Origin of the sequence: Rhodococcus sp. ACPA4, assembly GCF_002300185.1 — a bacterium.
GTDB classification, from domain to species: Bacteria; Actinomycetota; Actinomycetes; order Mycobacteriales; family Mycobacteriaceae; genus Rhodococcus_F; species Rhodococcus_F globerula.
This window is the reverse complement of sequence record NZ_NSDY01000001.1, coordinates 3,917,796-4,142,485: the sequence shown is the minus strand read 5'-3', so window position 1 is coordinate 4,142,485 and position 224,690 is coordinate 3,917,796. Positions and strand designations below refer to the sequence as shown.

General features: G+C 61.1%; 229 protein-coding genes and 1 tRNA gene (2 of these 230 cut by a window edge). 112 read left to right on the top strand and 118 right to left on the bottom strand.

Annotated features, from left to right (window positions below; all coding sequences use genetic code 11):
* Both CJ178_RS18925 and CJ178_RS18920 read left to right on the top strand, forming a co-directional pair.
* Positions 1–169, top strand: the 3' end of a protein-coding gene (locus tag CJ178_RS18925; protein WP_095887376.1) for an acetyl-CoA hydrolase/transferase family protein. The gene continues 1,385 nt to the left of window position 1, outside the view; 169 of the gene's 1,554 nt are visible here — the last part of the coding sequence; its start codon lies off the left edge, out of view; it ends in the stop codon at positions 167–169.
* Between the two features lie 26 nt (positions 170–195).
* Positions 196–1,407, top strand: coding sequence for a PucR family transcriptional regulator (locus tag CJ178_RS18920; protein ID WP_033233688.1), 1,212 nt, complete (start codon positions 196–198; stop codon positions 1,405–1,407).
* A gap of 6 nt (positions 1,408–1,413) precedes the next feature.
* Here CJ178_RS18920 and CJ178_RS18915 read toward each other — a convergent pair whose 3' ends face one another.
* Positions 1,414–1,761: a hypothetical protein gene (locus tag CJ178_RS18915; protein WP_095887375.1), complete on the bottom strand. Its 348-nt coding sequence runs from the start codon at positions 1,759–1,761 to the stop codon at positions 1,414–1,416.
* Between the two features lie 237 nt (positions 1,762–1,998).
* On the opposite strand from CJ178_RS18915, the gene CJ178_RS18910 reads away from it, so the two are divergent.
* Together CJ178_RS18910 and CJ178_RS18905 are read left to right on the top strand one after the other, a co-directional pair.
* Positions 1,999–3,084: a TerC family protein gene (locus CJ178_RS18910; protein ID WP_033233687.1), complete on the top strand. Its 1,086-nt coding sequence runs from the start codon at positions 1,999–2,001 to the stop codon at positions 3,082–3,084.
* Between the two features lie 293 nt (positions 3,085–3,377).
* Positions 3,378–3,959 (top strand): PadR family transcriptional regulator, encoded by a 582-nt coding sequence (locus CJ178_RS18905; RefSeq protein ID WP_080711699.1) that lies wholly within the window; start codon positions 3,378–3,380, stop codon positions 3,957–3,959.
* A 69-nt stretch (positions 3,960–4,028) separates the two neighbouring features.
* Here the strand turns inward: CJ178_RS18905 and CJ178_RS18900 are convergent, their stop codons facing one another.
* The 5 genes from CJ178_RS18900 to CJ178_RS18880 all read right to left on the bottom strand — a co-directional run bounded on the left by CJ178_RS18900 (position 4,029) and on the right by CJ178_RS18880 (position 9,634).
* On the bottom strand, positions 4,029–4,376 hold the full coding sequence (locus CJ178_RS18900; RefSeq protein ID WP_095887374.1) for a hypothetical protein: 348 nt from the start codon (positions 4,374–4,376) through the stop codon (positions 4,029–4,031).
* A gap of 45 nt (positions 4,377–4,421) precedes the next feature.
* Positions 4,422–5,933 (bottom strand): MFS transporter, encoded by a 1,512-nt coding sequence (locus tag CJ178_RS18895; protein WP_257013256.1) that lies wholly within the window; start codon positions 5,931–5,933, stop codon positions 4,422–4,424.
* A gap of 120 nt (positions 5,934–6,053) precedes the next feature.
* On the bottom strand, positions 6,054–7,163 hold the full coding sequence (locus CJ178_RS18890; protein ID WP_095887372.1) for an NAD(P)-dependent alcohol dehydrogenase: 1,110 nt from the start codon (positions 7,161–7,163) through the stop codon (positions 6,054–6,056).
* Positions 7,164–7,186: 23 nt separating this feature from the next.
* Positions 7,187–8,650: an aldehyde dehydrogenase family protein gene (locus CJ178_RS18885; RefSeq protein WP_095887371.1), complete on the bottom strand. Its 1,464-nt coding sequence runs from the start codon at positions 8,648–8,650 to the stop codon at positions 7,187–7,189.
* A 93-nt stretch (positions 8,651–8,743) separates the two neighbouring features.
* Positions 8,744–9,634 carry a LysR family transcriptional regulator gene (locus CJ178_RS18880; RefSeq protein WP_045065541.1) on the bottom strand — a complete coding sequence of 297 codons (891 nt, stop codon included), beginning with the start codon at positions 9,632–9,634 and terminating at the stop codon, positions 8,744–8,746.
* A gap of 123 nt (positions 9,635–9,757) precedes the next feature.
* Here CJ178_RS18880 and CJ178_RS18875 point away from each other — a divergent pair, with 123 nt between their 5' ends.
* Positions 9,758–11,128 (top strand): NAD(P)/FAD-dependent oxidoreductase, encoded by a 1,371-nt coding sequence (locus CJ178_RS18875; protein WP_045065538.1) that lies wholly within the window; start codon positions 9,758–9,760, stop codon positions 11,126–11,128.
* 46 nt (positions 11,129–11,174) lie between these two features.
* Here the strand turns inward: CJ178_RS18875 and CJ178_RS18870 are convergent, their stop codons facing one another.
* The 3 genes from CJ178_RS18870 to CJ178_RS18860 form a co-directional block, all read right to left on the bottom strand.
* Positions 11,175–12,497: a ClC family H(+)/Cl(-) exchange transporter gene (locus CJ178_RS18870; protein WP_095887370.1), complete on the bottom strand. Its 1,323-nt coding sequence runs from the start codon at positions 12,495–12,497 to the stop codon at positions 11,175–11,177.
* 99 nt (positions 12,498–12,596) lie between these two features.
* Positions 12,597–14,144, bottom strand: a complete 1,548-nt coding sequence (locus CJ178_RS18865; RefSeq protein WP_095888043.1) for an FAD-binding protein — start codon at positions 14,142–14,144, stop codon at positions 12,597–12,599.
* Positions 14,145–14,347: 203 nt separating this feature from the next.
* Positions 14,348–14,968, bottom strand: coding sequence for a LysE/ArgO family amino acid transporter (locus tag CJ178_RS18860; protein ID WP_095887369.1), 621 nt, complete (start codon positions 14,966–14,968; stop codon positions 14,348–14,350).
* A gap of 74 nt (positions 14,969–15,042) precedes the next feature.
* Between CJ178_RS18860 and CJ178_RS18855 the strand changes: the two genes are divergently transcribed.
* From CJ178_RS18855 to CJ178_RS18835, 5 genes are all read left to right on the top strand, one after another.
* Positions 15,043–15,930 (top strand): LysR family transcriptional regulator ArgP, encoded by an 888-nt coding sequence (locus tag CJ178_RS18855; RefSeq protein ID WP_095887368.1) that lies wholly within the window; start codon positions 15,043–15,045, stop codon positions 15,928–15,930.
* Between the two features lie 115 nt (positions 15,931–16,045).
* On the top strand, positions 16,046–17,518 hold the full coding sequence (locus tag CJ178_RS18850) for a class I adenylate-forming enzyme family protein (RefSeq protein WP_095888042.1): 1,473 nt from the start codon (positions 16,046–16,048) through the stop codon (positions 17,516–17,518).
* 85 nt (positions 17,519–17,603) lie between these two features.
* Positions 17,604–19,451, top strand: a complete 1,848-nt coding sequence (locus CJ178_RS18845) for a DUF3556 domain-containing protein (protein WP_033233678.1) — start codon at positions 17,604–17,606, stop codon at positions 19,449–19,451.
* Positions 19,448–20,881, top strand: a complete 1,434-nt coding sequence (locus tag CJ178_RS18840; RefSeq protein WP_095887367.1) for a phytoene desaturase family protein — start codon at positions 19,448–19,450, stop codon at positions 20,879–20,881. The genes CJ178_RS18845 and CJ178_RS18840 overlap by 4 nt, the downstream gene beginning before the upstream one ends.
* On the top strand, positions 20,878–22,200 hold the full coding sequence (locus CJ178_RS18835) for a PucR family transcriptional regulator (RefSeq protein ID WP_095887366.1): 1,323 nt from the start codon (positions 20,878–20,880) through the stop codon (positions 22,198–22,200). Before CJ178_RS18840 ends, CJ178_RS18835 begins: the two co-directional genes overlap by 4 nt.
* Positions 22,201–22,209: 9 nt before the next feature.
* Here the strand turns inward: CJ178_RS18835 and CJ178_RS18830 are convergent, their stop codons facing one another.
* Together CJ178_RS18830 and CJ178_RS18825 are read right to left on the bottom strand one after the other, a co-directional pair.
* Positions 22,210–23,358, bottom strand: coding sequence for an RNA polymerase sigma factor (locus CJ178_RS18830; protein WP_095887365.1), 1,149 nt, complete (start codon positions 23,356–23,358; stop codon positions 22,210–22,212).
* Positions 23,359–23,367: 9 nt separating this feature from the next.
* Positions 23,368–23,775, bottom strand: a complete 408-nt coding sequence (locus CJ178_RS18825; RefSeq protein ID WP_095887364.1) for a YciI family protein — start codon at positions 23,773–23,775, stop codon at positions 23,368–23,370.
* Between the two features lie 168 nt (positions 23,776–23,943).
* Between CJ178_RS18825 and CJ178_RS18820 the strand changes: the two genes are divergently transcribed.
* From CJ178_RS18820 to CJ178_RS18790, 7 genes are all read left to right on the top strand, one after another.
* Complete coding sequence (locus tag CJ178_RS18820) at positions 23,944–25,233, top strand: SWIM zinc finger family protein (protein ID WP_095888041.1); 1,290 nt, start codon at positions 23,944–23,946, stop codon at positions 25,231–25,233.
* A complete protein-coding gene (locus CJ178_RS18815; protein ID WP_095887363.1) occupies positions 25,230–26,714 on the top strand; it encodes a DUF5691 domain-containing protein in 1,485 nt (494 codons plus the stop codon). The genes CJ178_RS18820 and CJ178_RS18815 overlap by 4 nt, the downstream gene beginning before the upstream one ends.
* Entirely contained in the window at positions 26,711–27,811 is a 1,101-nt protein-coding gene (locus CJ178_RS18810) for an ATP-binding protein (protein WP_095887362.1), read from the top strand. The genes CJ178_RS18815 and CJ178_RS18810 overlap by 4 nt, the downstream gene beginning before the upstream one ends.
* Positions 27,812–27,819: 8 nt before the next feature.
* Complete coding sequence (locus CJ178_RS18805; protein ID WP_179300828.1) at positions 27,820–30,003, top strand: DUF5682 family protein; 2,184 nt, start codon at positions 27,820–27,822, stop codon at positions 30,001–30,003.
* Positions 30,000–31,157, top strand: coding sequence for a VWA domain-containing protein (locus CJ178_RS18800; RefSeq protein WP_095887360.1), 1,158 nt, complete (start codon positions 30,000–30,002; stop codon positions 31,155–31,157). Before CJ178_RS18805 ends, CJ178_RS18800 begins: the two co-directional genes overlap by 4 nt.
* A gap of 29 nt (positions 31,158–31,186) precedes the next feature.
* Positions 31,187–32,821 (top strand): MFS transporter, encoded by a 1,635-nt coding sequence (locus tag CJ178_RS18795; protein ID WP_033233869.1) that lies wholly within the window; start codon positions 31,187–31,189, stop codon positions 32,819–32,821.
* A 204-nt stretch (positions 32,822–33,025) separates the two neighbouring features.
* Positions 33,026–35,353: a putative bifunctional diguanylate cyclase/phosphodiesterase gene (locus CJ178_RS18790; RefSeq protein ID WP_033233669.1), complete on the top strand. Its 2,328-nt coding sequence runs from the start codon at positions 33,026–33,028 to the stop codon at positions 35,351–35,353.
* Here the strand turns inward: CJ178_RS18790 and CJ178_RS18785 are convergent.
* From CJ178_RS18785 to CJ178_RS18775, 3 genes are all read right to left on the bottom strand, one after another.
* The gene (locus CJ178_RS18785; protein ID WP_072782667.1) at positions 35,340–36,464 is read right to left on the bottom strand and encodes a GGDEF domain-containing protein; all 1,125 of its coding nucleotides are present in this window, start codon (positions 36,462–36,464) and stop codon (positions 35,340–35,342) included. The two genes, CJ178_RS18790 and CJ178_RS18785, sit on opposite strands and share 14 nt — an antisense overlap.
* A 64-nt stretch (positions 36,465–36,528) precedes the next feature.
* Positions 36,529–37,653 (bottom strand): GGDEF domain-containing protein, encoded by a 1,125-nt coding sequence (locus CJ178_RS18780; protein ID WP_051730449.1) that lies wholly within the window; start codon positions 37,651–37,653, stop codon positions 36,529–36,531.
* A gap of 158 nt (positions 37,654–37,811) precedes the next feature.
* Positions 37,812–38,957, bottom strand: coding sequence for a cation:proton antiporter (locus CJ178_RS18775; protein WP_095887359.1), 1,146 nt, complete (start codon positions 38,955–38,957; stop codon positions 37,812–37,814).
* A gap of 89 nt (positions 38,958–39,046) precedes the next feature.
* Between CJ178_RS18775 and CJ178_RS18770 the strand changes: the two genes are divergently transcribed.
* Both CJ178_RS18770 and CJ178_RS18765 read left to right on the top strand, forming a co-directional pair.
* A complete protein-coding gene (locus CJ178_RS18770; RefSeq protein WP_033233666.1) occupies positions 39,047–39,427 on the top strand; it encodes a cupredoxin domain-containing protein in 381 nt (126 codons plus the stop codon).
* 126 nt (positions 39,428–39,553) lie between these two features.
* Positions 39,554–41,335, top strand: coding sequence for a CocE/NonD family hydrolase (locus CJ178_RS18765; protein ID WP_095887358.1), 1,782 nt, complete (start codon positions 39,554–39,556; stop codon positions 41,333–41,335).
* 12 nt (positions 41,336–41,347) lie between these two features.
* On the opposite strand, the gene CJ178_RS18760 is transcribed toward CJ178_RS18765, so the two are convergent.
* From CJ178_RS18760 to CJ178_RS18725, 8 genes are read right to left on the bottom strand one after another with little or no spacing between them, the layout of a single operon-like run.
* Positions 41,348–42,541: a globin domain-containing protein gene (locus tag CJ178_RS18760; protein ID WP_095888040.1), complete on the bottom strand. Its 1,194-nt coding sequence runs from the start codon at positions 42,539–42,541 to the stop codon at positions 41,348–41,350.
* A 31-nt stretch (positions 42,542–42,572) separates the two neighbouring features.
* Entirely contained in the window at positions 42,573–43,022 is a 450-nt protein-coding gene (locus tag CJ178_RS18755) for an RrF2 family transcriptional regulator (protein WP_033233664.1), read from the bottom strand.
* 59 nt (positions 43,023–43,081) lie between these two features.
* The gene (galK, locus tag CJ178_RS18750; RefSeq protein WP_095887357.1) at positions 43,082–44,212 is read right to left on the bottom strand and encodes a galactokinase; all 1,131 of its coding nucleotides are present in this window, start codon (positions 44,210–44,212) and stop codon (positions 43,082–43,084) included.
* Entirely contained in the window at positions 44,212–45,312 is a 1,101-nt protein-coding gene (galT, locus tag CJ178_RS18745; protein WP_095887356.1) for a galactose-1-phosphate uridylyltransferase, read from the bottom strand. Before galT ends, galK begins: the two co-directional genes overlap by 1 nt.
* Positions 45,309–45,935 carry an SMI1/KNR4 family protein gene (locus tag CJ178_RS18740; RefSeq protein WP_033233661.1) on the bottom strand — a complete coding sequence of 209 codons (627 nt, stop codon included), beginning with the start codon at positions 45,933–45,935 and terminating at the stop codon, positions 45,309–45,311. Before CJ178_RS18740 ends, galT begins: the two co-directional genes overlap by 4 nt.
* Before the next feature lie 21 nt (positions 45,936–45,956).
* Positions 45,957–46,541, bottom strand: a complete 585-nt coding sequence (locus CJ178_RS18735; RefSeq protein ID WP_033233660.1) for a TetR/AcrR family transcriptional regulator — start codon at positions 46,539–46,541, stop codon at positions 45,957–45,959.
* Positions 46,538–47,587, bottom strand: a complete 1,050-nt coding sequence (locus tag CJ178_RS18730; protein WP_033233659.1) for a saccharopine dehydrogenase family protein — start codon at positions 47,585–47,587, stop codon at positions 46,538–46,540. Before CJ178_RS18730 ends, CJ178_RS18735 begins: the two co-directional genes overlap by 4 nt.
* A gap of 48 nt (positions 47,588–47,635) precedes the next feature.
* The gene (locus CJ178_RS18725) at positions 47,636–47,989 is read right to left on the bottom strand and encodes a VOC family protein (protein WP_033233658.1); all 354 of its coding nucleotides are present in this window, start codon (positions 47,987–47,989) and stop codon (positions 47,636–47,638) included.
* Positions 47,990–48,133: 144 nt separating this feature from the next.
* Between CJ178_RS18725 and CJ178_RS18720 the strand changes: the two genes are divergently transcribed.
* On the top strand, positions 48,134–49,594 hold the full coding sequence (locus CJ178_RS18720) for an anion permease (RefSeq protein ID WP_033233866.1): 1,461 nt from the start codon (positions 48,134–48,136) through the stop codon (positions 49,592–49,594).
* Here CJ178_RS18720 and CJ178_RS18715 read toward each other — a convergent pair whose 3' ends face one another.
* The 3 genes from CJ178_RS18715 to CJ178_RS18705 are packed head-to-tail and all read right to left on the bottom strand — an operon-like array spanning position 49,595 to position 53,044.
* On the bottom strand, positions 49,595–50,344 hold the full coding sequence (locus CJ178_RS18715) for a succinate dehydrogenase/fumarate reductase iron-sulfur subunit (RefSeq protein WP_033233657.1): 750 nt from the start codon (positions 50,342–50,344) through the stop codon (positions 49,595–49,597).
* On the bottom strand, positions 50,341–52,293 hold the full coding sequence (locus tag CJ178_RS18710) for a fumarate reductase/succinate dehydrogenase flavoprotein subunit (RefSeq protein WP_095887355.1): 1,953 nt from the start codon (positions 52,291–52,293) through the stop codon (positions 50,341–50,343). Before CJ178_RS18710 ends, CJ178_RS18715 begins: the two co-directional genes overlap by 4 nt.
* A 4-nt stretch (positions 52,294–52,297) precedes the next feature.
* Positions 52,298–53,044, bottom strand: coding sequence for a succinate dehydrogenase cytochrome b subunit (locus CJ178_RS18705; RefSeq protein WP_095887354.1), 747 nt, complete (start codon positions 53,042–53,044; stop codon positions 52,298–52,300).
* Between the two features lie 155 nt (positions 53,045–53,199).
* Here CJ178_RS18705 and CJ178_RS18700 point away from each other — a divergent pair, with 155 nt between their 5' ends.
* The 3 genes from CJ178_RS18700 (at position 53,200) to CJ178_RS18690 (ending at position 56,523) form a co-directional block, all read left to right on the top strand.
* A complete protein-coding gene (locus tag CJ178_RS18700) occupies positions 53,200–54,528 on the top strand; it encodes a lipase family protein (RefSeq protein ID WP_033233654.1) in 1,329 nt (442 codons plus the stop codon).
* Positions 54,529–55,776 carry a hypothetical protein gene (locus tag CJ178_RS18695; RefSeq protein ID WP_051730420.1) on the top strand — a complete coding sequence of 416 codons (1,248 nt, stop codon included), beginning with the start codon at positions 54,529–54,531 and terminating at the stop codon, positions 55,774–55,776.
* 108 nt (positions 55,777–55,884) lie between these two features.
* The gene (locus CJ178_RS18690) at positions 55,885–56,523 is read left to right on the top strand and encodes a YdcF family protein (RefSeq protein WP_033233652.1); all 639 of its coding nucleotides are present in this window, start codon (positions 55,885–55,887) and stop codon (positions 56,521–56,523) included.
* Here CJ178_RS18690 and CJ178_RS18685 read toward each other — a convergent pair.
* Positions 56,507–58,036, bottom strand: a complete 1,530-nt coding sequence (locus tag CJ178_RS18685; protein ID WP_051730448.1) for an MFS transporter — start codon at positions 58,034–58,036, stop codon at positions 56,507–56,509. The two genes, CJ178_RS18690 and CJ178_RS18685, sit on opposite strands and share 17 nt — an antisense overlap.
* Before the next feature lie 129 nt (positions 58,037–58,165).
* Positions 58,166–58,597: a MarR family winged helix-turn-helix transcriptional regulator gene (locus tag CJ178_RS18680; RefSeq protein WP_033233651.1), complete on the bottom strand. Its 432-nt coding sequence runs from the start codon at positions 58,595–58,597 to the stop codon at positions 58,166–58,168.
* A 335-nt stretch (positions 58,598–58,932) separates the two neighbouring features.
* Between CJ178_RS18680 and CJ178_RS18675 the strand changes: the two genes are divergently transcribed.
* Positions 58,933–60,027, top strand: coding sequence for a GGDEF domain-containing protein (locus CJ178_RS18675; protein WP_033233650.1), 1,095 nt, complete (start codon positions 58,933–58,935; stop codon positions 60,025–60,027).
* A gap of 8 nt (positions 60,028–60,035) precedes the next feature.
* Here the strand turns inward: CJ178_RS18675 and CJ178_RS18670 are convergent, their stop codons facing one another.
* Both CJ178_RS18670 and CJ178_RS18665 read right to left on the bottom strand, forming a co-directional pair.
* On the bottom strand, positions 60,036–60,248 hold the full coding sequence (locus tag CJ178_RS18670) for a DNA-binding protein (protein WP_033233649.1): 213 nt from the start codon (positions 60,246–60,248) through the stop codon (positions 60,036–60,038).
* A complete protein-coding gene (locus tag CJ178_RS18665) occupies positions 60,245–61,648 on the bottom strand; it encodes an MFS transporter (protein WP_095887353.1) in 1,404 nt (467 codons plus the stop codon). The genes CJ178_RS18670 and CJ178_RS18665 overlap by 4 nt, the downstream gene beginning before the upstream one ends.
* A 64-nt stretch (positions 61,649–61,712) precedes the next feature.
* On the opposite strand from CJ178_RS18665, the gene soxR reads away from it, so the two are divergent.
* A complete protein-coding gene (gene soxR / locus CJ178_RS18660) occupies positions 61,713–62,153 on the top strand; it encodes a redox-sensitive transcriptional activator SoxR (protein ID WP_033233647.1) in 441 nt (146 codons plus the stop codon).
* 7 nt (positions 62,154–62,160) lie between these two features.
* Here soxR and CJ178_RS18655 read toward each other — a convergent pair whose 3' ends face one another.
* The 3 genes from CJ178_RS18655 to CJ178_RS18645 form a co-directional block, all read right to left on the bottom strand.
* The gene (locus tag CJ178_RS18655) at positions 62,161–62,985 is read right to left on the bottom strand and encodes an ABC transporter ATP-binding protein (RefSeq protein WP_095887352.1); all 825 of its coding nucleotides are present in this window, start codon (positions 62,983–62,985) and stop codon (positions 62,161–62,163) included.
* Between the two features lie 13 nt (positions 62,986–62,998).
* The gene (locus CJ178_RS18650) at positions 62,999–63,703 is read right to left on the bottom strand and encodes a FadR/GntR family transcriptional regulator (protein ID WP_045065478.1); all 705 of its coding nucleotides are present in this window, start codon (positions 63,701–63,703) and stop codon (positions 62,999–63,001) included.
* 86 nt (positions 63,704–63,789) lie between these two features.
* A complete protein-coding gene (locus CJ178_RS18645) occupies positions 63,790–64,350 on the bottom strand; it encodes a QsdR family transcriptional regulator (protein WP_045065476.1) in 561 nt (186 codons plus the stop codon).
* 144 nt (positions 64,351–64,494) lie between these two features.
* Here CJ178_RS18645 and CJ178_RS18640 point away from each other — a divergent pair, with 144 nt between their 5' ends.
* From CJ178_RS18640 to CJ178_RS18630, 3 genes are all read left to right on the top strand, one after another.
* Entirely contained in the window at positions 64,495–65,466 is a 972-nt protein-coding gene (locus tag CJ178_RS18640) for a phosphotriesterase family protein (RefSeq protein ID WP_095887351.1), read from the top strand.
* Between the two features lie 2 nt (positions 65,467–65,468).
* Positions 65,469–67,139, top strand: coding sequence for an AMP-binding protein (locus CJ178_RS18635; RefSeq protein ID WP_095887350.1), 1,671 nt, complete (start codon positions 65,469–65,471; stop codon positions 67,137–67,139).
* Between the two features lie 230 nt (positions 67,140–67,369).
* Complete coding sequence (locus CJ178_RS18630; protein ID WP_045065472.1) at positions 67,370–68,761, top strand: MFS transporter; 1,392 nt, start codon at positions 67,370–67,372, stop codon at positions 68,759–68,761.
* Positions 68,762–68,811: 50 nt separating this feature from the next.
* Here CJ178_RS18630 and CJ178_RS18625 read toward each other — a convergent pair whose 3' ends face one another.
* Positions 68,812–70,314, bottom strand: a complete 1,503-nt coding sequence (locus CJ178_RS18625; RefSeq protein ID WP_095887349.1) for an AMP-binding protein — start codon at positions 70,312–70,314, stop codon at positions 68,812–68,814.
* Positions 70,315–70,448: 134 nt separating this feature from the next.
* Here CJ178_RS18625 and CJ178_RS18620 point away from each other — a divergent pair, with 134 nt between their 5' ends.
* Positions 70,449–71,129, top strand: coding sequence for a TetR/AcrR family transcriptional regulator (locus CJ178_RS18620; RefSeq protein ID WP_092805152.1), 681 nt, complete (start codon positions 70,449–70,451; stop codon positions 71,127–71,129).
* Between the two features lie 49 nt (positions 71,130–71,178).
* On the opposite strand, the gene CJ178_RS18615 is transcribed toward CJ178_RS18620, so the two are convergent.
* The gene (locus CJ178_RS18615) at positions 71,179–71,655 is read right to left on the bottom strand and encodes a MaoC family dehydratase (RefSeq protein WP_045065467.1); all 477 of its coding nucleotides are present in this window, start codon (positions 71,653–71,655) and stop codon (positions 71,179–71,181) included.
* Positions 71,656–71,799: 144 nt separating this feature from the next.
* Between CJ178_RS18615 and CJ178_RS18610 the strand changes: the two genes are divergently transcribed.
* The 11 genes from CJ178_RS18610 to CJ178_RS18560 are packed head-to-tail and all read left to right on the top strand — an operon-like array spanning position 71,800 to position 82,586.
* Positions 71,800–72,621, top strand: a complete 822-nt coding sequence (locus CJ178_RS18610) for an SDR family oxidoreductase (RefSeq protein ID WP_033233628.1) — start codon at positions 71,800–71,802, stop codon at positions 72,619–72,621.
* The gene (locus tag CJ178_RS18605) at positions 72,618–73,418 is read left to right on the top strand and encodes an enoyl-CoA hydratase-related protein (protein WP_095887348.1); all 801 of its coding nucleotides are present in this window, start codon (positions 72,618–72,620) and stop codon (positions 73,416–73,418) included. The genes CJ178_RS18610 and CJ178_RS18605 overlap by 4 nt, the downstream gene beginning before the upstream one ends.
* Positions 73,405–74,625 (top strand): acyl-CoA dehydrogenase family protein, encoded by a 1,221-nt coding sequence (locus CJ178_RS18600; RefSeq protein ID WP_095887347.1) that lies wholly within the window; start codon positions 73,405–73,407, stop codon positions 74,623–74,625. Before CJ178_RS18605 ends, CJ178_RS18600 begins: the two co-directional genes overlap by 14 nt.
* Position 74,626: 1 nt before the next feature.
* Positions 74,627–75,409 carry an SDR family oxidoreductase gene (locus CJ178_RS18595; protein WP_095887346.1) on the top strand — a complete coding sequence of 261 codons (783 nt, stop codon included), beginning with the start codon at positions 74,627–74,629 and terminating at the stop codon, positions 75,407–75,409.
* Entirely contained in the window at positions 75,402–76,436 is a 1,035-nt protein-coding gene (locus CJ178_RS18590; protein WP_179300775.1) for a phosphotransferase family protein, read from the top strand. The genes CJ178_RS18595 and CJ178_RS18590 overlap by 8 nt, the downstream gene beginning before the upstream one ends.
* Before the next feature lie 45 nt (positions 76,437–76,481).
* The gene (fabG, locus tag CJ178_RS18585; protein ID WP_095887345.1) at positions 76,482–77,240 is read left to right on the top strand and encodes a 3-oxoacyl-ACP reductase FabG; all 759 of its coding nucleotides are present in this window, start codon (positions 76,482–76,484) and stop codon (positions 77,238–77,240) included.
* Positions 77,241–77,274: 34 nt separating this feature from the next.
* A complete protein-coding gene (locus CJ178_RS18580; RefSeq protein WP_095887344.1) occupies positions 77,275–78,468 on the top strand; it encodes an acyl-CoA dehydrogenase family protein in 1,194 nt (397 codons plus the stop codon).
* Positions 78,465–79,562: an acyl-CoA dehydrogenase family protein gene (locus tag CJ178_RS18575; RefSeq protein ID WP_095887343.1), complete on the top strand. Its 1,098-nt coding sequence runs from the start codon at positions 78,465–78,467 to the stop codon at positions 79,560–79,562. The genes CJ178_RS18580 and CJ178_RS18575 overlap by 4 nt, the downstream gene beginning before the upstream one ends.
* Positions 79,563–79,595: 33 nt before the next feature.
* Complete coding sequence (locus CJ178_RS18570; RefSeq protein WP_045065454.1) at positions 79,596–80,579, top strand: NADPH:quinone oxidoreductase family protein; 984 nt, start codon at positions 79,596–79,598, stop codon at positions 80,577–80,579.
* A gap of 25 nt (positions 80,580–80,604) precedes the next feature.
* Complete coding sequence (locus CJ178_RS18565; protein WP_095887342.1) at positions 80,605–81,804, top strand: acetyl-CoA C-acyltransferase; 1,200 nt, start codon at positions 80,605–80,607, stop codon at positions 81,802–81,804.
* Positions 81,801–82,586 carry a RhlG family 3-oxoacyl-ACP reductase gene (locus tag CJ178_RS18560; RefSeq protein ID WP_045065448.1) on the top strand — a complete coding sequence of 262 codons (786 nt, stop codon included), beginning with the start codon at positions 81,801–81,803 and terminating at the stop codon, positions 82,584–82,586. The genes CJ178_RS18565 and CJ178_RS18560 overlap by 4 nt, the downstream gene beginning before the upstream one ends.
* Before the next feature lie 14 nt (positions 82,587–82,600).
* On the opposite strand, the gene CJ178_RS18555 is transcribed toward CJ178_RS18560, so the two are convergent.
* Positions 82,601–84,625, bottom strand: coding sequence for a YhgE/Pip domain-containing protein (locus tag CJ178_RS18555; RefSeq protein WP_095888038.1), 2,025 nt, complete (start codon positions 84,623–84,625; stop codon positions 82,601–82,603).
* 245 nt (positions 84,626–84,870) lie between these two features.
* Here CJ178_RS18555 and CJ178_RS18550 point away from each other — a divergent pair, with 245 nt between their 5' ends.
* The 6 genes from CJ178_RS18550 to CJ178_RS18525 all read left to right on the top strand — a co-directional run bounded on the left by CJ178_RS18550 (position 84,871) and on the right by CJ178_RS18525 (position 90,901).
* Positions 84,871–85,515 carry a type 1 glutamine amidotransferase gene (locus CJ178_RS18550; RefSeq protein ID WP_257013255.1) on the top strand — a complete coding sequence of 215 codons (645 nt, stop codon included), beginning with the start codon at positions 84,871–84,873 and terminating at the stop codon, positions 85,513–85,515.
* Between the two features lie 67 nt (positions 85,516–85,582).
* Entirely contained in the window at positions 85,583–86,557 is a 975-nt protein-coding gene (locus CJ178_RS18545) for a DUF389 domain-containing protein (protein ID WP_095887341.1), read from the top strand.
* Positions 86,558–86,611: 54 nt separating this feature from the next.
* Positions 86,612–87,772 (top strand): DUF4185 domain-containing protein, encoded by a 1,161-nt coding sequence (locus tag CJ178_RS18540; RefSeq protein WP_033233615.1) that lies wholly within the window; start codon positions 86,612–86,614, stop codon positions 87,770–87,772.
* Between the two features lie 23 nt (positions 87,773–87,795).
* Positions 87,796–89,061: a helix-turn-helix transcriptional regulator gene (locus CJ178_RS18535; protein WP_092804493.1), complete on the top strand. Its 1,266-nt coding sequence runs from the start codon at positions 87,796–87,798 to the stop codon at positions 89,059–89,061.
* A gap of 128 nt (positions 89,062–89,189) precedes the next feature.
* The gene (locus CJ178_RS18530) at positions 89,190–90,278 is read left to right on the top strand and encodes an S-(hydroxymethyl)mycothiol dehydrogenase (RefSeq protein WP_033233613.1); all 1,089 of its coding nucleotides are present in this window, start codon (positions 89,190–89,192) and stop codon (positions 90,276–90,278) included.
* On the top strand, positions 90,275–90,901 hold the full coding sequence (locus CJ178_RS18525) for an MBL fold metallo-hydrolase (protein ID WP_095887340.1): 627 nt from the start codon (positions 90,275–90,277) through the stop codon (positions 90,899–90,901). Before CJ178_RS18530 ends, CJ178_RS18525 begins: the two co-directional genes overlap by 4 nt.
* 97 nt (positions 90,902–90,998) lie before the next feature.
* Here the strand turns inward: CJ178_RS18525 and CJ178_RS18520 are convergent, their stop codons facing one another.
* Genes CJ178_RS18520 through CJ178_RS18510 form a run of 3 tightly spaced genes read right to left on the bottom strand, consistent with a single transcriptional unit; the run spans position 90,999 to position 95,443 of the window.
* Complete coding sequence (locus tag CJ178_RS18520) at positions 90,999–93,386, bottom strand: bifunctional salicylyl-CoA 5-hydroxylase/oxidoreductase (RefSeq protein WP_095887339.1); 2,388 nt, start codon at positions 93,384–93,386, stop codon at positions 90,999–91,001.
* 9 nt (positions 93,387–93,395) lie between these two features.
* Positions 93,396–93,824, bottom strand: a complete 429-nt coding sequence (locus CJ178_RS18515; RefSeq protein WP_095887338.1) for an acyl-CoA thioesterase — start codon at positions 93,822–93,824, stop codon at positions 93,396–93,398.
* Positions 93,821–95,443: an AMP-binding protein gene (locus tag CJ178_RS18510; RefSeq protein WP_095887337.1), complete on the bottom strand. Its 1,623-nt coding sequence runs from the start codon at positions 95,441–95,443 to the stop codon at positions 93,821–93,823. Before CJ178_RS18510 ends, CJ178_RS18515 begins: the two co-directional genes overlap by 4 nt.
* A 285-nt stretch (positions 95,444–95,728) precedes the next feature.
* On the opposite strand from CJ178_RS18510, the gene CJ178_RS18505 reads away from it, so the two are divergent.
* Positions 95,729–97,090: an MFS transporter gene (locus CJ178_RS18505; RefSeq protein WP_218833734.1), complete on the top strand. Its 1,362-nt coding sequence runs from the start codon at positions 95,729–95,731 to the stop codon at positions 97,088–97,090.
* 57 nt (positions 97,091–97,147) lie between these two features.
* Positions 97,148–98,002, top strand: a complete 855-nt coding sequence (locus CJ178_RS18500) for a PaaX family transcriptional regulator (RefSeq protein ID WP_042953136.1) — start codon at positions 97,148–97,150, stop codon at positions 98,000–98,002.
* An 89-nt stretch (positions 98,003–98,091) separates the two neighbouring features.
* Here CJ178_RS18500 and CJ178_RS18495 read toward each other — a convergent pair whose 3' ends face one another.
* Positions 98,092–98,487 carry a RidA family protein gene (locus CJ178_RS18495; RefSeq protein ID WP_095887336.1) on the bottom strand — a complete coding sequence of 132 codons (396 nt, stop codon included), beginning with the start codon at positions 98,485–98,487 and terminating at the stop codon, positions 98,092–98,094.
* Positions 98,488–98,641: 154 nt separating this feature from the next.
* Here CJ178_RS18495 and CJ178_RS18490 point away from each other — a divergent pair, with 154 nt between their 5' ends.
* The 3 genes from CJ178_RS18490 (at position 98,642) to CJ178_RS18480 (ending at position 100,825) form a co-directional block, all read left to right on the top strand.
* A complete protein-coding gene (locus CJ178_RS18490; protein ID WP_095887335.1) occupies positions 98,642–99,475 on the top strand; it encodes a fumarylacetoacetate hydrolase family protein in 834 nt (277 codons plus the stop codon).
* A gap of 61 nt (positions 99,476–99,536) precedes the next feature.
* Positions 99,537–99,974, top strand: coding sequence for a cupin domain-containing protein (locus CJ178_RS18485; protein WP_042953132.1), 438 nt, complete (start codon positions 99,537–99,539; stop codon positions 99,972–99,974).
* On the top strand, positions 99,971–100,825 hold the full coding sequence (locus CJ178_RS18480) for an acyl-CoA thioesterase (protein ID WP_095887334.1): 855 nt from the start codon (positions 99,971–99,973) through the stop codon (positions 100,823–100,825). Before CJ178_RS18485 ends, CJ178_RS18480 begins: the two co-directional genes overlap by 4 nt.
* A gap of 94 nt (positions 100,826–100,919) precedes the next feature.
* Here the strand turns inward: CJ178_RS18480 and CJ178_RS18475 are convergent, their stop codons facing one another.
* Positions 100,920–101,411 carry an Lrp/AsnC family transcriptional regulator gene (locus tag CJ178_RS18475; RefSeq protein WP_095888035.1) on the bottom strand — a complete coding sequence of 164 codons (492 nt, stop codon included), beginning with the start codon at positions 101,409–101,411 and terminating at the stop codon, positions 100,920–100,922.
* Positions 101,412–101,548: 137 nt separating this feature from the next.
* Between CJ178_RS18475 and CJ178_RS18470 the strand changes: the two genes are divergently transcribed.
* Genes CJ178_RS18470 through CJ178_RS18460 form a run of 3 tightly spaced genes read left to right on the top strand, consistent with a single transcriptional unit; the run spans position 101,549 to position 105,010 of the window.
* On the top strand, positions 101,549–102,223 hold the full coding sequence (locus tag CJ178_RS18470; RefSeq protein ID WP_095887333.1) for a cyclase family protein: 675 nt from the start codon (positions 101,549–101,551) through the stop codon (positions 102,221–102,223).
* 31 nt (positions 102,224–102,254) lie between these two features.
* The gene (gene kynU / locus CJ178_RS18465) at positions 102,255–103,526 is read left to right on the top strand and encodes a kynureninase (RefSeq protein ID WP_095887332.1); all 1,272 of its coding nucleotides are present in this window, start codon (positions 102,255–102,257) and stop codon (positions 103,524–103,526) included.
* A 50-nt stretch (positions 103,527–103,576) separates the two neighbouring features.
* Positions 103,577–105,010: an amino acid permease gene (locus tag CJ178_RS18460; RefSeq protein WP_095887331.1), complete on the top strand. Its 1,434-nt coding sequence runs from the start codon at positions 103,577–103,579 to the stop codon at positions 105,008–105,010.
* A 13-nt stretch (positions 105,011–105,023) separates the two neighbouring features.
* On the opposite strand, the gene CJ178_RS18455 is transcribed toward CJ178_RS18460, so the two are convergent.
* The 7 genes from CJ178_RS18455 to CJ178_RS18425 are packed head-to-tail and all read right to left on the bottom strand — an operon-like array spanning position 105,024 to position 110,117.
* On the bottom strand, positions 105,024–105,710 hold the full coding sequence (locus tag CJ178_RS18455; protein WP_095887330.1) for a dienelactone hydrolase family protein: 687 nt from the start codon (positions 105,708–105,710) through the stop codon (positions 105,024–105,026).
* Between the two features lie 21 nt (positions 105,711–105,731).
* On the bottom strand, positions 105,732–106,721 hold the full coding sequence (locus CJ178_RS18450) for a heme-dependent oxidative N-demethylase family protein (protein WP_257013254.1): 990 nt from the start codon (positions 106,719–106,721) through the stop codon (positions 105,732–105,734).
* A 29-nt stretch (positions 106,722–106,750) separates the two neighbouring features.
* Positions 106,751–107,215 (bottom strand): dimethylamine monooxygenase subunit DmmA family protein, encoded by a 465-nt coding sequence (locus tag CJ178_RS32495; RefSeq protein ID WP_143547526.1) that lies wholly within the window; start codon positions 107,213–107,215, stop codon positions 106,751–106,753.
* The gene (locus CJ178_RS18440; protein WP_095887327.1) at positions 107,212–108,219 is read right to left on the bottom strand and encodes a heme-dependent oxidative N-demethylase family protein; all 1,008 of its coding nucleotides are present in this window, start codon (positions 108,217–108,219) and stop codon (positions 107,212–107,214) included. The genes CJ178_RS32495 and CJ178_RS18440 overlap by 4 nt, the downstream gene beginning before the upstream one ends.
* Entirely contained in the window at positions 108,216–109,205 is a 990-nt protein-coding gene (locus CJ178_RS18435; RefSeq protein WP_095887326.1) for a PDR/VanB family oxidoreductase, read from the bottom strand. Before CJ178_RS18435 ends, CJ178_RS18440 begins: the two co-directional genes overlap by 4 nt.
* Positions 109,205–109,720 (bottom strand): dimethylamine monooxygenase subunit DmmA family protein, encoded by a 516-nt coding sequence (locus tag CJ178_RS18430; RefSeq protein WP_095887325.1) that lies wholly within the window; start codon positions 109,718–109,720, stop codon positions 109,205–109,207. Before CJ178_RS18430 ends, CJ178_RS18435 begins: the two co-directional genes overlap by 1 nt.
* Positions 109,721–109,730: 10 nt before the next feature.
* Positions 109,731–110,117 (bottom strand): cupin domain-containing protein, encoded by a 387-nt coding sequence (locus CJ178_RS18425; protein WP_045065424.1) that lies wholly within the window; start codon positions 110,115–110,117, stop codon positions 109,731–109,733.
* Positions 110,118–110,435: 318 nt separating this feature from the next.
* Between CJ178_RS18425 and glnT the strand changes: the two genes are divergently transcribed.
* From glnT to CJ178_RS18400, 5 genes are all read left to right on the top strand, one after another.
* A complete protein-coding gene (glnT, locus tag CJ178_RS18420; protein ID WP_033233605.1) occupies positions 110,436–111,830 on the top strand; it encodes a type III glutamate--ammonia ligase in 1,395 nt (464 codons plus the stop codon).
* Between the two features lie 37 nt (positions 111,831–111,867).
* Positions 111,868–112,764 (top strand): class II glutamine amidotransferase, encoded by an 897-nt coding sequence (locus CJ178_RS18415; RefSeq protein WP_045065419.1) that lies wholly within the window; start codon positions 111,868–111,870, stop codon positions 112,762–112,764.
* Complete coding sequence (locus CJ178_RS18410) at positions 112,752–113,477, top strand: protein glxC (RefSeq protein ID WP_033233603.1); 726 nt, start codon at positions 112,752–112,754, stop codon at positions 113,475–113,477. The genes CJ178_RS18415 and CJ178_RS18410 overlap by 13 nt, the downstream gene beginning before the upstream one ends.
* Before the next feature lie 25 nt (positions 113,478–113,502).
* A complete protein-coding gene (locus tag CJ178_RS18405; RefSeq protein ID WP_033233602.1) occupies positions 113,503–114,843 on the top strand; it encodes an FMN-binding glutamate synthase family protein in 1,341 nt (446 codons plus the stop codon).
* Between the two features lie 70 nt (positions 114,844–114,913).
* On the top strand, positions 114,914–115,576 hold the full coding sequence (locus CJ178_RS18400; protein ID WP_095887324.1) for a helix-turn-helix domain-containing protein: 663 nt from the start codon (positions 114,914–114,916) through the stop codon (positions 115,574–115,576).
* Between the two features lie 62 nt (positions 115,577–115,638).
* Here CJ178_RS18400 and CJ178_RS18395 read toward each other — a convergent pair whose 3' ends face one another.
* Positions 115,639–117,000 carry an ammonium transporter gene (locus CJ178_RS18395; RefSeq protein WP_033233600.1) on the bottom strand — a complete coding sequence of 454 codons (1,362 nt, stop codon included), beginning with the start codon at positions 116,998–117,000 and terminating at the stop codon, positions 115,639–115,641.
* Positions 117,001–117,281: 281 nt separating this feature from the next.
* Positions 117,282–117,743: an Hsp20/alpha crystallin family protein gene (locus tag CJ178_RS18390; protein ID WP_033233599.1), complete on the bottom strand. Its 462-nt coding sequence runs from the start codon at positions 117,741–117,743 to the stop codon at positions 117,282–117,284.
* Positions 117,744–117,940: 197 nt separating this feature from the next.
* Between CJ178_RS18390 and CJ178_RS18385 the strand changes: the two genes are divergently transcribed.
* The 3 genes from CJ178_RS18385 to CJ178_RS18375 all read left to right on the top strand — a co-directional run bounded on the left by CJ178_RS18385 (position 117,941) and on the right by CJ178_RS18375 (position 120,611).
* On the top strand, positions 117,941–118,918 hold the full coding sequence (locus CJ178_RS18385; RefSeq protein ID WP_095887323.1) for a serine/threonine dehydratase: 978 nt from the start codon (positions 117,941–117,943) through the stop codon (positions 118,916–118,918).
* Positions 118,919–118,947: 29 nt separating this feature from the next.
* Entirely contained in the window at positions 118,948–119,331 is a 384-nt protein-coding gene (locus tag CJ178_RS18380) for a hypothetical protein (RefSeq protein ID WP_257013253.1), read from the top strand.
* A gap of 89 nt (positions 119,332–119,420) precedes the next feature.
* Positions 119,421–120,611: an NAD(P)/FAD-dependent oxidoreductase gene (locus tag CJ178_RS18375; protein WP_095887322.1), complete on the top strand. Its 1,191-nt coding sequence runs from the start codon at positions 119,421–119,423 to the stop codon at positions 120,609–120,611.
* Here the strand turns inward: CJ178_RS18375 and CJ178_RS18370 are convergent.
* On the bottom strand, positions 120,608–121,345 hold the full coding sequence (locus CJ178_RS18370; protein ID WP_033233596.1) for an SDR family oxidoreductase: 738 nt from the start codon (positions 121,343–121,345) through the stop codon (positions 120,608–120,610). The two genes, CJ178_RS18375 and CJ178_RS18370, sit on opposite strands and share 4 nt — an antisense overlap.
* The gene (locus CJ178_RS18365) at positions 121,342–122,046 is read right to left on the bottom strand and encodes a TetR/AcrR family transcriptional regulator (RefSeq protein WP_095887321.1); all 705 of its coding nucleotides are present in this window, start codon (positions 122,044–122,046) and stop codon (positions 121,342–121,344) included. The genes CJ178_RS18370 and CJ178_RS18365 overlap by 4 nt, the downstream gene beginning before the upstream one ends.
* A 257-nt stretch (positions 122,047–122,303) precedes the next feature.
* Here CJ178_RS18365 and CJ178_RS18360 point away from each other — a divergent pair, with 257 nt between their 5' ends.
* On the top strand, positions 122,304–123,149 hold the full coding sequence (locus CJ178_RS18360) for a pentapeptide repeat-containing protein (protein ID WP_095887320.1): 846 nt from the start codon (positions 122,304–122,306) through the stop codon (positions 123,147–123,149).
* Between the two features lie 25 nt (positions 123,150–123,174).
* Here the strand turns inward: CJ178_RS18360 and CJ178_RS18355 are convergent, their stop codons facing one another.
* A complete protein-coding gene (locus CJ178_RS18355; protein ID WP_095887319.1) occupies positions 123,175–124,167 on the bottom strand; it encodes a helix-turn-helix transcriptional regulator in 993 nt (330 codons plus the stop codon).
* 103 nt (positions 124,168–124,270) lie between these two features.
* On the opposite strand from CJ178_RS18355, the gene CJ178_RS18350 reads away from it, so the two are divergent.
* Positions 124,271–124,738, top strand: a complete 468-nt coding sequence (locus tag CJ178_RS18350) for a VOC family protein (RefSeq protein WP_095887318.1) — start codon at positions 124,271–124,273, stop codon at positions 124,736–124,738.
* A 14-nt stretch (positions 124,739–124,752) separates the two neighbouring features.
* Here CJ178_RS18350 and CJ178_RS18345 read toward each other — a convergent pair whose 3' ends face one another.
* From CJ178_RS18345 to CJ178_RS18295, 11 genes are all read right to left on the bottom strand, one after another.
* On the bottom strand, positions 124,753–125,292 hold the full coding sequence (locus CJ178_RS18345) for a hypothetical protein (RefSeq protein WP_033233855.1): 540 nt from the start codon (positions 125,290–125,292) through the stop codon (positions 124,753–124,755).
* Positions 125,293–125,553: 261 nt separating this feature from the next.
* On the bottom strand, positions 125,554–126,798 hold the full coding sequence (aztD, locus tag CJ178_RS18340) for a zinc metallochaperone AztD (protein ID WP_095887317.1): 1,245 nt from the start codon (positions 126,796–126,798) through the stop codon (positions 125,554–125,556).
* A 74-nt stretch (positions 126,799–126,872) separates the two neighbouring features.
* Positions 126,873–128,117 (bottom strand): benzoate/H(+) symporter BenE family transporter, encoded by a 1,245-nt coding sequence (locus tag CJ178_RS18335; protein WP_095887316.1) that lies wholly within the window; start codon positions 128,115–128,117, stop codon positions 126,873–126,875.
* A 3-nt stretch (positions 128,118–128,120) separates the two neighbouring features.
* Positions 128,121–130,823: a LuxR C-terminal-related transcriptional regulator gene (locus CJ178_RS18330; protein WP_095887315.1), complete on the bottom strand. Its 2,703-nt coding sequence runs from the start codon at positions 130,821–130,823 to the stop codon at positions 128,121–128,123.
* Positions 130,820–132,205, bottom strand: coding sequence for an MFS transporter (locus CJ178_RS18325; protein WP_033233588.1), 1,386 nt, complete (start codon positions 132,203–132,205; stop codon positions 130,820–130,822). Before CJ178_RS18325 ends, CJ178_RS18330 begins: the two co-directional genes overlap by 4 nt.
* Positions 132,206–132,247: 42 nt before the next feature.
* The gene (locus tag CJ178_RS18320) at positions 132,248–133,030 is read right to left on the bottom strand and encodes a 1,6-dihydroxycyclohexa-2,4-diene-1-carboxylate dehydrogenase (RefSeq protein WP_095887314.1); all 783 of its coding nucleotides are present in this window, start codon (positions 133,028–133,030) and stop codon (positions 132,248–132,250) included.
* Positions 133,027–134,562, bottom strand: coding sequence for a benzoate 1,2-dioxygenase electron transfer component BenC (benC, locus tag CJ178_RS18315; protein WP_095887313.1), 1,536 nt, complete (start codon positions 134,560–134,562; stop codon positions 133,027–133,029). Before benC ends, CJ178_RS18320 begins: the two co-directional genes overlap by 4 nt.
* A gap of 28 nt (positions 134,563–134,590) precedes the next feature.
* A complete protein-coding gene (gene benB, locus CJ178_RS18310; RefSeq protein ID WP_092804430.1) occupies positions 134,591–135,100 on the bottom strand; it encodes a benzoate 1,2-dioxygenase small subunit in 510 nt (169 codons plus the stop codon).
* A gap of 14 nt (positions 135,101–135,114) precedes the next feature.
* Complete coding sequence (gene benA / locus CJ178_RS18305) at positions 135,115–136,512, bottom strand: benzoate 1,2-dioxygenase large subunit (RefSeq protein ID WP_095887312.1); 1,398 nt, start codon at positions 136,510–136,512, stop codon at positions 135,115–135,117.
* A gap of 234 nt (positions 136,513–136,746) precedes the next feature.
* Positions 136,747–138,375 carry a 4-hydroxyphenylacetate 3-hydroxylase family protein gene (locus CJ178_RS18300; protein ID WP_033233584.1) on the bottom strand — a complete coding sequence of 543 codons (1,629 nt, stop codon included), beginning with the start codon at positions 138,373–138,375 and terminating at the stop codon, positions 136,747–136,749.
* 11 nt (positions 138,376–138,386) lie between these two features.
* Positions 138,387–138,956, bottom strand: a complete 570-nt coding sequence (locus tag CJ178_RS18295; protein WP_095887311.1) for a flavin reductase family protein — start codon at positions 138,954–138,956, stop codon at positions 138,387–138,389.
* A gap of 272 nt (positions 138,957–139,228) precedes the next feature.
* On the opposite strand from CJ178_RS18295, the gene CJ178_RS18290 reads away from it, so the two are divergent.
* Positions 139,229–140,167 carry an AraC family transcriptional regulator gene (locus tag CJ178_RS18290; RefSeq protein ID WP_033233582.1) on the top strand — a complete coding sequence of 313 codons (939 nt, stop codon included), beginning with the start codon at positions 139,229–139,231 and terminating at the stop codon, positions 140,165–140,167.
* Here the strand turns inward: CJ178_RS18290 and CJ178_RS18285 are convergent.
* Entirely contained in the window at positions 140,164–140,934 is a 771-nt protein-coding gene (locus CJ178_RS18285; RefSeq protein ID WP_095887310.1) for an IclR family transcriptional regulator, read from the bottom strand. The genes CJ178_RS18290 and CJ178_RS18285 overlap by 4 nt on opposite strands.
* A 199-nt stretch (positions 140,935–141,133) precedes the next feature.
* Between CJ178_RS18285 and catA the strand changes: the two genes are divergently transcribed.
* Genes catA through catC form a run of 3 tightly spaced genes read left to right on the top strand, consistent with a single transcriptional unit; the run spans position 141,134 to position 143,420 of the window.
* Positions 141,134–141,973, top strand: a complete 840-nt coding sequence (gene catA, locus CJ178_RS18280; protein ID WP_033233580.1) for a catechol 1,2-dioxygenase — start codon at positions 141,134–141,136, stop codon at positions 141,971–141,973.
* Positions 141,974–142,002: 29 nt separating this feature from the next.
* On the top strand, positions 142,003–143,124 hold the full coding sequence (locus CJ178_RS18275) for a muconate/chloromuconate family cycloisomerase (RefSeq protein ID WP_045065377.1): 1,122 nt from the start codon (positions 142,003–142,005) through the stop codon (positions 143,122–143,124).
* A 14-nt stretch (positions 143,125–143,138) separates the two neighbouring features.
* On the top strand, positions 143,139–143,420 hold the full coding sequence (gene catC, locus CJ178_RS18270) for a muconolactone Delta-isomerase (protein ID WP_045065374.1): 282 nt from the start codon (positions 143,139–143,141) through the stop codon (positions 143,418–143,420).
* A gap of 59 nt (positions 143,421–143,479) precedes the next feature.
* On the opposite strand, the gene CJ178_RS18265 is transcribed toward catC, so the two are convergent.
* The 3 genes from CJ178_RS18265 to CJ178_RS18255 form a co-directional block, all read right to left on the bottom strand.
* On the bottom strand, positions 143,480–144,595 hold the full coding sequence (locus CJ178_RS18265) for an NDMA-dependent alcohol dehydrogenase (protein ID WP_033233577.1): 1,116 nt from the start codon (positions 144,593–144,595) through the stop codon (positions 143,480–143,482).
* A 126-nt stretch (positions 144,596–144,721) separates the two neighbouring features.
* Positions 144,722–146,437, bottom strand: a complete 1,716-nt coding sequence (locus CJ178_RS18260) for a PucR family transcriptional regulator (RefSeq protein WP_257013252.1) — start codon at positions 146,435–146,437, stop codon at positions 144,722–144,724.
* Between the two features lie 77 nt (positions 146,438–146,514).
* Complete coding sequence (locus CJ178_RS18255) at positions 146,515–147,852, bottom strand: ABC1 kinase family protein (protein ID WP_373557482.1); 1,338 nt, start codon at positions 147,850–147,852, stop codon at positions 146,515–146,517.
* Positions 147,853–148,058: 206 nt separating this feature from the next.
* On the opposite strand from CJ178_RS18255, the gene CJ178_RS18250 reads away from it, so the two are divergent.
* On the top strand, positions 148,059–148,778 hold the full coding sequence (locus CJ178_RS18250; RefSeq protein ID WP_095887308.1) for a 2OG-Fe(II) oxygenase: 720 nt from the start codon (positions 148,059–148,061) through the stop codon (positions 148,776–148,778).
* Positions 148,768–149,061 carry an Ada metal-binding domain-containing protein gene (locus CJ178_RS18245; protein ID WP_095887307.1) on the top strand — a complete coding sequence of 98 codons (294 nt, stop codon included), beginning with the start codon at positions 148,768–148,770 and terminating at the stop codon, positions 149,059–149,061. The genes CJ178_RS18250 and CJ178_RS18245 overlap by 11 nt, the downstream gene beginning before the upstream one ends.
* Here the strand turns inward: CJ178_RS18245 and CJ178_RS18240 are convergent.
* Genes CJ178_RS18240 through CJ178_RS18230 form a run of 3 tightly spaced genes read right to left on the bottom strand, consistent with a single transcriptional unit; the run spans position 149,024 to position 150,322 of the window.
* The gene (locus CJ178_RS18240; RefSeq protein ID WP_095887306.1) at positions 149,024–149,452 is read right to left on the bottom strand and encodes a VOC family protein; all 429 of its coding nucleotides are present in this window, start codon (positions 149,450–149,452) and stop codon (positions 149,024–149,026) included. The genes CJ178_RS18245 and CJ178_RS18240 overlap by 38 nt on opposite strands.
* A 40-nt stretch (positions 149,453–149,492) precedes the next feature.
* Entirely contained in the window at positions 149,493–149,975 is a 483-nt protein-coding gene (locus CJ178_RS18235; RefSeq protein ID WP_033233574.1) for an SRPBCC family protein, read from the bottom strand.
* Positions 149,972–150,322: an ArsR/SmtB family transcription factor gene (locus CJ178_RS18230; protein ID WP_033233572.1), complete on the bottom strand. Its 351-nt coding sequence runs from the start codon at positions 150,320–150,322 to the stop codon at positions 149,972–149,974. The genes CJ178_RS18235 and CJ178_RS18230 overlap by 4 nt, the downstream gene beginning before the upstream one ends.
* A gap of 94 nt (positions 150,323–150,416) precedes the next feature.
* Between CJ178_RS18230 and CJ178_RS18225 the strand changes: the two genes are divergently transcribed.
* The gene (locus CJ178_RS18225; protein ID WP_179300774.1) at positions 150,417–151,067 is read left to right on the top strand and encodes an alpha-ketoglutarate-dependent dioxygenase AlkB family protein; all 651 of its coding nucleotides are present in this window, start codon (positions 150,417–150,419) and stop codon (positions 151,065–151,067) included.
* A gap of 5 nt (positions 151,068–151,072) precedes the next feature.
* Here the strand turns inward: CJ178_RS18225 and CJ178_RS18220 are convergent, their stop codons facing one another.
* The 5 genes from CJ178_RS18220 to CJ178_RS18200 all read right to left on the bottom strand — a co-directional run bounded on the left by CJ178_RS18220 (position 151,073) and on the right by CJ178_RS18200 (position 155,543).
* Positions 151,073–151,531, bottom strand: coding sequence for a hypothetical protein (locus CJ178_RS18220; protein WP_045065361.1), 459 nt, complete (start codon positions 151,529–151,531; stop codon positions 151,073–151,075).
* A gap of 70 nt (positions 151,532–151,601) precedes the next feature.
* Positions 151,602–152,582 carry a quinone oxidoreductase family protein gene (locus CJ178_RS18215; protein ID WP_095887305.1) on the bottom strand — a complete coding sequence of 327 codons (981 nt, stop codon included), beginning with the start codon at positions 152,580–152,582 and terminating at the stop codon, positions 151,602–151,604.
* A gap of 27 nt (positions 152,583–152,609) precedes the next feature.
* Positions 152,610–153,023, bottom strand: coding sequence for a (R)-mandelonitrile lyase (locus tag CJ178_RS18210; RefSeq protein ID WP_045065359.1), 414 nt, complete (start codon positions 153,021–153,023; stop codon positions 152,610–152,612).
* 9 nt (positions 153,024–153,032) lie between these two features.
* Entirely contained in the window at positions 153,033–154,502 is a 1,470-nt protein-coding gene (locus tag CJ178_RS18205) for an MFS transporter (RefSeq protein ID WP_095887304.1), read from the bottom strand.
* 3 nt (positions 154,503–154,505) lie between these two features.
* Positions 154,506–155,543 carry a zinc-dependent alcohol dehydrogenase family protein gene (locus CJ178_RS18200; RefSeq protein ID WP_095887303.1) on the bottom strand — a complete coding sequence of 346 codons (1,038 nt, stop codon included), beginning with the start codon at positions 155,541–155,543 and terminating at the stop codon, positions 154,506–154,508.
* Positions 155,544–155,679: 136 nt separating this feature from the next.
* On the opposite strand from CJ178_RS18200, the gene CJ178_RS18195 reads away from it, so the two are divergent.
* Positions 155,680–156,564: a helix-turn-helix transcriptional regulator gene (locus CJ178_RS18195; RefSeq protein ID WP_033233564.1), complete on the top strand. Its 885-nt coding sequence runs from the start codon at positions 155,680–155,682 to the stop codon at positions 156,562–156,564.
* Positions 156,565–156,570: 6 nt separating this feature from the next.
* On the opposite strand, the gene CJ178_RS18190 is transcribed toward CJ178_RS18195, so the two are convergent.
* From CJ178_RS18190 to CJ178_RS18175, 4 genes are all read right to left on the bottom strand, one after another.
* Positions 156,571–157,032, bottom strand: a complete 462-nt coding sequence (locus CJ178_RS18190) for an RrF2 family transcriptional regulator (RefSeq protein ID WP_045065355.1) — start codon at positions 157,030–157,032, stop codon at positions 156,571–156,573.
* Positions 157,033–157,095: 63 nt separating this feature from the next.
* Complete coding sequence (locus tag CJ178_RS18185) at positions 157,096–157,845, bottom strand: SDR family oxidoreductase (RefSeq protein WP_095887302.1); 750 nt, start codon at positions 157,843–157,845, stop codon at positions 157,096–157,098.
* A 69-nt stretch (positions 157,846–157,914) separates the two neighbouring features.
* On the bottom strand, positions 157,915–158,763 hold the full coding sequence (locus CJ178_RS18180; RefSeq protein WP_095887301.1) for an LLM class F420-dependent oxidoreductase: 849 nt from the start codon (positions 158,761–158,763) through the stop codon (positions 157,915–157,917).
* A gap of 29 nt (positions 158,764–158,792) precedes the next feature.
* Positions 158,793–159,116 carry a GYD domain-containing protein gene (locus tag CJ178_RS18175; RefSeq protein ID WP_033233560.1) on the bottom strand — a complete coding sequence of 108 codons (324 nt, stop codon included), beginning with the start codon at positions 159,114–159,116 and terminating at the stop codon, positions 158,793–158,795.
* A gap of 73 nt (positions 159,117–159,189) precedes the next feature.
* On the opposite strand from CJ178_RS18175, the gene CJ178_RS18170 reads away from it, so the two are divergent.
* The 4 genes from CJ178_RS18170 (at position 159,190) to CJ178_RS18155 (ending at position 161,245) form a co-directional block, all read left to right on the top strand.
* Positions 159,190–159,381 carry a hypothetical protein gene (locus tag CJ178_RS18170; protein ID WP_033233559.1) on the top strand — a complete coding sequence of 64 codons (192 nt, stop codon included), beginning with the start codon at positions 159,190–159,192 and terminating at the stop codon, positions 159,379–159,381.
* Positions 159,382–159,390: 9 nt separating this feature from the next.
* Entirely contained in the window at positions 159,391–160,206 is an 816-nt protein-coding gene (locus CJ178_RS18165; RefSeq protein WP_095887300.1) for a DUF72 domain-containing protein, read from the top strand.
* Between the two features lie 61 nt (positions 160,207–160,267).
* Positions 160,268–160,762: a hypothetical protein gene (locus CJ178_RS18160; RefSeq protein WP_095888031.1), complete on the top strand. Its 495-nt coding sequence runs from the start codon at positions 160,268–160,270 to the stop codon at positions 160,760–160,762.
* Positions 160,763–160,789: 27 nt separating this feature from the next.
* Positions 160,790–161,245: a PPOX class F420-dependent oxidoreductase gene (locus CJ178_RS18155; RefSeq protein ID WP_095887299.1), complete on the top strand. Its 456-nt coding sequence runs from the start codon at positions 160,790–160,792 to the stop codon at positions 161,243–161,245.
* Here CJ178_RS18155 and CJ178_RS18150 read toward each other — a convergent pair.
* The gene (locus CJ178_RS18150) at positions 161,242–161,682 is read right to left on the bottom strand and encodes a winged helix-turn-helix transcriptional regulator (RefSeq protein ID WP_033233556.1); all 441 of its coding nucleotides are present in this window, start codon (positions 161,680–161,682) and stop codon (positions 161,242–161,244) included. The genes CJ178_RS18155 and CJ178_RS18150 overlap by 4 nt on opposite strands.
* A gap of 110 nt (positions 161,683–161,792) precedes the next feature.
* On the opposite strand from CJ178_RS18150, the gene CJ178_RS18145 reads away from it, so the two are divergent.
* Entirely contained in the window at positions 161,793–162,197 is a 405-nt protein-coding gene (locus CJ178_RS18145) for a PaaI family thioesterase (RefSeq protein WP_033233555.1), read from the top strand.
* A 1-nt stretch (position 162,198) separates the two neighbouring features.
* Here CJ178_RS18145 and CJ178_RS18140 read toward each other — a convergent pair whose 3' ends face one another.
* Complete coding sequence (locus CJ178_RS18140; RefSeq protein WP_095887298.1) at positions 162,199–162,714, bottom strand: MarR family winged helix-turn-helix transcriptional regulator; 516 nt, start codon at positions 162,712–162,714, stop codon at positions 162,199–162,201.
* A gap of 74 nt (positions 162,715–162,788) precedes the next feature.
* Between CJ178_RS18140 and CJ178_RS18135 the strand changes: the two genes are divergently transcribed.
* Genes CJ178_RS18135 through CJ178_RS18125 form a run of 3 tightly spaced genes read left to right on the top strand, consistent with a single transcriptional unit; the run spans position 162,789 to position 166,027 of the window.
* Positions 162,789–164,201 carry an FUSC family protein gene (locus CJ178_RS18135; protein ID WP_373557457.1) on the top strand — a complete coding sequence of 471 codons (1,413 nt, stop codon included), beginning with the start codon at positions 162,789–162,791 and terminating at the stop codon, positions 164,199–164,201.
* A 33-nt stretch (positions 164,202–164,234) separates the two neighbouring features.
* Positions 164,235–165,386, top strand: coding sequence for an alpha/beta hydrolase family protein (locus CJ178_RS18130; RefSeq protein WP_033233552.1), 1,152 nt, complete (start codon positions 164,235–164,237; stop codon positions 165,384–165,386).
* Complete coding sequence (locus tag CJ178_RS18125; protein ID WP_045065340.1) at positions 165,386–166,027, top strand: SanA/YdcF family protein; 642 nt, start codon at positions 165,386–165,388, stop codon at positions 166,025–166,027. The genes CJ178_RS18130 and CJ178_RS18125 overlap by 1 nt, the downstream gene beginning before the upstream one ends.
* 35 nt (positions 166,028–166,062) lie before the next feature.
* On the opposite strand, the gene CJ178_RS18120 is transcribed toward CJ178_RS18125, so the two are convergent.
* Positions 166,063–166,458 carry a VOC family protein gene (locus CJ178_RS18120; RefSeq protein WP_033233551.1) on the bottom strand — a complete coding sequence of 132 codons (396 nt, stop codon included), beginning with the start codon at positions 166,456–166,458 and terminating at the stop codon, positions 166,063–166,065.
* The gene (locus tag CJ178_RS32820; protein WP_033233848.1) at positions 166,443–166,727 is read right to left on the bottom strand and encodes an ArsR/SmtB family transcription factor; all 285 of its coding nucleotides are present in this window, start codon (positions 166,725–166,727) and stop codon (positions 166,443–166,445) included. The genes CJ178_RS18120 and CJ178_RS32820 overlap by 16 nt, the downstream gene beginning before the upstream one ends.
* Positions 166,728–166,975: 248 nt before the next feature.
* Here CJ178_RS32820 and CJ178_RS18110 point away from each other — a divergent pair, with 248 nt between their 5' ends.
* Together CJ178_RS18110 and CJ178_RS18105 are read left to right on the top strand one after the other, a co-directional pair.
* Entirely contained in the window at positions 166,976–167,347 is a 372-nt protein-coding gene (locus CJ178_RS18110) for a DUF2255 family protein (protein WP_095887296.1), read from the top strand.
* A gap of 28 nt (positions 167,348–167,375) precedes the next feature.
* Positions 167,376–168,392 carry a zinc-dependent alcohol dehydrogenase family protein gene (locus CJ178_RS18105; protein WP_095887295.1) on the top strand — a complete coding sequence of 339 codons (1,017 nt, stop codon included), beginning with the start codon at positions 167,376–167,378 and terminating at the stop codon, positions 168,390–168,392.
* Between the two features lie 29 nt (positions 168,393–168,421).
* Here the strand turns inward: CJ178_RS18105 and CJ178_RS18100 are convergent, their stop codons facing one another.
* Positions 168,422–169,621: an AI-2E family transporter gene (locus CJ178_RS18100; RefSeq protein WP_095887294.1), complete on the bottom strand. Its 1,200-nt coding sequence runs from the start codon at positions 169,619–169,621 to the stop codon at positions 168,422–168,424.
* 129 nt (positions 169,622–169,750) lie between these two features.
* Complete coding sequence (locus CJ178_RS18095; RefSeq protein WP_257013251.1) at positions 169,751–170,344, bottom strand: acyl-CoA-like ligand-binding transcription factor; 594 nt, start codon at positions 170,342–170,344, stop codon at positions 169,751–169,753.
* 186 nt (positions 170,345–170,530) lie between these two features.
* Here CJ178_RS18095 and CJ178_RS18090 point away from each other — a divergent pair, with 186 nt between their 5' ends.
* The 3 genes from CJ178_RS18090 to CJ178_RS18080 all read left to right on the top strand — a co-directional run bounded on the left by CJ178_RS18090 (position 170,531) and on the right by CJ178_RS18080 (position 172,418).
* The gene (locus CJ178_RS18090) at positions 170,531–171,358 is read left to right on the top strand and encodes a mycofactocin-coupled SDR family oxidoreductase (protein WP_095888029.1); all 828 of its coding nucleotides are present in this window, start codon (positions 170,531–170,533) and stop codon (positions 171,356–171,358) included.
* Positions 171,359–171,629: 271 nt separating this feature from the next.
* Positions 171,630–171,959 (top strand): orotate phosphoribosyltransferase, encoded by a 330-nt coding sequence (locus tag CJ178_RS18085; RefSeq protein WP_257013250.1) that lies wholly within the window; start codon positions 171,630–171,632, stop codon positions 171,957–171,959.
* A gap of 93 nt (positions 171,960–172,052) precedes the next feature.
* Entirely contained in the window at positions 172,053–172,418 is a 366-nt protein-coding gene (locus CJ178_RS18080) for a VOC family protein (RefSeq protein ID WP_033233540.1), read from the top strand.
* 207 nt (positions 172,419–172,625) lie between these two features.
* Here the strand turns inward: CJ178_RS18080 and CJ178_RS32815 are convergent, their stop codons facing one another.
* The 9 genes from CJ178_RS32815 to CJ178_RS18035 form a co-directional block, all read right to left on the bottom strand.
* Positions 172,626–172,850: a hypothetical protein gene (locus tag CJ178_RS32815; RefSeq protein WP_095887292.1), complete on the bottom strand. Its 225-nt coding sequence runs from the start codon at positions 172,848–172,850 to the stop codon at positions 172,626–172,628.
* A gap of 214 nt (positions 172,851–173,064) precedes the next feature.
* Entirely contained in the window at positions 173,065–173,901 is an 837-nt protein-coding gene (locus CJ178_RS18070) for a methylamine utilization protein (RefSeq protein WP_095887291.1), read from the bottom strand.
* Between the two features lie 48 nt (positions 173,902–173,949).
* Positions 173,950–174,273, bottom strand: a complete 324-nt coding sequence (locus CJ178_RS18065) for a cupredoxin domain-containing protein (protein ID WP_095887290.1) — start codon at positions 174,271–174,273, stop codon at positions 173,950–173,952.
* Complete coding sequence (locus CJ178_RS18060; RefSeq protein ID WP_045065322.1) at positions 174,273–174,617, bottom strand: cupredoxin domain-containing protein; 345 nt, start codon at positions 174,615–174,617, stop codon at positions 174,273–174,275. The genes CJ178_RS18065 and CJ178_RS18060 overlap by 1 nt, the downstream gene beginning before the upstream one ends.
* 28 nt (positions 174,618–174,645) lie before the next feature.
* Positions 174,646–176,235, bottom strand: coding sequence for a multicopper oxidase family protein (locus tag CJ178_RS18055; RefSeq protein ID WP_095887289.1), 1,590 nt, complete (start codon positions 176,233–176,235; stop codon positions 174,646–174,648).
* Complete coding sequence (locus CJ178_RS18050; protein WP_095887288.1) at positions 176,232–177,551, bottom strand: hypothetical protein; 1,320 nt, start codon at positions 177,549–177,551, stop codon at positions 176,232–176,234. Before CJ178_RS18050 ends, CJ178_RS18055 begins: the two co-directional genes overlap by 4 nt.
* Positions 177,548–178,219 carry a methylamine dehydrogenase light chain gene (locus tag CJ178_RS18045; RefSeq protein WP_033233846.1) on the bottom strand — a complete coding sequence of 224 codons (672 nt, stop codon included), beginning with the start codon at positions 178,217–178,219 and terminating at the stop codon, positions 177,548–177,550. The genes CJ178_RS18050 and CJ178_RS18045 overlap by 4 nt, the downstream gene beginning before the upstream one ends.
* 77 nt (positions 178,220–178,296) lie before the next feature.
* A complete protein-coding gene (locus CJ178_RS18040; RefSeq protein WP_045065315.1) occupies positions 178,297–178,905 on the bottom strand; it encodes a redoxin domain-containing protein in 609 nt (202 codons plus the stop codon).
* 43 nt (positions 178,906–178,948) lie between these two features.
* Complete coding sequence (locus tag CJ178_RS18035) at positions 178,949–179,539, bottom strand: MauE/DoxX family redox-associated membrane protein (protein WP_045065313.1); 591 nt, start codon at positions 179,537–179,539, stop codon at positions 178,949–178,951.
* Positions 179,540–179,869: 330 nt separating this feature from the next.
* On the opposite strand from CJ178_RS18035, the gene CJ178_RS18030 reads away from it, so the two are divergent.
* Both CJ178_RS18030 and CJ178_RS18025 read left to right on the top strand, forming a co-directional pair.
* Positions 179,870–181,408 carry an APC family permease gene (locus CJ178_RS18030; protein WP_095887287.1) on the top strand — a complete coding sequence of 513 codons (1,539 nt, stop codon included), beginning with the start codon at positions 179,870–179,872 and terminating at the stop codon, positions 181,406–181,408.
* On the top strand, positions 181,405–182,190 hold the full coding sequence (locus CJ178_RS18025) for an IclR family transcriptional regulator (RefSeq protein WP_095887286.1): 786 nt from the start codon (positions 181,405–181,407) through the stop codon (positions 182,188–182,190). Before CJ178_RS18030 ends, CJ178_RS18025 begins: the two co-directional genes overlap by 4 nt.
* A gap of 4 nt (positions 182,191–182,194) precedes the next feature.
* On the opposite strand, the gene cobU is transcribed toward CJ178_RS18025, so the two are convergent.
* Genes cobU through CJ178_RS18005 form a run of 4 tightly spaced genes read right to left on the bottom strand, consistent with a single transcriptional unit; the run spans position 182,195 to position 186,304 of the window.
* Entirely contained in the window at positions 182,195–183,514 is a 1,320-nt protein-coding gene (gene cobU, locus CJ178_RS18020; protein ID WP_095887285.1) for a bifunctional adenosylcobinamide kinase/adenosylcobinamide-phosphate guanylyltransferase, read from the bottom strand.
* Positions 183,514–184,302 (bottom strand): ABC transporter ATP-binding protein, encoded by a 789-nt coding sequence (locus tag CJ178_RS18015; protein WP_045065303.1) that lies wholly within the window; start codon positions 184,300–184,302, stop codon positions 183,514–183,516. Before CJ178_RS18015 ends, cobU begins: the two co-directional genes overlap by 1 nt.
* Positions 184,299–185,333: a FecCD family ABC transporter permease gene (locus tag CJ178_RS18010; RefSeq protein ID WP_045065301.1), complete on the bottom strand. Its 1,035-nt coding sequence runs from the start codon at positions 185,331–185,333 to the stop codon at positions 184,299–184,301. Before CJ178_RS18010 ends, CJ178_RS18015 begins: the two co-directional genes overlap by 4 nt.
* Positions 185,334–185,341: 8 nt before the next feature.
* A complete protein-coding gene (locus CJ178_RS18005) occupies positions 185,342–186,304 on the bottom strand; it encodes an ABC transporter substrate-binding protein (RefSeq protein WP_092804331.1) in 963 nt (320 codons plus the stop codon).
* 307 nt (positions 186,305–186,611) lie between these two features.
* On the opposite strand from CJ178_RS18005, the gene CJ178_RS18000 reads away from it, so the two are divergent.
* Genes CJ178_RS18000 through CJ178_RS17990 form a run of 3 tightly spaced genes read left to right on the top strand, consistent with a single transcriptional unit; the run spans position 186,612 to position 188,967 of the window.
* Positions 186,612–187,028, top strand: coding sequence for a GntR family transcriptional regulator (locus CJ178_RS18000; RefSeq protein WP_033233505.1), 417 nt, complete (start codon positions 186,612–186,614; stop codon positions 187,026–187,028).
* Positions 187,025–187,894, top strand: a complete 870-nt coding sequence (locus tag CJ178_RS17995; protein ID WP_095887284.1) for an ABC transporter ATP-binding protein — start codon at positions 187,025–187,027, stop codon at positions 187,892–187,894. The genes CJ178_RS18000 and CJ178_RS17995 overlap by 4 nt, the downstream gene beginning before the upstream one ends.
* Positions 187,891–188,967 (top strand): ABC transporter permease, encoded by a 1,077-nt coding sequence (locus tag CJ178_RS17990; protein WP_045065296.1) that lies wholly within the window; start codon positions 187,891–187,893, stop codon positions 188,965–188,967. The genes CJ178_RS17995 and CJ178_RS17990 overlap by 4 nt, the downstream gene beginning before the upstream one ends.
* Positions 188,968–188,970: 3 nt before the next feature.
* Here CJ178_RS17990 and CJ178_RS17985 read toward each other — a convergent pair whose 3' ends face one another.
* The gene (locus CJ178_RS17985; RefSeq protein ID WP_045065294.1) at positions 188,971–189,606 is read right to left on the bottom strand and encodes a DUF4232 domain-containing protein; all 636 of its coding nucleotides are present in this window, start codon (positions 189,604–189,606) and stop codon (positions 188,971–188,973) included.
* Positions 189,607–189,722: 116 nt separating this feature from the next.
* Here CJ178_RS17985 and CJ178_RS17980 point away from each other — a divergent pair, with 116 nt between their 5' ends.
* Positions 189,723–190,796: a VIT1/CCC1 transporter family protein gene (locus tag CJ178_RS17980; RefSeq protein ID WP_095887283.1), complete on the top strand. Its 1,074-nt coding sequence runs from the start codon at positions 189,723–189,725 to the stop codon at positions 190,794–190,796.
* 49 nt (positions 190,797–190,845) lie between these two features.
* On the opposite strand, the gene CJ178_RS17975 is transcribed toward CJ178_RS17980, so the two are convergent.
* A complete protein-coding gene (locus CJ178_RS17975) occupies positions 190,846–192,501 on the bottom strand; it encodes an FAD-binding dehydrogenase (RefSeq protein WP_033233497.1) in 1,656 nt (551 codons plus the stop codon).
* On the bottom strand, positions 192,498–193,157 hold the full coding sequence (locus CJ178_RS17970) for a TetR/AcrR family transcriptional regulator (protein ID WP_033233495.1): 660 nt from the start codon (positions 193,155–193,157) through the stop codon (positions 192,498–192,500). Before CJ178_RS17970 ends, CJ178_RS17975 begins: the two co-directional genes overlap by 4 nt.
* 248 nt (positions 193,158–193,405) lie before the next feature.
* Here CJ178_RS17970 and CJ178_RS17965 point away from each other — a divergent pair, with 248 nt between their 5' ends.
* The 3 genes from CJ178_RS17965 to CJ178_RS17955 all read left to right on the top strand — a co-directional run bounded on the left by CJ178_RS17965 (position 193,406) and on the right by CJ178_RS17955 (position 195,896).
* The gene (locus CJ178_RS17965; RefSeq protein ID WP_095887282.1) at positions 193,406–194,536 is read left to right on the top strand and encodes an LLM class flavin-dependent oxidoreductase; all 1,131 of its coding nucleotides are present in this window, start codon (positions 193,406–193,408) and stop codon (positions 194,534–194,536) included.
* A gap of 127 nt (positions 194,537–194,663) precedes the next feature.
* Complete coding sequence (locus CJ178_RS17960; RefSeq protein ID WP_095887281.1) at positions 194,664–195,176, top strand: hypothetical protein; 513 nt, start codon at positions 194,664–194,666, stop codon at positions 195,174–195,176.
* A gap of 12 nt (positions 195,177–195,188) precedes the next feature.
* Positions 195,189–195,896, top strand: a complete 708-nt coding sequence (locus CJ178_RS17955; protein ID WP_095887280.1) for a hypothetical protein — start codon at positions 195,189–195,191, stop codon at positions 195,894–195,896.
* Between the two features lie 5 nt (positions 195,897–195,901).
* Here the strand turns inward: CJ178_RS17955 and CJ178_RS17950 are convergent, their stop codons facing one another.
* On the bottom strand, positions 195,902–196,417 hold the full coding sequence (locus CJ178_RS17950; protein ID WP_033233491.1) for a CGNR zinc finger domain-containing protein: 516 nt from the start codon (positions 196,415–196,417) through the stop codon (positions 195,902–195,904).
* 264 nt (positions 196,418–196,681) lie between these two features.
* On the opposite strand from CJ178_RS17950, the gene CJ178_RS17945 reads away from it, so the two are divergent.
* The 3 genes from CJ178_RS17945 to CJ178_RS17935 all read left to right on the top strand — a co-directional run bounded on the left by CJ178_RS17945 (position 196,682) and on the right by CJ178_RS17935 (position 199,211).
* Entirely contained in the window at positions 196,682–197,170 is a 489-nt protein-coding gene (locus tag CJ178_RS17945; RefSeq protein WP_095887279.1) for a hypothetical protein, read from the top strand.
* A 137-nt stretch (positions 197,171–197,307) separates the two neighbouring features.
* Complete coding sequence (locus tag CJ178_RS17940) at positions 197,308–198,495, top strand: ATP-binding protein (RefSeq protein WP_033233842.1); 1,188 nt, start codon at positions 197,308–197,310, stop codon at positions 198,493–198,495.
* Entirely contained in the window at positions 198,492–199,211 is a 720-nt protein-coding gene (locus CJ178_RS17935) for a M50 family metallopeptidase (RefSeq protein ID WP_033233485.1), read from the top strand. The genes CJ178_RS17940 and CJ178_RS17935 overlap by 4 nt, the downstream gene beginning before the upstream one ends.
* A 59-nt stretch (positions 199,212–199,270) precedes the next feature.
* On the opposite strand, the gene CJ178_RS17930 is transcribed toward CJ178_RS17935, so the two are convergent.
* Together CJ178_RS17930 and CJ178_RS17925 are read right to left on the bottom strand one after the other, a co-directional pair.
* Positions 199,271–200,278 carry an NAD(P)H-dependent glycerol-3-phosphate dehydrogenase gene (locus CJ178_RS17930; RefSeq protein ID WP_092804301.1) on the bottom strand — a complete coding sequence of 336 codons (1,008 nt, stop codon included), beginning with the start codon at positions 200,276–200,278 and terminating at the stop codon, positions 199,271–199,273.
* Positions 200,279–200,379: 101 nt separating this feature from the next.
* A complete protein-coding gene (locus CJ178_RS17925) occupies positions 200,380–201,105 on the bottom strand; it encodes a FadR/GntR family transcriptional regulator (protein WP_095887278.1) in 726 nt (241 codons plus the stop codon).
* Between the two features lie 132 nt (positions 201,106–201,237).
* Here CJ178_RS17925 and CJ178_RS17920 point away from each other — a divergent pair, with 132 nt between their 5' ends.
* The 4 genes from CJ178_RS17920 (at position 201,238) to CJ178_RS17905 (ending at position 205,592) form a co-directional block, all read left to right on the top strand.
* Positions 201,238–202,626: a GntP family permease gene (locus CJ178_RS17920; protein ID WP_033233479.1), complete on the top strand. Its 1,389-nt coding sequence runs from the start codon at positions 201,238–201,240 to the stop codon at positions 202,624–202,626.
* A gap of 9 nt (positions 202,627–202,635) precedes the next feature.
* Positions 202,636–203,160, top strand: a complete 525-nt coding sequence (locus CJ178_RS17915; protein WP_033233474.1) for a gluconokinase — start codon at positions 202,636–202,638, stop codon at positions 203,158–203,160.
* Between the two features lie 100 nt (positions 203,161–203,260).
* Positions 203,261–204,232, top strand: a complete 972-nt coding sequence (locus tag CJ178_RS17910) for an alpha/beta hydrolase (protein WP_095887277.1) — start codon at positions 203,261–203,263, stop codon at positions 204,230–204,232.
* 433 nt (positions 204,233–204,665) lie between these two features.
* Positions 204,666–205,592 carry an alpha/beta hydrolase gene (locus CJ178_RS17905; RefSeq protein WP_095887276.1) on the top strand — a complete coding sequence of 309 codons (927 nt, stop codon included), beginning with the start codon at positions 204,666–204,668 and terminating at the stop codon, positions 205,590–205,592.
* Between the two features lie 50 nt (positions 205,593–205,642).
* Here the strand turns inward: CJ178_RS17905 and CJ178_RS17900 are convergent, their stop codons facing one another.
* On the bottom strand, positions 205,643–206,293 hold the full coding sequence (locus CJ178_RS17900) for a Dabb family protein (protein WP_095887275.1): 651 nt from the start codon (positions 206,291–206,293) through the stop codon (positions 205,643–205,645).
* On the bottom strand, positions 206,286–206,519 hold the full coding sequence (locus tag CJ178_RS17895) for a hypothetical protein (protein WP_230590087.1): 234 nt from the start codon (positions 206,517–206,519) through the stop codon (positions 206,286–206,288). Before CJ178_RS17895 ends, CJ178_RS17900 begins: the two co-directional genes overlap by 8 nt.
* Positions 206,520–206,954: 435 nt before the next feature.
* Between CJ178_RS17895 and CJ178_RS17890 the strand changes: the two genes are divergently transcribed.
* Complete coding sequence (locus CJ178_RS17890; protein ID WP_095887273.1) at positions 206,955–207,842, top strand: SDR family NAD(P)-dependent oxidoreductase; 888 nt, start codon at positions 206,955–206,957, stop codon at positions 207,840–207,842.
* A gap of 108 nt (positions 207,843–207,950) precedes the next feature.
* On the opposite strand, the gene CJ178_RS17885 is transcribed toward CJ178_RS17890, so the two are convergent.
* The 4 genes from CJ178_RS17885 to CJ178_RS17870 all read right to left on the bottom strand — a co-directional run bounded on the left by CJ178_RS17885 (position 207,951) and on the right by CJ178_RS17870 (position 210,945).
* Positions 207,951–208,517, bottom strand: coding sequence for a nucleotidyltransferase family protein (locus CJ178_RS17885; RefSeq protein ID WP_095887272.1), 567 nt, complete (start codon positions 208,515–208,517; stop codon positions 207,951–207,953).
* Between the two features lie 5 nt (positions 208,518–208,522).
* Entirely contained in the window at positions 208,523–209,365 is an 843-nt protein-coding gene (locus tag CJ178_RS17880) for an alpha/beta hydrolase (RefSeq protein ID WP_092804281.1), read from the bottom strand.
* Positions 209,366–209,414: 49 nt separating this feature from the next.
* Complete coding sequence (locus CJ178_RS17875) at positions 209,415–210,026, bottom strand: formylglycine-generating enzyme family protein (RefSeq protein ID WP_218833754.1); 612 nt, start codon at positions 210,024–210,026, stop codon at positions 209,415–209,417.
* An 82-nt stretch (positions 210,027–210,108) separates the two neighbouring features.
* Entirely contained in the window at positions 210,109–210,945 is an 837-nt protein-coding gene (locus tag CJ178_RS17870; protein WP_095887271.1) for a mechanosensitive ion channel family protein, read from the bottom strand.
* 103 nt (positions 210,946–211,048) lie between these two features.
* On the opposite strand from CJ178_RS17870, the gene CJ178_RS17865 reads away from it, so the two are divergent.
* The 4 genes from CJ178_RS17865 to CJ178_RS17850 all read left to right on the top strand — a co-directional run bounded on the left by CJ178_RS17865 (position 211,049) and on the right by CJ178_RS17850 (position 214,456).
* Positions 211,049–211,687 carry a DUF2461 domain-containing protein gene (locus tag CJ178_RS17865; protein ID WP_045065163.1) on the top strand — a complete coding sequence of 213 codons (639 nt, stop codon included), beginning with the start codon at positions 211,049–211,051 and terminating at the stop codon, positions 211,685–211,687.
* A gap of 124 nt (positions 211,688–211,811) precedes the next feature.
* Positions 211,812–212,804: an ABC transporter substrate-binding protein gene (locus tag CJ178_RS17860; RefSeq protein ID WP_033233456.1), complete on the top strand. Its 993-nt coding sequence runs from the start codon at positions 211,812–211,814 to the stop codon at positions 212,802–212,804.
* Positions 212,805–212,880: 76 nt separating this feature from the next.
* On the top strand, positions 212,881–213,645 hold the full coding sequence (locus tag CJ178_RS17855; protein ID WP_245005850.1) for an alpha/beta fold hydrolase: 765 nt from the start codon (positions 212,881–212,883) through the stop codon (positions 213,643–213,645).
* A 58-nt stretch (positions 213,646–213,703) separates the two neighbouring features.
* Complete coding sequence (locus CJ178_RS17850; protein WP_095887269.1) at positions 213,704–214,456, top strand: Clp protease N-terminal domain-containing protein; 753 nt, start codon at positions 213,704–213,706, stop codon at positions 214,454–214,456.
* 56 nt (positions 214,457–214,512) lie between these two features.
* On the opposite strand, the gene CJ178_RS17845 is transcribed toward CJ178_RS17850, so the two are convergent.
* Positions 214,513–214,716, bottom strand: a complete 204-nt coding sequence (locus CJ178_RS17845; protein WP_003939930.1) for a cold-shock protein — start codon at positions 214,714–214,716, stop codon at positions 214,513–214,515.
* 163 nt (positions 214,717–214,879) lie between these two features.
* On the opposite strand from CJ178_RS17845, the gene CJ178_RS17840 reads away from it, so the two are divergent.
* Positions 214,880–215,599 (top strand): dienelactone hydrolase family protein, encoded by a 720-nt coding sequence (locus tag CJ178_RS17840; RefSeq protein WP_095887268.1) that lies wholly within the window; start codon positions 214,880–214,882, stop codon positions 215,597–215,599.
* A gap of 16 nt (positions 215,600–215,615) precedes the next feature.
* On the opposite strand, the gene CJ178_RS17835 is transcribed toward CJ178_RS17840, so the two are convergent.
* A complete protein-coding gene (locus CJ178_RS17835) occupies positions 215,616–216,341 on the bottom strand; it encodes an SDR family NAD(P)-dependent oxidoreductase (protein ID WP_095887267.1) in 726 nt (241 codons plus the stop codon).
* Between the two features lie 69 nt (positions 216,342–216,410).
* On the opposite strand from CJ178_RS17835, the gene CJ178_RS17830 reads away from it, so the two are divergent.
* Together CJ178_RS17830 and CJ178_RS17825 are read left to right on the top strand one after the other, a co-directional pair.
* Positions 216,411–216,965, top strand: a complete 555-nt coding sequence (locus tag CJ178_RS17830) for a MarR family winged helix-turn-helix transcriptional regulator (RefSeq protein WP_257013249.1) — start codon at positions 216,411–216,413, stop codon at positions 216,963–216,965.
* A gap of 47 nt (positions 216,966–217,012) precedes the next feature.
* Complete coding sequence (locus tag CJ178_RS17825) at positions 217,013–217,585, top strand: peroxidase-related enzyme (RefSeq protein WP_095887265.1); 573 nt, start codon at positions 217,013–217,015, stop codon at positions 217,583–217,585.
* A 60-nt stretch (positions 217,586–217,645) separates the two neighbouring features.
* Here CJ178_RS17825 and CJ178_RS17820 read toward each other — a convergent pair.
* From CJ178_RS17820 to CJ178_RS17810, 3 genes are all read right to left on the bottom strand, one after another.
* Positions 217,646–217,719: transfer RNA gene (locus tag CJ178_RS17820), tRNA-Met, on the bottom strand.
* A 54-nt stretch (positions 217,720–217,773) separates the two neighbouring features.
* On the bottom strand, positions 217,774–218,484 hold the full coding sequence (locus tag CJ178_RS17815; protein WP_095887264.1) for a FadR/GntR family transcriptional regulator: 711 nt from the start codon (positions 218,482–218,484) through the stop codon (positions 217,774–217,776).
* Positions 218,485–218,506: 22 nt separating this feature from the next.
* Entirely contained in the window at positions 218,507–220,174 is a 1,668-nt protein-coding gene (locus tag CJ178_RS17810; RefSeq protein ID WP_033233442.1) for an L-lactate permease, read from the bottom strand.
* Positions 220,175–220,358: 184 nt separating this feature from the next.
* Between CJ178_RS17810 and CJ178_RS17805 the strand changes: the two genes are divergently transcribed.
* From CJ178_RS17805 to CJ178_RS17795, 3 genes are read left to right on the top strand one after another with little or no spacing between them, the layout of a single operon-like run.
* The gene (locus CJ178_RS17805) at positions 220,359–221,108 is read left to right on the top strand and encodes a (Fe-S)-binding protein (RefSeq protein ID WP_095887263.1); all 750 of its coding nucleotides are present in this window, start codon (positions 220,359–220,361) and stop codon (positions 221,106–221,108) included.
* Positions 221,105–222,625 (top strand): LutB/LldF family L-lactate oxidation iron-sulfur protein, encoded by a 1,521-nt coding sequence (locus CJ178_RS17800; RefSeq protein WP_095887262.1) that lies wholly within the window; start codon positions 221,105–221,107, stop codon positions 222,623–222,625. Before CJ178_RS17805 ends, CJ178_RS17800 begins: the two co-directional genes overlap by 4 nt.
* Entirely contained in the window at positions 222,622–223,245 is a 624-nt protein-coding gene (locus CJ178_RS17795) for a LutC/YkgG family protein (protein ID WP_092804248.1), read from the top strand. Before CJ178_RS17800 ends, CJ178_RS17795 begins: the two co-directional genes overlap by 4 nt.
* A 5-nt stretch (positions 223,246–223,250) precedes the next feature.
* On the opposite strand, the gene CJ178_RS17790 is transcribed toward CJ178_RS17795, so the two are convergent.
* The 3 genes in view from CJ178_RS17790 to CJ178_RS17780 are tightly spaced (at most 43 nt apart) and all read right to left on the bottom strand, a layout consistent with a single transcriptional unit that may run on beyond the window.
* Entirely contained in the window at positions 223,251–223,484 is a 234-nt protein-coding gene (locus CJ178_RS17790; RefSeq protein ID WP_095887261.1) for a hypothetical protein, read from the bottom strand.
* The gene (locus tag CJ178_RS17785; RefSeq protein ID WP_033233432.1) at positions 223,481–224,623 is read right to left on the bottom strand and encodes a Rieske 2Fe-2S domain-containing protein; all 1,143 of its coding nucleotides are present in this window, start codon (positions 224,621–224,623) and stop codon (positions 223,481–223,483) included. The genes CJ178_RS17790 and CJ178_RS17785 overlap by 4 nt, the downstream gene beginning before the upstream one ends.
* Before the next feature lie 43 nt (positions 224,624–224,666).
* Positions 224,667–224,690: the 3' end of a mycofactocin-coupled SDR family oxidoreductase gene (locus CJ178_RS17780; protein WP_095887260.1), read on the bottom strand. 813 nt of this gene lie beyond the right edge of the window; 24 of the gene's 837 nt are visible here — the last part of the coding sequence; its start codon lies off the right edge, out of view — the gene reads right to left on this strand; it ends in the stop codon at positions 224,667–224,669.

The following is a 224,690-nucleotide window of genomic DNA, read 5'->3' as shown; positions in this document are numbered from 1 at the left end:
CCGCCTGGTCATCGACAAGTGTGCGCACCCCGAATTCCGTCCGCTGCTGCATGACTACGTCGCCCGCGCCGACGCGCAGCCGGGCGCGGGTCAGACTCCGCACATACTGGGTGAGGCTTTCTCGTTCCATCAGCGCTACATCGATACGGGCTCGATGCATCTGTCCTGACGCCCGCGCAGTGAGAGAATGCGGGAGTGAACGGAACCGGTGTACCCGCAGATGTGCTTCGACGGGTTGCAGTAGCGGGAGCAGACGACGCCGGTGGATTGCCGATCGAACTTCTCGGCGATTTCCTCGATGTGATCAGTTCAGCCGTCTGTGACGGTAAACCGCTGCAGCGGAGGCAACTTCACCGATTCCGGAGCCGTGGCGAGGACGCGGCCGAGCAAGGTGTTGCGTTACGTGCGTTGCTTGATCTGTACCTCTCGTCTGCCTGGCGCCTGTGGCGTGAGCTTCCCGCTGTCATTGCAGCGCAATCGGATCCGAACGCGGTAGTGGCAGCCGGCGAGGTGATGCTCCGGGCTGTCGACGACGCCGTCGCGGAACTGACGGAGGGGTTTCAGCTGGCGCAGCGCTCGCTCGTGCGTTCGCAAGTATCCGCGCGCCGCGAATTTGTGGACGATTTGTTGACCGGTGGCGCCGATGTTGTCGGATTGCTCGCTCGCGCTTCGAGTTTCGGGTTGCATTTGTCCGGACCGCATTCGGTGGCAGTCGTGACCGCTGCGCGTGAATTCACCGACGACAATCCTCTGGTCGGCGCTGTCGAGCGTGCAGTGCTCGGCAGTAAAGGTGATGCCGACGCGCTGGTCGCCAGCAAGAGCGGCAAACTCGTCATCGTGTTTGCGGCGCCGGATCGAGATGCAATCGACCATGTGCTTCGCGGAATTCGGTTGGCTCTCGAATCCGGGGCCGACGGCGCCGGACGCGTTCAGTTGCAACGACGCGCCATGGACGTGGCCTGGCAGATTGCGGTCGGACGACCGCGTACAACGGCCGCCGGTGTGGTGGCGTCGTACCGCGAAGCGCTCGACGCACTCGATCTCGCACAGCGGTTGTCGCTCGAGTCGCCGGTAATCGACGCGCGGGATCTGCTGGTCTATCGCGTGCTGGTCAACGACAGGCCGGCGGTCACCGACCTGATTCAGACTCTCCTCACGCCGCTGCTCGAAGCACGTGGGGGAGCAGAGCCGATGGTGGAGACGCTGCTCGCCTACTTCGCGGCGGGAGGGAACACGGCAAAGACGGCCCGGGATCTGCACCTGTCGGTACGGGCGGTGACCTACCGGTTGGATCGCATTCGCGAACTCACCGGCCAGAACGTGAATGATCCCGGCGACGCTTTTGCTCTGCACGCGGCGGTGCTCGGGGCCAAGCTTCTCGATTGGCCCCGAACTCCGCTCACCTGATTGCTCTCAGCTGATGTCGGGCAACCCGGGTAGCGAATAGCCTGATTCGTCGTCCCAGTCGACGGGCGTGTCGTCGAGCGAGACATCCCACTGCGCGTTCGGCAAGGCACGCCTGAGTTCAGTCAGTGCGTTGAACCAGTACACGAGGGACGGGATGATTTCCGTTTCGTCGTTCGAGATCTTGGTGGACCCGTTCAGGACCGTGTTCGGGATGTCCGAGTCGTACAAGTCGAGGACTTCGGCGTCGAAGGGGAACTCGTCGTTGTGCACGGCGATCAGACGCTCGATTTCCGTCCTCTCGTCGGCCGACAACGGTTCAGGGCGAACGGCGGAGTAGTACAACGAGGTGCTCATGCTTGCCAGGCTAGAACACTCGGACAGATTGCCGACATGCATAATCGCGCCAAGATTGCCGTAACTCGGCAATCTCAGCTGCAAAAGTCGTCGACAAATAGACCGTGATGGTTTGAAGTCGGCAAGGAAAACTGGTGAAGACGGTGAAACGGCCGTCGTGATCGAAGTAATCGTCTTCCAGGCAAAGGAGAATCCCGTGACTGAAGTTAACCGTGGCAGTCGGGTAGGTGATCGGCGATGACGGTTCCCGTGTGGGCATGGGCCGCGTTTGCCGCCGTTATCGTCATCATGCTGCTGATCGACCTGCTTGCCCACCGCGGCGCGCACGTCATCGGATTCAAGGAAGCCGCCAGGTGGAGTGCACTCTGGGTCGGTTTGTCGCTGGTGTTCGCGGTGGTTGTCACCCTGACCTTGGGGGTGGACTCAGGTGTCGAATTCACCACGGCCTGGCTGCTGGAGAAGAGCCTCTCCGTTGACAACCTGTTTGTTTTCGCCCTGATCTTCGGTTACTTCAAGGTGCCGCGTGAGTACCAGCACCGCGTGCTGTTCTTCGGTGTCATCGGCGCCCTGATCTTCCGCGGTATCTTCCTCGCCGCTGGTGTCGCGATCGTCAGCAAGTTCACGGCAGTCCTGTTCGTGTTCGCCGCGATCCTGCTCTACAGCGCCTACAAGCTCCTCAAGGACGAGGACGAAAGCTTCGACCCCGGCACGTCGTTCGCGGTTCGCATGTTGCGCAAGATCATGCCGGTTCAGGACGAGTACGTCGGCACCAAGTTCTTCGTGAAGGAAGCCGGAAAGCGCATCGCAACACCGCTGTTCGCGGTTGTCGTAGCCATCGAAGCGGCCGACCTCGTGTTTGCCGTCGACAGTGTCCCGGCAGTTCTGGCAGTGAGCGACGACCCGTTCATCGTGTACTCCAGCAACGCGTTTGCGATCCTGGGTCTTCGTGCTCTGTACTTCCTGCTCTCGGGACTACTCGAGAAGTTCCACTACCTGTCCAAGGGACTGTCGATCATCCTCGCCTTCATCGGCGTGAAGCTGATCATGCAGGCCGGTCACAAGGTGATCAGTACATCCATCCCCGAGATTCCGTCACTGGTCAGCCTCGCCGTGATCATCGTGGTGCTGGCAGGCTCGATCATCTTGAGCCTCAAGAAGCCGTTGCCGGAAAAGCCTGATGCAGAAGAGGTCGTGTCGGGTGACACACCGGTCGAGCTCGAGAAGGCGAGCGGTGACGCCGGCGCCCGGGATTCCGACATCGAGCTCGCAGCCGGCGAGCGCGACGACGATGACGACAAGGTGGATGCCCGTAGTAGGAGCTGATACCGACTGACCGAGAATGAAAGGGAGACCGCACTGTTTGCGGTCTCCCTTTCTCTGCCCGACCTCAGAGTCCAGGGAATTTGTTTGTGGAGTGACCTGAGGCGAAACAGCATTTATCCGTGGTGTATCCGAACTGCGATTGCGGCTTTAGCTGTTAGCACAATATAGAAATCAGTCCACTCGGTGAGGAAGTCGGCGTCAGGTGATTGGCATCTTGTTAGTCTGGCCCGGTGCCTGATCCCGCGACCACGTGTTATCCAGCATTGCCCGCGACAAGTTGGGCAGTGCTGGGAATGCTCACATTCGGTGAAGAACTCAGTGGTAGCGACCTGAAGAAGTGGGCTGATTGGAGCATTGGATTCTATTACTGGAGTCCTTCGGTAAGCCAAATTTACGCCGAGTTGAAGAAGCTGGAAGCACTGGGATTTGTTCGTTCGCGGGAGATTTCCGAATCGGGGCAGCGGAACCGACGAGTCTTCGAGATAACCGAATCCGGTATCGAGGTCGTCAGATTATGGTCACGCGAATCGCCGATCGAAACACCTGTCCTCAAACATGGCGTGATGTTGAGACTGTGGGTGGGTCACCTGAATGACCCCGATCAACTCAAAGCGATAGTGCTGGATCACATTTGTAATCTTCAGGCGAAGAAGCTCGAGGCAATAGAACATGCCGATCATTCCGAGAACGAACCAGGCTGGGCGTTTACCCAGATGAGTTTGCGATGGGTAGGCCGCCATTTTCAGGCGGAGATCGACCTCGCCTCCCAATTGCTCGATGATATCGATGAGGCCGCAGCTCGAATTGCGCAAGGAGACATCGATGCTTTCGGCTTGCCCCGCCCCGTACGCGGCGGCAGGTGGAAGGAGATCTGAGCGCGACGCGTTCCGGCTGACTGCTATTCCGACTGGTCATCGAATTGAAGATGCACGACTCTCGTGACGTTATACATCGGCCAGTGCCTCGACGTCGTCGGCTGCAGCGGCCATGGTGCGACTACGCTCGGAGATGAGTGGATCCATTGCATCCCACCATTGCTTCAGGCTGGTGTCACCGCGGCTCAGGCGAGTCATTGCCCACCAACCGGTGGTTCCGTCGACGGTCCAGGTGATCGTCACGACGTTGGGTTCGCTGTCGGACCACAACGGCGGACTGACAAGTATGTTGTGGAGCGTCAGGCCGCGGCGACTGGCACCAGGCAGGTAGCCGGCACGGAATTCGTCGACAAACTTCTTCCCGCATCCGCGATTCGTGACGATCCGGTCGACCACGTAGAGCGTCTCGCCTGCCATGCCCGCAGGCTACGGTGTACCTAATCCTCTGCGGTACTTTCGATCTCACCTAGCGGGAGGTTGCTCTGGGGTGGCACGTTGCTCCGAAGCTGCAAGGGAACGCGGCGGGCGCAGACCCAGCCACCCCACCAGGCCCACCAGAACGAAGGCGACGGCGGCGGTCGAAAACGTGACAGTGAAGGCGGATTCACTGGGCATCGCAGGCACCCCTTCGGGGAGATTCGCAATTGTCATCGACGCCAGAATCGTTGTCACCACTGCGCTGCCGATGGCACTGCCGGTGGAACGTGAGATCGAGTTGATGCCGTTGGCGATGCCGCTCTGATGATGTGGCACGTTGGACATGATGATGGCGGGCATGGCTGCATAACCGAGGCTGAGGGCGGCGCCGATCACCATGCCTGCACCGATTACCGATGCGGTGTGCGTGTGGTCGAACGCCAGCCATGCGAACGGCAACGCCCCGAGGACCGCGGTGAGCCCCAGGACGAAGCGTGGCCCACGCAGCCTGATGAGTCGACCGCCGATCGGGGCGGCGATCAAGGAAACCAACGCGCCTGGCAGCAAGAATTCGACCGACGCACGCAGAATGCTCGCGTCGAACCCGTAGCCGGTGAGATCGCGGGGAAGTTGGGCGAGATACGAGATCCCGAGGAAGTTTGCGAACATGCCGAAGCCCACCACGACGCCGGCAAGATTTGCCATCAGCACCGGGCGGTGAACGAACATCCGCATGTCGACCAGCGGTTCGTCGACGATCTTCTCGATCCACACCCAGACTGCGAACATCACGATCGAGGCCAGAAAGACGATGATCGTCAAGGGCGAGCGCCAACCCCATTGGTGGCCTTGAGAAATCGACAGCAGAAGCAGAAGTAGTGCTGCTCCCAGACTCAGCGCACCGATGAGGTCCACGCGCCCACCGCTTTTGTGTGTGGTGGGCGGGACCAGGGTGATGACGGCAATCAAGGCCAGCACCGCGAATCCTGTGGCCATCCAGAAGGCGTTGCGGTAGTCGGCGTCGGGGCCGGACGTGAGAAGTCCGGTGGCAACAAGGGCCAGCCCACTGCCGAACGCGAGAGTTCCACTGACCAAGGCCATTGCGCCGGGAAGCCTGTGCGGCCGTAGTTCTTCGCGCAAGACCGAGAGCGCCAGCGGGAAGATCGCGGTTGCAGTTCCCTGGAGAACCCGACCGAGAATGAGCAGTGGCAGATTGTGTGCCAGCGCGGCGACGATCGAACCGATCACCATGACGACAAGAACGCCGACCAGGGTGCGTTTTTTGCCATGCTGATCCCCGTAGCGGCCTAGCAGCGGGGTGAAAACCGCCGCAGACAGCAGCGTGGCCGTTGTCACCCAACTGACGCCGGCGGTCGAGACTCCCAGGTCGGATTGGATCCGCCCGAGAATCGGAACCGGCAACGTCTGCATCATCGAGACGATCATCGCGGCCAAGCTCAGGGCCGCGATGATCACCGCTTCTCGGCGCGGAGAGGGTGCGATGGATTCGACTGCGAAGTTCGCGGCAGCAGTGTTCGTCGTAGCGGTATTCGTCAATGGGTCCTTCTCGGGAACTACAAGAGAAATGTATTTAATGTGGCGAAGTAAATTTCTCTGGATGGTAGGTCCGGGGAATTGATCCCGTCAACGGTTGTGTTCACCGAAGCTCGCTGGGAATCAGTCGAACAGCAAAACCGGCTTGAGCACACTGCCGTTTTTGATGCCCTCAGCGGCTTCGTTGATCTGATCGAACCGGTAGTACTTCACCAGCTTTTCCAAGGGGAAACGCCCCTGCTCGATCAGCGACACCAGCGACGGCAGAAATACCTGCGGCACTGCGTCGCCCTCCGTGACACCGATAAACTTGCGCCCGTTGAGCAGGTAATTTACGTCCACCGCCACAGTGGTTCCGGCTGCGGGAGCGCCGATGGCAGCGACGGTACCCAGCGGAGCGAGGCATTCGATCGCAGCCGCAAGCACCGCGACGTTGCCGGTGGCGTCGATGGCGTAGTCGATGCCTAGACCGCCGCTGATCCGGTCCAGTTCCGCTGCGGCGTCGACGTCCTTCGAATTGATCACATCGGTGGCGCCGAGTTCGCGTGCCAGGTCGAGGCGAGACGGCACGATGTCGATCGCGAAGATGCGCTCCGCACCCGTCAGCTTCGCAGCCATGACTGCCGCCATGCCCACTGCTCCGACACCGAAGATTGCGATGGTCGAGCCGGATTCCGGCTTCAGGATGTTGAGTACCGCTCCTGCACCGGTCTGGATGCCGCATCCGAGCGGAGCGAGTAGACCGAGATCAGCGGTGTCGGAGACCTTCGTGACGCCGCGCTCGTCGGCAAGGGCATATGTGGAGAACGAGGATTGAGCAAAGAAGTGGCCGCTCACGTCTTCGCCGCCTCGCGAGATCGTCGCGGTGCCGTCGGCTCGACTACCGCCGATAAGGTTGCGCGGCAAGAACTCCTGGCAATACGCGGGGTGTGCTGTGCGGCAGTTTCGGCACGTTCCACAACTGGTGAAGGACAGCAGGACCTTGTCACCGGGCTTGACCGAGGTGACGGCGTTGCCCACTTCTTCGACGATGCCCGCTCCCTCGTGGCCCAGAACGCCGGGTAACGGGAAGGGAATGTGGCCGGCTTGAACGCCGAGGTCGGTGCCGCACACACCCGCGGCCACGATGCGGACCAGAACCTCGTCCGCCCGTGGCGTGTCCAGTGTGACGTCGCCGAGGGTGAACGGGTCGCCGATCTTGTCGACGACCGCGGCGCGCGCTGTTTGGGACATGTTGTGCTCCTGAGAAATTCGGATCAGAAGGGGTAGACGGGCAATGTGCTCTGCGCCGTTACCCACTGTGTTTCGGTGAAGGCATCGAGGTTGGCGCCTATGCCGCCGACGCGACCCCCGTTGCCGGAGGACGCCATGCCGCCGAAGGGAATGACAGCCTCGTCGCCGACAGTCTGATCGTTGATGTGCACGAGACCGGTCGGGATCTGCTGGGCGATTTCGAGCCCACGCATGGCGTCGGCGGTCAGAATGCCCAGGGACAGGCCGTATTCGGAGTTGTTGGCGATGGCGATCGCCTGGTCGACGCTCGCGAAGGACGTCACCGGGGCGACGGGACCGAACACCTCGTCGGCAAAGGCGGGGGCTGTGAGTGGCGTATCGGCCAGGACTGTCGGCCGGTAGAAGAGGTCTTCGTAGGTTCCGCCTGCGGCCAGTTTTGCTCCGGCCGCAATGCTTTCGGTGACGAGCGAGTGGATGTGGTCGCGCTGTTTGGCGTCGATGATGGGGCCGAGCGCTACCTGGCCGGTGAAGGGGTCGCCGACCGGAAGTTTCTCGGCGTGCTCGGCGAGGAGTGCAGTGTAATCGGCGACGATGCTCTCGTGTACCAATTGGCGGCCGGTCGTCATGCAGATCTGTCCCTGGTGCATGAATGAGCCGAAAGCGCCTACTGACACTGCTTTTTCGAGGTCGACATCGTCCATCACGATCAGGGCGTTGTTGCCACCTAGTTCGAGATGGGCGCGCTTGAGATGACGTCCGGCCAGTTCGCCGACTGCCCGGCCGGCGCGAGTCGATCCGGTGAAGGCGATGACGCGGATGCTCGGATGAACCACGATGGCCTCACCCGCGTCGGCGCCACCAGGCAGCATGCTGAACACGCCGGCGGGCAAGCCGGCTTCTTCGAAGATGCGGGCGAGGACCACGCCGCCACAGATTGCGGTGCGCGGATCTGGCTTGAGGATCACCGCATTGCCCAGTGCGAGGGCGGGTGCAACCGCGCGGATGGCCAGGATGATCGGAAAGTTGAAAGGCGCGATGACGCCGACAGTTCCGACGGGGACGCGCCGCGAGAAGCTGAGGCGAGGCTGTTCCGAACGCAGAACCTCCCCGACCGGGTGGGCGGCCAGGGCAGCTGCGTTGTAGCACTCCTCAGCGGCGGTGTGGGTTTCCAGCCCGGCCTTGGCCGGAATGCTGCCGGCCTCACGGATTACCCACTCACCGATTTCGTCGGCGTATTGCTCGAACAGGTGACCCGCGCGGCGCAAAACGGCTGCTCGCTCGGTGTACGGCCGTGCTGCCCAGTCTTTCTGGGCCGCGGCGGCCTTCGCGGCTGCGGCAGCGACGTCGTCAGGCGTGGCCATGCCGACGGTGCTGAGCTGATTACCTGTTGCGGGTTCGACAACTATGCGATCTGCGGCCCCGCCGGCGATCCATTCTCCGGCAAAGATCTTCGATTCCCAGACCGGTTCGGTCATCAAACTCGTCATGGTCGCTCCTTGAAAAAGGGGATGCGCCGCTCGGCCGCATCACATGGTTACTCACCACGCTGCTCTGCCAAGGAACTGATGACCACCCAACTTTCACTCAGTGAAAGACGGGTTCATGGAATCTTTGAGTGCCTGAATCAGATCGTTGAATTCCGGCACATGTGTGGCGCCGCTGCGGGTCACGCCGGAAACAGGGATTCGCAAGCGCCCGTGAGCTTCTCGCATGAAGCTGATTCCGGCGCGTGGGGATTCGCCGGCGGTGATCGAGTACAGGAGGGTCCAGGCCTTTGGGTTCGTGATGACGTCCAGCGTGGCGGTGTGATCGCTTGGAATTGCCGGACCCAACTGCACTCGACGCCCGATTTCCCGGAACGCGTCTTCCACGACCTGGTGAATCAAAACCTGGCTTTGGCGAGGTGGCAGCAGCAGCGGATAGGCGGCAAGATCATTCAGATCGACGCTCTGCTGGCCGGCCAATGGGTGGCGACTCGACATGACGATCAGCAGATCTTCGACGCCGAGGTCGATAGGCTCGAGCCCGGGGCGATCGACGCTGCCGCGAATAAGCGCAATGTCTGCATCGCCCGACGCCACGGCGTCCATTCGGTGCGCAAAACTCTTGATCACGAACTCCACGTCGAGGTCCGGATGTCGTTCGCGCACATGGGCAATCGCATCCAGTGTCTGACCGGCAAAACTCATGTTTCCCGTGATGCGGATGCGTGCGCTGGGATCGCGTGCCACCGAGTACGCCATGGTTTCGAGACTGAGAACCTGCTGGGCGATCGGCACCAACCGGGAGCCTGCCGGTGACAGGTGCACCGCCCGGGTGGACCGCTCGAAGAGCGTCGCGCCGAGTTCCTTCTCCAACCGCGCCACCTGATGGCTGATGGCGGATTGGGAGATGAAGCACCGTTCGGCAGCACGGCTGAAGCTCAGTTCCTCGCTGACGACGAGAAAATACTTGAGTTGGCGAAAGTCCATACCGACATCCTACTTATGAGCAAAACAGATAACAGTCTTGCGAATGCTGCAGCTAGCTGGACTGAGCCTATGACCGTTCCATACGGTAATAGTCATACTTTCAATTTGGTTTAGGAGTTTGTGGTGGACAGAACTGCTGCGGGTCGCGCAGATGTGGATGCAACGGGACACGAGAAGACTCAGGTCGTCATCGTCGGATCCGGGTTCGGGGCACTTGCTGCCGCGAAGACGCTCACTAAGTCCAAGACGCCGTTTGTCCTCATCTCCGAGACCACTGAGCACCTCTTTCAACCGCTGCTCTACCAGGTTGCGACCGGCGTGCTCTCGGCCGGCGAAATCGCTCCGCCGATCCGCAACATCCTGCAGAAGTTCCCCGACGCGGATGTTCGTCTCGGACGCGTCGTCGAGGTCAATGCCGAAGACAACACAATCGTGTACGAGGCGTCGGGCCAACGGCACACGCTCGGATATCGCTCATTGATCGCAGCAACAGGAGCAACGCAGGCGTACTTCGGCCGCGACGAGTTTGCCGAGGTCACGTACAAGCTCAAGACCGTCGAAGACGCGGAATTGCTTCGTAAGCAAATCCTGCGCTGCTTCGAAGAGGCTCACACCACCACCGACGCACTCACTCGCAAGAACCTGCTGAGCTTTGTTGTTGTCGGTGCCGGTGCAACGGGTGTCGAGTTGGCCGGTCAGATCAAGGAATTGGCGCGACGCTATTTCGCGATGGCTATCAACAACATCAGTGCAGAAGAAGTCACTGTCACCATGGTCGAAGGCGCCGGCGTTGCACTGCCCGCCTTCGGTGGCAAGCTCAGTGAATACACGCAGAAATCGCTCGAGAAGTCCGGTGTCGAGGTAGTTCTCAACACCATGGTCACCGCCATCGACGAGCATGGCGTCACGGTGTCGTCGATCCCGACCAAGGAAGAGAAGCGTATCGACGCCGAGACCGTCATTTGGTCGGCAGGCGTGCGCGCCAACGACTTTGCCGCAGTTCTCGGAGCCGCAACCGGTTGTGAGAGTGACCGTGCCGGCCGACTCCTCATCAATCCCGACCTCACGGTGGGCGGCTTCGCCAACGTGTATGCCGTCGGCGACATGACCTCGCTCAACGGGTTGCCGGGTCAGTCGCCCGTCGCGATGCAGGGTGGCCGTCACGCTGCCAAGATTGTCAATGGAAAGCGCAAGGCCGGAACGCCTTTCAAGTACATGGACAAGGGCAGCATGTCGATCATCAGCCGATTCAGCGCTGTGGTCCGGGTGGGCAAGAAGATCGAATTCAAGGGCACCATCGCGTGGTTCATGTGGTTGGCCGTGCACGTCATGTACATGGTGGGCTTCCGAAACCGTTATGTCGCAGTGATGTCCTGGTTCGGGTCCTTCATCGGCCACCGTCGCCCGCACTTCCACTACACGCAGGAACCGGTGAAAATCGAGGCTGCTCCACCGGTGCTCGAAAAGGAACCCGAGTTGGCGCACTCCGCCTGATTCTCGCGGCTGCCCGGTAATGCAGGTTCTTCCAACGCCCACTTCGCTACGCGCGAGGTGGGCGTTGGCCTTGCAGCATCCGTTCGCGCAAACTGTCGTAAATAGGTGCTGACCCGGCCAATGTCGCGACGACGACTGCGGCAGCGGTGGCGGCGAGCATCGGAACCAGCACCGAAGTGACGGCTGTCATTTCCACGACGATCACAATGCCGGTGAACGGCGCCCGCACCACAGCGCCGAAGAACGCGGCCATACCGACCATCGCCATCGCGACGGTAACTCCGGCGTCGACGCCGGGGATGAAGCTTGCCAGCCCGGCAAACAACGAACCCCAGAGCGCGCCGAGGGCGAGTAGCGGAGCAAAAAGGCCTCCGGGAGTTCCTGCGGCGTAGGACAGCGGGCCGGTGAAGAATCGAACAACCAAGTACAGCAGCAGAATCGGCATGACGAAGGTGCGCCCACCGACAAGTATCTGCGAGACTGTATCGCCGCCGCCGGCAACCAGCGGGTTGAGAAACAGAACGACGCCGATGACGGCACCGATCATCGCTCCGATGACGGTCGGCGGAATACGACGATGGCGCGCAACAAGATCGAGCATGCCCAGAATCAGGCGGTTGTAGACAATCCCCAGTATCCCGGTGAGCAGTCCGAAGACGACAAACAGCGGTAGGAGTGCAATCTGTGGGCTTGGGACGGTGCCGGCCGCGAAGTCAGGCCGATCACCTATCACCAGCCGTGAGCATGCCACTGCCACCGCTACGCCGAACAAGGTGGGAAGGACTGTGCGGAGCCGGAACGATTTGGTGACTTCCTCGCAGACGAACAAAGCGCCACCGATGGGCGCGTTGAATGCCACGGCAAGTCCGGCTCCGGCAGTGGATGTTTGAAGCAGTCGCACATCCGGTACCGAAAGCCGGGCTCGCCGACCTGCTTCTGCTCCGATCGCCGCACCCATATGCACGGTGGGCCCTTCGCGACCGAGCACGAGTCCCGAACCGATCGCCAGTAGGCCGCCCACAAATCTTGCGGGCACGAGGACAAGACGTGGAGGTTGTGCCTCGCCGCGGAAGACGGCTTCCACATGCTGGATACCGCTTCCCGCTGCCAGCGGCACGCGTTGCACGATCATGACGGCAAGCGCTGTGCACAACGCCACCAGTGCAACAGGGACAAGCCAGCCGACATAGGGAATCCCATGTGACCATTCCAGAATCGCCTCGCGCAGACTGTCCGCCCTGTGCAGGCACCACCGGAACGCTCCACCGACGAAGCCGACACAAGCTCCGGCGACGATCGCGAGCAGGCATAGCAGCACCAACCCGCGGCTGGCTTCACGCGGTTCGTCGCCGATATCGTCCGCGGTCATCGTGGTCAGTCCTACCTGACGGTCACAACTCTCGAAACGTGAATTGCGTGGAACATGCGTCGTGTGAACGGTAACGCATGTGCGCTGGCAGCCTGTGCGTTACTCGCGCTCGGAGAGAATTTTCTGCACGGCGAGGTGGCTGAAGAGCATGCTGGTGCCGATGGGATTTCCGCCGCCGGGATAGACCGTTCCACTTGGCGCAGCCATGGTGTTACCCGCCGCGTAGAGGCCGGGAATCGGGTTGTGCGACGTATCGAGAACTCGAGCTGCCGTGTCGGTGCGCAGCCCGCCCTTGGTGCCGAGGTCGGAGATTCCGAACGCCGCCGCGTGGAACGGGCCCTGCTCGATCGTCACCAGTGGTGGTTCGCCGCCCGAGAACGCACGATCATAGGCTTCGTCACCACGGCCGAAGTCCTCGTCGACGCCGTTTTCGACCATCTTGTTGAATCGAGCGACTGTCTCCACCAGTATTTCGGACGGTACTCGGATCTTTTCGGCGAGGGCTTCAAGGGTGTCGGCGGTGTGCCACAGGCCTGCGTCGACGTACTTTTCAGTCGCTGTCATCGACACGTTCGGTGCCTGCACCGGCGGGCGCTCGCCCTCCTTGTCGTCGTAGATCATCCAGTACGGCAGGGTGAGGGTGCCCTGTTCCATCTGAGCGATCACATCGCGCCCGAGTCGGTCGTACGGAGCCGACTCGTTGACGAAGCGTGCACCGTCCTGGTTGACGAAGATGCCGCCGGTGAACCACAGTGCGAACGCAGAACGCCCGTCGGGATGGGTCAGTCCGGGTGACCACCATGCCTGATCCATGAGGTCGGTGTCAGCGCCGACTGCGATGGCAGCCTGATGCGCTTTGCCGAGGTTCGCTCCGGGCCCCATGGTGTCGCGGGCGTGGCCGGGAACCCCGAACTTCTGTCGCAGTTCGTCATTCGCCTCGAAACCTCCGGCTGCCAGGATCACGCCGCTGCGGGCACGGATGGCTACGCGCTGTCCATCGCGTTCGACGATGGCGCCGACGACGGCTCCTTCTTCGACCACAAGCTCGACAAGCGGGCTGTTCAAGGTCAACTTCGCATTCGGATACTTTTCGATGGCTTTGAGGAAGCGGGCTATCAGTGCTCGTCCGCCGATGAAAAAGTCGTCGGGTTGCGGGATCCCGAGACGGTCGAAGTCGAGGGGGCCTCGCACAACCTCCCGCAGTTCCGGCGCCTGCGAGACAGGGAGCGGGGTGGGCATGGTGTGCCGTTGTCCATCAAGGCGGGCTTTGGGCGCCTTGCCGAAATAGTCGGGCCAGGGGAGCATTTCGAACTTCAAGTTTTCGTCCTGTTCGAGGTACTCGATCAGGGGTCCGCCGCCGCGGACGTACGTGTCCTGCAACTCGCGCGGAGTACGGTCGCCGACTACGGCGTGGTAGTACTCGAGCGCGTCCTCGATGGTGTCGTCGGTACCCGCGCGTTGCAGCGCCGGGTTGCACGGAAACCAGACGCCGCCGCCGCCGGAATATGCGGTGGTGCCGCCGAACTTGTCGGTTGCCTCGATGAGATTGACGGTCAGTCCCTCGCGAGCCGCCGTGTAGGCGCCGGTGACGCCGCCGCCGCCGGAACCGACCACCAGCACGTCATATTCTTCGTTCCAGTTCATCATCATTCAGCCTTTCCCGGCTACGCCGGTTTTCCAGGTGGGTTCTTCCGCGCACGGAAAGCTACTGGTTGTGCAGATGCGAAGCGGGAAACCATGTCGTCAGTGATGTCCTCGACGTCGACGTAAGGTGATTTTAAACACGGCCTCACCCGCGTGCGGTTGTCGATGTTCCAGTGAACGGGATACAAAATTCAGCCCGCCCGTGTTCAGAGTTCCAGGAGCAAGCTGACCCCGAGGGGCGTCATCATCACGGCGATAATGGCGTCGAGAACTCGCCAGGCATTGGGTTTGGCAAAAAGTGGCGTCAGCAGACGTGCGCCGTAACCGAGAGCGGCAAACCAGAGTGCGCTGGCGGTGATGGCGCCGGCAGCAAACCACCACCGTCCGATCTCGCCGCGGCCGTTGGCAATCGAACCCATCAGTACCACGGTGTCGAGGTAGACATGTGGGTTCAGCCAGGTGAGAGCCAATGCCATAGTGATGGCGGCAAGCCTTGATCCGTTGCCGTGTTGATCGGGCGCCAACGTCTGCGGCCGGACGGCACGTTTGGCTGCGAACACTGCATAGCTGAGTAGGAAAATCGCACCGGCAACGCGAACGAAAGTGATCAGTGACGGTGCGTGTTCGAGAATGGCTCCAATTCCACTGATGCCGGCGAGAATCAGAATTGCGTCCGAAACGGCGCAGACTGTCACGATCGGGAGTACGTGCGAGCGCGTCAGGCCTTGGCGAAGTACAAACGCATTCTGGGCACCGATCGCAACGATCAAAGAGAGTCCGACACCAAAACCGACGACGGCGGACGTCGGGTCACTATTGCTGAGCATGTCACCAGCCTGGCCGTCGAATAATCAGCAGTCCAGCTAATGATTCTTAAGCCACATAAGAGTAGCTTCAGATCATGCTGGACATTGAGCAGTTGAAAGCGCTCCACGCCGCGGTAGACGAGGGGACATTCGACGCGGCTGCTCGGAAACTGCACATCACGCCATCTGCAGTCAGTCAGCGGATCAAAGCACTCGAACATGCGGTGGGCCGGATTCTGCTGCAACGCACCAAGCCGGTTCAGGTCACCGACTCGGGGCGCGAGGTACTGCGATTGGCCCGTCAGATAGATGCTCTCTCGCGGGATACCATGCGCGAGTTGGGTCTTGACAACGAACAGGGCTCACTGGCTCGTATCTCGGTTGCGGTCAACGCAGACTCGTTGTCCACGTGGGTACTTCAGGTGCTTGCAGATTTCACGGCCGAAGCGAGTTTCGACTTTCATCTCGACGATCAGGACCATACAACCGATCTCCTCCGTGACGGGTCGGTGATGGCGGCAGTAACCTCGGCGGCGACGCCAATTCAAGGGTGCACGTCGAGCCGGCTCGGCATCATGCGCTACCGGCCGATGGCAAGCGTCGAATTCTGTGACAGATGGTTTTCGGACGGTGTTACGGCAGAAGCACTTTCAGCCGCACCGGTGGTGGTGTTCAACCGCAAGGATTTGCTGCAGGACAGGTACTTGCGCAGGAAGGTCGGCTACCCCGTTGACCCTCCTCGTCACCAGGTGCCCTCGTCTGCGGGTTTTTCGGATGCGGTGCGACTGGGCTACGGCTGGGGTCTGTTGCCTGATCTGCAAAGTCGCGAATCGGCGTATGCGCTGATCGGGATCGATCCGGATTTTGTCTACGACGTGCCGCTGTTCTGGCAGCAGTGGAAGTTGTCGCCGCCCATCTTGGTACGAATCGCCGACGCCGTTGCTGCTCGTGCCCAGGAAATCTTGCCTCAATCGAGTGCCTGACCGATTGTGCTCCGGAGACAAAGAAATTGGGCAAGTTGAGCCTCCGCGACCGTTTCTTCGGCCCCAGATCGCCGATAGTGTTCTGAGTCACATGCAATGAAAGGTGCTGACTCACGTGGTGGACATCGGATATCTGGCCCCCGATCTGGCAAAGAAGTACGGATCCGCTCCGTGCCTTCGTGACGATAGAGGCGAACTGACCTATGCGGAGTTCGCCGATCGCGTAGAAGCTGTTGCGGCGCAACTCGCAAGCCGGGGTATCGGGCGTGGTGACGTCATTGCGATCATGCTTCCCAACCGAGTCGAGTTGGTGACGGCGATCATGGCGGCCTGGCGACTCGGCGCCGCTGCGACACCGATCAATCCGATGTTCACGGCCAATGAGGCCGACTATCAGATCATGGATTCCGGTGCGCAACTGGTTGTTACGTCTGGACTGGGTGCACCGAACGGTGGACGCGCAGTGCTGTGCGTCGATGATCTGGCTGTTGCGCCACCATCCGTACCATTGCCGGACGTCGCCGTCGCGGAGGAAGACCTTGCGCTCTTGATCTACACCAGCGGATCTACGGGTACCCCCAAGGGCGTCATTCTGACCCATGCCAACCTGCAGTTCATGGCGTCGTCGATGGGGCGCAGCATCGGCATCACGGGAGCCGACCATTGTCTTCTGGTACTGCCCTTGTTTCACGTCAATGCTATTTGCGTGAGCGTTCTCGCCCCGCTGATCGTCGGCGGTCAGGTCAGTATCACCGGAAAGTTCTCGGTATCAAGGTTCTTCGACGACGTGGCACGCCTGCGGCCCACATACTTTTCCGCCGTTCCCGCCATCTACGCGATGCTGACCTCGCAGTCCGAAGGTGCAACGCTCGACACGGCGTCGTTGCGACTAGGTGTCTGCGGCGCCGCACCGATCAGTAAGGAACTCCTCGAACGCGCCGAGGAACGGTTCGGTTTTGTCATCGTGGAAGGCTACGGACTGACCGAGGGAACATGTGCGTCTGCGTGTAATCCCTATGGCGGCATTCGCAAACTCGGCACAGTCGGCCCTGCGTTGCCCGGGCAAGAGATTGCGATCCTCGCCGACGACGGGACTCTTGCTCGGCGTGGTGTCGCGGGCGAGGTAATCATCAAGGGTGCCAACGTGATGCGTGGCTACCTGAACAGACCGGAAGAGACAGCCACAACTGTTGTGGACGGTTGGTTGCACACCGGCGACGTCGGGTTTCTGGACGAGGATGGCTACCTGACTCTGGTCGACCGCATCAAAGACATGATCATCCGGGGAGGAGAAAACATCTACCCCAAGGAAATCGAAAACTCGCTTGCCACGCACCCTTCCGTGTTGGAGGCCGCTGTGATCGGGGCTCCGCACCAGGTCTACGGAGAGGTACCTGTTGCCTATGTTGTTGCGTATCCGGATTCGCCTGTCACGGAAAACGAACTGCTCGAACATGTCACGGCGCTCCTCACTCGCGTGAAGCTGCCAGTGGCGATCTACGTCGTCGACGCGCTACCCCGAAACCCGGTGGGCAAGATCGACAAACCTGGAATGCGGCGAGCATTGAGCGTCGAACCCGCTCGCTAGCCACATACCCGTAATACCCGAATAACTCGATGACGTGCGTCGAGTTGATCCGTCATGCCCACATATTGCACATCAGGAGCACACCATGGGATTCAAAGAAGGAAACTTCCCTCCCGTCGACCCGGCCACGTTCATGGACAAGCCCTTCCTCGAGCGCCTTCGCGACATGTCCACGCACTGGGTGGATTACGGCTTCGGGACACCGAAGATGGTCCACACCGTCTACATCATGAAGTTGCTGTTCCTCTACCTATTGGCCGGAACGGCAGTTGCGACATTGACTTCCGGTCTTTCCTGGGTTGATCCAGGATCTTGGTGGAATCAGCCCATCGTCTACCAAAAGCTGATCCTGTGGACGATGATGCTCGAGATGCTGGGCCTGGCAGGTTCGTGGGGCCCGCTGGCCGGTCACTTCAAGCCGATGACCGGTGGCGTCCTCTACTGGATTCGGCCGGGAACGATTCGCCTGCCACCGTGGCCGGGCAAGGTTCCACTCACTTCCGGCGACACCCGGACGGTGTTCGACGTGCTCATCTACGTCGCCGCTGTTGCCAATCTTCTTGTTGCCACAGTGCTTCCAGGAGTGCACACCACGGGAATCGACGCGGCGATCGCCGACAACGCCGGACTGGTACGCCCGACCGCCCTGTACTCGTTCCTGGTCCTCATGGCGATTCTTGGTCTGCGCGACAAGGTCCCGTTCATCGCCGCGCGCAGCGAGCAGTACCTGCCGGCTATTTTCTTCTTCACGTTCCTGCCGTTCGTCGACATGATCCTGGCGCTCAAGTTGCTGATCGTCATGGTGTGGATCGGAGCCGGTATCTCGAAGTTCGGTCGCCACTTCTCACTGGTGGTTCCGCCGATGTTGAGTAATACACCGTGGATTCCCTCGAAGAAGATCAAGCGCGCGCACTACCGTAATTTCCCCGAAGACCTGCGGCCCTCACACCTCGGTGGCGGCGTTGCACACGTGGCGGGAACGATGGTCGAGATCGTCACACCGTTGATCCTGCTGTTCTCCACCAACAAGACCCTGACCATTCTTGCCGTAATTCTCATGGTCGGATTCCACCTGTTCATCGCGTCGACCTTCCCGTTGGCTGTTCCACTGGAATGGAACCTGCTGTTTGCCTACGCGGCGGCGTTCCTGTTCCTCGGCTTCCCGGCGTGGGACGGCTACGGCCTCGGTGCCATGTCCTCGCCGTGGATTACCGTGGGAATTGTTGCAGCACTTGCTTTCTTCCCGATTCTCGGCAATCTTCGACCCGATCTCGTGTCCTTCCTGCCCTCCATGCGTCAGTACGCCGGAAACTGGGCGTCTGCGACGTGGGCATTCGCGCCGGGTGCCGAAGCCAAGATCGATCAGTGCATCAAGCGTCCGTCGCCCGATACCCGTAATCAGTTGATGACGATGTACCCCGAAGACGTGTCCGACGTCGTTCTGCATCAGCTGTTGGGGTGGCGTTCGATGCACAGCCAGGGGCGCGCGCTGTTCTCGCTGATGCTCCGGCACCTCGGTGAGGACATCAACACGTACTCCTTGCGGGAGGCCGAATTCATGTGCAACTCCATCGTCGCCTTCAACTTCGGCGACGGCCATCTGCACGACGAGAAGATGATCGCGGCGATTCAGCGTCGTTGCAACTTCGCACCGGGCGAGTTCCTGGTGACGTGGATCGAATCCCAGCCCATCCACAAGGGCACACAGGAGTACAAGGTGATCGACGCGGCGTTGGGCGTCATCGAACGGGGCACCTTCAAGGTGGCCGACGCGGTAGCCGAACAACCGTGGTTGCCGAATGGCCCCATTCCGTTCGATGTTCAGTGGACACTGGACGTACGAGCTGACCGCGCGGCGACAGACCCGCAGGTCGTCTCCGAGCCGAGGATGCGAACGAAGACCAGCAGTATCGAGCAAGAGGTGGGTAAGTGACAAAGGCCGTAGTTGTCGGCAGCGGGCCGAACGGGCTCGCTGCCGCGGTACACCTTGCCAGGAGCGGTGTGGACGTGCAGGTACTCGAGGCCGCCGACCAGATCGGCGGAGGAACACGCTCCGGTCCGATCGACGTGCCCGGGTTGATCCACGATCACTGCTCGGCGTTTCACCCGATGGGTATCGGTTCGCCGTACCTGTCCAAGCTCGACCTCGAGCGGTACGGGTTGATTTGGCGGTGGGCCGAGGCGGACTGTGCGCACCCCCTCGACAACGGTGATGCCGGTGTTCTGTATCGCTCGCTGGAGCAGACCGCAGCGGGGCTCGGCGCGGACGGGCAGCGATGGCAACGCATGTTCAGCGACCTGTCGACGGGTTTCGACGCTCTCGCGTCCGACCTGATGCGCCCCATCGTGAACGTTCCGCGTCATCCGCTCAGGCTTGCGGCTTTCGGTCCGCGAGCACTGCTTCCGGCAACCGTGACCGCAAAATTGTGGAAGACGGACAAGGGCAAGGCTTTGTTCGGTGGGGTCGCCGCCCACGCCTTCTATCCACTTCACCGTCCGGCCACATCGGCCGTGGGGTTGATGATCACCGCGGCTGGTCACCGCTACGGATGGCCAGTTGCCGAGGGCGGTTCACGCTCCATCACCGATGCGTTAGCGGCGATGCTCCTCGATCATGGTGGCAAGATCGACACCGGTATCCGGGTGCGCACAGCTGTCGAGATTCCGGACGCCGATGTTGTTCTGATGGATGTCAATCCAGTTGGTGCTCTCGAAATCCTGGGGGATCGTCTCCCCGCCCGAGTGGCAAAGGCCTACCGGAAGTTCAAGTTGGCACCCGGCGCTTTCAAGGTTGATTTTGCGATCGAAGGTCATGTGCCGTGGACTAACCCGGATTGTGCGCGGGCCGGAACAGTCCATCTGGCAGGTGGTTTCGACGAAATTGTGGCAAATGAGCGTGAGACGAATGCGGGGCGCATGCCGCAGCGACCGTTTGTGCTCTTAGGGCAGCAATACCTCGCTGATCCCACCCGCTCTGCCGGGAACATCCATCCGCTGTACGCCTATGCCCATGTGCCACAAGGATATACCGGCGACGCTACGGAGGCGATCATCCGCCAGATCGAAAGGTTTGCACCGGGGTTCCGGGATCAGATCGTGGCCACATCGAGTCGCAGTACCGCTGATCTGGCACAGGACAATCCGAATCAGGTGGGCGGCGACATCATCGGAGGAGCAAACTCCGAACTGCAAGTGGTGTTGCGTCCGCGCATCGCTGTAGATCCGTACAGTACCGGGATCGAGGGCACCTACCTTTGCTCGGCGTCGACGCCGCCAGGGGCCGGGGCGCACGGAATGTGCGGATACAACGCGGCCGAATCTGCACTGAAGTATCTCAGGCGGAAGGGTGCGGAGGGTTTGTGACGGGTCCCTCGCACAAGGATCGAGACGCCGTCGCGAGGCGGCGCCTCGCCCGGGTGCCGGCTGCCGCCGAACCGGAAGTTCTTGCCGTGGTTGCAGAATTGGCGCGACGCCTCGATGCGCGTAGCACTGAAATAGCGCGCGAAATGAGCGTCATGATGGCTCACGAGATCGACCAGTTGGACAACGATGCCAATTTGATCGAGATGCTCGAAGCCAGCGTGCAGGGAAATGTCACGACGATCATCCACGTACTGGCAAACGACATACCCATCGATCATCTCCAGCCCACAACCGCTGCAGTGGAATACGCGCTCAGGCTCGCGCAACGAGACGTCCCGTCCAACTCGTTGGTACGGGCATATCACATGGGCCAGGGCGATCTGATGAGGATTTGTCATGACGAGGTCAGCGCCCTCGACATTCCGGCCCGACTGACTTTGGCTGTCCTGAAACATACTTCGGATGTGGTGTACAGCTACATCGACTGGATTACGTTGTACGTCTTCGATGCGTACGAACAGGAGCGAAGTCGGTGGATCAACGCACAGGGCAACTTGCATTCAGCTGCGATCCACGCACTGTTGTCCGGAACTGGGTCAGACACAGGAAGTTTCGAGTCTGAAACCGGATATCGGCTGGACCAGAACCACATTGCCGTGGTTGCCTGGTCGACGTGGGATGCCGATGCGTTGGGCTTCAATGCCCTGGATCGGCTGGTGCGTGATCTCGGCGCGGCGGCCGGCGCTGACAAATCAGTGATCGTTACCGCGATCGACCGTCGAACAGTGTGGGCGTGGTTGCCCTTCGGGCGCCGCGTTCCGGCACCGGATCTGCAGGTGCTGTCGGCATCCGTGCCACTCGACGGTGGCACCCGCGTCGCCATCGGTCTTCCCGGGAATGGGATGTCCGGGTTCAAGCGTTCGCATGAGCAAGCGCGCGCCGCCTATTCTGTTGCAACCGTGCCGGATACGCCGGGACGGCCTCTCGTGAGTTTTGGTGACCGAGGCATCGCGGTGGTGTCTCTCCTGTCGGACAATCTGGATGCGACCAAGTCCTGGGTGTGGGAAGTGTTGGGGCCGCTGGCTGCCGACACCCCGGGTGCGGCGTCCCTGCGCACAACATTGAGCGTGTACTTTGCGAACGGCGAAAGTCACCTCCATACCGCCAATCAGATGAATCTGCACCGCAATACCGTGAAATACCGCATCAACAAAGCGCTCGGCGATCCAGTCGTCGTCGGGCGTGACAAGCTGGATCTGGCTCTGGCGTTGCAGGTGTGCGAATTGCTCGGTAGATCGGTGTTGCGCCCTCTCGGTTGAGACAGGAATTCAGTCTGAACTCCGGCGGGAGTTGAGCCGGGAAGCCTGGCGTGTGAGGTGGTCGCGTTCGGCGAGGTTGGTTGCCTTGTGCGCCGCCTCGCCGTACAGGTGTGCGGCCGTCGTGAGGTCTCCGTCGCGCTCGTGAAGATACGCCGCCACCGCCGTGTAGCGGGGCAGTGAGTTGTCCAGCCTTGCCAGTGCCGCCAGACCGGCGCGTGCTCCGTCAGCCTCTCCCACGGCGACCGCTCGGTTGAGGCGGACGACCGGGCTGTCGGTGAGCTGCTCGAGTTCGTCGTACCACTCGACGATCTGAACCCAGTCGGTTTCCTCGGCGGTGAGCGCGTCAGCGTGGAGTGCCGCTATAGCGGCCTGGGCCTGGTACTCACCGAGCCGGTCGCGGGCGAGCGCGGCGTACAAGGTTGTGATGCCCTCGCTGATCGCCTCGATGTCCCACCGGCTGCGATCTTGCTCCGCGAGGGGCACAAGATTGCCGTCGGGCGAGATCCGGGCAGCCCGCCGAGCGTGGTGGAGCAACATGAGGGCGAGTAAGCCCGCCACTTCGGGGTGGTCGATTGCGGCCGCGAGCTGCCGGGTGAGCCGGATGGCCTCGGCAGCGAGGTCGACATCGCCGGAGTACCCCTCGTTGAAGACCAGGTAGAGGACTCGCAGGACCGTGGCGACATCGCCCGGCTGATCGAACCGCACGCCGGATACGGTGCGCTTGGCCCGGCTGATGCGCTGCGCCATCGTCGATTCGGGCACCAGGTAAGCCTGCGCGATCTGGCGGGTGGTCAGCCCGCCGACAGCCCGCAGCGTGAGTGCGACTGCGGATGACGACGTCAGCGACGGGTGCGCACACAGAAAGTAGAGCTGGAGTGTGTCGTCCACTGCGGGTGCGGACTCACGCACCGGTTCTTCCTCGAGTAGCTGCTCACGCCTGGTGCGAGCTGCCTCCGCTCGGGTCGCGTCGAGGAACCTCCGCCAGGCGACGGTGACCAACCAGCCCTTCGGATCTCGCGGCGGGTTGTCGGGCCAGACCCGAACTGCCTCGAGCAGCGCATCCTGCACGGCGTCCTCGGCCGCCGCGAAATCTGCTCCGCGGCGGACGAGGATTCCGAGCACGCTCGGAGTGAGGCTCCGAAGCAAGACGTCGTTCATCTGTCGAAGTCAGTCGGTAATCGTGGGTGGCGCGGTCAAGAAGGGGCGCAATTCGAGCCACTCGTGGATCGGCTTTCCGCCGGCTCCGGGTGCTGCCGACAACTCACCCGCCAGTTCGACGGCACGGTCGTAGCTGTCGACGTCGATCACCATCCAGCCGGCGATGAGGTCCTTGGTCTCCGCGAACGGGCCGTCGGTGACGGGCGGTCGACCCTCGCCGTCGTACCGGACAAATGTTCCTGAAGGGGCAAGAGCCTGACCGTCGACGAACTCTCCCGTCCCCTCGAGCCGATCCGCGAAGTCCTGCATGTACTGCATGTGGGCCGTGATCTCTTCCGGTGTCCACTGATCCATGGGAACGTCGTTGACCGACGCCGGAGCGCCGCGGTAATGCTTGAGAAGCAGGTACTTGGCCATCGTGTTTCTCCTCGGGGTTGGTGCCACCATTCTGGTCGCACTTCACTACAGGGACGTAGCAAGCCACGGATTCTCGACATCATGCCGACAAGTTTTTTCGAGCTTTGTGTATGTGCTGGTGAAGCGTCTGAAAGCGGTGGTGTCGGCAGCGTGACCTACGGTGTTCGAGTGACTTCGCCGTGGACTGCCGGGCAGGTGGCATCGGTAGCTCCCGACGCCTCCTCGTTGGCAGCTGCGCAGAAACTGGCCGGTTCGTGGTCGCAGACCGGGCAGGTCGAGAACGGCCTCTGGGGACTGTGCCAGGGCAGCGGATCGAAGCCTTACCAGGCGATAGTCGACCTGAGCGGTCCCGCCTACAAGTGTTCGTGCCCCAGCCGCAAGTTCCCGTGCAAGCACGCGCTCGGCCTTCTCCTCGAATGGTCGACCGGACGCGTCCCGGTGGCATCGGAACCGCTCGACTTCGCTGCGGAGTGGTTGGCACAACGGGAGGGGAAGGCCGCACAGCAACCGGTACCTGCCGCCAAGGCAGTTGCCGATCCGGCCACAGCCCAGAAACGCGCCGAACGAGTGGCAAGCGGATTGGTCGAATTGGACCTGTGGATCACCGACCAGATACGTGGTGGCCTGGCATCGATGGATATCTCCTGGGAAGCGCTCGACGGAGTGGCCGCACGCATGGTCGACGCGCAGGCGCCGGGGGTTGCCGGAGCGCTCCGGTCGCTGGCCGGGGCGGTGGCCGGGGCGGAGAACTGGCCCGAACTGGTGTTGGGTGAACTCGTACGCCTGCATCTCCTTGTTGTTGCGCATCAGAGAATGGACCAACTTCCCGGTCCACTTCGGGATTCGGTGCGAGCGCACGTCGGATACCCGGTGTCCACCGAGAGTGTGATGGAACTGCCTGCTGTTCGCGAACTCTGGATGGTGATGGGTTCACGCATCACGGAGGAGAAGCGGCTCTTCACCCGCACCACGTGGCTCCGGGGGCGAGCTACGGGACGCTGGGCGATTTTGCTCGACTTCTCCCACGGTTCCCCCAACTTCTCGGGTGTCGTGCCGCCCGTCGGACATGTTGTCGACGCAGACCTGCACTTCTATCCCGGTGCGGCGGCGCTGCGGGCACGACTCGGAGCAACACATGGTGACGCGGAGCCGTTCACGACTCTGCCGCCGGGGAATATTGCGGCGGCGCTGGAGCACTACACCGACGCAGTCAGCGCTGATCCGTGGTTGCGGTCGTGGCCGGTTGTGGTCACCGATGTGACGCCGTCATATGTCGACGGATCATGGTTTCTGGTGGACAAGTCCGGTTCAGCGCTGCCGGCAGAAGGTGATTCACGCATGATGTGGACACTCCTCGGAATCTCCGGCGGGTATCCGGTGAGTGTCTGCGGAACGTGGAATGCACGATACATCGAGGCATTCTCGGTATTCGTGAGTGGTCAGGTGACGGCACTGTGAGCACTCTCATGTCGGCGGCTCTGCTCGGAACATCGCGTACAGCACCGAGTTTCGATGATCTCCCGGTCGATGTCCGTTCGGCTGCCACGCGACTTGGCGGCGATCCGGCAGTCGTGCTGCTGGAGGCGACGGCACTGGCCAGGGCCTACCGCGCCGGGGGAGCAGGTTCCGTCACTGCCGACCTGCCTGCGCCCGCGGAGGACGACCCGCGGCTGGTTCTCCCCGAATCGTCTTCTGTGCATCTGCTTTCCATGCTGGCCGCCAAGGCGACGCTACTCGACGAGTGGTTTGCGCTGGCGCTCGAGCGAAACTTCCGGGCACCGGATCATCTGGTCGCGGAATTACTGGCCTATGCACGAGCCAGTGAGGTCTACCGTGAGAGAATCCTGCGAATCGTCGGCGAGCGCGGACAGTGGCTAGCTGCCCGAAATCCCGAGTGGTCCATGCTGATTCGTAACCGCAGCGGCGGCGTCGACGGGTGGCGGCACGGAACGCCGGCAGAACGCCTCCGGTGGTTGGCCGATACCCGCCGGAGCGAGCCGGCGCAGGCGTCGGAAGAGCTGACACAATCCTGGGAAACGGAACGGGGAGAACACAAAGCAGCGTTTGTCGCAGCTCTCGTCACCGGATTGAGTGCCGATGACGTGCCCTTGCTCGAACGCGCCCTCGACGACAGGCGCAAGGATGTCCGGCGTGAAGCAGCGACGGTTCTCGCCCGACTGCCGCAGTCGCCTTTCGGTGAACGTATGGCTCGGCGCGTCCAGGAATGGGTGCGGATCGAACGAACACAGTCCGGTGTGCGACTTGTGGTCGAGGCCCCCGAAGAAATCGATGCGGCTGCGAAGCGCGACGGGATCGAGGATCGGCCCAACCCACACACCGATTACCGCGCCGAGTACGTACGGCAGGCGATCAGTGCAGCTCCACTGTCTTTGTGGAACAACATGATCGGTCAACCGTCGGCAGTTCTGAACCTGAGTCTCGACCGAACCTGGGAACCGATCCTTCACGACGCCTGGTCCACGGCCACTGTACTCCAACATAACTCGGAATGGGCTCAGGCGATTTTCCGCACGCGTGGTCTGTCCACCGACAGGCGCCTGCTCCCGATGATTCCGCCGCGCGATCTGGCCGATCTCCTCTTGTCGGGAACTGGTGACGCGAACATCCTGCATCCGGACCGGGCGGCGATCTTCCAGACGCTGCCTCGCCCGTGGCCGGACGACATCACAGCCTCCGTGGTGGCGCAGTGGGAACGCGCCGCGGCCAGGCGTGCAGATGGCGGGGCCAGATCTGCCGAGTTCTCGCGCTACAAGTACTCCGAGTCGCTGCGTCTTGCGCAGGCCAGTTTCCCGTACAGCGCAGTAACCGTGCTCGGCCGAGCTGCGGAACGTGCCCGTGATCTCGACTGGCAGCAAGCTTTTGTCAAGACCGCCAACGCCATTGTCCACCGCAAGACACTGCTCGAGGAGCTCACATGAGTGCCACTGTTGATCCGACCTCACTGATGCGTCCGCACGCCGAGCAGGAATACGCACATGAGTTAGCCGCACTGGCGGCGGCCGACACGCGTCCGCGGCCACCGTCGTGGAACCTCTCACCCTGGGCGGTCGTCACCTACCTACTGGGCGGCACTCTCGAGGACGGTACCGTCATTTCTCCCAAGTACGTGGGCCCGCGTCGGCTGATGGAAGTCGCCGTCGCGACGCTCGCGACCGATCGCGCACTGCTCTTGCTCGGAGTGCCGGGAACCGCTAAAACCTGGGTGTCCGAGCACCTTTCGGCTGCGATATCGGGGGCGTCGACGCTCTTGGTTCAGGGCACGTCCGGCACACCCGAAGAAGCCATCCGGTACGGCTGGAACTACGCGCGTCTGCTCGCCGAAGGCCCTACCGCTGGCGCGTTGGTGCCCTCGCCGGTGATGAACGCGATGGAAACCGGGAAGATCGCTCGAGTCGAGGAGTTGACGCGCATCCCGGCCGACGTGCAGGACGCTCTCATCACGATTCTGTCCGAGAAGACGCTTCCCGTGCCCGAATTGGGTATGGAAGTGCAGGCGGCCAAGGGCTTCAACCTCATCGCCACTGCCAACGACCGCGACCGTGGTGTCAACGATCTGTCCTCCGCATTGCGTCGACGATTCAATACCGTCGTTCTGCCTCTGCCTGCCAGCGAGGAAGACGAGGTGGCCATTGTGGCGCGGCGGGTCGAACAATTGGGTGTGGCGCTGGAGTTGCCACTCGTTCCGGCAGCGGCTGAGGAAATTCGTCGAGTCGTCACGGTATTTCGCGAATTGCGTTCCGGCACCACGGCAGATGGTCGGACAAAGCTGAAGTCCCCATCCGGGACGCTGTCAACAGCAGAGGCGATTTCGGTGGTCACCAACGGCTTGGCGTTGTCCGCGCACTTCGGTGACGGTGTCCTGCGCGCATCAGACGTAGCGGCCGGGATTCTCGGCACGGTGATCAAGGACCCGGTAGCGGACAGCGTGGTGTGGAACGAATACCTAGAGGCCGTGGTGCGTGAACGAGGCGACTGGTCCGACTTCTACCGGGCCTGCCGCGAGGTCACCGGGTGACATTTGCCATGCAGGACAGCAGGGTCCGAGTTTTCGGGATCCGTCATCACGGGCCGGGTTCGGCGCGTGCCGTTCGGCGCGGGTTGGAGGAGTTTGCTCCGGAAGTTGTCCTGATCGAAGGTCCATCGGATGCAGATCCACTGGTAATGCTGGCTGCATCGGAAACCATGTCGCCACCGGTTGCCCTGTTGGCGTATGCGACGGGCGAACCGTCGAAGGCCGCATTTTGGCCGTTTGCGGTGTTCTCACCAGAGTGGCAGGCACTTGACTGGGCCGCGAAAAACGGTGTGCAGGCCCGTTTCTGCGACCTACCGGCGCACAATATGTTGGCGGATCAGCGTGAACTGAGCACGCGTGAAGGAGACCCGCTGGCCGAGTTGGCCGCGGCTGCAGGTTACGACGATACCGAGCGTTGGTGGGATTCCGTCATCGAATCCAACTCGGGTACAGGTAGCTCGGATGTCTTCGATGCGATCACCGATGCGATGGCGGCACTTCGGGAGACCGTTCCGATTGACGAGGAGACGGCGCACCGTGAGGCGTACATGCGTCAGGTGCTGCGAAAAACACTCAAGGACGGCGCGCAGCGAGTGGCCGTCGTGTGCGGTGCGTGGCATGCGCCCGCGTTGGTGGGCCCGCTCGGTCCCGCTTCGGTGGATGCTCGAATCCTCAAGGGAATGACCAAGATCAAGACGTCGTTGACGTGGGTTCCCTGGACGCATTCGCGACTGGCATCCGTATCGGGGTACGGCGCGGGGATCACCTCGCCGGGTTGGTATCACCACCTGTTCACAGCGCAGGACAAGACTGTTGCCCGCTGGCTGACCAAGGTTGCCCGGGTGCTTCGCGCCGAAGATCTGCCGATCTCGAGTGCACACGTCATCGAAGCGGTGAGACTGGCAGAAGCATTGGCAGTCATACGCTCTCGGCCTCTGGCCGGCTTGTCGGAAGTGACAGAGGCGACAAGGTCGGTGATGTGCGACGGTAACGACGTGTTGCTCGATCTGATCACCCGAAAACTGGTGGTCGGTGAGTCTTTGGGTGAAGTGCCTGAAGAAACTCCGACGGTTCCGCTGGAAGCAGACTTGCGGGCCAGGGCAAAAACGCTGCGTCTCAAGCAACAGGCGGGCGCGAAGAACCTTGATCTGGACTTGCGCCGCGACATCGACGTCGAGCGTTCACGATTCCTGCACAGGTTGGCTCTCCTCGATATCGACTGGGGTGTGCCGGCGGAGGACGAAGTGCGTTCTACGGGTACCTTCCGGGAAACGTGGGCATTGCAATGGAAGCCGGAATTTGCGGTGTCGGTGATCGAGGCATCGCTGTGGGGAACAACGGTATCGGTCGGAGCTGCGGCCAAAATCGAGGCACGAGTTCAGGCACCCGATATTGCGCTCGCTGCGCTGATCGAACTCTTGGAACAGTGCCTCCTCGCTGATCTTCCGGACGCGCTGACCCGGGTGCTGACGAGTGTCAAAACTGTTGCAGCTCTTGATCATGACGTAACACATCTGATGGCAGCGCTGCCGATACTCACACGCACCCTGCGCTACGGTGACGTGCGCGGTACCGACGTATCTGCTCTGACGGAAGTTGCCGACGGACTGTTGGTTCGAATCTGCACCGGCCTGCCGGTGGCGGTTACCGGACTTGACGACGCGAGCGCCGAAGAGTTCCGTGATCATCTCGACAAGGTGCACGCGGCCGTGTTGATGCGCGACCATCCGGAGTCCATCGTGCGATGGCTGAAGGTGGTCTCAGGTCTCATCGACCGTGACGACGTCAACGGGATTCTGACGGGTCGGATGGTCCGATTGCTCCGTGATGTCGGATCGATTTCGGAATTCGATGCGGCGCAGCGGTTGTCACGGGCGCTGTCCATCGGTAGCGCGCCAGTGGACAAGGCAGGGTGGGTCGACGGTTTCCTCGGCGGCGGTGGGCTGGTCCTGGTGCACGATCGAGCGCTACTGGACTTGATCGACAGTTGGGTTGGGCAGCTGCGTGAGCAGGATTTCATCGACACCCTCCCGTTGCTGCGCCGGACGTTCGGTGCATTCGAGGCGGGGGAGCGGCGCGCGATCGGACAGGCCGTGCGCGGTGGCCGTGTCACCGAGACCTCAGTCGAGACCGATGCACGACGTGGCCGGGCAGCGATGGCTGTCGTTTCGGATATCTTGGGGGTCAACGCATGAGCGAAGACGAGCAGCGGCTGCGGCGATGGCGCTTGATGCTGGGTGAATCCGCAGAGGAGTCGACGGGCGGACTCGGCTTGCCGGGAGACTCGCAGATGGATGCCGCTCTGGCCGCTCTCTACGACAGTTCGAAGCCAACGAAGGGAACTCGGCGCTCAGCGGGGTTGGGTGCGTCGGCGCCAAAAGTTGCACGGTGGCTCGGCGATATCCGTACCTACTTTCCCAGCACCGTGGTTCAGGTGATGCAGAAGGACGCGATAGAACGACTCGGACTGACGCACCTGCTGCTGGAACCGGAACTGCTCGATGCCGTCGAACCTGATGTGCACTTGGTGGGCACCCTGCTCAGCCTCAACCAGGTGATGCCGGAAGCCAGCAAGGCCACCGCCCGGATGGTGGTGGGCAAGGTGGTGCGCGAAGTGGAGGAGCGCATTGCTCAGAAGACCAGAGCAGCGGTGACCGGGGCGCTCAATCGTGCTGCCCGGACGTCCAATCCGAAGCTGCGAGACATCGATTGGAACCGCACCATCGCGGCGAACTTGAAGAATTACCTGCCCGAGTATCGCACTGTGGTGCCGGAACGACTGATCGGCTACGGACGGAAATCCACGGCCGTACAACGTGACGTGGTACTGGCCATCGATCAATCGGGTTCGATGGCGTCCAGTGTTGTCTATGCCTCGGTATTCGGCGCAGTCCTGGCGTCGATGCGCGCGCTGAAGACGTCGCTGGTGGTCTTCGACACCGCGGTGGTTGATCTGACGGAGAAATTAGCGGATCCGGTGGACGTGCTGTTCGGAACTCAGTTGGGTGGCGGCACCGACATCAACCGAGCGATCGCCTATAGCCAGTCGTTGATCTCACGGCCGTCCGAGTCGATGTTCGTGCTCATCTCCGATCTGTACGAGGGCGGAATTCGCAACGAGATGCTTCGGCGCATGGCCGCGATGAAAGCGGCCGGCGTTCAGGTGGTGGTCTTGCTGGCGCTCTCCGACGACGGTGCACCCTCGTTCGATCACGACAACGCCGCAGCTTTGGGCGGGCTGGGCATTCCTGCTTTTGCGTGTACGCCGGACAAGTTCCCGGAGTTACTCGCGGTGGCGTTGGAGCGCGGCGACGTCGGTGCGTGGGCAGACAAAAATCGCCCTGCTTGAAAGAACACATGTTCGGGTATTCCCTCGCGATGACCCGTGCGCAGACATCGGCAACACAAGCAGGTTCTGGTTTGGTCCTCGCAGTGTTGGCATGTGGCCAATTCTTGATGACTCTCGACAGTTCGGTCATGAACGTCTCGATGGCGACCGTGGCCGCGGATGTCGGGACCACAATTACCGGTATCCAAACCGCTATCACGCTGTACACCCTGGTGATGGCGACCCTGATGATCACGGGCAGCAAAGTCGGTTCGATGATCGGCCGGCGGCGGGCCTTCGGGTTGGGGCTGGTCATCTACGGGGTCGGGTCGTTCACGACGGCGATCGCGCCCAATCTTGCCGTGTTGCTGATCGGATGGTCGCTCCTCGAGGGGATCGGTGCGGCATTGATCATGCCGGCGATCGTGGCGCTGGTGGCATCAAACTTTTCGGCGGAAAAGCGACCGGCCGCATACGGATTGGTAGCGGCCGCCGGAGCGATGGCAGTTGCCGTCGGACCACTGATCGGTGGCGCTGTCACGACTTTCGCGTCGTGGCGGTATGTCTTCCTCGGCGAGGTCGTCCTTGTAGTTGCGATCTTGTTGGTGTTGCGAAAGGTTGCCGATGTTGCCCCCACCAAGGGTCATCTCGACGGTGTGGGTTCCCTATTGTCAGTGGCAGGCCTCGGCATGATCGTTTTCGGTGTTCTGCGTTCGAGTGAATGGGGTTGGTTGCAGGCCAAACCCCAAGGGCCGGAGATGCTGGGGATGTCGCCGGTCGTGTGGCTGTTGCTCGGTGGGATGTTGGTTGTCTACGGCTTCCTCCGCTGGGAAGCGTGGTTGGTCAGTGTAGGCAAGGAACCACTTGTCGATCCGGACATGCTGAGGAATCGGCAACTGACAGGTGGGCTTTCGATGTTCTTTGCCCAATTCCTCGTTCAAGCGGGCGTGTTTTTTGCGGTGCCGCTTTTCCTGTCCGTGGTTCTCGAACTGAGCGCACTCGAGACCGGGGTGCGAATCCTGCCGTTGTCGGCAGCCCTGGTACTGGCCGCGATCGGAATTCCGAAGCTCCGGCCGACGGCGAATCCCCGTCGCGTCGTCCGCATCGGGTTGTTGTCGATGATTGTCGGCATCCTGTTGTTGGTTGCCGGGATGGATCCGGGCGCAAATGCCGCGATCGTGATGGTTCCGATGTTGTTCCTGGGGTTCGGTTTGGGGGCGCTGTCGTCACAACTCGGAGCCGTCACGGTGTCGGCGCTGCCGGACGACAAGAGCGCAGAAGTAGGCGGATTACAGAACACTGCAACCAACCTCGGTGCGTCACTGGGAACGGCGTTGATCGGTTCGGTGCTGATCGCAACATTGACAACGTCGGCAATTGCCGGGATCGAGGACAATCCGGCTGTTCCAGCAGCGGTACAGCAACAAGCCACGACGAATATGGTGTCCGGTGTTCCATTCCTCTCGACCACCCAACTTCAAGACTCCTTGGCGCAGGCCGGCGTGAACGAGCAGACTTCTGCGGCGATCGTCGACGTCAATTCCGAGGCCAGACTCGAAGCTCTGCGTGTTGCTTTTGCCGTCGCAGCGTTCCTTGCCGTCGCGGCGCTGTTCGCGACCGGCCGGATTCCGCGGATACCGGTCGGGTCCGACGATCGAACGAACGGAATTCCTGCCTCCGACTGACAACTGCTTTGCGTCGTTCACGTCGAGAAATGGCGATCTTCGGGAACTGGAAACTCGCAGTCGGCTAACGTCGAGCGAAGAAACAGCCAAAAAGTCTGGAAAGCTCCATTCAACCGGCAATCCGATCGGTATGGCGACAAAGGAGGAACCGATGCCCGGACACCAGCGTCCGGCTGCGATCCGCCACGGTCTCAGGCCACCTGAATGTTGAGTTCTGTCCGACAAACAAGTCGCCGGGCCGCATTGCCGGAATCCGAGCGCAGCGACTTCTTCCGCCGCCAGGTAGACGAGGCCGTCACCGTCGCACCGTTGGCGAACTTTGCCATCATGGCCGGCATCAGTTCGGTGCTCGTGTTTGTCATTCCTCCGGAGCAGCACCTGATTCGCTGGGTCGGCGCGGTGGCGATTCTTCTTGTCTTCCTGAACTCGACTTACACGTGGGTCTCGTTGCGCCAGAAACGAGCGCAACGATCTGTTCGCCGGGACTACATCGGTCTGATGTTCGAGGTTGTAGTTCTCGGAGTCCTCGACGTCGTTCTGTTCGCGCTGCTGTTTTCCGAGACGGCAACCGATGACGTGATCCTGATCGCGACAATGGCCGGTCTCATGGGCGCCGGAACCATCAATTTCTATACGCTTCGTTCAGCCAGTCTGACCTGGATATATATCCACGGTGTTGGGTTGTTCATCATCTTCCTGTCCCACACGAAGCCGTATCTCTCGGTCTTGATGCTTCAACTGGTGATCTACACGTTTGCACTCACAATCGGTGCGCTGTATCTGTCCGCGTCGTTCAAGCGGAGGTGGCTCGCCGAGATGCAAGCCGAATCGGAACGTCAGACAGTGGCCTTGTTGCTCGACGGATTCGAAGGTGGATCACGCGACTGGCTGTGGGAAGTCGACGCTGCGGGACGCTTCACCCACACGTCGCCCCGGTTCGCCGAGGTAACGGGGTTAGCGGTTGGCGAGCTACAGGACAGGACTTTCGATCAGATGCTCGACCAACTTGCCATCACCTCCAGCGCGGAGGGCCGGAAGGCAGTTGATCTGTTGGTCGACAAGTTCGAACGCCAGGTGCCCTTCGGCGATCTGGTGGTGTCAGTCCGCGTCGACGGCGTTTGCCGTTGGTGGTCGCTCTCCGCAAAGCCACGAATCCGCGAGGACGGTGAAATGCTCGGATGGCGCGGCGTCGGTTCCGACATCACCGAGTGGTACGTCCGCGAGCAGGATATTTTGCGGCAGGCGGAGACCGACGCCCTGACGGGACTGCCCAACCGGCGAGCATTCGGACAAGCGCTGGAGCAGGCAATCGCGGACCGTGACGAAGGCCAGGTGCACGTCGCGATCCTCGACCTCGACAACTTCAAATCCGTCAACGACACGCTGGGACATCCGGTGGGAGACGGGTTGCTGCTCGCGGTCACCGAGCGACTGTGCGCCGTAGCGGATTCGGATGTGTGCGCGCGCATGGGTGGTGACGAGTTCGGATTCATCGCCCGGATGCCCGCAGGCCAGAGCGAGCGAGGCGCATTCGAACGATACCTCGACGTCCTGCACGATCCGTTCTTCGTCGACGGCAACCGGATCGAGGTACGCGCGACCATCGGCTTCGCGACCAACCCGAATGACTCCGCCGACGTCGACGAATTGGTCATGCTCGCTGATCTTGCCTTGTACGAGGCCAAGTCGACAGGACGTAACCGGGTGGGCCGATTCTCCCCGGCGCTGCGGGCGCGGGCATCGGAGCGCGCCACCGCTCAACAGGAGCTCGCCCGTGGAATCGCGGCCGACCAATTCGAACTTCACTATCAGCCCCAGGTAGACGCGGTGACCGGTCAGGTGGTGGCGTTCGAGGCATTGATTCGGTGGAACCATCCTGTGCGAGGTCAGCTCGGACCACGCCAGTTCATCGGAGTGGCTGAAGAAACCGGGATGATCATTCCCCTCGGGGCGCGGGCCTTGGAGCTTGCCTGTACGGCTGCCGCGAATTGGCCAGACGGCATCGCGGTCACCGTCAACGTCTCATCCGTTCAGCTGGTGTCCACGGGCTTTCTTGCCACCGTTGTCGATGTATTGAGAACCACCGGACTCGAACCGCATTTGTTGCAGGTCGAAATTACCGAAACCGGGGTCGTCGACGATCGGGCTGTCGCAGATCTGCACCGATTGCGCGAGCTGGGGGTCACCGTAGCTCTGGATGATTTCGGTACCGGATACTCGTCTTTCGCGACTTTGCAGAGGCTGCCCATCGACGTCCTCAAGATCGACCGCGTGTTTATCGTCGACTGTGCCGACCAGCCGATGGCGGTGGTGCAATCGGTGGTCGAACTTGCCGGAACACTAGGGATGAAGTCGTTGGCTGAAGGCGTCGAAACGGCAGTGCAATTGCGACGTGTTCAAGCCGCGCGGTGCCAACTTGTTCAGGGCTTTTACATCAGCAAGCCCCTGGATGCGGCGAATTTGGAAGAATATTTTGCCGCAACGAAGACTGAATCAGGCAGCCATATTCATCCATTCTTCAGATTTCCGTAGCCCTCAAACTGTTTCCTCCGGCGGCTTTCGCTTGATACATCATCGAGTCCGCGACATTCGATGCCACAGATATTGCGGACGATCCACCGGTCCAGGCCTTCGACCCCGCCGGCATTATCACTGCCCCGACGCTCACGGTGGTCGGGACGAGATCGGAATGATCCGAAATTGCAGAAGTGATGCCGTCGATCAACGTGCCAATTTCTTCGTGACATCCTGAAATGACAGCCAGGTACTCTTCGCCGCCCACCCGCCCTACGACGCCCTGATCTCCTATATGCGTCTTCAAGCGGTTGGCAGTGCGAATAATTACTTGGTCGCCCTCGGAATGCCCGTGAAGATCGTTGACCATTTTGAATTTGTCGATGTCGACGACTATGAATGCCAGGCATTTTTCCTGTACCCGGGCCGAATCGAACAAATCGATGACCGCAGCGTCGAGGCCGCGGCGGTTGAACAGTCCGGTCAAAGGATCACGATCGGAATCGCGGGCATCGCGGTAGAGGGTTCGCCACGTCAAATGCGAGAAAATCGGCACGATGGTCACGGCTCCAAGTAGAACGGTGGCTCGGGCCGCGATGGTCGTGGGGTCGACGGTTCCTTGTTGATAGGCGAGCACGAGGATGAGGGTGGTGATCGACGTTGCAAAGATTACGTGCGTCATAAGCCATCTCGCACTGACGAACAGCGTTGCGAAGGTACCGCTTATCGCAAAGATGATGCACCCGAACAATGCCGAGTCGCGGTCGGGGACAAGAAGAATTGCCGACGCGATTCCGAGGTCGGCGAATATGCCGAATGCGAGCAGTCCGCGTCTACCGGGAAATGGCAGCGTGAACCAACAGGTCATGACGATAAGCGATCCGATGACCATGCAGACCGACAGGAATTTGCCGGCACTGGCTGTCGGTGCATCGGGTCCGATCAATTTGAAGAATGCGCCCGATCCGAGGATGGCAGTCATTACGCCAAGCAGGCCACGGAAGATCGGCGCGATAGCGCGACTTGATCGTTGGTTACTTATCCACTCGTAATCGTGTGGTTCGTCGAACCATTCCTTGAGCGTGCGCCACGAGGTGTTCCTCGAACGCACGCTTTCCGAACTGGACATGTGGTTCATTCTCGCATTCAAGTTCGGGAAGGCATGGCAATCAGTCCCTCAGTGCAGTTTCAGCTCAGATACTGGTGGTTCGGACGCCGTTTCCTCCGGCAGCCTTCGCCTGGTACATCATCGAATCGGCGACGTTCGACGCAACCGAGATTGCTGACGATCCACCCGTCCATGCTTTTGACTCGGTTGGCATGATCGCCACTCCGACGCTCACCGTTGTGTGTATCGGGTCCGGGTAATCGGAGAGTGCCGGAACAATGCCTTCGGTCAACGTAATGATCATCTCGGGTGGCCCCGCTATGACTGCGAGGTACTCTTCACCGCCGACTCGACCGACTACGGCCCGTTGACCGAGGTGAGCGCTGAGTCGGTTGGCTGTTCTCTGGATTACCCGATCGCCTGCGGGGTGCCCGTGTACATCGTTGACCAACTTGAACTTGTCGATGTCGACCACGATGAATGCAAGACACCACGCATCATCGCGGGCCTGATCGAACAGAACCGTAACCGCAGCGTCGAGTCCACGACGGTTGAATAGACCGGTCAGGGGGTCGTGGTCCGATTCGCGGGCATCTCGATACATCATGCGCCACGTCAGATGCGAGAAGATCGGGAGAAGGGTTACTGCGGCAAATAGGACCAATGCGCGGGCAAGGAGTGTGCCGTGGTCGACTGTTCCCGCACCGAAAGCAAGAACAAAAACGATGATGCTGACGCCGGTAGCCCAGGCTACGTGTCCCAGAAGCCATTTAGCGCTGACGAACAATGTCGCGTAAGTACCGCTCACGGCAAAGGCGATACACCCGAAAGTCGCTGAATCGCGATCAGTCACCATGAGAACCGCCCCAGCCAGACCGATGTCGGCAAAAATTGCAAAGGCGATAAGTCCACGCCGTCCGGGGAAGGGGCGAGTGAACCAAAGTCCCGCGATGACAAAACAACTGACGACCACGATCGCCCCCAGGTATTTCCCGAGTGTTGTCGGCGGCGCGTCGGGCCCGACGAGTTTAACGAGCGCGGTAAGACCGAAGATCATCGACATGATGCCGAGCAAGGCGCGACAGAGAGGCTGAATCGCGCGGCTGGAGCGCTGGCGTTTCATCCATTCGTAGTCGTGCTCCTCGTGGTACCACTCATTGAGCAAATTCCATGAGTTACCCCCTGTTGGAAGATGGACAGGGGTGCGCATGACACCTATTTTGGCATTGAATTCCAGCGAAGAAAAACTAACAATCACCAGGTTGATTTGTTCGGAGAGTCGCGGGGATCAAGTGCATGAATACTTCGGGGAACTGACTTTGTGCATGTTTTCGTGAGAACCGAAAATAGGTCGCAGCGATGAAGGTTTTACCGTTTCCCTGCCAGTAATCGACCCGACCGTGCCGCACTTGCACCGGCCAATGTCGCGGCACCGACGGTGATCATCGCGCCAAGCAGAATTGCTGCAGGCTCACCGTCGCCGAGCACGCCGAGCTGCGAGCCAACTGTTACCGCGGCAACGGGAACACCGAGCTGCGCAGCAGACAATATGCCGAGCGGAAGAGGTAAACCCATTACCCGAACCACGGCATGCACTACGAGCGTTGCCATGCCTAAAGACACACCGAGCCAGATGGACGACGGATTGCTGACGAGGTCCCGAAGATTGATGGAAGCGCCGAGCCACACGAAGAACAGCGGCGCAAAAAAGCCATCCGTGACGGCGAAGAGCTGTTTCGCCAGGCGCCGGGGCTCACCGATCGCCGCAAGGACCAAACCGAAAGCAAAGCCCGCGAGCATGACGGAGACGTGAGTGGTTGTTGCCAGCGCCGCCAGAGAGAACAGGATCACCAGATTGATCCGCAGTTCGAGGGCGAACTTACGCTTCTCCGAGAACTTGTGGAGCCGCCGCCATGCTCCGGAACGGTGGAATGACCGGAGCCCGAAATAGAGCACGACCGCAGCGGCGATGACGGCGAATGCACCGAGCCCCGCACGCACCGCGTTACCGGGATCGATTACGAGCGGCACCGCCACGATGCATGCCGTGTCGGCGATGGCGATCTGTGCCGTCATCTGCAGAACGGATGTTCCACCAAGTGCGAGTGAATCTACGATCGGAAGAATAAGTGCTGCAGACGAAGACGCTATGAGCACCGCGTACAGAAAGGCGTGACCGGTATCGAAAACCGATGCCACCGCGTACCCGGCGACAGCGGCCAGAACCCCGACCATCACTGCGCGGACCGCGCCCTTACCCATCGCCGACCGAACCGCAGGATCGCGAACGGGGACGTGCGAGCCTGCCACCAACATCGTCAACGCAAAACCGATATCGGCCATGAACGTGAAAGTGTGGTCAGTCGCATCGAGCAATCCGAATCCGGTGACCCCGAGAATGACACCTGCCGCCAACTCGCCTACGACTACCGGGATATGCCAGCCTTCGCGTGCCGCCAGCAGCGGCCCGAGTAGCCCGGCGAAAGCAACCAATGCGAGTACGTCGAATGTCACCAATGATCTCCTCGCCGTTTGGTGCCTGTGCCCAGGGGTAATCATCGCATTGGGGGATGACGGGGGGATTCGACCAGGAGGCGGTACCCATGAGAAGGATCGTCGCCGCAATCGCGGCGCTGTTCCTGTCGACATTTGCCTTGATCGGGTGTGGTGACACCAGCACCGATTCCCACGGCAATCACTCTGCCGAGATGGGAGTGACCGCTGCAAACGCACAGGCAGCGGAAATTGTGATCAACGGCTTCGAATACTCCACACCGGCCCCCGTGATGCCGGGTCAAACTGTCACGGTCCGCAACAACACTGATGACGAGCATTCCGTTACGTCTGATACACCAGGGTTGTTCGACGTCATTGTCAACGAGAACGAAGTCGCACGTCTCACAGCGCCCGAGGAACCAGGGTCCTACGCGTTCCACTGCACCTACTTCTCGGACATGCACGGGACCTTGACCGTGGAGGATTGAGAGGAAGTGATCAGCCCCCTTCCGAGCGAAAGGTATCTTGGTCGCCTTCAATGCGCCGAAAGGTACTTTCGCTCTGTTGGGAGGGATGAGTTTTGCCGTAAATAACCGGCCCGGAAACAGTTCCGGGTGTACGGTATGCGGGTGCGCCGGAGACTGGTAATCAGTATCGTCACGTTAGTGGTTTGCGCCTTCGGCTTCGCGCCGCCCGCGCTCGCAAACAGTACGTATTCGTCGCAGCTTCTGTACTTTTCGGTTCAGGTCGACCCCGATCGGGCAACGCAGTGCACGGTTGTCGGCGAGCTGACCATCCCTGACGGCGTCAGTGCCGGAAATCGGGCGCCGGCGATCCTGACCACCAATGGTTTTGGCGGATCGTACAAAGACCAGATACCGATGGTGCAATTTCTTGCCGAGAACGGGTACGTGGGTCTTACGTATTCAGGCCTCGGCTTCGGCGGAACCACCTGCAAGATCACCCTCGATGCTCCCGCATACGACGGCATCGCCGCGTCACAGTTGGTCAGCTTCCTTGGCGGCAGCGAAGGAATTGCTTTCACTGATCCTGTTCTGACGCAACCATTTCCGGCTCTAGACGTGGTGGTTCGAGACTCGGTGGACCACAACGGAGCGCCGTCGATCAACGATCCTCGCGTCGGTATGTCGGGCGGATCGTACGGTGGCGGTATTCAGTTTGCCGCTGCCAGTGTCGATCCGCGCATCGACACGATCATCCCGATGATCACGTGGAACGATCTGTCGTATTCGTTGGCGCCCAACAGTACTGGCATCGTCACCGGCGTATCGACGGTGGAACCCGGTGCGTCCAAGGTGCTGTTCGCGTCGTTGCTGTTCGGATTGGGAGTCACGAATCCTGGTGTCGACGGGTATGTCGCCGATCCCGCGCGGCTCGAGGGTTGCCCGAACTACGTGTCGTACATGTGCAATGCCATTGCGCAGGCGGTGGTTACAGGTGAAGTGGGTCCGAAGATAGTCGCGGATCTGCGGGCGTCGTCGGTCGCGTCCTACATTGATCAGATCAAGATCCCGGTGTTGCTCGCGCAGGGGCAGCAGGACACTCTGTTCGATTTGAACGAGGCGACGGCCACCTATGAAGCGCTGAAAAGCCGTGGTGTGGATGTGAAGATGATCTGGCATTCGTGGGGGCACAGTCACTTGGCTGCTGCGCCAGGCGAATTCAGCTTCAGTGCTCCGGACGCCGAAACTCAGTACGAAACAGGCCGATTCCTCGACTGGTTCGACCACTATCTTCGGGAGGAGAACACCGAAACCGGGCCGGAATTTGCTTACTTCCGTAATTGGATCGACTACGAGGGAAATGCTGCGCCGGCCTATGCGACGTCGAATACCGTGAATGTCGGCAGCAACCGGGACTTCCATCTCTCCGCGGATGGCGCACTGCTGCCAGGCGGTGTACCGCCGGTACCCGGAGCGAACACCGTAGTCACCGCTCCAGCGGGTCTTCCGACTGGCATCGAACCGCTCAATATCTCTCCGGCAGGCAATATTCCGAATGTGCAGATCCCCGGAACCGAGGCCTTGTGGACCTCGGCTCCGATGACCGACACAATGGACGTTGTCGGTTCGCCGACTGTCACGTTGCGGGTCGCGGCGCCCGGCCAACCGGTGGTGTTCGCCAAGGTGTACGACGTGGCGCCCGACGGAACCTCGACGTTGATCAACGGTTTGATCGCGCCGATCAGGATCAGTGATCCGTCGCAACCGGTGCCGGTGACCATGCCCGCGATTGTCCATCGTTTCGAACCCGGTCATGCTGTGCGACTTGCGATCACAGGGGGAGACATCAGCTTCCGGGGCGGTCTGGCCGGGATGCCGGTGACGATCTTTGCCGACGCCTCAGGCCCGCTGCAGCTTCCGGTGGTGGGCTAGCCGGCCGTCACTTCAGATATTTGCCCAGCTGTCCGGCCCGAAGACCTCGTAGTGGATATTCTGCGCCGGAACATCGCGTGCTATCAACGATTCGCGCATGGACAGCATGAACGGCATCGGGCCGCAGAGGAATGCCTGTGTGTTCGGCTCGAGTTCGATCTCACGCAGATCGGCACGTCCTTCGTGAACAGCGCCGAGGGGTGCTAACGAACCGAGGTCTTCGTACCAGCGGTGCAGTGTTGCGGCCGGGATCTTGCCGACCAGCTCGCTGAGTTCAGCTCGGTGAGCGTGATCAGCGATGGAGCGATCCGCGTGAATTACCGACACCGAGCGCTGAGCGCCGGTATCTACGAGATGATTGAGCATGCCGATCATCGGCGTGCATCCGATTCCGGCAGACGCGAGCAGGAGCGGCGAATCGTCCTCCGGCATCATCAGATCGCCGAACGGCGTGGTTACCGACAGTTCGGAATCTTCGAAAGCGTTGTTGTAGAGGAAGTTCGATACTTCGCCGTCGGGCGTGCCCGAAATCCTCTTCACGCTGATGCGCCAGTCGGCACTACTCGGCACGGAACAGAGGCTGTATTGCCGGATTTGCCGAGCGCCGTCGGGCAGGGCTACCCCGACTGAAAGATACTGTCCGGGAGCGAATGTGGGGAGAATGCTGCCGTCGAGTGACGTGAGTGTCAGTGACACGGTATCGGCAGACTGCAATACGCGTTCGGTGATTCGCACCGTCCGCCAGACGTCTCCGGGTTCGACGCCGGCGAGTTGATAGAGCCCACGTTCCATGGTGATCAACGTTTCCGCCATCAGCCAGTAGACCTCATCCCACGCCTTCGCGACATCGGGAGTGACTGCGTCACCGAGTATTTCGACGATTGCGGCAAACAGGTGCTCGTGCACAATTGCGTACTGGTCCGGGGTGATTCCCAGCGACGCATGCTTGTGAGCGATACGCGAAAGGATCAGATCGACCTTGGCGCTGTCGGGTTCGAGCTGGAGTGTCGCGAAGGCGGCGATCGCTCCGGCGAGGGCTTTCTGCTGTTCGCCTTGCTTTTGATTACCACGGTTGAACAAATCACGTTCGAGTTCGGGCTTGGCCTCGAACATATTGCGGTAGAACAGCGTTGTGATATCTCCGATGGCGGCGCCGACCACGGGGAGGGTGGCGCGAATGACCTCGGTTGACGCACTGGAAAGCATGAGATGCTCCGTTCGGTCGAAATTCGGTTGTTCAGCCTGCTTCGTCGCTCCGAGTGGTGAGGCGAAGCAGAACATTTTTGGACGGTTGGCGCGTCACGTCTTCGATCGTGACTCCGTCGAGTGAGGCAAAAAATGCCTCTTGCGCGTCGTGGAGTGCACTCCGCAGGAGGCATCCGCCGCGCAGAGGGCACGGTTTGTCGCCTTCGCAGTCCACAACCTCCCCGGGCCCTTCGAGGCGTCTGGCGAGCCAGCCGATGGTGGCGGTCCGACCCAGCTCGGTGATGGAGAGCCCGCCACCGCGCCCGCGTTTGGTGTTGACTATGCCCAGTTCACCGAGTCGTGTGACCACTTTGGTTGCGTGGGCGTACGACACGTTGAGCTGCTCGGCAATTACCCGCGTACTGGGGGAGGCGTCGGCGTCGAGTACGGCCAGCCGCATGACGACGCGCAATCCCAGGTCGGTGAACTGCGTCAGTTGCATGACCTGAATCTACATAATTCGCATCTGAGATGACTATTTATGTGAGGGGGATCTCGAGCTCAAAGGCGGGTGGCCGAACCGCCCGGGGCGACGTGAAGAAAACGGGGCGGTTGCCAGGTTCGCGCTGTAAAGGCCTCGCAGATGGATGCGGTGACAGCGGCGGACTTCCCCGCCGGCATCAGTGCGATGGCTGATCCGCCGAATCCGCCGCCGGTCATCCGGGCAGCCACAGCGCCGCCGAGTCGGGCAGCGGTGACCGCGACGTCGAGTTCATTGCACGAGACTTCGAAGTCATCGCGCAGCGAAGCGTGGGAGCTGTTCAGCAGTGAACCCATGTCGCCGAATCTTCTGATGCGCAGAAGTTCTGCGGCCGACAACGTTCGGTTGATTTCTGTAACCACATGCCGTGCCCGCGCCCGGAGTATCGGATCGCTCAGGGATTCAGCCTGCTCCGCGGTGGCTTCTCGTAGACTGGTGATGCCGAGAACCGCTGCTGCATCTGTGCATTGGGTGCGGCGCAGCCCGTACTGTCCGTCCGCAAGTGAGTGTTTCACGCGCGTGTCGATGACCAAGAGTTCGAATCCGGCATCGCGGAGGTCGAAGGGAATGTGTTCGATAGATCCGTCCTGGCAGTCGAGTAACAGGGCGGTCGACGGCTTGGCGAACATCGCGATGGTTTGATCCATGCCGCCGGTCGGTGCGCCGACGCCGTCGTTCTCCGCTCGAATACACACCTGCACCAGCTGATCCCTGGTAAGGCTTGCGCCCTGAAGATCATTGACCGCCAGTGCAACTGAACAGGTCAGGGCCGCTGAACTGGACAGACCTGCCCCTACCGGAACCGACGAGTCGATGACCAGATCGAGGCCGGCAACGGTCATGCCTTCGCGGGCGAGTGACCACAGGACTGCTGTGGGATAAGCCGCCCAGCCTGCTCCGATCTCGCCGACGGCTCCCACATATGTCTCGTCGGACTGCCTGCTGTGTATGCGAACTGTCTGGTCGTCGCGCAGGGCAACTGCTACCAGCGTCCGCTGCTCGAGAGCGACGGGCAGACATAACCCGCTGTTGTAATCGGTGTGCTCGCCGATCAGATTGACGCGGCCCGGCGCCGACCACACGCCGGTTGCCTGATATCCGTACGCGTTGTGGAACTGATGGAGTACAGAATCTTTCGATACGGAACTCATCAGGCGAGCTCACGTAGGCGGGTCGCAACTGCCTCCGGCACCGTGTCGCTGATCCAGGCGCCCATCGCCGATTCGGACCCGGCGAGATACTTGAGCTTGCCGGGTGCCCGCAGGATCGAGAACAACTGCAGGTGCAACCGCCCGAGGTGCCGATCGATACGGATCGGGGCCTGATGCCACGCCGCTATGTACGGCACGCGGTCGATTCCCGGGTAGAAGCTGTCGATACGCCGGAGTAGGTCCTGATACACATACGCAAGCTCTTCGCGCTCTTCGGTATTCAGTGACGGGAGGTCGGGAACATCGCGGTGCGGTGCCAGATGAATCTCGATGGGCCAGCGCGCGGCGGCCGGGACGTAGGCACTCCAATGCTTCCCGGAGTACACCACCCGGGCGCCGTCTTGTCGTTCGAAGGCCAGGACGTCCGCGAGGAGTGAGCGTCCGGTGCTCTGAAAGTGCTTGTCCGCCTGAACCAGCATTGCCTGGGTTCGCGGTGTGACGTAGGGGTAGGCGTAGATCTGTCCGTGGGGATGACTGAGAGTCACACCGATCTCTTCTCCGCGGTTCTCGAAGCAGAACACCTGCTCCACCGACGGATCCGCCGACAACTCCTCCGTTCGCGAGATCCACGCGCCGACGATAGTGCGCAGGCGTTCGGCAGGTAGTTCGCCCACCGACGCGGTGTGATCGCTCGAGAAGCACATCACCTCGCAGTGGCCGACTGCGCGCCGGTCATCGGGCCCGAAGCGGTTGGCGGACAATAATTCGTCTTGCGCGGGCGCAAAACTGGGAAACCGGTTCTCGAACACTGCGACGTCGTAGTTCGCCTCGGGTATCTCGGTGGGCGCGCCGGCTCGAGTGGTAGGGCAGAGAGGGCACTCGGCTGCAGTGGGCAGGTGCGTTCGCGTCATACGATGCGACGCCATCGTGATCCACTCGCCGGTCAGTACGTCGTAGCGCATCTGCGACTCGTTTGTGGCGGAGGGTAGTTCGCGTAGATCGCGGGCGGTCCGCGTGTGGGTGGTGCCCGCGTCGTCGAAGTAGAAGATGTGTCGACCGTCGGCGAGCGTACGACGCGTCGGACCGCCCGCTGGCGTCATGCGTCAACTTCCCATTCCAGAACTCCCTTGCTCACAACGGGTTTCCACACTCCGATGGTGTCGCCCGTCTCGAGTGCGGTGGCGTGGGCCGCCAGCATGACCGAGACAGACGCCCAGATCGGTCCGCCGTTGTCGGTCCCGTCCGACGCGTATTCGGTGACGCAATGGTGCAGGGCCCCGCCTCGGGTGTCAACGAAAAAGTGGTACTCGTCCAGTCCGGCAAAGGGAATGAACGTCGGAATGAACATGTTTGCAGCAGTACCTGCATCGTCCCGATCGCGTCGATCCATCTCGTCTGCGGGATAGAGGTCGGGATTCTCGTAGATCGTCTCGTCCCACGTTTCGAGCAGCGTGAGACGAACCTCCGTCGCGACGTCGATGGGGTACAAGAACTTGTCGGGAAGAACGCTTCCGAGAAAGAGTCCGGTCCTGTCGTCGTGAGTCAGGCTGCCGTTCTGGACTCGATAGAGGTCACGCAGATCCTGGGGCCAGGAAACACCGGTCGACGCCTCGAACTCGTCGATGATGCTGTCGCTGAGTCCTGGTTGAAACGCGGCAGCCGTCACCGGTGCGTGTGTGCGGCACCAGGTGGTGATTCGACCCCATTCGTCTGCAACGCTCATGGGCTTTACGATACGTCCGCGTCAGGACCCGTGAATCAGGTACTGCAGCGTGCTCACCAGTGCCCGGTCCGAATCCTCGGACTTGCGGCCCGCGATTCCCGAGCGGAGAACCGCAGAACCTTCGAGCAGGCTGACAATCGTCTGCGCCGTTGCTGTTCGCCCCGCCGCATCAAGATCTGGTTGTGTGCACACGACAACCCGCTCCACGTGCGCGATGTACTGCGCGTAGAAATCTCGGACCACAACGGAGACTTCTTCGTCGGCGGCGGATAACGCCCACACCTCGACGTACAGCCGAACAGTGGCAGGATCGTCCTGTTCGCCGAGCAGGATTCTGACGAACTGCTCGGATTCCTCGCGGGACACGGTCTGCTGTGTGTCCGTCACGGCGGCCAGCCGGTCGAGCGAACGGGTCAACGCGCGCGCCATGACGGCGCGGATCAGGTCGGCACGGGTGGGGTAGTAGTGCTGCAGGTGCCCCACCCGCACACCGGCCGCGGCGGCAAAATCTCGCATGGCCGCGTTTGCGTTGCCCTGCGTCGTCAGTACCTGTTCTGCAGCGTCGAGTAGTGCTGCCGCGCGAATGGCGCCCTTGGTCGGGGTCATGTCCGCAATACTGCCACGCCGAGATTCTCCAGCTCGGAGATAGCGTGGCCCGGATTCGGAACTGATTCGGGGAAAGCAACTCCGGGACGTGCGTCGTCGCTCAGGACGTGCCGCACTGCGAGTGCACCGCCTACTGCTGTGAGATGCGCCTGGCCTTGCGGATCGACAATTGTTGCGCTTGTAGCACCGTTGGCACCGGTGACGTCGACTCGTACCTGAGCGCTACCGCCTGTGCCGGGTGAGTACAGCAAGCCGCGTCGTAGCGAGGTGAAGCGTTCTCCGCGTCCCCACCGAAACAGACCGACCTTCTTGGCGGCAAGCAGTGCTGTCGTGGAAGCATTCGAGCTGAAACCGATTCGAGTGCTTGCAGTGTCGACGTTCAGGGTCATGGGAAACGTGAATTGCTCGGGAGTGTCGATCCTTCCGACTTTGGTGCGCGATCCCGGGAAATCCACCCAGCGGGTATCCGTCAATGGGCTGACGGTGATCGGGTTTCCGTTCTGCATAACCTCGAAGTCCTGACCGAGACGGTCCATGAACTCGACGGAGTCGAGGCCGGCAATGTCGTTGACGTCGTAGCGAATCGAGACGTCGATCAGCTCGGCGCCGCCGAGCTCTTCCGCGAGCGCGGCGGCAACGATGTTGGTGACACCGCCCATCCAGCCGGACGACAGGTAAACCGGTGCGGTGGGCGACATCTGGCTTGCCAACGTGGCTGCGCGGGCTACCCTCGTAGTCCAGCGGGTGATGTCCACGTACGGTATTCCCGCTTGGACCGCGGCAGTCAACACACGATCGTGTGGATCGTTGACGGTCGACACGACCGCACGTGCCGAGGCGTCGAAAGGCGTCGGATCGGTGAGGTCCCAGCGGCGGACCGAAGCTCCGTGCCGGCGGGCCAACTCGGCGCCCTTCTCGGGGGTACGTCCGGTCAGGAGTAGCAAAAAGTCAGGTGCAAGCAGGGCGGTCAGCGCGCTGCCGACGGTTCCGTATCCACCAGCTACGAGGATGGCGCCGTCTGGGTCGTGGCGCAGTGTGTCGGTCATGCAGCCAACTCTAGGTCAAATGACCTAAAACGTCGAACGGTCCCGGTGTCAGTCCCGATGAGCCACGATGTTGACCACGTTGCCGTCCGGGGCCCGGACCAGGAACCGGCGCACACCCCACACTTCGGTTGTCAGTGGGTGCACGATCTCGTATCCGAGTTTCCGGGCTTCGTCGTACGCGCCGTCGACGTCGTCGGTGTGGACGGAGATGACCGAGTCCTCAGGGGAGGTCGCATCATGCGTGACGAGTTGTACATGCGCATCGGAGTCGGGAGACGCGAAGCGTGCCACCCAACCCATGTTGAACTCCTCGGTGCTCAGGCCGAGGAAGTCGGCGTAGAAACTCTTTGCCGTCTCTACATCGGGAACTTTGAGGTTGGTCGTGATTCGTTGTGAGCGCATGCGGTCTCCCGGTCGTCGACAATAGGTAACTTCGATAATTGCCTGCGCGCCGGGACATGTCGAGAGGTGTTGTGGCGATTGACCGCACGAAATTCGGGCAAGTGGGGGACAATCACCGTCAGGCGACAAGTCGAGGAGATGCAAATGTCCGAGGCCAAATCCGAGCACACCGATGTTGTAGTTGAACCCGAGCCGTCGATGATGAAGCGGTACTACCCCGCTGCGGTGCCCGTGATCCTCGGTTTGATCATCTTCTTCCTGCCTGTGCCGGATGGTGTCGATCCCAAAGGTATGCAGATGCTCGGCATCTTCGTCGGCACGATCGTCGCGTTGATCCTGCAACCGCTGCCCACCGGATCAGTTGCCCTCGTCGGCTTGTCGATTGCGATGATCACACAGACGGAGACGCCTTCGGAGGCGCTGGCCGGCTTCAGTAACACCACGATCTGGCTGATTGTGGCCTCGTTCTTCATTGCCGAAGGTTTTCTGGTCACCGGTCTGGGCAAACGGATCGCGTTGATGTTCGTCACGAAACTCGGAAAGTCAAGTCTTGGACTGTCTTACGGGATGGCGCTGACCGATCTGATTCTTGCACCGGCAACACCGTCGAATACCGCGAGAGCGGGCGGCGTGGTGTATCCGATCATCGTCTCGCTGAGCAAACTCGAGGATTCCAATCCGGAACCGGAGGAATCCCGAAAGAAGCTCGGCGCGTATCTGCTGCTCACCTCACTTCAGGTCAACGTGGTCACCTCGGCCATGTTCATCACCGCCATGGCCGGTAATCCGGTAGCCGTCGACGCGGCCGCCAAGCTAGGTATCGAGATATCTTGGGGTAAATGGGCATTGGCGGCTTCGGTGCCGGGAATTGCCAGCTTGATCGCGATCCCGTGGGTGATGTCCAAGATCTTCCCGCCGACCATGCTGAAAACCCCCCAAGCTCCGGAGCAGGCCAGGGACGAGCTACGCAAGGCCGGTCCCGTGAGCCGCGACGAGAAGATCATGGCCGCAACGTTCATTCTGCTGCTTGTGCTCTGGTGCCTGGGTACACAACTCAACGTCAACGCCACCACCACGGCGTTTGTCGGCATCGCGATCCTCCTTGTCACGAAGGTGCTCAGCTGGAACAACCTGGTGACGGATAAAGGCGCATGGCAGACGCTGGTCTTCTTCGCTGTATTGGTGGGTATGGCAGGTCATCTCGAAGAGTTGGGCGTGATCGCGTGGATCGGCGGGCAGGTCTCGTCCAGTGTCGACGGGCTGCCGTGGATCTGGGCATTCGCGATTCTCACACTGGTCTACTTCTACGCGCACTACCTGTTTGCTTCCAACACGGCGCAGATCGTCGCGATGTACGCCGTGTTCCTCGGCGCAGCGGTTGCCACGGGCGCTCCACCACTGTTCTCGGCCTTGGTGTTCGGATTCATCGGCAGCCTGTTCGGCGGTATCTCGCACTACGCGTCCGGACCCGCCGGAGTTGTCTACGGCTCCGGGTACATCAAGACCTCCGAGTGGTTCCGAATCGGGTTTGTCATGAGCGTTGTGCTCATCCTCATCTGGACGATCATCGGTGGCGCGTGGATGAAGGTGATCGGTGCCTGGTGATCAGTTGTCCTTGCGGCGCAAGCTGAACCGCATGGATTCCTTGTTGACGGCGGCGATTGCCGTCAACGGGATCTCGGCTGGACACACCTTTGCGCATTCGCCGTAGGTCGAGCACGGCCCGAAGTCGGCTTCCATCTGATCGGACATCGCGCGGGCGCGCTTGCCTCTTTCGTTGCGACCCTGCGTTACCAGCGACAGATGGGTGAGTTTGGAACCCGTGAACAGATGGGCCGCTCCGTTGGGGCACGCGGCAACACAGGCGCCGCATCCGATGCAGGCCGCAAAGTCCAGCGCGGCTTCGGCATTCTGATGGGAGAGCGGTTGACTGTCGGCGTCAGGTGCCGTGCCGGCGTTGACGGAAACATAGCCACCGGCCTCGAGAACGCGATCCATAGCCGACCGGTCGACCACCAGATCCCGTACCACCGGAAACGCCGCAGAACGGAACGGCTCCAAAACAATTCGATCACCGTCCGAGAAACTACGAAGATGCTGGCGGCACGTCGGCGTGTTGGCCACCGGCCCGTGCGGGGTGTTGTTGACGGTGATACCGCACGAACCGCAAATACCTTCGCGGCAATCGGAATCGAACGCGATGGGGCTCTTGCCCTCTTCGACGAGTTGATCATTGAGTCGATCGAGAAGTTCGAGCAGCGACATCTCGACGCTCGCGTCGTCAACCTGATAAGTATCGAAGGCGCCGGAAGATTCAGGTCCATTCTGGCGCCACACGTCCACAGTGATTTTCATGCGTAGTTCCTCGTTTGCAGTGGAACAGCGGTGAAGGACAACGGTTCGTCGTGACGGATGTGCCGACCGTCCTTGGCGGTTTCCCAGGCCGAGACAAAGCACCAGCGATCGTCGTCGCGTAGTGCTTCACCATCCGACGTCTGGTGCTCGGCACGAAAATGTGCTCCGCATGATTCGTCCCGGTCGAGCGCGTCGACGCACATCAGTTCGGCGAGTTCGAGAAAATCAGCGACCCGCCCAGCCCGTTCGAGTTCCTGGTTGAACTGGTTTCCGGTTCCCACAACCCGCAGGTCCGACCAGAATTCGCCGCGCAGTTCCCGGATCTCCGTAATGGCCTTTGTCAACCCTTCTGCCGAACGGGTGACTCCGCAACCCGCATACAGGATCTCGCCGAGTCGGCGATGGAATCTGTCGGGGCCGTGCTTGCCACCTACAGACAACAGGAGTTCGACTCGTCCTCGAACGTCGTTGATCGTCGACACCACCGCCTCGTCGTCGAGGCTGAGTTCGGGAGTGCCGAGCAGGGGTGCAAGGTAGTTCGGAATTGCATAGGGAAGGGTGAACCACCCGTCGACGCAGGCGGAGAGCAGGGAATTGGCGCCGAGCCTGTTTGCTCCGTGGTACCCCCAGCCGGCTTCGCCGCCGACGAACAGGCCTGGGATCGACGTCATCTGGTCGTAGTCGTTCCAGAGGCCACCCATGGTGAAATGCGCGCCCGGTGCAATACGCATCGGCACTGTATAGGGATCCTCACTGGTGGCATCGCGATACATCGAGAAGAGGTTTCCGTACCGCTCTTCGATGGTCTTTCGACCCAATCGCGCGAGCGCATCTCGAAAATCCAGGTACACACTGTTTTTCAGTGGGCCGACGCCATGACCGGTATCGATCTGCTCACGGGCGGCGCGCGAGGAAACATCGCGGGGTGAGAGATTGCCGAAGGCGGGGTACTTGCGTTCGAGGTAGTAGTCGCGCTCGCTATCGGGGATGTCTCCGGGTTCGCGACTGTCTCCCGGTTGTGCTGGTACCCAGATGCGGCCGTCGTTGCGGAGCGACTCGCTCATCAGGATGGTCTTGGACTGCCACTCGGAATTGACGGGAAGTGCGGTGGGGTGGAACTGAATGAAGGACGGAGACGCCATCAATGCGCCGCGCCGGTGCGCTCGCCACGCGGCAGTGGCGTTGGAGTTCTTGGCAAGAGTCGATTTGTGGAAGACCGTGCCGTAGCCGCCCGACGCCAGGACAACCGCATGTCCTGTGGTGGACCTGATTTCGCCGGTCACGAGGTCGCGAGTCACAATGCCCTGGGCGCGTCCGTCTGCGACGATGAGATCGAGCATCTCGGTGCGGGTATGCAGGTTTACGGTGCCGGCAGCGATTTGTCGTTGCAGTGCCTGCGACGACGCTATCTGCAACTGCTGGCCCGTCTGCCCACGCGTGTAGTACGTGCGCGAAACCTGGACGCCACCAAACGATCGGGTGGCCAACGTGCCGCCGTATTCGCGTGCAAACGGAGCGCCGATGGCATTCATATGGTCGATCACCCGCACGGATTCCTCGGCTAGCCGGAAGCAGTCCGCCTCGCGTCCACGGAAGTCGCCGCCCTTCACGGTGTCCTTGACAAATCGATCGAGGCTGTCGTTGTCGACCTTGCGGGCGCGGGCTGCGTTGATGCCGCCTTGAGCGGCGACGCTATGTGCGCGTCTCGGTGCATCGTGGAACGTGAACGACTCGACGTGATAACCCAATTCGCCGAGCGATGCGGCACAGGCCGCGCCGGCGAGTCCGGTACCGACAACGATGACCGTGAACTTGCGGCGATTGAGTGGGCTGACGAGTTTGTAGTCGAGTTTGCGGTTCGGCCAGGCCCTCGACGGATCTCCCGGCGGGACATTACCGTCAATCGGGGTACCGATGGTTCGCAGGTCGTCGGCGTCGAAGCTGCTCATCTGATCACGCTCCTGTTTTCGAGACGAGTCCGGTGAGAACGGCGATGGGGATCGACATGTTTCCCACCATGACAACCAGTGCGATGATGCCGGCGAGCGCGACCGCAACTTGGCGGAACCGCTGACCGGTCACACCGAGATCATTGACGGCACTCCATAATCCGTGGGCCAGATGCATAGCGAGCAGGGCCATCGCGAGGATGTAGAAGGCAGCGACAGCGGGGCGTTCGAAGCTGGCAACGAGATTGTCGTAGGCGTAACTCTGCGATCGGGTGGCCGCTTCGTATTCGGTGCTGCCGATCGGGCGGGTGCCGGTTGTGAGGTCGAGGATGTGAAAGACGATGAACAGCAGGAGAACTGCTCCGGTCACCGGCATTGTCCGGGCGGTGAACGACGAAAGTCCTAACCCCTTGCGGCGGAACGGTCCTCGGGCTCTGCGCGCGCGAAGGGTGAGAAGCCACGCGCACCACACATGGGCGATCAGCGAGACCAGTAGAACGATGCGGAGAATCCAGAGCATTCCTTCGTAGGGAAGGAACGGTTCGAAGACGGTTCGTAGCCAGTGTGCATAGTCGTCGAAGTGTTCGGCGCCGGTGTACACCTTCAGATTGCCGATCATGTGGACGACCACGAATGCCGCAAAGATCAGCCCCGTCACTGCCATCAGAATCTTGCACGTGACGTTCGACGGGCGTAGGCGTGACCGTGTTGAATCGGCACCGGCGTGCGGTACGCGGGTCGGAACACTCACTCGTAAAACCTCCCAAGCCAGACGTGCCGGATAGGTGTCGTCAGCCTAGGCGTGATTGTGCAATTGGGCAGGGGAACGCAGTGCGACTTGTCGGTTCGTGCCGGTCAATGGTTATGTAACGGACAATATTACTCGGAAGTAAGGAAGCATGGGCGATGGTGAACTCGACGTCACGACGACGAGCAGTGTGCGTCGGCGCTGCATCTGTCCTGGCAGCTGCCCTGATCGCGGCGGGGTCACCGGCCGGGGCGCAGGAAGCCGTCGACCTGTCCGAGGTGTTCAATCCGCTGGTTGTGCGAGCTCTCCAGGGTGGTGAGATCTCGGGGGAGTTCACTCCACTGGGACTCTCGTCGGATGATCCGTGGTTCGACGAACCAGAACTCAGCGGCGACACAGCGCCGGGACTCCTACTCAAAGCCCGCCCAGTGAGCGTGCAGGTCTATCAGGTGCGACCGGACGCTGTCAGCGCCTACCAGCTCATGTACACGACAACCGATCATTTCGGACGTCGGGTGATCAGCACCGGAATCCTGATGATTCCCGAGGACGGCACCGCTCCCGCTGACCGCAAGATCATCGGTTATGCCGAGGCGAACGACAGCCTCGGGGCCAACTGCGCTCCCAGTCACCAGTGGACCGGTGGAAATCAGAGCGACCCGGCCATGTTCTCGGCACTCGGACCCGTTGCGGAGATGTTCGGACGCGGTTGGGCCGTCATGATGAGCGATGTCGGAAACGACGGGGATACCTCGCCGCACCCGTTCTCCGTCGGTCAGTTCTCGGGCAAGGCCACCCTCGACGGTGTACGAGCAGCGCTGGCGCTTCCCGAGGCCGGATTGGCATCCGATACACCGGTTGGCATCTACGGAGTTGCCGGTGGCGGTGTCGCGGCGGGCTTTGCGGCGGAGCAGGCCCATACCTACGCGCCAGAGCTGAACGTGACGGCCAGTGCGATCCAGGCGATGATGATCGATCCGGCAACGTTCGAGGCAACTGCAGCCGGCGGCATCGGTTCCGGGTTTGTCTTCTCGTCCGTCCTCGGATTTGATGCCGGGTATCCGGAGATCAAGCTGGACGATCACTTCACTCCGGTCGGCCGCGACGTTGCTGCGGCTTTTCGGACATCTTGTCAAGCACTGTATTTGGCGCTTCCGTTCGTTCCGTTCGATGTTCTGTTGACCAACCCAGCACCCCGAACCATTCCGGCGCTGGCGGCCGCCTACGAGGACAACACCTTGGGCAAGCAGGCACCGAAGTCGAAGTTGCTTATCTCGTCCTGTGAAGACGATTTTCTCGTGCCCTTCAGTGAGGCACAGGAATTGGCGGACACGTATCGTGCCGACGGTGGTGACGTCGATCTGATTCCTTCGCAGTGTGGGCCTCTCGACTATGTCACCAACCTGTACAAGACGGTTACCGATCAGCTCGGGATGCAGGACGTCGCCTGGCTGGCTGCGGAATTCGATGAAGCAGAGAGTAAGTAGATGATCCGAAAGTCTTTGACGCGCAGAGATTTTGCCCGCACTGTTATGGTGGGCTCGGTTGCACTTGGCAGCGCGATGGCGGTAGGAACAACTGCTTCGGCGCGCGAGGTGGATCGGTACCTCGATCTCACCGCGGTCAACGCCGATGCCGAAGCCGCAGGTGGGCTTCATCCGACTCTGCCCTCCGATTCCGCGAAACTTCGTGTCCTGCTCGACGAGGCCAGATCGGCAGGGGTGGATCCGCGGCGGTATCAGGTATTGCTGAAGCAGTATTGGCTTGCAGTCGGAACGGAATCCGCGGGAATCGACCTTGCCTCCTGGACTCCGTTCGACGGTGTTCACGCAAATCTCGGCAACCTGACCAATACCTTTGCGTTCTACGAGCGCCTCCAACTCGAGCACAGTGAATTACAGTGGGCTGGAATGGGTGGGATGGTTGGTCCGGCTTTTGCAGCGGGACTACTCGACGTGGATTTCGGGCGGGTCGTGCTGAACATCCGAGCGATCAGCGACGCTATGGCCGTGGTGTGGCGCGAACTCGACCGTGTCGGCACACCCATCGCGCAATCGATGGCAGCGCCCGAAGACCTCCAGGCGTTGCTCCAGGTGGGGCACGAAATTCGACCTGAGGATGTGATGTGGTTCCAGGGCAAGGTAATTGCCATGAGCAAACACATCTTCTCGGACCTGATCCCCATGCATATGGCGTGGATACACAACGGGGCGGACGGGATAGGCGAACTGGACCGGGCCGGCCTGCTCGACGAAAATGCGCGAATTGCCTGGCGCAACATTGCATCCGGTAATCCGGAAGCGGTGTTCGACGGTAATGTGCGACTGCTTCGGCGTGAGCAGTACCAATCCGTCGGCGATCAATGGGACGAGGCAAAGAACTATCGCGGAAGCGTCGGTCGGGCTCTGACGTACTTGACCACGTTTGCCGCGTCGCCGTCGATGCCGGGTGTAATCCCACCGCGTGAGTCCGATTCGCTCGAGTTCCAGGTTGGCGCAGCAAGAATCGCGACTCCGTTGCCGGACTTCAACTGGGCGGATCGAGACGGGCGCTGGATATACATCACCAACCAATTGCTTCCCGTCTACCGCGATCTCATGAACGATCAACCGGTCCTGTGGCGCGAGACGTTGGCCGCCCCGGTATCTCAACGGATTGCGGGTCAGGGCATGATCGCGCAGCTGCCGGACCTGCTCCGTTCGATGCTCTCGGCGGTCAAGATCGACTGGAACTGACGGTTGATCCAGGATCTTTCCTGAATAACAATCCTGCCAAAACGGGTAAATAAGACAAAATTCTCGTTACCGTGACCGGACATCCGACATTTCAGGGGGTCCAATTTGATGGTCACTGTGCGTAAATCGGTGTTGAGAGGAATTGTTGCAGCCTCGTTGGTTGCGGTAGCAGGAGTAGGACTCTCGCCGGCAACAGCCAGCGCTGATGTCACGCCCGTTACCCTGGTCAACGGCGTTCTGTCCACAGTTGGTGGGTGTCAAACCACCATTCGTGAATTGATCGTGTTCTGCACGGGCGCAGAGACGTTGACCAGGCGGTCGCCGCTTCTCCTCGATCTGAATCCGGTCGGAACCAACATCGTTGTGCTCGGCGCTGGGCTATTCGACGACGGCACCATGCGAGATATGTTGGTCGACCGTCTGCAAGCTGCCTTGTACCTCGCGCAGAGGTATCCAGCCGCACCGATCATCACCAGCGGCGGTGCGCCCAAGTCGGGTGTCACCGAAGCCAGGGCTATGCGGGATTGGCTGGTGGCCAATGGCGTTCACCCGGGCCGCATAACCGAGGAAGGCCGATCGGGTTCGACAGTGCAGAACGCGCAGTTCACCTCGCAGATCTTGGCCGACCGCGGAGCAACCGGCGTTGTCGTGGTGTCGAGCGCCAACCATGTCGAGCGGGCGATGATCGACTTCAGGGTTGCGGTGGCAGGCAGAATGCTTGTCGCCGGCGTTATTGCTGCGACTTGATCAACTCTGCTTCGGCCAGCAGTTGCTCGTCACCGCTCTGGGTGCGCAGAGCACGTTCCTTGATGAAGGCGACGGCAACAAGGCTGAGCAGCCCCAGAATTCCGGCAATCAGAAACAGGCGTGCGGTGGCGTCGCCGTACGCGATGCGGACGACGTCGGCAAGGGCGTCGGGCAGTTCATTGAGATTGGACAGCCCGGCGCCTCCCGTTGCGTCGACGCCGATTGCGCTCAAGCCCTGAGCAGTCAGATGTGCCACGTGTGTCGACAGAACGGCGCCGAGGATCGAGACTCCGGCTGCCCCGCCGAGCGAGCGGAAGAATGTGATGGTTGAACTGGCCGCTCCGAGATCGCTCGCATCGACCGTATTCTGCACTGCGAGAACAAGATTTTGCATCACCATGCCCATGCCGGTGCCTGCGATGAACAAAAACACGCCGATCCAGACGACTGAGGTGGCGTGGTCGATGGTGGCGAGCAGGAAGAATCCGAGTGTCATCGTGCTCGCGCCGGCAACGAGGAAGATCTTCCATCGACCGAACTTGGTGATGAGTGAGCCGGAGATACTGGACGACAGGGTGGATCCGATCACCATCGGAAGTGTCAGAAGCCCTGCGACAGTGGGTGAGTAACCGCGTGCGATCTGAAAGTACTGTCCGAGGAATACCGCGCCGCCGAAGATGGCAACACCGACGGTGATGCTGGCGAAGGTAGCGAGCGAGGTGGTGCGGTCACGGAAAAGCCGCAGGGGAATGATGGGTTCCTCCACCACGCTCTCGACCCAGACTGCCGCGGCGATAAGCACGATTCCGAGACCGCACAGGAAGAACGACATACCGGAGGACCACTCGAAGTTCTTGCCCGCCAAAGTCACCCAGATGAGGAGTGTGCTTACGCCGCCGGCGATGAGAGTCGCACCGGCGTAGTCGATCTTGACCTTTCTGCGTACTACAGGAAGATTGAGGGTGCGCTGTACGACTATCAGTGCGATCACTGCCAACGGGACGCAGACGAAGAAGGTCCAGCGCCACCCTAGCCAACTGGTATCTACGATGACGCCGCCGATGAGTGGACCGGCGATGGTGGCAATCGACATGACGGCTGCGATCGGACCTTGGTATCGGCCACGTTCGCGAGGACTGAACATGGCTGCGATCACGATGATGACCAGTGCCTGCAAGCCACCGAGTCCCAGGCCCTGCACTACTCGGAAGGCGATCAATATGCCGACGGATTGTGCGAGTCCGGCCAGGATGGATCCGATGGTGAAGATCAGGATGGAGAGTTGAACCAGCAGTTTTTTGCTCACGAGATCCGAGAATTTGCCCCAGATGGGCGTTGTGGCTGTGGAAGCCAGAAGAGTTGCCGTCACGACCCAGGTGTACTGATCTTGGGTTCCGTGTAGTTCGGTGATGATGGTCGGCAGGGCATTCGAGACAATGGTCGAGGATAGGAAGGCCACGAACATTCCGAGGAGAAGTCCGACAAGCGCCTCGATCTTCTGCCGGTGCGACATCGGAGCGGCGGGGGCCTCCTGCAGGCGGATCGATCCGACTTCTTCATGCGTGACCACGGCGACCCCACTTAGTTAGTTGACACATGCAACATTAGGCTAAGTTGGTTGTAGAACGCAACGGTTTTGCGATTAGTTTTCCATGCTGCCCAGTCGATGCAGAAGCGACGTCAGCGCGATGACGTCCTCGGGATCCCACGTCGCCAATCGTGCGCGCCACTCGTCGGCCTGACGATTCTGGACGGTGGTCACACGTTCCCGGGCCTCGGGTGTCAGGGCAACCAACTTTGCCCGGGCGTCATCGGGATCGGGGATCCGCTGTACCAGTCCGAGGCGCTCGGCCGAATCGATTTGTCTGGTCAATGTCGACTTCTCGATATCGAGCGCAGCAATGAGATCCGACATCGGAACCGCATTCGAACGGTTCAGAAGAACCAGGACGGAGTAGAGCGCCGGATCGAGTTTGGGGTGGATGGCCCGCGCGTACTTACGGGCGCGAGCGCGCCCGCGCTGCCACATATCGGCGAGTTCCATCTGCAGGCCCGAGATGGGATCTGAAACCACTGTTGCTACCCCTTAGGTGCGTCGACTTCCGGTGTTCATCCAACCAGAAGGAGTGCGGGATGCGAGTTCCGGATTCATTGTCACCCGAATGCAAATTAGTCATTGCCCTGAGAATCTCCTAACGGTTTGATGCGGTGACTGATCTATTGTCTGATTCGGGACGGTCCGTAGCTGGATAGTTGCCTGACCAGGCGATATTGCAAGCGTAGCGTGTTGGTCGGACCGTCCGTTATGGCTATGCTGCACGCTATGGCCGAATTTTCGGGGAAATCGGGCAAGTGTGGGCCACCCTGGGGGAAGCGAGAGATTTGCCCTCGTATGTTCGAGGCTCCGTCGTGAAAGCGTTGATCGACCTGATCGCGCAGTGGTGGCGTCTGCCCGATCAGTATCAGAGTTTCATGCGTTACCTCGAAGACCGTGGTCTTGTGTCGGCTTGCCGAATCCTGGTCGGCGGAACTGCGTTCGGGATGGGGTTGATCCTCGTCCTCATGAGGTGGAGTGCTGTGGGACCGCAAGGTTCGTTCTGGCGATCCGTCAACCTGATTGTGGTCGCAGCCTGCCTGATCGCTGCCCTCATTTGGTGGCTGTTTCCGCCAACCCGGCTGTGGTCCTACACCTTTGTTGTCGGCTCCGATATTGCTATCGCGGTGGCGTCGTTCTCGGACGTCGATCCGCTGGCACGATTGTTGTGCTGTGTGGTTTTTGCCTCGATCGGTGGCTACATCGCGTTTTTCCACAACCCCACGTTGCAGCTCGGGCACCTGGTATTCGCCACCCTGGTCACGATTATGGCGGGGTGGCCGCTGCTGTTTGGTGACAACACGGATCCAGGATTGGGAATTGCCAAAATAGGTGTCACTCTCGCGACCGTCTATGTGATTCCCGTCGTCTCACAGATCATGTTGGCGATGCTCAGTTCGGATGCAACAACATCGGAATTCGATCCGCTGACCGGGCTTCTCAATCGACGTGGGCTTTCACGTCGGGCGACGGACATCGTGGGCGAGCAGATCGACGAACACAATGCGCTTCTGGTTGTGGTGATCGATCTCGACCGATTCAAGGAGATCAATGATCTCCACGGACACGATATCGGCGACAACACAATCATCAGGACCGGTTTGCGCATCAGGCTCTGGACGTCGCAGTCGGCTCTGATCGCTCGAGTCGGCGGTGACGAATTTGTAGTGCTCGAGCGGGCGCCCTTCAATTCGGTGGCAAAACTGTCGACGCGGATCACCACATTCATGAGTGGTGACAATGACGTACCGGCAATCAGTTCGAGTATCGGAATCGCGATTCGTACGGCGCCCCGAGAAGTGGACGAAACCGTGGACGAGATTGTTTCCGCACTGTTCAGGGTGGCCGATTCGGCTATGTATCAAGCCAAACGTGAGGGTGGAAATCAGGTGCGTGCCAGCGTCGTGTGAAGACTTCTTCAATCGCCGAACGACAACCCTCGTTCGGCGAGTGCCTCACCCAGAATGCGAAGGGCTTTTGGGCCCATTCCGTGAAGCTTTGCCAATTCCGATTCGGATACCGATGCGAGCTGCGACAACTCGGTGTAACCGGCGGCAAGAAGAGCCCGCGTTGCAGGCGCGCTGGTTTTCGGGAAACCGTCTCCGGGCTGTGCAGACTGAGATTCGGTCACGGTTGATCTCCTCGAGACGACGGGAAGGCGCGCGCTGCGATCGCCACGCCGATACAGGCTACGACGGCAAATGTGATCAGGAGTAATTGTGCGGAACGCAAAGTCGAGGGTGCGCCGAGATTCACCAGAACTCCGGCGAGAGCGGCGCCGAACGCGTTGGCGATCAATTGCACGGTATTGATCGCCGCGGCGGCTTTTGCTCCTTCGCCTGGTTCCGAAACCGAGTTCATCGCACCGACAGCCAGGTGTGGCCAGGCGATGCCGATACCCGCCCCGGCAATGACCAGTCCGACGATCCACGCTGCGATTGCGCCGGCGCCGGCCTGATCGGTGAGGAACGCGGCCGTCAGAGCAAGCCCGAATGCGACCAGAACAGGTCCGCCGACAACGATTGTGCGGACAGCGCGAGGTGACGTTGCCGAGGCACTCGGAATTTCGCCGAGGGTCCAGCCGAGGGCGAGGGCGGCGCCGAGGAAACCGGCGGCCAACGGTGTCATACCGGCGAGGAGCTGACCGAACAGCGGAATGAACGTTTCGACCGTCGAGCTCAGGGCCAAGGCGACGATGGTCAGGTACACCCATTTGAGGGACGACGCGGTGAAGGTCGACGGCGGGAGTACTCCATGGCTCGCGCGACGGTCTGCTGCGACAAAAGCAATCAGGAGTATCACTGCCGCAAGAACCAGTGTGGCGGTCACCGCAAGGTTGGACAGAATTCCCGCGACGCTGACCAACAGCGCTGCTGCGGTCAGCAGGGCCAGCGAGAGAATCGGAACCGGACTGCTGGTGGTGCTGCCTGCAGTATGTGCCGGCAGCGCGCTGGGGACGAGCGCGGCAACCGCGATTGTCGCGACCACCAAGGCACCGAATGCCCAGCGCCAAGCGCCGAATTGAGCGAACACTCCACCGATGGCCGGCCCGGCGAACGTGCCGACACCCCACATTGCTGATACGAGTGCCGATGCGCGCGTCCACAACTGCTTGGGTAGGGCGGCGTTGATCACGGCATAACCGAGACCCGCCAGCAGTCCGCCGCCTGCTCCTTGAACAGCACGCCCGACCAGAAGCATTTCCATCGACGGACTGAGCGCACAGACGATCGTGCCGAACGCGAAGAGCGCAAGCGCAATCAGATACGCGCCTCTAGGCCCTTTCGCGCCGAGGATTCGGGTGACCAGCATCGAGGAGATGACTGAGGCAATAAGGAAAACTGTTGCAGTCCAGGCGTAATACCGTTGCCCGCCGATGTCGTCGATCGCCGTCGGAAGCAAGCTGGTCGTGAGATAGACGTTCGTGGCATACAGCGCCACTCCGCCCGCCAGGACGGTAGCGGTCCCGAGATGCCGCCCGCTCAGTAATTGACGCCACGTGCCGGCGGAGACATCAGTAGGGGAATGCATGTCGATGAAGGTAGAGTCTCAAGTGCGCTTGAGGTCAACTTCGGGCGCCAGACGGGAGGCGAGGATGATCCGCAAGAGCGACGAACTCCTCTCTATCGGCGAGGTGTCGGCCCGCACAGGCGTTGCGGTGTCGGCCGTGCGGTACTACGAAACCCTGGGTCTGGTTCCTGCCGTTCGCACTGCCGGCAATATGCGAAAGTTTCCGCGGCATGCCATACGGCGAGTGACGTTGATCCAGTTGGCCGTCCGCTTCGGCATTCCGTTGTCGGAGGTCGGGGAAGTGTTCGCCTCTCTGCCAGAGGGCCGCACACCCAACAAGAAGGACTGGGCAAAGATCTCGACAGCCTGGAATCAGCGGCTAGAGGATCGTAAACAGGCGATCGCGCGCCTCCAGGAGGAGTTGACCGGGTGTATCGGGTGCGGGTGCTTGTCACTGCAAACCTGCAACCTGCTCAATCCGGGAGACGAACTCGGTTTGGGCGGGCAGGGCGCCCGCCGGATCTGACGAACTGTCAGATCAGTTGGCTCAGTTGGTTCCGTTGGCGAGGGTGGGACCTGGCATTCCAACGTCCATTGCGTCGTTCGATCTTGATGGGATGTGAGAAGCAGTCGCTGATGTTCTCCGACGTGATCACATCGTCGGCAAGTCCGGTTGCCGTGACAACGCCGTCCTTGATCAGTAGTGCATGTGTTGTCGTGCTTGGGATTTCTTCGATGTGATGGGTGACAAGAATGCTTGCCAGGGACGGGTTTTGACTACGTAGGTCATCCAGCGCGCTCAGCAGCTGTTCGCGGGCTGCCAAGTCGAGACCGGTGGCGGGCTCGTCGAGAAGAAGCAATCGTGGCTCGACCATGAGCGCTCTGGCGATCAGTGCGCGTCCGCGCTCTCCCTGAGACAAATTGGGCCACAGTGCATTCGATCGGGGGCTCATGCCAAGCAGGTCGATCAAGGCGTCGGCGTGTGCTTCCTGCTCCGGAGTGGGCGACCAGCGCGGCATCAACTCGGTGGTGTTGGTGAGTCCGGTGATCACGACGTTCCGGACCGTGATGGGAATGCCGATCGTATGACGCGGATTGACATGCCCGATGTCCATCCGCAACTCACGCATGTCGACACGGCCCAACTTGTGGCCCAGAACGAATACGGAGCCGCGGGTGGGGTGCGCAGTTGCCCCGAACAGGCTCAGCAGAGTGCTCTTTCCCGCACCGTTAGCCCCCAGCAATACCCAATGCTGGCCGGGCTCGATCGAAATGTTGATGTCCTGCAACAAGTACCGGCCGTCTCGGACCAAGTCGACATGTTCGGTCGACAGCACTGTGCCGCTGGAGTGTTTCACGGATGAAGCCTCTCTATGAATCGAGAATGCGTAGCTGACGGAGGACGGTGTCGATGTTTTCGCGTGTTGCAGCTACTGCGGCGTCGGGATCCGAATCCCATAGCGCGTCGAGCAGTCTGTCGTGGGCCTGTGAAGTATCGGGAACTCCCTCTTCGATGTCCACCATGTCGATGAGAGTCTTGCGGAGAAGCGGACGCACCGATTCGAACAGTGACAGCAGGACAGCGTTTCCCGAGAGTCGAACGACTTCTGTATGGAAATCGAGGTCGGTGTCGACAAACTTCTCGACATCCCGTTCGAAGTGGCTGTGGCGGAGCGTAAGTCGGCGTCGAAGACGCTCGAGATCTTCCGGTTGTGCGCGCTCCGCCGCGAGTCTGGCGGCCTCGACCTCCAACGCCCGGCGCACCTCGAAAACCTCGAGCATCTGTGAGCGTCGGAGTAGCCGGGTGAATTCGTCAGCGTGTTCCAGATCCTCCGCCGCGACAACAAACGTTCCGACCCCGTGCCGTACCTCCAGCAACCCGGCTTGAGTTAGAAGCCGGATCGCTTCGCGGATGGACGAACGCCCGACTCCCAGTTCTACGGCGAGTGCGGCTTCGCTCGGGATCCGCTGCTTCGGCAGCCATACCGATTGGCGGATCTTCGACCGGAAGATCTGTTCGATCTGCGGCACCAGGGGACCGCTGCGCAGAACGAAACCACCGTGGTCGTCGGTCATTGCTACCTTTCGAATCGAATTCGCCTAGCGTAACAAGTCATCAGACGTCTGAGGACTAACCCTTAGCGGGTGTGTTCGATGGGCACTCACACGCGCGGGACCCCGAGCAGAAGTGCGATCAAATCGAGAGCTGTCTCGATCTCTGCCTTCTCTCGACCTAGTAGAGGTGCGTAAAGGTGGATGTCGCAGATACGAACAAGTGCCTGGCCCAGCACTTGTGGCGACAAGCTGAGGGTCAACTGGCCGGCATCGACCTGCGACTGCAGGATCTCGGCGGCAATGGACGCGGAAATGGACTCGATGGCACCGGGCATCAGCGCGAGCTTGATGAACACCATCGGTTCCCTCTTGGTGAGCGCGCGAAGTTCGGTTGAAGAGTCTACTGAACGCATCACTCGGCCGAATACGTCGATGACGTACTCCGGGCCCTTGCCTGACGCTTGCGACATCGCCTTGCGGTACGTGCGCTCGGTGGCTTCCGCCAGCACCGTCCCCAGTAGTTCGTCGCGGTTTCCGACCCATCGGTAGAGCGTCGCGCGGCCTACTCCGAGGCGCTCGGCAAGTAGTGACATGTCGAGCGCCTCTTCGGCGAGATACATGCTCGCGGCGGTGTCGATGGCGCGCCGGCGGTCGCGGTCGGATGGCATACAGGCATTCTCTCCGGTGGCCCGGTGCGTCGATTTTCGGGTCTGTGTACGGCTCTGGCTATCTATTGACGAACCCTCCTAGGTGAGACACACTAGCTCATTGTCTCAGCTAAGTGATGCCGATCACAGTCAGGGGTTTTGTCGATGAGTTCAGTACAGACCGTTCGCGGGTCAGTGGACAGCGCCGATCTGGGGAAGGTGTTGATGCACGAGCACGTCTTCGTTCTCGGAGAGGAGATGCGCCAGAACTATCCGGACTACCCGGAGCCGTGGGACGAAGAGGCGCGGGTGGCGGACGCAGTTGCCAAGCTGACCGAACTGAAGTCCCGCGGGATCAACACAATCGTCGATCCCACCGTGATCGGGCTCGGCCGATACATTCCGCGCATCGCGCGAATCAACGAGCAGGTCGATCTCAACATCATCGTCGCCACGGGCATCTACACCTACAACGACATTCCGTTCCAATTCCATCACACAGGACCGGGATTACTCTTCGATGTGCGAGAGCCGATGGTCGATCTGTTTGTCAAAGACATTCGAGAAGGCATTGCCGGCACTGGTATTCGCGCAGCATTCCTCAAGTGCGCCATCGAAGAGCCCGGGCTGACTCCCGGAGTCGAGCGAGTGATGCGCGCAGTTGGAGCTGCGCAGGTCGAAACGGGTGTGCCCATAACCGTCCACACCGACCCGCATACCGAATCCGGGCTCGTTGCACAGAAAGTCCTGGCCGACGAGGGCGCAGATCTGACCAAGGTCGTGATCGGTCATTCGGGTGACTCGACGGATCTCGACTATCTGTGTGCGCTCGCAGATGCCGGCTCCCTACTGGGTATGGACCGCTTCGGTCTGGATGTGCTCTTGCCGTTCGAGGAGCGCGTGAACACCGTGGTGGAGATGGCTCGTCGCGGCTACGCGGAGAAAATGGTCCTCGCCCACGACGCGTCGTGCTTCATCGACTGGTTCTCCAGCGAGGCGAAGGCTGCCGCTGTGCCGAACTGGAACTACACGCACATCAGCGATCACGTCATCCCGACCTTGTTAGAGCGAGGCGTCACCGAAGACCAGATCACGACGATGCTGGTCGACAATCCGCGTCGATATTTCGAGAGCTGATCATGGACGACGTGTATGCGGGCGAGCTGTCGGTGCCACGTCCTTGGCTTGCGCGCTACGACAGTGGTACTGCGCCAACTGTCGACATCGAATACACCAATGCCCTGGAGATGTTCCGTGCGTCGGTGGCCCGCGACGCTGATGCTCCCGCAATCAGATACTTCGACGCGACTCTCACGTTCGGCGAGCTCGACACGATGTCGGACGCTTTGGCAGTGGCTCTCGCCGGTGAGGGTATCGGATTCGGCGATCGGGTGGCATTTGTCCTGCAGAATGTGCCGCAGTTCTTTGTCGCGACTCTGGCTGTCTGGAAGTTGGGAGCCGTTGTGGTTCCGGTCAATCCGATGTACCGCGACCGTGAGTTGGCGACGGTCCTGCTCGACAGCGGTGCCGTTGCGGTGATCTGTCTCGAGTCCTCGGCCCAGACGGTGGTGACGGCGTCTGTGGGTACGGATGTTGGATGTGTTATCACTACGTCGGAACTCGATTTTCAATCACGAAGTGATCAAAGGATTTTCGGGTCTGCCAGCCGAGTGAGGTACGAGGGTTGCCACGACCTGCTGGAGTTGATCGAGGAGAACCGCGGCGCCGCACCCGATCCCGTTGACCTCGAGCCGAGCGATCTTGCGTATCTGCCGTACACGTCCGGTACGACGGGTCCGCCCAAGGGGTCTATGAACACGCATGCCAATGTGGTGTTCGCATCGCAGATCTATCGGGACTGGGTGGGCTTGCGCCCGGGTGGCGCGATGTTTGCCGTAGCCCCGTTGTTTCACATCACTGGTTTGATCGGACACGTCGCGGCGCCACTGCTATCGGGGGCCGCTACAATTCTCACGTGTAAATTCCACCCCGTTGTTGCGGCGGAGTCTATTTCGGAGCATCGCGCCACAGCGATCATCGGTGCAATTACCGTTTTCATCGCCTGGACGGATAATGCGGCGGTATCGAAAGAGTTGCTCAGTAGTCTCGAATCGGTCTACTCGGGTGGCGCGCCCATTCCGCATGCAGCCCTCGAGTCGTTTCGGGCGAAGTTCGGTCACTACATCCACAACGGCTACGGTTTGACCGAAACCAATAGTCCTGCAATCGTTGTGCCGAATTCACGAGAAGCGCCGGTCGACCCCGCGTCGGGTGCGGTAGCGGTCGGCGTGCCTGTCTCGAGTACGCATGCCGAGGTGGTGGACGAAAACGACAATCCGGTACCGGTCGGGGAGTACGGGGAGATAGTTGTCAGCGGCCCGCAGGTAGCGCTCGGATACTGGAACAAGCCGGAAGAGACCGCCCACGCCATGCCCAACGGCCGTTTCCACACCGGCGATGTAGGTTTCATGGACGCTGACGGATGGTTCTACGTGGTCGATCGGATGAAAGATCAGATCAATGCCTCGGGATTCAAGGTATGGCCGCGCGAAGTGGAAGATGTTCTCTACGAACATCCTTCCGTTCGTGAGGCTGCAGTAGTGGGTGTCATGGACCCCTATCGCGGAGAGACCGTGAAAGCCTTCGTTTCACTCAAGGAGGGGCTGGAGGCGACGCCGGATGAACTGGTGGAATTCTGCAAGGTCCGTCTGGCTGCGTACAAGTACCCGCGCATCATCGAGGTCATGAGTGACCTTCCGAAGACCGTGAGCGGCAAGATTCTTCGTCGTGAATTGAGGGTTCCGCGCTAATTCCACACTCCAATGACTGCCGGCTCATCGAATCGTGATGGGCCGGCAGTTGTCGTGTTTGACTGAATTGCATCAAATATTGTTGCGCAACAATGCTATTCAGTGATTGACATCACTCCGTGGGTGCCGCACACTGGTCACATCATCCGAACTTGAAGTTGGCGTCAGTTTCTACTGTCGGGGCGGCGCTTCGTTCGGGTGCAATCGCTACGACCCATCGAGGAGTAGGCATGACTAGATCGGTAGTGAATTCGGGAGGGCCCGCAGGGCGCGTATCCGATCAAGAGCGCACCAGGAAGCGTGCACATCGCAAGCTTCTCGGCGCCGGACTTCTGGGCAGCTCGATCGAATGGTACGACTTCTTTCTCTATGGAACGGCTGCAGCGCTTGTCTTTCCGCATGTATTCTTTCCGAACTCGTCCGCCCTCATGGGTACATTGCTCTCGTTCAGTACGTTCTGGGCGGGATTCGTAGCTCGGCCGATCGGTGGGATCGTTGCCGGCCATTTCGGGGACAAGTACGGACGTAAGCCTGCCGTGGTTACCTGCCTGCTCCTGATGGCATTGGCGACGTTCCTGATCGGCGCGATTCCGAGTGCATCGGCAATCGGCGTCGCTGCTCCAATTCTGTTGGTCACCTTGCGATTCATTCAGGGTCTTGCCTGCGGCGGGCAGTGGGGCGGCATTGTCTTGCTTCTCACGGAGTCGGCTAGTCCGAAGAAGCGGGGATTCTCCGGAACCTTTGGACAGATGGGTGTTTCGTTCGGCGTGGTTCTCGGCAACGTCGTATTTCTGATCGCCACCGCGACGATCTCGAACGAAGCATTCCTGAGCTGGGGATGGCGAATTCCCTTCTTCGCCAGCGCATTACTCTTCCCAGTCGTCCTGTACATCCAGACCAAGGTTGAAGACACTCCGGAATTTCTGGAGTTGCAGAAAGAAGCGGCTCGCAACAAGAAGGATGCAGTGGTGCAGGCGCCGCTGACAAAAGCGATCAAAACTCATTGGCGCAAGATTCTTCTCGGCTGTGGTCTTCTGGCTGCTACCAACTCGCTCTTCTACATCAGCATTGCCGGTGTTTTGAGCTACGGCACAACGGAACTCGGCCTAAAGAGGAATTCTCTTCTGATCATCTCTCTCCTCAGCGCGCTCCTGACCGTCGGAGTGGTGCTGTGGTCGGGAAAGATGTCGGACAGGATCGGGCGTCGTCCGATGATCTTGATCGGTGCGGCCGCGATCGTTGTCTGGGCCTTTCCGTACTTCTGGCTGATCAACACCAAGTCGCTACCGCTCTTCTTTGTTGCTGTCACCGTCGGCAGCGTTTTCCAGTCGATGACATACGGGCCCATCGCGGCATACATGGGCGAGTTGTTCGCCCCGAATGTCCGCTACTCCGCAGCGTCTCTTGCCTATCAACTGGCAGCGATCACTGTCAGCGGTGGCACACCGTTCATCATGACGGCGCTGATCGCGAAGACGGGAACCACGACCCTGGTTGCCGTGTTCGTCGCACTCATGGGATTGGTGACCTTCTTCAGTGCGTGGGCGCTTGCCGAGACCAATCCGAAGGAAGTCCGCGACGATCCGGAGGCGATCCCTGGTGCGCATCTGTATGCGTCGTAGCTGGACAGGTAAGCCCCGGCAGACAATTCTGCCGGGGCTTTCCCGCGTGCTCAGCTCTGTTTCAGAGTGACCAGTCCGGTGCGGTCGATCGAGCGTTTGAGGATCTTGCCGGTGGAACCCTTGGGCAGTGCGTCGATGAACTGCACAACCCGAGGAATTTTGTACGCCGACAGGCGCTCCCGTGCCCATGCAGTCACGTCGGCAGCATCGACGACGCTACCCGATCGCACCGCTACGACTGCCGCGACTTCCTCACCGTAGTAGTCGTCCGGGATACCTATCACTGCAGCTTCGATGATGTCGGGATGCTGATACAGCACCTCCTCCACTTCGCCGGGGTACACGTTGTACCCGCCGCGGATGATCAGATCCTTGACCCGATCTACTATACGAAGGTCGCCGTCCGCATCGGTTTCACCGAGGTCGCCGGTGCGGAACCACCCGTCTGGGGAGAGTACCGCCGAGGTATCGTCCGGGCGTTTCCAATAGCCTTTCATGACAGTCGGGCCCTTGATGAAGACTTCTCCGACTGTGCCTGCGGAGCAAGGATTTCCGTCGTGATCGCGAACCTCGACTTCGGTTCTCGGGACGGCCCGGCCGGTGTAGCCGATTTTCGGCGGACGGTCGATGCTGTTGAACGTTCCGAACGCGCTTGTCTCGGTGAGGCCGTACCCTTCGAGGATCGTGCAGGCGAACCGAGTTTCGAAGGCGCGGGCTACCTCACCTGGAAGGGAGGCTCCGCCGGAGATTGCGATTCTGAGTTGCTCGAAGTCGGAGCTGTCCACGTCGGCTGCTGCGTGGAGCATGGCATTCCACATTGTCGGAACACCGGCCATTATGGTGAGTTTGTCCTTGCGGACCAGATCGAGCATGGCGGTCGGATCGAAACGCGGAAGCAGGGAGAGCGATCCACCGCCGGTGAAGGTTGCCATCATCACGGAGCCCTGCCCGAAGATGTGGAACAGCGGTAGACCCGTTCCCGTTCGGTCCGAAGAGTTTCCGCGGCTACTCTCGGCTCCGATTTCGCCCGCCGACAACAGGTTTCCCACGGTCAGCTGAGCACCTTTCGGGCGCCCGGTGGTGCCGGAGGTGTAGAGAATCGCAGTGGTGTCGTGTACATCTCGGTCGGCAATGGCTGTCGGTTCCTGGTCGGTTCTCGCCGATTCTTCGGTGAGGGTCCAGACCGGAACGCCGCGGGCGGCGCCGGCGTCATGGGTCGCCGGCCCGAGTTGATGCCATGCGATGGCGAGTGAGATATCGGCGTCGTCGAGCACGTACTCGATCTCGGGCTGCGCTGACATTGTATTGACCGGGACGACAACGCAACCGGCAGCCTGAATTCCCATGTACGCCACGATGAATTCCGCAACCGACGGAGCGGCGAGCAACACCCGATCTCCTTCGCTCAATCCGGCAGCACGGATTCGGCCGCCAAACGAGAGGGAGGTGTCGTGGAGTTGTCGGTATGTCCAGTCCCGGCCGGAACCGCGAATCGCGATGTTGTCCGGTGTGGCTGCGGCGTAACGGGTTACCGGATCGAGAACGCTGACCATGGATATGCCTTTCAGGAGAATCGACCGATTGTGTGTCCTGATGTCCTTGCCGAGCGTACACTTGAACTCGGTGTCAACATTGAGTTTGTCGTGAATATCCCTCAGTAGCAGTGAACTTCGGAAAGGTGAGTAGCGTGGTGGATGACGACTCGCGGATATCCGAACTGCCTCTTGCTCCGCCGGCGGGGCATCGTGATCCGCCGAGCACCGAACGGGGTGCTCGCACCAGGGCTGCGCTGATCGCCTCTGCACGTGTGGTTTTCGAGCGGGCCGGCTATTTGGATGCGCGATTGATAGATATAGCGAAGGAAGCTGGGTGTGCTACCGGTTCCTTCTACACCTATTTTGCCAACAAGGAAGAAGTTTTTGCGGCCGTCCTCGAGGTAGCTCGTGAGGAAATGATGCATCCGGGCATCGGTAGGGTTGCGGGCACTGACGATCCATATGCCGTTCTGGAGGCAAGTAATCGGGCGTATCTTGCGGCATATCAACGGAATGCAAAGTTGATGGGATTGATGGAGCAAGTTGCCAGTATCGACCCGGAGTTCCGCAGGATTCGCAACGAGCGGGCAGATGCATTTATTCTGCGCAACGCGCGAGGTATCGCCGAACTGCAAGAACGTGGTGTCGTTGATCCCGGCTTGAATCCTCTGCTTACGTCAATGGCATTGTCCGGCATGGTGAGTCGATTTGCCCACAGTGTATTCACGTTGGGTGACGGGCGAGTGGAAGGCAGGCCGGTCGAATTCGACGAGATTGTCGGCACCGTGACGGATCTGTGGGCCAATGCGCTGAAGTTCCCGAGGCGGAGCTGACGAAGCGCGCCCTGGTCGAGAGTGCTCAGGGCGCGCTTCGAAAATCGTCTCAGCTCTTCTCGACGACGCGAGCTACCGCTTCCGCGACGGCCACAGGCTTGTCGGAACCTTCGCGTTCGAGCACCTGGCGCGTCTTTACCTGGATACCGCCAGGCAACTGCTCGGCGGACACCACGGTTGAGCGCATCCGCAGTCGCGAGCCCACCGGGACCGGCGCGGGGAAGCGCACTTTGTCGTATCCGTAGTTGAGGCTGTGCGCAAAGCCGTCGAAGGCCAGGAGTTGGGAGGAGAACTGTGGGCCCAGTGAGAGGCTGAAAAGTCCGTGCGCGATGGTGGTGCCGAATGCGCTCGCCGCCGCACGCTCTGGGTCGACGTGAATCCACTGGTGATCGTTGGTGACCGCGGCAAAAGCGTCGATGCGATCCTGCGTGATCTCGTACCAGTCGGTGGGTCCCAGTTCCTGGCCGATCAACTTCTCGAGCTCGGCAAACGTGGACGGGCGGACGGGCAATTGCTCTTCAGTCATCGTGGTCCTTTACTCGCAGTTCAGGAGGTTGGAAAATAGATTCCAGCGGCGACGGTTGAAGTTGACGCCGGATTCAACTATACATGACAAGAGACGTGGATCACGGTAAAAGCTTTCGGTGAATGCAAGCGAGAGGAATCGCCAATGAAGGTCGCCCAGAAGGTTGCAATTGTCACCGGAGGTGGAGGCGGTATCGGGGGAGCGCTCGCCAGGAAGTTGGCGGCGGAGGGCGCCCGCGTAGTGGTGGCCGATCTCAATGCCGATGCAGCTGCCGCTGTGGCCGACGCGGTCAACGCAGGGCACCCAGGATCGGCGGTCTCTGCCGGTGGCGACGTGTCAGACGCCGGTGTGATCGAGGGGTTGATCGCGCAGGCTGAGGAGGCTTTCGGTCCCGTTGATCTCTACTTCGCGAATGCCGGTATCACCGGCGGCCTCGGTCTCGACGTCGACGAGGACGGCTGGGACGTAGCCTTCGACATCAATGTGCGGGCCCACATTCGCGCTGCTCGGTTGTTGGTTCCCGGATGGGTCGAGCGCGGCGAAGGGTACTTCGTCAGCACCGCTTCGGCTGCCGGCCTGCTCACGCAGGTCGGTTCGGCGGTGTACTCGGTTACCAAGCATGCGGCAGTGGGTTTTGCCGAGTGGCTGTCGATGACATACGGAGACAAGGGCGTCCGAGTCAGCTGTCTGTGTCCGATGGGTGTCAACACCAAGCTCCTCTATGAAGGGAAAGAGACCGGTGATCCCCTCGGAGTCGCTGCGACGGGAGCTGTCCTCGCTGCCGGCGAGGTGATCGAACCCGACCAGTGTGCCGAAATCGTCTTGGCTGCAATGGACGCCGAGCACTTCCTCATCCTCCCGCACCCGAAGGTACTGGACATGTACCGGCAGAAGGGCGCTGACTACGATCGCTGGCTCAGTGGAATGCGCCGTTACCAGGCGTCGTTGCTCGCCGGAACGCGATGATTCCGGAACTTGTACTTTCGCAGCAGCGTGGGCCCGTCCTACTGCTGACCTTCAATCGTCCGGATGTCCTGAACGCCTGGACAAACGAACTCGAGGACGTGTACTTCGATCTACTGGCCGCCGCGGACGACGATCCCGACGTCCGGGCAATCGTGATCACGGGTGCGGGTCGCGGATTCTGCTCGGGTGCAGATCTGAGCAACCTGAAGAACGTCGGCGACGTTTCCGACGAGGATCTGGTGAGGCCTCGGCCTCGCGAGTTTCCCACGTCGCTACGTAAGCCGTTGATCGGCGCCATCAACGGAGTAGCGGCCGGACTTGGTTTCGTGGAAGCGCTGTACTGCGACGTTCGATTCGGTTCGTCTGCAACACGATTCACCACCGCATTTGCCAAGCGCGGGCTGATCGCCGAGTACGGCATCTCATGGATGTTGCCTAGACTTGTCGGCCGGAGTCGGGCCACCGATTTACTGCTGTCGAGTCGAATGGTCGGAGCCGACGAAGCATACCGTATCGGACTGATCGACCACCTGGTCGACGGTGATGTCGTAGAAGCAGCGGTTGCCTACGCCGCAGAAATCGCGGCCAACTGCTCGCCGACCTCGTTGTCGGTCATGAAATCCCAGCTGAGCGCCGACGAGACCGGCACGTTCGACGAATCCACGCAGCGCGCGGAAACGCTCATGGTCAACGCATTTCGCGGACCGGACGTTGTCGAAGGTGTTGCGAGTCATCTGGAGCGTCGGCCACCTAATTTTCCTTCCCTCTCTGTCAGGAGTTCACATGTCAGTCTTTGAGTTCTCGGATCGCACGAAGAAGTACCAGGCCGAACTGCTCGACTTCATGGTCAAGCACGTCTATCCGGCCGAAGCGGTCTACGAAGCGCAGATGCGTGAGTCCGGTAACCCGCACTTCCAGCCGCCGATCATCGACGACTTGAAGAAGGAAGCCAAGGCGCGTGGGCTGTGGAACCTCTTTCACCCGCACCCCGAATGGGGCCCCGGCCTGACCAACCTGGAATACGCACCGCTCGCGGAGATCATGGGCCGCAGTCACCTGGCTTCCGAAGCCACCAACTGCGCCGCTCCGGACACGGGAAACATGGAGGTGCTCACGCTCTTCGGCACCGACGAGCACAAGGAGAAGTACCTCAAGCCGCTTCTCGAAGGCGAAATCCGGTCTGCCTTTGCCATGACCGAACCCGAGGTTGCCAGCTCCGACGCCACCAACATCCAGCTCCGCATGGATCGCGATGGCGACGAGTACGTACTGAACGGCCGTAAGTGGTTCGCTTCCAACGCTTTGCACCAGAACTGCAAGGTTCTGATCGTCATGGGCAAGACGGACTTCAATGCCGCGACGCACCGCCAGCAGTCGATGATGGTCGTGCCGATCGACGCTCCCGGCGTCACCATCGTGCGTAACCTGCCCGTCTTCGGTTACCAGGACCGCGAGGGACACGGCGAGATCACCTTCGAGGACGTACGCGTCCCGGCCAAGGATATCCTCGCCGGCGAGGGTGAAGGTTTTGCGATCAGCCAGGCCCGCCTCGGCCCCGGCCGCATCCACCACTGCATGCGTGCAATCGGAATGGCCGAGCGCGCACTGGAACTGATGTGCAAGCGCGCATCCACCCGCATCACCTTCGGAAAGCCCGTCAGTGACAACGCGAATATCCAGGACTGGATCGCCGAGGCTCGTATCGACATCGAGATGGTTCGACTCCTCACGCTCAAGGCCGCTCACATGATGGACACGGTGGGCAACAAGGAAGCGCGCACCGAGATCGCAGCCATCAAGGTTGCGGCGCCGAACATCGCGCTCAAGATCATCGACCGCGCCATCCAGGTTCACGGCGGCGGCGGCGTCACGGACGACTTCCCTCTCGCGATGGCTTACGCCCACATGCGCACCCTTCGGCTCGCCGACGGCCCGGACGAGGTACACAAGCGCGCCATCGCCAAGCAGGAGCTGCGCAAGTACCGCGAAGTCAAGGCGAACTGACATGGCAGGACTGGACCTCACAGGCAAGACTGCGATCGTCACCGGCGCATCGCGTGGCATCGGCCTCGCGACCGCGCAGGCGATTGCGGCGGCGGGCGGAAACGTCGTACTGACTTCGCGCTCACAGGAATCCGCAGATGCCGCTGCCGCACAGGTGACCGGCAACGCGATCGGCGTCGGCGCTCACGCGACGGACGAGGATGCTGCCCGCAAGTGCGTCGAGCAGACGATCGAGCGTTTCGGCAGTCTCGACATCTTGGTGAACAACGCGGGCACCAACCCGTCATTCGGGCCGATCATCAACCAGGATCACTCGCGCTTCGCCAAGACCTTCGACGTCAACGTGTGGGCTCCAGTCCTGTGGACCGGCCTGGCAGCGAGGGCTTGGATGGGCGAGCACGGTGGATCCGTGGTCAACACCGCCTCGATCGGCGGCATGGCGTTCGAGGCCGGAATCGGCACGTACAACGCGTCGAAGGCTGCTCTGATCCACATCACCAAACAGCTTGCGCTCGAACTGTCACCGAAGATTCGTGTCAACGCCGTTGCTCCGGGAGTGGTGAGAACCAAACTCGCCGAAGCTCTGTGGAAAGAACATGAAGAAGCGGTATCGGCGTCGACCGCTCTCGGGCGCATCGGTGAACCCGAGGACGTGGCTGCTGCCATCGCCTTCCTGGTTTCGGATGCAGCCCAGTGGATCACCGGAGAGATCATGACCATCGACGGTGGCCAGTTGTTGGGTGACGCGCTCCCGTTCCGGCGAGGAGCGTCCGTCGGTGGCTAGCGTCGGAGTAGTGGGACTCGATATCGAAGCGGTCACCGGGTGGATCGCAGGCCTGGGGATCGACTTCACCGGGCCGCTGTCCTTCGATCGAATCGGCCTGGGGCAGTCGAATCTCACGTACCTGGTTCGCGATCAGGACGGCAACCGCTGGGTGCTACGACGCCCACCTCTCGGTCACCTGCTGGCCTCGGCTCACGACGTGGCGCGCGAAGCTCGAATCCTGAGAGCTCTCGAATCCACGGATGTACCGTCGCCTCGCGTGTTCGGGTTGACCGAGGACCCGGCTGTCACCGAAGTTCCGTTGCTGCTCATGGAGTTCGTGGACGGCGAAGTTGTCGACCGGATGCCACTTGCCGATGCGTTGTCGGAGGATCGTCGCCGGGCAATCGGCATCTCGCTCGCTCAGACGCTGGCGAAGATACATGCCGTCGACCTGAAGCAGGCCGGACTCGATGATCTGGCAAGCCACAAGCCTTACGCTGCACGACAACTGAAGCGTTGGGGTGGACAGTGGGAGCAGTCGAAGACACGGGAATGTCCTGATCTGGACGATCTCACCCAACGTCTGATTGCAGCGCAGCCGGCACACACCGAGACCACGTTGGTGCACGGCGACTTTCACCTACGCAATGTGATCACCTCGGCGAGCAACGGCGAAGTGGTCGCGGCCCTCGACTGGGAACTCTGCACGCTCGGCGATCCGTTGGCAGACGTCGGAAGCTTGTTGGCGTACTGGCCGGCGGCGGGGGAGAACACGGGCGGCGATTTCCCGGCGTCGGCGCTCCCCGGATTCCCGTCGCGAGACGAGATCTCCCAAATCTACCTCGACGCCACCGGGAGAGATCCTGCTGCGCTGAAGTTCTGGCATACCTTGGGCCTGTGGAAGATTGCGGTGATCGCCGAAGGCGTGATGCGTCGTGCCCGCGACGAACCGCAGAATGCGGCCGAGAGTGGAACTCCCACAGTGGAACGTATTGACGCCTTGGTAGCCAAAGCCAGGGAAATTGCAGATCAGGCCGGGATCTGACGAGATCGTCCGGTGTCCGTCGAATCACGAAATCATGGAGGGCCAGTGAGCCAGGAACGTAGAACCGCAATTGTCACGGGTGCAGCACGCGGAATCGGTGCGGCAGTGGCCAGGCGACTGTCGGAAGACGGCTTTGCCGTTGCCGTGCTCGACCTCGACGAAGCAGCGTGTGCCGGAACCGTCGACGCGATCAAGGCCGCAGGCGGGCAAGCCCTGGCCGTCGGCGCTGACGTTTCCGACGAAGAGTCTGTCGCCGCAGCAGTGGAGCGGGTGGCAGCAGAACTCGGTTCGCCGACCGTACTGATCAACAATGCCGGCATCACCCGCGACAACCTTCTGTTCAAGATGAGCGTTGCTGAGTGGGACTCGGTGATGAACGTCCACCTTCGCGGAGCGTTCCTCATGTCGCGCGCGGTGCAGAAGTACATGGTGGAAGCGAAGTTCGGCCGTATCGTCAACCTCTCGAGCACGTCGGCTCTCGGCAACCGCGGACAGGTCAACTACTCCGCAGCGAAGGCCGGAATGCAGGGATTCACCAAGACGTTGGCCTTCGAACTCGGAAAGTTCGGGGTCACCGCCAACGCCATTGCCCCCGGATTCATCGAAACCGAGATGACCGCCGCAACGGCCGAGCGCATGGGAGTCGGCTTCGAGGACTTCAAGACCGCTGCCGCTTCGCAGATTCCGGTCAACCGCGTCGGGCAGCCCGAGGACATCGCGCACACCGCGTCGTTCTTCGTCAGCGAAGGCGCAGGCTTCGTTTCCGGTCAGGTCGTCTACGTCGCCGGTGGACCCAAGGACTGACTGTCCGCTCACCGCTCGAACCGAAGGAATGGGCATGGCTTTCGACGAAGAGGCAGTATCGCGTGACCTCACCGCCAAGGTGAACACGCTTCTCGCGGAACACGATCCGAACGCTGTATCGGTATCGGATTTCCTCGGCGCACGATTCGACGCCGGACTGGCGTGGGTTCACTTTCCCGAAGGCCACGGCGGTCTTGATCTGCCACAGAGCTTTCAGCGACAGATCAACGCGCAATTGGCGGCAGCGGGAGCCCCGGGGCCGGACACCGGCAAGAACGGTATCGGCCTCGGCATGGCTGCGCCCACCATCGCAGCGTTCGGCACCGAAGAGCAGAAACGAAAATTCCTGCGGCCGTTGTGGACATCCGAAACGGTGTACTGCCAGCTCTTCAGTGAGCCGGGCGCAGGATCGGACCTGGCTGCCGTCGCCACCCGGGCTGTCCGCGACGGCGACGACTGGATAGTGAACGGGCAGAAGGTCTGGACGTCGGGGGCTCAGAACGCTCAGTTGGCGATTCTTGTTGCCCGGACTGATCCGGAGCGGTCCAAACACGCAGGATTGAGCTACTTCATCTGCGACATGACCGATCCCGGAGTTGATGTCCGGCCGCTCCGCCAGATCACCGGTGAGGCTGAGTTCAACGAGGTATTCCTCACGGACGTCAGGATTCCGGATGCCAACCGGCTGGGCGGCGAAGGCCAGGGATGGAAGGTTGCAACCACCACCCTGAACAACGAACGGGTGGCCATCGGTTCGGGTGCCCCTCGTGAGGGCGGAATGATCGGCAAGGTTGCGCAGGCCTGGCGCGACGAGCCTGAGCTGCGCAACCCGGCGATGCACGACGAGTTGATGCGGCTCTGGACCGAATCCGAAGTTGCGCGTCTGACCGGTGAGCGACTGCGCCAACAGCTGGCTGCCGGACAACCAGGCCCCGAAGGCTCGGGTATGAAGCTCGCGTTTGCCGGTTTGGCCCAGCAGATTTCAGGTTTCGAGCTGGAAATGCACGGCGAAGACGGGCTGCGGTACGACGACTGGACGCTGCGTCGTCCGGATTTTGTCGACTTCACCGGGCGTGAACCCGGCTACCGGTATCTGCGAGCCAAGGGCAATTCGATCGAGGGCGGAACGTCCGAGATCCTGCGCAACGTCATCGCAGAGCGCGTTCTCGGGTTGCCGCCCGAGCATCGCGTCGACAAGGACATCGCCTGGAAGGACCTGCCCCGATGAGCGCCGATCTGCTGTACTCCGAGACCGAACAAGACCTGCGTGCCAGTGTTCGACGTTTGCTGAGTGCGCGCTCAGGTGCCGACACCGTGGTCACTGCCTACGACGACGTGTCCGCCGACTTCACCGGGCTGTGGAAGTCGCTGGCGTCGGAACTCGGTTTGGCGGGACTGCTGGTACCCGAGGAACTGGGCGGGGCAGGTGCGTCGACGCGTGAGGCCGCGGTCGTGATGGAGGAGATCGGCCGCGCGGTCGCTCCCGTTCCGTTCTTCACGAGTGCGGTGCTGGCGACGACGGCGCTGTTGAAAGCCGGCGAAACCGAGGTGCTCGGTCGATTGGCAGCCGGGGATTCGACGGCTGCTCTGATCATCCCGTTATCCACTGCACCAGCTACTTTCGCGCCCACGGTCAGAGCGACGGCAAGCGGACTCGTCGGCAGCGTCACCACGGTTGCCGGCGTCGCCGAGTCCGATGTTCTTGTTGTTCCGGTTGCCGGTGAGAGTGGTGTGGAGCTGCACATCGTGCGGATCGCTGACGCTACTGTGACACCGATCCTGTCCCTGGACATGACGCGCCGATTGGCGGACGTCGAGTTCACGGAGGCGCCATCGGTCCGCGTCGACAGTGGCAATGCCGCTGAGGCTGTCGAGGAGGCATTGCTCTGCGGAAGTGCACTCCTGGCCTCGGAGCAGTTCGCCGTGGCGCAGTGGTGCCTCGAGACCACGCTGGCTTATGTGAAGGAACGCAAGCAGTTCGGCCGCGCAATCGGTTCGTATCAGGCGATCAAGCATCGTCTGGCGGACCTGTGGCTCGAAGTCAGCTCTGCGGGTGCGGCCGCGCGTTATGCGGCTGATACCTATGCACGCGGTGACTCCGACGCGGCAGTTGCTGCGACGCTCGCTCAGGCGTACTGCAGCGGAGTCGCGGTTCACGCGGCGGAGGAATGTGTACAGCTTCACGGCGGGATCGGTATGACGTGGGAGTATCCGGCGCACCTGTATCTCAAGAGAGCCAAGAGTGACCAATTGACGCTGGGAACCGCATATGAGCACCGGGCGCGGCTTGCCGAGCTCGTCGACCTCCCCATCTCGTCCTAAACCACCCTCACTACCGAAACTGGAGAAAACACTGTGAAGGCTTGGCGCGTCAATCAACTCGGTGAACCCCGCGATGTCCTCTCGTTGGAGGAGGTGTCGGAGCCCACAGCTGGCGCCACGGAAATGCTGGTGAAGGTGCTCGCAGCGCCGGCGAACTTCCCTGACGTACTCATGTGCCGTGGTGAGTACCAGATCAAGCCGCCGCTGCCCTTCACTCCCGGTGTGGAATTGTGTGGTGAAGTTGTGTCCGTGGGTGATTCGGTCACGAAGTTTGCGGTAGGCGATCGCGTGATCGGCAACCCGAGCTTGCCGTCGGGTGGCTTTGCCGAATTCTCGGTGCTGGATCAGAACAACACCTTTCCGGCGCCATCGGCACTGGACGACGCCGAAGCCTCCGCGCTGAGCATCGGCTATCAGACGGCGTGGTTCGCGCTGCACCGTCGCACCCAACTGCTCGAAGGTGAGACCCTGCTGGTTCATGCCGCCGCAGGTGGCGTGGGCAGTGCCGCAGTGCAACTCGGGAAAGCTGCCGGTGCCAAGGTGATCGGTGTTGTCGGCGGACCGGAGAAGGCCGAGTACGCGCGCAAGCTCGGGGCGGACCTCGTGGTGGACCGTCACAGTGAGGACTTTGTTGCCGCGGTGAAGGAGTTCACCGGCGGCAAGGGCGCCGACGTGGTCTTCGACCCGGTTGGCGGCGATGCGTACGCAAAGTCGACCAAGTGCATCGCGTTCGAAGGCCGGATCGTCATCATCGGATTTGCCGGTGGCACGATTCCGCAACCGGCTCTCAATCATGCTCTCATCAAGAACTATTCGATCATCGGTCTGCACTGGGGCCTCTACAAGGCGTACAACCAGCAGGCCATCGACGATTGCCACGTCGAGCTCACCAGGCTCGCCGACGCAGGCTTGGTCAAACCCCTGATCAGTGAGCGGTTGTCGTTGACGGACGTTGCCGACGGTATCGGTCGCCTCGGCGACGGCACCACGGTCGGCCGAGTCGTGTTCCAACCCTGAATCGCACAACACTGGAAAGGTCCTCATGAGACAAGCTGTCATCGTGTCCACCGCCCGCACTCCGATCGGCAAGGCGTACCGCGGCGCGTTCAACAACACACAGGCTCAAGAGCTTGCTGCACATGCTATTTCGAATGCCGTTGCGCGCGCCGGGCTCGAGGGTGGCGAAGTCGAGGACGTCATCCTCGGCGCAGCGTTGCAGCAGGGATCTTCCGGCGGCAACGTCGCACGGCAAGCGGTGCTGCGGGCCGGGCTTCCGGACTCGGTGTCCGGAATGACGATCGACCGTCAGTGCTCGTCCGGACTGATGGCCATTGCGACGGCGGCAAAGCAGATCGTCGACGACGGTATGCAGATCGCGATCGGTGGTGGCGTCGAATCGATCTCGTTGGTCCAGAACGATCACATGAACAACTTCCGTGCGGCAGATCCGTGGCTGAAGGAGAACAAGCCGTCGATCTACATGCCGATGCTGCATACGGCCGAGATCGTGGCCGAACGCTACGGCGTCACGCGTGAGCAGCAGGACGAGTTTGCACTGGTGTCTCAGCAGCGCACTGCAGCAGCTCAGGAAGCAGGCCGTTTCGATCTCGAGATCGTGCCGCTGACGTCGGTCAAGCAGGTTCAGAACAAGGAGACCGGCGAGATCGGCACCGAGTCGGTCACACTCACTCGCGACGAAGGTAATCGTGCGTCCACCACGTTGGAGGGCCTCGCGAGCCTGCGTCCGGTGCTGGCCGACGGTACCGTCAGCGCGCATTCGTCCATCACCGCCGGAAATTCGTCACAGCTGTCCGACGGCGCGTCGGCATCGGTGTTGATGGAGGCTGGTGAGGCGGAACGTCGCGGCCTGGCTCCTCTTGGCATCTACCGCGGAATGGCTGTTGCCGGTTGCGCACCGGACGAGATGGGAATCGGTCCGGTATTCGCGATTCCGCGTCTGCTCGACCTGCACGGACTGAAGATCGACGACATCGATCTGTGGGAATTGAACGAGGCATTTGCTTCTCAGGCGCTGTACTGCCGCGACAAGCTCGGCATCGACCCCGACAAGTACAACGTCGACGGTGGCGGAATTTCCGTCGGACATCCGTACGGGATGACGGGTGCGCGGTTGGTCGGCCATGCTCTCCTGGAAGGGAAGCGCCGCGGCGCCAAGCTGGTTGTTGTCACCATGTGCATCGGCGGCGGCATGGGTGCTGCCGGGCTTTTCGAGGTCGCATGAGCTTGCTGGAGGGATTGTTCGACGTCAGTGGCAAGACTGTCGTCGTGACGGGTGGTTCGCGCGGAATCGGCTACATGATCGCTCGAGGATTTGTCGAAGGCGGCGCGACGGTAGTCATCTCGGCCCGGAAAGCGGAAGCGTGCGATGAAGCAGCGCGAGAGCTTTCCGAGTTCGGCACCTGCATCTCGCACCCGGCGGACTTGTCCACGGACGAGGGAATCGAGAGCCTCGCTGCGAAGGTCGCCGAGATTTCGCCGACACTCGACGTGCTGGTGAACAATGCCGGCGCAACGTGGGGCGCCCCCGTCGACGATTTCCCGGCAGCCGGCTTCGACAAGATCTTCGACATCAACGTCAAGGCGATCTTCCTGCTGACACAGAAGTTGTTGCCACAGTTGCGTTCTGCGGCGACGGCAGACGATCCCGCCCGAGTGATCAACATCGGATCGATCGACGGTCTTGTGGTGTCAGGCTCGGAAAACTTCTCGTACGGAGCGAGTAAGGCCGCAGTGCACATGTTGACCCGCAAGTTGGCGGCGACGCTTGCCGTGGAACAGATCACGGTCAATGCCATTGCGCCTGGACCATTTCCGTCGAAGATGATGGCCTTTTTGCTCGAGAACGAGGAGAGCGCACGGGCGGTGGCGGATTCGGTTCCGCTGGGCCGGATCGGAACGCCACAGGATGCGGCCGGTCTTGCAATCTTCTTGTCCTCACGCGGCGGCGCCTACTTGACGGGGACGGTAATTCCCCTCGATGGTGGAACGAGCGGAGCTCGCTGATCGGTTGACGACGGTCACGTCTGCGCCGGTTGCAGATAGACGATCTCCTCTGTGATCGGCGCGTCGTCAATTGGCGGTTCTTGTCGACGCCGCCACCAGATGGTGAACACGACGGCTCCGATCACCAGAGCTGCCAAGGCAGCTACGGCCAGCCAGAACCTCGGCCCGTAGTAGCCGACCAGGACCATGCGCATCGCGTTGCGCGCCCAGGTCAGTGGCATCAGGGCGTGCAACCACCGCAGCGGGGCAGGCATCTGTTCGATGGGATACACCGCGCCGAATGCAAAGATCTGAATCATCAAGGCGCTCAGTGCGATGAACGTTCCGTTGACGGCGCCGAATACAACGGTGAACAGGCGTCCGCAGGCAACTGCAGCTGCACCGACAAGGATCATCACGGCGACCATCGCCACCACGCTGGGTGGGTCCACATCCGCGACGGTCAGCGCAATCACGGACAGTATCAAAGCCGTGACGAGGGTGACGAGTGCCGGAATGCGGTAGCGGCGCAGACCTTCACGCAGCATCGAGCCATGCACCTGCTGTGAGCGTCCACGACGTGGCCGGACTACGAACCAGGTGAGAATTCCGCAGAGGAACAGGGCTACGGACATCACTGCCGGTACTGCTCCAGGTCCGAATCCAGCCGCCGGGTAGTTGTTTCGAGCGTCAACTGCGACCGGTGCCGACAACAGGTTGGCGGTGGTGGCGCGTTCCTCGTCGGTGAACTGCGGTACCTGGGCGGCGCCGTCGGTGAGTCCCTGGGCCAGCTCGCCCGAGCCTGCATTCAGTTCACCCATGCCGACATTCAACTCGCCAAGACCGTCGCGGAGTTCGACGCTGCCTGCTGCCAGTTGGCCGATGCCGGACGACAGTTCGTTTGCTCCCGCATCAAGTTGGTGCGCACCATCGGACAGTTGCCCGAGGCCGGTGCTCAATTCGCCGGCGCCGGCGGCAGCGGCGTTCAATCCGCCGCGATAGTCACTAGCCGGATCCGTGAGTTGGCGTGTGATTTCCCGGGCGCCGTCCCGGAGTTGGCTGAGTTGGCCCATCACGTCGTCATCTGCAGGTTGTGCGGTGAGCGAGGTTCGTAACGAGGCGAGCGCGTCGACAAGTCCTGCGGACACGGGGTCTCCCGCGAGCCGTAGCGAATTCGTCAACGTGTCGATCTGACCGACCACAGCACTTGCCGAGTCGGCGACATCAAGGATGGGCGTGGTCACCATGTCGACCACTTCGCTGATCTGGCGCGCCCCGGCGCCCAGTTCGTCCGCGCCGCCCACCAATTGCTGCATTCCGGTCGCGAGTTCCCGAGACCCGGCTGCGGCCTCATCGGTACCCGCGGCGAGTTCGCCCGCTCCCGCCGCAAGTTCCTGTCCGCCCTGGTTCGCCTCACCGAGACCGGCCGCGAGTTCCGCACTGCCGGCGTAGAGCTGGTTGGTGCCGGCCAGTGCGGCGGCGGAGCCGTCGGAAAGCTGTTGTGCACCAGCGGCTGCTTCTCCGAAGCCGGTTCCGAGTTCGCCGAGTCCCACCAGAACCTGGTCGATGGACTGCTCGCCGATGGATTCGGAGACGGCCGAACGTACCTGCGCGATGATGCTCTCACCGACGGGTCCGGCGACGAGGCTGTTGTAGTCGTTGTAGACCACCTGCAATTGGGCTTTCCGTCCTGAACCGGAAGCCGCACTTGCCACATCGGCGCTGAACGACTCGGGTATGACGACGGAGAAGTAGTACGTGCCGTCGTCGACGCCCGTCTGCGCTTCCTGAGCCGTGACGACCTTCCAGGCGACGTCGCCGCTGTCGACAAGTGCGGCCACCACGTCGTCTCCCGCAACGATGTGGGTGCCGTCGAGATCGGTGCCCTTGTCGGCGTTGACGATGGCCACGGGCAGACGGTTCACGGTGTCGCCCGGGTCCCACAAAGCCCACATGTAGAAGGCGGCAATCGAGAGTGGCGCGATCACCAGTACCGCGAGGATCGTGCGAATGACGTGTGCACGCCGGGGCGAAGCGTCGTGAGCGGATGTGGACACCATGAACGGCTCGTTTCTCGTGAACCGGAGTGGACGGCGGGGCACTCCGAATGCGCTGGACATACGTCCAGCTCGGTCACACTACAAAGCAATCGGTGTAGCCGTGAGGGTTTTCCGCATAATTGGTGCGCAGCCGACAAATCGGCGCTGGAACTCATCCGGGAGGAATGCGAGGAATAATCAGCGACATGCGATTCTTGGAACTTCGACACGCACAATGCGAGCCCCCGGCTGCGTACTCTCCGGTCTTGGATACGTATGGCGATGTGCAGACCGTCCTGTTGGGAACCGACCCGCTTCCCACACATGTCGAGTTCGACGCGGTGATCGTCATGGGTGGCCCGATGGGCGTCGGCGATCAAGACGGCATCGAGTGGTTGGCTTCCGAGATCGCGTACATTCGTGCGCTCGTCGACGCAGACGTTCCGGTCTGGGGAGTGTGCCTCGGTTCGCAATTGTTGGCGGCAGCGCTTGGAGCTCGCGTGTACACCGGGGCAGTCCCGGAGGTGGGCGTCGAGGACGTCACGTTGACCGAGGCCGGCACACTGGATCCGATCTGGGGGAGTCTGCCCGTCACTTTTCCTGCCATGCAATGGCATTCGGATACTTTCGAGATCCCGGAGGGCGGCGTGCATCTTGCAGGTTCTTCCAAGTACCCGAACCAGCTCTTCCGGTACAAGGAGAGTTACGGCGTGCAGTTTCACCTCGAAGCGTCGTGTGAGGTGGCACGCGATTGGATGGAGTTGGACGAGTATCGCAAGTCGCTGCTGACTTCGCTGGGCGCCGACGGACCTCGGATCTTCATCGAGCAGTTGGCATCCGCGGAAACCGAAGGACTCGAGTTTGCCGCGACGGTCATGGACAGGTGGCTGAAGTCGATTTCGGCCAGGTAGGCCCGGAGCAGCCGCGCAAGGCTTACGGTGTGGAGAATGTCCGGGTTCTTGTCCGAAAGGATCGGCTATGCGCTCATTTCTGATTCCGGACAGCCAGCGTCGCACCCTCGAAGAACTCGATGATCGGCTGGATCTCTCCACCGGAGACAAGGCGGCTAAACGTTCCGCGTTCTGGATAATGCTCGTTCTCTCCGGGATGATCGCGAGCGCCGGGGTGGTGGGTGACTCGACGGCCACCGTGATCGGGGCGATGATCGTCGCTCCGTTGTCCACGCCGATTCTGGGGATCGGCCTCGGCATCGTTACCGGTCGGGGCGCACTCATTGCCCGCAGTGTTGTGTACGTCGCGGGTGGGCTCGTTGTTGTCGTTGCTCTCGGTTTTCTGTTCTCCCTTGTTCTGCTCAACCCGACGAGTGTGCTGTCCAACTCTCAGGTGACCGGACGAACGACCCCGACGTTGACGGATCTCGCGGCGGCCATCGCCACAGGGTTTGCCGGGTCGATCGCGATTACCCGGCGCGATGTCGGTGACGTGCTCCCCGGCGTGGCGATCGCGATTTCACTGGTTCCGCCTCTTGCCGTTGTGGGTGTCTGTCTCGGTTCGGGTGCACCGTCGCTTGCGTTGGGGGCGCTGATCCTCTTTGCGTCGAATGTCGTTGCCATGGTGATCACGGCGACGGTGGTACTGGTGATCGCCGGTTATGCGCGCGAATCAGGGGCAGCTGCCGCGGGACATCGACGGGTCTACCTGGTGTTGGCGTCGGCCCTGGTTGTTGTTGCCATCCCGATGGTGGTGAATTCTCTTGCTTCGTTGTGGGCGAGCCAGATCCATGATGCCGCCGAAGAGTGGCTGGCTGGAGTTCCGGGCGTTCAAGTCGGGTCCGTCACGTGGCAGGCGCACACCGCGGTGATCGAAGTACTGGGACCGCAGGATCTGCCGCCTGTCGACGACCTCGAGCGTGCGGTCGACGCGTTGGTGCCCTGGGGTCCGCACATCGTGATACTTCACGCCGTCGGTGCCCGAGTAGAGGCCGCGGAATAGAAGCGAAGTTACGTTCGCCTCTCTTCGGGGCATCCTCCCCGCGAAAGGGGAGCGATGAAACAGTCATGGAAATTGCCGGTAGTCGCATTGGCCTGTGCCTTTGTGCCCGCCGGCGTTGTCACAACAACAGCCCAGGCCTCGCCGTGGGGTTGCAATATCTCGGCGATCTTCGACAAGTCAGGTGGGCCGACCAACCCGATTCCATGGCTCAACGGAACCGACGGGAATCTCCCCGACATGCAAGGCCGCACGTCTGCGGTCGAATACATCACCGGAGCGCTCAGCCCCAATCAGACGGTCGAACGGTTCAATGTGCTCGGCACCGATCTCGGGATCATGTGGGACAACGGCGCAGGCCAGGTTCTGACGGTCTTCGGCGATACGGTCGGATTGAATTCGGACCCGACGTGCGGCGGCGTTGTGGGTGACTGGCGAAGCAACGTCCTCTTTCGCAGCGCCGACGGCATTCTCAGTGACGGCATGAATATCGACTCCTCACCGGTCGATCGCCCCAATCGCTCCCGCGAAATCATCGACAGCCTCAAAGTCACCGGAGTCGAAACCAGCAGCATTCCTACGACGGGTATCGCGGTGGGTGGCGTGCAGTACGTCAACTACATGTCGGTGCGGTCGTGGGGAGGATCAGGAGAATGGGTGACAAATTTCTCGCAGATCGCGTCCTCCCGGGACAACGGCGAAACGTGGCAGGTGGAACCGGCGTCGGCGCGCCCGAACCTGCCGTTGACCGGTAACGCCAACTTCCAGATGGGGTCCTTCGTCAAGGACGGTGGGTATGTCTACAACTTCGGGACACCGTCGGGCAGGTTCGGCGAAGCGCGACTTTCGCGAGTGAAGGAAGAGTCGATCGTAGACGTCGCGGCGTACGAATACTGGGACGGAAAGGCTTGGGTGCCAAACAAACCCGATGTAGCGACGCCGGTTCTCGACGGCGACGTCAGCGAACTGTCGGTGCAGTACAACAACTATCTCGGAAAGTTCGTTGCGATGTACTCGAACGAATGGGGTGCTCTGGTGTTGCGCACCGCCGACCAACTGACCGGCCCGTGGAGTGCCCCCGACATCGTGATCGAACCGGGCGCCGTCCCTGGCCTCTACGGCGCGTACATGCATCCGTGGTCTCAGGGGCAGGATTTGTACTTCCTTGCTACGACGTGGTCGGACTACAACGTGATGTTGATGAAAACGACGCTGTAAAAGCGAGTGGCTATCGTTGAACGGTGAGTACCACCGAACAACTCCCCACTCTCATCTCCGACCTGCGCGACGTACTGGTGGGTCCGCTGCCCGAGATCGGCCGCAGATTCTCGGTGTTGCTCACTGATCTGGTGCCACACACCGCGCTCGTGATCTTCACACGTGAATGCACCGGCCGGCCACGCAAGGTGGCTGGAGATCCGGCAGTCGTCGATCGAGTCACCATCGCCGAACTTGATCGCATCCGTACCGATCTTGCTGTGGGACAGATCTTTCGGGGACAACTGGCGGTTGCCGGCCGGGAGCGTGAAGTGGTTGCTGTTCTCGATCGGACAGACACGGTACTGGTCCTGTTGCCGCGCTCGACGGCAACTCGGGCAACGGCGCTCGAGTTGGCGGCAGCACTGTTCGGGGTGGTCGCGACCGGCATTCAACTGCAGGTCCGCAATGCCAGCCCGGCTTATTTGGCGGAGTCGCGTGCCGCGTCGTCGGAACGCGCGCGCACGGTTGCCGAGATGACCGAGGTTCACGCGGCGACGCTGGAGACCGTCCTGGCCACATTGCGTTCGGATGATCTCGACGACACTCGGGCGCGAACAGCTGCCAGGGAGACCACGTCGTCGGCGTTGATCCGGTTGCGGTCCGCTGTCGACGTCCATCGGGAACTGGCGGAAGAGGCAATCACCACGGCTTTTGCGCGGATGCGCGGGGAGTTGCGATCACTGCTCAAACACCGCAACGTCGAGTTGGAACTGGTGGAACCGCCGGTCGAGGGGCGTGGGCTTCCCGGTGAAGTTGCGCACGGCGCGCGGGCGGTGGTGCGAGGTGCGGTGCTTGCTCTTGCGGATCAACACACGCTGTCGCGGATTCGGGTCGAGTGGAGCCTCGACGGTTCCGCTCTGTTGATCGACATCCGCGACGACGGGCGAGGCGAAGCCGACGTTGCCGATCTGGAACGCCAATTGCGTTCGCGGGTAGAGACGTTGGGTGGAACAATAGATTCGGAGTCGACTGCAGGTTGGGGCAGCCGGATCAGTGCCACCATTCCGCTCGACGTGGTTGCCGCGACGCCCGTCGACCACACGCTGTCCGATCTGGGTCCGCGAGAAATCGAAGTGCTCGAGCATCTGGTCGCGGGTCGTCGGAACAAGGCGATCTCCGAGCGTCTCGGTGTCAGTGAGAGCACCGTGAAATTTCACGTCGCGGGAGTTCTCAAGAAACTGGGCGTCGACAGCCGCGGTGCTGCCGCAGCTGTAGGCGCGGAAGCCGGTGTCAAACCAGCTCCCTAGCTCTTCGGATAGGTCGGTCAGTTATTTCGGCCAGGGTTCCGGCTCGGGTATTCGGGTTAACCTCGTAGTGCGTTCATATATTGCTATGTGACGACATGTCCGAAAACGCACAAGCCAGGAGCAGAGCCATGCCACAGCAGGTACGCGGCGTCATCGCCCGATCCAAGGGTGCCCCCGTCGAAATCGTTCCCATCACGATTCCCGATCCCGGTGCCAACGAGGTGGTTGTTGCCATCGCAGCGTGCGGCGTGTGCCACACCGACCTCACCTACCGCGACGGCGGCATCAACGACGAATACCCGTTCCTTCTCGGGCACGAGGCGTCGGGCATCGTCGAGAGCGTCGGCGCGGGAGTCACACACGTCGAGGTCGGCGACTTCGTCGTCCTGAACTGGCGCGCCGTCTGCGGGCAGTGCCGTGCATGTAAGCGCGGACGCCCCCAGTACTGCTTCGACACCTTCAACGCCGAGCAGAAGATGACCCTCGAAGACGGAACCGAACTGACGCCGGCCCTCGGCATTGGCGCGTTTGCCGACAAAACCCTTGTCCACGAAGGCCAGTGCACCAAGGTCGATGCGTCGGCTGATCCCGCTGTTGTCGGTCTGCTCGGTTGCGGTGTCATGGCCGGTATGGGTGCCGCCATGAACACCGGCAACGTCGGCCGCGGCGACTCGGTGGCCGTCATCGGCTGCGGTGGTGTCGGCGACGCCGCCATCATGGGTTCGCGTCTGGCCGGCGCCAATACCATCATCGCCATCGACCGTGATCCGCGAAAGCTGGAGTGGGCCACAGAACTTGGCGCAACCCACACGATCAACGCCACCGAGGTCGACGACGTTGTCGAAGCTGTTCAGGAGCTGACCGGTGGTTTCGGCGCAGATGTCGTCGTTGACGCAGTTGGACGCCCGGAGACGTGGAAGCAGGCCTTCTACGCGCGTGACCTCGCGGGAACCGTAGTGCTGGTAGGTGTTCCGACGCCGGACATGACTCTCGAGATGCCACTTGTCGACTTCTTCTCCCGTGGTGGCGCACTCAAGTCGTCATGGTACGGAGACTGCCTGCCCGAGCGCGACTTCCCGGTCCTGGTCGATCTGTACCAGCAGGGGCGTCTGCCGCTCGAGAAGTTCGTCAGCGAGCGCATCAAGCTCGACGAGGTCGAGAAGGCCTTCGAGACGATGCACCGCGGCGAGGTCCTGCGCTCGGTGGTGGTCCTGTGACCTTGCGAGTCGATCGCGTCGTCACATCAGGTTCGTTCAGCCTCGACGGCGGAACGTGGGACGTGGACAACAACATCTGGCTGATCGGTGACGACAACGAGGTGGTTGTCGTGGACGCCGCGCACACCGCGCAGCCCATCATCGACGCCGTTGCCGGCCGCAAGGTTGTCGGAATCGTGTGTACTCACGGACACAACGATCACGTCACCGTTGCGCCGGAACTGTCCGAGAAGCTCGACGCTCCGATCTACCTGAATCCGGCTGACGACGTCCTCTGGGAGATGACACATCCAGGCGTCAAGCACCTGAGTTTGGAAGAGGGGCAGCGAATCTCGGTGGCAGGCACCGATATTCTGGCCATCCACACACCCGGCCATTCGCCGGGGTCGACGTGCCTCTACCTGCCGGAGGCTGGCGAACTGTTCAGCGGCGACACCTTGTTCTCCGGTGGTCCCGGTGCTACCGGGCGGTCGTACTCCGACTTCCCGACCATCATCGGGTCCATTCGCGACAAGCTGTTTGCCTTACCTGCCGAGACCACGGTTCACACCGGTCACGGTGACGGCACCACAATCGGTACCGAGGCGCCGCACCTAGAGGAATGGATCCGCGCCGGATCCTGACCACATCCGCGCCGGATCGTGACCACATCCGCGCCGGATCCTGACCACAGCAGAAAACGGTAGGTGCGAACACGACGTGTGTTCGCACCTACCGTTTTTACGTCCGCGCTGCGTTCGGAGTCCAACGCGAATGCCGCGTCTCGGATTCCCCGTCGCGGATCAGAGTCAACCGAGGCGGTGGGCCGTCGGTGCGCCCACTCGGCGGTTTACGGCTGCCCGCCTTGAACTGGTCGGGCCACGACACGCCGGGACCGGTGTACTCCTGCTCGGCCGCAGCGTGCAGAGTCCAAGCCGGGTTGTACAGATGCGGACGACCGAGCGCCACCAGATCCGCGCGGCCCGCCAGTAGTACCGAGTTGACGTCATCGTGCGACGAAATTGCACCCACTGCAATAACTCCGACGCCATGTGTGCGACCAACCGTGTTCCGGATGCGATCGGCAAAAGGTGTCTGGTAGCTGCGGCCGAACGCGGGTGCCTCGTCCTTGACGATCTGCCCGGAGGAGACGTTGAGTACGTCGACACCGTGTTCGGCAAAGGCATCAACGATGCGTAGGGAATCGTCGACGGTGTTGCCGCCCTCTGCCCAGTCCACCGCGGAGATGCGGACCGATATCGGCTTCTCCGTGGGCCAGACTTCACGGACGGCATCAAAAACACTGAGCGGGAATCGAAGCCGATTCTCGATGCTTCCGCCGTATTCGTCCGTCCGTGTGTTGGAGAGCGGGGACAGGAACGACGACAGAAGATAGCCGTGGGCGCAGTGGAGTTCGAGGAGGTCGAATCCGGCCCGGTCCGCGCTGCGCGCGGCTTCGACGAACTGCGCTCTCACGACGTCCATCTCGGCGGTGGTGATTTCGCGTGGAACTTGATTGGCCGGTGAGTACGGCAGCGCCGACGCGCTGACAACGTCCCAGTTGCCGTCCTCGAGTGGTTGGTCGATGCCCTCCCACATCAGTTTCGTGGACCCCTTGCGTCCTGAATGACCCAGCTGCACACCGAGCTTTGCATTGGACTGTTCATGGACGAAGTTGACTATCCGCCGCCACGACTCTTCCTGCTCGGCGTTGTACAGCCCGGTGCAGCCGGGAGTGATGCGCCCCTCGGGGCTGACGCACACCATCTCGGTCATGACCAACCCGGCACCACCGAGAGCTTTGCTGCCTAGATGGACGAGATGGAAATCTCCGGGCACTCCGTCGACGGCCGAATACATGTCCATGGCCGAGACCAGGATGCGGTTTTCCAGCTCGAGGCCGCGCATTCGGTATGGGTGGAACATCGGTGGGCGCGAGGTGGTTTCGTCGGTGTGTCCGGCCTCGATCTCGTTGGCCGCGTACCAGTCGTCGATAGCCTCCACAAACGCTGGATCCCGTAGGCGGAGGTTGTCGTAGGTGATTCGGCGGCTACGGGTCATGAGGTTGAACGCGAACTGCTGTTCGTTCTGGCCCGTGTATTGGTCGATGTTCTCGAACCATTCGAGGCTGGCCTGGGCGGCGCGCTGAACCGACAGGACCACGGGCCGCCTCTCGATTTCATATGCTTCGAGACCGGCCTCGAGGGAATCGTGCTCATGCAGACATGCGGCGAGGGCCAACGAATCTTCCATCGCGAGTTTGGTTCCGGACCCGATGGAGAAGTGCGCTGTGTGGGCTGCGTCGCCGAGAAGGATGACATTCTCGTGACGCCAGTGCTCGTTCCGAACTGTCGTGAAGTTGATCCACTTCGAGTTGTTCGCGAGGACACTGTGTCCGCCGAGGACATCGGCGAATATTTCCGTGATCATCGCGATCGACTTCTCGTCGTTCTCGCCGGGGCGGAACTCGGCCGCAGCAAAGGCGTCGAATCCCGCTTTCCGCCAAACGTCTTCGTGCATTTCGACGATGAAGGTGCTGCCTTGGTCGCTGAACGGGTAGCCGTGAATTTGCATGACGCCGTGTGGGGTTTCCTTGACGTAGAACTTGAATGCCTCGAATACCTTGTCCGTTCCGAGCCACATGAACTTGCTCTTGCGCGGGTCGAGAGTTGGCTTGAAGGTCTCCGCATACGTGCTTCGGATCGCAGAGTTGATGCCGTCCGACGCGAGGACAAGATCGTAGTCGCGACTGAGGTCCTCGACCGGCGGTGCGAAGGTACGGAATCGAAGATCCACCTCGAGATCCCGGCAGCGCTCTTGAAGGATGCGGAGGAGTTCCTTGCGTGACATCGCCGCAAAGCCTTGCCCACCGGAAGTGAGGGTGGTTCCACGGTAATGGACGTCGATGTCGTCCCAGCGAGCGAACTGTGTGGCCATCTGCTCGTAGACTGCCTCGTCGGCATGTTCGATTCCGCCCAGCGTTTCGTCGCTGAAGACAACTCCGAAACCGAAAGTGTCGTCGGGAGCGTTTCGTTCCCACACCGTCACTTCGTGGTTCGGGTCGAGTTGCTTCATCAGTGCCGAAAAGTACAGACCGCCGGGGCCGCCGCCCACTACTGCAATACGCATGGGATTTCCTTAGTTCGTTGTGTTCGTCTGGGTGACAGGTTGTTGTCGCTTGCCGGTCTCGAAGCCGGCACGAATGTGCTCAGGCCATGGGCTGGATCCGCCCCTGGCTCCATCGGTGTGAACGACGGTCAGGGTGCCGGTAGCAGCGATTGTCTCGTCGCGGTCGACTCGGAATTCGAAAGTCAGTGAACTCGTGCCGATTCGCGAGACCGTCAGTTCGACGTGGACGAGGTCCTGGTGCCACAGTCGCTCGCTGTATTCCACGTCGTACTTGATTCGTGGAACAACGCCGAACAGGTGAAGGCATCCCAACTGCTCGTACAGTGCGGACTCGGCTGCTTCGACCCACCGGATGATTGTCGAATGGTGGTAGTGGCCCGCAGCATCGGTGTCCTGCCAATCGACGACGCGTTCGATCCGGATAGATGCGCGCGTCATGATGCCGCTCCTGCGCCGTGCTCGTGCAGCCGAAATCTTTGAAGCTTGCCAGTTGGCGTCTTGGGTAGTTCATCCGCAAAGGTGATGCTGCGGGGGTATTTGTACGGTGCGGCAGTTTGTTTGACGAAGTTCTGCAGTTCCTTGACCTTGGCCTCGTCACGGGGAACACCAGGTGCCAGAACGACGATTGCGTGGACGACCATTCCGCGCTCGTCGTCGGGTAGTCCGATAACACCCGATTCCAGAACGTCCGGATGCTGGTCGATCACCCACTCGACCTCTGGCGCTGCGATGTTGTACCCGGAGGAGACAATCATGTCGTCGCTGCGGGCCTGGTACCAGAAGTATCCGTCGGTATCACGAATGTATCTGTCTCCGGTCATGTTCCAGCCGTCGCGGACGTAGCTGGTCTGCCGGGGATCCGCCAGGTAGCGGCAACCGGTAGGTCCCTTGACGGCGAGGAGTCCGGCTGTTCCGTCGGGAACAGGGGTTCCGTCGATGTCGTGAATTTCGGCGCGAAATCCGGGAACGGCACGTCCCGTGGAACCGGGTCTGATGTCGTCATCGGAGGCGGAGATGAAGACATGAAGCATCTCCGTGCCGCCGATGCCGTCGATGATCGACTTCCCGGTGCGCTCCTTGACGTCACGCCAGACGCTTTCCGGAAGATGCTCGCCCGCGGACACCAGCCGCCGGACACTCTGTAGCGCTTGGTCTTTACCGGCTCGAAGCATCGCTCGATAGGCGGTAGGAGCAGTGAAGAGAACACTGATGTGATGCTCGAGCAGAGCGTCTGCCAGTTCGCTCGGAGTTGCGCGTTCGATCAGAAGTGTCGATGCGCCGACCCGCATGGGGAAGATGACGAGTCCGCCCAGACCGAAAGTGAAGGCCAGTGGTGGTGTGCCGGTGAAGATATCGTCTGCGGTCGGTTTGACTATGTACTTCGAGAACGTGTCGGCGTTTGCCAATACGTCGCGGTGAAAGTGCATTGTCGCCTTGGGGACGCCGGTGGTGCCGGATGTGGGGGCGAGTAGAACCACATCGTCGGCTGCCGTGTCTACGTTCTCGAAGGTGCCGGGTTTCGACGATGCGCGGGCATGAAGATCGGTGGATTCGTTAGTCCCGCAGGTGATGACAGGGATCGTTCCCGCTGCTTCGAGAAGTTCTTCGGCGAGTGCACTGTCGGTGATAGCGACAGTCGGTGTGGTGATTGCGATCAGCTTTCGAAGTTCGGGTGCACGCAGCAACGGCATGGTGGTGACCACTACGGCGCCCGCCTTGACCACGGCAAACCAGCAGGCCACCATCCACATGTTGTTGCTGCCGCGCAGCAATACTCGGTTGCCGGGAACAACGCCGAAGTCTTCGGTGAGTACTCGCGCAATCTGATTCGAATGGCGGAGCAGGTCTCCGTACGTCCAGGTCTCGGTCTGCGAGCGTAAGCATGGACGGGTGGGGCCAAGTGCTGCGACGGTGTCGTCCAGGAGTGCGGTGGCGCAGTTGAGGCGTTCCGGGTACTGCAGGTCGGGGAGTTCGAAGAGAAACTCGGGCCATTGAGATTCCGGAGGCAAATTGTCACGGCAGAAGGTGTCGACGTGTGCCGTTGCGGTGAGTGCCATTCTCGACCTTTCGAGTATTGGTTGAGGAACCCAATGTATGCCGTAGTTTGAACGATCGCAATAGAGACGAAATAACTTTCTTGCGGATTTGCTCCATCTGGACCGTGTCTGCCTGCAATATTGTGTTTCATTGACGAACGTCAGGCTTACGGTATATCTTACCTCGCTAGATGGCGTGGATCACACTTTTCTGTCTGGTGCGATCGCGCCAATAGCCCTCGTAGGCGGTGCGGATCTCGCGTCGCGCCACCGATCAGAGTCAGCCGACCACCAAGGAGCAGGCATATGTCGCGACCGGATGTACCGCAACGGCCAGGGGCCAAACAGCGCACGGGAATTTTGGTGTTGATTCTCTGCTTCGTCACCATCGTGTTCGACGGGTACGACCTGGTTGTCTACGGATCAACAGTGCCCACATTGATTGCCTACGATGACTGGAATCTCGATTCCGGTGGGGCCGGCCTGATCGGCAGTATGGCTTTGGTGGGCATGCTCCTCGGGACGATGACCGTCGGCTTCCTGACCGACCGGCTCGGGCGACGCAGGATCATGCTCGGTTCCATCGTGTGGTTCTCGATTTGTATGCTGGCGACCGTATTTGCGCCCAACGAGTACGTGTTCGGAGTCTTGCGATTCCTCACTGGTATCGGACTCGGTGGTGTGGTGCCCACCTGCATTGCACTGACCGTGGAATTTGCGCCCAAGGAGCGCCGAAATTTTGCCAACGCCGTGATGTTCAGTGGGTATTCGGTCGGCGGCGTGATCGCAGCGGTATCGGCGATCACATTGCTGCCCGATATCAACTTCAAAGTTCTGTACCTGCTTGGTGCGCTTCCCCTGGTGACTCTGCTGCCTGTTGCCTACAAGTTTCTGCCGGAATCGATCTCCTACCTTGCTCGGACAGGGCGAGACGATGAGGCGCGTGCCACCGCGGCGCAGTTCGGAGTGCTCTACGAGGACGTCGTGTCGGCGGAACCGATTGTGGCAAAGCCGGATACGGATGCTGTGCAATCGGGTATGCGCGAGTTGTTCACCCCGCGTTGGTTACGATCGACGATCTTGTTTGCGCTCGCCAACTTCTGCGGGTTGCTCCTGGTCTACGGATTGAATACCTGGCTGCCCCAGATCATGCGGTCGGCAGGATATGCATTGGGCAGTGCTCTTGCGTTCCTCCTGGTTCTGAATCTCGGCGCGATTGTCGGATCGATCAGCGCGTCGTATATCGCGGACCGGATCGGTATTCAGAAGGTTGTCATCACCTCATTCCTGGTTGCCTTTGGCGCAGTGATGTTGTTGAGTGTGAATCTGCCGATGGCGCTTTTGTTTGTCTTCGTCGCTTTTGCGGGGTTGGGAAGTGTGGGAACACAGATCCTGGTAGGTGGGTTCTGTGCCACGCACTACCCGCAGCGACTGAGCGCGAATGCGCTTGCCTGGTCGTTGGGAGTCGGTCGGGTCGGTGCGATTTGTGGGCCGATCATCGGTGGCATCATCGCGGATCTGGCCTTCGGATATCAGGTGAACTTCTATGTCTTCGGTGCTGTCGCTGTAGCCGGAGCTGCTGTTGCTGCCTTGGTGCCACGCAATATAAACGCCGCTCAGGCTGGAGTGGGATCGGTTTCCGGGCGGCCAGGTGTCCGCGCACCCTGATTGCGTAACTGTGGCATCGGCGACCGTCATACCGCCATAACGGACTATCGTGGTGGTATGACGGTCGTGACGAAAGAACGCTCTGACGCTGACGCTCGGATCACTGGCGATCCGGCCCCTCGTCAGTTGATCGTGACATTGTTCGGCCTCTACGGGCGAGCGGAGAAGAACTGGCTATCGGTGGCCGCGTTGGTGCGCTTGATGGCAGAACTCGGCGTCGACGGCCCTGCAGTGCGTTCGTCGATCTCGCGTCTCAAGCGTCGTGAGGTTCTCGCGAGTTCGCGACGCGGAACGTCGGCCGGGTACTCCATGTCGCCCTGGTTGCTCGACGTGCTCGCCGAAGGCGACGCTCGCATCTTCGGTCGGACTCGCGCAAGTATCGACGACGGTTGGCTGGTGGTGGTCTTCTCGGTGCCCGAATCGGAGCGCGAGAACCGGCATGCACTCCGCACCGAGTTGACTCGCCTCGGTTTCGGCACAGCCGCTTCCGGAGTATGGATCGCACCGGGGAACATCGAGCGCGAGGTTCGAGAGACCTTGGAGCGCAGGGATTTGCATCGGTACGTCGACATCTTCAGTGGTAGTCACATCGCGTTCGGCGACCTGCGGTCCAAAGTCCGAGACTGGTGGGACTTGGACGAATTGACGGCGCTGTACGCCGAATTCATCGATGCATACCGCCCGATCCTGAAACAATCCGACAAGGATGGATTTACGCCTGGGGAGGCGTTTGCTCACTACGTGGAGATGTTGACCATGTGGCGACGACTCCCGTATCGAGATCCTGGGCTGCCGCTGGATCTGCTGCCGGACGGATGGAATAGCGTCGTTGCAGAGGAGCTTTTCCGCGAACTCAATGCGGCGCTCAGTGGGCCGGCGCGCGACCACGCCCTGGAGGCAATTCACGCCTGACGGACTTGCTGTAGCAGTACGACTCCGGAGTGGTTTCGCGCAAAACAATTCGCGCGCAACCACTCCGGAGTCTCGTTTGTGGGGCCCTGTCACTCGTCGACGACGGCGATACCCTGAATTTCGATGAGCGCTTCCTTCTGCCACAGCGACGTGACGCCGATGCCGGCCATTGCCGGATATTCGGTGCCTGCCATTTCTCGCCACAGCCGACCGATTTCCCGGCCGTTGGCCTGGTAATCCGGAATATCGGTGAGGTAGATGGTGACACTGACCAGGTCGGAAGGCTTGCCGCCGGCCTCGACCAACGAGGTCAACGTATTGGACATCGCTTGCCGAAACTGCTCGATGATCCCACCCTCGACTATCTTGCCTTCGGCGTTGAGCGCGGTCTGACCAGCGAGATACACGGTGTTGCCGGCGCGTACCGCATGGGCAAATCCTGACGGCTTGAGCATTGTCGACGGATTGACTCGAGAAATGGCCATGTCTGTGTCCCCTGAGTAGGTGGGGGAAACTCTGTCGCCGCCCCCTCTATCGTGTTACATTGACCATCGTAAACAAAGCGCAACAAAAAGTCACTCGACAGATTGCGGGTCGACGGACATTTACTCGATTCGATGCACGGAGGCATTGACGGCCATGCAACTACTCACAGTTCGCCTTTCGGACGGTCAGACCAGTGCGGCGGTCATGACGCCTGGCGGAGCGCGGTTGATTGCCTCCCCGGATGTCGGCACGCTTCTGGGGGAGGGTCAGAAATCCGAATTGGTGAGCCGTGCTGCGGATTCGGGCAAAAAGGTCAATCTTGATCAGGTGCAGGTCATGTCGGTCGTTCCGAACCCGAGGAAGATTCTTTGTTGCGGGTTGAACTATCGCGCGCATGTGCGTGAGATGAATCGTGAAGAACCCGCGTTCCCCACGCTTTTTGCCAAGTTTGCCGATACCTTGACCGGTCCGCACGACGACATCGTTCTTCCCGAATATGCCACCGACGTCGACTGGGAAGCTGAACTTGCAGTTGTTGTCGGTGCGAACTTGCGAAACGCAGATGTCGACGAGGCTCGCCGCGGCATTGCGGGGTACACGGTGGCCAACGACATCTCGGTTCGCAGCTGGCAACGTCGAACCCTGCAATGGCTGCAGGGCAAGGCTTTCGACGCGACCACTCCTCTTGGCCCGGTCTTGGTCACCCCCGATGAGTTCGACCCGGCGTCGGGGGCAACAATCACATGCACCGTAGACGGACGATTGGTTCAGGCCGGTACTACCGACGATCTGGTATTCAATCCTGCCGAACTACTGTCCTACATATCGCAATTCACGAAACTTGCACCAGGAGATGTGGTGTTGACCGGCACGCCGGGTGGCGTCGGCGCCGGTATGACGCCGCCGACATTCTTGGGCAACGGTGCGGTTGTCGAAGTCGAAATTCAAGGAATTGGCAAGTTGTCCAACACCGTCCGACTCGGATAACCGAGTCGACCAACCTTTTCCATACATACAGATTTTCTGTACACACGAAGGAGCGCAGCATATGTCGAACGATTCCGTCACCGAAGTTGTCCCTGTCGTCACCAGAAAGGGATTCGAGTATCAGGCGACCGCTCAGTCGGGCGGAGCCAAGCGCGTCTCGGGCGTGAGCATCCAGCACACCCCGGCCACCAAGATCTGGTACGGCAAGGTCACGAACGAACCAGGCTACCGTTCGCTTCCGCATCACCACGGTGAAGCCGAAACCGGCGGCTATGTCCTTACCGGTCATGGCCGCATCTACTTCGGGGAGAACTACACCGAGTTTGTGGATATGACCGAGGGTGACTTCGTTTTTGTGCCGCCGTACATGCCGCACGTCGAGGTCAACATGTCCCTCACAGATGAGTTGGTCTGGCTGACTACCCGCACACCGGACAACATCGTCGTCAACCTCCCCGATGTGGATGACGCCTCACTCGAAGGGTATCGACGCGCATGACACTCTCCAGTAAGCCGATGTTGGCGTCATGGGACTTCGAGCGCGGTGGCGACAACACATTTATCGCTCGGCACCAAGTCATTCCGTCCGAACGCGCCTACGGCGGCGAGGTTGTCGCACAGGCTGTTGCAGCGACGATGAAGACGGTTTCGGATGACAGAGGTATCCACTCGTTCCACGGATACTTCCTTCGCGCCGGCGACGTCCACGAGCAGACGGTCTACGAGGTTGATCGCCTGCGTGACGGTCGAGGATTCTCGCAGCGTGCCGTGCGTGGGATTCAGTCCGGAAAGACGATCTTTCAGGGACTGGCCTCCTTTCATGTGCCTTCAGACGGTGTGCGGCACCAGGATCCAATGCCAGTGGGCCTCGCAGATCCCGAGACGTTACCGACCGCCGCAGAAGCGCTCGGCGATTCGACAGCGCGGGACGCGCAGTATTGGGCCAACGATCGCAGCTTCGACATCAGGCATTCACCGGAAGCGATCTACATCTCGGCAGACGGTGAGCGTACGCGTCGGCAGACGGTGTGGCTCAAGGCCTACGAGCGACTGCCTGACGATGTGAACGTGCATCGAGCAGCACTCGCCTACCTGTGTGACTACACGTTGCTCGAGCCGATCCTTCGGAACAACGGTGCGGCGTGGGCGGACCCCGGCGTGATTACTGCCAGCCTGGACCACGCGATGTGGTGGCATAACGACGGACGCGTCGACGAATGGATTGCGCTGGTTCAGGAATCGTCATTCGCCGGGAACGGTTTGGGGCTTTCTCACGGAAGGATCTACACGCGAGACGGTCTCCTGCTGGCGACTGTTGCGCAGGAAGGCCTTGTTACCCTGCCTGACTAGCGAATCGGACAATTGAATCAAGCATGCCCGACGGTCTTTCGACTGTCGGGCATGTGTCGTGGCGCAGCAGAACTTGGTTGTCACGCCAAGTCGGTCAGAGCGGTTGGTGCAGTTCGCTGAAGATCAAGTTGGTCTGTGTGTTGGCGATGGCGGGATCGTTGAGGTGAGTGCTGACAAAATCCCTGAGCCGTGCGGGTGATTCGCAGGACACGTGTACGAGGAGATCGCGGTCCCCACTCATCAGAAATACGCGCTGAACCGAGTCCAGCCTGCTGATCTGCTCGGCAATGTCGGTCATCCGGTTTCGCGCGCGCGAATGCACCACGATGGACACCATCGCCGAGATCTCGAGGCCGAGCTTTTCCAGATCGATGTCTGCGTGAAACCCTTTGACAACTTCTGATTCTCGCAGAGCGCGCATACGGGCAAGGGCTGTCGACGGCGCGACACCCACCTTTTCGGCGAGTGCATTGTTGGGGATACGTGCGTCTCGAATGAGTTCGCGGAGGATCGCCATATCGACGTCATCGAGCCGAACATGATTCGGCCGCGCCGCCACCGCCGCTTGTTCGATCGCATTAATCATCTGATTTCTCCCTGTCATTGCCAAGATATTCAGCATCTATTGACCCTGCTTGCTGTTGATTCTAGCTTTTGCCACACAGATCGAATTATTAAGCGGTCGAGGTTGAGTCAATCGACTGTATGGACTAAGGAGTCTGGATGCTTCCGAAGATCGGCCGACCAGAAGGCGACGTGGAGGCTGGGCTGATCGACATCAGCCCGCAGATCTCCGAAGCGACGCCCGTGTGGCCAGGAGATACCGCGTTCGCCCGGGCTGTGACTTCGGACCTGAGCGACAGTGATCCGGTCACCATCAACAAGATCACGACCACCCCGCATATCGGCGCCCATGCCGACGCGCCGGCGCACACTCGCATCGACGGTGCGACCATCGGAGCCGTTCCCCTCACTCCCTATCTCGGCGAGGCCCTTGTGGTCGATGTGACGGGGGTTGTCGGCGCTGCCTGCATCGGTCCCGTCGAAGCGGCGACGGCGCGATTCGGCGGACGTCTACCGCAGCGACTGATTCTGCGTACCTATACGAAGTACCCGAGCGAATGGGAAAGCACTTTTGCCGGTGTCGCCCCGGAACTGACTCACTGGTTTGCAGACCGCGGTGGAGTTCTGATCGGAATCGACGGTGCTTCGTTCGATCCGATGGACAGCAAGACCATGGACGGCCACCACGCAGCAAGCGATCGTAACGTCGCGATCCTCGAAGGGCTCTGCCTCGACGGTGTCGAAGAGGGCATCTACGAGCTCATTGCTCTGCCGCTGAAGTTTCGAGACCTCGACGCAAGCCCGGTGCGGGCTGTACTGCGTACCTACTCGTAATCACCGTGTCACCAACACTTTCAGGAGAACTATGAATACGACTTCGCGCACACTCGAGTCTTTCGACGACTGCGTTCTCGCCGACGCCGAAGATCCGATCCGGTCAGTCCGAGACGAGTTCGATCTTCCGGTGGGAGTCCTGTACTTCGACGGAAACTCGCTCGGACCTCGTCCGAGGTCGGCGACTGCATGTGTCGAGCGCGTAGTCCACGAAGAATGGGGGACGAGTCTGATCCGAAGCTGGAACACAGCCGGGTGGTTCGACCTTCCGGTACGGCTAGGTGACAAGCTTGCGCCGCTGTTGGGCGCCGGCCAAGGCCAAGTAGCGGTAACTGATTCGACCTCGATCAACCTGTTCAAGTGCCTGGCGGCAGCACTGAGTATTGCGAAGCAGACGCAGCCCACCCGTCGTGTGATCGTCTCGGAGCGAGACAACTTTCCCACCGATCTCTATATCGCGGAGGGAATCATCGGTTTTCTCGACAACGGATACGAATTGCGGCTGATCGACGATCCCGCGGAATTGCCGGCTGCTGTCGACTCAGATACCGCTGTTGTGATGCTGTCCCACGCGAATTATCGCACCGGATATCTGTACGACATGTCAGCGGTGACGGCGCAGATGCACGAGCGTGGCGCATTGATGATCTGGGACCTCGCCCATTCTGCCGGAGCAGTGGAGATCGACCTGGTAGGTGCAAATGCAGACTTCGCGGTCGGCTGCACGTACAAGTATCTCAACGGCGGTCCGGGATCACCGGCATTTCTTTGGGTGAACGAGCGGAATCTGCACGCGGGCAGGCAACCGCTCTCCGGGTGGTGGGGCCACGCGCGGCCGTTTGCGATGGAGCCAGGCTACGAGGCACATGACGGAATTCGACGCTTCCTTATCGGTACGCAACCGATCACGGCTCTGTCGCTTGTCGAGTGCGGCCTCGATATCGCCCTGCGTGTCGACATGGCTGAGATCCGGCAGAAGTCGCTCGCGTTAACCGACCTGTTCATCGCATTGGTCGAGCAGCGCTGCGCGGGTTTCGGTTTGGAGCTGATCACACCACTGGAGCATGACCGTCGTGGGTCTCATGTGAGTTTTGTTCATTCCGAGGGCTATTCGATCATGAAGGCTCTCATTGCGCGCGGAGTCATCGGTGACTATCGCGAACCTGGAGTACTGCGCTTCGGCGTCACTCCCTTGTACATCGGCTACGCCGACGTGTGGAACGCCGTGGACGCTCTGAGGGACATCCTCGAGAGCAGTTCTTGGGATCGCCCGGAGTTTCGTGAGCGCGACGCCGTCACCTGATCGTTCGACTTTCTGCGTTTTGTTGCGGCCGCCTTCGTGAGGAGTTTTCCATGAGTGATTTCAAGAACATTCAGCAGCGAGAATCAGGTCTCAAACGCGAACTCGGCCCCAAACAGATGAGCATGATCGCGCTCGGTGGAGCAATCGGGACGGGACTCTTTCTCGGCAGTAAATTTGCGATCGGCTTTGCCGGGCCGAGTGTGATCATCAGCTACGCAATCGGCGGTCTCATTGCACTGCTGTTGATGGGTGCGTTGGCCGAAATGACTGTCGCACACGCGACGTCGGGTTCGTTCGGTGCCTATGCAGAGTTCTACGTCGGACCCCTGATCGGGTTTCTCGTCCGCTATCTCTATTGGTCATGCATCGTGCTTGCAGTCGGTACCGAAGTCACGGCAATCGGTGAGTACATGCAGTTCTGGTTCGCCGACGTACCGTCGTGGATGTGGATCGTGTTGTTCTCCGGGGTGCTGATCGGCGTGAACATGTTCAACGTCAAGGCTTTCGGAACGATGGAGTACTGGTTCTCGACGGTCAAGGTATTCGCAATCGTGGCATTTATCGTCATGGCTGCGTATGTCGTGTTCGGCAGTGGAAATCCCGAGTACGGTTTCCATAACTACACCGCAGGTGGAGGGTTCTTCCCGAACGGACTGTCCGGCATGTGGTTTGCCGTCATCGTCTCGATCTTCAGCTACCTCAGTATCGAGATGATCGCCATCGCCGCGGGTGAGGCGGAGAATCCGGCAGTGGCGGTAAGGAAGGCGTTTCGGGTCACGATCGTTCGTCTGTTCGTCTTCTACATCGCAACCTTGGCGTTGATACTCGCGATCGCCCCGATGGACAAGATCCTGGCGGGCGGCAGTCCGTTCGTCACGGTCATGCAGGTGGTCAATATCCCCGGCGCCGACAGTGTGCTCAACTTCGTTGTGATCATTGCTGCATTGTCAGCGATGAACAGCCAGCTCTACGTGTCGTCCCGAATGATGTTCTCGCTCTCCCGGGCAGGCGACGCGCCCGCCGTTCTCGGTAAGGTCCGATCCAATGGATCGCCCGTCAACGCATTGCTGTTGTCGACGTCGGGAATTGCGGTCGCGACGATCGTCTACGTGCTCTTTCCCGAGCAGGCCTTCACCTTGATGATCTCGCTGTCGATGTTCGGCGCCATGGCAACCTGGCTGCTGATCTTCGTCACGCACTGGTTCTTCCGCAAGCGGATGAAAGAGGACGGAACAAAACTCTCCTTCACCATTCCGTTCTTTCCCGTGGGGACGATTCTCGGCGGCGTCCTCATGGTCGCGATTCTGATCACCACGTTGTGGGTCGACGATTTCAAGATGACGCTGGTGTTCGGAGTTCCGTTTGTCCTGGCGGTGATCGGCATCTACTACTTCACCCGCTCGCGTCGTGCCCAGAGTCAAGCGGCGACAGCGGACCAGATTCAGGATGAGATCACGGGGACGGTAGTCAAGCGGGTTCCCTGACCGGAACTCGGCGTCACAGAGTCTCGCCGAAAAACTCCATAGTGCGTGACCAGGCGAGTGTTGCAGCGTCGGGGTTGTAGTGGTCGCCGGCGGTGTCGTTGTTGAACGCGTGGCCCGCGTCGGCATACCGGTACACCCGGGCGAGTTCGGAGGCGGCCTCGCGTAATTGTTCGACGCTCTCCGGCGGGATACCGGTGTCGAGGTCGCCGTAGTGACCGAGCCACGGAACCTTCAGTTGGGCTGCAAGTTCGGTCCCGGCAGCGATTCCTGACCATCGTGATTCGGCAACCGCGCCGCCGTAGTAGGTGACCGCGGCATCGACAAGAGGAACAGCGGCGCACCACAGTGACACGGTGCCACCCATGCAGAATCCGAGGGAGCCGACCTTGCCGGCTCCCTCGGACTTGCAGTACGCGACGGCGGCACGTACGTCGTGACCGATCCCCTCGCTGTTCAGCGCCATGAGAGAATTCTTGGCCGATGGAAAATCGGTGAAGAACGACTGTGATCCACGGTGGTAGAGATGCGGAGCGACCGCAAGGTATCCGGCGTCGGCGAGGCGTAACAGGATGCTCTCGATATGAGCGTTGACGCCCCAGGCCTCCTGCATCACGATCACCGCAGGTTTCTGCGTGGCAGGCGATTCGGGTCGGGCGATGCTCAGCGGTACGTCGTTCACCGTGCTCGAGAGAATGTCCATTCTCCGACTGTAAGCGAACGCTCAGCCCGTCGCAGCGAGCACCTCGGATTGTGCACGTAGCCACTTCATTGCTTCCACGCGGTAACCGTCGATACCTTTGTATTCGGCTATTTCCTGAGGTAGTTCGGTCACTATGGCCGCCAATTGCTCCGCCCATTGTGGGACTGCGGCGATGTCCGACAGCGGGGCCAGGTACGTGCGGATATTGAAGACCAGTGCTCCGGTCAAGGGAAGTCGGATCAGGTGTTCGAGTTCGATGCGGAGTTGGATTCGGCCCCAGTCTTTCTGGGAGATCAACTCCGGCATGTCGTGCATCCACTGCGGCATCGTTTCGAGGCTGGTGTCACGCAACCGGGAACCGACGGCGGAGAACGTCCAGTTCACCCGGCGATAGATCTGCTCTGTTGTCAGCATCCGCATGAAACTCTGGGCTCTGCCGGTTACGCCACCTGCGGTCAACCCAGGTACCGGTACGTGAATCTCGTCGAAACTCATTCCGATATCGAATTTCACGGACCAGTCGGCAGACGAGGTGACCAGTGCGGCGTCGAACCACAATTGGTCGTCGCGTTCGGTGAGCAGCAGAATATCGTCGGGTACCTGGCAACCGATGAATGTCAGTGGGTCTTCGGGAAGGGTGAACAGATCTCCGAGTGTGAAGCTCTGTTCGATCCCCAGTAGCCGATTGGTCCAGCGATAGCGATTACCTCTGCCTTCCAACAACATCGAAGCCGGATAGGACGCGGCGAGTTGACGCATGAGAAACAGCATGACGTCCCAGCACGCCGGCATCATGTGTGGCAGCATCTGTGCCCGGCCTGGATCCCGATCGAGGATGTCGCGTCGTAGCTGCATCATGTAGAGGTAGTCGTCGCCGAGATCAACGACGTGTTCACCCCATTCGCCTGCCAGAGTTGTCGTCAACCGCGGTGCCGGTTGAACGTTGACGCCGTAGCGAAAGGTTCGGTCTTCGTCGGGGAACGGCCACGGCAAGGTTTTCAGATCACTCACAACTGCGCTCCTCGAGTGGAAAGGGGGTGTTACGCGGCGACGGAGCCGAGGTAGCTCCCGTGATGTGAATTTCTGTGTACCCGGATATCGAGTAGTAGTCGGCACGAAGGGCATTCGTGTGCCGAGCCGGGACGGGTCTCGACCCGATGGGTGTGTGCGCAATGTGGGCAGAAGAGCGAAATTGTTCCCGTGCTCGTGACGCTGGATCGCACTTCGCATGGCAGTGCGCCGCAGGCACGTATGGCGGCCAGTGCTTGCATCACGTCGTACTCTGGACCGGCAACGGCAATGCGGACACCGGTGTGGCAACCTGCCACCGACTGCTCGATGCGCGAGAGATCGAGTTGATTCTGAACGTGAACAGTCACGGATCGCCCGGCGGCGATTGCCTCGGTTGCCCAGTCGATCACGGTGTTTCGACCGTCGGGACACCCGCCGAGTGAGATGAGGAGAAACTCACGCCCGGCACTATCCAGTTCCGGGATTGCGGTCACGAGCCCACTCCTGCATGCGCGCGCAGCCACTCCATTGCCGGCCCGCGGGTTTTGGTAATCCCTTTGTAGTCGGCCATGTCTTCCGGCAGGTCGTCGAGTACTGCGTGTAGACGCTGGGCCCAGACGGGAACCGATGCGATATCTCGTAGTGGCAGAAGGTAACTCCGGATCAGAAACATGATCGATCCGGAGGTTGCCAAGCGAATCAGGTGCTGTACCTCGACGCGGAGGAACAGTCGGTCGCCGACATCCTCGAGTGGTCCCCGGGCCAGGCTGGTTCGGTCGGGTCCCCACTGCGGATAAGTCTCGGTAGAGGTGTCGAGTTTGCCGTCGACGGTCAAGGTCCAGTTGGTTCGGCGGTATCGCTCACCGGGTTCGAGGCGCATGAGAAAACTCTGGGCGCGGGTGACAACACCCTCGGCATGTACGCGAGGTACCGGGCCGTGGATCTGCAGAAAGCTCATACCGACGTCGAATCGCAATGACCAATCAGCTGCGAAGGTAACCACACCGGCGTCGCCCCAGAGCTGTCCTTCTCGCTGATCGAGGAGGACAACGTCCTCCTGAATCTGGTTGGTGGCAAACCGAAGTGGGTCGATCGGAAGTGTACCGAGATCGCCGACGACAAACCGCTGCTCGGTATCGAGCAATCCGTTTCGCCAGATCCAGGCCGTGCCGTCGCGTTCGAGACTCATGGAGTCCGGATAGCTCTCGGCGAGCATGCGCATGATCGAGATCATGGCGTCCCACTGCGCCGGCATCATGTGGGGCAGACTCTGATATCGACTGGCGTCCGAAGTCAATATCCTTGTTCGCTCGGCCAATTCGTGATGGTAGTTCTCGTCGATCTCGATCGTGTGTTTGCCCCACTCGCCGGCGGCCGTTCTTGCAGGTGTCCCGGCAGGTTCGACGTTGGTGCTGTAGCGGTACGAGTCCTTGGCAAAAGGGAACGGGAAATTCGCAATTCGAGTGGGCACGTCGAGTAGTTCTGCCGATGCGTTCACAAGTTCAACTCCAATCGTGATCCCTCGGCCCGCGATACACAGGCCATCATCGATGTGCCACGGGATTTCTCCTCGTCGGTCAGATATAGATCGCGATGTGCAACGCTCCCGTCTGCCACCGGTATTCGGCACTCGCCGCATACTCCTTGACGGCAGAGATTGGGGATGGTGATGCCGTGCTGTTCGAGGGTCTCGAGGACACTTGTTCCGGAAGGTACGTCGAACTCTTGTCCGCTGCCGCGCAATGCGACGGTAAACGGTTGTCCGGGGTCCAGCTCCACGCCGCCGAAACGTTCGTAGTGAATGCGGGCACTCGGCCATCCCGCTGCTTTGGCGGCACCCTCGACGGCGTCGATCATCGCGCTGGGGCCGCACGTGTACAGGTGGGTGCCCAGTGGTTGTTTCAGCAGAGCCGGCCCCAGGTGGGCCCACAACTCCTGGCGTGAGGAGAAGACGTGCAGACGTGATCCGCACAGTTCGCGTAGTTCGGCCAGGTGCGCTGCGTCGGTTCCCCGCCACACGTACAGGACGGTGAAGGATCGACCCCATTGTGCGGCGGCCCGCGCGTGCGACAGTATCGGCGTCACACCGATTCCGCCGGCAATCAGCAAGTGATGCCGTGCCGTGAGTACCGGAGCGAACACACTGCGCGGGCGCGACGTGCGGATACTCGTGCCGATCTCCAAGTCGTGAATCCAGCGTGATCCACCTCTACCGCCTCGATCCAGCTGGACCGAAACGCAATAGTGATCCGGTTCGAGTTCCGGCCCGGTCATCGAATACGAATTGCGCCGCGGCATTCCCTGGGGTGTTGTACCGCAGTCGAGAACAAGGTGACTCCCGGGCGTGAAGGACGGAAGTGTTGAGCCGTCGGCGCTTTCGAGGCGGAGAGATCGGACACCGCCGCAGAGCATGGTGGCCTCTGTGAGCACCAAGGTCAACGACTTGGTGTCTGTGACGCCAGGTGCGTCCGTTGTTGCGGTCATCATTGCTCCTCGGCATCGGCCATGAACCCGAGATAGGCTCCGTACCTACGGGATACATGGTGGTAGACAAACAAGTCGGTACGGCATCGCGGACAGGGGCTGAGTGCTCCGACAGGTGTATCTGTTTGGTGAACGTGCCGGCAATGTACGCAGTAGACGCGGCGTTGCGCGTCGCCTGTGACGTACGTCAGGATCTCTGCGGGTATGGCGCCGGCGGCGATTGCCGCCGAACGTGCCTGTAGTACTTCGATTTCGGCGCCGATCACGATCAATCGCCAACCCACTCTCGCGGCAGCGAACTCTCGCTGCAACACTGCGGATGTCACGGCGCTCCACTGCGAGCCGAGTTTCAACCAGCTGACCCGGTGGCCGGAGTGTTCTCCGACGACCTGCTGCGCATCGGTGTGTGCGCGATCACCGAAGGAGACGACGGTGAAGTAGCGTCCGTCCGGATCGCTGAGAAGCCGTTCGGCGTCCCAGCGCGGAACGCTGGTCGACCGGGCACAGACACTCACGACGGTTGGCTTACGGTGCGAACGAGCGGTGGCCGACGTAGTAGGCCAGCGCGCGATCGGGGGTGGTGAACCTGATGCGCGAACCCTTGGGGAAGAAGATCGCATCTTTGGCCTTCGCGACACTCACTTGGCCGGTATCAAGGTTTTCGAGAACGAACTCGCCTTCGAGGACCACCTTCATTTCGTCGTATTCGTAGAGGTAGTCGAGTGGAGCGTCGGTCTGGATCAATTCGAAGTAGCCCGCGGACATCGCTGAACCGTCTGGATTGGAGTAGACGTCGTCGATGAATCCCTTGGTGCCGGGGTACTCGGATTCGGGCATCTGGGGGAGGTCTGCCCAGAAGTCTGCGGTGACGCGGAACTCTGCCGGTGTGGTGGACGTCGTAGAAATGCTCATCGGTGCTCCTGAGGGAATGGGATGGATGAAAGAGCGTCCGATCGCAGGGATGTGATCGCTGACGTGAAACTTACTGTAATGAGAGGAAACTGATTTTCGGTTACGTGGCGGTAAACAAAATCTCCGTAATCTGTTTCGCTGCAACTTGATTAGAAATTCACCAGTGCCGACGGTGCCGTCATCACAACCTCACTTGGGCGTAACGAGATGGACATATCAACCTTGTTTCCTGTTAGATGACAGTGATTCACCCAGTGAAACCGGAATAGCCGACCACGTTGGGTGGAACTAGGGCCCTGCGTGAAACTAGGAGTCTCGATGGCGATCGACACCGCCGAACTGAACGAAACAGCGGCAGAGTTGCATGCAGTGCCCCAGGCAATGTCGGACGCAGTGACAGGTGAGCGCCCGATGGACCTGGCAACGCGAGCGCGGGCCGACGGAACACGATTCATCCTCGCGGTATTCGTCAATCTCGCCGGTAAACCGTGCGCGAAGTTGGTGCCGATCGAATCGGTGGAAGAACTGCAGACAGAGGGCGTCGGATTTGCGGGTTACGCAGCCGGCGCGATGGGGCAGGAGCCGAAGGATCCCGATCTCGTGGCGATCCCCGACCCAACCTCCTACACCCCTATTCCATTTATCCGGCCCGGCCTTGCGCTGGTGCACTGCGATCCGCATGTCGAGGGTAAGCCTTGGCCTTACGCACCGAGAGTGATGCTGCGATCCGTGCTCGCGGAGGCAGCGGAGATGGGCTTGGACGTGAACGTAGGAGCGGAGATCGAGTACTTCCTCGTGGACAAGGACGAGAGCGGAGCCCTGCGCACCGCAGACACTCTCGATACCTCACGCCAACCGTGCTACGACGCCCGCGATGTCACCCGCATGTACGAGCACCTGACGTCGATTTCTACTGCCATGAACAAGCTGGGGTGGGGAAACTACGCCAACGACCACGAGGACGGAAACGGGCAGTTCGAACAGAATTTCAACTACTCGGATGCGATGACCACCGCCGACCGAGTGATCACGTTGCGCTACCTGATCTCCGTCCTTGCCGAAGAACGCGGTATGACTGCAACATTCATGCCGAAGCCCTTCGCCGACCGTACGGGGAGCGGCATGCATATGCATCTCTCGCTCTGGCGAGACGGAGAATCGGCATTCCCGGATTCGACGGACGAGCGAGGCCTCGGATTGTCGTCGACCGCGTACTCCTTCATCGCCGGAATTCTCGACCATGCGTGTGCACTCCAAGGAGTGATTGCCCCGACGGTCAACTCGTACAAGAGAACCGGAGCCACCGCAACGACCAGTGGCGCAACGTGGTCACCGCGGCATGCGACGTACGGCGGCAACGACCGCACACACTATCTCCGGGTTCCCGATCGCAACCGCGTCGAACTGCGTGGTGGTGACGGCTCTGCCAACCCGTATCTTGCCGCCGCCGCGACGATCGCAGCCGGTCTGGACGGTATTCGGCGCGAACTGGACCCAGGCGAACCGGGAGGCGCATCGACGTCGGATTCGCTGCCGATGACGTTGCTGCACGCCATGGATGCCTTGGCCGCAGACCCCGTGGTGACCGGGGCGCTGAATTCTGCGGGCGCCGACGTGGCTGGGTACTTCACGACCCTCAAGCGTGAAGAGTTCTTCCAGTGGCACAACACGGTAACTCCCTGGGAAGTGGACAACTACCTCACCGCGTTCTGATTCTCGTATTCCTTCGCAAGAGACAAGGAGACTGCCCATGTGTGGCATTGTCGGGCTTCATCTGAGAGAGCCCTCGCTGTATCCCCGCCTCGGTGAACTGCTCACCGGAATGCTGGGCGAAATGGTGGATCGTGGACCGGATTCTGCCGGTATGGCGATCTACGGAGACCCGACGTGGTCACCGGCCGGGCACAGTTCGGTGTCGGTACTCGGTGCGGGATCAGACGCTGTGTTCTTGGCGGACAGTCTCACCGAGTCGGTGGGTGCTGCGGTGACCGTACTCGAGGCGGATCCCACCACCGTCATCCACGCCGCCGTTCCGACTGACGTTCTTCTGGCGGCAGTCCGTGAGACGCTCCCCGCAGCGGTGATCATCGGATTCGGTGAGGATGTCACCGTTCTGAAGGGAATGGGCAACCCGCTCGAGTTGGCGCGTGGATTCGGCTTGCCGTCGGCATCGGGGTGGCAAGGTGTTGCGCATACCCGTATGGCAACGGAATCGGCTGTGACGGCGGCAGGTTCACATCCCTTCGCCGTCGGCCCGGACCAATGCCTCGTACATAACGGGTCGTTCTCCAATCACCTGACGATGAAACGTGAACTCGAATCGGAAGGTGTGGTCTTCGACAGTGAGAACGACACGGAGGTAGGTGCGAGGTTCGTAGCCAAGCAACTCTCCGAAGGTGTCGACCTCGAGAAGGCGCTCCGACTGTTGGGTGAGCGATTCGACGGGTTTTACACCCTGCTGGTCTCGACCAGTGATTCCTTTGCGGTAGTGCGTGATCCGATTGCCTGCAAGCCTGCGATCGTCGCCGAGACGGATCAGTACGTCGCGATGGCCTCCGAATACCGCGCACTTGCGGGATTGCCCGGAATCGACCAGGCACACATTTTCGAACCAGAGCCGGAAGAGGTTTACGTATGGCACCGATGACAGCAGTTCCGGTAGATTCCGCACCGGTCACGCTCTCTACCAAATCTTTTGATCTCGATATCACCGAAACCCGAGATTTCAACGCCGCACTTCAGTCCACCGAGGCTCCGAGCAGCGTGAGCGTGAGTCATCCGGCCGGTAAGCATGCACTCGCGTGCGGATTGAATCAGCCGATAGACGTCACAATCGACGGGCACGTCGGCTACTACTGCGCCGGGATGAATCAGCAGGCCTCGGTGACCGTCAACGGAAACGCCGGTGTCGGAGTTGCCGAGAACATGATGTCGGGGACAGTGCGGGTACGCGGCGACGCGTCGCAGTCCGCGGGTGCGACGGCCCACGGCGGACTGTTGGTGGTGGAAGGCAATGCTGCTGCGCGCTGCGGTATTTCGATGAAGGGCGTCGACATCGTGGTCGGTGGAAACATCGGACACATGAGCGCGTTCATGGGGCAGGCCGGTCGGCTGGTTGTTCTCGGAGATGCCGGTGAAGCGTTGGGAGATTCGCTGTACGAAGCTCGGATCTACGTTCGCGGAACCGTGGCGTCTCTCGGCGCCGACTGCATCAAGAAGGAGATGCGCCCCGAGCATCTCGTCGAGCTTCAGGAACTGCTGGGCGCAGCCGGATTCGACGCAGATCCACGTGAGTTCACCCGTTACGGCTCCGCCCGGTCGCTGTACAACTTCCACGTCGACAACGCTTCGGCGTACTGAATCTTTTTCTCCGAAGGAGCCTTCCATGACCACTCCGAGCACAACCGCACCATGGCTTCGTGAATCCGCGACCTTCGACCGCGGGGTCATCCACGAGATCCAGAGGGCCGCAGACACCGGGATCTACGACATCCGCGGCTGGGGCGCAAAGCGAAAGCTGCCGCATTTCGACGATCTGCTGTTCCTCGGCGCGTCGATGTCGCGGTACCCGTTGGAAGGGTATCGCGAGAAGTGCGACACCGATGTGGTGCTCGGTGGCCGTCATGCGAAGTTTCCGCTGCACCTGGATATTCCGATCACGATTGCGGGGATGAGCTTCGGCGCATTGTCCGGTCAGGCCAAGGAAGCTCTGGGGCGCGGGGCCAGTGAAGTGGGCACATCCACAACCACCGGCGACGGCGGAATGACGCCGGAGGAGAGGGGGCAGTCCAAGAATCTGGTGTACCAGTACCTACCGTCGCGTTACGGCATGAACCCGGACGATCTTCGGAAGGCGGATGCCATCGAGATCGTGCTCGGTCAGGGCGCCAAGCCTGGTGGCGGCGGAATGCTGTTGGGCCAGAAGATCACCGAGCGTGTTGCCGGAATGCGAACGCTGCCGATGGGGGTGGACCAGCGAAGCGCCTGCCGCCATCCGGACTGGACTGGCCCTGACGACTTGGCGATCAAGATCATCGAATTGCGTGAGATCACGGGTTGGGAGAAGCCGATCTACGTCAAGGTGGGCGCAACACGCACCTACTACGACGTGAAACTTGCCGTGAAAGCCGGCGCCGATGTCGTGGTGGTGGACGGTATGCAGGGTGGGACGGCTGCCACTCAGGACGTGTTCATCGAACACGTCGGAATTCCCACGCTGGCCGCGATTCCACAAGCAGTACAGGCGTTGCAGGAGATGGGCGTTCATCGTGGGAGCGGTGACGGTTCGGTGCAGTTGATCGTCTCCGGCGGAATCCGAAGCGGCGCAGATGTTGCCAAGGCGATGGCGTTGGGCGCAGACGCTGTTGCCATCGGGACAGCGGCACTCATTGCGCTGGGCGACAACCACCCCCGGTTTGCGGAGCAGTACGCGGAGATCGGATCTGCTCCCGGGTTCTACGATGATTTTCAGGCGGGGCGTGATCCGGCCGGAATCACCACTCAGGATCCAGAGTTGGCAAAGAACCTCGATCCGGTTGACGCCGGCCGACGCCTCGCGAACTACTTGCGGGTTCTGACGATGGAAGCACAGACCCTGGCGCGGGCCTGCGGCAAATCGCACCTCCGCAATCTCGAACCGCAGGATCTGGTTGCGTTGACAGTGGAGGCCTCGGCAATGGCGCGGGTGCCGCTAGCCGGCACCACCTGGATCCCCGGGGCGATGTAACACGAATGTAAGCCACACAATCAGTGACGGCGCGTCTACTCCCAGTAGACGCGCCGTTAGGCTTGTGCCTATGACGACGTCGAAGCGCAGTGTCCACCGAGACACGGGAGACCCGGCACCGGAGCAGCGCGAAGTTCCTGCGGACACTCCGACCGGCCTCGACCTCGAGAAGGTGATCGCAGCCCAGGTGCGCAAGCTCCGGTTGGCCAGTGGTCTGTCGGTCGGGGACATGGCTACGAGAGTCGGGATCTCGAAGGCGATGCTGTCCAAGATCGAGAATGCCCAGACGTCTTGCAGCCTCTCCACCCTGGCCCGCCTCGCGGCCGGTCTCGATGTGCCGGTCACCTCTCTCTTCCGCGGAGCCGATGCCAAGCGGGACGCGGTCTTCGTCGAAGCCGGCCACGGTGCGGAGATCGTCGGCCGCGGCACCCGGGTCGGGCACCATTACGAACTGCTCGGTGCGTTGCGCGGGCAGAACAAACGACTCGAACCCGTTCTTGTCACGTTGACCGACGCCAGTGAAGTGTTTCCGCTCTTTCAACACCCCGGTACCGAACTGCTGTACATGCTCGAAGGTGAAATGATCTACGGCCATGGCGACTCGGAGTATCGCTTGCGTCCAGGAGACTCGCTCCTGCTCGACGGTGAGGGGCTGCACGGACCGAACGAGTTGGTGGAGTTACCTATTCGATTCCTGGCAGTGACTGCGTACCCTGACAATCACCAGGGCTGAACAGCAGTGTGCCCCTGCGCTCGATGTCGAGAGCAGGGGCACACTTCGGGACGTCTGTGAGACTACGAACTGCTTTCTACTGCGGTTGCAGCTTTGGTGGTCATGGATTCGGCGGCAACAGATACCGCGTCGGGCTGGTGCTTCGTGGAACTGGTCATCGAGACGGAATCCATGACGTACGCGGTTTCGCCGTGAACAGCCACGTCGAGGCCCTCGTACTCGGTTTCCGGGTTGACACGTAGGCCCATCGCGAGGTCGATACCCTTTGCGATGATGAACGTGACGATAAACGAGTAGGCGACCACAGCGGCCACTGCCACGCTCTGCTTGCCCAGTAGCTCGAGGCCACCCCCGTAGAACAGTCCCTGAGCGCCGCTGGGCGCCTCGGGTACGGCGAGCAAACCGACAAGCAGAGTACCGAGGATGCCGCCGACGAGGTGGATCCCGACCACGTCGAGTGCGTCGTCGTAGCCGAGCTTGAACTTGAACGAAATGGCGAAGCAGCACAACGCGCCTGCTGCTGCACCGACGATCAACGCACCCATCGGTGAGACTGCACCACACGCAGGGGTGATGGCGACCAGAGCCGCGATCAGCCCGGAAGCAGCGCCGAGCGTCGTAGCATGACCCTCGCGGAACTTTTCGACGACGAGCCAGGCACAGATGCCGGCACACGCGGCGGCGACGGTATTCAAGATGACTACCGACGCATTGTTGTTGGCAGCCAGTGCAGAACCGCCGTTGAACCCGAACCAGCCGAAGAACAGGATGCCGGCGCCGAGGATGGTCAGTGGAACGCTGTGCGGCCGTGGCGCGTTCGGGAATGTACGACGCTTACCGAGCACCAGGATCACCGCGAGTGCGGCGATACCGGCATTGATGTGCACAGCGGTTCCACCCGCGAAGTCCACTGCGGCAAGTTTATTGGCGATCCAGCCGCCGACGACGCTGCCGTCGGCGGAGTCGAAGGCAAATACCCAATGCGCAACCGGGAAGTACACGAGAGTGGCCCAGATCCCGGCAAAGATCATCCAGGCGCCGAACTTGAGGCGGTCGGCAAACGCTCCTGAGATCAGTGCGACGGTGATGCCGGCGAACAGAAGCTGGAATCCTGCCACCAATGCGGGCGGCAGTGCGGGTTCGGCGGGTGCTTCGAGAAGCTGCCCCAAACCGATGTATTCGAGTGGGTCGCCGAGTAATCCGAGTCCGCCCAGTGAATTGCCGAGGACTGCGGAGTATCCGAAGATGATCCAGAGAACGCCGACAACGGCAAAGCCGCCGAAGGTCATCATGACCATATTGAGAGTGCTTCGGACACTGACCATTCCGCCGTAGAACAGGGCCAGTCCGGGAACCATGAGAGATACGGCAGTGAATGCAGCCAAGATCCACGCGGTATCTGCGGCAATGATTGCCTGATCCATATGTGTCCACCTTGTTGAGTCCGGAGTGATCGCCGTTCGATTGCGACGTGTGTTCGGCGATGTGTCTTATGCGGTGAATCACCGTCACCCGAGAGTGGACTGGTTGTGTAAGGCCTGCAAGTGGGGCAGGTGAACACTGTGTAAATGCCGGTGCGAAGGGGCATCGGTATCGGTGCTGCACAAAGAGATGGTGACCACCGAATGGCGATCACCATCAAAGACATCGTATTCGGACCCTGGACCTCGCCTCCTTCTACCGTGTACGACGTGCGGGTAGTTGATCAACGATTGGAGTCGTGCTCACGCGTCGGGTTGATCATCGTCTGTTCGGAATCTCCCGCTCGGCTGATTTCGATGCGTCGAGGCTTTGCCTGCTCGGCAATCGGAATCGTGACGGACAGAACGCCGTTGTTGTACGTCGCGGAAATTCGGTCGGCATCGATGTTCTCTCCGAGTGCCAGTTGCCGCCGGTAGCTCCCGGCGAACCTCTCCGAAGCGAGCCACTGCATGTTTTCGTCCGACGATGCAGTACGCGTGGCAGAGAGCGTCAGCATTCCGTGATCGACACTCACGTCGACGGTTCCTGGATCTACTCCGGGAAGATCGGCGTTGAGTACGTAGTGATCGTTGACCCGGTAGAGGTCCATCGGCATGAAACGAGGAACTCGGCCGGCGCCTACGTCTGCGCCGAGCAGCGACTTCGCGATCGAATCGATATCACTGAACGGATCGAAGCGAAGCACAGCAACTCACCTCCCATGTTTCCCATGGTCGCAGTCCCTGTGACAGCAACCGAAATCACTGTGCACCAGCAAGATTAGCACTCGAAGTAGTCGAGTGCCAGACACGTGAGGTCGGCTACTCCAGTGACGTGTGTGGCCCAGCGTGGTCCATGTGGCAGGTGGTCGGTAAAGCGGGTGCCGATCCGTAAGGTTGCCTTATGACTCCTCGCACCGAGAACATCACGGGATCAGTAGCCCTGACGAGCGCTGACGTCGAGGCCGCCCGCGAGCGGATCGACGGGTTGGCTCGACGGACTCCGATCTTTCGCACCACGGTCCCGACACCGCACGGAGACGTTGCGGTCCTGTTCAAGCTCGAGTACCTCCAATACGGTGGGTCGTTCAAGGTGCGCGGCAGTTTCAACGCGATCGAGCGGGCAGCTGCTGACGGCACGATGCCCAGTGCGGGGGTGGTGATCGCGTCGGGTGGAAACGCGGCTATCGGAGCTGCATGGGCGTCGCGTCGCCGGGGGTTGGGGTGCACCGTGGTCGTGCCGGAAACTGCGCCCGATGCAAAAGTTGCGGCGCTCGGCGCGTTGGGGGCAACGGTCGAAAAGGTGGGCGATCGGTATGTTCTCGCGGCAGCAGCAGCGTCCGAGATTGCCTTGTCGAGCGGAGCTTTGGAGCTACACGCCTACGATCTTCCCGACATTGTGGCTGGTGCCGGAACCATCGCGCTCGAGGTCGCGGAGGAAGCGAGCGGGCCGATAACGTACTGCATCGCTGTGGGCGGCGGTGGACTGGTCTCGGGGATCGCCGCCGCAGCGCGGCCAGGGGATCGAGTTGTTGCGGTAGAGCCGATCGGTGCCGCCACGTTGCATGCTGCGCTGGAAGCCGGACACCCTGTTGATATCGAGTTGGACAGCATTGCATCCGATTCTCTCGGAGCGTCCCGCGTAGGCGCAATAGCCTGGGCGACCGTCACCGACAACGCGGTAGACAGTGTTGTCGTAGATGATGATTCGATCGTTCGGGCTAGATCTTTTCTGTGGCGCGAGTTTCGGATACTCGTGGAGTTGGGTACCGCCGCAGCGCTGGTTCCGGTGTTGGACGGCACGGTTTCACCGCCGCGAGACGGTGAGCTGTGTGTCGTTCTGTGTGGCGCCAACGTAAGTCTGGGGGACATGGGCGTGTGAGAAATCTGCTGGTGGGTACTGCTTTCAGTATGAGTACCAGCAGTGTTATCTGGACAATTGTAGTTGTGGTCGTTGTGATTGTGGTCGTTGCGCTTCTGGTGTGGACGGCTCGCAACAAACGTAACGAGCGGCGCCACCTCGAGGCCGAGGCGATTCGCAAGGACGTGGCGGAGTCGTCGTTCGAAGTAGGCCAGCGTGAGGCCAGGGCCAAGGAAAGTGAGGCGAAGGCTCGCATGGTGCAAGCCGAGGCCGATGCCAAAGCTGCGGAAGCATCTGCCCTGCAACAGCATGCGGCGCAGCATCGGCGGGACGTAGCAAGCTCGAAGGATGAGTTGAACGAGAAGCGGGATCAGGCGGACACCATCGATCCGGCCACGCCGAACCCGGAGAAGCCACAACCGAAGAACGAGTGAGTCTGCGAAGTTTTACTTCGCCGTCACACTCTTGGTTTCATTTTATGAAACACTGTCTCTTGTTGAGAAACTCGAGACAGGAGTAAGTGATGGCGGAGCATGCGCGGATAGTGATCGTGGGAGGTGGCCTCGAGGGCCTTGCGATTGCGTGGTCGCTTGCGCTGCGGGGCGAGTCGGATGTAGTTGTGCTCGAGCGTAATACGATGTGCTCGGGGATGACGGGCAAATCGAGTGGAATTGTTCGCTGCCACTACGGGGTCCCGTCGCTGGCGGCGATGGCCTGGCATGGGGTCCAGGTCTTTTCGGATGCAGAACAGGTACTCGGCACCGATATCGGCTTCCGTCAGACCGGTTACATAGTCGGGGTTGGCGGCAACAACACAGAACCCTTGTTGGCAAATGTCGAGATGCATCGTGCTCTGGGTGTGCCCGTCGACCTCATCGACGCCGACGCCGTTCGAGCATTCTGGCCGGGCATCAACCTGGACGACTTCGCGGCCTTTGCCTACGAACCTTTGGGTGGGCACGGCGATGCGTACATGACGGGGATGGCATACGGCACGAAAGCGCGCGAACTCGGCGTGACAGTTCGTCAATCGACCGAAGTGACAACACTTCTGACGCGAGAGGATGGATCCGTCTACGGCGTCACACTTGCCGACGGCGCCGAGATCCATGCGGATACTGTTGTTCTTGCTACCGGCGTATGGTCACCCGCGTTGGCCGCGACAGTCGGAGTCGACATCCCGATCAAGGTGCAGTGGGAGCAATTGCTGCTCGTTGATCAGGGGGAACCTACCCCGCACGTGCCCACCTTCTCGGATCTGGTGAACCTGCAGTACATCCGGCGCGAACCCAACGCAGACCTGTTGGTAGGCAACAGTGATCACTCTGCGCCTGAGTTTGCCGACCCGGACAACTACCTGAATCGGGCAGGGGATGCATTTGTGGAGACCGCGATCGGCAAGCTCGAGCGTCTGCTGCCGTCGATGCCGGATCCACGTTTGGCGTCGTCGTATGCGGGTTGTTACGACATCACTCCGGACTACAACCCGATCATCGGCCCGTCACCTGTCGACGGACTTTTCCTCGCAGTCGGTTTCAGCGGACACGGATACAAGATTTCCCCGGCTGTCGGACGGCTGGTTGCCGATCTGATTCTCGATGGCATCAGTAGTGATTCGGCCGTGGACGGCAACGATTTCCGATTCAGCAGATTTGCCGAGGGAAAGCCTCTCGTCAGCCTTAATCCATACGTGGGAGCGGGGGAGATGCGCTAGACGACGCCGCCGTTGACGTAGATCACCTGACCGTTGACCCACCGCGCCGGGCCGGCGAGAAACGAGACTGCCTCCGCGATGTCGAGCGGAGTTCCGAGCCGTTCGAGGGGCGCCATCTTCGACAGGTTCTCCACTGTCGCTTCGTCTTTCCCGTCCAGAAACAGGTCGGTGGCGGTGGGGCCTGGTGCCACGGCGTTGACTGTGATGTCGCGTCCACGTAGCTCTTTCGCAAGAACTAGCGTGATCGCGTCCACTGCGCCTTTGGTGGCCGCGTACGCAGCGTAGGTCGGGAAGGCCAGCTTCTTCACGGAGGTGGAGAAGTTGATGATGGCACCGCCGCTGCGCACCCGCCTCGCGGCTTGTTGATCGACAACAAACGTGCCCCGAACATTGGTGCGGTGCATCCGGTCGAAGTCGTCGAAGTTCAATTCGGCGACGGTCGAGAGAATCATGATTCCGGCTGCGTGGACAACAACGTCGATGCCTCCGAACTCCTGCTCGACCGTGTCGAACAGTGCGGCTACTTCACCTTCGTCTGCGACATCGGCGTGCACCGCGATGGCGTGCCCGCCCGCTGCGACGATGGTGTCGACTGTTTCCTGGGCGCGTTGAAGATTTCCCGAATAGTGAACGGCGACAGCCATTCCGTCGGCCGCGAGCTTCTCTGCAGTTGCTCGGCCGATGCCGCCGGACGCTCCGGTGACGATGGCGACGCGGGTGGTGGTGTCAGTCATGATGTAACTCCTGAAGTGGGTTCGGGTGCGTCGGACAGCTTGCGGAGCCACTCGCGCAGCAGTCCAACCTCGTTGGTGGAGAGGGAAGTTGAATCTGCCGTAGCGAGTTGGGTCTCCAGGGTGGATGCGACGGTGTTGAGCGAGGCGTCCTGCGGGGTGCCGGATTCGTCGATGATGGATGCGAGGATTCCGTCGCGAACACGCCCCGACAGTGTCGGGTCGGGATACTGCTGCGGTCTCACGACGAGCATCAGTGCGACGCCCGCATTGGCGGACATCACCATCTGCGTTGCCACGTCGACGGATACGGTCAGAAGACCTGCGGCAGAGCAGCGTTCGAGAACGGATCGAAGTAGCACCTGGGCTTGCATGGCGGTGTCGGCGCTCTGTGCGGATGGTGAGTGCAACAACCGGTAGTGCGCAGGATGTGCGAGCGCGAACGCCGTATGCGCGTCCCAGCCGGCACGTAGATCGGCTACCGGATCTGCGGAGGGGATCGCAGCGCGTTTGCCTGCGAGGTACTCGGAGAACCCGGCTTCGACGACGGCTGCTAGCAGGCCGTCTTTGTCGCCGAACTGGCGGTAGAGCGCGGGGGCGCCAACGCCGGCTCTCTCGCAGACGGCGCGGGTGGAGATGTCGCCGTCCGGAGAGGAGTTGAGTAACTCGGTTGCCGCCGCCAGTATCTTTGCTCTCGAGCTCATGTAATCAACGATAACAGAATATTGTTATCATTGGTACGCCGTCGTTCGGTTGCTCGACCTGTCGCGGACTCGTCGTGCCTGAACTGGTACTTTGTTTGCAGTGATAAACAAAACTTGTCTGTGATCCAGACCCGTCGCGATGATTGTGTGCCGCGCCTGCGCGCGGTGGTGATTCCGTGTGTCCCGAGAGGGAACCCGACCTCGGGTTCCCGCCTCCTGTCCTGCATTGGAATCCCCACTTTGGAGCTCACTTCATCATGTCATCGACACACTCATCTGTTCGGCGCGAGGATCTGCGCGCCGACTGCAGTAACTGTTTTGCCTTGTGCTGCACGGCCTTCGGGTTCTCGCGATCGGTAGATTTTGCCGAGGACAAGCCCGCGGGTTCTCCGTGCCGGCACCTCGGCTCGAATTTCTCCTGCACTGTCCATGAAGGACTTCGATCCCGGGGGTTCCGCGGCTGCACGGTCTTCGACTGCTTCGGTGCGGGACAGGTTGTGTCGCAGCAGTTGTTCTCCGGCGTCAGCTGGCGCGAGCGTCCTGATGCGCAGCAATACATGTTCTCCGCCTTCAAGATCGTCAAACAGTTGCACGAGATGCTGTGGTACCTGTTCGAGGCGCAGGAACGCACCTATGACCCGGACGCTGCGCACGAAGCTCGCGAACTCGCATCCACAATTGCCGCACTGATCCGCGGCGGACAGGCCGAACTGTTCTCGACTGACATCGGCGCATTACATTCTGTGGTCAGGGCAGTGCTGATGGAGATCAGTGCGGAAGTTCGGGCTTCCTACTTTGCCGAAGTTGATCAGTTGGACCCGAGCATCGCCGCCGAAGTGGACCTTGCTGGATCGGACCTGCGCGCACACAGGTTGTGTGGGGCCGATCTGCGAGGGGCCTGCTTGATCGCCGTGGATCTGAGGGGAAGTGACCTCACAGCGGTAGATCTGCTCGGGGCGGATCTGCGTGATGCCAGGTTGGATGGCGCGGATCTCTCGGCCGCGTTGTTCGTCACCCAGCCCCAGGTGAACGCAGCCAGAGGTAACGGTGACACATGTTTGCCCGCCGGTGTTGCAGCCCCGCCACATTGGCTTGTTCGCTAGCGGGACCTGTCGCCGGGGAGAGCATCTAATTCGCAGCGGTCGCAGCGTTGCGGGCGGCGAGTTGCGCAAAGGCGCGGGTCAGTTCTGCTGGTCCGACGACATCGATGTCGGTGTCGAATCGGTTGAGAGATGCTGCGAGAGCCACCCAGGACCATGATCCGGCTTCGAGACTGCACCGGTCGGGGCCAAGATCTTCGACGATGCCGTCCCCGGCAAAGGGGAGAACGTAACTGGCCGGCCGATGGAGAATGACCTTGCCATGGCAAGGCCACTTGTTGGTTTGTTCCGAGCCTTTGAAGCGCCCGGACACGTATTCGGTTACGTCGCCGCCGGGGATCTCCCTCGGCGTGAAACGGGGGCCGTTCGGGGTGCGCGGGGCGATTCGATCGGCGCGGAAGATTCGCCATTCGTCTCTCTCGAGATCCCACGCGACGAGGTACCAGCGACGATTGGAGGTCACGAGATGATGCGGCTCCACCCGGCGTGGGGGCGCTGGTTCGCCGTTATCGGTTGAACTGTCGGCCGGGCGGTCGCTCGCATAATCGAAACGGAGCACTTCGAGAGCGCGGATCGCTGTGGACATCGTAACGAGTACCTCCGGTGACACGGAGTCGGACGCCGTGTCACCGGGGCGGGCCGAAATCGCAGTGAAGGCGAGAGCGTCGAGCCGATGGCGCAGACGCGACGGCATCACTTGCCGCACGGTGGTCAGAGCACGAACTGCACCCTCTTCGATTCCGGCGCCGGTCATGGTCGCCGTCTGCAGGGCAACAGCCAACGCGATGACTTGATCGTCGTCGAACAGCAGGGGAGGCAGCTCACTGCCCGCATCGAGTCGGTATCCGCCGTCCGGGCCCATGGTTGCCGCAATGTTGTAGCCCATTCCCCGCAGCCGGTCGATGTCGCGGCGGACCGTGCGATGACTGACGTCGAGCCGCTCGGAGAGTAGGGCGCCTGGCCAGTCACGCCTGGTCTGCAACAGGGACAGCAGATTCAAGAGCCGGGACGTGGTCGCCATCTCACGAGATTAGTTCGAGTCTAGGACAAAAACCGTCCTAGACGCCTGTGAGAGTGGCAGTCGTCAAGAAGAAAGCCGGACAGCGTTCTTACTAGGAGCAGGCATGAGCATCAAGACAACGACCCACCTCAACTTTCGCGGCGACGCCCGAGCAGCCCTGGAGTTCTACCAGTCCGTCTTCGGTGGCCAGGTCACAATTGCAACCTACGGCGACTTCGGGATGCCCAAAGACGTGCCCGGCGCGCAGGGCGTCGTATTCGGCCGGATCGAGACTGAGGACGGCTTTCGTGTGATGGCGTACGACATCCCAGGACAGTCGAGCCGTTCGGCAGGCAATGCCGGTTCGACGCACCGCGAGAACGGCACCACGATCACCGACCAACCGTTCTTCGTCTCCGTTCGCGGGGAGACCCTCGAAGAGGTGCAGAATTACTGGGCCAAGCTCTCGGCCGGCGCATCCATCGTCGAGGGCCTCGCCGCGGCAGCGTGGAGCCCCGGTTTCGGCATGCTCACCGATGCGTTCGGGGTGACCTGGATCCTCGACGTCTCCGCCGCGGAAAGCCCGGCGTAGTCACTCCTCGTGCTTCAGAGTGGGATCGGAGGGAGTGGTTCGATGTCGTAAGTGCGCGGTCCGAACAAGCTCAAAGCTCGATCGCGGATGGACGGAAGTGCTTCGGAGAGACTGTCGCCGAGTCGGTGGAGAGAGTTGAGTGAGCGTGATTCCCAGACTGGGAACTCCCCGTCGGTGCCGCGCGATGTTGTATCCCACAGCAGAGCGTCGCCGTTCTCGCTCAATCCGAACACGTGCAGCGAGGCGGGGAGCGACCAATCGCCGTCGGGTTCGACCATCCAATCGAACTCCTCGCTGTGACCCTCTCGGTAGGCGGAATGGAGGTTCGCGGTGAGATACCCTGCGCGCCCTTGCCAGCCATCGGCAAATCCGGGATGCACGGGCGGGTAGATGAGCCAGAGTCCGAAGGACCGCGCCCAACCTGCATGCCGGATAAATGCACGATATGAAGCGGGGAAGCCGTCCCCATCCGGGAAACGAAAGGAATCCAAAACGGCGAAATCAATGTGTTCGAGCGTTGGTTGGCCGTCCACCGTCAATCCATGTGTGAGCACGTCCTCGACACTAACAATCCCGTCGCGATTCGAGGCTTCCCCTGCGGTCTCGTCGTCGGTAACTTTCTGAAGAAGAGGAATCAAATGGATCTGGACTGTTCATCTTCGGTTGCTGAAATCTGAATACCTGCAGAACGCTGTATTCGCCGGTGGCTTCGGTGTAAATGTGGCTGGTGGTCGACATGCCGTTCGGGATCCGTGCTCGTAAGACGGCTTCGGCCCCCACCTCGGTGTGAGACGGGGGCAGAAGCGAAATCCGAATCAGCCAGTGACGCCGGTCAATTCGTTCGGGGTGTGATCGAGTGTGGTTTCGGTCAGGATGCTGCCGTCTTCGAGGTCGACGGCGATCAGCTTCTTCGACGCGGGGTCGGTGACATAGGCGGTGTGGTCCAGTGTGAACAGGGTGGGCCTGGGCTCCTGCCATTCAGTGGGTTCGGTCCACTCGCCGATGACGGCAATCTTCTTGGTCACTGCGCCGGTGTTCGGGTCGATGACGTGGATAGCGCCGTCGGTCCCGAGAACAAGGGCCTCGCCGTGCGGTCCGCGACCGAGTGATCGGAAGGTGTAGCTGGTGCCGAGATCAACGAGCTTCAGTTCCGACGTGGTGGTATTGGTGAGCGAGATTCGTTGTGGTCGTTCGAGTTCGGCGTCAGGATCGGTCTTGTAGTCACCGAGCACGATGTCCGACTCTTCGGAACCGGCCTGGTTGCCGATGCGGCCGTACACATCGGGGCTCTGGACCTTGGTGATCGCGCCGTTCTTGTACACGAGCAGGCCGTCCTGGCAGCCCAGCACGATCGTCTCGTCTGCTGCAACGGCTTCACCGTGGACGCCGGGGCACTGCTCGTTGCGCATGACCTCCGCGCGGTTGGTATCGAGCACTGCAATTCCGTTGCGGGACTCGGAGTTTCCGATGGTGGTCAACAGCCCTCCGTCGGCGAGTGCGACAGCCACCCCGTGATGGGGTTCCGGGGTTGTGTAGGTCTCGACGCGTGGCTGACGCTTGGCCAATTGGACGGGATCGAAGATTTCGACCAGGCCGGATCCATCGTTGAAGAGGACAGTTTTTCCGGCATGTCGTACAACGTGTCCGGGCTCGTTGGCTGCGAACTCGACGTCCGACATCACGGGATCGGCTGTGTAGTAATGGGAATGGTCACCATGTGCCGACGACCACGTGCCGGTGTCGAGAACCTTGAACGCTTCGCCGGCGGAGATCATGACATGCCGACCGTCGCCGGCCGGGTTGAGTCGCGTGAAGCCCTCGATCGCGGTTTCGCCGACTACGTCGAGCGAGGTTGCGTCCAGTACCAGGACGCCGCCGTCGTAGGAGATTGCGAGACGTGGTGTTGCCGAAGCTTGTTCATTCGGTGCTGACGACGCGGCGGTGGTTGTTGCCTCCGCAGCGTCCGTGGTGTCGGAGGAACATCCTGTGACAAGGGCAAGTGAGAGGCCCACTGATGTGGCCAGAGTGAGGCGCCGCGATACGCGGGTAGTGAGGTGCATGGGTATAGATCTACTGCTTAATGTAAATGATTGTCAAAGTCGTACATGCGAATATTCGCATGTCAGGGCAGTCTTCAGGAGTAGTCGGAGCGCTCGAGGATGCGTGAGGCGATCACTCCCACCACGAGTCCCCAGAATGCGCCGCCAATATTGAACAGTTCGACGTCGGAGATCGTCACGAGGAATGCGATCAACGCACCGAAGGTGAATCGCGACCCGAATGCGGTGACGAAAGCTCCTTGCAATGCCTTCAGCATTGCCAATCCGCCCAGTGTCACGATGAACGCAGCGGGCGTGCCCAGCATCATCGACACGAAGGTCGGGGCAAAAAGGCCGAAGACAACCGCGAGTACCCCACAGAAGATGCCGGCGGTGTACTGCCGTGTTCGTTCCCCGGATGCTGACAGGAGAGCATTGGTTGGCCCGGTCAGGCAGGTTGACACGCACCCCACCGCCGCGTTCACGAGTGAGAACACGCCACACGCAATCGTTGCGCTGCCGATCGGCGGTTGATGTCCGGCCGCTCGCAGGACTGCGATCCCTTGGCCGTTCTGCACAACGACCACGGTGATCGCCAGCGGCACAACAAGTTCGATTATTGCCTGCCACGACCATGCCGGTGTGGACAGCACTGGGTGCGCAAACCATTCGTGATCGCCGCCGGTAGGTGCGAACCGTCCGGTCGCGAGAACGACCACCACCCCGACAATCAAGGCACCGAGAACGGGAGGGATATACCTTCCCAGTTTCGCGAAGGCGCTGAGTGCAACAAAGGTGACGATCATCGGCAGTGCAATGGCGGCGTCGTGGGCGGGCGCCTCTACCAGGTCGGTACCGAAGTGAAGGAAAACGCCTGCCACCATTGCCATGACGATGGGCATGGGGAGTGCATTCATGATCGGTGTGATCCACCCCGTCAATCCCAGCAGCAAGATCAGAACGCCCGTTGCAAAGAATGCTCCGATCGCCTGCTCCCACGGAAGATGATGCAGGGACGCGCCGACGACGACGGTTCCGGGAATCGTCCAGAAAAACGCCAGTGGTTGCCGGTACAGCCAGGACGCGGTGATCGTCAAGATTCCGTTGACGAAGAAGGCGCCGAAAATCCAAGAGGCCAATTGTGATTGGCTCAGCCCGCCGGCCAAGCCGGCAGCAAGGATGACCGCTACTGGGCCGGTGGCAGAGAAGACAATCCCGATAACTGCGTTTGCGCCGTATGTTCCGCCGAAGTCTCGCAAGACGCGCCGAGGACTGTAGAGAGGTTGGGGTAGCGGCTCGGTGATGACACGAGTGGGTGCAATTGTCGAGGTGTTCGACATGTTTCAGGTCTCCTGGTGTGGATCGCCAAGTTCGCGTTCACGAAAGAGCGCCGCAAGTTCGCTACGAGAGCGCAGTCCGAGCTTTGCGTACGCACGAGTGAGGTGATACTGGATTGTCTTGACAGAGAGAAACAATTCGCCCGCAGCTTCCTTGTTGGACTTGCCGGCAGCGACAAGATCCGCAACGGCTCGCTCTTGTGGGGTCAGATCGGTGATTCCCTTGTCCATACGTGAAAGGTTCAACCCGCCGGCACGCAGCTCACGCTCACAACGCTCGACGTATGTCGCTGCGCCCAGCGCGTAGTAGAGCTCGCGTGCGTCCCTCAGTACGACGTCTGCCTCTGCGCGTTTGCCGGCTCTCCGGAGAGTTTGGCCGTAGGCAAAATTGATTCGGGCACGGTCGTAGGGGAGTGGCAGGTCCTCGAGGCTGAGAAGCGCGTCGTCGAAACAGTTTCTGGCGGCGCCGAGTTCGCTTCGGGCTCCATGGATTCTGCCACGAACATATCCAAGACGTGCTGTGGCAGAACGGTGCCCGCGAATGCGTGCGGTCTTCTCGTGTGGTTGGAGGAAGGTATCGGCGTCGTCGACCCGACCGACCATCACGAGAGCATTCGCATAGAGATCGACCCACGGCCAGAACCCGGGTTCGTCGAGCCACTGTTGTGACGTGCTCGAGGTCAGGGGCGTCAGCGCTGCCAGTACATCGGCGTAGTCGGCCGCAGCTTCGGAGAATTGTGCCCGGGCGAGAAGCGAAGGAACGTACATGATTTCGTAGGAATGTGCACCAACATGCGCGCGGCGCACGTGATTGCGGGCCAGGTCCCAGTTTCCGCGAAGCGCGTGAATTTGTGCCCCGGACCAATGCACCAACGGTCGGACGATGTCGATTTCGAAACGATCGACTTGCGCGGCGGCACTGTCGATCGTCGACAGTGCGTCGTCCCACGCCCCCAAGGCGAACTGTGTGCGGGCAAGCCAGGCCTGCGCCCACAGCGAGATACGCGCCGAGCCGCTGGAAAATTCAGTGGACACTGCGCTTTCGAGATCGCGACGAGCCGCCTCGGGATGATCCACTGCCAGCTCGAGCCAACCGCGGCCCATCTGGAATCGCTGAGCTTGAGCGCCGGGCCGGATGCGGTCCGACAGTGATTCGTAGGCCGCGAGCGCCTGTTCGGTGTGTCCGGTGGCACCCAGTCCGAGGCCCTTTATCGCTTCGGACTCCACTGCGGCAGGATCTGACGGACCGACCAATTCGACTGCACGGTCGACCCACTGGACCAAAGCAGCGCCGTCGAGTCTGGCCAGAGAATGCAGGACCATTCGCTGGGCGATCATTGCCGCGACTGCGGGATCGAGATCCGCAGGGCAACTGCTCCAAGCGCGAGTCAGTAGGTCAGCAGCTTCGGTTGGGCGTCCCCGGTGAATCGCGAGGTATCCGAGGACGGCGTCGCGCAGCGGTCCGCGCGTAATACTCTCGATTTCGGGAACGAAGTCCATGGCGTGTGGAATATCGCCAGCACCGGTCAGCGCGTCAATTCCCCTCAGTAGTCGAGTCTCGTGGTCGCTTCTGCTGGTGGTGAGACGGCTGGCGGTGACCATTGCGTCGGCCACCTCGGACCACGCGCCGTCGGTTGCCCGGAGCTCGGCGTAGGTCACCAGTTCTGAGGCCAGTGCTTCGTCGTGCGTCGTAGCGGCGGCAGCCAGATGGAACAACCGCTCGCCGTCTCCCCAGGCGATCTCGGCTGCGCGACAATGCAGTTGGTGCAGTCGGGTAGGTCCTAAGGTGGCGCTCACGGCAGCGGCAACCATCTTTCCTCGAACGGATACTTCGGTGCTGCCGCGCTGCTCGTGCACGGTGAGAAGACCGCAACCAAAGGCGTTGTCCAGCGCGCTGACGATGTCGTCGACTTCGGCTAGTTGAGCGAGGTGCGACAACGTCGTGCTGCGCCCGAGGATCGCGGCGGCTTCGACCAAAGTGCGTGCACCCTCGGAGCACAGCGCAAGTGTGCCTGCGATCGACGCTGCGCGATAGCGGGGAACAGGCAAGGTGCGGTGCCACTGAGTCCAGTACGTCGGCGGCAATTCGTCGAGTAGCGAGACGACGTCGAGTGTGTTGCCCGCTGTGAACTCCTGAAGTTGGAGCGCGACGCCGGAACTGAGATCAATTCCGTTGCGAACCCGGGCGATGTCGATGACGGCAGCGGCGTCGAGGGCGCTGATGTGCAGTCGCTGCGACCAGTGAAGTTCGAGAATGCGCCGGACCTCGGCGTTGATGTGCGGTGAATCCTCGACGACGAGCACAACCAAGAGTTGCGCGCCCCGACCTCGATGGAGCGCTGAAGTAATCGCCTGAAGTGAGCCGACATCGCTGTGGTGGGCGTCGTCGACGACAACCATGGTCAACTGGTCAGTGCTGTCGAGAATCTCTTGGGCAATGACGACGGGATCGTGGACCGACACCGGATGGTCGAGTAGTTGTGTGACGACCCCGAACGGCGTCTGAGACTCCCACTCCAATCCGCGAGCGGATCGAAGAGTGTGCTGGGCCGATATTTCGGAGAACCGGCTGACCAGAGTGGACTTGCCACTGCCCGCATCGCCCTCTACGAGAACGAGGGACGGAGTGCCTGCCTTCGCCGCAGCCAATGCCTGGCCGAGAACGCTCAGTTCGCGTTCTCGGCCCACCAGCACGTCCCGAAGTGTCACCTGACTACCGTAACGCCGGGCTCACCGCGAGATTCGTTTTCCGATCGGACCTCTGCGGCAGGAGTTGCGGCAGTATCGAGATCTGGGGCCTGCTTAGGTACGAAGAAGGTCACGATGGAGCCAAGCACGGCGATACCGGCAAACACGTAGAACGCGGACTCGGAACTGATACCGGCACTGATCAAGCTTCCACCGATCAGCGGGCCGAAGATGCCGCCGAGACGGCCGAAGCCTGCGCACCACGCGACGCCGGCCGCTCGGGCCGCCGTCGAATAGTAGTTGGAGACAAATCCGTAGATGAGCACCTGAGTTCCGATTGTGCCGACCCCGGCGATCGCAACAGATGCGAGAAGGACGGGTAGCGGGAAGCCGAACGTGAACAGCAGGAGTGCTAATGCGGCCAAACCGAAAGTGGTTGCGACAACCCGCTGGGGCCCGGTGATGTCGGCGATCCGCGACGCCAGTAGTCCGCCGATGATCGCGCCGCCGTTGAGGACCAGCAGGAACGAGAGTGAACCCTTGGCGTTGTATCCGGCGTTCTCCATGATTTTGGGCAGCCAGGTGTTCAGTCCGTAGGTCAGAAGAAGACCGGCAAAACTCATGAGGCCCAGTAGTGCTGTGCCCCAAACATATTGCTTGCTGGCCAAGGCTCGGAAGCCGACTCGCTCTGCGGGCGAATCGGCGGGGCTAGTGGCGATAACGGGCAGGGGAATTCCGGTTTTCGAGGAAATTGCCCGAGCTTCGTCACTCCGACCGCGGGCGACGAGCCACGCGGGAGATTCGGGAAGTTTGAACCACGCAAGCGGAAACAGGATGATCAACGGAAGTGCGCCGATGAGAAAGAGTCCCCGCCATCCAATGGAATCACGAAGAATGATTGCCAGGATCGACGCCATGACGCCGCCGGCCGGGACGCCGCTGTACACGATGGCGTTGAACAGATTTCGACGCCCTGGCGGGGCGAACTCGGCGATCATTGCTCCGGCAGTGGCAACCAGTCCGCCGACGCCGATGCCGGTGAAGAATCGCAGGAGCCCGAAGGTGGTGATGCTGGTCGCAAACGCCGCCAGCGCCATGCCGACCGAGAACCAGACGATGTTGATCAGCATCATCTTTCGGCGTCCGAAGTAGTCACCGATTGCGCCGCACGTCAACGCACCCACCATGACTCCGACAAGGGCGTACGAGCCCAATGCTCCAGCTTGAGAGGCAGAAAGCACTCCGATGTGGCCGGGATCGTCCATCAGGACGGGCAGAATCGTGCCGTATACGACGAGGTCGTATCCGTCGAACAAGATGGCGATGGCTGCGATGGTGACTACCCACAGCACTGAAGAGCGATGGCGGGCGCTGGCCCAGGAACCGCGTTCGATCGAGGACATGACAAATCTCCGTTCGAGAGATCAGGAATTGGGGTGACTCGCTCAGCCGAGGTCGCCGCCGGCAACGGGAAGGACCGTTCCGGTGACGTACGACGCCTCATCGGAGGCAAGGAAGGTTATGGCGGCAGTTTGTTCGTCGAGGGTGCCGTAACGCTTGAGTAGTGACGAGTCGACGGTCTGGTCGACGATCTGTTGGTACCAGAGTTTCTCTTCGTCGGTCTGTGCACCGGGGCCGCGGGCCACGACGCGAGGTGGCGCTTCCGTTCCACCGGGAGCTGTTGCCACGACTCGTATTCCGTACTGCGCGACTTCCATCGCCAGTGCCGCGGTGATGGCGCTGACTCCGCCCTTGGCCGCAGCGTATGGAACACGGTTGACACCCCGGGTAGCGACCGAGGAGACGTTGACGATGGTTCCGCTCGCCCGTTCGATCAAGTGGGGTAGCACTGCTCGGCACGTCCACAGGGTGGGGAACAACGAACGTGTGACTTCGGCGTGGATCTGCTCCGGGGTGTAATGCTCGTATGGTTTTGCCCAGATTGTGCCGCCGACATTGTTGACCAGTACGTCGACGTGTCCGAAGTGTCTCAGCGCGGAATCTATTGCGTGCTGGGCACCTTCGAAGGTCTCGAGATCCGCGGTCACCGAATGGGAACGATCCAGCGGTGCCGCAATCTCGTGGACCAGCTCTGCTCGGTCCACGAGAACAACGGAACCGCCTTCGGCGGAGATTCTTTCGGCTACGCTGCGCCCGATCCCCTGGGCCGCTCCGGTGACGACAACGACCCGATCGTCGAACCGGCCGGAGAAGTAACGTGCGCTCACGACGCCACACTGACCCGAGCGTCGGTGATGGCACGTCGCATCGTCGACTTCGCGTGTTTGCTGTGCTGAACGATCAGCTCACGGGCCGCGGCGCGATCATTCTGCTCGAATGCGCGCACAATGCGTGAGTGATCCTCTGCGACATGTTCGTCCACCCAGTCCGCGGTCCGGAGTACTCGGTTCATCAGCTGCGTGACCTCGAGACGTTGGTAGGCCTGCAGCAGTATGTCGTTGCCGGTGCAGCGGAAGAGGAAGTCGTGGAAGAGGGCGTTGGTTTCGGTGAATGCCGCTGCGTCCGTGAAGTGGTCGCGGTCGATGGAGGTTGCCGAGTTCTCCGCCAGAATGCGGTACTCCGTCAACTGTGCCGGAGTAAGGCGCCCGATCGTGAGTTCCAATGCGCCGAGTTCGAGCGCCATCCGGGCGTCGAACTGTGCGTCCGATTCCGCGACAGGCAGGTGTTCTTCACCGATCTCGTACGTGTCGGCTGCCGTTTCTTCGATCGAGCTTGCCGGTGAATCAGCCGGGGTCGCCGCGCTGTTGAACTTCTCGAAGTAGAAGTTCGTGGGTGTGATCGACACGTTCTTGAAGTGCTGGCGAACGGCTTCGACCATCGGCGGCGGGCCGCACAGGTAGACGTCGACGTCTCCGCCGTCGAGATGACCCGGTTCGATCAAGCTCGTGACGTATCCCTTGTTCGGCGCTGCGCTGCCGGGATCGGATACGCAGTAGTCGAAGGTGAACTGCGGCAACGATGCTGCGTACGCACTCAGCTTCTCCAGTTCGACCAGATCGAGGTCTGAGTTCACACCGTAAATCAAGTGAACGGGTCGAGTCACACCGTCGGTCTGCATTTTCTCCAGGATCGAGAGCAGTGGCGCCAAACCGGTTCCCCCGGCGAGCAGGAGTGCGCGTCGCTGCCCGCTACGCAGGAAGAAACTGCCCATCGGGCCGGTCAATTCCAGTGTGTCACCGACCTGCGCTTGCAGACTGAGATAGTCGGACATCAGCCCGCCCGGCGTGATCTTGACCAGAAACGACGCCGACTCGACGTCGGGGCCGGTGCTGAACGAGTACGAGCGTGTTGCTTCGGTTCCCGGAACGAGGATGTTCACGTACTGACCGGGAAGGAAGACCAGATCTGCGCGATTGTCGACCGAGACGGTGAAGCCGACAGTCGAATCCGAGTGGCGAACGATCTCGGTGATGGTGGACGTGTACGAACCGGCAGCAGTCTTGGCCACGGCGGAGGTGGTGGGGATCTGCAGTACGAGGTCGGATTCCGGCACCATCTGGCACGGCAGGCAGTATCCCTGCTCGGCCTCGTCGTCCGTGAGTGCCTCCTCGATGTAGTCGCCGGCGTCGAAAGTGCCTGACTCGCACAGCGACTTGCATGTGCCGCAGGCTCCGTCGCGGCAGTCGAGGGGGATGTTGATCCGGGCGCGGTAGGAGGCGTCGGCGACAGTTTCGTCGGTGTTGCATTCGACGAAGCGGGTGATGCCATCCTCGAAACTCAATGCTATTTGAAAGGTCATGGGGAACAGCTCGATTCGATCGTAAACGTCAGAAGTGATAGATGTCGACAACATGATGGATGTAGTCGTTCTTGAGGACTACCTTCTTCTTCAGGATCAACGGCTGCTCGCCCGAGAAATCGATCGTGTAATGCGAGGTGCCGAAGTAGGTGTCGACGGTGTTGTAACGGAAGTACAGCGTGAACCAGTTGAAGCGCACGTCTACTACCGAACCGCGTGCCTCGAGGATTTCGACGTTGGTGATGTTGTGGCCGGTGCGCGGTTCGGGAAGGCTTGTCGCGCTGGAACGATCGGTGCGGATGCGAAATACGCGATCTTCGATGCCGCCCCGGTTGGGGTAGTAGATCAATGAGATTTCCGCCTGCGGATCGGTAGTCAGTTCACCGTCGTCGGCCCAGGCGGGCATCCAGTACTCGGAATCGGGGTGGTAGCACTCGATCCACTTCTCGAATTCACGATCGTCGAGATAGCGGGCTTCGCGGTAGAGGAACTGCTGCACGGATTCGAGGGTGACGGCATTGGCGGTTGCTAGTGTCATGGTGATCGAGATCCTCAGTTGGTCCGGGCAGAAGCGGCTTGTTCGGCATCGACCGCGGCGATCATGGCGTCGCGCCAGTAGCCGTGCTGAATCGGGTACAGGCCTTCGTCCTCGGTCTTGGATCCGCTGGAGAGAACGCGGTCCATGCCTAGGTCCTTGGCAACGTCATTGGGTCCGGAAATTTGGTGTGTCACACCACGGCTCAGATCATTCCACGGCGCACCGGCGGCCTGATAGGTCTTTTGGCAGGACCGGAACTCTTCGAGGTCGTCCGGGGTGGCCATGCCGCTTGCATTGAAGAAGTCCTCGTACTGACGGATGCGGTTGCTTCGGGCTGCGGCACTTTCGCCCTTGGGTGCGATGCAGTAGATCGTGACTTCGGTCTGGTCAACAGAGATCGGGCGGAAGTGCCGGATCTGACTGCTGAACTGATCCATGAGGTAGACGTTCGGATAGAGGCAGAGGTTCCTTGACGCACCAACCATGAATTCGGCCTTCTTGGAACCGAACTGAGCCTCCAGCTCCGCTTTACGCTCGAACAGTGGGCGGTCTTCGGGATTGCCCCACCACATCCACAGAAGGAGGTGTCCGTAGTCGTAGGAGAAGTATCCGCCGCCCTGCTTACCCCAGGTACCGGCGTCCATCGCCTTGGTTTCGTTGGCCGATTCTCCGGCGGTGCGGCGGGCTGTGGTGGCGGCGTAGTTCCAGTGCGTCGAGGACACGTGGTAGCCGTCAGCGCCGTTCTCGGTCTGCAACTTCCAGTTGCCGTCGTACGTGTAGGTGGAGGCGCCGCGCAGCACTTCGAGTCCGTCGGGTGACTGGTCGACGATCATGTCGATCACCTTCGTGGTGTCACCGAGATGTTCTTCGAGGGGCAGGACGTCCGGATTGAGGCTGCCGAAGAGGAACCCTCGATAATTTTCGAATCGTGCGACCTTGGTCAGGTCGTGTGAGCCGTCCTTGTTGAACTGTTCCGGGTAGCCGCCGGTCCGAGCATCCTTGGCCTTGAGGAGCTTTCCACTGTTGTTGAACGTCCATCCGTGGAACGGGCAGGTGAAGGTGGTTCGGTTATCTGTCTTGCGGCGGCAGAGCATCGCGCCGCGGTGGCTGCAGGCATTGATCAGTGCGCCGAGTTCGCCATCCTTGTTTCGGGTGATGACGATGGGCTGACGGCCCATGTAGGTGGTGAAGTAGTCGCCGACGTTGGGGATCTGACTCTCGTGCGCGAGGTAGATCCAATTGCCCTCGAAAATGTGGGTCATCTCGAGGTCGAACAGCTGCTCGTCCGTGAAGACGCTGCGCCGTACCTGGTAGCGGCCGGTTTCCGGGTCCTCGACGAGAGCGTCGTCGAGGGCAGCGCGCATTTTCGCGTATTTGTCTGTGCTCTGAGCAGCGTCCAACATATCTGTCATGGGGTCCTCCAGCTCGACTAGGCGACCAGCTGTGATTACCGAGGGCTGTCGGTATCTGCTTGGGGCCTGCTTTCCGGACGGGGCTGTGTCCGGTACTGGATTCACCTTGACATTCTGTGTTGCGGGTCACACTAGGCATATGCCTAGTCCTGACCCAGGGCATGGTGTTCGTGAACGTGGTCCTGCCGTCAGGGCAGACTCGGCAACGCGAGTCCGCCCTGACGGTGGCGGGAGTTACCGGTTCTTGAAGAAGGAGACGTCGTCGTTGCCGATCAAGTCCGGAACCGTCCAGCCGTCGAGGTCGTATTCACTCAGGCACTGTTCCGCCAGGCCTTTCATGGAACTGGCGTGCCCACGATTCTGCGCGGCGAAGAGGAGTTCCGCCTTGACGTTCTCGTGGTTACCCGAGTAATTCCGCTCGTACAGCTCATGTCGTCCGCCGAACTCGGTTCCGATCGAATCCCACAGAGCCTTCATGACTTTGACACGGTCGACGGCGGTGATCCCGTCGGAACCGCGAACGTACTTGTCGAGGTACGGGCGCACGTCCGGGCTCTTGAAGTCGAGTGAGCTCGACGGCAGGTAGATCAGGCCCGACGCGACGTCCTGTTCGATGATCTCCTTGATCCGCGGGTACCCCTGGATCATGAACATTCGATAGGTGAGGCCGTATTCGAGCTTCGGGATCACCGAATCGCCGACCCACTGTTCGGGATCGCGTGCCATCGATTCGGTCAACGACCAGAAGAGGTTTCGCCAGCCGATCACTTCGCCGACACGGGTCTGGACTCCGCGGAAGCCACCGGCGCCGGTGGCTTCGAGTGCCTTCATCAACAGGCCGGCGATGAAGTCGAGCTTGACAGCCAGGCGAGTGCAGCCCTGAAAGGTGAAGCGCGGCAGGAACCCCGATTGAGGGAAGAATGCGTTGATCCGGTCGACGTCGCCGTACATGAAGACGTTCTCCCACGGCACCAGCACCTTGTCGAAGACGAAGATGGTGTCGTTCTCGTCCATGCGGCTCGACAGCGGGTAGTCGAACGGACTGCCCATCACCGCAGCATGTTCGGTGTACGAGGTGCGGCAGATCAGTTTCACGCCCGGCGCGTCCATCGGTACCGTGCAGATCAGGGCGAACTGCTTCTTCTTGATCGGCAGACCGTAGTGAGCAATGAAGTTGTAGTTGGTGATCGCCGACCCGGTGGCAACAACCTTGGCGCCGCTGACGATCAAACCGGCGTCGGTTTCCTTCTCCACCTTCATGAAGACGTCGCCGACTTCGTCCGGTGGAAGTTGGCGATCCACCGGGGGATTGATGATCGCGTGGTTCCAGTACAGAACCTTCTCCTGCGATTCGCGGTACCAGCGCTCGGCGTTGTCCTGGAACGGTGCGTACAACTCCTTGTTGGCGTGGAGGGTTCCCAGGAAACTTGCCTTGTAGTCGGGGGAGCGGCCCATCCAGCCGTAGGTCATACGAGCCCACGTCGCGATGGCGTCGCGCTCTTTGAGCAGATCAGCCGACGACGTCGGGGTGCGGAAGAACGGCATGGTGACACCGCCGTTGCCCGTGTCGGTCGGAACAGTCAGGGCGTCCACGTGCTCGCCGGTGTGCAGAGCGTCGTACAGCCTTGCGGTCATACGGATCGGATTCCGGAAAGCGGGATGCGTCGTGACGTCCTTGACGCGATCACCGTGAAGCCAGATCTCGCGACCGTCCTGCAGGCTCGAGATGTACTCGTCGCCGGTCATCGGCCGGGTGGCGAAGTTCTTCGTGCGGTTGGCTTCGCAATCGGCGGCCGGATTGGCCTGTGGCGCTCCGGAATCTGCGGGGTCGACGCCGGTGGGAGGAATTTCGGTGGTCGTCATGGCAAAGCCTTTCAGATCGTTTGGGGTGCGGGCTGAAGATGAAGCGGAGTGAACGAAGTGGTGGCGTCGAACCACCCGCTGTGCGGGTCGTCCTGACTGCCGTTCCAGACGGTGGTCGACGAGGTAGCGCCTAGATCGTGAAAAGTGCTTCGGTAGAAGAGGAGTGGATCCTTGCCGCTGGACTGTGCGTCCACGATCTCGCCGATGAAGATGATGTGATCACCGCCGTCGTACTCCTTCCACGGGATGCACGAGATGGTTGCTGCGGCGCCGTCGAGCAGGGGAGCGGTCGGTCCGTCGATCCATCGCGGCTCGGTGCGCTGTGGCCGGCCCGCAAAATGCATGGCCGTGTCCACTTGGTCGGCGGCAAGGATGTTGACGGCAAACGGCGCGTTGCCGAGGTAGCCGCACGCCTTGGACTTTCGCGTCATCGTTATCTGGCACAGGCGTGGTTCCAGGGAGATTGCCGTGAATGCGGTGACCGTGGCCCCGTGTGGCTGACCGTCGGCGTTGGTGCAGGTGATGACGGTGACGCCGCTGGCGAATTGGCCGAAGATGCCTCGAAGCTGATTTTGTTCCATGACCGGACCTCCTTGTCGGATGGCTGGTGAGTGAGAGTGCCGCGAAGTGCGGGAGGCGGAAGTAGCAGACGACTCGCGCCGGGAGTGAAGACGAACGTACGGCGAGCGCGGCCTTCGGTCGATCCGTACAGCGCGGTGTCTATCCGGATTGCGCACCCGATCACGGCCGGTACCCGTTTTTCCTTGGAGGTGACCGGGGACACAGTGTTCAATGATGTTCAGCGCCCATGCTCGGCAATGTGGCTGGTCACGGGTTGGGAAGGTGAAGGACGATGGTCGATTCCATGATCGGTACAGCTCCGCGGGACTGGGACGAGGCATGTCATGCGGTGTCGGACGCCTACTTCCCGCACACGCTCACGCCGTTGTCACGGCACGCGGCCAGTGGGGTAGGGGTGTGCACCGCTGAGTTGGGTCCGCTGCGGATCGCTCATATTCGATGGGGCGCAGACGTCGCAGTCGAATCCGATCATCCCGGTGCCTACGGGGTGAACATCCCGCTCTCAGGCGAGCTCGAGTCGGTGTTCGCGGGATCGCACGTGTTCTCGACGGAGGGTGTGGCGACGGTGTGTCCACCCGACATCACCACAAGAATCACGCGTTGGAGCGCGGACTGCGAGATTGTCGGAGTCCGGATGGACCGCGAATACCTCGACCGCGAGATGGAGAAGGTACTCGGCCGACCCGGAATGCGCCTACCCGATCAAGTGGATCTCCGCGGGGACGACGGAGCCAGGTGGCTGAAATTTGTTCGCTCACTGTCGGATCAGATCCTCGGCCCGGTTGGAGTGCTGCACAACGAACTGGTGGCAGGCCAGCTCTCCGGCGCTGTGATCTCGGCGTTTGTCCTTGCCGCGATGCCCGAAAGTGAGGATGCGGTGCGACACGCCAGGCCGCGCATCGTCAAGCGCGTACTCGACGAGATGCACGACGACCCGGCCAGGGTGTGGACCGCAGCGGAGATGGCCGAGGTGGCGGGCGTCAGCGTACGGAGATTGCAGGAAGGATTTCGGCAGTACGTGGGCCGGAGCCCGTCGGAATGCCTGCTCGACATCCGTCTCGAACGGGTCCACGCAGATCTGCGCGATGCCGACGACTCGACGACGGTCACCGATGTTGCTGTGAGATGGGGTTTTACGCACACCGGACGGTTTGCGTCGTCATTCCGGCGTAAGTACGGTCTGTTGCCTTCTGAAGTATTGAGAAGTTAGCTCCGGTATCCCATGTCTGCGCTGAGTTGATTTGCCTTCTCCACGAGGAACGGTGCGACGTCGGTGCGGAAGGCTTCCGGGGTAGTTCGTCCCGCCGACGTTGAACACGCTGTCACGCCGACGACGCTTCCGCCGGCATCGCGGACGGGGGCGGCGAGGGAGATCAAACCGTCTTCGAGTTCCTCGGAGGTGAGGGCGTAGCCCTGTTCGCGCACAACACGAAGCGCGGTGTGGAATGCGCCTTCGTCGGTGATCGTGGTGGGTGTGAGGGCGTCGAACGTGGAGTTTGCGATGACGTTGTCAATGATGTCGGTTGGCGCCCACGCGAGCAGGGCGCGGCCCATGGAGGTGGCATATGCAGGCACTCGGGTGCCGACGCTGACGTTGATGCTCATGATCCGGCGGACGGGTACACGGGCGGCGTAGACCACGTCGACGCCGTCGAGCACGCCCAGTGACGCCGACTCGTGAGTGTGTTCTGCGATCTCCAGCAGGCGGGGGAGTGCCGCCTCCGTCAGGGCGTGTGACGCCGAATAGTGCTGCCCGATGCTCAGAACGCGAGGGGTGAGCGACCACCGACTGTTGTTGCCGGTGACGTACCCGAGCTTTTGAAGGGTGAGGAGGATGCGCCGCACGGCAGGGCGGGAGAGCCCTGTTTCAGCGGCAAGATCGGCGAGCGACGGATTGGGATTCTTCTCGTCGAATGCCGTCAGTACCGCAAATCCACGCTCGATGCTCTGGATGTAATCGCGATCGTTCTCGGTCACGGGATAGCCCTTCAGCTGCGGTTATGTCGACGTAGTACGCCCGAAGGTTGACAAAGGTCTGTGATTGGGCGCACAGTACAAGCGTACGCACAGCGTAACAGATGTACGCAGAGCGTACAACCAGACTTGGGAAGCCGACTCAGCCCAGCAGTACGGCGCCCACCCGGTAACAGCCATACACGGCCCCGAGGAGGACCACATGACCACTTCCGAGAGCCCCACCGCAGTAGGTTCGGGCACCGCCGCCACCGACAAGTTCCTCCAGGAACGAGTCAGTGCGGACACCCCGCCCGAGCGTGTCTCGGCCATCGCCAAGGACGTCCTCGAAGCACTTGCCGGCGTCATCGACAAGCATGGTGTCACCTACCCCGAGTATCGGGTTCTCAAGCAGTGGCTGATCGACATCGGCCAGTTCGGTGAATGGCCGCTCTGGCTGGACGTCTTCCTCGAGCACAACGTCGAAGAGGTTGCGTACCGCGGCCAGAGCGGTACGAAGGGCAGCATCGAGGGGCCGTACTACGTGGCCGACGCCAAGACATTGGCGGCTAAGTGCGAACTTCCCATGCGTGACAACGAGGTTGGATCGAAGCTGGTCTTCGAGGGGCAGGTCCGTGACCTCGACGGCAACGGGTTGGACGGGGCCACCGTCGAGCTGTGGCATGCGGACGACGAGGGATACTACTCCCATTTCGCGCCGCACATCCCCGACGGGAACCTCCGCGGAACGATCGTGACCGACGGAGAGGGACGGTTCGAGATCACCACGATTCAGCCTGCGCCGTACCAGATTCCGACCGACGGACCCACCGGCTGGTTCATCGAGAAGGCCGGCTGGCACCCGTGGCGTCCGGCGCACCTGCACCTCATGGTGAAGGCTCCCGGCAAGCGCACGATCACCACTCAGCTCTACTTCTCCGGTGGTGAGTGGATCGAGAACGATGTCGCAACGGCCACGAAGCCGGAACTGATTCTCGATCCGAAGCCGGGTGCCGATGGAATCAACCGGGTCACATACGACTTCGTGCTCGACCCGGCCTGATCCACAACTGTTCGAAAGAAAGTGATTTGATGACAGACCTGTCGATCGTCTCCATCGAGACGACCATCCTCGACGTTCCCCTCGTACGCCCCCACAAGTTCGCCACGACGTCGATGACGGCGCAGCCGTTGCTGCTGGTCGCGATCCGCACGTCCGACGGAGTGATCGGTTACGGCGAAGGTGTCGTTCCGGGCGGTCCGTGGTGGGGCGGCGAATCGGTGGAGACGATGCAGGTCATCATCGAGAAGTACATAGCGCCCGTAGTTGTCGGCCGGCGCGTCGATCAGATCACTGCGATCATGGCCGACATCGAGAAGGTTGTTGCCAATGCGCGATTCGCGAAGGCTGCCGTCGACGTGGCGTTGCACGATGCCTGGGCTCGCAGCCTGGGTGTGCCGGTGCACACGCTGCTCGGCGGGGCCTTCCGCGAAAGCGTCGACGTCACATGGGCACTGGGTGCGGCGCCGGCGGCAGAGATCATCGAGGAAGCTCACGAAAAGCTCGAAGCCCGACTCAATTTCAGCTTCAAACTCAAGATGGGCGCACTTGATCCTGCCGTCGATGTTGCGCGCATCGTCGAGATCGCGCAGGCGCTCGACGGTCATGCCGGTGTCCGCGTCGACGTCAACGCGCGGTGGGATCGCTTCACTGCGCTGCGGTACCTGCCGCAACTCGCCGAGGGCGGCGTCGAGTTGATCGAACAGCCCACTCCAGCAGACCAAATCGAGGTCCTCGCAGAACTCAGTAGGTTGTTACCGATTCCGATCATGGCCGACGAGAGCGTGCAGACGCCGCACGACGCTCTGGAAATCGCACGTCGCAGCGCTGCCGACGTCATCGCGCTCAAGACCACCAAGTGCGGTGGGTTGCAGCGTAGCCGCGAGGTCGTCGCGATTGCCAAGGCTGCGGGTATCGCGTGCCACGGTGCGACGTCCATCGAAGGGCCGATCGGTACAGCGGCTTCATTGCACTTCGCCTGCGCCGAGCCCGGAATCAACTTCGGAACAGAGCTTTTCGGACCGTTGCTTTTCAGTGAGGAATTGCTCCAGGAACCCCTGAAGTATTCCGAAGGTCAGTTGCACCTTCCCTCCGGGCCTGGCCTGGGAGTCGAACTGAACATGGACGCCGTCAAAACCTGGACCAGGAACTAGAGGACAAGAAGAACATGGCACTGTTTCACGTACGGATGGACGTCGACATTCCACGCGATCTGGACCCGGTGGTGCGCGCGGAGACCGTAGCCACGGAGAAGGCGTACTCGCAAGACCTTCAGCGCCAGGGCAAGTGGGTGCATTTGTGGCGAATCGTGGGTCAGTTCAGCAACATCAGTATCTTCGACGTCGAGTCGGCTGACGAACTGCACGAGATTCTCTGGAATCTCCCCTTGTTCCCGTACATGAGCATCGAAGTCATGCCGTTGACGCAACACGGATCCTCGATCAAGTAGCCGGTCATGCTGCGAGTTCTGTCTGGACTCGACCTGAGGTCGAGTCCAGACAGCGTGTGCTAGAAGTTGATAACGCCGCGGAGGTTCCGGCCGGAATGCATGTCGGCAAAGCCGTCGTTGATCTGATCGAGGGAGTAGCGGTTGGTGATCAACCCGTCGAGGTTGAGCTTTCCGCTCGTGTAGAGATCGATCATCCACGGGATGTCGGCAGTCGGGTTGGAGGCGCCGAAGAGCGATCCCTGAATTCTCTTCTGGTACAGCGTGAGTTCCATCAGGCTCACCGGAATTCCGATGTCCGTCATCTTGCCCAGTCCGGTGACCACGCAGGTACCGGCCTTGCGAATCGACGAGAAAGCCTGTGCCACATGGTCTCCAGTGGTCACGCCGACCGTGACGATCGCGGAGTCGGCGCCCTGGCCGTTGGTGAAGGACCGAGCGATATCGGTTGCTTCTTCCATCGTGGACACTGCGTGTGTGGCACCGAATTTCAGGGAGCTCGTGCGCTTGAATTCGACGGGGTCCACCGCAATGATGTGCGCGGCGCCGGCGTGCGCGGCGCCTTGAACTGCATTGATTCCGATGCCGCCGACGCCCATGACGATCACGGTCTGGCCCGGGTACACCTGGGCGGAGTTGACGGCTGCACCCCAACCGGTGCCGACGCCGCAGCCCAGCAGGCACAGCGTCTCGAGCGGAAGGTGCTTGTCCACCTTGACTGCGGAGAGTGTGCTGACCGTGGTGTATTCGCTGAAGGTGGAGAGGCCGCAGGTCTGTGAAACCGGTTCGCCGTCCAACGACATGCGGTAGCTTTCGGCGTCGCCGGGACGACCACCCGTCATGATTGCTGCGCCGTTGTCGCACAGGTTCTGAATTCCGCTTGCACACCAACGGCATCGGCCACAGGCGGCAAGGAAGGAGAAGATGACGTGGTCGCCTTCTGTCCATCCCTCGGTGTTCGGGCCGACCTCGACCACAACGCCTGCACCTTCGTGGCCACCGCAGATGGGGTAGCGGCCCACTGCGTGATCGCCGCTGGCGATGTGGTCGTCGGAATGGCACAGGCCGGAGGCAACCATTTTGACGGTCAGTTCATTGGTGCGAGGTGAATCGAGTTCGAGGTCGACGACTTCGTACTTGCCGGGCGCTTGACGGATGACGGCTCCGCGAGTTCTCAAGGGTGCTCCTGAGTTAGACGTTCGATTCATTGACGAGTGTTATGTACCGCGCAAGTGGTGCGCGGTACGTGACGTGTCTCGTTGATCGGACGGAGCGCGGTTGCGGGAGTGGTTCAGAGGGGGGCGTCAGAGGGTGGGTGTCAGCCGTTCGGGTTCGGACGGTTCCCGGCTGACAAGTGCTAGTTGAAGCTCTGTCAGTAGTCGTGTGTCCGGTTCGTCGAGCGAGATTCCCATGATCTGCTCAGCGCGACGGACGCGGTACCGCAACGTGTTGGGGTGCACTTTCAGCAGGGCCGCAGCTTTTTTCACATCACCGAACGCAGCGAGGTAGCTCGTGAGTGTGAATTGCATGTCCGACGAGTTCTTGTCGTCGTAAGACAACAAGCGATCCACCCGGGGATCGCGCAGTCGGTCGTTGTCCCCGATCAGGTCGAGGATTTCGCCGAGTAGCACTGCGGTGCGGGAGGCAGCCAGAGTTGTGACGCGGGAGGGCGTGTCGCCGGGAGCGTCGAGTACCCGGTCGACTTCTCTGCGGGCCTCTGGCACCCCGGACAGCCGGGGAATCATCACTGCGACCGCAGCCCGCGCGACGATGTCCGTCGAACTCTCCAGGTAGTGAACTGTGTCGGAGGCCCAGTCGCTGATCAGCGATTCGCCTTCTGCAAGAGGGAAGAGCACGTATATCCGGTCGACTATCGCCGTGGTGACGGCGTCACGTCGGAAAGCGCTGGCGTGCAGGCGCAGTGAGTTCGTCATCCGTCGCAACTCGGCCGGCGTCTGCTCGGTGGTCGCAAATCCCACCACCGCGGCCGGTCCGTCGAGGGATAGTGAGAGTGAATCCGCCAAGGAAGTGATATCGACTCCGCCGCCAAGGGCGCCGAACAGTCGCTGGATCTGGGCGCTCTCCCGGCGGGACGCGTCGAGTATCCGGATCACGATGCGCGAGGCCACTTCTGCTGCGCCGCGAAGCACCTCGTCGGAACCGTCGTGAAGTGGTGTTCCCGCAGTCTGGACCCAGATGGTTCCGAGATGCTGCTGGTGCACGCCGGAGGTAGCGACGCTTGTGCCGCGGCGCCGAATGCTGACGGCCAGCCGGTGTGCGGCGCCGAACTCCGGTGCGGCCGGGATGTCGATGACCTCGTCCGAGCGTCGTAGATGTTCGAATGTGCCTCGCTTCTGCAGCCATTCGCTGTAGCCACTCGGCCATTCGCGGCCGAGCACCGACCGTTGGTGTAATTCGTCCTCATTCTCGTGTCCGGTGGAATGGGCAAGGATGTGCTGGGCATTGTCGTTGATCGTGACCAAACCGCCGGTCAGTTCTGCGACTGTCTCGGAGAGCGCGAACAAGTCGGAATCGCCAGTGGGGTCAAGCCCAGAACCCGGAGCGGTTGCACGACGGCGGTAGGTGTTCTTGATGAGCAACTGCTGTATCAGCGAGTAGATATGACCGGAGCTGGCCTGCGGGTGAACGGACGCGAGCGCGATTCCCGACTTTTCCGCAGCCGCCCGCAATGCGCTTTCGTTGACGGCATTCTTGACGAGCATCAGCTTCGGCTTGCGCTCCGACGCGACCAGCCACTTGATCACCGAATCAATCGGAACTCCGACCGGCAGATACACGTCGGACAGTGCGCCCGCGGGTTCCGTGCCGTCGATGTCGGAGTCTTCGAGGAGTGCCATTGATCGAATCTCGACGTCGAGCCCACCCGGACTGACGAGTAATTCGATGATTGAACTGTCGAATGACGAGATGAGCGTGCCGATAGTGGTGGCAGGGGTCGATCCGCTGATTTGGTTCTCTGCGGACTTCTTCTCGGCAATGGTGGCGGGTGCTGTTTGCACGGCGTGCTCCTTGCGCAGGGGGTTGTAACAGATTAATCCCCGCGCCTGGATTGTCGTAGTAGTTAAGTTAGGCAGATTTATTCCGGAAGGGTGATTCCCAAATTGTGCGCCTTGGCCGTGACGTCGTCGGGAAACATATTCTTGAAAAGGTAAAGGTCCTGACCGATAACCCAGCCCGGTGCGAGCGCGGTGGCATATCGCTCGAAATAGCCGAGCTGCTTGCCGAACAGAACCAATTCCTCGGGGCTGGCCACACCCCACTGTCTGCCTAGCTGGATCAGCGCCATGATGAGTTCACTCAACTTGAGTTCTCCCAGGTCTCGGCCCAGAATTGGCGCTAATGCCGTGGCTACCTGCAGACCGAGTTGGTCGTCGTCCACCTCGTAGTCGGTGGCGTATCCCAAGGCGCGGATACCGCGCGCGACACGGGCGAAGTCTCCGTCGATCAATGTCGCGCGAAACATGTCGGTGAGAATTGTTCGCCACGTTTCGGGGAGAATTCCGACAATTCCGAAATCGAGCATCGCGATTCGACCGTCATCGAGGACCCAGAGATTTCCAGCGTGAACATCACCGTGAAATGGCCCGTGAACAATGACGGATTCGAGCCAAACCTTCACGCCTCGCCGAATCAGCATCCGGGCTTCGTCGACGCCGTCCGGACTCGCGACAAAACGATCGAGAGGGACACCCCGCATTCGCTCCATGCAGATCACTCGAGGCCCGCAGTAATCCCAGTACACCTCGGGCGTCGTCACGCCCGTGTTGTCGCCGAAAGCGCCGATGTTGTTCCGGAACGTTGTTTGCCGATCGGCTTCGACGGCACTGTTCAGTTCCGTCATCGTGGCAGTGTGCAGGTCGCGGATAATGGCCGTGGCGTTGGCTATCCGTAGGAATTCGACGAACTTCTCCAGAATTCTCGCGCCTCGATATGCGGCCCGGAGATCGATGAGCATGCGGGCGTAAATACCCGGCCGCTGAATTTTGATGACGGCTTCACGTCCGTCGTGCAGGACGCACGCATGCACTTGTGCCACCGATGCAGCCGCCAGCGGTTGATCGTCGAACGTCGCGAACAGTTCGGAGATCGAGTATCCGAGGTCGGCTTCCACGACGCTGCGAGCCTGCTGCGCTGGGAAAGGTGGCACGTCGTCAAGGCACCGAAGGCACGCATTCGCCAGTGGTGCCGGGAAAATACCCGACGACGACGCAACCAGTTGACCGAGCTTCACGAACGTCGGGCCGAGGGTGATGAAGCCGTCCACCAAGCCGTCGGAAGCCGCGTCCGCGATGGTGCGTCCGCGTCTGCGGAACGGCCACACGATCAGGGCAAGCATGATCGACGTGGACAACACCACCGCGATGACTGCCGATCGCCACAGCTGAGGGAGGCCGAATCGTTCCAGGTCAGGCATACGTACGTCGAGAGCGCCTACGGGCACCCCTGAAGAGTAGGGACCGACTGGACGTCGTGTGTGGTCCGGCACGGCTCTCCCTTGTTCAACGTTCGACTTTAGTCAGTATGTCGAGTCACACTAACTTGTCGAATGCGGGCAATGCCTCAGCCTACGTACAGCAGGGGCCGTTCTCACGTTTCTGCGCGCAGCATCGTCTACTTCGTATGGACCAGTTCACCGATTTGCCCGCTCGTGTTGATTCCCTCGATTGGCCTGCGCTGATCGAGGGAATCAACACGAGCGGGTGTGCGCAGACGGGACCGTTGCTCGATGAGTCGGAATGCAAGGAAATTGCGTCCTGGTACGCGGAGGTGGGCCGATTTCGGAGCACGATCGACATGGCGCGGTACCGATTCGGGCAAGGGGAGTACCGATACTTTCATGATCCGGTGCCGGACCCGATCACGGTCATGCGAGCCGCCTTCTACCGGCAGCTTCTGCCTGTTGCGCGTGAGTGGGCTTTCAACGTGGGGGATCACGCGCCCTGGCCGGATACCTTCGACGAATGGATCGAGTTGTGCCATGACGGCGGCCAACAGCGTCCGACGCCGATTCTGCTGTCCTACGGCCCTGGTGACTGGAATGCGCTGCACCGGGACCTGTACGGCGAGTTGGTATTTCCGATGCAAGTGGTGATCGGGCTGGACAAGCCGCACATCGATTACACGGGCGGTGAATTCATGATCGTGGAGCAGCGGCCGCGCGCCCAGTCCAAGGGAACCGTCATAGTGCTCGAGCAAGGACATGCCCTGATATTCACCACCAGGGACAGGCCGGTTCCCAGCGCGCGCGGTTGGTCCAGAGCGCCTGTGCGTCATGGTGTCAGCGTCGTGAAGTCAGGGGCGCGTCGAACCTTGGGATTGGTGCTTCATGATGCCGAATAAGTCGTACATCCTCCGTGATGCCGACAACAAGCCGTACGACAGTCAGGCACCCGGAGTGCTTGGTGGACACCGGAAAACGAAGATCTACGGTCGACTCGACTGCAGAGGGGCTGCGCGGGCAATCGCGCGTGGCGGTTATGTCGCCAGTCGGGTGTTCTTCGCCGACGAGCCGACCGCGATTGCGGCCGGCTATCGACCCTGCGCTGTCTGCATGCCCGCGGACTATGCAGTGTGGAAGGCTGCTTCTACTGGCCGAAGCGGTCCTGGTACTCCTTCGGAATGAGTGGCTTTTCGCCGCGAACCTTCAGTTGCTGAACCGCCCAGGTGTTGCCGTCAGGATCGGAGAACCCGAAGAAGGTGCCGCCGTCACGCTCGTCGAAAACCGTGACCTCGCTGGCGTCGACGCCCCGGTCGATGAGCTCCTGCCTGGCCGCTGCCGCGTCGGACACAACCAATTGCAGGCCCTTCAACGAGCCGGGAGGCATCTCGGTTTGTGACGGCAGGTTGCCGATGACGATGGAACAACCCGATCCACGTGGCGTGAGCTGAGCGACCGTCATGTGCTCGTTCACGGTGTGGTGATCGAGATTGAATCCGACCTGATCGCGATAGAACGCAATGGAACGCCCCAGATCGCTGACCGGAACTATGACAACTTCAAGCGTCCAATCCATGAGAGTGCCTTTCGCAGTGAGTAATCGGGCAAACAGGTGATCAGGACTGTGCGACGATCTTGTCCAGGCGCTCGTAACCTTCGACGACGCCGCGTTCCATATTGCTCTCGATCATGCCGTCGCGCGCCTCGAGGCTCGGATATACGGAGTGGCCGGAGAGGCGGGTGCGCCCGTTGCCCAGATCTTCGAACGTCATGGATTCGATGCTGACCACATCGGGAAAGCCCTCGTATTCGAAGGTCTGGATGGCAAATTCGTTCTTACGAACAACGTGGAAAACGCCGTTGAACTTGTACTCGCCACCCTCTGGATCGCGGTGGATGTACTTGTATCGACCGCCGCTGACAAAGTCGTATTCCTCGATGTCCATCTCGTACCCGTTGGGGCCGAGCCATTGCTTGACCAGTTCGGGATCAGAGTGAGCCGCGAACACGGCACTCACGGGTGCGTCGAATTCGCGTGTGATGTCGATGAACGGAACGCCCTCGGGCGCCGTGATCGTGACGGGATTGGTGGTGCTCATGGCTGTGTCTCCTTCTGTGTGGTGTGCAGTAGGTGATCAAGGTTTCGGAACTGTTGTTCGTGGACCAGTCGATAGCGGTCGATCCAGGCTGTCAAAGCCTCGAGTGCTGCGGCATTCAGGTGCACCGGGCGCCTCTGGGCGTCACGGCTGCGAGTGACCAACCCCGCTGCCTCGAGTACCTGAATATGTTTGGAGACAGCTTGTTTCGTGATTTCGAACGGCTCGGCCAGCTCGTTAACCGTTTGGGGTCCGGTGCTCAGGCGGGCGATGATCCGTCGTCGTACCGGGTCGGCAAGTGCCATGAATGCTTTGTCGAGACGATCATCAGCCCCGGGGTCCACGATCACTTATCAACCAACTCCTTTATCAACCAATCTGTTGATTACGATACGAGTCGAGGTGAAGAGTGTCAATGCTTCATCGCCTACTAGCCTGGAAATCATGAACGCCCTGATCCCGCGCCCGCGGATGGTGGTAGCGCCGGGAGCTGTTCACGTTCCCGATTGGCTCGGCGTAGACCAGCAAGGCATGCTTGTGAGCGAATGCCGACGGTGGGCAACCGCCCCGGTCCCGATGCGCTCGGCGGTGGTCCCCGGTGGACACAAGATGTCCGTTCAAACCGTGTGCCTCGGCTGGCATTGGCAGCCGTACAAATACACGCGCACGGCCGACGACGTGAACGGTGCGGCTGTAGCCGCACTACCCGAGTGGCTGATCGAGTTGGGGCGCAAAGCTGTGCGAGTGGCATACGGAGATTCAGGTGAGATCTACACCCCCGACACGGCGCTGATCAACTTCTACGACGACGGCGCCCGGATGGGAATGCATCAGGACAAGGACGAGCGCTGCGACGCGCCCGTCGTGTCCCTGAGCATCGGCCAGAGTTGTGTCTTTCGGTTCGGGAACACTGAGAATCGCAATAAGCCGTACACCGACATCGAACTTCAGTCCGGCGATCTTTTCGTGTTCGGCGGTGCCTCACGCTTCGCTTATCACGGAGTCCCGAAAGTAATTGCAGGAAGCGCATATCCGGACAGCGGATTGATGTCCGGCCGGTTGAACATCACGCTTCGGGATACCGGAATGCGGTGAAGTTCTCAGGCTGACAGTGCCCGTTTCACGCGTGAATTATGGATGAGGGCAGGAAGTATCAAAGCGAGAACTGACACCATCACGCACAGCCCGAGGAAGAGAAATGACCAATTCATTCCCGACGCCCGGAGTGCAGTCAAGGTGCCGGCTGCAAACAACGGCATACCGACTCCGGCAAGCAGGTCCATCTCGCGCGGAGACACCGGAGGGGCGCCCCACATCGGTATGCGTTTGCCCGAGTTCTCTCTGAGAGTGCGCGATATCGACATGGCATAGAGGACTATGCCGACAACGCCGACGGCAACTCCCATCACAACAGGGCCGGCTCCGGTTCTAGTCGAGAGCAGGGCATACGCAAAGACGCACATCGTTCCCAGCATGGCCGCCGCAGATTTCCATCTCGGGGTCGACGTCTGAATCGGCGCGTGAACGCTCACCGGCCGCATCGGTTCGAGAGGCTCCATGGGATCAGCGTGCCATGAGTCAGACCGAAAACGAACCATTCATCCTGTTGGGGTGTGACGCACAGATCGATCAGGGCATCGGCATCACGATCTTTCCGACGGTATTGCCGCTACGCATGCGGTGTGCCGCGTCGGCCGCTTCCGCGAAGGGATAGATGCTGTCGATGACGGGACGTATCCGACCGTCGGCGACAGCAGGCATGACCTCGTCGGCGAGAGCAGCAATCACGTTCCCGAGTTCTTCTGCTCGACCGAAGCCGAATGATGCTCCATGCAGGTGAAGATGGCGGTAGGAGAGCGCGTCCAGGTCGATCGTGGACTGCGCGGCGTCGAGGCGTCCGATATTGACGAGGTGCCCGCCGTCTCGGGTGGCGGGTAAGCAGGCGGCTAGAGTCTGCCCGCCGGCGTGGTCGAGTACGACATCGACTCCTCGACCTTCTGTTGCTTCGAGTACGGCGTCCGTGAGATTTCGATTCGTCGTGACGACAACGGTGTCTGCGCCGGCTTTGATCAATACGTCTTCCTTGTCCGCAGATCGTGTGGTGCCGATGACGGCGGCTGCGCCCAGCGCCTTCGCGATCTGAACTCCCAGCAGGCCGATGCCTGACGTGGCCGCTGTGATGAGTACCGTCTGTCCCGGCGTGTAGCCGGCGAGCATCAGAGCCCCGTGTTCGGTGAGTAGTGCGGTCGGCAGGGCTGTGGTTTCGTTGTATTCCAGGTTGTCGGGCATGGCTATGACGTGCCGGTAATCCGCGAGGACGAACTGTGCGAAACTGCTCGGCGCAGTTCCCATGACACGATCGCCCACTGTGAGGTTGTGGGTACCGGGGCCGAGTGCTGCTATGTCACCGGCAAATTCGTATCCGGCGACGTACGCGTTGTCGGAGCCCGGTGTGTCGAACTCAGCGAGCATCTGCGGATCGGCGTTGTTCAGTGCGACGGCATGAGTGCGCACAAGAACCTGTCCGGGGCCAGGCTCGGGAACGGGAACTTCGCGGGCCACCCAGTCCGGGCCCTGCCCACCGAACAGTGCAGTCATGGTCTCAGTCACGATGTTGCGCTCCTTGATATTCGGACTTCATCGGCGATTGCTACGAGGGGCGTTGTATTCCTCGTCGGTGACCTTGTCGCCCCACGTGGTTTCCGTGCTGCCGTCGCTGGGGCCTTCCCACAATGCGAGGTGGGTCATGAAGTGGTCGGGTGCCGCACCGTGCCAATGTTCTTCGCCGGGTGGTGTGTAGACGGTGTCGCCGGGCTGGGCCTCGATGATCTCGCCGCCGCGAGCCTGAATCAGGGCGGTGCCGGACACGATGTGCAAGGTCTGCCCCAGCGCGTGGGAGTGCCAGTCTGTGCGTGAGCACGGCGCAAAGCGAACCATGTTGGCGCGCATGCGTGACGGTTCCTGGCCTGAGTAGATGACGTCCCACCAGACGTCGCCGGTGAACCAGTCTGCGGGAGCTTTGCTCGTGGGCGGTTGCTTCAGAATCTCCATGGGAATTCCTTATGTTGTGGATGAACGATGTTCGATTGACTGTCTCTGCAAACTCGCACTTCTTCGACCTGTTTTTCGTTTACCCGTTGGCGGCACGATGAAGACAAGAACTATGACGAGGCAACCGGCAAGGAGGCCGGCACCTGCGGTCAGTGCAGTCGAGACATGCTCGGTGAGTGCTTCTTTCGGGGATTCCGCAGCGGATCCGGCCCCGGCTGAGATCGCGACGAGAATGCCGAGTCCCAGTGCGCTACCCAGTTGGTGTGCTGTGTTGACCAGTCCGGACGCGGCTCCGGCGTCGTCGGCCTTCACCCCGGCGATTCCGGCAGCGGTGAGCGGCGCAAACGCGAGACCTTGGCCTGCGCCGATCAAGATCATCGGTAGTGCAACGCCGCTCAGATAAGTGCTGCCCGAATGCACGAAGCTGAGCCACGTCATACCTACCAATGTGAGTGCCACACCCGCGGCGAGCAACGGAGCATTCCCGAATCGAGGGGTCAATCGCGGAATCAGCAGTGCAACTGCAAAATTGACGACAGTCATCGGGAAGAAGGCCACACCGGCTTGGAAAGCGCTGAAACCCATTGCGCCCTGCAGAAGTTGAGTGGTGAAGTAGAAGAATCCGATCATGGCGCCGAGATACAGCATGCGGGCGGCGTAGGCACCGGATCGTTCGCGAGAGCGGAAGAGTCGAAGCGGCATGATGGGTTGCTCCGCGCGCGATTCATTGCGAATCAGCAGAGCCAGGAGAACCGCACCGAGGGTCAGCGTCAGGAAGGTGGTCGGTGATGCCCAGCCGGCTTCGGCGGAGTTGACTATGCCGAAGACCAATGCGCCCATCCCGAGTGTGGCGTAGACGGCGCCGGCTACATCGAAACGTCCTGTGCTCGGCTTTGTTTCGGGAATGAACTGCGGTGCCAGAACGATCATCGCGATGCCGATCGGGACGTTGATGAAAAATCCTGCGCGCCAGGAAACCCAATCGGCAAGGGCGCCGCCGATCACGAGGCCGAGACTCGCGCCTATTCCGGCGGCTGCGCCGTACCAGGCAACCGCGCGTGTCCGTTCGCGCCCCGGCGGGAAGCTTGCCGTCAGCAGTGACAGTGACGCCGGCGCGACCACCGCGGCGCCGACGCCTTGGAAGGCGCGGGCCGCGATGAGCCACCAACCATTGGGAGCAACCCCGACCAGGAACGACGCGGCCGCGAAGATCGCCAACCCGGCGACAAAGATGCGGCGACGCCCGAAGATGTCGCCGAGTCTCGCGCCGAGGAGGAGCAGTCCGCCGAATACGAGGGTGTACGCGTCCTGCACCCATGACAAACCGGTCGCCGAATACCTCATCTCGGCTGCGATGCTTGGCAGCCCGGTGAAGATGATGGAGTTGTCGAGCAGGATCATGAAATAGCTGATCAGAATGATCGCCAGGATCGCGGTGGAATTGACGCGACCGATCCGGAGAGTGTCGACGGTGGTCATGGGTTACGGCCGAACAAGAACTTTGAGTGCCTCACGAGTGTCCATCGCGCGGTAGGCGTCCGGTACCTCGTCGAGGTTGACTGTGCGGTCGAAAACCTTGCCCGGCTGGATCTTTCCGTCGAGCACGTCTGGCATGAGCTCCTCGATGTACGCGCGCACGGGAGCCGGGCCACCGGTGAGTGTGACGTTGGGTCCGAACAGGCTGCCGAAACCGACGGGCGCTACCTCGTACTGAGGTACACCGACGCGGCTGATGACTCCGCCTGGTCGGACAACGCCGATCGCCTGCTCGTAGGCGGGCATGTGGCCCACTGCTTCGAGCACAACATGGGTGCCGTCACCGTCGGTCAGTTCGCGGACCTTGGCGATGCCCTCGTCGCCGCGCTCGGCGACGATATCGGTTGCTCCGAACTCGATGCCCAGATCGGTGCGCGACTTGTGGCGGCCCATGAGGATGATCCGCTCGGCGCCAAGTCGTTTGGCGGAGAGAACCGCCATGAGGCCGACTGCGCCGTCGCCGATGACGGTGACCGAGGTGCGTTCGTTCACACGACCCTTGACGGCAGCGTGGTAGCCGGTGCCCAGGACGTCGGACAGGGTGAGAAGTGAAGGGAGCAGTTCCGAGTCTTCGCTGACGGGTGCTTTGACCAGGGTGCCGTCGGCAAACGGCACGCGGATGGCCTCGGCCTGTGCGCCACCGATGCCGTTTCCTGCCCAGAAACCGCCGTGGCGGCACGACGTCTGCAGCCCTTCGCGGCAGAACTCGCAGGTTCCGTCGGACCACGCGAACGGAGCGATGACAAAGTCACCCTTCTTCAGCGTGGCTACGTCGCCGCCGACCTCTTCGACGACCCCGACAAATTCGTGGCCCATCGGAGTGCCGCCCGGTGTGGCAGGCATGTCGTGGTACGGATGCAGGTCGGATCCGCAGACACATGCTCGAACGATGCGTACCAGGGCGTCGGTCGGCTGTTGCAGTGCCGGGTCTGGCACGTTCTCGACGCGAACGTCTCCGGCGCTGTACATGATGGTTGCGCGCATGATGAATCCTCTTGGTTGTTCGGTTCGCGGTGTCGATACCCAGTGAACCGTCCGCATCACCCTGGCGGGAGTTCCTGTCGTTCCAGGTACCGGCAGTACCTCCCTGCGGTTCGACGACTCGAGTAACGTAATCGGCATGGACAACCGAGCCGAGATCCGCGAGTTCCTCAGCTCCCGCCGTGCACGTATCACTCCCGAGCAGGCGGGACTACCGGCGTACGGCGGAAACCGTCGGGTCAAAGGATTGCGCCGCGAAGAAGTTGCCTTGCTGGCGGGTGTCAGCATCGACTACTACGTGCGAATGGAACGCGGCAATCTGGCCGGAGCATCGGACTCGGTACTCGAAAGTCTTTCCCGGGCACTTCAACTCGACGAGGCCGAGCAGGATCACCTGTTCGATCTGGCGAAGACCGCAAGTGCGTCGGCTCCGCCGAAGCGCCGATCAGCACCCAAAGGTGTCAGTCCGGCCATTCAGCAGATACTCGACGCCATCACCGACGCCCCGGCGTGGGTTCGCAACGCCCGGCACGATATGTTGGCCGCCAATCGCATGGCCCGGGCGCTGTATTCGCCGGTATTGGCGGATCCACGTCGTCCCGCGAACAATGCACGGTTTGTGTACCTCGACCCGGCTTCGCAGGAATTTTTCACCGACTGGGAACGTGCCGCCGATGATATTGCGGCAATGCTCCGATCTGAGGCGGGGAAGAACCCGCACGACAAGGCGCTGACCGAACTGATCGGTGAATTAGCCACGCGCAGTGAGATATTCCGCACGCGATGGGCGAAACACAATGTGCGCTTTCATCGAACAGGTTTCAAGAAGGTGCATCATCCCGTTGTCGGAGACCTCGAGCTGAACTTCGAGGCGATGGAACTTCCGTCCAACCCCGGGCTGACGCTGCTGGTCTACACCGCGGCGCCGGGTACTCCGACGGCAGATGCGCTCAAAGTCTTGGCGAGTTGGGCGGCTACCCAGGATCAGTTGGATCCCGCCAACGACAAGGAATCTTCCCTGTAGGAGCACTCAGTTCGACGGTGCCGCCAGAACTTTCTTGAGAGCGGGGAGATCGAGAGTTGCCGCAAGATCTGCAATGGTGACTCCCGACAGCGAAGCACGCCATACCTTTTCGGCGTCGGCCATAACCTTGGCGATACCGCACGGGGCGAGGCACTGCTCCGGTGGCGCGGCGAGGATCCCTTGTTGCCGAATCTCCGTGCACCGGAAGGCAGGTTCCTTACCGTCGACGGCCTGAACGACGTCGAGAACTGTGATGTCTTCGGGTGGCCGGGTCAGGACGTATCCACCGTCGCGGCCCTCAGTCGGATTGACAAGACCGGCCTGCGCCAGGGCGCGCAGATGTTTTGCCAGGTATGTCTTCGACACCCCGTGCAGTTCGGCGAGTCTGGCCGTGGGGACCGGGCCTTGCGCCTGGCTGAGGACCACACAGCAATGGAGCGACCACTCCACTCCTCCGGAAAGCTTCATGCCAGAACTCTATCGACGCCGTGGAAACCGGTTTGGGGCGGACATCGGTGGTGTTGTCTTTTTTCAGGCCTTCGAGGCCAACCACTCGTCCAGTGTTGTCGGCGCAATCCAGGCGTTCGCGCCGGGAGTCGGTGTGAGCGCGGCACTGTCGAGTTTCGCGCCGAAGTAGCCGGCCTCCGGATCGGGCGTCACCGAGCGGTCGTCCCCGGTGACGGAGAACAGGCGCCGTACCAATTCGTCGATACCCAGCGGTTCGGGTCCGGCGATCTCGACCGTCCCGTTCAACGGCGGGCCGGTCACAACCTCGGCGACGTGAGATGCGACGTCCCGCGACGCGATCGGCTGAAGATGCGCCGGCGGTGCATGGACTGTGCCGTCCACGGTCCCGGCATCGGCAATTCCGGCGATGAACTCGAAGAACTGGGTCGAGCGGACGATCGAGTAGGGGATCGGGCCGGCCTTGACCAGGTCTTCCTGGGCGACCTTGGCTCGCATGTACCCGGAATCAGACAGTCGATCGGCACCCACGATGGACAGGATGACGTGGTGCCCGACGCCCGCCTTCTCCTCCGCCGCGAGGATATGGCCAGTTCCGTCGCGGAAGAAGGCCATGACGTCGTCGTCCGACCACGAAGGGGAATTTGTAAGATCAACGACCACATCTGCACCGGTCACGGCTTCGAAGAGGCCTTCGCCCGTGGTGGTGTCGATACCGTCCGCACGGCCGAGTGCCTTCACGTCGTGCCCGGCGTCGCCGAGCTTCGACGCGACCTGACTTCCGATGAGCCCGCTCCCGAAAATGACGATCTTCATGCCTGTCTCCTTTTTACTTGGATAAGTCGTGTCCAAGTATACTCGGACACGACTTATCCAAGTCAAGAGTTACCGGAACAGTTCTGCGGCCAATGCCTCGTACGTCGCAATTGGATCACCATCGGCCGGAAGCGCCTGGATCGCAACGTGGTCGGCCCCGGCCGCAATATGTTCACGCAACCTGTCCGCGATGGAACGGGCGGTTCCGTAGGCCACCAGCGCGTCGATGACACGATCGTTTCCGTCGTTCGCAATTTCGTCGGGTGCAAAGCCGAGTCGTTCGAGATTGGTCGTGTAGTTACGTAGGTGCAGATATGGATTGGCGACAGCCGGACGACCGATTGCCCGCGCCTTGCCTGGATCGGTCTCTAATACAACTTTGTGTTCCGGCGCAAGAATTTTCGACGGTCCGAGAATCTCGCGTGCTTCGGCAGTGTGTTCGGGAGTTGTCAGATAAGGATGCGCACCGGCAGCGCGATCAGCCGACAGCTTCAATACCTTGGGGCCGAGAGCGGCGAGGACGCGACGAGATTCCGGAACCTGAGCCGCGTCGAGTTCATCCAGGTAGGACACCAAGGTGGCGTACGGCTTCGAGTAATCGCCGGTGGCTTCGGGATGTCCGATGCCGATTCCGAGGAGGAACCGTCCGGGGTGCTTGGCTTCGAGTCGGTGGTACGACTCGGCAACTTCAGCAGCGGGAGACGACCAGACGTTGACGATCCCGGTCGCCACGGTGATGCGTTCCGTTGCGTCGAGTAGCTTCTCGGCCACCAGAAGGTCCGCTCGCGGTGAACCCCCGATCCAGATGGTGCCGAACCCGAGTTTCTCGATTGCCGCACCCAGATCCGGTGTCAATCCGGCGGCTCCTCGCCAGATTCCGTAGGTGCCCAGGTCAGGTGTCTGCGTCGGTTCAGTCATGGTGGTGGTAACCCGAGTGTGACCTGGATCTATTCCGTACCGGGCGCACGGTAGTCGGTGGGGCGATTGACTGCTTCGTCGATTTCCTCCGGCGTGAGCAGGGTGACGGATTCGGATCGAGCCGCTCCCTCGGCGGTGGTGCGAATGCTCAATGCCGCGGCGGCAACGGCGTCGGGAAGGCTGCCGATGACAAACATGTCATGACTGCCGAGTGCAAAGTGGCAGGATTCGACTGTGCCACCGACACTTTCGACCATGTGGGTTATTGCATCGCGGCGGGCGGTGCCACCTTCCTTCTGAAGGCCGGCGGCCCCGGTTGGTGTGTACGTCACTTGCCAGAGGTATTTCGGCATTTCGACTCCTTGCTCGGCAGGGGTATTCACCTCCGAGGGGTATACCCACAAAGTGGTAGGGGACAATCAACCCATGGTTGGTACTCCGGTGATCGTGACGATCGTGTCTGTCTGTGTGGGTTTTGTGATCTTCATGCTTGCGGCAAGCGGCGCCCGCGGAAAGTGGGATCGTCGGCTCGTCATCGGGTTGTTTGTCGCAGCAGTGGTGTGCCTGACCGTCGTGCCGGTGTCCGTTGCGCTCAGTGCCGGGGTATCGGGCGTCTAGTCTGAACTGGTGGCAGATATCCGAGTAGGTATCTCAGGGTGGACGTATCCCGCCTGGCGTGGAGACTTCTATCCGAGCGGCCTTGCGCATCGCAAGGAATTATCCTATGCCGCAGAGAAATTGACTTCGATCGAAATCAACGGCTCGTTCTACGCGCTTCAGAAACCGGAGAGTTTCGCGAAGTGGCGCAGTGAAACACCGGACGACTTTGTGTTTGCCCTCAAGGGCGGTCGGTACATCACGCACATGAAGCGGCTGCTCGACACACAGACAGGGCTGGCGAACTTCTTTGCGGCGGGTGTGCTTGCGCTGGGTCCGAAACTCGGGCCGATCTTCTGGCAGTTGCCGCCCACCTTGCAGTTCGAGCCCGAACGGTTGGCGAGCTTCTTCGAACTGCTTCCGCGTACGACGACGCAGGCTGCCGAACTGGCCGCCCACCATGACGACAAGCTGACCGAAGACAGGGTATTGGCGCACGCAGAGATCGAACTCCCGATCCGCTATGCGGTGGAGGCGCGCCATGCCAGCTTTGCCGTGCCGGAAGCGGTGGAACTGATGCGCGAGCACGACATCGGGTTTGTCGTCGCCGATACCGCGGGAAGGTACCCCCAGATCACTACGCCGACCAGCGATTTTGTCTACGTGCGCATGCATGGCGACAAGGAACTGTACGCAAGCGGTTACACCGACAAAGCCCTGGACAGTTGGTCCGAACGCGCTCAGGGCTGGATGAGCGACGGACTGGACGTGTTTGTGTACTTCGACAACGACATGAAGGGTTTTGCGCCCCACAACGCGATGGCATTTCTGGCCCGCTTCGCCTGAATGTGTGCTGTCGGTGCCACCTGGCAAGCTCACACGCGAGCGCGAACAAGGAGAACCGAACGTGAACCCCCAGCAGAGTTGGCCCACCGAGTGGCCGAAGGTTGCCCGCGACATCGCCGCTGCCACGGCAGACGCGCTGGCCGCGGTGCGAGCGGCCAACCGCGATGCGTTGACCGAGGCGGTCGATGAACTGCGCACGCTGTCGTTCGAGCAGGTCACATCGGTGCACGCGGCTATCGTTCGTGAACTCCTCGAGGACACCCACCCGGACGGACTCTCGAGCGAAGATGTGCAAGACGCGCTCACTGCCTGCGCCAAGGCCACCATCGTGTGGCTTCCCGACCTCGACGTGCAGGCTCTCGCCGCCGTGTACACCGGCGCCCTCGGCATTACCGATCTCGAAGACGACTCGTTCCGGATCGGCCACGGTGCATACCTGCGTTCAGCTGCGCTTGTGATCGGAAGCTTGTCCGCGGTTGTCAAGAAACCGCTGACGACGTATATCACTACCGCGATCGGCGAGATCGCGCGCGCTCAGACCATCGAGATGCCATGAGCGCGTAAACCCACCTAGGCTGGTTGTATGTCGAAAATTGCGAGTGCAGACCGGGTTTCGCATGCCGAGTTACTCGAATTCATCAGACCACGCCACCGTGCCACTCTCGTGACCGTCCGCAAGTCCGGCGAACTCCAGATTTCGCCGGTCACGTGTGGTGTCGACGACGAAGGCCGCATCGTCATCTCCACCTACCCGGAGCGGGCTAAAGCGGTGAATGTGCGTCGTACTCCCACGGTGTCGTTGTGTATCCACTCCGACGAGTGGAACGGACCGTACGTGCAGGTGAACGGGACGGCCGAGCTCATCGACCTGCCGGAATCCGTCGAGCCCCTGGTCGACTACTACCGCTCGATCGCCGGCGATCATCCCGACTGGGACGAGTACCGGCGAGCGATGCACAAGCAGGGCAAGAGCCTGATCCGCGTCACCGTCGATTCGTGGGGACCGATCGCAACAGGTGGGTTTCCGCCGGAGCGTTAGGGAGCTGTCGGCGAGAGGTGCAGGACGGTGGCGTCCCGCGCCTCGAGCGGTGCATTGCAATGCGAACACACCACTTGCGCGTGCAGTTGCTCGCCGCACCGATGTTCGACAACGGTCGGGGGTGGGCCGTCGATCGCGTAGGTGTCTCCCCATTCCATGATCGCCATCAGAATCGGATACAACGCTTTACCTGACTCGGTGGCGACGTATTCGTAGCGTGGGGGATGGTCCTCGTACAGGCGTTTTGTCAGCACGTCGGCGTCGACGAGCGTCCGAAGCCGGGCGGCAAGAATATCCCGACTGGCACCGGTGCCCCTCGCGATGGCGTCGAAGCGTCGTTGCCCGAGGACGATCTCACGCAGGATCAGAAGCGACCATTTCTCGCCCACAAGGTCCAACGCCTTCGCGATGGAGCAGTTACGACCTTTGGGTGTCACGCTCACTCCGATCGACAGTGGGTTGCGAAATCCAACTTAGCACTTGACGGCATCAAATCTATGCCGCACTGTGAGTTGGGAAATCCAACCGACTAGACAAGGAGCATGACGTGGCCGATGTGGATCTCGAGGCAGCGAGCGCTTTTGTGAGCGCCGCAGGATTACAACTCGACGAGGTGTCCGGCACCAAAGTTGTCGGACATATCGATCTGTCCGACGCTCATCACACGCCGTGGGGTGTGGTGCACGGCGGCGTCTACACAACGGCTGTGGAATCGGCGGCAAGTATCGGTGCGAGTACCGCTGTCGCGGACCGTGGAGAATTTGCCGTTGGCGTTCACAACGGAACCGACTTCTTGCGAGCCCGCACCGGCGGACGCGTCGATGTCGTGGCACTTCCGATTCAGCAGGGCCGCGTTCAGCAGTTGTGGTCGGTTGTCATCACCGATCCGGAAACGGGAAAAGAAGTGGCGCGTGGGCAGGTTCGCTTGCAGAACGTTCCGCTGCCGAAGTAGCTCAGTCGGGTAATCCGGCGTCGATGTTGACCGAGATTCGCTTGAGGAGTGCGGTGAGTTGCACTTTCTCGTCCTCGCTCAGTCCCGATAGCAACCGGCGGTCGCGTTCGACCCGGCGCGGAAACTCTGCTTCTACCAAAGCTCTTCCGGCTTCGGTCAATTGGAGAAGTACGACGCGTCCGTCACGTTCGAACCTTTGGCGCTCTACCAGTCCGAGCTTGGCCAGTCGATCGGCATGTTTGGTAGTGGCCGCGCCACTGAACATGGTGACTGCGGTGACCTCGCTGGCGCGAAGTGGGCGATCACTGCGGGCCAGTGCGCTCATCACGTCGAATTCGGCGCGAGAGACGCCGCTGGGAGCCAGGGCGCGATCAAGTTGGTGGAGGGACTGCGAACTGATGCGGGTGATCCGTCCCATCACCTCGACCGGCGAGGTGTCGATGTCAGGGTAGGCGCGATTCCATTCACGACGGACTTTGTCGATGAAGTCGTCTTCGGGACTGTTGGCCTGATCCATGGCACACATCTTAGCGACTGATTTCACAGTACTTCACAAGTAATTTACTAGTGAAATAACTGTATGCTGGATTAGTGACGCCTACTCCGACACCCACCACGACATCGAGCCGACTCCGCCATTCGAGCGGAGCAATTGCGCATTCGGTCTCAGCGCAGACGTGGCGGGCGGCTTTCCGGCTCGGTTCCGCCGACGCCGGAATTGCCCCGGCAATACGGGTCGGTCTGGCAACAGCGGTAGTCCTGATCTTGGGTGGTGTGCTCGGGCACGAAGAGCTGGCGGGATTTGCAGCGCTGGGCGCGCTGAGTGCGGCGTTCGGACGATACGAGCCATACCCCCGGTTGGCCGGCAAACTCGCGATAGTGGGCGCAGCGTTGGTTGCGTTCATTGCATTTGGTGCGGCTCTGGGGATGTTCGGTGTGCCGGTCTGGGCGCAGATCGGTGTTCTCTCGTTGGCGGCCGGCGCCGCCTACTGCTTCATCTCCGGCTTCCGCATCACTGGTCCAGGGCCGGTGATTCTTGTCTTTGCCGCGACGGGTGCAGCAGGCTTCGCCACGAGCTTTGCGGATCTGGTTCGGCTGGTGGTCGCCGGAACGATAGGTGTACTGATCGGATGGGCCGCGGCGATGCTTCCCGCGCTTGTGCTGCCGATGGGCCCCGCACGTCTGGCTGTCGCTCGCGCGCTTGCGAACGTCGGGAAGCTAGAGGCCGGTGGTTCAGTCCCGACTGCGCGGGCGTCGATTGCCCATGCGCGGACGGTTATCGCGTCGAGCAGTCGGATCAAGTCGACGCTGGGTCATGGTCGTGAACTGATGGCGGTGCTCGGCGAAGCGGATGCCGCAGTGCGATTGTGGAGCGAGCATGGCGACCCGTCGCTGCTTCGCAATATTGCAGTGCACGAGGATGAGCTTCGTAAGATGAAGCGCTCCAGCATGATCGAGCACTCGCTCGAGCCTGTATCAGAATTGCCCGAGCCGGAGAACTACGTCGTCGCCGGTCTACGGCATCTGTACTCGCGCGCCGTGGTGATGAATGCCGTTCGTATTGTCATGGCGTCGGCATTGGCCGGATGGGTTGCCGCGGGCGCCGGACTCGAGCATCCGCTCTGGGCGTCGATGGGTGCGATGGCAGCAATGCAGGGGCTGAACTACAAGCAGACCGTTCAACGCGGAATCCAACGGCTTGTCGGCAACGTCGGCGGAGCGATCATCGCTGCCGCTCTGATCGCCCTGACGCTCGGCTATTGGCAGGCTGTTGTTGCAGTGGTGATTCTGCAGACCGCGGCAGAGCTGTTTGTCGTCAAGAATTACGCGTTGACGTCGGTTGCCGTGACGCCGATGGCCCTGGTGCTCATCGGTCTCAGTGCACCCATCGAGACCAGCGCGGCGCTCGCGCGAGTGGCGGACACCCTCATCGGAGTGGTGATCGGCGTAGTCGTCGCAGCGGTGACAATCAGCCGCGCCGATCGGAACCACGTCCTACGATGACTCCAGTGCATCGGAGTGAGGGGTTGTCGGGACGTGAATTTTCAGTCGAAGTCGATTATTGCGGCGCTGTGTGCTGCGGCAATTAGTTCGGTGGTCTTGGCGCCAATGGCGTCTGCGGAGGCACCTGGGGTTTCGGTTGCGACCGGAACCGTTGTCTCGAGCGAACCGCTACCGCGCGATCTCTGGATTCCGGGGACCGTCGACGCTACTCGATTCACGTACTGGACCATCGGTTCCGACGGCAGCCCTGCCCTCAGTAGCGGTGCGTACTACGTACCAGCTGGCCCCGCCCCCGAAGGCGGCTGGCCCGTCATCGCGTGGGCGCACGGAACCACCGGCCTCGACGACTCCTGCGCACCTTCCTTGGTCGGGCCAGGACTCCCGGAACGCGACTACCCGTATCTGGGCCGCTGGCTCGCCGAAGGCTATGCTGTGGTCGCAACCGATTACGTCGGGCTGGGAACTCCGGGCCTCATGCCATACCTCGACGGAAAAGTGGAGGCGCACAGCGTCGTTGATTCCGTGAAGGCCGCTCGCGCCCTCGATTCTTCGATCTCGAATCGTTGGGCAGTGGTCGGACAATCGCAAGGTGGCGGCGCGGCAATCACGACCGCGCGATACGCAACCGAATACGGCGGCGATTCCCTCGACTACCGCGGCGGTGTGGGGACGGGTGTGCCGGCCAACATCGAACTGGTCTTCCTGCCGGCCGGTCCCGGATTTCCGCCCATTGCACTCGGCGGAGGCTTGACCTCGTACGCCCTCTACATTCTGGCGGGTCTGCGCGAAGCTCACCCGGAAATCGACGTCAACTCGTACCTGACTCCGCTGGGTCGCGAGCAGGTCGATCTGGCCGAAAAACTGTGCGCCGCAGACTTGGAAGATGCATCGAAGAAGCTCGTTTTGGGCGATGTGCTGTCTCGCCCGCTGAACGAAATCCCGAACTTCTACGGTCTCCTGAACGACTACATGGGTGTGCCGACCAGCGGTTACGACCGCCCCATTTTCATCGGCCAAGGCTTGCTGGACGTGGATGTGCCTGCCCCGTCGGCACTTTCGCTCGTCGCGGCTCTGGTTGCGAATGGTGAACCCGTGACTTTCAAGGCGTACAACACCGACCACAGCGGCGCGTTGATCGAATCGCAAGCCGACACGATTCCGTTTGTCGCGAATCTCTTCCGCTAGTGAAGCGATGGATTGCGGGTCTCGTTGCACTCGGCGTCGTTGCCTATGTGGGGTCCGTCGTCTGGATCTCCGTTGCCGCGAAGGGGCACACCTTCGACGTCGCGGATGCGCCCGAGGCTCCGGTGGTAATCGTTCTGGGTGCTCAGATCAAGGACGGCAAGCCGATGGCGTTCCTGAAAGGGCGCCTCGACGCGGCCGTTCAACTGGTCGAGGACGGTAAAGCGAGCGCCGTGCTGGTGTCCGGGGACGCGAATGGGGCTTCGGGCGACGAGATCGCGGCCATGACAAATTACCTGGTCGAGCAGGGGATCGATGAGCGTCGTATCGTCGGGGACCCGTACGGCCTGGACACATATGACACCTGCTCGAGGGCAATACATACGTATGGTGTGTCGAAGGCGTTGATTGTCACCCAGGGCTACCATGTTCCCCGCGCCGTCGCGTTGTGCCGTGACGCCGGAATCGATGCGGACGGCGTGAACAGTGATTGCGGTTGCGCAACAACGACATTAGTCAAAAATGCTGCCCGAGAGTGGATTCTCGCCAAGCCGAAAGCGGCAATCGACATGCTGTCCGGTCGTGATGCCAAGGTTACGAGTCCGCCGGAGGATTCGGTCAAATCTGCTGTGCGCCTTTATTAACCGCGGGCGGTCGACAAAGGCGCACAGCAGGAGTCTTACTGAGCAGGCTTCTCCGCGATGATCTGGATCAGGTTGCCGCACGTATCGTCGAAGACAGCGATGACGGCGGTGCCGATATCCGTCGGAGCCTGCGTGAACACCACACCCTTTTCCGTCAGACGGGCATGCTCGGCCTCCACGTCCTCGACGGCAAACTGAGCGAGTGGAATGCCTTCTTCGGCAAGAGCATCGCGATACGGCTTCACGGCCGGATGCTTCGCGGGCTCGAGCAGGAGTTGCGGGCCGTCCGGCGCCTCCGGCGAGACGACGGTGAGCCACGCATCCTCGCCCAGTGGGATGTCGTGGTGCTTCGTGAAACCCAGGACATCGGTGTAGAAGGCGAGTGCTGCTCGCTGGTCGTCGACGAAGATGCTTGTCAGTTTGATTTGCATGGTGTTCCTGTCTCGATGGGCCACCGCCGGGTGATTTCGGCAAGTGGCTCGGGATTGAAGTAGTGGAATTTGGAGCGTCCGCGCCGCTCGGTCACGACCAGTCCAGCCGACTCGAGTACACCGAGGTGCTGAGAGATCGCCTGACGCGTGAAGCCCAGACCGTGTCGCATCGTGAGCAGTGAACAGATCTCGAACAGAGTCTGGCCGTCATGTGCCGCGAGTTCGTCGAGGATGATGCGCCTTGTGTCGTCGTCGAGAGCACGGTAGATGGTGACCACGGCACCACTATAGGCAAGCCCGAGCTTGCATATCAAGAGCTGTTGAGTGAGCACGGTTTGTGCACAGTGAACAACGGTTGTGGCATGCAGCAAGGGGTGCTCGCTGCGCACAAAGGGTGTCAGGTTGCCGAACTCCCTCGAAGGAGGCACTGGCATTACCGGTAACCCCTGGCCCTCGCGCCCGTGGCAGATCTGGGGTTGGCTGAAGGAACATGTCGTCGACGCAAGGGGTACGGGCAATGACGGGCTGGAGCGAAGAGCAGGTAGCGGCAATCGCGAACCCTCAGGAAGTGCAGGTCGCGACCAGGCGGGCCGACGGTTCGCTGAGAAGTCCCACGATCATCTGGATCGTCGGCGAGGGTGACCGGCTCTTCATCCGATCTACCAACGGCCGTCCGGCAGCCTGGTTCAAGGGCGCGATCGCGACCGGAACCGGGCAGATTATTTCCGGCGGCAGCGCGTACGAGGTGAAGTTCGTCGAGGCCGGTGACGCAGACCTCCCGCTTGTGGACAGTGCTTACCGGAAGAAGTACCGCCAGTACCCGAGCATTGTCGATCACCTTGTCGAAAGTGGCCCCCGTTCGGCCACCCTCGAGGTTTTTCCCGCCTGATACGCAAACGGCAGCGAAGGAGTTATTCATGCGCGGCACAATTATCTACGGTCCCAATGACATCCGCTTCGAGGACCGACCCGATCCCGTGATCGTGGAGCCCACCGACGCGATAGTCCGCACAGTGGCAGTGTGCGTGTGCGGTTCGGATCTGTGGCGATATCGTGGCATCGCGGAGGTCACCAAGCCGACGCCCATCGGCCACGAGTACGTCGGCATCGTCGAAGCGGTTGGCAGCGACGTCACCACCGTGAAGCCCGGACAGTTTGTGGTCGGTGGATTCTTGACCAGCGACAACACCTGCGCGCTGTGCAAAGTCGGCGCACACGCGAATTGCCTCCACGGCACCGGATACGACGGCTGCCAGGCAGAGCTGATCCGCGTCCAGAATGCCGACGGAACACTCGTCGCCACCCCCGAACTGCCGGACGAGGCGATGATCCCGAACATCCTGGCGCTCTCCGATGTCATGTGTACCGGCTGGCATGCGGCGGTCAGCGCAGGCGTCAAGCCGGGAAGCACGGTCGTGGTTGTGGGTGACGGCGCGGTGGGCCTCTCCGGTGTACTTGCAGCAGCGGAACTGGGCGCGGAGAGGATCATCGCGATGAGCCGCCATGAGGATCGGCAGCGTCTCGCACTGGAATTCGGCGCCACCGAGATCGTTGCCGAGCGCGGCGACGACGGCGTCGAGCGGGTCAAGGAACTCACATCCGGAATCGGAGCAGATTCGGTGCTCGAGTGCGTCGGTACTCACGATTCCGTCGAGCAGGCCCTGCGGTCCGCGCGCCCTGGCGGCATGGTTGGCTGGGTCGGCGTTCCCCATGTCGCGGATCTTCCTCAGCGGCACATGTTTTGGAAGAACGTCGGTTTGCGCGGTGGACCTGCACCGGTGCGGGCATACCTCGACCATCTTCTGGACCGCGTCTGGAACGGGCACATCCAGCCGGGCAAGGTCTTCGATCTGACTCTGCCGCTCGATCAGGTCGCCGACGCATATGCGGCCATGGACGAGCGACGCTCCATCAAGACCATGCTTATTCCGTGAACGCAGGAGTTCGAAACAACCCCGGCAGATTATCGACGGTCCAGCTGGGGGAGGAGTGTTTCGCGGGCCAGTAGCAAGATCGCGGCAGCGATCGGGATGGCGAGCAGTGCGCCGACGATTCCGAGCAGAGCCCCGCCGAGCAGGACAGCAACGACCGTAATCAGGGGTGGTACTTGGACGGTCCGGCCGATGATGCGCGGCACGAGCACGTAGTCCTCGACGAGTCGGAGCATGATGAAGAAGGCTACGGTGGCGAGCGAAATAGGTAGTGACACAGTCAAAGCCACCAGTGCTACGACGATTCCGGCGAGCGTCGATCCGACTATCGGGATCAGGTCGAGTACTGCGACCAGTACGGCGAGCAATAGCGGGTATGGAACGCCGAAGGTGATCAGCCAGATGAAGGTGAGAATGGCGGTGATGAGCGAGATCAGGATGTTTCCGAGGACGTATCCGCCGACCTTGGCGAAGATCTCGTCGCCGATCAGGATGGTCCGCGGGCGGCGGGAGTGGGGTGCCAGGCGGTAGAGCGAGGCGCGGATTCGGGGGAAGTTGGCGAGGAAGTAGGCGGTGAGGACAACCACGATGACGGTTCCGCTGATCGCACTGAACACGAACTTACCGGCACCGAGGATCCCGCCGACGACATCCGGGACACCTTCGCCACCGATCGTCTGCTGGAGCTTGTCCTGAAGATGGAATCGAGAATTGAGTTCGTCGATGGCGGGGTAGCGCTCTTGGAGGTGGTGCAGGTAGCCAGGGGCGTTGTCCACGAGTGCGCTGCCTTGGGTGACGATCGGGGGTATCGCGGCAGCGAGGAAACCGGCGAGCATGCCGAAGGCCGCGAGAAAGACCACGGTCACAGCCGCCCAACGTGGAATTCGGTGTTGCACCAACCAAGACACGACGGGTTCGAGGCCAACTGCGAGGAACGCGGCGATGACAATGAGGACGAGTACGCCGTGTGCTGCGATCAGTAACTCGATCCCGCCGTACGTGACGGCCACTCCCGCGGCTGCGGCCATTCCGATCATGAACGGAGACTTGCGGTCGAAGCTCGGTCCGGGCTCACCCAGCGGGTGGGCGGGTGAGCTGATTCGGGCAGCGTCTTGTTCTGCAGCGATGATCGGTTGCCCCTCGGCGGAGGTATGGGGTTGCCCGACTACGTCGCCGTGAGCAGGTTCTGCACCTCCGCCCGTGGGCGGTGAGTTGTTGTCGAGCTCGGGCATCGGAACCTCCGCATCTCGAGGTGCGCCCAGCGGGACGGACAATTATTTCGCTGCGCTGTCCTGGTGGTTTACCTCGAGCGGAGGTAATTCAAGCCGAGCATTGGATCTCGATTCCAAGGCCGATGCGAGCTAGACCGCTGTGGGTAGGGGTGGGAGGAGCAGGAGCAGTGCACGTTCGAGCTGATCGGCGAGTTGCGTCTCTGGATGCGCGACCCAGTACTCGTGGGCCGATTGTGTGGCGGCGAGTACTGCGTGTCCCACCGCAATCGGGAAGAAATCGTCGGGGGTGCGAGCGCTGACGAATTCGGTGGCAGCGGCTCGCCACCGCGTGTGGCGCTGCGATGCCTGCGCTTGCACGGCGGGTTCCGTAAGGACCAGTTGGGCGCGGTGTCTGGCCCATTCGATCTGGTCGTCGGGGAAAGCCATGGCGGTGACTACGGCGCGCACCAAGACTGCTTCGTACGGTTCGGTCGCGGTGCTGTCGGCCAGTGCTTGTCGCAGCCGACTGATCTCGGCGTCCGATTCGACCCACAGGACGTCGGCCTTGGTCGGGAAGTATCGGAAGAAGGTTCGAGTGCTGATTCCCGCTTCGTGCGCGATGTCCTCGACGTTGGTTCGGTCGAAGCCGCGTTCGACGAACAGTCTCTGGGCGACGGCGGCGAGGTGGTGCGCGGTTGTTGCCGCCGGCCTGCCACCGCGGTCGATTCGGTTGTCGGTACTCATCACGCGTCCATCGTTCCAGGTTCGCCCGGCCATGGCGTCGGCCTTCGGGCTTGGGCGGGTTACCCGTATCGCCCGGGTGGTGAGTTTTCTCAAAACGCCATGTTTTGGCATCGACTGACATAACCTCGGTTGTACGACGCGGCACCGCTGAAGGTCGGTGCCACATGTGCCGAAAGGTTTGCTGTGATGGGGCAATTCGATGGTCAGGTTGCATTCGTCACCGGTGCTGCACGGGGCCAGGGGCGCAGCCATGCGCTACGGCTCGCGCAAGAAGGGGCCGACATCATCGCGATAGACGTATGTCGCCAGGTCGACACAGTGCCGTATCCGACCGCCACGGCGGACGACCTCGCGGAAACCGAGCGTGCGGTCAAAGCCCTCGGTCGTCGCATTGTTGCCCGCGAAGTCGACGTCCGGGACCTCGGCGGCTTGAAAGCAGTGGTCGACGCCGGTGTCGATGAGCTCGGCCGCCTCGACATCGTGCTCGCCAATGCCGGTATCTCGGTGCCTGCTCCGACGCTCGAGATGTCCGAGGAAACCTGGTCGACGATGATCGATATCAATCTCACCGGAGTGTGGAAGACCTGTGTCGCTTCGGTGCCGCATATTGTCGCGGGTGGTCGGGGCGGCTCTGTGGTGATCACGAGCTCACTCGCCGCTCTGAAAGCGAACGCGAATACCGCGCATTACTCAGCGGCTAAGGCGGGTCTGGTCGGGTTCATGAAGGTGCTCGCCAAAGAACTTGCGCCGCAGAATATCCGAGTCAACACCATCCATCCCACCACCGTGGCGACCGACATGATCCTCAACGACGCCACCTACAAGCTCTTCCGGCCGGACCTCGCCGCGCCGACACGCGCTGACTTCGAGGAAGCCGCATTGACGCTCAACACCTTGCCGGTGCCGGCGCTCGAATCATCCGACATCACCGAAGCCGTGCTCTACCTCGTCGGAGACAGCGGACGCTATGTCACGGGAACCACACACACCGTCGACGCGGGTGGTCAGCTCTAGCCGACGGCTCGAGCCCATAACACTTGAAGGGAATCTCAATAGGTTTTGTCAAGCACGGCTGCGGGCCGTTCCGTCTGGCTGAGCCGGAGGCGATGCAGATACGAAGGACCTGTATGCGAGCACATGCCGCCAAACTGGGAGATAGATCTGCCCCTCCACACGCCGCCTGACGGGCAAGTTCACTCTCCGCTCCGGAATAACCGCTTCCGAGTACTTCGACAAATACTTATTCGAAACCGACCCGGATCTTCTACGTCGCATCGCCGACAGCATGGCCCCGTTGGTTCCACAACACACCGAAATACTCGGCGGACTGGAAATGGGCGGTATCCCGATCGTCACTATGCTCAGCCAGGCAACCGGTCTACCGGCGGTCTTTATCCGTAAGGAACCGAAGTCGTACGGAACCAACAAGCTGGCAGAGGGAATCGACGTCGCAGGGAAGACTGTCACCCTGGTCGAAGATGTCATCACCACTGGCGGTGCGGTCAGGAACGCAGCTCTCGCCCTTCGGGAGCTGGGCGCTGATGTTTCGGTAGTTCTGTGCGCGATCGGTATTCACCAAAGAGTTCTTGGATTCGACACTCGATCACTAAGGTGACGGATTCACGAAATTCTCACCGCAGCTCACGTCTAGCGCGAACCATGCGATAAAGAACGTGCAAACGAAGAGACCCGCCTCTACTGTGATCCGATGGCATCGATCAAGAAGATTCAAGTCACCTTCGACTGTGAGGAGCCTGAGCGCGTAGCGGAATTCTGGTGCGAAGTATTAGGTTACGAGCGCAACGGATCGGGATGTATCGATCCCTCGGGTATAGGTCCGCGCCTGTACTTTCAGCGCGTTCCTGAAAACAAGGTTGTCAAGAATCGACTACATATCGACGTGCGAGTCGGTACGGGACTCGTGGGCGAAGAACGCGTGGCCGCGCTCGAATCCGAATGCGCACGATTGATCGCACTCGGTGCGGTACGTGTGCGACTACTGCGCGCCGATGGCTACAACGAGTCATGCCTCGTAATGCAAGATGTCGAAGGTAATGAGTTCTGTCTCGATTGAGTCACTGCTCACATCGCACCCGCACCAGTCGACGGGTGTCCCTGCCGCATAGCGACAAAGCTTGATACGGCTTACGAATGGACGCGGGCCAGAACACAGTCCATTCGGGTCTGTTACTGATCGCTTCAGAAGTTATCTACGCGGCCAATGCGGCAGTTGGTCCTGGCAAATAGACCACTTTGTCACGGACCATCGCCCACAACACATTCAACCGCCGCCGCGCGAGAACAAGGACGGCTTGGGTATGACGGCGCATCCGCGCCTGATCTCGCCGAAGTCATCGCGCGCACGGGCTGTGAGTTCCAGGCACGTGGTTGTCCCGAGGAGTGAACTCTGATCCCAGGCGTGGACGGACACCTCGACGTAGCACCCGCCCCATCTGCCGATGAACGCCAGGTAGCCGTCGTCCGGCACGATGAATTCGGCAGCCAACCGCTCACGTGCTTCTGCTTCGGGAATGGGCCGTCCCGACCATAGGCTGCGGCCGCGACGTCAATGCGTTCGATCTGAGAGTTGGAGAACTCCCGAAGCGACACCGATTGTCCTCCTCTCGGACTGAGGCAAGCCTCGTCTCTGGTACGAATCTCCGGACCGCAGTGTGGCCGGCGAGCAAATGCTTACCGGCCACACTACTTTCGACGGAAACTCAGACCAACGCGAAAGCAGCAAATGCTCCCAGTGCGATCAGTGCGGCGCCCGTGATGCTCTGCACCCGACGGTCTACGACGCACATGACCGAGAGGAAACCGGGCATCGAGCCACCGCGATTGGTGTGCACGATTGCCGCGAGGCTGGGCATGCAGCGGCCGAGGGAGACAACGGTGAACAGTGCAGCGCCGAGAGCCGGTGAGCCCGAGGCGATAACACCGAGTGCAAGGAGGTAGTACGCACTCGAGCGGATGAAGATCAGGAATCCGGGCCCGATGATAGCGCCGAAAATCAGTGAGACCTTCCACGGCGCCATGGTGCGCCGCAGATGGCGCGGAAGCTGTTGGCGCCGCATCGGAGTCGGCATCGTGAGAACACCCAACTCGTGCAGACCGTACGCAAGTGCCACAACAGCCCAGGCGCCCAACGCCCAGCCGATCGGAATGAAACCGGACACCGCCGCGCCGAGAGCGCCGATCAGGGCGCCGGTGACGGCACCTGTCGTGACGGAACCCAGTGCATGCCAACCGAGTCGGCGTACCGGAGTTGACGATCCCTTACGGTCAGCTTGCTTCGGAGCGGCAACAACTCCGGCAACCGACATTCCGCAGGTCGACCAGTTGGCGGCCAGTGAGGTGACCAGTCCGGCTCCGACAACCGCAGTGGTCAAAGCTGTTGTCGCAGAAGGTGCGGCCACGAGTGCAATGCCGGCACCCGCCGCAGCACCTGCGGCGATGAGGCTGGCGCGAGTAGCCGTGCCGACTGAGCCTTGAAGGGTCGGCCGAATGTCAGGGACATCGGTCTGGAGTGGGCCGTGTGAGAGAACGGTAGTCATCAGATCCTCCAAAATGTATGTAGTTCACGAAAAATGATGAGCCAGTAGTCACAACACTGTGATGACTCCGATCATGTACGGGTGCACGGAGCACGAGTACTCGTAGACGCCGGCGCTCTCGAACGTGTGCCGGAAGGTGCCATCTCCGGTGATGCCACTGTCGAACAGTCCGGGTGATTCCACATGATGCAGAAGTCCGCCGTCGTCGAAACGCCACTCGACGGTGCCGCCATGTTCAACGGTGAGGTCCATCGGACTGAACTGAACATTGCTGATCTCGACCACGACGTCGGGGGCGGGACCTTCTGTGCCGCACGCGGGAACACACGTTGCCGCGACGGCAAGGCTGAAGCCGGCGATCCACCTCCTCACTATTGAACGATCACGGTGCCGACCATCATCGGATGGGGCGTGCAGTGGTAGGTGAAGGTACCGGCGTCGTCGAACGTGAACGAGAAGGTTCCCTCGGTGAGCAACTCGCTCTTCAGTTTCCCTTCGAGCTCACCGTTACCGACCACGTCGTGGGGGAGTCCGCCGTCGTCGAACTTCCACTCGACGGTCTGGCCCTTCTCGATGGTGACCGACGCCGGTGTGTAGGCCATGTTCTTCACCTCGATCACGACGGCGGGTTCGTCCGACGCCGAACTGTCGCTGCTGCAGGCGGTGAGACTCAAAGCCGCACAAGCGGCGAGGAAAGCGGGAACGAGCTTCTTCATGAGAGGTCCTCTCGATTCTTCTTACTTGTCAGCGGACGTAACGCAGATTTGCCGTCATTCCGGCTTCGAAGTGGTAGGCATTGTGGCAGTGGAACATCCACTCGCCGGGGTTGTCGGCGTCGAACTCGATGGCGAGTTCGCTGCCTGGTAGCACGTTGACGGTGTCACGGCGAAGCCCGCCGTAATCCGGTACCGCAAAGGTGTGGCCGTGAGTGTGCATGGGATGCCACATGGTGGACGTGTTCTTCATCGTGATCCGAACGCGTTCACCCTGTTTCATCACGAGTTTGCCCGCATCGGCACCGGCCATACCCCACACGTAACGATCTCCGGCTTGGATCAACTCGATGTGGTAGTCGCGATCGGGTGACTTCGTCTCGAGGCGTGTGGATGCCGCGGGACGGAGAGCGCTTTCGAGCACCAAACGGCCACCCAACTCCGAGATCACACCACCCACATCCGGATTCGAGAGTGCCAACGCGTCGGTGCTGCGCAGGACGGTCGACGCGTATCCGTCGCGGCCCTCGACCTTGGCGACCACCGGCCATGTTCCCGACTTGACCGTCACGAGTACGTCGTAGCGCTGAGCCATTCCGACGATGATGGCGTCGGCGGGAGTCGGCTCCACGTCGAAGCCATCGGTGGCTACGATCGTCATCTCATGCCCGGCCACGGCAAACCGGTACGGAGTTTCGGCCGCCGCGTTGATGATTCGTAGTCGCAGAGTCGAACCGGGCGCAGCGGTCACCACAGCTGGATCGTTGGGCGGTCGCCCGTTGATCAAGTGCAATGGATACGCGATGTGTTGTGTCATGCCGCCCAAAGGCTCGGACGAACCATGGCCGGCGCTCACCAACTGCTGCGCAACTGCCATGTCACCTTCGGTGTGCTCAACGGGTGTTGATGCGGCTCCGCCGTGGCCGCCGTGGCCGCCGGCAATTGCCGGATTGAGTGCCATCAGTATGGAATCCGGTGTGGTACCCAATCCGTCGATCCAGTCGTCGAGTACCAGAACGGCATCGGCGTCGGCCCCACTGGAGTCGTTCGGGTCCTCGACGATCATGGCGCCGAAGAGTCCGCGGTCTGCCTGTAGTCCGCTGTGCGAGTGGTACCAGTACGTTCCCGGATCCGGGGCGACGAAGTTGTAGTCGAAGGTCGAAGCCGCCGCGATGGGAGCCTGCGTGGTGGGTGCCGCGCCGTCCATGTCGTTGCGGATTCGAATTCCGTGCCAGTGCAGCGTGGTTTCGGCATCGAGGTTGTTCTGGACGGAGACGTTCACCCGGTCACCGGATTTCAGCCGAAGTTCCGGAGCGACAGCAGCGCCACCGTACGTCCATGTGTCCACGAGGCGTCCGCCGAGATCAACCGTCGAGAATCCGGCTGCCAAGGCAAACGCGGCGGTGGTTCCGTTCCAGGCTCGTGCCGACTCTGCAGCAGCAACTTCGGGGTCGGTGGGCATGATGAAGTCGAGATCGGTCAGCGGCGTCGGAGTTGCTGCAGTGGAACTGCATCCGGCGATCGTTCCCACGGCGCCGAGCCCGATTGCCCCGGCGCCGAGTGCTCCCAGACTCAGGAAGCGGCGCCGGCCCATCACTACACCGGATCCGGGACGACTCATCGAAGTACTTCTGGTGTGATCAACCCGGTGACATCACCGACATTGCCCGAGATATCCACGGAACTGACCTGCTCACCGGTGGTTGCGTTGTAGCCCACGATCTTCTGCGGAGCGGAGCCTTCTACCTCCGGTCCGGTGCCGAGCACGTAGTACGTTGCACCGTCAACTGAGAAGGCGGTGCTTCCGATATCGGTGAGGCCGAGGTCGGCCAGAGAAAGACTCTTGATCGGGGCGAACGTAGCCGCGTCGAAGAGATCGATCTTCACGATCGAACCACCGCGAGCGGAGTCCGGGTGAATTGCGCTGTCGGTGTATTCGATTGCCAGACGCGTTGCATCCGCATTGATGAGGTTCTCGGAGAAGCGTCCGGAATCCTGGCCCGCATTTCCGATGGGCTTGACGGCTTCCTTGGGTAGTCCGTTCGAGAAGTCGAAGACGAAGACGTCACCGTTCTCGCTGACCAACAACGCTTTCTGTGCGTCGGCCGCCCACGTCACCTTGCGAGTGGAGACGAAGTCGTCGGGCAAGACCTTGGATCGGGCGGTCTCGGTGGGGACTCCGTCGTCGCTGATTGTGACCTGAAGCAGCTCGCGGGTGTCCTCGCACACGCTGTAAAGCTCGTGTCCGACCATCCAGGTGAACGGTCCACATCCGACGATCTGGAGGGCGCCGGTCGCCTCCTGCTTCTCCAAGTCGACAACACGGATGCCGTACAAGCCGTCGTCCCAAGTGACAAAGAACTTGCCGTCGGAGGTGACGGCATTGGAGCCGGCACGCGAATGCACGCGTGCGACATCCGGCAGCATGACCTCGGCCGGCTCCAGCAGGTTGCCGGAGTAGGTGCTGACCGTGAAATCGGCTGCCCCACGCGAACCTCGGGGACGCCACACTTCGGCGGCGAGCACCGCTGGGTCATCGTCGGAGTCCCCGACAAATCCGTGGATGACGGGATCCCAGATGCCGGGTCCGACTGTGATACGGCTCTCGGCCACACCGGTTTTCGGATCGATGACGTTGACGCTGAGCTCGAGCTGACCGAATCCACCTTCGACGCCGAGGAGTCGGTCAGCGGCAATCGGAACGATCGACCCGACGTGCAGGGGTTCGGGAATGGTGTCACCGATTTCCTGATCGTCGTGACCGAGCGAAATGCCCTCACCCGGAGCGGTGAACGGGACGGTGGGATAGGTGACATCACCTGCGCTGGACGGTTCGTCGTTGTCGGACGAACTGCAACCGGCCAGTGCGAGCACAACGGTGAGAGGCAGTATTGCGACGGCGGGACGGGCGAGCTTTCGGATTCGTGAACTGCTCATGATCCGGCACCGACCTTGGGGCGTGCAGCCGGACGGGTCTGGCAGTCCTCACCGATGATGGGAGCCATGGTGCAGGTGTACGCCTGCGATTCGTCGGAGACACACCAGATGATTTCCTGGTCGTAGCTGCCGGAAACCGGGTTGTACATCACTGCCTGCATGTCCGGCTCGCCGCAGAAGGCGTTGGAACACGAAGGCGCACCGCAGCAGTCGTAGTACGCGATCAGATAGGTCTTTCCGGTATCGGGATTGGTGCAGCAGCCAACCCAGAACTCGGCGCCTGGCTTACTGCCGGGCGCGCACGTGGTGACACCGCCGCCGTTGCAGGCAGCGCAGGATGTGCCGTCCATGTTGCACCAGCGCCAGTATTCACATTCCGCGGGATCCTTGCCGTCGTACACGGGAACAAGCGGTTCCGGGCCCGGTGCCGGAGCGGGAGGCGCGGCTTCTTGAGCAAACGCGGTACGAGTGACGGGCAAGGTGCTGATCAGCGCTACGCCGGATACTCCCATGGTCCACTTGCCGATTCGGCTGATCATCGACCGCCGCGAGACGCGTTCGGAGAGCTTGCGGCCGGTGCGGCTGGTCAGTGAACCACCTTGGCCTGCCATCCATTCGGCCTGCGCTTGAACGGTTGCCTCGTCTACCGGATATCGGTTCTCTGTCATGTTGTGCTGTGGAAACGCATTGTCGTCCAACAAATTTCTCCTGATTCGTGAAGAGGAACGAGCAGAACTCAGGGTGATCAGGCCGCGCTGCCCGACTTAGCCTGCGCATGAAGGTGCTGGAGTGAGGGGGTGCCGGACTCGAGTGCGTTGAGCAGGCTCTCGACCTGAGCCATGTGGTTGCACAGGCCCTTGCCGCGAATCTTGCCGTGCTCGTCGAGAATCACGCCGTACGGAGTGGTGCCCACCTGGTAGGCGATGCCGACGTCACGAGCGTCGATGTAGCTGAGCTCGGAACCGATGCCGCTGCCGGCCAAGAACTCTCGGTGTTCCTCGGGGGTTCCGTCGGAGATGATGACAACGTCGAGGTCGGATTCGGCTCGGGCCATTGCCCGCACGCCGGGAAGCAGGCTCTTGCAGGTCGAGCAACTCGGTGCTGTGAACAGCAGGAGCTGAGCCTTGTCTCGATGACCACCAACTCCGACGGTTCGACCTTCCTGGTCGATCAAACCGGCAAACGACGGCCCAACCTGTTCGACCTTGGGACCGGTATCCATCATTCGGGCACCGAGTGGTCCGAGACGCACCTGCACACGGCCGATTTCACGGGCGAGAGCGAGAACCATCAAGAACAGTACGGCCACGGCGATCACGAGAATCACGGTCGCTACGAGTAGAAAAGTAGTCATCGTCGAAGTCCTGCCTTTGCGCAGTCGGTGAATAGGGAGAAGGTCAAACGCCGTACCGAGACGTGGCGCCGGCGGCACGCAGTCGGACGGAAGCACTCGAGAGGTAGTCGTCGACGGGGCGCTTGCCGAAATGAACGACGGATCGGATCTGTGCGATGGCGACGCCGGCCAGCACCAGGAGGAGTGCGAGGGTGGCAGCTGTTGCTTGCGCGCCCGCGCCCGCGGCGCTGCCGATTGCCAGGATGGAGAGTGACGCAGCGGCAAGGATTCCGGCACGTACCGCGTGGAACCATCCGATACGCGGGATCTCGCCGATGCCGAATGCGAAGCAACCACAGTCGAGGTCGCGTCGTCCGCGAGCAAGGTTGACGACAAGGCCGACAAAGAACGACGCGAACATGAGTGCGGCAACCCCGGCCGCCCACTGCCGGGCGATGCCGGTCACGAGAAGTGCGCCCGCCACGGTCTCGGCGATGGGAAGTGCCCGGGCAACCGGTCCTTCGAGCCCGCTCGGAAGGACTTTGTATCCACGTACCGAACGCAGAACACCGTCGTAGTCCGTCAGCTTGGGGATGCCGGCGAGCAGTAGGACAAACCCGATGATCGCCGATACGGCAGCGATGGTGAAGTCCATGATTCCTCCCTTTCAGGTCGGCAAGCGCTGGTGTGTGGGACACATCCTGTACTGGTGATGCGGCGAACATGCTTCGGTGTCGATACGTCCGGGGGATACGCAACTGGGAATGCGCACCGCCGGTGAGAATCGATATTTGTGCAGGTCAGTAGGTTTCTTCGGCACGGGATCGACATGGTTCGGAGCTGTGGCAGGGCCAGCGGGCGAGACCTCGAGCGCGCGGATTCCCACTTGGATCGTCACTGCGCGCCACGGTGGAAACTGCCCGGAAACAAATGCGGACTAACTTGACCGAAATCGGTGAATCGGATATCGGACGGACGGTGAGACATGGCCGTGACGGCGGCGTTGCGCGCGGCACTCGCGCGGGCACAGAGTGCGGATCAGGACGGCGAGCCGGTGTACTCGCCGTTGCGCGGTCTGGGTCGGCGGCGGCTGACGCCGATCGATCTTCTCGGACAGTCGTTGTCGACCATCGCACCGGCTACGGGAATGGTGTTCATCGCATTGTGGATGATCACGTACAGCCCTGGGTACGCAGGTTTGGCCGCCATCGCCGCGACAACGTCGGCAGTTTTTCTGGTTGCGCTCTGCATCACGCATTTCACCCGCAGGCTGGCGGCGGCTGGTTCGCTCTACAGCTTTGTCTTCCAAGGTACCGGAACCCGAAGTGCGCTTTTAGTCGGAGCCGCGTTGGTCGTCGGGTATCTCGGTATCTCGATATCGGTGTTGGCCCAGGCGGTTCCCAGTCTGCTGGATACGATTTCGCTCATCGGCACCGATGTAGGCGGGCCGTTTTCGACGGTAGTCGTGACTGTACTGATCGCCCTCATCGTTGCGTGGATCGCGGTGCGTGGAGTTCGGTTTGCGACCCGCGCGATTCTGGTGATCGAAAGCTGTTCGTTGATCTTGATCATCGCGGTGATGCTGGCAACCCGTACCGATACGACAACCACCGTGTCATTGCCGAATCAGTCTTTGAGCGTGGTGCCTTTTCTGGCGATGTTGACTGTTCTGAGTATGGCCGGATTCGAGAGTGCAGCATTCTTCGGTCCAGAGGCCAAGCGCCCGTTGATCACCGTCACACGCACAGTGCTGATTTCGCCGATCATCTGCGGGCTACTATTCGTCTTTGCCGCGTGGGCGGCGATGACGGGGCATGGCGCAACCATCGTCGGGGCGTACTTCCAGGGGACGGCATCCGGTGCCAGCGCCGGGGTGGTTCTGGCCGTCAAGGTCGGTATGACGTGCTCGTGGCTGGCATGCACTCTCGGCTGCGCGCAAGCGGGTTCGCGGTTGTTGTACTCCATGGGCGTCGAACGGGTGCTGCCGTCATCGCTCGCCCGGATGCACCGTCGATTCCGAACCCCTTACATTGCGGTCCTCGCGTTTGTCTCCGTCAGCACAGTCGGCGTTCTTCTGTTCTCCGATGCGGTGAGAGATGATTCGGGTTCTTTCGACGGAGTGGTGGAAATTGCCCTCGTGTGCGCGTACACGTTGGTGGCCTTTGCGTCCTGGAAGTTCTTGAACCGAATCGGCGAGCACACAGCGGTGACGCGTGTGTGCACGTTGTCGGTCAGCGTCGCCGGGGCCGGTTTGCTTGTGTACATCATTCTCGACGGTGCCGTCCACGGAATCTGGGCGCTACCGTGTGCCGCTGGAGCGCTTGCCGCATCCGGAGTGATCTGGAGTGCAATTCTCCGGCGGGTGCGGCCTGAGAGTCTCACGGCGGTAGGAGCTTTCGACAGCCTTGAAACTGCGGACCTCCTGCCTGGGGCCGGAACACTCCTTATCGGCGACGACGGTCGACGACGCCTGGTGCCGGATCGTTCTGCCGCGGACCGCGACCTACCGGAGTGGGGCGAGTGAGCGCCGACCGCGCCACCACCGGCACCAGAGTCGGCAAACAGACCAGCGAAGAATCGCACTTCAGCGGGCAGCAACCCAAAGCGGTTCAGAAAGCGCTCGGGATGCTCGAGGCGGTTGCGCATCTAGGACCGGGAACAACCGCGAAGGAGATCGCCACTTTCGCGGGAGTTCCATCGGCCACGGCGTATCGGATGCTGAATCTGTTGGTGGCAGAGGGTTTTCTCGTGCGGGTACCTGACCTGTCCGGCTTTGCGTTGGGGCGTCGGACGGCTGAGTTGTCGCATGCCGCAACAACGAGTGGCCCGGCGCCGTCGCTGCACGAACAAGTCGAAGACATGCGTACCCACACGAGATACGGATTGCATGTTGCGTCGTTCAACGCCGGGCGACTCCGATTCATCGACAAGGACCCTGATCACGAGATCATCGGGATAACCACGCTTTCGAAGAACATCCATGCAAATGCGCTGGGCAAACTTCTGTTGGCCTACGACGAGCGGCTCGTTGTCGATTTGGAACTACGTCGACTCACCGAATTCACGATCGATGATCGTGCCATGCTGGCCGAGCAGTTGCGTTCGGTTCGATTGCAGGGGTTCGCGTTCGAGAATCAGGAATCCCGGCTCGGGCGGTCGGCGTTAGCGGTGCCCATTCGCGATCATGCCGACCTGGTCGCCGGCGGATTGTGTATCCAGGGTTCGTGCGAACGTGTCACTGTGGAGGATCGAGAGTTGGTGGGCTTTCTCCTCGATTGCGCGCGGCGTCTGACCGGGCTGATCTGAGATGTCAGCGTAGACGGGTGGGTAGTCCCGCGGTCATCAAGACAACCGACTCGGACGCATCGGCGATCCGGGCGTTCAGTAGGCCGAGCAGGTCCCGAAAGAGACGACCGGACTTGGTTTCCGGAACAACTCCACTGCCGACTTCGTTGGTGACTGCAATGATCGGGACGGGGCAGGACTTCCAGGCCGCTAGCAACTGATCGATGTCTTCGCGAACCGCAGCGGTGTTGCCGTCCAGCCAGGCATCGTGGCGATTCATCCGTGCGGTCAGCCAGGTACCCAGGCAGTCGAGCAGGATGGGGTCGCTTGCGCCGGAGAGTATTTCGATTACATCGACGGTTTCGAGCGTTGCCCAGGTTGCCGGCCGCCGCGCGCGATGTGACGCTACCCTTTCCGTCCAGTCGGGATCGTCGTCATGCGGATCTCCGGTGGCGATGTATGTGACGTGCCGGTATCCGGACAGTAATGCTTCGGCGTAGGTGGACTTGCCCGCCCGGGCGCCACCGGTAACCAGAGTTCGGCCACGCGCGCGGGAGCCGATGCGCAGCACTGTGCCGTCGAGAACGGTTCGTGCGCCGCACTGTTCTAGTGCTGTCGAGAGTTCGTGTGCGAGCGGGTTGTGGTGGCCGAGGTGGACGGCCACGATGTCGGTTCTGTCTGTGACCGCGCCGATTTCGCGCAGTGTGGCGACCGTCCGGGCGAAGCTGGGCAGATCGTGGTGCCCGGTGCCATGATCGGTCTTGAATCCGAAGGTTTCCTCGAGGAATAGGGCGTCGAACGAGGCGTTTGCGAGCTCGGCGATTGTCGACGGTGCGAGGGGCCCGGTGTCGGTGGCCCAGAAGATGCGGGCGCCGGCTTGGTCGGTGATGTCGTAGAGCAGGGTCGGAACTTCGTGTGTTGCTTCGAGAGCACGAACGTCATAGGTACCCAGTGTGATCGATTGGCCGGCGACAAGCGGTGTGAAGGTGACCGGGTCGTGTGGCCCCACCCAGTCGCGGCAGAGATCAAGGGCGTCAGGAGGTCCGAGTACCTGCAGTGGTTCGGTGCGATCGGCCCATGACCGGAAGAGCAGCGCCATCGGGCCGAGATGATCGGGATGCGAGTGAGTGAGCAGGATGTGTTCGACTCCGGCAAGGGTGCGGCCGGATCGCGAAGCGGCGCGTGGTACTTCGGGGCCGCAGTCGAGCAGGATTCGATTGTCCAGCAGGGCCGCTGTGTGCCCTCGAACCGTGCCGCTTGCCAGTGCGGCGGTGCAGGATGTGCACTCGCAGAAGGGGTTGGGCCAACCGTCGGCGGCGCCGGTACCCAGCATCAGCAGTTCCATCAGCGGCCGTCCTTCTCGCGGATCGGTACCACGACGGGTCCGCTCGGTCGATCGAGAACCTCGACGCGGGCGCCGTAGATCTCGCCGAGGAGGTCGGAACGTAGAACGTCGGCCGGTGGTCCGTCTGCCACCACGCGGCCCCGATCGAGCAAGACGATGCGCGATCCGTACTGCCCCGCGAGAGTGAGATCGTGCATCGCGGCAATCACGGTGATGTTGTCCGACAAGCGCATTGCCTCCACAAGATCGAGGACCTGCTGCTGGTGTCCGATGTCGAGGGCGCTGGTGGGCTCGTCGAGGAGCAGCACTTTCGGTTCCTGCGCGAGCGCTCGGGCCAGCACTACTCGCTGCAATTCACCGCCGGACAGTTCGGTAGCCCGGCGATCGGCAAATTCAGTGAGGTCCAGGCGCTGAATGACGTTGTTGATCACCATGCGATCGGCGGCGGTCTCCGTGCCGAAGCGTCGCAGATACGGAGTTCGGCCGAGCGCGACAAGTTCGGTGACCGTTGCGCCTTCCGGCACTACTGGCCGTTGTGGCATCAGCGCGACAACTTGAGACATGGCTTTGCGACCGGCATCTCGAGGGTTACGGCCGGAGACGGTGAGTTGGCCGGCAGACGGAATCAACCCGGCGAGCGCATGCATCAGCGTGGTTTTCCCGGCGCCGTTCGGTCCCACGACGGCAACCCATTCACCCTCTGCAACGTCGAGTCCGATGCCGTCGACAACGTTGTTGCCGCCCAGGACAACCCGAAGGTCCTGGCAGTGAACGGCAAACTCGGTCATGCCGACACCCGACTGCGGCGTAGGACGAGCAGGAAGAACGGGGCGCCGATCATGGCTGTCACAACGCCGATGGGAAGTTCGGCGGGGGACATCAATGATCGGGCGGCAACGTCGGTGAGGACGAGGAACGCTGCGCCCAGCATCAGCGACAGCGGGAGAAGCAGTCGGTGCGAAGGTCCTGCGACCAGTCGAACGGCATGGGGAACAACAATTCCCACAAAGCCGATGAGGCCGCTGGCACTGACCACTGCTGCTGTTCCGAGAGTTGCCGCAAGAACCAGGACGAGTCGAGAGCGGGCGGGATCCACACCGAGACTGGCTGCCTCCACGTCGCCAACTGCCATGACGTCGAGTACTCGACGGTGAATCAGGATGACTGCCGAGGCCACAATCACGTACGGCAGCACAACAAGAACTTCCGACCAACCGTCCGTCGACAGACCGCCGAGCAACCACGAATAGACCTCGCGCAGTGAATCGTCGAACCGTTGCTGCACAAAAGTTTGCGCGGCATTGGTGAACGCGGCCACCGCAACGCCGGCCAGAATGATGACGACCGCGTTCTGGGCGCCGCCGATACTGCGGCCCAGAGCGTACGTGATGAACACGGCTAGAACGCCACCGACAAAGGCAGCCATGGGGATTCCGAACATTCCCACAGCCCCGCCGGAGACGATAGCCAACGTTGCGCCAAGTCCGGCACCACTGGACACTCCCAGAAGATACGGATCGGCCAACGGATTTCGGAACACACCCTGATATGCGGCTCCCGCAACGGCCAGCATCGCGCCCACCAAGGCACCCAGGACTACGCGGGGAAGTCGGATCTGCCAGAGAATTGCCTGCTGTTGAACGGTCAGCCCGGAATCGATATCGACGCCCGGAATCCCGTCGAGCAGTTCGAGAATGACCCGATCAGGGGTAAGGCCTGCCGGTCCCACCAGAACGCCGATCAACAGTGACACGCATAAAATGAGTGCGGCACCGACCAGCGCGGTGGTTCGATGGTTCGCGAGACCGGCTTTGTGCATCAGAGAACTCAGGCCGTCGGAACCTGCGCCACGATCGCGGCAACAGCTTTCACCTGGTCGGTGACGCGGGGTCCCCATCGACTGGACAGGTCTTCGTCGAGTACGTGGATCTGGTTGCCGGTCACAGCCTTCATCCCGTTCCAACCGGGGCGCGCTGCAACAGCTTCCGCGGTGACACCGCAGCACTGCGAGTCCGCCAGGAAGATCAGATCAGGGTTGGCCTGAACCACGAACTCGGCCGAAAGCTGCGGGTAATCGCCCTGAGCGGCTGCGTCGGCGATGCTCTTCATGCCGAACAGACCGTAGATCTGGCCGATGAAACTTGTGCTCGTCACCGTGTAGAGCGAGGAGTCGAGTTCGTGGAAGTACGTGAGGGGCTGCTCGCGGGCCGGAACGCTGGCCACCGCTGCGTCGATTTCGGTGCGCATGTCACTGACCACCTCGGCACCCTCTTCCTCGTGGCCGGTTGCGATCGCGACGCGCTCGATCTGTGCGTAGACGTCGTCGATGCTCGTTGCCGCCGGCAGAAGGAGAGTCGGCACCTTTGCCTTCTGAAGCCCGGACACGAGGTCGTTCATGTCGTCGGATGCAATAACCAGATCCGGTGCGTAGCCGAGGATGGCTTCGACGTTGGGCGAGAAGCCGGACAGGTCGGTGACCGGGATACCGGCCGGGTAGTCGGACTGGTTGTCGACGGCCTTGACCTGATCGCCCGCGCCAACAGCCCACAGTGTCTCGGTAGCGCTGGGGCTGAGTGAGACGATCGACGTCGGACGCGCCGCGATCGTGATGTCGGTGCCAGAACCGGTGGGACCGGATTCCACCGTCACAGGGAATGAGCCGTCGGAGACCGCTGACGTGGTGGGGGCGTCGGAGGTGGTGGAACTGCTGCAGGCACCGGCCAACAGCGCCGTACTCACCGCCAGTGCCGCGAAGATCGATCGGAACGTGCGTGTCGGCCGAATGTTCACAGCCACCCCTCCATCAGTGCGGAGAAAGTCGCCATGCGGCGCGGCCGGAGGGCTGGGCTGCACGAGCGTCCTTCGTCCGAGGACCATCGTGTCGCCACGAGGCTGGGTGACCTGACTCGTTCATCCGTGGGTACACGGACAACTTCACAGTTGCGTCGACAGTGCCGGGCTTTCACCGGACTTCACAAGCAGCGTGGCACCCCGGAAACCCGGGGCATTTGCACTTTACAGGGGCGGCCGCTCTTGACTCGAGCGGCAAAGGCACGGTAAATATCTATTCCACTAATGAACTAGTGAAAGGGTTCGGATGATCGACTTCCGTATCGACCGCCGATCCGGCATTCCCACCTACGTGCAATTGGTCGTCCAGGTGAAGCAGGCACTACGGCTCGGTGACCTACAGGTCGGTGACCGTCTGCCTACCGCCAAGGATGTTGTGGGGGCTCTTGCCATCAACCCCAACACTGTTCTGAAGGCTTACAAGGAACTCGAGCGCGACGGTCTTGTTGCGCCGCGGCCGGGGTTGGGGACGTTCGTGACCAAGTCGCTCGCGAAGCCGGGAATGGCGGAGAACTCCGCTCTGCGGGCAGAGCTTTCTCGATGGGTGCGTGACGCAGTGGCGGCGGGCCTCGAGCGCACGGATATCGAGGCACTGGTCGACATGGAACTCGAGCGTGAGTTCGTCAAATCTGATTCGTCCGAGAGTGAGGGGGAGACATCGTGACCGAGCAAGAATCAGCGCTCACCATGGCTGACGTGGACAAGCGCTTCGGGCGCAAGAAGGTGCTCGACGCATGCACCTTCGAAGTCGAGGCAGGGAGCATCACCGCGCTTGTCGGCGTCAACGGCGCCGGCAAGTCGACACTCATGTCCTTGGCAGTGGGATTGACGACGCCGGATCACGGCGCGATTTCCGTACTCGGCGCCGCTCCGAGTCGTGACGGCATCAGCCCGGGCCTGGCCTATCTGGCCCAGCATAAACCGCTGTACCCGAAATTCACTGTCGCGGAACTACTTCGGTTCGGCGCCTACACCAATGACAGCTGGGATGCGAAGTACGCGCTTGCCTTGGTGGAACGTGCGGACATTCCGCTCGATGCGAAGGCCAAGACGCTCTCTCCCGGTCAACGAACCAGGGTGGCACTGGCTTTGGCGCTCGGACGTAGGCCGAAGCTGTTGCTTCTCGACGAACCGTTGGCAGATCTGGATCCCCTTGCCAGGCGGTCTGTCGCCACCTCGCTGCTCGAAGATGTCGCAGAGCACGGCACAACCGTCTTATTGTCTTCACACATCATTTCCGAATTGGCAGATATTTCGGATCGGTTACTTCTTCTCGGCGACGGCAATGCTCGACTCTCCGGATCGTTGGATGAATTGGTCTCAGCCCATTACGTATTGGTTGGTGATGGCGATCCGTCGGACGTGGTGGGTGGTGGCACTGTTGTTCACACCGATGTCGGGCTGCGCCGAAATTCCCACCTCGTGGCCGGTCGTCGACCGAATGAACTACCAGGTTGGACTGTCGACGATGCAACTCTGGACGACCTGGTGCTCGGGCATCTGAGTGCGGAAGCGAAGGTGTCGGCATGATCTGGGTTACCTGGCGGCACCATCGAACGTCGCTCATTGTCTCACTGGGAATCATTGCGGTGCTCGCGCTTACGGGCTTGGTCGGTGGTGCAATTATCAAGAGCGACGGCAGTGGCCGCCCCTTCGGATCGTTTTTCGGTTGTTTCGGCAACACAACGGCGATCTGTGCGGCTGAAACTGCTCTGACCGCGACCACTCTCATTGCAACGATGCTGCCGGTGTTCCTGGGAGCATTGGTTGGTGTAACAGTGTTTTCCCGGGATATCGAGCAGGGAACACATGTGTTGGGGCTTACCCAGTCGGTCAGCCGGGCTCGCTGGTTCTGGACCAGAGTGCTGGTTGTCTTTGTTCCGCTGACCGTCGCTGCTGCGTTGCTCGGTTTCGTGTTGGAGTGGACTCGGAGGCTGCCCGCCAACAGCAACTTCGCATTTGTTGCCGGCCGAGCGACATTCGTCGACCAACCGAACCTGTCGTATCCTTTCTTTCAGTCCAGCGGATTAGCCTTGGGTGCATACACATTCATGGCTCTGATTCTTGGCGCGGCTCTCGCGTTGCTGGTGCGGAGTTCGATCGGTGCAATGGCGCTGACTATGGTCGGCGTAGTTGGTGTACTGGTGATGTTTCAGTTTGTTGCCAGGCCGCACTACGCGCCGGTGGGGATCGAGAAGTCACCCCTGTCCGGGGGAAGAATTTACACGGCTGTTGAAGGTGCATTTGTTCCCGGACTGAATTGGGAAATCGAGCAGGGTTACGTCGATATCCAAGGCAATTTTGTGGACGTTCGCTACGACGAATGCACCTGGAGTGGATCGGACGACGGGAACGACCCGTACGAACAGCGGTCCGAGGAGACCGGCGCCCAGTACGACGTTCGTATGGAGGCGGTCTTGGCCCAGCAGGATCGGGACATGGAGGTCTGCTTGCACGAGCAAGGAGCAGACCACTACGAGGTCCGCTACCATTCGGCCGATCAGTTCCGCCGATTCCAGTTGACGGAAGCTGCTCTGACTCTCGTTCTTTCGGGACTGTTCTTGATCCCCGCGCTCTGGGGTCTACGACGCCTCAAGCCGTAATGCTCAGCCGGTGACCGGTGCGACGCTCAGCTGATTGATGTTCGCGCCGGTCATCGAGCAACCCTCGGTGGGGTAGGGGAGGAACACCGCATCGTAGGAGTTGGGCGGGTACACACGTAGTCCGGCGACGTCGGTGACACCACACTGGTCGGCCGGATAGTTCTCGACGTTGGTGGCGCGAACCAAGGCGGTTCCAGCGGAACCCGGTGCGAGGGAGACCGCAGATCCGGAGCCAGTGCGCGTTGCCGCTGCGCCCACCTCGCTGCCGTCTGCGCCGGTTACGTAGGAAACGCCGGGAAACCCGTCGAGGGTGCAGGTGCGCGTGCTGGTGTTGGTGAAGACCACCGGTAGTTCGGTGGAACCGGCGGCGCCGCTTGCCTGTCCGAGGGTGACGCTGAGTTCTGCGACCGTGCAGTTCTCAGGACTGACCTGTGTACTCGATGCTGCCGAGTGGGTCGCGTGCGTAGTTGTTGCCGGAGCCGGGCCGGGCGCTGCGGATGTCGGTAGCGCCGAGGTAGTGGTGGGAACAGTAGTGCTGGTGGCTGTGTCGGAGCTGTCGGATCCGCAACCGCTGACGAGGGCAATTGCGGTCAGCGGTGCTGCGAGCAGGACGATCCGACGTATTACTGTGGGATTCATGGTTCGCTCCTCCGGCCAGCCGACATGTGTGTCCGGTATATCCGAATCATGGCTGGGATGTGCGGGAATGCGGCAACTGAGTGCGCCATTTCACGCACCGAACGTGAGGAGATTCGATGCCGACAGTTCCGAACGCGAGGCCTGATCCCGACCCACATGACATCAAGCGCTGGCGACGCTATCTCGCCGACGAGCAGGCAGAAGCCGCGGTGTACCGCGACCTCGCAGGGCGGCGCACCGGTGAGGAACGCGAGATCCTCCTTGCGCTCGCCGAAGCTGAGGGTCGGCACGAGGCACACTGGCGTGCCCTCCTCGGCGAACACGTCGGAAAGCCGATGCCCGGCGACATACGCACTCGTATCCTCGGGTTCCTCGCCCGACGATTCGGCTCGGTTTTCGTTCTTGCGCTCGCTCAACGTGCAGAGACCCGATCGCCTTACCCGAACGACGCGGATGCAACTGCCTCGATGGGTGCCGACGAGAAGATCCACGAAGAAGTGGTGCGCGCGCTGGCAACTCGTGGGCGCAATCGGCTTTCGGGGACCTTCCGCGCGGCCGTGTTCGGCGCAAACGACGGTCTGGTGAGTAACTTGGCCCTGGTTCTCGGTATCAGTGGTAGTGGCGTCTCGAATCAGATCGTGTTGCTCACCGGCATGGCCGGACTGCTTGCAGGCGCACTGTCGATGGGTGCCGGTGAATACGTTTCCGTCCGCTCGCAACGTGAATTGTTGGAAGCGTCCACACCGGGTACCGAGGCGCGCGATGCCGTCGGATTGCTCGACGTCGACGCCAACGAGTTGGCTCTGGTGTACCGAGCCCGCGGTATGACGGCAGAGGAAGCCGAAGTGAGAGCGGCGGAGGTCCTGAAGCACAACAACTTCGGTGTGACAGATGTCGAAGACACTCACGAGTCTGTCGGCACCGGTTTGGGAGCTGCAGCCGCCAGCTTCTGTTTCTTTGCCTCCGGCGCAATCATTCCCGTGCTGCCGTACCTGTTCGGGCTGGAAGGTGTGACGGCCCTGATTGTGGCTTCGCTGCTGGTGGGTATTGCCCTTCTGGGCACCGGCGTTGTTGTCGGACTGCTCTCCGGCGGGCCGCCTTTCAAGCGGGCGCTCCGTCAGCTTGCCATCGGTTACGGCGCCGCGGCGGCAACATATCTACTCGGAATGCTGTTCGGGACATCGTTGTAGAGCACCGGCCTCGAGGCCGCACGATCTCGAGGCCGGCGTCACCAGCTCGCTACAGGTCTCGGGCCAGCGCTCGGCCTGCCGCGCGGCCCGAGAAGATGCAACCACCGAGGAAGGTTCCCTCCAAGGCGCTGTACCCGTGGACGCCACCGCCACCGAAGCCGGCAACCTCGCCAGCTGCATAGAGGCCGTCGAAGACGCTGCCATCGGCCTTGATCACTTGCGAGTCCAGATTGGTTTCCAAGCCGCCGAGCGTCTTTCGGGTGAGGAGGTGCAGGCGAACAGCGATCAGTGGGCCGTTCTTGGGGTCCAGGATCTTGTGCGGAGCAACGACGCGCACGATTTTGTCTGCCAGCAGATTACGGGCACCGTGGATGGCGGTGACCTGGAAGTCCTTGCTGTACTTGTTGTCTACCTCGCGGTCGCGGGCGATCATTTCGCGCTCGATGTCCTCGAAATCGAGTAGTGGCGTGTCGGTCAGGGCATTCATGCCGTCGACCAAGTCGCGAAGGTTGTTGCGCACCACGAAGTCCGCGCCCTTCTGCTTGAAGGCTTCGACAGGGCCGGGTGCACCCTTCTTGATGCGTTCGAGGAGGAGCTTGAAATCTCGATTGGTGAAGTCCGGATTCTGCTCCGATCCCGAGAGTGCAAACTCCTTCTCGATGATCTTCTGATCGAGGATGAACCACGTGTACTCGTGGCCGCTGTCGAGGATGTACTTGAAGGTGCCCATCGTGTCGAACCCGGGGAAGTTGGGTACCGGAAGACGCTTGCCGGTAGCGTCGAACCACATCGACGACGGTCCGGGGATGATGCGGATTCCGTGGTTGGGCCAGATGGGATTCCAGTTCTGGATGCCTTCTGTGTAGTGCCACATGCGGTCGCGGTTGACGATGTTTCCGCCCGCTGATTCGGTGATTTCGAGCATCCGTCCGTCGACGTGTGCGGGTACGCCGGTCAGCATGTGCTTCGGCGCCTTGCCGAGTCGTTCCGGCCAGTTCTTCTTCACCAGCTCGTAGTTGCCGCCGATTCCGCCGGAGGTCACCACGACGGCCTGTGCGGCGAACTCGAATTCGCCGACCGGGGTCCGGGAACTCTCAACTCCGCGAAGGTTGTTGGAAGGTTCCAGAACGGTGCCGCGGACGCCGGTGACAGCGCCGTCGGTGACCACCAGTTGATCGACCTGGTGGCGGTGCTTGAACGTGACCAGTCCGCGTTTCTGGGCGGCGATCACTCGGCTCAGGAACACGTCGACGACGCCGGGTCCGGTGCCCCAGGTGAGATGGAATCGCGGTACGGAATTGCCGTGTCCGAGAGCCATTCCGCGGCCGCGCTCGGCCCAGCCGACGTTGGGCATCAACCGAAGCCCCAAGTCGTGCAGGTACTGACGCTTGTCGCCGGCCGCGAATTCGACGTACGCCTTTGCCCATTGACGAGGCCAGTGGTCTTCGCGATCCCGATCGAAGGCCGCGGTACCCATCCAGTCCTGCATGGCGAGGTCGAGTGAGTCCTTGATGCCGAGTCGGCGTTGTTCCGGACTGTTGACGAGGAACAGTCCGCCGAGTGACCAGAACGCCTGAGCGCCGAGGTTGGCTGCATTTTCCTGTTCTACGACAAGGACTTTGCGTCCCGCCCGGGTCAGTTCGTACGTGGCGACAAGGCCGGCAAGCCCGGCCCCGACAACGATGACGTCGGCATGTTCGCTCATGGGGACTCCTCTGATGATGGGTGGGGCGGGATTGGTTCGGTGTAGGACAGCAGGATTCGAGTAAAGATGTCGAGGCGAAGGGCAAACGCGGCGTCGGTGTCGGGATCGACCAGGCACTGCACGCTGGTGCCGTCGTGAACGGCGACCAGGGCGCGCCCCAATGTGGTCGGATCTCCCACGATGCGCCGTCCGACGTCACCGAGTGCGGACTGCACCAGGGGAAGCAAAGTCTGGAGTATCGCGTCTTCGCGGTCGGCCACTGCAGTTCGCAGTGCATCGTTGCGGAGTGCGTGCGCCGTGAACTCGGCATTGATCCGGTACCACTGCGCGTCTACCGGGACTACGGAAACAATCCGTCCGACGACGGCAGTCATGTCGAGGGAGTCGGTACTGATTGCGGCGGTGGCTGACTTCAGGTCAGCGAGCATTGCGGCGGACTTTTGTTCCCACATGGCAAAAAACAGTTGGTCAAGGGAGTCGAAGTTGGAGTAGAAGGCGCCACGTGAGTATCCGCCTCGTTCGCAGATCTGCTCGACGGTTGCGTGTCCGAATCCCTGGTCGCCAAAAACCTCAGCGGCGGCGTCGAGAAGTCGTTGACGCGTTTGACCTCGACGTTTAGTGACACGTTTTGTAGGGGAGGTGTCAACATCCGTCATCGGTACCTCCTTGTGCTGGTTTCCTAAACGATACACGGATGTATCCGATGCGATCGCGTATCGATAAATTTGCCTTTGACCGGTGTTTCTATCCGTATCTAGAAAATTCACAAGATTAACGAATATCTGTATATGTGCGGTGGCTGACGGTAAGAATCATCGCGATTTCAACCCTGTTGCCGGGCGCGCTCGAACGGTCTAATGGAGTCTTTGCCCCTGTTTGTTGTTGTCGATCCGAAGGAACTGCCATGTCCTTGCGCTTCCACTGGTACCTGCCCACCTATGGCGATTCCCGGAATCTGATGGCCGGTGGCCACGGCAGTGGCATGTCCGGAGATCGACCGGCCACACTGAAGTACCTCAATCAGATCGGCGCCGCAGCCGAGGCCAACGGCTTCGAAGCAGTCCTCACTCCCACGGGAGCCTGGTGCGAGGATGCCTGGCTGACGACGGCGATGATGATCGACACCACCGAAACCCTGAAATTCCTTGTCGCTCTGCGGCCCGGCCTGACGAGTCCGACGTTGGCAGCTCAGATGGCAGCAACATTTCAGTGGCAATCAGGTGGACGGTTGCTCCTGAACGTCGTGACCGGCGGCGAGGACTACGAGCAGCGGACGTTCGGCGACTTCCTGGACAAGAATCAGCGTTACGCGCGTTGCGGCGAATACCTCGACGTCGTCCGTCAACTGTGGGCAGGCAACGGTCCGGTCGATTTCTCCGGCGAGTACGTCAGCGTGGAAAATGCTGAGCTGCATCGCCTTCCAGACCCGGTTCCGCCCGTCTTCTTCGGCGGATCGTCACCCGCTGCTGGAACCGTCGCTTCGCGCTTTGCCGATACCTACCTCACCTGGGGTGAAACACCATCTGCTGTTGCCGCGAAAATCGCGTGGATCAGGGACTTGGCGGAGATCCAGGGGCGGCGGCTCGATTACGGAATTCGTTTGCATGTCATCAGTCGTGACACGGCCGAAGAAGCCTGGGCCGAGGCTGATCGTCTGCTCGGCGCTCTGGATCCGGCGACGGTGGAGCTTGCGCAGGCGAACCTCGCCCGGTCGAATTCGGAGGGCCAGCGCCTGATGAACGAACTGCATGGCGGTGGATCCGCATACCGGGAAGGCATCGGTGCGCGTTCACTGGAAATTGCGCCCAACCTGTGGACGGGAGTCGGATTGGTGCGCGGTGGTGCGGGTACCGCTCTGGTCGGTTCGCACGAGGAAGTTGCCGACAGAATTGCGGAATACGCGGCAATCGGGTTGGACCACTTCATCTTGTCGGGCTATCCACATCTCGAGGAGACCTACCAGTTCGGTGAGGGAGTTCGTCCCATCCTCGAGCGTCGTGGTCTGGTTCGCGGCGCAGTGGCGACTCGGGTGTAACCGCATGCGGGACATTGGTCCTTGATCTGCCTTCGGTCCATGCGACTCCGGCGGTTCGAACGACCCGGCAGGATGGGTGGTTCTACCCTTTGCTGGTTGCCGTCGAACGTGATCGAGAGGGATGTCAATGCTGATTCAGCGCCGAAGTGCAGTTCGTCGTGTAGTCGGGACCGTCGCTGTAGCAGCGGCAGCGCTCGGTGTCGGGGTGCTGATCAACCCGGCAGTCGCGTCGGCAGCAACGACGGCTCCCGAGGTGTCGTACTCGGTTGACGGTAACGACCTGACGCTGACGGTGCGCAATACCAACACGACGATCACCTCGTGGTGCCAGGTATTTGTCCTGAACGCGGCGGACGCGGCGGCTGTTGCCCAGGAGCCCGGCAAACTACTCGATCCGAATGTTGTTGTTTATCCGGATGTTTCGGATCCGCCCACGCTTTTCGGAGTCGGAGTGGGCTCGACCGTTACCAAGACTGCACCTGATCTTCCCGACGGTACGTACGCCGTTGTCGGCGGATGCGTCGACTTCCGCGACGGAAGTGGACTCACCCCGACAATCGGAACTCCCGCTGTGGTTATCATCGGCGGTCCCCTCGGCGGCATCAATACCGGTAGTCTCACAGGACTGTTCGGCAGCTGAGCGGAGAAGGTTATGGCCACAAGTGGATTCACCAGAATTCTCAGCAGCATTGCACTGGCGTCCGCTGCGGCGATCGGAATGGCATTTCTGACGCCGGCTGCTGCGTCGGCAGAACGGGTTGTATTGCCACCCCCGCTCTCGGTGAGTGTGTCGGGCAACAACATTACGTTCACTATCAAGAATCCGAATCCGCGACTGAGCCTGATCAACTGCACACCGGCGATTGTCGATATCAGGAATCTGCCCGCCGTCATCAGTGACCCGGCGTCGTTGCTCGATCCCGGTGTCCTTGTCTATCCACAGGTTACGAACATCGGTGATCTGTTCGGAGTCCTTCCGCAGCGAGAGCTGACCAAGACTGTCACCGATATTCCCACCGGGGTTTACGCGGTTGTCGGTGCCTGCGTGTTCATTCCGAGTCTCATTCCGCCGATCACGACGCTTCCGGCAATCAGCTTGCCCGAAGTTGTGGTTGTCGGCGGATTCTTCGAAGGGCTCGGAACGGGAAGTGTTTCAGGCTCGTTGGAAGGTCTCGGGTTCGAGAGTGTGAACGATCTCATCGAGGCCTGGGAGCAGATCTCCGCCGGAAGTAGTGATTCGGGTAGCGGTGACGGCAGTGCCGTCAACACGGGTAGCAACAGCGAGAGCCTCGGCGCCAATCTCGGGAGCTTCGACTTCCAAGGCGGCTCGGGCATAGATGTAGTCGTGCCCACCTCGTAGCGAGTTCAGGTTCGCGCGCGATGGCGTCGTACCGCGTCTCGATTTGAACAGGTCGGGGAGCAGTACCGTTGTCTGCCGTTGCGTGAGGTGTCGGCATAGATGTTGGTGCACTCCTCGAGGGAACATCGGCCCAGACGATGCATTCCGCGGCCCACGAGGTGTAGTGCCGTCCCAACTGAAAACAAGGCTTTCAGGACCTCGGCAAGCGACTGCTGTGGATCGCGGTAGTGCAGATGCCAGCCATCGCCCGCGTGATTGGTCATGCGCGGGTAGGCCGACGCTTGCTCCAACATGACGTTCACCAGTTCGGCACGGGCATTCTCATCTGTGACGTCGACGATTTTCGACCATTCGATCAGGAGGTCGAGCGTCTCTCCGAGGTCTTTCTCGGCGATGGGGAAATCGAGAATGATGCCCGCCTCGACGCAACGTTCGACGAGTTCATTCAGGTTCTGGGGATGGCGATTGGCCAGGTCGGCGGCCAAAGTCACCGCATATTCGCCGTAAGGGTTGAGATGCATAATGGCATTACATCATGGTTGTCGTATGAAGAAAACAGAACTTGCCAGCGTCAGGTGCATCCACCGGTGGGATATCGAATCGCGTCATCGGACCAGCGAAGGGACTGTCACCTACCTGCGCTGCCACTGCGGGTCGTGGCAAACCCTGCTCACCGAATGGATGTCGGGGGGTACTGGCTCAGCCATATCGGCACCGACAAAGGCGCGGTCCAGGTCGTGATCGAATGCGCCGGTTAGTCGGCGCGTTCGAGTTAGTGTGCCGACATGGGCTTCTCGTTGACCTTCATGCGCATCAAGCAGGACGAGCAGGTTGATGCCGACCGCGGCGGCGTCGCCGACTTCCTCGAACGGCGTGGCCTGCAACTCGTTGCGGGCCGGTACGGAGGAGAGATCTTCGATCTCGACGGCAACCCTCTGAGCTTCGACGATCGTTTCTCTGACCTGTACCTCGACCCACTGGACAAGAGTGATCCTTTGAGTGGCGGTATCTTTCATGCCAGCCTTACCGGTGCAGAGTGCGAGTTCATCTACGAGCTGTGTGTCGCCGCCGGTTTCATGATCGTCAACCCCTCTGGTGATCCGACGTTTCTTGTGCCGCAGCGCAACCACGCGCCTGAAGACCTTCCGGAACTCGACGACGCGGCTTGGGTGGAGAGCCCCGCCGAACTTTTACAGGCCCTCACCGGGAGCTTCGACGAGTTCCGCGCGTATCGGAATAAAGTGCTCTCGCAGTACCCAGGCCGTCCACACTGAGTTTTTCAGTCAGCTCAAAGGCAACGGTTGGCGGACTCCTCCGACGAACTCCCGCCGATATTGCTCTTACTAGTTCTCTCTAGGACACGCCCTAGATGACGGCATATTCGGCTTGCTGACTTGTACCGTCGATGGGCATGGACCCCGTACGCAATCCATATGCCCCTGGCGCCGGCCAACGGCCGCCGGAACTGGCCGGTCGAGACAAGCAGATAGACGCGTTCGACGTCGTGCTCGAGCGCATTGCCCGCGGTCGACCCGAACGCAGTGTTGTCCTGACCGGGCTCCGCGGTGTGGGAAAGACCGTGCTGCTGAACCAGCTCAGGTCGGCGGCCATCTCGAAGAGCTGGGGGACGGGCAAGATCGAGGCTCGCCCCGACCAAGACCTACGACGCCCACTGTCGTCGGCCCTGCACATGGCCGTCCGGGAGATTGCGGTCTCGCATCGCGATCCTGAGCGGGTCGAGCAGTTTCTCGGTGTTCTGAAATCGTTTGCGCTCCGGGCGACGGCAGACAAGGGGATGCGTGAGCGGTGGCAACCAGGTATTGACGCGCCGGCGCTGAAGGGGAGGGCCGACAGCGGCGACATCGAAATCGACTTGGTCGAACTGCTGATGGATGCGTCGTCGTTGGCGCGGGACGTCGGTGTCGGTATCGCGATTTTCATCGACGAAATGCAGGATCTCGGTGCGGCAGACGTATCGGCGATCTGTGGGGCCTGCCACGAATTGAGTCAGGACGCAGCACCTTTGATCGTGGTCGGAGCGGGACTTCCGCACCTGCCTGCAGTGTTGTCGGCATCGAAAAGCTATTCGGAGCGGCTGTTCAGCTACCACCGGATCGATCGACTCGAACGTGATGCGGCAGACCAGGCGTTGATCGCACCCGCCGCACGTGAGGATGTCGAGTTCACAGACGCAGCGCTCGACGCTCTGTACGACGCGGCGGACGGCTACCCGTATTTTGTTCAGGCTTACGGAAAAGCCACGTGGGATGTGGCCGCGTCGAGTCCGATCACGAAAGACGATGTGCGGGTAGGTGCTCCGACGGCCGAGGAGGAATTGGCGGTCGGGTTCTTCGGATCACGGTATGAGAGAGCAACTCCGGCAGAGCGGGAGTACATGCGTGCCATGGCAGACCTGTCCGGTGACGACGGGCCGGTTGCGACGGCAGCGATCGCGGTTGAACTCGGACGCAAGCCCGCGTCGTTGTCACCGGCGCGTGACGGGCTGATCAAGAAGGGGCTGATCTACTCCGCGGAGCGAGGTTCGATCGGATTCACGGTGCCGCACTTCGGCCGCTACTTGCGTGGGCAGGCAGAGTGAACGCGCTCGAGACCGCGTGGGATCGGGTTACGGCGATCAGCCCTGCTCCGCAAGCCTGGGTAGTTCCGCTGGCAGCGCTTGTCGCCGTGGTGATCGTCCTCGAACCACACCTGTGGCAGGTTGCCCGCAACGTCGTGACCATCGCACACGAGGGCGCTCATCTCATTGTTGCTGTCCTGGTCGGCCGCCGGTTGAAAGGTCTTCGGCTGCACTCGGATACGTCGGGGGTTGCCATCTCCTCGGGTAAACCGACAGGATTCGGCGTTATCGTGATGACGTTCGCGGGCTATGTGGGTCCGTCGATTCTCGGACTGGGAGCGGCCGCCTTGTTGGGTGCGCAACGGGCGGTGTTGGTGTTGTGGATCGGACTGTTTGTTGTTGCGGTGATGATGGTGTTGATCCGCAATCTGTACGGAGTGTTTTCGCTTGCCGTAGTGGGGGCGGCGCTGTTTGCTCTCGTGTGGTGGGGATCGGCGGAACTGCAAGTGGCTGCCGCATACTTCTTGACGCTCTTCCTGCTGTTTGCCGGACCCCGCCCGGTCGTCGAACTGCAGCGTCAGCGGAGCCGCCGCGGCGGTGCGCCGGATTCCGACGCGGATCAACTGTCCAGACTCTCGCCGATACCCGCCATCGTGTGGGTCACGTTGTTCTTCGTGGTGAACGTGGGAGTGCTGGCTGTCGGCGGTTGGTGGATCCTGCGTCCAGTGATTGCTTGAGTATCGATTGATCTATCTACAGGTATCTAGCTAATGGGCTAGATACCTGTAGATATTGATCACGCGATGTCTTCCTCGTCGCCTGCAGCCACCCTCTGCAAACCTCGGTAAGCGTCGTTGGCGCTTTGACGGCCGGCGATGACCGCCTCGACCTCCGCCGCGATCGGCATGTCCACGCCGTACTCGCGGGCCAGAGCCATGACCGTCGGAGCGGTTTTCACGCCCTCGGCAACTTGACCCAGTTTCTCGACGGCTTCCTCGACTGTCAGGCCCTGCGCGAGTGCTTCGCCCACTCGGCGGTTGCGGGAGGTGGGAGCCATGCAGGTGGCAATCAAATCGCCGACGCCGGTCAAGCCGGCAAAGGTTCGCGGATTGGCGCCCATCGCTTCGCCCATCCGGGTCATCTCCGCGAGCCCACGAGCCAACACCATGGCGCGGGTGTTGTCGCCGACGCCAAGACCGTCGGCCATTCCGGACGCAATCGCGACGATGTTCTTGAGGACGCCGCCGAGTTCACATCCCAGGACGTCGGTGTTGCGATAGACGCGGAACACCGACGACGCAAAGAGTGGCTGCAGTGCTGCGGCAACGCGGTCGTCCTGCGTCGCGACGACGGAGGCGGCGGCCATGCCGTCGACAATCTCCTTGGCGATATTGGGTCCGGCGAGAAGCCCGACAGGGTGTCCGGGCAGGCACTCGGCGATCACCTCGGTGGGTCGCTGACGCGTACCGGGTTCGAGACCCTTCGCGAGCGACAGGATCGGTACCCACGCGCGAACCTCGTTGGAGATCTCGGCAAGTGTGGAACGAACGGCATGCGACGGAACGCCGCAGACCAGAACGTCGGCCTCGCGCGCTGCCTGAACCAGGTCGGATGTCGCTTTCAACCCTTTCGGAAGCCTGCGTTCACCGAGGTACCTGCTGTTGGTGCGCTGGGAGTTGATCTCGTCAGCGGTGTCCGCACTGCGTGCCCACAACAAGGTGGGGGTGTTGCGGGCGGCCAGCCCGGCAACCGTGGTTCCCCAGGATCCTGCGCCGAGTACAACGACGCGTACCGGGCGGGCCATCAGAGTGCGCTCTCGGGCGTAGCGAGTGATGTCATGGTTCCAAGCGTTCCACTTGCGGAGCGGTTGCGGAGCAAATCAGCAGAGTCTGTGGCTCGGCTTACTTACGTCGTGCTCGGCGGCGCGGATGTGCGCATGGTTTCGACGGCGTCGGCGGACTCCGCGACTATCGACCGCATCGCGGCTTCGGCGGCGTCGGCGTCACCGGACTGGATGGCCGACGCGACCACTCCGTGCAGGTGAATGGCTTTCGGATCAGCTTCGTGGGGCATCAGGGCGTGGCGGGTTCGGCCCTCGAGGATCTCGACGACGATCTGTGACATCGCACGCAGCATCGGGTTTCCGGACGCTGCGAGCAGTGTGCGATGAAAGTCCGAATCATGCCCCAGATAGGCGTCGGTGTCTGCAGCCCGTGAGGTAGCTGACATTCCGATCACAGCCGCAGTGAGCGCGCCGCACTGCTGCGGGGTGGCCCGGGTTGCGGCCAAGCGAGCGGCCAGAGGTTCGATTCCCGAGCGTAGTTCGCTGAGGATCGACAGTTGCTCGAACCGGCCGGGGCCGGCCAATTGCCAGCGGATGACAGTGGGATCGAGCGCGTTCCAATGCTCCGATCCGAGGATCGTGATTCCGACGCGTCGACGCACCGATGCGAGGCCGAGTGATTCGAGTACTCGCACGACTTCCCGGATGACTGTGCGGGACACGTCGTAGCGGGTTGCGACTTCATCCGCGGAGATCGTGGTGCCCGGCGCGAGGGCGCCACTGACGATGTCCTGACCCAGTTGTTCCAGCATCGAGTCATGCAGTTGCTGAAACGGGAGTGCGGCCATGCGTAGATCGTCCCATGTGTATGGATTAAGCCCGATGAAAGTCCGATAAATACTACAAATTAGTGTCTGGTCTTGAAATTGTAGGTTAATTGAGGAACAGTGACCTCCATCACTCGTTGGACTGGAGTCCCTATGAACACCACAGCACTGCTGGCAGCCGAGGTCGTCCCGGCTGGAAGCGATGCTCGACTGATCATCGCCGCCGTTGCGGGCGTCGCCGTGATCATCGCGCTCATCACCTGGCTCGATCTGCACCCCTTCCTTGCTCTGTCGATCGGAGCGGTAGGCGTCGGATTGGCTGCAGGGCTCGGATCGGCTGAGTCCGTTGCGGCCTTCGCGACAGGGTTCGGCTCGACGATGGGCGGCGTCGGCATTCTCATCGGCTTCGGTGCCATGTTCGGCAAACTGCTGGCCGACTCCGGCGGTGCTGATCGAATAGTGGACACCCTCGTCAGTCGATCAAGTGACCGGGCGCTGCCGTGGACGATGGCTCTGGTTGGCGCCGTCATCGGTCTGCCGATGTTCTTCGAGATCGGCCTCGTCCTGTTGATGCCCGTCATCATTCTGGTGGCCAGGCGGTCCGGGCAGTCCTTGATTCGTATCGCGATTCCCACGCTCGCGGGTCTGTCTGCGATGCACGGTTTGGTTCCGCCGCACCCCGGACCACTGGTCGCAGTTTCCGCGTTGAACGCCAACCTCGGTCTGACATTGGCGCTTGGTGTACTCGTTGCCATCCCGACGGTGATCCTGGCCGGCCCGGTCTTCGGCAAGATCGCGGCCCGCTGGGTAGATGTCAAAGTTCCCGATCTCTTTGTCACAGGCGAGGATCGGGGCGAAGAGGAGAAAGTGCAGCGCCCCAGTTTTGCGGCCACTCTTGCCTCGATCATGCTTCCCGTGGTGCTCATGCTCGGCAAAGCTCTGGCTGAGGTCATCGCCCCTGATTCCGAATCGCTCCCCAAATCGGTACTCGACTTCCTCGGAACCCCGGTTGTTGCTTTGGGACTCGCAGTTCTGGTCGGCATGGTGCTGCTCGGACGCGGCGGCGGAATGGATCGCAAGGCCATTTCGAAGTCACTCGAGAGTTCACTGCCGCCGATTGCCGGGATCCTGCTGATCGTCGGCGCAGGTGGTGGTTTCAAGCAGGTGCTTATCGACACGGGTATCGCTGACGTGATTGCCGACGCGATCAAGGGCAGCAGCTTGCCGGTGCTCTTCCTCGCGTGGCTGGTCGCTGTATTGATCCGCGTCGCAACAGGTTCGGCAACCGTGGCGACAGTCACGGCCTCCGGGATCCTGGCTCCTGTTGCCGCCGAGCTCTCTTCGACTCACGTTTCGTTGATGGTGCTGGCAATCGGCGCGGGTTCGCTCTTCCTTTCACACGTCAACGACGCAGGATTCTGGTTGGTCAAGGAATACCTCGGCGTCACCGTTGTGCAGAACCTCAAGACGTGGACGGTGATGGAGTGCATTATCTCGGTGTCCGGACTTGCCGGTGTCCTTGTCCTGAGCGCAATTATCTAGGGGTTGGGCATGACTGAGAAAGCAGCACAGAAGAATCCCGTGCTTGTCGTGATGGGTGTATCGGGCTCCGGCAAATCGACTGTCGGCGGAATGATTGCCGGCGCGATGGGCTGGGATCTCCAAGAGGGCGACGATCTGCACCCGCAGGCCAACATCGAGAAGATGGCTACCGGCCATCCGTTGAACGACGACGACCGTTGGCCGTGGTTGGACAAGATCGCGCAGTGGATCACGCAACATACCGATGCAGGGCAGCCGGGCATCGTCACGTGCTCGGCACTCAAACGCAGTTACCGCGACATACTGCGGGGTGAGAACGTCGTGTTCGTTCATCTCGCCGGTTCGCGCGATCAGATCGGCCAGCGGCTGACTGCGCGCCTCGACCACTACATGCCGCCGTCACTGCTGGACTCGCAGATCTCCACGCTCGAGCCGATCGACCCGGATGAACAGGCGATCATCATCGACGTCGGTGGTAGTCCAGTCGAGATAGTGGAGGAAATTCTGCGACGGCTCGAAGAGCTCGGATACTGAGTTCGGGCGCCAGCCTGTCCTGTCGAAATTGCGTCGGTTATCGTTCAGTCAAGGTATGTGTAACTCGGATACACAAAATGCCTTGACCTGGGAGGACGCTATGCGGACGCGAGATTCGACGGTATGGCACTGGAACGTGAGCCCGCGCGCACGGTTCATCTTTGCTGTGACCAGGACATTTGTGAAGCCCGCATTCACCTACTGGCCGACCAGTGACCGCGGGATCCGGCAACTCGAAAAGCTCGACGCACTTGCCGACCGCCTGCCCAAGCCCAAGAATCTCGATATCGAACCGCTGACGATGGGCGGGGTTCCCTGTGAGAAGGTGACGCACCCGCGCCGCGCTACCGGCGCGCTTGCGGGAGCCACCATTCTCTACTTCCACGGCGGCGGATTCATCTTCTGCGGACTTGCCACCCACCGAGCACTGTGTGGCCTCCTGTCCGCCAAAGCCGGCGTCCCGGTGATCTCCGTTCGGTACCGGCAATTGCCCGAAGGGTCGATCGGCACGTCCGTGGTTGACGCCATGGCCGCGTACACGGCACTTCTCGAGACCGCGGAAGACCCGAACAAGATTGTGGTTGCCGGTGATTCGGCAGGCGGCTACCTGGCAATGAAGGTCGCCGAGATAGCAGCGCTGCGCGGAATCACACGCCCGGCCGCCGTTGTCGGGTACTCGCCGCTCCTCAACGTAGACCTCGAAGAGCACGATCCTGATTTCATGAAACGCGATGCGTACCTGCCGATGTCGCAGGTCGAGAAACTCAAGGATCGATGGTTGAACGGACCGGACAACATTGTCGGCGAGCAGTCACCGATCAACGCCGATCCGAAGTTGCTTGCGCCCTCGTTTCTGGTGTGCGCTGAGTACGAACTGATGCGCCCGGACGTGGAAATAATGACCGAAAACTTCATCAAGGCAGAGCAAACCGTCGAAACCCACATCTGGAGTGGGCAGATCCATGCCTTCCCGGTGATCGGCAAGGCGCTGCGCGAAGGGCGCACGATCGTTGATCTGAGTGTCGCGTTCCTGGAACGCACCTTGGCGTCGAAGCGCAAGATCAGCGCCTGACATTTCTCTATTTATTGGCTTCTGCACGGGTAAGGAAGGCAAGAACGGCCGAGACCCAGGCGTCGATCCTGTTTCGCTGAATCGCTTCCCAAACCTGGCTTAGGCATTTGCGTCAGGATTTAGTGGACGGCCGGGGCCAAATTCGGATAGCAGTTCACGGCTGGGAGTTCGTTGTCATAAGCGACCACTGGACGGGAGAGTCGGTTCTCATCGCCAGGTGGGCGACTTATCGTGGCAGCACGTAAGTGTTCCGGTTGTCGGGTATCGGCGACGGGTTTCGAGAGGGGTGTCACATCGTGAGTGCCGCACATGGCGTGGGCGCGAAGTGGCGGAGTCCGGATGCAACGGATTTGAACGGGACGCAGCGGAGGCCCAGGAAATGGCGATTTCCGCACCGAGATAACAGAATTCGTAGACGATCAGGAGATCATTCATGACAGTCCATCCAGAAGTTGCGGCAATGCTGGCCGCGCTGGAATCCGGATTCCCGGACGTGACGAAATTCCCGCCAGTCGAACTGCGTGAGCTGATTCGTAGTCGGCGTGCTCCGCTGCAGGGGTTACCGGACATGCGCGAGGTTCACGATCTCACGATCGACGGTCCGGGAGGAGATCTGTCGTTGAGGGTGTTCCGGCCGCACACAGATCATGATGATCTGCCGGTCGTGGTGTTCGCACACGGCGGAGGTTTCGTATTTTGCGATCTCGACAGTCACGACGAATTCTGTCGCTCGATGGCGGAAGGTGTTGGCGCTGTGGTGGTTGCAGTTGACTACAGGCTTGCTCCTGAGCATCAGGCTCCGGCAGCGCATGATGATGTGTACGCAGCCTTGGAATGGGCGGCAAAAAATGCGGGTGACTACGGCGCAGATCCGTCGAACATCGTCCTCGCTGGGGACAGCGCCGGTGGAAATCTTGCAGCCACTGTATCCATTGCGGCGCGAGATCGAGGGGGCCCGGCAATTGCGGCGCAGGTTCTCCTGTACCCGGTGATAGACGACGATTTCGAGACGGAATCGTATCGGCTGTACGGCACCGGTTACTACAACACCACTTCGGCGATGAAGTGGTACTGGCAGCAATATGCACCCAACGGAACCGACGATCCTCGTGTGATTCCGACGCGGGCAGAAAGTCTTACCGGCCTACCGCCGGCTGTCATCATCACCGCCGAACTCGATCCGCCGTGCACGTCGGGTGACACATATGCGCAGATGTTGGAGGCGGCCGATGTGCCCGTCGTCCATCACCGGTTCGATGGACTGTTTCACGGTTTTCTGACGTTCACTTCGCTCTCGTTCGCGGAACCCGCTCGACGTGACATCTGGGCAATGGTTCGCGGAGTGCTCGAAAAGAGATAGGCGATCGCGCATGGGTGCAGGCCCGGCCCTCGAGGGGGCCGGGCCTGTGGCTAATCGCTCGCGAGAACGACGTCGTCGATCGAACAGAAGCTGTGGCAGATCCGATCGCGGACGATGACCTCGGTGCACTCCGGATCGAACCAACGGTCCACGACAGCCCAATGGATCGGATGATCGAGATACTGCCCGAGTAATGAAGCCTGGTCAGTGAATTCCTGCTCCCACACATGCGTCCATGGAGTCGGGCCAACGGCAGAACTGACACGGCTGAGTCGCCATGCACCGATGGACGAGATCAGCGCCGGCATCCGCAATAAATCGCGTTCGAAATGCTCGACCTTGCTTGCCTCGGTGCCGGGCACAACTCGCAGGAGCAATGTTCGGTAAACACTGTTACGGGTGTCGATCGCCGACCGTCCGGTCGATCCGGATGTGTACTCGACGCCGTGGAACCGCTCGATGGCCGGATGCTCGAAGCTGCCGTCGAGTGCGTCGCTCGCCAATTGCCACGACGTTTCGTCGGTGAACTGTAAGTGGACGATCAAATCTCCACCGTTGATCACTCCCGGCAGCGTTCTCGACACAACCAGGCGGGTGGCACCCGCTGCTTCAGCCGCCACTGTCACAGAGGCCACGGCGTCGTCCCAGGTCTCGCGCGATGCATTTTCGGCGGCGTGGACGATTCGTGTGACGCTATACATCGGAGAGTCCCTCGATATCGGCTGCGTCAGCAGCCATGGTGCGACTGCGCTCGATTGTCAACGCAGAGTGCCGTTCCCACCACTGACTGGACTCCTGATCGGCTCGACCTTGGCGTGTCATTTTCCACCAACCGGACGTGCCGTCCACTGTCCAGGTAATCGTCACGATGTTGGTTTCGTCCTCGATCCAGAGCGGGGGACTGACGAGAATATTTGTCAGTGTCATGCCGCGGCGCTGTGCGCGGGGTACGTAGTGAGTTGTGTATGCATCGACGAACCGTTTCCCGCACCCCCGTTCTGTGAGGATTCGGTCTATCACGAATATCTTCTCGCCTGCCATATTTCTAGACTACTTCTGATCAAAACCCCTGCAGTAGTGCTTGTCTCGCGCACCGGGAGACAATGTTTCCGGTTGCCGGTGTACAGCTGGCCCTCGATGCTTCTGTAGTAGATGTCTTGTGTGAGTCGATCTCTCGTATCACTCAATCGGTGGCAAGCAAAGGGCAGCGGCGTTTCCCGCCACGTGGGAGAGCGGCAACCACTTCGGTGTCCAATGCATCATTCTGGTGAGCGGAACCTGTCGAGGGGCCAAGCGAGCCTGAAGATATGAGATTCGCGTTAACCACCTGCGCCCCTCGAAACCTACGACTGAGAGCACCAAATGACAAAGTCATTGACGGGCAAGACGGCGTTGGTCACCGGAAGTAGTCGCGGTATCGGACGTGCTATTGCTCGCCGACTTGCGGCCGAAGGTGCGACGGTGGTGGTCACCGCACGATCGTCCGGCCCGACATCGGCGATTCGAGGCGGGGATAGCGTCGTAGTCGAAGGCTCGCTTGCCGAGACCATCGCGATGATCGAGGTGAATGGTGGTAGAGCGCTGGCTATTCCGGCAGATCTGGAAGATGCCGACGCGCGTGACACCCTGATCGACCGCGTTGTCGAGGCCACCGGTGGAATCGATATCCTGGTCAACAATGCGGGGTTTGCAGACTACTCGACCATCGACAAGATGTCGCTCGAGACGTTCGACCGAACCATGGAGCATTATATTCGTGCACCTTTCGTGCTGGCGCACAATGCAATTCCGCACATGCGTTCCCGCGGCGCGGGGTGGATCGTGAACATCGGGTCGTCAACAGGGCTGAGTCCGATCAGGCCGTTCCGTGAGTACAACAAGACATCGGGTGACGTCATCTATGCGGCAGCCAAAGCTGCCCTGCATCGCTTGACTCAGGGCCTCGCAGCGGAACTACTCGACGACAACATCGCAGTCAACGCGGTTGGGCCGTCGACAGCTATTTCGACGCCTGGCGCCGAGGCACTCCTTCCTGCAGGCTACGAGACGGAACCAGTCGAATACCTCGTGGAGACAGTCTTCGCGATGTGCACTGTTCCTGCCGATGAACGGACCGGGCTCGTGGCGTTCAGCTTGCACTTTCCCTGGCATCAAGGTCTCGAGGTGAAGACGCTGGACGGTCAGGGCTCGATGCCGCGCCGGGAACCGCCTGCATGGGCGAATCCCAACATCGCCCCGGCCGGTTTGTGAGCTCGGGCGGCGCACAGCAGCAGAGCATCCGCTGCTCAGATGGACGCGGACGGAGTGCCCGCGTACGCCACGCGTTGTCGAAATGGCGGGACACGGCTCCGACCGTTCTCAGGCCTGCGGGTAGTCGACATCCCGGCCGGTGCTCAGGTCTGAGCACTCCACGTGATCGGCGTGGTGCGCGAGCAGATACGCGTTGGCGCCGCTGTCGCCCGCCAGGGAAGCGATCAGGGCCGGCCAGTGATCGCGGCCGATGACAACGGGATGTCCTGGGGCGCCGTGAAATACAGCGCGTCGGAGGTCATCTGACTGAACCGTCGGGCCGATCACCCGGGTGATGGTCGTGGTGTCGAGGTCCGGTAGGTCGACGAGCGTGATGACAGCGGCAACAGCATCCAGGTTCTGTGCCGCCTCCAGGCCTGAGCGTAGTGATTCGCTCATGCCTTTCTGCCAGTCTGATTCCACCACAAGGGTATCCGTGGACTCAGGCAGCAGGAGTGCTGCGGCGTCGGCTGCTCGAGCTCCGAGCACCACGATGACCGGCGCGCAGCCCGCGTCGCGGAGAGTCGACACACCGCGGCGTAGCCATGATCGGTCGTCGGCGTCGAACTTCAACGCCTTTGGTGTGCCCATGCGGGATCCTCCGCCTGCGGCCAAGAGGATCCCGCATGGTGTCATCGAACCTAAGCTCCGCTAACGCGAGGGCGCAGCCACTCGACAAGATCGTTCAGAACTTCTTCCTGCTCAGGCTCGTTGAAGATTTCGTGGTACAGGCCGTCGTAGACCTTCAGGGTCACATCAGGGGAGCCGGCGAGGTCAGCGACCAGCTTGCTTCCGGCCGGGTCGGTGAGTCTGTCGGCTGAACCATGCTGCAGTAGAACGGGAATGGTGAGCGACGGCAGGCGGGCTGGGAATCCTTCTGCCGCCGTGATCATTCCGCGCGCAATGCCGGCCGGAACCTTGCCGTGATGGACCAGCGGATCTGCGTTGTACTTGTCGACAACCTTCTGATCGCGAGACACCGCCGCAGCTTCCAGGCTCTCGACCGGAACGTCCGGGAGGTACTTGCCGAGGAACTTGCCCACCTGCATGACGATTTTGGGAGTACCGGTGGCGATGATCACGGCAGGTCCGGAGAGCGCCAATGCCTTGAGGTCCGATTGATGATCCAGGGCGTACGAGAGTGCAATCGCGCCGCCCATGCTGTGGCCGAGAAGGAACTTGTCCTTGCCGGGATAGGCGGCGGTGGCGATACCGAAGAGGGTGTTGACGTCGTCGGTGAAGTCGGAGAACTCCTTGAGGTGGACGCGTTTGCCGCCGGAACGTCCGTGCCCACGATGATCAGGTGCGTACACAACCAGTCCGAGTTCGCCCAGTCTCGCGGCCACGTGGTCGTAGCGCCGAGCATGCTCCCCGAGTCCGTGGCACAGGACCAGGATGCCGGTGGGCTCACGGTCCGGCGTCCACACGTCGTAAACGATCTTGGTGCCGGACACTCCGGTGAACGACGACTCTTCACGCTGCATTGTTGTGCCCTCTCTCCCCACCGGTTCCGGTGTGCGGATTCTTCACATGTTATGCGCCGGGACCGGCAGATTGGGCGATACGGAACCCTAAGTCGTCGATTGCGAAGCTCGGGTGGCTACGACGCCGAACGCTAGCGCCACAACCCCGCGCCACCTCCGCCCAACTGCCACCGCGGAAGATGCGGTAAGTGCCGTATACCTCCGGGTCGTAGAGATCCCAGCACCATTCCCAGACGTTGCCGATCATGTCGTGAAGTCCCCACGCGTTCGGGGCCTTCGATCCGACAGGATGGCAAGTGTCACCGGAGTTTGCTTCGTACCAGGCGATTTCATCGATCGGGCCGTAGCGATACCCGGGAGTCCCGGCTTTGCAGGCGTACTGCCATTCCGCTTCGGTGGGGAGCCGGTAGCCATTCGATGTGCGATCCCACGTCGGAGATTCACTGTCGAGGTCGTGATAGGCAGGTGTCAGTCCGTCCTGCGCTGACAGGTTGTTGCACGCTGCGATCGCGTCGATCCAGGACACGTTGACCTTGGGATTCGCTGAATCGCGCACGGTCGTGACGTATCGAGCCATCCGGAAGGGAGCGATGTCGACGCTCCAATGGATGGCCTTGCGGTCGTCACGCAGATCGACCACGCCGCCGGGTATGTCGACCATCAACTCCGACGCTGTACTCACGTAACTCCCTCTGTGCTCGAGTAATTGCATCTGTCGAAGGCACCGGCGTCAATAGTTTTGCTCAGCGGAGGATCGGTAGGTATGGCGCCTCGATCCCGTGTTGCTCGAACGCAGTCAGGGCAGAGCGGGCAAATGCACGCTGGACTGCCCACTGCCGGCCTGGTTTGACCTGCGCGGTAATCCGGATGGTAATCGATTCTGCAGTAACGGAATTGACTCCCAGCATCTCCGGTTTTTCGATCATGTCCGATCGGATGGAGTCGGATTCAGCGGCCTCGAGAACCGCTCGTGTTGCGACTTCGCATGCTCGGTGCACGTTGGCGTTGTGAGCGATGGGGAGATCGAGTACAGCGGTCGCATAGCCCTGACTCATGTTTCCGACTCGGAGAATCTCACCGTTACGGCAGTACCACAAGGTTCCGTTTGCATCTCGGACCGTGGTGACCCGCAGACCGACGGTCTCTACCGTGCCCACCGCATCACCCAGATCTACGACGTCACCGACGCCGTACTGATCCTCGAGCAGCATGAAGATTCCGGAGAGGAAGTCACGCACCAGATTTTGTGCGCCGAAACCGATGGCCAGGCCGATGACGCCGGCAGAGGCGATGAACGGTGCAACGTTGACACCCAGGATCCCGAGAATCTGCAGCACACACCAGACCAGGATGACAATGGAGACGGTCGATTTGAGGACGGAACCAATGGTGCGGGCACGCTGTGTCCTGCGTGCGTTCACCGAAGGCTTGCGCCCGTTCGACATTCGATCGATCACACGGTGCAGAGCGAATCGCAGAATTACCGCCAGCACCACATAGATCGCGATTTCGATGGGTCGGTGGATGAGCCAGTCTCGATTGGTATCGGTCAGTTGCCAGGCCTGCATTTCGGAAATCATCCCCACGCAGTCTACGGATTCTGCCCGATCGGGGCATCACTGCAGCGCATGGCTCACATCGGGAGGTGATGGCCTCTCTAACCGGTACGACTACGCTTTACGCATGGCTGCGTTCACTGGAATACCTGTTGCTGCACTCGACTTCTACGAGGATCTCGAAGCGGACAACAGCAAGGTGTGGTGGGCGGCCAACAAGGAGACGTACGACGAGATCGTTCGTCGACCGATGGCGGCGTTGGTCACGGAATTGGAAGACGAGTTCGGCACAGCCAAACTGTTTCGGCCGTACCGCGATGTGCGTTTCTCGAAGGACAAGATTCCGTACAAGACGCACCAAGGTGCTTTTGTGGGCCTTGCGCAGAGTTGTGGCTACTACGTTCAGATCGATGCGGCGGGCCTGATGGTTGCCGGGGGCTTCTACGCCAGCACGTCCGAAACGATTGCGCGGTACCGAGCGGCGGTCGACGACGCCGTCCGAGGTGCGGAACTCGAGAAGATTCTCGCAGGTGTGCGCAAGGCCGGATTCACGGTGGGTGGTGACACGCTCAAGACGGCGCCGCGCGGGTACACCGTTGATCATCCGCGCATCGAACTGTTGCGGCACAAGTCGTTGACGGCCGGCCGCAGCTATCCCAGTCCGTCGTGGTTGGACAGTCCTCGGACGCTGAAGGAAGTCCGCAAGGCGTGGCGCGCATTGACGCCGTTGGTCGAGTGGTCCGGGCAGGTGCTGGGGGCAAACTGAGAACAGTGGCCGGAACCGAACACTTCTGGGCCGGTCGCGACGATGCGCGGTACGTACTCTATTAGGGCATCCTTATTCGCCTGCGAAGGGCGGATGATCACGTTCTTCTGGAAGGTCCGCGCACATGCCCGCTTCATCTACCCTGCTGCTCCCGCGGGGGTACACCGATAATCGCATCGTCTCGAATCTGACTCGACGCCAATTCGGAATCGGTGCAGGCATCGCCGGATTGGGTGCTTTTCTCGCGGCGTGCGGCGAGAGCGGAAGTAGTGCCGCCGCAAACGAAATGCGCTCGGTGACCACCCCGCTCGGAACGTACGACATTCCCGTCGAGCCCAAGCGTGTGGTCGCGATCGACTCTCGGCTCGATCTCGAACCTGCTGTGGCGCTGGAGCTTCCGCTGGTCGGATACACCTATGCGCAGGCCACGCCCTGGGTGCCCGTCGACGCATCGGTGCCTTTCCTGTCCGAAATCCCTAATCGTGAGCAGATTCTTGCGCTCGAACCTGACTTGATCGTGTGCCTGAACTATGAAAGTGAGTGGTGGCCCGTTGGTGAAATGCAGACCATCGCACCGGTTCTCACCACCGAGTTCACCGACGACTGGCGAACCAACCTCACCAGGCTGTCGGGCTGGCTCGGCCGAACCGAGACGCTCGACCAGCTGATTCTCGACTACGACAACCTCATTGCGGATATTCAATCGCGTCATGCCGAGAAGATCGCGTCGAAGACGGTTGCGAGTGTGTCATTCCTGCCGGACACCAACACTCTCTACGTCACCAGTATTCGTACGTCGGAAAAGGGCGACAAGCCCAGCGACATGACGCTCGGCGATATCGGCGGAAAGACCGTCACTGCGGAAGGTCTGGATCCGGAAGGCGGCGTCAGCCTCGAGGGTTTGGACGTACTGGCCGGCGTCGACGGTTTCATGATCACCGAGGACGAGGACAGTGCGGCGTATCAGGCGTTGGTGGCCAGCAAGCTGTGGCAGCGACTCCCGGCGGTGCAGGCGGGCAACGTCACTAACCTCGGCGGATCGACTTTCTACGGTTCGATCTACACCATTTCGTACGTCGCCCAGGGGTGGGATGCTCTGTACGCCAAAATCAGCTGATGCCGAATCGGTGACTTCTGGAGTCTGCGGCGGTCTAATCAGGGAAGGAGATGTCCTCCAACCCTAGGAGATGGTCATGGACACAGTGCGCTCCGCGGACGGAACAATGATCGCGTACGAACGCTCCGGCGCAGGACCAGCAGTGGTTCTTGTCGCCGGAGCGTTCTGCGATCGGCAGTGGTTCAACTCCCTGGCTGCAGAGCTGGCAGCAGATTTCACCGTGTACTCCTACGACAGGCGTGGTCGCGGAGACAGCGGCGACGGCAGTGCATATTCCATCGGGGCCGAGGTGGAGGACTTGCGCGCCGTTATCGCCGCTACCGGGGAGGTGCCGCTGGTCTACGGGCTTTCGTCGGGTGCCGCACTGGCGTTGGAAGCTGCGGCGCAGGGCGTTCCGATGAGGAAGCTTGCCGTCTACGAGGCGCCGTACATGGACGAAGGTCAGTCGGATGCGGCCGCGCTAGGTGACCTCTGGCGATTGGTTGCCGCCGGAGACAAGGAGGGGGCGGTGGTCCGGTTCCTCTCACTGACCGGTGCGTCGTCGCACATGGTCGAGGAGATGAAGCAGAGTTCGGACTGGCCAGGCATGTGCGCCATAGCTCACACCCTGCCGTACGACGTCGCCATCTGTAACCACGGCAGTCAGTCGCTCGATTGGCTGACCTCGGCCGCCGTCCCCGCCTTGGTCATGCACGGCGGTGACAGTGGCCAGTGGGGCCGCTCCTCGGCGGCGCGAATCAGCGAAAGGATCGGGGGAGCAAAGGCGCTGGAGATTCCAGGGCAGGCACACGGTGTGTCCGACGATGCAATGGTGCCGGTGTTGCGCGAGTTCTTTTCCTGAAGCCGCCGATCGTCAACCCAGGGTTGACGATTCTCGTGCGTCAACTTATGGTTGACGCATGGGTGATCCAGTGAAGATGACAAACCAAGTCCGTCTCGACGACCTCATCGCCGCCATCAAGAAAGTTCACACCGACGCGTTGGATCAATTGTCCGACGCAATGGTTGCCGCTGATCATCTCGGTGAAGTAGCTGATCACCTGATCGGTCACTTCGTAGACCAGGCGCGGCGCTCAGGCGCGTCGTGGACCGACATCGGTCGGAGCATGGGCGTCTCCAAACAAGCCGCGCAGAAGCGTTTTGTGCCGAAAGCGGCTGGTGAGGGCAAGCTGATGGTTCCCGAAGACGGTTTCAGTCGGTTCACGGTTCGTGCCAAGAATGTTGTGATGGCTGCGCAGAACGAAGCCCGAGCGGCCGGTAATGCGGAGATTCGACCCGAACATCTTGTTCTCGGGCTCCTGGCCGAACCGGAAGCGTTAGGACCGCAGGCAATTGCAGCGCAGGGGATCGAACTTGCCGCAGTGCGCACGGCCATCGTAGAGGCTTTGCCTGCGGCCGAATCAGAGGAGTTGCCGCAACTCATCCCGTACGACGCTCAATCCCGGAAGGTTCTCGAACTGACCTTCCGTGAGGCTCTTCGCTTGGGGCACAACTACATCGGAACCGAACACATCTTGCTAGCACTGCTGGAACTCGAGGACGGTTCCGGTGTTCTGAGCGACCTCGGCGTCGACAAAGCTGTCGCGGAATCGAATATCGAGGCCGCGGTGGCTGCTGTGATCGAAGCCCGTGCGGACGATCAAGAGCAGTAGGAGAAACAGAAGAGGGCCGTACCCTTGCGGGTACGACCCTCTTCTTGTGTCACTGACTAGACAGCGCGCACATTGGTGGCCTGGGGGCCCTTCTGGCCCTGGCCAACCTCGAACTCCACACGCTGGTTCTCGTCGAGCGACTTGTAGCCGTTGCCTGAGATCTCAGAGTAGTGAACGAACACGTCCGGTGTTCCGTCGTCGGGAGCAATGAAACCAAAGCCCTTTTCGCCGTTGAACCACTTCACGATGCCCTGTGCCATACAAATACTCCCTACAAAATCGATCCGGGTTTCACATCGAAGTCCCGATCTCGATTCCCCCATCCTCCCATGCCGCGCAACAGGGCGCACGCCCGCGTGCGAAAACGCACTTCAGATGGGGTGAATCGGGCACATTTTCCAAGCAAATGCATACGATCGGGTGATGGTGGACATCGATCTGACTGCCCGCGCCGCAGTTGTCGGCGGATCCCAACCGCTTCGCGGCATCCTCGAAACTCCGGCTACGCCGGGCCCGTGGCCGGGTGTGGTGATGATTCACGAGGCCTTCGGGCTCGACGACGTGATGCGGCGGCAAGCGCAGCGCCTCGCTGCCGCCGGCTTTCTGACGTTGGCCGTGGATCTGTACAGCGCGGGTGGGGCGAGGCGCTGCCTCGTACCGACGATGACGTCGATGCTCCGCGGGCAGGGGCGGGCGTTTACCGACATCGGGGTCGCACGAAACTGGCTGGTCGAATCCGCGGACTGCACCGGGAAGATCGGTGTCATCGGATTTTGTATGGGCGGCGGATTCGCGCTGATCAGCGCCGAAGATTTTGACGTCGCTTCGGTCAACTACGGACAGCTCCCGCGAAAACTTGATGCGGCAGTGGCAGATTCATGCCCGCTGGTGGGTAGCTTCGGCGGCAAGGACGTCACCTTGCGGGGTGCGGCGCTGAAACTGGAAACCGCCCTGAACAGGGCCGGCGTCGAACACGACATCAAGGAATATCCGACGGCCGGACACGCGTTCCTCAACGATGCCGAAGCCGGTCCCAAGGTGCTGCGTCCGCTGGAGCGAATCCTCGGGATGGGCCCTGATCCGGTTGCGGCAGAAGATGCTTGGAGGAGAATCGACGCGTTCTTCGGCCGTCATCTGCGCTAGATCAACGGCGGCTAGATCAACGACTTGTTCGTTCTCCGCCGTTGACCGCGATTACCTGACCGGTGATCTGTCCGGCGCCAGCCGAGGCCAGGAAGAGGACTGCGGCAGCGACGTCTTCCGGAGTCCCGGCGCGCTTGGTGCTCGTGACTTCGATCAGTGCCTCCCGTCGAGCGTCGGTGAGAACGTCACGGAAGAATTCGGTGTCGGCGATGTAGCCGGGAGAAACTATGTTCGCGGTGATTCCCAGTGGCCCCAATTCGGCGGCAAGGTCGATATTCCAGGTTGCGACAGCAGCTTTGGCTGCGCCGTAGGCACCCGCACCTTTGTCTGCGGCGATGGATCCGATAGTGATGACGCGGCCGCCGGGGGTGAGGCGATCGCGGACGGCAGCAGTGGTCAGAACCGCCGACAATAGATTGGAATCGAGATTGGCTCGCCATCCGGCGGCCAAGGTATCGAGATCCGACGGCGCCTCTCGATCGAAGTCCGTGTTACCGCCCGCGCAATGCACTACGACGTCGAGGTTTGCCGGGAGCGTGTCTTGTAGCCGCTTCAGATCCTTCGGGTCAGAGTTGTCGCAGGTTACGGCGTGAACGTTCGAGCCCAGTTCGCTTGCTGTCTGCTCGAGCGGTCCGGTGCGTCGTCCGGTGATGAACACTGTGTCGCCACTCTGAGCGAATGCGGCTGTTACGGCGCGGCCGATGCCGGTTCCGCCGCCGGTGACCAGAACTGTGCGTGTCATGTCTTCCTCCAGTGAGCTACGTTTAGGTCTATACGAGAACGTATCATTTAGATCTAAATGAGGTGCAATGTGACTGGTGGCTTGGACCCTGACGACGACGTCGACGCGATTGCCTTGGCCTGGTTGCGTGAGCGTCCGGGAACTCCGGTCGAGGGCATCGGCATCGTGACGAGGCTGTGGGCGTGCGCAAAACTCCTCGGTGAGGACCGACGGCGAATCCTCGCCGCCGCGGGCGCAGATACGGCAACGCTTGATCTGCTGAGCGTCTTGCGGAGAGCTGGGGAGCCGTATCGATTGACGACCCGTCAGATCACCGAACGGACCGGAGTGACGGCAGGCGCAATTTCACAAAGGCTGGCTCGGGCTGAAGCTGCCGGTTTGGTGGAGCGGTCGGCGAAGTCGGGGTCGAGGGTTGTCGACGTGTCGCTGACGGCCGCGGGACATGAGGTGGTGGAGCAATTGGTCGACCGCGTGCTCGGCCGCGAGGCCGACTTGGTTTCGGTGTTGTCTGCTCCCCAGCAGGCGCAACTCACGGAGTTGTTGCGGATCTTCTTGGGCGGACTGCATGGCGAACTAGGGGATCCGGGTGCGATGCATGTCGGAGCCCCTGGACAACTCAGTTAATGGTGATTATCTTAATTTGATCATTGGCTGACAGCCCAGGAGGCACCGTGACCGACCGTTTTCCGCAAGTAGAGCTGGCCGACGTGCCCGAGGATATCGCTGCCAAAATCCTTGCTGTTCAGGAAAAATCAGGGTTCGTGCCCAACGTGTTCCTGATGTTCGCGCGTCGTCCGGCAGAGTTTCGGGCCTTCTTCGACTACCACGACGCGATCATGCTCAAGGAAGACTCGGCGCTCACCAAGGGTGATCGTGAAATGATCGTTACCGCCATCTCAGCGGCGAACAAATGCACGTACTGTGTGGTCGCGCACGGTGCGATCCTGCGCATCTACGAAAAGAAGCCGCTGGTTGCCGATCAGGTGGCAGTGAACTATCGGACAGCGGACATCTCCGATCGTCAGCGGGCGATGCTCGACTTCGCAACCAAGGTCAACTCCGCGTCGTACGAGATCTGCGATGCGGATTTCGAGGCGTTGAACAAACATGGCTTCGGTGACGAGGACGCCTGGGACATCGCTGCTGTTACCGCGTTCTTCGGCCTGAGCAACAGAATGGCCAGTTTCTCGGGGATGATGCCGAATCCGGAGTTCTATCTGATGGGCCGGGTGGCTCGTTCCTGAATTGGTGCGCACAGCAAAAGGCCCGTAGGTTGCTTGCGCAACCTACGGGCCTTCACTTTGTAGCGGGGACAGGATTTGAACCTGCGACCTCTGGGTTATGAGCCCAGCGAGCTACCGAGCTGCTCCACCCCGCGTCGGTGTGAAACCAACCTTACACTACAAAAATGGGTGCAATTACCAACCCGCGTTCAGGCCCCGGTGTGGGTGCTCTCCGCGTAGTACCCACGGATGTGACCGGTGATGCGTTCGCGCGCCAACTCAGGATCTCCGGCCTGCACGGCGTCGACTATTCCGCGGTGTTCATTCCGGAGCCGGCAGCACGTGGTTGGCCAGGACTCCAGGTTCACTCCGGAGAGGACGTACGCCTCGATGGATTCGCGCAGCCCCGTCATCATGGCCGCGACAACCTGGTTGCCGGCAGCATCGGCAAGCGCAACGTGGAATTGTGCGTCGAGGATCAAGAACTCGTGTGCGCTGAGATCAAGGTTGTCCATGGATTCGAGCAATTCGACGGCTGCTCCCAGGTTCGGAGTGGGTTGCGTCCGCGCAAGTTCCTGCATGACCTCGGCTTCGAGAACCAGGCGCGTCTTCACTACATCTGTCACCGGAAACCCTTGTGCGGCAACTTGCATTCGCATCAGCATGGTCATGCCGCCGGTAGGGCGGGCCACGATCATCGCACCGGAGGTCGGGCCGGATCCCGTCTGGGCTTTGAGTAGTCCGAGTGCTTCCATGACGCGCAGAGCCTCGCGTACCGATGATCGGCCGACGCCGAGTTCGGCCGCCAGAATGCGCTCACCCGGAAGCCGCTGACCCGGGACGACTTCTCCCGAGGTCAGCCGCTTCTCCAGGTGCGTCAGTACTTGTTCCCACGCGCGTGGACTCGAATCGGAGGGCATGAGCCAAGAGCCTAGGTGGCGCTTACGGGAGCATCCACGACAGGACCGGTGTGGACTGCAGATACACGAGCGTGCAGAGGATAAGCAGCATGCTGAGGCTGTATCCGATGACTTTGCGCAGCAGGATGGGCTCGCTGCCCACCTGGCCGACTGCGGTCGCGGCGATCGTCAGGTTTTGCGGGCTGACCAGCTTTCCTACGACACCACCCGATGTATTGGCCGCGACCAACAATGTCGGATCGATGCCCGCGGTTTGTCCAGCAACCTGCTGCAGCTTGGCGAACAGGGCGTTTGCGGAGGTGTCTGAACCGGTCACGGCAGTACCGAGCCAGCCGAGCATGGGAGAGAAGAAGGCAAATGCAGCGCCGGTGCCGGCCAGCCAGGTGCCGATCGAGACGGTCTGTCCGGACTGGTTCATGACGTAGCTCAAGCCGAGCACAGTGGCGACCGTCGCAATGGCCAGACGCATCTTCACGACTGTCGTACCGAACGTGGTCAGCGATTGCCTGGCGGTCAACGGGAATCGTCCGCCGTGAGTCCAGAATCCGTACACGGCTGTGACGATAATGCCGCAGATCAAGAGCAGCGTGCCGGGGTTCGACAGCCACGAGAACGTGTAGATCGCGCTCGACGAGGGAGTTCCCGTGTCGGTCAGCAGATTTCCGTACAGACCTGGCCATTCGACCTTGCGATCGGTCTTGCTCAGCCAGGCGGGGAGGTCGAATCCGGCGGTCCAGAGCTTGGCGACGCCGAAGACCACGACTACGAGAAGGTAGGGGAAAAGTGCCAGGAAGGTTCTTGACGGACTGAGCTTTTCGGGCTCGACCTTGGAACGCTGATCGTCGGGAGTGGCGGGATGCCAGAAGCGGAGCATCGTGACCGCAGCCGCGAGGCCGGCGAGAGATGCGACGACGTCGGTCAATTCGTACGAGAAGTGGCTGGAGCACCAGAACTGTGCGAGCGCAAAAACGGCACCGGTGACCAATGCGATGGGCCAGACCTGCTTCATTCCGCGTTTTCCGTCAACCAGGAACAGAAGCAGAAGCGGTACGAACAGTGCCAGGATCGGAGTCTGACGACCGACGACGGCTGCGATCTCGGTAGCGGGAATGCCCGTCAGGTTACCGGCCGTCGTGATCGGAATTGCCATGGCGCCGAAGGCAACCGGTGCCGTATTGGCGACCAGGACGGTCACGGCCGCGCGGATCGGCGGCATGCCGAGTGCGATGAGCATGGCGCCGGTAATAGCGACGGGAGCTCCGAAACCTGCGAGCGCTTCGAGCATTCCGCCGAAGCAGAATGCGATGAGCATTGCCTGCACGCGCATATCGCCCCGGCCCACGGTATTGAAGACGCGTCTCAAGTCTTCGAAACGTCCACTGACGACTGTCAATTCGTAGAACCAAATGGCGGTGACCACGATCCACATGACCGGAAAGAGCCCGAAGGTGATGCCTTGGAGAGCCGAGAGTGCTGTCAGCGACGTGGGCATGTCGAAGCCGACGACAGCCACGATCGCGGCAACTGCCAGCGCGCCGAGTCCGGAGTACCAGGCTTTGAGTTTGAATCCGGTCAGAAGGACGAAGAACGTCGCCAGGGGAAGCAGCCCGACGAGCGCCGACGCGGTCAACGACCCGCCGATCGCGGTAGTGGACGGTGTGAAAGTCACCGCGAGTAGCTCGGTAGCCACTGGTATCTCCTGACAGGCGGTCTGAATGACGGTTTGTGTGGTCGGACCACAGGAACGTACACCATGACCCGGCTCACAATCGAGCATTGTGTGGATTTTTTGTTTTTTCGGGGTATTCGGGTTCCTTGTGGCGCTGACCGTGCTTTACTGTGGTCTGACCACACCGAAAGATTGCGGAGATCACATGCGAGTAGCGCTGTTCGCCACCTGCATCGGGGACACGATGTTTCCTGATGCGGCCAAGGCCACCGCCCTCCTGCTCACCCGTCTTGGGCACGACGTCGTGTTTCCGCCCGGACAGACCTGCTGCGGGCAGATGCACGTCAACACCGGCTATCAGCCGGGCGCGCTGCCGCTGGTCGCGAACTACGCCGATACGTTCGGTGACACGTCGATCGACGCTGTTGTCGCGCCGTCGGGTTCGTGTGTGGGCTCGGTCCGGCATCAGCATGAGATTGTTGCCGAGCGCTACGGCACAGCGTCACTGTGTGGGCAGGTGCAGACGGTGAAGGCAAAGACGTACGAACTCTCCGAATTCCTCGTAGACGTTCTCGATGTCACTGATGTCGGCGCGTACTTCCCGCACCGGGTCACCTATCACCCGACCTGTCACTCGCTGCGCATGCTGCGAGTAGGCGACAAGCCGCTCCAGTTGCTGCGCAACGTTCGCGACATCGACCTGGTGGACCTCCCCGAAGCCGATTCCTGCTGCGGATTCGGCGGCACGTTTGCCATCAAGAACGCCGAGACGTCGACGGCCATGTTGGCCGACAAGATTCGCCATGTGGCCGACACCGGCGCAGAGTTCTGCAGCGCCGGAGATTCGTCCTGTCTCATGCATATCGGCGGCGGAATGTCGCGACTGCAGATGGGTGCCAAGACCATTCACCTCGCTGAGATCCTGGCATCTGTGGAAAGCCGGGTGCACGCATGAGCGCCGTGACGCTGGGTCTACCCAGCTTTCCCCCGAGGTCGCCCGAAGGTGCGGGATTTCTGCGCGGAACCGAAAAGTTCCCCGTCGCAGCGCATCACGAGCTGGCCAATGCGCAACTACGACGCAACATCGGCAAGGCCACGCACACCATTCGCGCCAAGCGCCTCAATGTAACGGGTGAGCTTCCGGACTGGGAAGAGTTGCGCGACGCCGGATCTGCGATCAAAACGGACGTCATGGCGCGGTTGCCTGAACTGCTCGAACAGTTCGAAGCTGCGGTCATCGCTCGCGGCGGACACGTTCACTGGGCGGCAGATGCCAACGAGGCCAACGCCATTGTGACCGAGCTTGTCAAAGCTACCGGCTCCGACGAGGTCATCAAGGTCAAGTCGATGGCAACGCAGGAGATCGGACTCAACGAACACCTCGAAACCCAGGGAATTTTGGCGTACGAGACCGATCTAGCCGAACTGATCGTTCAACTCGGCCACGACAAACCGTCGCACATTCTGGTTCCCGCGATCCATCGCAATCGATCCGAGATCCGGGAGATCTTCCTGCGTGAGATGCCGGATGTGGACCCCGATCTCGGGGACAATCCGGCCGACCTTGCCGGCGCTGCGCGAAAGTTCTTGCGCCACAAGTTCATGACCACCCCGGTAGCTATCTCGGGTGCAAACTTCGGGATCGCGGATACCGGAACGCTCACTGTCGTGGAGTCCGAGGGTAACGGACGCATGTGCCTGACGCTGCCGAAAACTCTCATCACCGTGATGGGCATCGAAAAGATCCTGCCGACGTATCAGGATCTCGAGGTTTTCCTCCAACTTCTCCCGCGGTCCTCGACGGGTGAGCGGATGAACCCGTACACCTCGATGTGGACCGGTGTCACGCCCGGTGACGGCCCACAGGAGTTTCACCTTGTGCTGCTCGACAACGGCCGCACAGCCGCCTTGGCCGACAAGATCGGCCGCGAGGCGCTCAACTGCATTCGGTGCTCGGCCTGCCTCAACGTGTGCCCTGTCTACGAGCGCACGGGTGGACACGCTTACGGATCAACGTATCCGGGACCGATCGGCGCAGTGCTCACACCGCAGCTGGCCGGGATGCACGGCAAAGACGACCCCAACTCGACGCTTCCCTTTGCCTCGAGCCTGTGTGGCGCATGCTTCGACGCCTGCCCGGTCAAGATCGATATCCCTTCGCTGCTTGTCGAATTGAGACACCAGAAGGTGGAACAGGCCGGTGTGACGGCTGAATCGGTGGCGATGAAGGCAGCCTCGTTCGCGATGTCCTCGTCGACGCGCTGGACTGCCGCGCAGAAGGCCGCTGGGCTGGGCCGCATCGTAGCCGGCAAGAAGGGCAAGATCTCGACGCTTCCGCCGCCGCTGAACGGCTGGACCGCGGCCAGGGATATCCCGGCGCCGCCCAAGCAGACCTTCCGGTCCTGGTGGGACTCCGACGAAGGCCGAGCAGCGCTGGACGAGGCTCGTCGCGAAGGTAAGGCAGGCAAATGAACTCACGCGAAGTGGTGCTCGGACGTATCCGTGACGCCATCACACTGGCTCCGGCTCGCGATGCCGAAATCCCGCGCCACTACCGCACCGGCAGAACCTTGCCCGATGCCGAGCGCATCGAGCTTCTTGTCGACCGTTTGGTGGACTACAAGGCGCATGTCTATCAGTGCAGCACAACAGATATCGCGGAGACGATCAACGGCATTCTCATCGCGAACGATCTGAAAACCGTGGGTATACCTGTCGGCCTTGACCGCTCCTGGGTTGCCGGCTTCAGCGGCGAACTGGTGGTCGACAGCTCCGAGGTGCCTGCGCCGGAGCTCGAGAGACTGGACGCGGTGGTTACGGGGTCCAGAGTGTCCTGCGCCGAGACCGGCACCATTTTTCTCGATGCCGGTCCGGATCAGGGGCGTCGCGCATTGACTCTGGTGCCTGATACCCACATTTGCGTCGTTCATCGCGCAAGCGTGGAAGTTGGTGTGCCCGAGGCGATGGCAAAGCTGACCCCCGAACGGCCCACCACCATGATCAGTGGGCCGTCGGCAACTTCCGATATCGAACTCGAGCGCGTCGAAGGTGTTCACGGCCCACGAAATCTGCATGTCGTGATCGTCGACTGAGGGGGTCAGTCGAGGTCGCCGAACTTCCCTTCGACTGCCGCCACGTTGATCGCGTCGCGTAGCTGTGGGCAGCTGCGCATCGGGGCGATGTCATGCGTCGCGGTTGCGGGAACGCCGAGTTCAGTGCAGTGGGACAGCGTCGCCGCGTCCCACTGCACCGTTGTGTGGTGCCAACTGAACTTCTCCACCACAACCTCGGCCGAGCATGTCCCACAGGTGATCTGAACAGCCTCGCTCACTGACGTGCTGCCATGTTGTCGGCAACCTCTTGTCGCCACGATTCGACGGGACGTGTGGTGTCGAGTTCGTATTCGAAGCGGGCCACCATGTCCGGGCTGATGTCGGCGACGTCGACGTAGAACTGCTCGTACCAACGGCGAAGCTGGTACACCGGCCCGTCCTGTTCGCAGAGGAGTGGATTGTCGATGCGTGCCTTGTTCTTCCAGATCTCGACGTCCTGCTCGAAACCGGTGCTGATGAACCCGCTCATGCTCTCGGCCATACTGGTCGCGGCTTCACCGTCGAGATGCTCGGAGTTCTTGACGATCACGCCGTACGTCAAAACGAAACTGTTCTCGTCGATCGGGTAATGGCAATTGAGCAGAATCGACTCGATATCGAAGTTCTCGTAGTGATACGTCAACTCGTCGATCATGAACGACGGGCCGTAATACGCTGCCGAAGAACTATTTCCCGACAGTTTCGGTTCACCGGCCGCGGCGGGCCGACGAAAATCGTCACGGCCAACGCCGTTCATGTACTGAGCCGCGACGTGGCCTTCGAAGACATTCTTGAAGTACGTCGGAAATGACTTGTGGATGTAGAAGAAATGAGCCATGTCGACGTTATTGTCGATGAGTTCGCGGCAGTTCGTGTTGACGACGATCTGCTTGAAGCCCTTCCAATCCGTCCACTCGTCGGACAGTGCGCCGAGAATGCGCGGCGGTGCTACCTCAGGCGGCGGGGGATTGCCTTCGGGGTCGTTGTAGACGAACAGCATTCCGTCCTGATCGAGCGTCGGCCAGGAGCGAGTTTTGGCCAGCGGAGGTACACGGCGGGCGTAGGGGATTCCTGTGCATTTACCATTGCCGCCCCAACGCCAGTCATGGAATGGGCACGCTACCGAATCGCCCTTGACCTCACCTTGCGACAGATCGCCACCCATGTGGCGGCAGTAGGCGTCCAGCACCTTCAGGTCACCACTCTCGCCGGCAAAGACGACCAGCTTGGTGCCGAAAGCGTTGATCGAGTGTGGTTTTCCGTCGTTGAATTCGCGAGAGAGGCCAAGACAGTGCCAGCCGCGAGCAAATCGGGTGGGGGCGTCGCCGGCCTGAATCTCGCGGATAGCGTCGTCTGAGTCGGGTACTGATGTTGTCATTTGTGAGGCTCCTTTGGTCGAATACTGTTCGAGCGATGCGTGATCAGCCGGTGACGCGGGCAGCGTT

Bases quoted from the DNA above. Each gene is read 5' to 3' on its own strand.
- CJ178_RS18530 (WP_033233613.1), top strand. From the start codon at position 89,190: ATGCCACAGCAGGTACGCGGCGTCATCGCCCGATCCAAGGGTGCCCCC.
- CJ178_RS18180 (WP_095887301.1), bottom strand. From the start codon at position 158,763: ATGACTGAACCGACGCAGACACCTGACCTGGGCACCTACGGAATCTGG.
- CJ178_RS18095 (WP_257013251.1), bottom strand. From the start codon at position 170,344: ATGAGTACCGACAACCGAATCGACCGCGGTGGCAGGCCGGCGGCAACA.
- CJ178_RS17860 (WP_033233456.1), top strand. From the start codon at position 211,812: ATGCCCGCTTCATCTACCCTGCTGCTCCCGCGGGGGTACACCGATAAT.
- CJ178_RS18080 (WP_033233540.1), top strand. From the start codon at position 172,053: ATGGCATCGATCAAGAAGATTCAAGTCACCTTCGACTGTGAGGAGCCT.
- CJ178_RS18515 (WP_095887338.1), bottom strand. From the start codon at position 93,824: ATGACGCGCGCATCTATCCGGATCGAACGCGTCGTCGATTGGCAGGAC.
- CJ178_RS17785 (WP_033233432.1), bottom strand. From the start codon at position 224,623: ATGACAACATCAGTACCCGACTCAGACGACGCTATCCGCGAGATTCAG.
- CJ178_RS18000 (WP_033233505.1), top strand. From the start codon at position 186,612: ATGATCGACTTCCGTATCGACCGCCGATCCGGCATTCCCACCTACGTG.
- CJ178_RS18110 (WP_095887296.1), top strand. From the start codon at position 166,976: ATGACGGGCTGGAGCGAAGAGCAGGTAGCGGCAATCGCGAACCCTCAG.
- CJ178_RS18190 (WP_045065355.1), bottom strand. From the start codon at position 157,032: ATGAAGCTTTCCGGAGGAGTGGAGTGGTCGCTCCATTGCTGTGTGGTC.
- CJ178_RS18015 (WP_045065303.1), bottom strand. From the start codon at position 184,302: ATGACCGAGTTTGCCGTTCACTGCCAGGACCTTCGGGTTGTCCTGGGC.
- CJ178_RS17895 (WP_230590087.1), bottom strand. From the start codon at position 206,519: ATGACACTGACAAATATTCTCGTCAGTCCCCCGCTCTGGATCGAGGAC.
- CJ178_RS18155 (WP_095887299.1), top strand. From the start codon at position 160,790: ATGTCGAAAATTGCGAGTGCAGACCGGGTTTCGCATGCCGAGTTACTC.
- CJ178_RS18140 (WP_095887298.1), bottom strand. From the start codon at position 162,714: ATGGATCAGGCCAACAGTCCCGAAGACGACTTCATCGACAAAGTCCGT.
- CJ178_RS18520 (WP_095887339.1), bottom strand. From the start codon at position 93,386: ATGCGTATTGCAGTAGTGGGCGGCGGCCCCGGCGGTCTGTACTTTTCG.
- CJ178_RS17905 (WP_095887276.1), top strand. From the start codon at position 204,666: ATGACAGTCCATCCAGAAGTTGCGGCAATGCTGGCCGCGCTGGAATCC.
- CJ178_RS18700 (WP_033233654.1), top strand. From the start codon at position 53,200: ATGGTGAACTCGACGTCACGACGACGAGCAGTGTGCGTCGGCGCTGCA.
- CJ178_RS18435 (WP_095887326.1), bottom strand. From the start codon at position 109,205: ATGACCGCAACAACGGACGCACCTGGCGTCACAGACACCAAGTCGTTG.
- CJ178_RS17855 (WP_245005850.1), top strand. From the start codon at position 212,881: ATGGACACAGTGCGCTCCGCGGACGGAACAATGATCGCGTACGAACGC.
- CJ178_RS17915 (WP_033233474.1), top strand. From the start codon at position 202,636: ATGACTGAGAAAGCAGCACAGAAGAATCCCGTGCTTGTCGTGATGGGT.
- CJ178_RS18225 (WP_179300774.1), top strand. From the start codon at position 150,417: ATGAACGCCCTGATCCCGCGCCCGCGGATGGTGGTAGCGCCGGGAGCT.
- CJ178_RS18035 (WP_045065313.1), bottom strand. From the start codon at position 179,539: ATGGACTTCACCATCGCTGCCGTATCGGCGATCATCGGGTTTGTCCTA.
- CJ178_RS18480 (WP_095887334.1), top strand. From the start codon at position 99,971: ATGACACTCTCCAGTAAGCCGATGTTGGCGTCATGGGACTTCGAGCGC.
- CJ178_RS18825 (WP_095887364.1), bottom strand. From the start codon at position 23,775: ATGGCCAAGTACCTGCTTCTCAAGCATTACCGCGGCGCTCCGGCGTCG.
- CJ178_RS18665 (WP_095887353.1), bottom strand. From the start codon at position 61,648: ATGCATTCCCCTACTGATGTCTCCGCCGGCACGTGGCGTCAATTACTG.
- CJ178_RS18455 (WP_095887330.1), bottom strand. From the start codon at position 105,710: ATGGACATTCTCTCGAGCACGGTGAACGACGTACCGCTGAGCATCGCC.
- CJ178_RS17795 (WP_092804248.1), top strand. From the start codon at position 222,622: ATGAACTCACGCGAAGTGGTGCTCGGACGTATCCGTGACGCCATCACA.
- galT (WP_095887356.1), bottom strand. From the start codon at position 45,312: ATGACGCCAGCGGGCGGTCCGACGCGTCGTACGCTCGCCGACGGTCGA.
- CJ178_RS18045 (WP_033233846.1), bottom strand. From the start codon at position 178,219: ATGACAGAGAACCGATATCCGGTAGACGAGGCAACCGTTCAAGCGCAG.
- benB (WP_092804430.1), bottom strand. From the start codon at position 135,100: ATGACACTAGCAACCGCCAATGCCGTCACCCTCGAATCCGTGCAGCAG.
- CJ178_RS18240 (WP_095887306.1), bottom strand. From the start codon at position 149,452: ATGGATTGGACGCTTGAAGTTGTCATAGTTCCGGTCAGCGATCTGGGG.
- CJ178_RS18780 (WP_051730449.1), bottom strand. From the start codon at position 37,653: ATGCGCACCCCTGTCCATCTTCCAACAGGGGGTAACTCATGGAATTTG.
- CJ178_RS18175 (WP_033233560.1), bottom strand. From the start codon at position 159,116: ATGCCGAAATACCTCTGGCAAGTGACGTACACACCAACCGGGGCCGCC.
- kynU (WP_095887332.1), top strand. From the start codon at position 102,255: ATGAATACGACTTCGCGCACACTCGAGTCTTTCGACGACTGCGTTCTC.
- CJ178_RS18295 (WP_095887311.1), bottom strand. From the start codon at position 138,956: ATGGAACAAAATCAGCTTCGAGGCATCTTCGGCCAATTCGCCAGCGGC.
- CJ178_RS18350 (WP_095887318.1), top strand. From the start codon at position 124,271: ATGAGCATCAAGACAACGACCCACCTCAACTTTCGCGGCGACGCCCGA.
- CJ178_RS17925 (WP_095887278.1), bottom strand. From the start codon at position 201,105: ATGGCCGCACTCCCGTTTCAGCAACTGCATGACTCGATGCTGGAACAA.
- CJ178_RS17870 (WP_095887271.1), bottom strand. From the start codon at position 210,945: ATGATTTCCGAAATGCAGGCCTGGCAACTGACCGATACCAATCGAGAC.
- CJ178_RS17910 (WP_095887277.1), top strand. From the start codon at position 203,261: ATGCGGACGCGAGATTCGACGGTATGGCACTGGAACGTGAGCCCGCGC.
- CJ178_RS17920 (WP_033233479.1), top strand. From the start codon at position 201,238: ATGAACACCACAGCACTGCTGGCAGCCGAGGTCGTCCCGGCTGGAAGC.
- CJ178_RS18610 (WP_033233628.1), top strand. From the start codon at position 71,800: ATGAAGGTCGCCCAGAAGGTTGCAATTGTCACCGGAGGTGGAGGCGGT.
- CJ178_RS17990 (WP_045065296.1), top strand. From the start codon at position 187,891: ATGATCTGGGTTACCTGGCGGCACCATCGAACGTCGCTCATTGTCTCA.
- CJ178_RS18070 (WP_095887291.1), bottom strand. From the start codon at position 173,901: ATGACTACCGTTCTCTCACACGGCCCACTCCAGACCGATGTCCCTGAC.
- CJ178_RS18170 (WP_033233559.1), top strand. From the start codon at position 159,190: ATGGTTGGTACTCCGGTGATCGTGACGATCGTGTCTGTCTGTGTGGGT.
- CJ178_RS17880 (WP_092804281.1), bottom strand. From the start codon at position 209,365: ATGCAGCGTGAAGAGTCGTCGTTCACCGGAGTGTCCGGCACCAAGATC.
- CJ178_RS18475 (WP_095888035.1), bottom strand. From the start codon at position 101,411: ATGATTAATGCGATCGAACAAGCGGCGGTGGCGGCGCGGCCGAATCAT.
- CJ178_RS17850 (WP_095887269.1), top strand. From the start codon at position 213,704: ATGGGTGATCCAGTGAAGATGACAAACCAAGTCCGTCTCGACGACCTC.
- CJ178_RS18845 (WP_033233678.1), top strand. From the start codon at position 17,604: ATGGGATTCAAAGAAGGAAACTTCCCTCCCGTCGACCCGGCCACGTTC.
- CJ178_RS18560 (WP_045065448.1), top strand. From the start codon at position 81,801: ATGAGCTTGCTGGAGGGATTGTTCGACGTCAGTGGCAAGACTGTCGTC.
- CJ178_RS18685 (WP_051730448.1), bottom strand. From the start codon at position 58,036: ATGTCGCACCGGCAGAAGATCGAGGCGCTTGTCGGACTTCTCCTCGGA.
- CJ178_RS18805 (WP_179300828.1), top strand. From the start codon at position 27,820: ATGCAGGACAGCAGGGTCCGAGTTTTCGGGATCCGTCATCACGGGCCG.
- CJ178_RS18800 (WP_095887360.1), top strand. From the start codon at position 30,000: ATGAGCGAAGACGAGCAGCGGCTGCGGCGATGGCGCTTGATGCTGGGT.
- CJ178_RS18490 (WP_095887335.1), top strand. From the start codon at position 98,642: ATGCAACTACTCACAGTTCGCCTTTCGGACGGTCAGACCAGTGCGGCG.
- CJ178_RS18545 (WP_095887341.1), top strand. From the start codon at position 85,583: ATGCGCTCATTTCTGATTCCGGACAGCCAGCGTCGCACCCTCGAAGAA.
- CJ178_RS18910 (WP_033233687.1), top strand. From the start codon at position 1,999: ATGACGGTTCCCGTGTGGGCATGGGCCGCGTTTGCCGCCGTTATCGTC.
- CJ178_RS18710 (WP_095887355.1), bottom strand. From the start codon at position 52,293: ATGAGCAGCTTCGACGCCGACGACCTGCGAACCATCGGTACCCCGATT.
- CJ178_RS18385 (WP_095887323.1), top strand. From the start codon at position 117,941: ATGACTCCTCGCACCGAGAACATCACGGGATCAGTAGCCCTGACGAGC.
- CJ178_RS18870 (WP_095887370.1), bottom strand. From the start codon at position 12,497: ATGACCGCGGACGATATCGGCGACGAACCGCGTGAAGCCAGCCGCGGG.
- CJ178_RS18575 (WP_095887343.1), top strand. From the start codon at position 78,465: ATGAGCGCCGATCTGCTGTACTCCGAGACCGAACAAGACCTGCGTGCC.
- CJ178_RS18300 (WP_033233584.1), bottom strand. From the start codon at position 138,375: ATGACGACCACCGAAATTCCTCCCACCGGCGTCGACCCCGCAGATTCC.
- CJ178_RS18855 (WP_095887368.1), top strand. From the start codon at position 15,043: ATGCTGGACATTGAGCAGTTGAAAGCGCTCCACGCCGCGGTAGACGAG.
- CJ178_RS18605 (WP_095887348.1), top strand. From the start codon at position 72,618: ATGATTCCGGAACTTGTACTTTCGCAGCAGCGTGGGCCCGTCCTACTG.
- galK (WP_095887357.1), bottom strand. From the start codon at position 44,212: ATGAGTTCCGTATCGAAAGATTCTGTACTCCATCAGTTCCACAACGCG.
- CJ178_RS18640 (WP_095887351.1), top strand. From the start codon at position 64,495: ATGAGTTCAGTACAGACCGTTCGCGGGTCAGTGGACAGCGCCGATCTG.
- CJ178_RS17835 (WP_095887267.1), bottom strand. From the start codon at position 216,341: ATGACACGCACAGTTCTGGTCACCGGCGGCGGAACCGGCATCGGCCGC.
- CJ178_RS18915 (WP_095887375.1), bottom strand. From the start codon at position 1,761: ATGAGCACCTCGTTGTACTACTCCGCCGTTCGCCCTGAACCGTTGTCG.
- CJ178_RS18900 (WP_095887374.1), bottom strand. From the start codon at position 4,376: ATGGCAGGCGAGACGCTCTACGTGGTCGACCGGATCGTCACGAATCGC.
- soxR (WP_033233647.1), top strand. From the start codon at position 61,713: ATGATCCGCAAGAGCGACGAACTCCTCTCTATCGGCGAGGTGTCGGCC.
- CJ178_RS17980 (WP_095887283.1), top strand. From the start codon at position 189,723: ATGCCGACAGTTCCGAACGCGAGGCCTGATCCCGACCCACATGACATC.
- aztD (WP_095887317.1), bottom strand. From the start codon at position 126,798: ATGCACCTCACTACCCGCGTATCGCGGCGCCTCACTCTGGCCACATCA.
- CJ178_RS18400 (WP_095887324.1), top strand. From the start codon at position 114,914: ATGACGACGTCGAAGCGCAGTGTCCACCGAGACACGGGAGACCCGGCA.
- CJ178_RS18600 (WP_095887347.1), top strand. From the start codon at position 73,405: ATGTCAGTCTTTGAGTTCTCGGATCGCACGAAGAAGTACCAGGCCGAA.
- CJ178_RS18830 (WP_095887365.1), bottom strand. From the start codon at position 23,358: ATGAACGACGTCTTGCTTCGGAGCCTCACTCCGAGCGTGCTCGGAATC.
- CJ178_RS18200 (WP_095887303.1), bottom strand. From the start codon at position 155,543: ATGCGCGCAACCATCATGTACAGCGCCGGAGACGTTCGCGTCGAGAAC.
- CJ178_RS18715 (WP_033233657.1), bottom strand. From the start codon at position 50,344: ATGAAAATCACTGTGGACGTGTGGCGCCAGAATGGACCTGAATCTTCC.
- CJ178_RS18105 (WP_095887295.1), top strand. From the start codon at position 167,376: ATGCGCGGCACAATTATCTACGGTCCCAATGACATCCGCTTCGAGGAC.
- CJ178_RS17845 (WP_003939930.1), bottom strand. From the start codon at position 214,716: ATGGCACAGGGCATCGTGAAGTGGTTCAACGGCGAAAAGGGCTTTGGT.
- CJ178_RS18410 (WP_033233603.1), top strand. From the start codon at position 112,752: ATGGCACCGATGACAGCAGTTCCGGTAGATTCCGCACCGGTCACGCTC.
- CJ178_RS17930 (WP_092804301.1), bottom strand. From the start codon at position 200,278: ATGGCCCGCCCGGTACGCGTCGTTGTACTCGGCGCAGGATCCTGGGGA.
- CJ178_RS18100 (WP_095887294.1), bottom strand. From the start codon at position 169,621: ATGCCCGAGCTCGACAACAACTCACCGCCCACGGGCGGAGGTGCAGAA.
- CJ178_RS18625 (WP_095887349.1), bottom strand. From the start codon at position 70,314: ATGGTCAGCGTTCTCGATCCGGTAACCCGTTACGCCGCAGCCACACCG.
- CJ178_RS18360 (WP_095887320.1), top strand. From the start codon at position 122,304: ATGTCATCGACACACTCATCTGTTCGGCGCGAGGATCTGCGCGCCGAC.
- CJ178_RS18395 (WP_033233600.1), bottom strand. From the start codon at position 117,000: ATGGATCAGGCAATCATTGCCGCAGATACCGCGTGGATCTTGGCTGCA.
- CJ178_RS18380 (WP_257013253.1), top strand. From the start codon at position 118,948: ATGAGTACCAGCAGTGTTATCTGGACAATTGTAGTTGTGGTCGTTGTG.
- CJ178_RS18690 (WP_033233652.1), top strand. From the start codon at position 55,885: ATGGTCACTGTGCGTAAATCGGTGTTGAGAGGAATTGTTGCAGCCTCG.
- CJ178_RS18370 (WP_033233596.1), bottom strand. From the start codon at position 121,345: ATGACTGACACCACCACCCGCGTCGCCATCGTCACCGGAGCGTCCGGC.
- CJ178_RS18865 (WP_095888043.1), bottom strand. From the start codon at position 14,144: ATGATGAACTGGAACGAAGAATATGACGTGCTGGTGGTCGGTTCCGGC.
- CJ178_RS18890 (WP_095887372.1), bottom strand. From the start codon at position 7,163: ATGTCCCAAACAGCGCGCGCCGCGGTCGTCGACAAGATCGGCGACCCG.
- CJ178_RS17970 (WP_033233495.1), bottom strand. From the start codon at position 193,157: ATGACGGATGTTGACACCTCCCCTACAAAACGTGTCACTAAACGTCGA.
- CJ178_RS18470 (WP_095887333.1), top strand. From the start codon at position 101,549: ATGCTTCCGAAGATCGGCCGACCAGAAGGCGACGTGGAGGCTGGGCTG.
- glnT (WP_033233605.1), top strand. From the start codon at position 110,436: ATGGCGATCGACACCGCCGAACTGAACGAAACAGCGGCAGAGTTGCAT.
- CJ178_RS18210 (WP_045065359.1), bottom strand. From the start codon at position 153,023: ATGGAGATTCTGAAGCAACCGCCCACGAGCAAAGCTCCCGCAGACTGG.
- CJ178_RS18415 (WP_045065419.1), top strand. From the start codon at position 111,868: ATGTGTGGCATTGTCGGGCTTCATCTGAGAGAGCCCTCGCTGTATCCC.
- CJ178_RS18255 (WP_373557482.1), bottom strand. From the start codon at position 147,852: ATGCCTGACCTGGAACGATTCGGCCTCCCTCAGCTGTGGCGATCGGCA.
- CJ178_RS18860 (WP_095887369.1), bottom strand. From the start codon at position 14,968: ATGCTCAGCAATAGTGACCCGACGTCCGCCGTCGTCGGTTTTGGTGTC.
- CJ178_RS18505 (WP_218833734.1), top strand. From the start codon at position 95,729: ATGTCGCGACCGGATGTACCGCAACGGCCAGGGGCCAAACAGCGCACG.
- benA (WP_095887312.1), bottom strand. From the start codon at position 136,512: ATGACAGATATGTTGGACGCTGCTCAGAGCACAGACAAATACGCGAAA.
- CJ178_RS17840 (WP_095887268.1), top strand. From the start codon at position 214,880: ATGGTGGACATCGATCTGACTGCCCGCGCCGCAGTTGTCGGCGGATCC.
- CJ178_RS17955 (WP_095887280.1), top strand. From the start codon at position 195,189: ATGGCCACAAGTGGATTCACCAGAATTCTCAGCAGCATTGCACTGGCG.
- CJ178_RS17950 (WP_033233491.1), bottom strand. From the start codon at position 196,417: ATGCATCTCAACCCTTACGGCGAATATGCGGTGACTTTGGCCGCCGAC.
- CJ178_RS18425 (WP_045065424.1), bottom strand. From the start codon at position 110,117: ATGAGCATTTCTACGACGTCCACCACACCGGCAGAGTTCCGCGTCACC.
- CJ178_RS17890 (WP_095887273.1), top strand. From the start codon at position 206,955: ATGACAAAGTCATTGACGGGCAAGACGGCGTTGGTCACCGGAAGTAGT.
- CJ178_RS18460 (WP_095887331.1), top strand. From the start codon at position 103,577: ATGAGTGATTTCAAGAACATTCAGCAGCGAGAATCAGGTCTCAAACGC.
- cobU (WP_095887285.1), bottom strand. From the start codon at position 183,514: ATGGAACTGCTGATGCTGGGTACCGGCGCCGCCGACGGTTGGCCCAAC.
- CJ178_RS18275 (WP_045065377.1), top strand. From the start codon at position 142,003: ATGACAGACCTGTCGATCGTCTCCATCGAGACGACCATCCTCGACGTT.
- CJ178_RS18030 (WP_095887287.1), top strand. From the start codon at position 179,870: ATGGCCGTGACGGCGGCGTTGCGCGCGGCACTCGCGCGGGCACAGAGT.
- CJ178_RS18355 (WP_095887319.1), bottom strand. From the start codon at position 124,167: ATGGCGACCACGTCCCGGCTCTTGAATCTGCTGTCCCTGTTGCAGACC.
- CJ178_RS17800 (WP_095887262.1), top strand. From the start codon at position 221,105: ATGAGCGCCGTGACGCTGGGTCTACCCAGCTTTCCCCCGAGGTCGCCC.
- CJ178_RS18740 (WP_033233661.1), bottom strand. From the start codon at position 45,935: ATGAGCGTTGCAGACGAATGGGGTCGAATCACCACCTGGTGCCGCACA.
- CJ178_RS18090 (WP_095888029.1), top strand. From the start codon at position 170,531: ATGGGGCAATTCGATGGTCAGGTTGCATTCGTCACCGGTGCTGCACGG.
- CJ178_RS17945 (WP_095887279.1), top strand. From the start codon at position 196,682: ATGGGCTTCTCGTTGACCTTCATGCGCATCAAGCAGGACGAGCAGGTT.
- CJ178_RS17975 (WP_033233497.1), bottom strand. From the start codon at position 192,501: ATGAGCGAACATGCCGACGTCATCGTTGTCGGGGCCGGGCTTGCCGGC.
- CJ178_RS18650 (WP_045065478.1), bottom strand. From the start codon at position 63,703: ATGACCGACGACCACGGTGGTTTCGTTCTGCGCAGCGGTCCCCTGGTG.
- CJ178_RS18540 (WP_033233615.1), top strand. From the start codon at position 86,612: ATGAAACAGTCATGGAAATTGCCGGTAGTCGCATTGGCCTGTGCCTTT.
- CJ178_RS18770 (WP_033233666.1), top strand. From the start codon at position 39,047: ATGAGAAGGATCGTCGCCGCAATCGCGGCGCTGTTCCTGTCGACATTT.
- CJ178_RS17960 (WP_095887281.1), top strand. From the start codon at position 194,664: ATGCTGATTCAGCGCCGAAGTGCAGTTCGTCGTGTAGTCGGGACCGTC.
- CJ178_RS18040 (WP_045065315.1), bottom strand. From the start codon at position 178,905: ATGACTACTTTTCTACTCGTAGCGACCGTGATTCTCGTGATCGCCGTG.
- CJ178_RS18290 (WP_033233582.1), top strand. From the start codon at position 139,229: ATGGTCGATTCCATGATCGGTACAGCTCCGCGGGACTGGGACGAGGCA.
- CJ178_RS18885 (WP_095887371.1), bottom strand. From the start codon at position 8,650: ATGACGAGTTTGATGACCGAACCGGTCTGGGAATCGAAGATCTTTGCC.
- CJ178_RS18645 (WP_045065476.1), bottom strand. From the start codon at position 64,350: ATGCCATCCGACCGCGACCGCCGGCGCGCCATCGACACCGCCGCGAGC.
- CJ178_RS17865 (WP_045065163.1), top strand. From the start codon at position 211,049: ATGGCTGCGTTCACTGGAATACCTGTTGCTGCACTCGACTTCTACGAG.
- CJ178_RS18010 (WP_045065301.1), bottom strand. From the start codon at position 185,333: ATGCACAAAGCCGGTCTCGCGAACCATCGAACCACCGCGCTGGTCGGT.
- CJ178_RS18735 (WP_033233660.1), bottom strand. From the start codon at position 46,541: ATGACCCCGACCAAGGGCGCCATTCGCGCGGCAGCACTACTCGACGCT.
- CJ178_RS18055 (WP_095887289.1), bottom strand. From the start codon at position 176,235: ATGAGTCGTCCCGGATCCGGTGTAGTGATGGGCCGGCGCCGCTTCCTG.
- CJ178_RS18185 (WP_095887302.1), bottom strand. From the start codon at position 157,845: ATGAAGATCGTCATTTTCGGGAGCGGGCTCATCGGAAGTCAGGTCGCG.
- CJ178_RS18510 (WP_095887337.1), bottom strand. From the start codon at position 95,443: ATGGCACTCACCGCAACGGCACACGTCGACACCTTCTGCCGTGACAAT.
- CJ178_RS18120 (WP_033233551.1), bottom strand. From the start codon at position 166,458: ATGCAAATCAAACTGACAAGCATCTTCGTCGACGACCAGCGAGCAGCA.
- CJ178_RS18205 (WP_095887304.1), bottom strand. From the start codon at position 154,502: ATGACCACCGTCGACACTCTCCGGATCGGTCGCGTCAATTCCACCGCG.
- CJ178_RS18245 (WP_095887307.1), top strand. From the start codon at position 148,768: ATGCCGAATAAGTCGTACATCCTCCGTGATGCCGACAACAAGCCGTAC.
- CJ178_RS18630 (WP_045065472.1), top strand. From the start codon at position 67,370: ATGACTAGATCGGTAGTGAATTCGGGAGGGCCCGCAGGGCGCGTATCC.
- CJ178_RS18905 (WP_080711699.1), top strand. From the start codon at position 3,378: ATGCTCACATTCGGTGAAGAACTCAGTGGTAGCGACCTGAAGAAGTGG.
- CJ178_RS17815 (WP_095887264.1), bottom strand. From the start codon at position 218,484: ATGCCCTCCGATTCGAGTCCACGCGCGTGGGAACAAGTACTGACGCAC.
- CJ178_RS18495 (WP_095887336.1), bottom strand. From the start codon at position 98,487: ATGGCCATTTCTCGAGTCAATCCGTCGACAATGCTCAAGCCGTCAGGA.
- CJ178_RS17940 (WP_033233842.1), top strand. From the start codon at position 197,308: ATGGACCCCGTACGCAATCCATATGCCCCTGGCGCCGGCCAACGGCCG.
- CJ178_RS18755 (WP_033233664.1), bottom strand. From the start codon at position 43,022: ATGCAACTGACGCAGTTCACCGACCTGGGATTGCGCGTCGTCATGCGG.
- CJ178_RS18195 (WP_033233564.1), top strand. From the start codon at position 155,680: ATGGACAACCGAGCCGAGATCCGCGAGTTCCTCAGCTCCCGCCGTGCA.
- CJ178_RS18060 (WP_045065322.1), bottom strand. From the start codon at position 174,617: ATGAAGAAGCTCGTTCCCGCTTTCCTCGCCGCTTGTGCGGCTTTGAGT.
- benC (WP_095887313.1), bottom strand. From the start codon at position 134,562: ATGACCTTTCAAATAGCATTGAGTTTCGAGGATGGCATCACCCGCTTC.
- CJ178_RS18790 (WP_033233669.1), top strand. From the start codon at position 33,026: ATGTTGAGTTCTGTCCGACAAACAAGTCGCCGGGCCGCATTGCCGGAA.
- CJ178_RS18085 (WP_257013250.1), top strand. From the start codon at position 171,630: ATGGCCCCGTTGGTTCCACAACACACCGAAATACTCGGCGGACTGGAA.
- CJ178_RS18500 (WP_042953136.1), top strand. From the start codon at position 97,148: ATGACGGTCGTGACGAAAGAACGCTCTGACGCTGACGCTCGGATCACT.
- CJ178_RS18220 (WP_045065361.1), bottom strand. From the start codon at position 151,531: ATGGAGCCTCTCGAACCGATGCGGCCGGTGAGCGTTCACGCGCCGATT.
- CJ178_RS18335 (WP_095887316.1), bottom strand. From the start codon at position 128,117: ATGTCGAACACCTCGACAATTGCACCCACTCGTGTCATCACCGAGCCG.
- CJ178_RS18635 (WP_095887350.1), top strand. From the start codon at position 65,469: ATGGACGACGTGTATGCGGGCGAGCTGTCGGTGCCACGTCCTTGGCTT.
- CJ178_RS18880 (WP_045065541.1), bottom strand. From the start codon at position 9,634: ATGGACTTTCGCCAACTCAAGTATTTTCTCGTCGTCAGCGAGGAACTG.
- CJ178_RS17985 (WP_045065294.1), bottom strand. From the start codon at position 189,606: ATGAATCCCACAGTAATACGTCGGATCGTCCTGCTCGCAGCACCGCTG.
- CJ178_RS17900 (WP_095887275.1), bottom strand. From the start codon at position 206,293: ATGTATAGCGTCACACGAATCGTCCACGCCGCCGAAAATGCATCGCGC.
- CJ178_RS18810 (WP_095887362.1), top strand. From the start codon at position 26,711: ATGAGTGCCACTGTTGATCCGACCTCACTGATGCGTCCGCACGCCGAG.
- CJ178_RS18720 (WP_033233866.1), top strand. From the start codon at position 48,134: ATGTCCGAGGCCAAATCCGAGCACACCGATGTTGTAGTTGAACCCGAG.
- catA (WP_033233580.1), top strand. From the start codon at position 141,134: ATGACCACTTCCGAGAGCCCCACCGCAGTAGGTTCGGGCACCGCCGCC.
- CJ178_RS18365 (WP_095887321.1), bottom strand. From the start codon at position 122,046: ATGAGCTCGAGAGCAAAGATACTGGCGGCGGCAACCGAGTTACTCAAC.
- CJ178_RS18555 (WP_095888038.1), bottom strand. From the start codon at position 84,625: ATGGTGTCCACATCCGCTCACGACGCTTCGCCCCGGCGTGCACACGTC.
- CJ178_RS18580 (WP_095887344.1), top strand. From the start codon at position 77,275: ATGGCTTTCGACGAAGAGGCAGTATCGCGTGACCTCACCGCCAAGGTG.
- CJ178_RS17805 (WP_095887263.1), top strand. From the start codon at position 220,359: ATGCGAGTAGCGCTGTTCGCCACCTGCATCGGGGACACGATGTTTCCT.
- CJ178_RS18615 (WP_045065467.1), bottom strand. From the start codon at position 71,655: ATGACTGAAGAGCAATTGCCCGTCCGCCCGTCCACGTTTGCCGAGCTC.
- CJ178_RS18760 (WP_095888040.1), bottom strand. From the start codon at position 42,541: ATGCTTTCCAGTGCGTCAACCGAGGTCATTCGCGCCACCCTCCCCGTG.
- CJ178_RS18485 (WP_042953132.1), top strand. From the start codon at position 99,537: ATGTCGAACGATTCCGTCACCGAAGTTGTCCCTGTCGTCACCAGAAAG.
- CJ178_RS18325 (WP_033233588.1), bottom strand. From the start codon at position 132,205: ATGTCCTCGATCGAACGCGGTTCCTGGGCCAGCGCCCGCCATCGCTCT.
- CJ178_RS18050 (WP_095887288.1), bottom strand. From the start codon at position 177,551: ATGAGCAGTTCACGAATCCGAAAGCTCGCCCGTCCCGCCGTCGCAATA.
- CJ178_RS18235 (WP_033233574.1), bottom strand. From the start codon at position 149,975: ATGAGCACCACCAATCCCGTCACGATCACGGCGCCCGAGGGCGTTCCG.
- CJ178_RS18785 (WP_072782667.1), bottom strand. From the start codon at position 36,464: ATGTCCAGTTCGGAAAGCGTGCGTTCGAGGAACACCTCGTGGCGCACG.
- CJ178_RS18250 (WP_095887308.1), top strand. From the start codon at position 148,059: ATGGACCAGTTCACCGATTTGCCCGCTCGTGTTGATTCCCTCGATTGG.
- CJ178_RS17965 (WP_095887282.1), top strand. From the start codon at position 193,406: ATGTCCTTGCGCTTCCACTGGTACCTGCCCACCTATGGCGATTCCCGG.
- CJ178_RS18795 (WP_033233869.1), top strand. From the start codon at position 31,187: ATGACCCGTGCGCAGACATCGGCAACACAAGCAGGTTCTGGTTTGGTC.
- CJ178_RS18565 (WP_095887342.1), top strand. From the start codon at position 80,605: ATGAGACAAGCTGTCATCGTGTCCACCGCCCGCACTCCGATCGGCAAG.
- CJ178_RS18730 (WP_033233659.1), bottom strand. From the start codon at position 47,587: ATGACCGACACACTGCGCCACGACCCAGACGGCGCCATCCTCGTAGCT.
- CJ178_RS18695 (WP_051730420.1), top strand. From the start codon at position 54,529: ATGATCCGAAAGTCTTTGACGCGCAGAGATTTTGCCCGCACTGTTATG.
- CJ178_RS18375 (WP_095887322.1), top strand. From the start codon at position 119,421: ATGGCGGAGCATGCGCGGATAGTGATCGTGGGAGGTGGCCTCGAGGGC.
- CJ178_RS18725 (WP_033233658.1), bottom strand. From the start codon at position 47,989: ATGCGCTCACAACGAATCACGACCAACCTCAAAGTTCCCGATGTAGAG.
- catC (WP_045065374.1), top strand. From the start codon at position 143,139: ATGGCACTGTTTCACGTACGGATGGACGTCGACATTCCACGCGATCTG.
- CJ178_RS18405 (WP_033233602.1), top strand. From the start codon at position 113,503: ATGACCACTCCGAGCACAACCGCACCATGGCTTCGTGAATCCGCGACC.
- CJ178_RS18595 (WP_095887346.1), top strand. From the start codon at position 74,627: ATGGCAGGACTGGACCTCACAGGCAAGACTGCGATCGTCACCGGCGCA.
- CJ178_RS17885 (WP_095887272.1), bottom strand. From the start codon at position 208,517: ATGACACCATGCGGGATCCTCTTGGCCGCAGGCGGAGGATCCCGCATG.
- CJ178_RS17875 (WP_218833754.1), bottom strand. From the start codon at position 210,026: ATGGTCGACATACCCGGCGGCGTGGTCGATCTGCGTGACGACCGCAAG.